Consider the following 216,122-nt stretch of genomic DNA (forward strand, 5'->3'; position numbering starts at 1 on the left):
CGCCACGGACCGCTGGTCCGCGGAGCCGACCGAGGCGGCGCCGGCGGAGCGGCCGAACGCGGCCGACCGGTGGCCGGCGCCCGGCGAGAACGGGACGACGCGTGGTGGCCTGCCGCGCCGGCCCGTGTCGCCCGACGACCGGTCCGGCCAGATCTCGGAGCGGCCCGCGCCGTTCGAGGACCTGACCGTGGAGACCCCGCAGCTCGCCCGCGGCAACGGGCGGGACACCCGTGGTGAAGCGGGCAGTGTGGATGATTCGCGGCAGGTCGGTAACGGTCGTTCGACCGAGGACGTTTCGACTCGGAGCGGGCTAGACTCGGCCGCATCGGAACCGGTCAACGGTTCCGGTGGTCGTAACGAGATCATTCCGAGGAACGTCGACGACACGATGGAGTTGCCCATCTTCCGTGAGGTCGAGTCGGCCTGGTTCCGTACCAGTCCGTCCCGTCCGAGCTCCGGCCCGGCGACGGTCACTCCGCCGTCGGCACCGATGCGGGACGCGGGTAAGCCCGCGCCGCGCCCGGTGGCGCCGGATCCGGCACCGGCAGAGTCGCCGCGGCCGGAGAGGAAGCGCCCCACCGTGTTGCCGACCCGGCCGACCACCGGCGCGGGCAGCGGTGCACCGGAGCCGCCCGCGGCGACACCGCCGGCCGCCGAGCTTCCCGCTCGGCGTACGACGGAGGTTCCGTCCGAGGGGCGGCCGGACATCGACCCGTGGCAGTCGGCTGCGGACAAGGGCTGGCAGGCCGCTTCGGCGGTGTTCCAGTCCCCGAAGTCCGACGAGACCACGACCTCTGGTCTGCCGAAGCGGCGACCGATGGCCCAGCTCGTACCAGGGGGCATCGAGGAGCCGGCGAAGCCGACCAGGGCGCGGGAGCGTTCACCGGAAGCGGTCCGCGGTCTGCTGTCCGCGTACCACCGAGGCGTCCAGCGCGGACGGACCGGCGGCACCACGCCGCTGGCCTCGCCCGTGCCAGGACACAGGAGCACCGGCGACGGTGCTGGCGAGGAGCAGGAGGCATGACGACCCAGCAGATAGGTACGCAGGACCTCGGTTGGCTACTGTCCAACTTTGCGGACAGGGTCCCCGGAGTGGCGCACGCGGTCGCGGTCTCCGCCGACGGCCTGCTGCTCGCCGCCTCGCGGGATCTGCCCAGGGACCGTGCCGACCAGTTGGCCGCTATCGCGTCCGGACTGGTCAGCCTCACCCAGGGCGCGTCGCGCTGCTTCGAGGGCGGCGCGGTGCTGCAGACCGTGGTCGAGATGGACAACGGTTTTCTGTTCTTGATGTCGATCAGCGACGGGTCCTCGTTCGCGGTGCTGGCTGCCCGAAGTTGTGACGTCGGGCAGGTGGGGTATGAGATGGCGTTGCTCGTCGACCGGGTCGGCGAGGTTCTCACCCCGGCACCGCGTAACGAAGGATCCGCACGGCTGGGTTGACGCCCAACCGTGGATCGGGGTGTAGGGCATGATGAACGACTCTGACGAACCGAGCAACGCGCTGGTTCGCCCCTACGCCGTGACCCGGGGCCGGACCCGGCCCCGGGTGGAGATCGCGATTGAGGCGCTGGTGGAAACGACCGCCCGGGGTCGTGACGCCAGCGTGGTCGGCGGGCGGGAGCAGCAGCTCATCGCCGGACTGTGCGCCTTGCGCGTACAGTCGCTCGCCGAGATCGCCGCACGTATGCAGATGCCCTTGGGTGTGGCGCGGGTGCTGGTCGCGGACATGGCCGCGGACGGACTCGTCGCCGTGTACGAACCGACCGCGGTCGGGGACGACGCCGTGGGTACGGAACTGCTGGAGAGGGTGCTGAGTGGGCTTCGGAGGCTCTGACGAGGGCTACCGCCGGCCGAGCGGGCGGGTGACCTCGTCCAAGATCGTCATCGCCGGCGGCTTCGGCGTCGGAAAGACCACACTGGTCGGTTCCGTCTCGGAGATCACACCGCTGACCACCGAGGCGATCATGACGTCGGCGAGTGTGGGCGTGGACGAGACGGCCGGCGTGCCCGGCAAGACCACGACCACCGTCGCGATGGACTTCGGCCGCATCACGATCGACCAGGACCTGATCCTCTACCTGTTCGGCACGCCCGGGCAGACCCGGTTCTGGTTCATGTGGGACGAGCTGGTCAAGGGTGCGATCGGCGCGATCGTACTGGTGGACACCCGACGGTTGGCGGACTGTTTCGCCGCCGTCGACTTCTTCGAGCACCGCGGCCTGCCGTACCTGGTGGCCGTGAACTGCTTCGACGGCGTGCAACTGCACCAGCTGGAGGACGTGCGGGAGGCCCTGGCGGTCGGTCCGCAGGTTCCGGTGATTCCGTGCGACGCCCGTAGCCGGGAGTCGACGAAGCAGGTGCTGATCACGCTGGTGGAGTACGTGCTGAACATGCGGCGCACGCGGCAGACGACACCGTCCCGCTGACCGCCGTACGGCTGGATCCTCGGCGCCCCGTCCGGACTTCCGGGCGGGGCGCCGTCGTGTTCGGTGGCCCCGGGACTGTCTTACTCCGCGGCGGCGGGGGGCCCGTTCGGTGGATGGTGGCCGAGTGGGCCACAACTCAAAATCGGCAAACCATCACGGTGAGTTATGTCACCTGCCTAGACTCCCTCTTCGGACTTCGACGCCCGCCGCCGCGACCCCACCGAGCCGCGCGGCGGGCGGCGGCGTGCCAGGGCCGCGGCGTGGGGCGCGCGCGGCCATTGACAGGAGGGGTGACAAGGATGCGACCACGGGTGGCACTGGCTGCCACGAGTGCCGTGGCTCTGCTGGCCGTACTTGCCGCGTGCAGCAAGAACACGGGCAGCAGCAGCGGTGACAACGCGCAGGGCTCCACGCAGTCCGGCTCGATCTCGACCAACCCGGCCGATTCGAAGGGCCCGGCGAAGGCGATCTCCGGCGCGAAGCGCGGCGGCACGCTCTACCAGTACCTTGAGGCGGACTACGACCACCTGGACCCGGTACGGGCGTACGTGAACAACGCGACGGCGGCGACCAACCTGCTGGTGCGTACGTTGACGATGTTCAAGGACGACGGGAAGGGCCACCTGACCCTCGTCGGCGACATGGCGACCGACGCCGGCAAGGACACCTCCGGCGGCAAGTGCACCTCGTGGCAGTTCACGCTGAAGGACGGCCTGAAGTACGAGGACGGCAGCGCGATCACCGCGAACGACGTGGCGTACGGGATCGCCCGGTCGTTCTCGCCGGACCTCGCGGAGGGGCCGCACTACATCCAGCAGTGGCTGGCGAACGACATCAACTACAACAAGGACTACAAGGGTCCGTACAACGGTGGCGCGGCCGTGCCGCCGGGCGTGAAGGTCTCCGGCAAGACGATCTCCTTCAACTTCAAGGAACCGCACTGCGACCTGCCGTTCGCCGCGTCCTGGGGGACCACGTCGCCGCTGCCGAAGGCGAAGGACACCAAGACGAAGCTGGACCTGCGGCCGTTCTCGTCCGGGCCGTACAAGGTGAAGTCGTACACCCGTGACAGCAAGCTTGTGCTGGAGCGGAACAAGTACTGGGACGCGAAGACGGACCCGATCCGCCACGACTACTTCGACACGTTCGAGGTGGACTTCGGGTCGAGTTCCGAGCAGCAGGCGAACGCCATCAAGTCGAGCCAGGGCAACGACGCGAACGCGGTGATGGGCGCGAACGTACCGCCGACGCTGCTGCCGACGGTGCAGAACGACCCGCAGGTGAAGAACCGCGTCGCGGCGGGCTTCACGCAGTTCGTGTGGTACATGGCGATCAACAACCAGCGCATCAAGGATGTGAAGGAGCGCGAGGCGCTCAACTACGGCTTCAACAAGAAGGCGTTCATCCAGGCGCTCGGCGGGTCGACGGCCGGCGAGGAGGCGAACACGCTGCTGTCGCCGACCACCATCGGCTACAAGAACTACAACGCCTACCCGTACGACCAGGCGAAGGCGAAGAGTCTGCTCGGCGGCAAGCACCCGCAGCTGGTGTTCGCGTTCGCCAACACGGCGCGGTGGCAGAAGCTCGCGACGACCGTGCAGAACACGTTGCAGCAGGTCGGTTTCAAGGTCGTACTGAAGCCGATCGACTCGGCCAGCTACTACACGCAGATCGGCAAGAACAACAACCCGTACGACCTGTACTTCGCGGGTTGGGGTTCGGACTGGCCGTCCGGCTCGACGATCATTCCGCCGGTGTTCGACGGTCGCAACATCCAGGCGCAGGGCAACTCGACCTACCCGTACTTCAACGACGCGGCGGTCAACAGCCAGATCGACAAGCTGACCAAGCAGTCCGCGAACGACGCGGCGCCCGGCTGGGCCGCGCTGGACAAGGACATCATGACGAAGCACGCGCCGGTCGTCCCCGTGTACTACGACAAGGCGTACCAGATGTACGGCACCAACGTGGGGAACATGGCGATCGGTCAGAGCACCGGTTGGCCGGTGTACTACAACGCGTTCCTGCGTAACGGCAAGTAGCTCGGCAGTACGCGACGACGGGGGTCGGGCCTGCGCGGTCCGGCCCCCGTTCCGTGTCCTCGACAGGGAAGCGCGTCCTCGACAGGGAAGCGCGGCAGCGCGCCGGCGCCACACCACGCAAGCGCACGGCACCGCGCAGCAGCCATGGGTACGCAATCGTTAGCGTGCCGTGACGGCGGGCCGCACATTCCGCTCCTAGCTTCGGTTCCCGGGTGGCGACCACGAGTCGACACCCGTGCCCTACCGGAAGAGGAGGGAAAGATGCGACCACGGGTGGCACTGGCGGCCGCCGGAGCGGTGGCCGTCGTCGCCGCGCTCGGCGCGTGCAGCAAGAACACCGGGGACCAGGGTGGCAACAAGGACACCATCCACACCCAGTCCGGTGGTATCGGAAACGCCGCGGACTCGAAGGGTCCGGCCGCGCCGGTGCCGGGCGCCAAGAAGGGCGGCACGATCTACCTGGTCCAGGAGAAGGATTTCGAGCATCTGGATCCGCAACGCATCTACGTCAACAACGCGCAGGTGTTCTCCCGGCTGTTCTCGCGGCAGCTCACCGCGTTCGTGGACGATCCGAAGACGCACCAGTCGACGCTGGTCGGCGACCTCGCGACCGACCCCGGCAAGGACACGTCCGGCGGCAAGTGCACCTCGTGGCGCTTCACGCTGAAGGACGGCCTCAAGTACGACGACGGCAGCCCGATCACCGCCGCGGACGTGGCGTACGGGGTGGCGCGGTCGTTCTCGCCGGACCTGGCGGACGGCCCGCACTACATCCAGCAGTGGCTGGCCGACTCGGTGCAGGGCTACAACAAGAGCTACCACGGACCGTACGACGGGGCGCCGCTGGTCCCGCCGGGCGTGACGGTCGCCGGCAAGACGATCACCTTCACCTTCAAGCACCCGCACTGCGACATGCCGTACGCGGCGTCGTGGGGCACGACATCCCCGGTGCAGAAGGCGAAGGACACCAAGACGCGGTACGACCTGCACCCGGTGTCGACCGGTCCGTACAAGATCGAGAAGTACAGCAAGGACACCAGCATCGTGCTGAGCCGCAACAAGTACTGGGATCCGGCGACGGATCCGTTGCGGCACCAGTACGCGGACCATTTCCAGGTGGAGATCGGGCCGGACGCGGTGCAGCAGACCAACCGCATGATGGCGTCGAACGGCAACGACGCGTACGGCATCATGCAGGCGTCCGGCGGCGTGGACCCGACGCTGGTGAAGAAGGTGCAGTCGGACCCGTCGCTGAAGAGCCGCACGCTCTCCGGCTACACGCAGTTCGTCTGGTACCTGGCCATCAACAACCAGCGCATCACCGACCTGAAGGTGCGGCAGGCGCTCAACTACGGCCTGGACAAGCGCGCGTTCATCCAGGCGCTCGGCGGCCCGGCCAAGGGTGAGCCGGCCGGCACGCTGGAATCGCCGACCACCAACGGGTACCAGAAGTACGACGCCTATCCGTACAACCCGCAGAAGGCGAAGCAGTTGCTCGCCGGCAAGCACCTCAAGTTCGTGTACGCGTACGGCAACACGGACAACGGGCAGAAGCAGGCGACGGTCGTCCAGGACAGCCTGCAGAAGATCGGCGTGCAGGTCGTACTGAAGCCGATCGACGCGGCGAACTACTACACCGAGATCAGCAAGAACCACAACCCGTACGACCTGTACCTGGCGGGGTGGGGTTCGGACTGGCCGTCGGGGTCGACCATCATCCCGCCGGTGTTCGACGGCCGCACGATCATCCCGGTCGGCAACAACGACTACTCCTACTTCGCCAACTCCGACGTCAGCAAGCGGATCGACGAGATCAACCTGCTGCCCGCGGACAAGGCGGCGCCGGAGTGGGCGAAGCTCGACAAGGAGATCATGACGAAGTACGCGCCGCTGGTGCCCTTCTACTACCAGAAGGAGTACACCCTGATCGGCAGCAAGGTCGGGGGCGTGGCGCTGGGGCTCAGCAGCGGCTGGCCCGAGTACACGAGCGCGTTCGCGAAGTGAGCCCGGGGGCGCGTCGGCGTGGGCCGGCGCGCCCGCGAGGTGCGGTCCGCGTACCGGTGCGCGTGCGCACGGTGGGCGGCGATCGGGCCGGGTCCGCCATGCCGGATCCGGCCCGCTTCGTACCCCTGTTGATCACGTTCCGGGGTCGTACGACGGCGGAACGGAACTGTCGAGGGGCTTCGGAGTCGACTGGGAACGCAATCGTTAGTTTCCCGTGACGGTGCTACTCGCGGGTTCCATTAGCTTCCTTCCAGAGCCGGCCACTGTGGCCGCGCCCACCCGATCGCCCCCCGGCGAGCGGTACGAGGAGGAGGAGACATGCGACCACGGCTGGCAGTCGCAGCCGCCGGCGCACTCGTCGTCGTTGCCGCCCTCGGAGCCTGCAGCAAGAACACCGGCTCCAACAGCGGCTCGAACAACGACGTGAAGGCGCAGAAGGGCGGGATCGGGAACGCCGCCCAGTCGAAGGGCCCGGCGCCCAAGGTGGCCGGTGCCAAGAACGGCGGCACGATCTACCTGGTGCAGGAGCAGGACTTCGAGCACCCGGACCCGCAGCGTATCTACGTCAACAACGCGCAGGTGTTCGCGAAGCTGTACTCGCGGCAGCTCACCACCTACGTCGACGACGGCAAGGGCAACGCCACCCTGGTCGGTGACCTCGCCACCGACCCGGGCACGGACGTGTCCGGCGGCAAGTGCACCTCCTGGAAGTTCACGCTGAAGGACGGCCTCAAGTACGAGGACGGCAGCGACATCACCGCCGCCGACGTGGCGTACGGCGTGGCCCGGTCGTTCTCGCCGGACCTGGCGGACGGCCCGCACTACATCCAGCAGTGGCTCGCCGACGACATCAACTACAACAAGACCTACAAGGGCCCGTACAACGGCGGCGCCGCCGTTCCGCCGGGCGTGAAGGTCTCCGGCAAGACCATCACCTTCGACTTCAAGTCGCCGCACTGCGACATGCCGTTCGCGGCGGCCTGGGGCACCACGACGCCCCTGCCGAAGGCGAAGGACACCAAGACCAAGCTGGACCTGCACCCGTTCTCGTCCGGCCCGTACAAGTTCGAGTCGTACCAGCGTGACAGCAAGCTGGTGCTGACGAAGAACAAGTACTGGGACGCGAACACGGACCCGCTGCGTCACGCGTACCCCGACAAGTTCGAGGTCGACATGGGCGCCAGCGGCCTGTCGCAGACGAACCGGATGATCGCCGACAACGGCAACGACCAGTACGGCATCATGCAGGGCAACATCGACCCGACCATGGTGAAGAAGGTCGAGGCCGACTCCACCCTGCAGAACCGGATCGTCAAGGGCTACACGCAGTTCGTGTGGTACCTGGCCATCAACAACAACCGGGTCAAGGATCTGAAGGTCCGCCAGGCGCTGAACTACGCGCTGGACAAGAAGGCCTACATCCAGGCCATCGGCGGCCCGAACATCGCCGAGGCGGCGTCGACGCTGGAGTCGCCGACCACGATCGGGTTCAAGAAGTACGACGCGTACCCGTTCAACGTGGCGAAGGCGAAGCAGTTGCTGGGCGGCAAGCACCCGCAGCTGGTGTACGCGTACGCCAACACCGCGAGCGGCCAGAAGTACGCGCCGGTCATCAAGAACAGCCTGGAGAAGGCCGGCTTCAAGATCGTGCTGAAGCCGATCGACGCGGCGAACTTCTACACCGAGATCGGCAAGAAGAACAACCCGTACGACCTGTACAAGCCGGGCTGGGGTTCGGACTGGCCGTCCGCCTCGACGATCATCCCGCCGGTGTTCGACGGTCGTAACATCCAGGCGCAGGGCAACTCGACGTACCCGTACTTCACGAACGCGGACGTCAACTCGAAGATCGACGAGTACAACAAGCTCGACGCCAAGGACGCCGCGCCGAAGTGGGCCGCGCTCGACCAGGAGATCATGACCAAGTACGCGCCGGTCGTGCCCTTCTACTACGACAAGACTTACCAGCTTGTCGGCAGCAAGGTCGGCGGTGTCTACCTGGGCGCCAGCAGCGGCTGGCCCGAGTACACCAACGCGTTCGCCAAGTGACGCCTGGAGTACTCCGGTAGCACCAGCAAGTCCACCGGTGGCCGGATCCGCGATGCGCGGGTCCGGCCACTGGTTTGTCGTCGCGGTGACGGGTGCCGGGGCGATACGGTCGGCGCTCGGACCGGTCGAGGAGGTACGGATGCGGGTGCGACGGATCGTCGGTGCAGCCGGCGTGGCGCTGACCCTGGTCGGCGCGGTGGCGGGCTGTACCAGGAACACCGGGGTCGACGCGAGCGGCCCGAAGGTACGGGCGGACGCGGGCGCGATCTCCACCGACCCGGCCGATTCGCGAGGCCCGGCGAAGCCGATCCAGGGCGCGGTGCGCGGCGGCACGCTCTACTCGGTGCAGGAGTCCGACTTCGAGAACCTGGACCCGCAGCAGATCTACGTGAACAAGTCGATCGCCGTCGGGCAGCTGTTCTCCCGCACGCTGACGATGTTCCGCCGCGATCCGGCGACCAACAAGGACCTGCTGGTCGGCGACCTCGCCACGGACACCGGCACCGACGTCGACCACGACGGCCGCACCTGGCGCTACACCCTCAAGACCGGCCTCAAGTACGAGGACGGCAGCGCGATCACCGCCGCCGACGTGGCGTACGGGGTGGCCCGGTCGTTCTCGCCGAACATCGCCGACGGTCCGCACTACATCCAGCAGTGGCTGACCGGCCGTTCCGACTACAACGCTGCGTACAAGGGGCCGTACGACGGGGGTGCGGCGCTGCCGCCGGGCGTCACCGTGTCCGGCCGGACGATCACGTTCCACCTGAAGCAGCCGGAGCCCGACTTCCCGTTCGCCGCGTCGATGGGCACCACCACGCCGCTGCCGAGGTCCCGCGACGCGAAGCCGTCCGCGCTGGCCGACCACCCGTTCTCCACCGGGCCGTACAAGGTGCAGACGTACCAGCGGGAGCACCAGCTGGTGCTGGTGCGCAACAAGTACTGGGATCCGCGGACGGACCCGGTGCGGCACGACTACGTCGACCGGTACGTGGTGGAGATCGGGCCGAGCCCGGTCGAGCAGACCAACCGGCTGATCGCCGACAACGGCGACGACCGGGACGCGGTGCAGGTGGACGCGGTCGCGCCGGAGCTGATCGGCGCCGTACTCCGGAACAAGGACCTGACGTCGCGCGAACTGTCCGGCTACCTGGACTACGTGAAGTACCTGAACATCAACACCAGCCGGGTCACGGACGTGGCCGAGCGCCGGGCCGTGAACTACGCGATGGACAAGGCCGGCTACCTCCAGGCGGCCGGCGGCGCGCCGGTCGGTGACATCGCCTCGACGATCCAGTCGCCGACCACCATCGGCTGGTCGAAGTACGACGCGTACCCGACCGCGGGTGGGCACGGTGACGTGGCGAAGGCGAAGAAGCTGCTGGCCGGGCGTACGCCGAAGCTGGTGCTGGCGTACGCGAACACGCCCGACGGGCAGAAGGGCGCGACGAAGGTGCAGCAGAGCCTGGCCCGCGCCGGCTTCCGGATCGTGCTCAAGCCCGTCGACGACGCGAACTACCTGACGATCCTCGGCCGCCGCGACAACCCGTACGACCTGTACGTGTCCGCGTGGGCGTCGGACTGGCCGTCCGGCTCGACGATCATCCCGCCGCAGTTCGACGGTTCGGCGCTCGCCGCGACCGGCAACAACTCCCGCACGTACCTGAACGAGAAGGGGGTCGACGACCGGATCCACGCCATCGAGAAGGAGCCGGCGGCCACGGCGGCCGGCGACTGGATGCGGCTCGACCGGCAGATCATGACCGACTACGCGCCGCTCGTCCCGCTGTACTACGAGAAGAACCTGTCGCTGTTCGGCAGCCACGTGCACGGACTGATCCAGGGCGGCGCCCCGCGCTACTACGACGCCTGGCTGTCGCGGTAGCCGATGGTACGCAGGGGTGTCGTGCTGCTGCTGGTGGTCCTGACGGCCGCCGGCTGCACCACGGCACCCGCCGCCGGCCCGGCCCGCGACGCCGGCAGCAGCGCGTCGCGTGGCCCCGCCGATCCGGTACCGGGGGCGCGCCGCGGCGGCACCCTCGTCACCGTGCAGACCATGGACTTCCTGCACCTGGACCCGCAGCGGCAGTACGTGACGAACTCCAACGCGGTCGACCAGCTCATCGTCCGCACGCTGACGATGCTGAAGAACGACCCGAACACCGGCCGGGAAGTACTCGTCGGCGACCTCGCCACCGACGCCGGCACCGACGTCGACCACGACGGCCGCACCTGGCGCTACACCCTCAAGACCGGCGTCCGGTACGAGGACGGCACGGCCGTCACCGCCGCCGACGTGGCGTACGGGGTGGCCCGGTCGTTCGCGCCGGAGCTGTCCGACGGCCCGCAGTACGTGCAGCGGTGGCTGACCGGGCGGACCGACCCGTCCACCGCGTACGCCGGGCCGTACCACGGTGGGCGTGCGGTGCCGCCGGGCGTGACGGTGTCCGGCCGGACCATCACGTTCCACCTGGCCTCGCCGCACCCGGACTTCCCGTACGCGGCGTCGCTCGGGACGACGGCGCCGCTGCCGCGTTCACGCGACCACGGGGCGGCGGCGGTCGACGCGCGACCGTTCTCCACCGGCCCGTACAAGGTCGCCTCGTACGACCGGGGGAAGCGCCTCAAGCTGGTCCGCAACCGGTACTGGGATCCGGCCACGGACGCGGTGCGGCACGACTACTTCGACTCGTTCGTCACGGAGATCGGCCCGGACGGCGCCGCGCAGACCCGCCGGCTCGTCGCCGACCGCGGCACCGACCGGTACGCGGTGTCCATCGACGGCGTACCGCCGGCCATGGCGTCGACGGTGCTCGACGACCGCGCGCTGCGGTCCCGGCAGCTCACCGGGTTCTGGCCGTTCGTGACGTACCTGAACATCAACACGACGCGGGTCACCTCGCGCGCGGTACGGCAGGCCGTCAACTACGCCGTCGACAAGGCCGCGTACGTACGGGCCACCGGCGGGCCGGCGCGCGGCGAGGTGGCGACCACGTTGCTGTCCCCGACGGTCCTCGGCTACCGCCGGTACGACGCGTATCCGACGCCCGGCGGTCGCGGCGACCCGGCCAAGGCGCGGCAACTGCTCGGCGACGCGCGGCCGGCTCTGCGCTACGCGTACCCGGACACGGCGGCGGGGCGGGCGGGTGCGCGGGCGGTCATCGCCTCGCTGCGCCGGGCCGGTTTCCGCATCACGCCGGCGCCGCTCGACCCGTCCGACTACTACGCGCGGATCAGCCGCCCCGACAACCCGTACGACCTGTACCCCGGGTCGTGGGGCGCGGACTGGCCGACCGGCTCGACCGTACTGCCGCCGCTGTTCTCCGGTACCGCGAGCACCGACGGCAACAGCTGGACGTACCTCGACGAGCGGGCGGTCGACGACCGCATCGACGCGATCAGCGCCGAGCCGACCGCCCGCGCCGCCGGCGACTGGGCCGACCTCGACCGCGACATCATGCGGCAGTACGCGCCGTGCGTGCCGCTGGCGTACGTGAAGACGTTGTCGTTGACGGGAAGCAGGGTGCACGGCGTCTTCCAGAGCGGTACCTCGGGCAGCCCGCTGTTCTACGACGCCTGGCTCGGCTGACCCGCGCCTGTCGGCCGTGACGTATTTGTGATGCCCTACCGATACGTTCCGGACAACACGACTCCCGGGCGGTGATCGACGGTGCGAAGGCTCGGCCTCACCCTGGCGGTACTCGCGGTCGGCGCGACCGTGCTCACCGCGTGCAGCAAGAACACCGGCGGCCCCACCGACCACGCCACGCACGCGGCGCAGACCAGCGCGGTCGACGCGGATCCGGCGCACTCGCGCGGCCCGGCGAAGCCGGTGCCCGGCGCCCGCCGCGGCGGCACCCTGTACGCGTTGCAGGAGCAGGACTTCGAGCACCTCGACCCGCAGAACGTGTACATCGCCGACGCCGAGTCGGTCGGCCAGCTGCTGTCCCGTTCGCTCACCACGTACCGGGAGGACGGGTCGGGCAAGCTGACGCTGGTCGGCGACCTCGCCACCGGCCCCGGCACCGACGTCGACCACGACTGCCGCGTCTGGCGCTACACCCTCAAACCCGGTCTCCGGTACGAGGACGGCAGCGCGATCACCGCCGCCGACGTGGCGTACGGGGTGGCCCGGTCGTTCTCGCCGGACGTGAACCACGGGCCGCACTACATCCAGCAGTGGCTGGTCGGCAGCATGGACTACAACGCGAAGTACAAGGGGCCGTACGACGGGGGAGCGGCGCTGCCGCCCGGCGTGACCGTGCAGGGCGCCCGGCAGCTCACGTTCCGGTTCCCGAAGCCGGCGTGCGACATGCCGTTCGCCGGAGCCTGGGGTACGACGGCGCCGGTGCCGCGGTCGAAGGACGGCAAGCCGCTCGCGCTGGACACGCACCCGTTCTCGTCCGGCCCGTACAAGATCGCGAAGTACACCCGGGGCACGGAGCTGGACCTGGTCCGCAACACGTACTGGGATCCGCGCACCGACCCGATCCGGCACGACTACCCGGACAGGGTCGTCACGCAGATCGGTGCCACGGACGTCCAGCAGTCGCAGCGGATCCTCGCCTCCCGCGGCACCGACGCGGCCACCGTCGCCCGCGCGAACGTCCCCGCCGAGCTGACCCCCGTCGTACAGCGGAACGCCGGCGCCCGGAAGCGCGTCGTCACCGGCATCACGCCGTACGTCTCGTACCTGAACATCAACACCGAGCGGGTCACCAGCCTCGCCGAACGCCAGGCCATCGAGTACGCGTTCAACCGGCGCGGCTACCTCCAGGCGGCCGGCGGCGACACCGCGGGCGAGCCGGCCACCACCATCGAGTCCCCGCTCGCCATCGGCTACCACCGGTACGACGCGTACCCCGGCGGCACGTCCGGCGACCCGGCGAAGGCGAAGCAACTGCTCGGCGGCCGTCACCCCAAGCTGGTGTACGCGTTCACCAACACCGAGCTGGGCCAGAAGCAGGCGACCGTGGTCCAGCAGTCCCTGGCCCGCGCCGGCTTCTCCGTCGTACTCCGGCCCGTCGACAAGTCCAGCTACTACCACCAGGTCGGGCTCCGCCACGCCGGGTACGACATCTTCGTGACGCAGTGGGGCGCCGACTGGCCGAGCGGGTCGACGATCATCCCGCCGCTGTTCGACGGGCGGGCGATGGACGCCAACGGCAGCTGGGTCTGGCTGGACCGCGACGACATCAACACCAGCATCGACCGGATCTCCGCGGAGAGCGCGGCGAAGGCCGGCGCCGACTGGGCCAAGCTCGACGAGCACATCATGCGGGCGTACGCCCCGGTCGTGCCGATCTACTACACCCGCAGCTACTCGCTGGTCGGCGACAAGGTCGGCGGCGTGTTCCTGAGCGCGTTCGTCGGCGCCCCCGTCTACTACAACGCGTACGTGCGGGCCTGACCGCCGGCAACGGCGCCGATTCCCGGAGTACCGATGCGGCACACGATTCGGAATGGGAAATGCACCGGCGAGTCACCGCCGCGCCATTGTCCCGCCCCTTTCGGCGTACTCCCGCGGCCCGCTTCGGATATCCCGGGTGACGCCCGTTCAGCGGCGAATGACGAGGCCCTCGATGCGAACGAAGAGACTGCGCTCGATGGAGTCGTCGGTGAGCGGGTCGATACCGTCGAGATAGACCCAGCCCGATTCGCCGGAGGGGCGCACGGCGCTGACCCGGAACCAGTAGCTGTGGGCGAAGTGCGGCCCGGCGGACGGGCCGATGAGAACCGTTTCGCCGGCGCGGGGAAGTTCTCCGCAGACGGCGCTCATGGACGGTGTGTCCAGCACTGGGCGGCGGTGCGAACGGCCATCGCGGGGCCCTCCTTCGCCAAGGCCGGGCCCGCGGTACGGACGGGCCCGGCCGGCCTGATCACGGGCGCCGCCGCCTGGTCTGGCGAAACGACGGCGCCCGTGCGTACGTGAACCGGCGAGTGGGACGTTTCAGATGGCGATGCCGGTCCAGGACAGTGTGCTCGTAACCGGCCCAATACGCAACTCCCGATTTTAGTCCGAGGTGTTGATCAGTCGTACCGCTTGCGACTCGGCATGTCGCGAAGATGGCGCGGACTGCCCGCCTTGGAGCACCATGTCCCCATGTCGACCAGGACAAGTCCCACCGTCAAGCGCCGCCGGATCGCGTCCGAGCTGCGCCGGCTGCGTGCCGGTACCGGAATGTCGGCCGAGGAGGCCGGTCGGCGTGTCGGCCTGAGCAAGTCGGCCATCAGCCGGATCGAGAACGCCGAGTCCACCGGCCAGGTCGCCACCGTCGCCGCCCTCATGCGCCTGTACGGGGTGGCCGACGAGGACGTCGAGCAGATCGAGGTGATCGCCCGCCAGGCACGTACCCGGGGCTGGTGGCAGCGCTGGAACGACGTGCTCCCCGCGTGGTTCGACACGTACGTCGGGCTGGAGTCGGAGGCGAGCCACATCTCCGAGTACGAGCCGCAGCTGGTGCCGGGGTTGCTGCAGACGGCCGACTACGCACGGTCGGTCATCCGGGCCGAACACCCGGACGACACCGTCGAGGAGGTCGAACGCCGGGTCGAGCTGCGCCTCCAGCGCCAGCACGCGGACGACCCGCCGAAACTGTGGATCGTGCTGGACGAGGCGGTACTGCACCGGATCGTGGGCAGTCGGGAGATCATGCGGGCGCAGCTGAAACGCGTTCTCGACACCGCTCAGCGACCGGGCAACGACATTCAGGTGTTGTCCTTCGAGGCGGGCGAACACGGGTCGATGGGTTCCGCTTTCTTCATTTTGCGGTTTCCCGACCCTCGTGACACTCCGTGCGTGTACCTGGAGAACCGAGCGGGTAGCCTCTATTTGGAGGAAGTCGACGAGGTTCAGCAGTACACGACGCTGTTCGACCACTTGCGGGCGACTGCGCTCGGTGTGCGCAGATCCGAGGAGATGATCTCCGAGGCAATCAACAGGCTCTAGAGACCTTGGGCCTGCCGAACCTAGAGAAAGGAGCGCGGGATGTCCTCGCCAGACCTGGCCCGCGCCCTCTGGCGCAAGAGTACCCGGAGCAACGGCTCGGGTGCATGTGTCGAGGTGGCACGGAACCTGCCCGGAATTGTCGCTATCCGAGACAGCAAGGATCCGCAGGGTCCTGCGCTGGCGGTGGCGCCGAGCCAGTGGGCGTCGTTCACGGCCATCGTCAAGGGTGGAGATCTGGACGGCTGAGCCGTTCGGAACGGCAGCGGCCGGTCGCGCACCGCGGCCGGCCGCTGCCGTGCCCGCCGGGGATATGTTTGCGCAGAGCACGTACTCCTCGGAGGCTGACTGATGACCGACCTGCCCGCCCGCCGGCTCCTGCTGGTACACGCCCATCCTGACGACGAGGTGATCGGCACCGGCGCGACCATGGCGCGCTACATCGCGGAGGGCGCCCACGTCACCCTCGTGACCTGCACGCTCGGCGAGGAGGGCGAGATCCACGTACCGGAGCTGGCCCAGCTCGCGGCGGACCAGGCCGACCAGCTCGGCGGGTACCGGATCAGCGAGTGGCGGGCGGCGACCTCGGCGCTGGGGTTGACCGACGGGCGGTTCCTCGGCGGGGCCGGACGGTTCCGCGACTCCGGCATGATGGGTACGCCGGCGAACGAGAACCCGCGGGCGTTCTGGCAGGCCGACCTCGACGCGGCGGCCGGGCTGGTCGCCGACGTGATCCGGGAGATCCGCCCGCAGGTCGTCGTGACGTACGACCCGAACGGGTTCTACGGGCATCCGGACCACATCCAGGCGCACCGGGTCGCGATGCGCGGCGTGGAGCTGGCCGCCCCCGACTGGCAGGTCGCCAAGGTGTACTGGACGGCCGTGCCGAAGAGCGTGCTGGCGGCGGGGATGAAGGAGTTCTCGGAGACCACGGACAACCCGTTCGCCGAGGTGTCCAGTGTGGACGATCTGCCGTTCGGCTCGCCGGACGAGGAGATCACCGCCCGCATCGACGGCTCCGCGTACTCGGCGGCCAAGGCCGCGGCGATCCAGGCGTACCCGACGCAGATCCCGCCGACGAACTGGCTGAACTCGATGGCCGACGCGGGCGGCGAGGCGCTGGGCGTGGAGTACTTCCGGCTTGCGGTGGGGACGCGGGGGCCGGGCGAGGAGTGGGAGGACGACCTGTTCGCCGGGATCGACGAGGGGCGGCCGGCCGGGACCGGCGCCACCCGGGCTACGCTGCGCGGGTGAGCGACCGGCCGCACCAGGACGACCAGCGGACCGTGCCGTCCGGACCGACGGCTCCGACGGGTTCCGGGGCGCGGGCGCTGGACGTCGTACTGCGGATCGTCGGTGGGGTCGTCGCGGTGTGGGGCGGGGTGCTGACGGCGCTGCTGGAGGCGTTCCTGGTGCCGCTGCGGATCGGCGGCGTACGGATCCCGTTCTCGCTGCTGTTGGCGGTGGTCTGCAACATCCTGCTGATGCTGTTCGCGCGGGCGGCCACCGGGAACCGGTTCGTGGCGCTGCTGCCGGGCATCGCCTGGTTCGTCGTGACGATCGTGCTGAGTGGACAGACCGCCGCCGGCGACACCGTACTCGTGGGAAACGACTGGATGCCGATCGCGCTGCTGCTGGTGGGCGCCGCGTCGGTGACGGTCGGCGCGTTCCTCGTGGTGGTGCGGCGCCCACGGTGATGCGGTCTTGCCGGACACAGGTTCGGTGTGCATCCTGACGGCACGTTCCTTGAGGAGAGGACACACCGTGCTGCGTCACCGCTGGACACCGGTCCTGGCCGTCGCGCTGGCCCTGTTCGTGATCAACGCGCTCGGCCGGCTGGTGGTCCTGATCGCCGGCGTCAAGGCCGACGACCAGATCGTCCAGGCCGCCCTGTACTCGATGGTCGCCATGGCGCTGGTCGCCGGCTATGCCGGGTTCCGGTGGATGCGACGGTACGAGACGGTCCGGGTGGTCGGTGAGGTCGGCTCGGCGATCATCCTCGGCTGCCTGCTGACCACGCTGGTCGGCCCGCTGATCGTCGGGCTGAACCCGTTCGAGGGCGGGTCGGGCATCTTCCTGCGGCAGCTCGGCCTGTGCGCCGCCATCTGCGTACTGGGTGCGTTCGTCGGGGCGCTGATCGTCCTGGCGATGGGGCAGGACCGGCGGTCGCGGGCGTGGAAGTACCAGGAGGAGCGGGCGCGGGCGAAGCCGCGCCGCGTCGCCAAGCGCTGAGCCGCCGGTCAGGGCGCCGTGCGGTAGTGGTACCCGTGGTGCAGGCGGAAGCCGAGCCGGTCGTACAGGGTGCGGGCGGCGGTGTTGTCCTCCTCGACCTGCAGTACCACGGTGTGGGCGTGGTCCATGGCGTGCTCGGCGAGGGCGGCCATGACGTGCCGCGCCAGACCCCGCCGGCGGTACTCGGGGACCACCTCGATCGCGGACAGCAGGGCGTGCCCGTCGGCGGTGGCGGCGCGGCCGATCGCGGCGAGCGTGCCGTCGTCGGCGCGTACCTCGGCGAACGTGGGACCGCCGCCGGTCAGTACGGTGCGGGCCGCGGCCGGGGTGCCCTTGCGTGCGCCGAACAGCGCCAGCCACTCCGCGGACGGCTCCGCCGCGTACGTCACGGGCGGTAGCCCGGTGGGCGCGGCGCCGCGTACCCGGTCGATCGGGGCGGTGAGCAGCAGCGTCGGCGCCTCGCGGAGCCAGCCGCGGTCGGCGAGCAGCGCGTCCAGGTCGGCGGCCTCCCCGTCGGCGAGCTGCGCGCGGGGCGGCAGGCCACGCTCGGCGTACCAGGTGGTGGCGGCGTCGGCGGCGGCCGCCAGCGGCAGGCCGGGGTCGCCGACCGGGAGCAGCGAGTTGGCGCGGCGGGTCCAGCCGGCGGAGGCGCGCAGCAGCCAGTCGCCCAGCGGCGCGGTCTCCACCGCCGGCCAGGTCGCCGCGCCGACACGTTCGAGCTCGGCGGTGGTGGCGCGGCGCCGGCGCGGCGGTACCGGCTTGGCGGCGGCCACGTCGGCGACGGCGATGCGGGCGTCCGGCCCACCGCGGTCCGGGCGTACGACGAGGTGGGTGGGGTCGGCGGCGACCAGCTCACCGATCGTGTCCGCGTACCGCGGGCGGCCGGCGGCGGTGTCCACCACTCGGCGCACGACGACCCGGCGGCCGATGTCGGCGCTGGTCAGGCTGTGTCCTCCCACGGGTAGCAGCCTCCCACATCGTGGGGTGTACCCCGGGAGTCGGCACCCGCCGGGGCGGGATACTAGGCTTGCCGACGGCGGTCGAGGACTGTGCACCCGTTGGCTGCTGGAGCGGAGAGGACGACCCGTGACCTACATCATCGCCGAGCCGTGCGTTGACGTGATCGACAAGGCCTGCATCGAGGAGTGCCCTGTCGACTGCATCTACGAGGGCAACCGGATGCTCTACATCCACCCGGACGAGTGTGTGGACTGCGGGGCCTGCGAGCCGGTCTGCCCGGTTGAGGCCATCTTCTACGAGGACGACGTGCCCGAGCAGTGGCGCGACTACATCTCCGCCAACTACGACTTCTTCGACGACCTGGGTTCGCCCGGCGGCGCGTCGAAGGTCGGCAAGATCGAGAAGGACGCGGGCGTGGTCGTCGGGCTGCCGCCGCGGGAGAACGCGCACTGAGCGTGCCCGATCGATCCCCGGGTGGTCGCGTCTCGGCGCGGCTGCCCGACTTCCCGTGGGACCTGCTCGCGCCGTACGGGCGGACCGCACGCGCGCACCCCGACGGCCTCGTGGACCTGTCCATGGGTACGCCGGTGGACCCCGTACCGGACGTCGTCCGTGCTGCCCTGACGGCCGCCTCCGACCTGCCCGGGTACCCGTTGACCGCGGGTACGCCGGCGCTGCGTGCGGCGATCACGGAGTACCTGGGGACGCTCGGGGTGGCGGGTGTCGACGAGTCGGCGGTGCTGCCCACGATCGGGTCGAAGGAGCTGGTCGCGGGGCTGCCGGCGCAGCTCGGGCTCGGACCGGGCGACCTGGTCGTCACGCCCGAGCTGGCGTACCCGACGTACCGGGTGGGTGCGTTGCTGGCGGGGGCGCGGTGCCTGGCGCGGGACTCGCTGACGTCCCTCGGGCCGGAACGCGTGTCGCTGCTGTGGGTCAACTCGCCCGCCAACCCGACCGGCCGGGTGCTGCCCGTCGCGCACCTCCGCAAGATCGTCGAGTGGGCGCGGGCCCGCGGCACCATCGTCGTCAGCGACGAGTGCTACCTGGAGCTGGGCTGGTCCGAGCGGCCCGTCTCCGTGCTGCACCCCGACGTGACCGACGGCGACCACACCGGCGTACTCGCGGTGCACTCGCTGTCGAAACGGTCCAACTTCGCCGGGTACCGCGGTGGGTTCGTGGCCGGCGATCCGGCACTCGTCGGCGAACTGCTCGCCGTACGGAAGCAGGCCGGGCTGATCGTGCCCGGACCCGTACAGGCGGCGATGGTCGCGGCGCTCACCGACACCGCGCACGTCACCGAACAGCGCGCCCGGTACGCGCGGCGCCGCGACCTGCTGCGCACCGCGCTGGTCGGGGCGGGGCTGCGGATCGAGCACTCCGAGGCCGGGCTGTACCTGTGGGCCACCCGCGACGAGGACTGCTGGCGCACCGTCGAATGGTTGGCGTCACTGGGAATCCTCGTCTCACCCGGCGCCGTGTACGGGGACGCCGGCGCACGGCACGTACGGGTGGCGTTGACCGCGCCGGACTCCCGGGTGGCGGCGGCGGTGCGGCGGCTGGCCTGAGGTGGCCACCCGCGTCGGTCGGCCCGTCGCCGACCGACGTTGCCGCTCGTTCCGCGCGGATGCGGTGCTGTGGAGCGGTTCCGCACTGAGACGACTCGTCGGTTTCCCGTGCCGGGGCTTGGGGGTGCGAGAGAGGACAGCGCTCTCTCCTGCCCAAGGGGACTCCGCCCCTTGGGATCCCCACAAGTAGGCAGATGCTTTCGCATTCGCCTCTGTACACCGACCCAAGTCCCTGTGACCTGACGGAACCTGGGCCGGTTCCCTTGCGCTGTTTGCGCTTGCGCCGTTCCGGGGGTTACTGGGTGTGGAGGGCCGGGTTGAGGGTTATGGGGGTGTTGGTGGTGCGGGGGCGGGCTTCGAGGGCGCCGGTGACGGAGTTGCGCCAGAGCAGCAGGTTGTCGTGGCCGGAGAGGTCGCGGGCCTTGACGGTGGTGCCGTCGGGGAGGGTGAGCTTGGCGGCGGCCGTGACGTACGTGCCGGCCTCGACGACGCAGTCGTTGCCGAGGGAGATGCCGATGCCGGAGTTCGCGCCGAGCAGGCAGCGCTCGCCGATGGTGATGACCTCCTGGCCGCCGCCGGACAGGGTGCCCATGATGGACGCGCCGCCGCCGACGTCCGAGCCGTCGCCGACGACGACCCCGGCGGAGATGCGGCCCTCGACCATGGACGTACCGAGGGTGCCGGCGTTGTAGTTGACGAAGCCCTCGTGCATGACGGTCGTGCCGGGGGCGAGGTGGGCGCCGAGGCGTACCCGGTCGGCGTCGGCGATGCGGACGCCGGAGGGGACGACGTAGTCGGTCATCCGGGGGAACTTGTCCACGCCGTACACGGTGAGGCGGTGGCCGGCGCTGCGGGCGGCGAGCCGTACGGTGTCGGCACGGTCGGCGGCGACGGGGCCGAGGTCGGTCCACGCGACGTTGGCGAGTACGCCGAAGATGCCGGTGAGGTTCGCCTCGTGCGGCCGGATGTGCCGGTGCGACAGCAGGTGCAGCCGCAGGTACGCGTCGACGGTGTCGGCGGGCGGCTCGGCCAGCGACCCGATCGCGACGGCGACGGCGACGGTGCGGACGTTCCGGACGGGGTCGCGGCCGAGGCTCTCCGCGAGCGCGGCACCGAGCCCCTCGGTGGCCGCGGCGGCGTCGAGCTGGGCGCTGCCCGTGCCGTCGACGGCGAACGGGGGCTCGCCGAGCCCGAGCTTGTCGGTGGGGAACCAGGTGTCCAGGATGGTGCCGCCGGCGTCGACGGTCGCGATCCCGACGCCCCAGGCGGAAGTCTGCTTCGTCACGGCCACCACCGTACCGGCGCAGGTCGGCGGGGCCGTCGGGCGGCGTCGTGGCGTTCGGCTCAGTGGTACGGCGTGGCGCGGACGCCACGTCGCGAGGGCCGTAGGGTACGCGGGCGTGGAGACCTTGAGTGCGGCGACGGTGGCGGATCCGGTCGAGTTGACGCGGGCGCTGGTGGACATCGAGTCGGTGTCCGGGGACGAGGAGCGGATCACCGACGTGGTGGAGGCGGCGCTGCGCGGCGCCGGCCACCTCGCGGTCGAACGTGACGGCAACGTACTGCTGGCCCGTACCGAGCTGGGGCTGGGGAAGCGGGTGGCGCTGGCCGGGCACCTGGACACGGTGCCGATCGCGGACAACGTGCCGGCCCGGATCGACGGCGACGTCATGTGGGGCTGCGGCACCAGCGACATGAAGTCCGGTACGGCGCTGGCGCTGCACCTGGCCGTCACCCTCGCCGACCCGCGGTACGACCTGACGTACGTGTTCTACGACTGCGAGGAGATCGAGGCCGAGCGCAACGGCCTCAACCGCATCTCGCGTACCCGGCCGGAGTGGCTCGCGGCGGACTTCGCGATCCTGCTGGAGCCGACGTACGGGGAGGTCGAGGCCGGTTGCCAGGGCACCATGCGCGCCAGCATCACCACCACCGGGGTCCGCGCGCACGCCGCCCGGAGCTGGCTGGGCAGCAACGCGATCCATGCCGCCGGCGACGCCCTCGACCGGCTCCGACGGTACGAGGCGCGGCGGGTGACGATCGACGGCTGCGAGTACCGGGAGGGGCTGAACGCGGTGCGCATCGCGGGCGGGGTGGCCGGCAACGTCATCCCGGACGAGTGCGTGCTGGACGTGAACTTCCGGTTCGCGCCGGACCGCAGCGAGGCGGACGCGGAGGCGCACCTGCGCGAGGTGTTCGACGGGCTGGACGTGACGGTGACCGACTCGGCGCCGGGCGCGCTGCCCGGCCTGGCGGACCCGGCGGCGGCCGAGTTCGTGGCGGCGATCGGGCGGCCGGCGCGGGCGAAGCTGGGCTGGACGGACGTGGCGCGGTTCGCGGCGGCCGGCGTACCGGCGCTCAACTACGGCCCCGGCGACCCGAACCTGGCGCACAAGAAGGACGAGCGCGTCGAGATCCCGCGGATCCGTACCGGGGCGGCGGCGCTGCGCCGCTGGCTCGGCCGCTGACGTCCGGGAACCGGGACCGCCGCCCGCGCGTCGGAGGTACATGCGGATCCGGGCGATCGCGGTCATCGCGGTACTGATCGGCGCGGTCGGCGCGCTGGGTGTGGCGGCACCGTGCGCGGCGTGTTCGTGCGCCGACGTACCGGTGGCGGAGCTGACGCGGACGAGTACGGCGGTGTTCAGCGGCACGGTGCGGGACGTGACGGACGTGGACGACGTACGGCTCACCACGTTCGCCGTCGGCACCGTGTACCGGGGCGCGGTGCACCGTACCGAGGCGGTGGCCAGCGGTACCGAGGGCGCGTCGTGCGGGCTGGAGGTCGTGCCGGGCCGGCGGTACACGGTGTTCGTGCGGCGAGACGCCATGTTCGAGGCCCCGACGTACGGCGCGCGCTTCGCCGCCGGCCTCTGCGACGTACGCCCCGGCGACGTGGCGCCGGGCCCCGGCCGTCCACCGCTGGCCGGGGCGAACCTCGCCCGACCGCCCGCCCGGTACGACACGGTCGGCCCCGCCGGGCTCGGTGCCGGCCTGGCCCTCGTCCTGCTCGCGCTGCCCGCGACGCTCGCCTGGCGCGGCCGCCGCCCGTGACGACCCGTCCCGGTACGGCGGGCGGAGGCGGGCCGGTGTCCCGGGACGGGCCGCCAGGCGGGGGCGGCGTGAACGGCCGGGTGCGGGGCGAGACGCGCGGGCGGGCCCCGCGGGGCGGCCCGGCGGTGCGCTCTACCGTGGTGGGCATGAGCGCAGACGGTGACCCCTCGACCCCCCGGCCCGACGGCGGCCCGGACCGACCGGCGACCGCCGGCGCGAGCCGGGACGGCGCGACGAAGGGCCGCAGCTGGCAGCGCGGACCGGTGACGCTGCGCCGGGGCGAGCTGCCGCGGAGCATGACCGACCAGCGGCTGCTCGACTCCCGCGGGCCGGTCGACTGGGTGCACACCGACCCGTGGCGGGTACTGCGGATCCAGTCCGAGTTCGTGGAGGGTTTCGGGGCGCTCGCCGAGCTGGGGCCGGCGGTGAGCGTGTTCGGCTCGGCGCGTACGAAGCCCGACTCGGACGAGTACCGGATGGCGGAGGAACTGGCGGCGGCCCTGGTGAGGGCGGGGTACGCGGTGATCACCGGCGGCGGCCCCGGCGTCATGGAGGCCGCCAACAAGGGCGCCAGCCAGGCCGGCGGCACGGCGGTCGGCCTGGGCATCGAGCTGCCGTTCGAGCAGGGCCTCAACGAGTGGGTCGACCTCGGCATCAACTTCCGGTACTTCTTCGTCCGCAAGACCATGTTCGTCAAGTACGCGCGGGCGTTCTGCGTGCTGCCCGGCGGGTTCGGCACGCTCGACGAGCTGTTCGAGGCGCTGACGCTGGTGCAGACCCGGCGCGTCACCCGGTTCCCCGTGGTCCTGCTCGGCACCTGGTACTGGCAGGGCCTGCTCGACTGGCTGCGCGACACGATGCTGCCGGCCGGCAAGATCAATCCGGCGGACCTGGACCTGGTACACCTGACCGACGACATCGACGACGCGGTGGCCCGGGTGGTCGAGTCCGACGCGGCGCTCGCCGAACGACAGGTCGAGCTGGAGGCGGGCCAGCCGCCGGTGGAGGGCTGACATGGCTGCGATCGCGGTGTTCTGCGGGTCCTCGACCGTCGTGGCGAAGACCTTCCTCGACCTGGCGTACGAGGTGGGCTCGGAGGTGGCGCGGCGCGGGCACACGCTCGTGTCGGGTGGCGGCCGGGTCGGCATGATGGGCGCGGTCGCGGGCGGCGCGCGCGCCGCGGGCGGCCGTACGGTCGGGGTCATCCCCGAGGTGCTGTACGGCCGGGAGGTCGCCGACACCGACTCGGCGGAGCTGATCGTCACCGCCGACATGGCCGACCGGAAGAACCGCATGGTCGAACGTTCGGACGCGTTCGTGGCGCTGCCCGGCGGCATCGGCACGATGGACGAGCTGTTCGAGGTGTGGACGACGGCGCACCTCGGCCTGCACGACAAGCCGATGGTGCTGCTGTCCCCGGACGACTTCTACGCCGGCCTGCTGTCCTATGTGGACAGTCTGGTCGAGCACCGGTTCCTGGGTGCCGGCGCCCGCGCCAAACTGCACGTCGTACAGACCGCGGCCGCCGCGCTCGACGTGGTGGAGGCCGCGCTGTAGCCCGCCGCGCCGGGAGGCGTCCGCGGCAGGCGCCACGTCCCGCCGTCTCGCGTCGCGTCACGTACTACCGGGCCGCGGCACGTCGGGCCGCGTCAGGCGAGGCCGCGGCGGGCGTCACGTCCGGCCGGCTCGCGTCGCGTGTTACCGGGGCGCGGCACGCCGCCGCGCCGGGCCGTCTCAGGCGGGGTCGCGTCAGGCCAGGCCGCGGCGTACGGCGGCGGGCTGCCGGTCGCCGCGGATCGTGGCGACCATGTCGAGCGCCTGCCGGGTGGCGCGGACGTTGTGGGCCCGGAAGACCCGCGCGCCGAGCCAGGCGCTCACCACCGTGGCGGCGAGGGTACCGGGCAGGCGCGCGTCGACCGGCAGGTCGAGCGACTCGCCGACGAAGTCCTTGTTGGACAGGGCGACCAGGACCGGCCAGCCGGTGGCGACGAGTTCGCCGAGGCGCCGGGTGAGTTCCAGGGAGTGCCGGGTGTTCTTGCCGAAGTCGTGCGCCGGGTCGATCAGGATCCCGTCCGGGCGTACGCCGAGGGCCACGGCCCGGTCGGCCAGCCCCGACACCGTCTCCAGTACGTCGGCCACCACGTCGTCGTACGCGGGGCGGTGCGGCCGTACCCGGGGGGCGAGGCCACCGGAATGCGAGCAGACCAGGCCGGCGCCGGTCGCCGCGGCCACCTCGGCCAGCTCCGGATCGGCGCCCGCCCAGGCGTCGTTGAGCAGGTCCGCGCCGGCCGAGACGGCCTGCCGCCCCACCTCCGCCCGCCAGGTGTCGACGGAGATGACGACCGACGGGTGCCGTTCCCGGATCGTCGCCACGAACGGTACGATCCGCCGGATCTCCTCGGCCTCGTCCACCTCGGCGCCCGGCCCGGCCTTGACACCGCCGATGTCGACGATGTCCGCACCCTCCTGTACCGCCCGGTCGACGGCGGCCAGCGCCGCCTCGGTCCCGAACGTGGCGCCCTGGTCGTAGAACGAGTCCGGGGTCCGGTTGATGATGGCCATGACGGCCAGCTCGTCCGCGCCGAACGTACGCCGGCCCAGCCGCAACGCCCGTCGCCGCACCTCGTCGTCCACTGGCCCTCCCGTCGCTGGCTTCCGCGGGTGACCGTACCCGGGTCGTGCCGGCGTGCTCGGCGTGCCACGATTGCCGGTATGCGCGAGATTCTCCTCCTGCTCGTCGTGGCCCTGGTGGCCGCCGGCATCGTGTTCGGTGTCGCCGTGCTGCTGACCGGGCGCGACCGCGGCATGGCACCGGCCGAGCCGGACGAGCGCTCCCGGCGGCTGCCCGGCGACCGGCCGCTCGACGAGGAGGACCTCACCGAGGTGCGCTTCGACACCGTCGCCCGGGGGTACCGGATGCGCCAGGTCGACACCGCGCTGTCCCGCGTCGCGTACGACCTGGGGTACAAGCAGGAGCTGATCACGGCGCTGGAGGCCGAGGTCGCGGCGCTCCGGGAGGGGCGGGCCGAGGACGCGGACCTGCTCCGGGACCGCCGGCTCGCCGCCCGCGGCCCGCTGACCCCGACCGCGCCCGCCCAGCCCGCCCAGCCCGCCGAGCCCGCCGAGCCCGCGCCGGCCGGCGACCGGCCCGACACCGAAGACGCCGCGTACCCGACGCCGGTCGCGGACGCCGCCGACGCCGCGGATGCTGCGGACCCGACGCCGGTCGCGGACCCGGCGGATGCCGCGGAAGCTGGCCACAGCACGGATCCCGCCACAGACGCCGAGGACGCCACGGATCCGGCTCCGGTCGGGGATGCCGCGCACGCTGGGGAGCCGGACGACGCGACGGTGGTCGAGGCCGCGCCGGTCGACGCCGGAACGCCGACCGCGTCCGGTACGGACGACGATCCGGTCGCGACACGAGACGATCCTGCGGCGGCGATCGAGGATCCGGCAGTGACGGGGAACGGGACGGTCGCTGCCGACGATGCTGCCGACGGCCCGGTCGGCGCGGACGCCGCGACGAGCGACGTGGAACGTCCGTCCGGTACGAACGGTCGGCGTGGCGCGTCGGCGCGGCGTGGTGCCGTCGCCCGGCGGCGGTGAGCCCGGTGGGTACGCGTCGCTCGCCGGACCTGCTGGTCGGCGCGGACGGGCTGGGCCGGTGCCCGTGGGCGGGCAGCGCCCCGGAGTACGTCGAGTACCACGACGGCGAGTGGGGCCGGCCGGTGCGTACCGATGACGGGATGTTCGAACGGTTGTGCCTGGAGGCGTTCCAGTCGGGGCTGGCGTGGATCACGATCCTGCGGAAGCGGCCGGCGTTCCGGGCGGCGTTCGCGGACTTCTCGATCGCGACGGTCGCCGAGTTCGGCGCGGACGACCGGGCGCGGCTGCTGGCCGACGCCGGGATCGTCCGCAACCGGGCGAAGATCGACGCCGCGCTGCACAACGCGCGGGTGGCGCGCGACCTGCCGGAGGGCCTGGCCGAGCTGATCTGGTCGCACCGGCCGGCGCGGAAGCCGCGGCCGGTGCGGTTGGCGGACGTACCGGCGACGACGCCCGAGTCGGTCGCGCTGGCGAAGGCGCTGAAGAAGCGCGGGTTCCGGTTCGTCGGCCCGACCACGGCGTACGCGTTGATGCAGGCGGCCGGGATGGTGGACGACCACCTCGCGGGTTGCTGCGTGCCCCGGTCCGCCGCCTGATCCGCGCACCCGGCAAGGTGTAGGGGACCGGGCGAGTACGCGGAGGTGTCAGTGGGTCAGTGGATGGTCGGGGTCTGTGCCGAGCGGTACCAGGCCGAGCGGCTCTACCAGCACGACCAGGTGGAGGTGTCCGTCCCGACGGGGCATCCGATGGCGGCCGGCGACCTGGTCGTACTCGTCGCGCCCGGCGACGACGCGCCGGTCGTGTTCGGCCTGGCCCGCGTGCTGACCCCGCCGTACCAGGTGGACCGGGTGCCGGACGATCCGGACGACGCCGACCCGGAGGGGCCGTCCGCCGCCGTCGTGACGTACCTGCGGCGCCGGCTCGACGTGCCCGTCCCGGCCGCGACCCTGGACCTGGTCGACGAGGCCGAGTCCGCCGCCCACGCCCCGGTACGACTGGCCGACGAGGTGTACCAGCGGGTCGCGGACGCGGTCGGGCCGGGCCCGGATCCCGTTGTGCCGCAACCGGAGTGGATGGTCAGCCTGGACCTGCCGATCGAGGCGTCGTCGCCGGCCGAGGCGGTCCGCATCTTCTGGACGTACGTCCGGCAGCTCGGTCCGCGCGAGCTGCCCGCGTTCGTGTGGCCGCGCGGCGACGAGACCGCGATGCGGCCGTACGTGCTGGGCGAGGAGCACGAGATGGACCCCGAGGAAGAGGACGAGTGACCCGGCTGCGCCTGCTGACGGGCGCGCCGGGCGCGGGCAAGACCGCCCTGCTGCCACACCTCACCGCGTACCGCGGGCGGATCGTCGCCGCCGACTTCGACGAGGTACTCGACGCCCGCGGCACCGTCCTCGGTACGGACATCACCGGGCCGGCGGCCGAGCCGCTGTGGCCGGCGTACAACCGGCTGTGGGCGCGGTTCGCCCGGATCCTGCTCCGTTCCGACGCCGTCCCGGTGTTGCTGTGCCCGCTGTCGCCGGACGAGTGGCGGTCCGCCGCGGTCGGACTGCTCGACGGGGTCGAGGTGGCGTGGGCGCGGCTGGACTGCGCCGACGGCGACCGGCGTACCCGGTTGGCGGCCCGCGGCTGGGACGCCCGGCGGATCGCCGCGGCACTGGACGACGCTGCCGAACTGCGCCGTACGGTGCCGCGGTCGTTCTCCTCGACCGGGCGGTCCCCGGCCGACCTCGCCGCGGACGTCGCCGCCTGGGCCGCCGCCCCCTGACCCCCGGCACCCGCCGCGGCCACCGATCCCTTACCTCGGCCGGCACCGCCGCGGCCGCCGCCCCCTGATCTCGGCCGGCACCTGCCGTGGCCGCCGGCGCCTGATCTCGGCCGGCATCGCCGTGGCCGCCGACCGCGCCCGGCGCGGTGCCCCGGGACGCGGCCGGGAACGCGAACCGGGCCGGGACGCGTCCGGATGGGCGACCCGGGCCGGGACGCGCCCGGGAACGCGAGCCGGGCTGGGACGCGGCCGGAAGGGCAAGCCGGCAAGGGGCGCGGCCGGGAACGCGAACCGGTACGGAGCGCGGCCGGGTCAGCGGCCGTGGAAGTCGGGGCGGCGCTTGGCGACGAACGCCTCGGTCGCCTCCAGGTGGTCGCCGGTGGCGCCGCAGATCGCCTGGGCGTCGGCCTCCACGGCCAGCGCGTCCGCGAGCGTACCGCCGGCGCCGGTGGCGAGTTCCCGCTTGAGCTGGGCGTACGCGATGGTCGGGCCGGCGGCGAGGCGGGTGGCGAGCGCGGTGGCGGCGGGGAGTACGTCGTCGTCCGTGTCGCGCAGCTCGGTCAGCAACCCCAGCCGGTACGCCTCGGCGGCGGTGACCTTGTCGCCGAGCAGCGTCAGTTCGGTGGCCTTGGCGAGGCCGACCAGCCGCGGCAGCGTCCACGAGACGCCGGTGTCGCCGGCGAGTCCGACGTCGGCGAAGCTCATCGAGAAGCTGGTGCCCGGCCCGCCGATCCGGAAGTCCGACAGGAACGCGATGGCAGCGCCGGCGCCGGCGGCCGGCCCCCGTACGGCGGCGACGACCGGCTTGGGCATGGCGCCGAGCAGCGTCGCGATCGGCGTGTAGTGCTCGTGCACGGTACGCATCGCCTCCCCGCCGGAGGTCAGCGTCTCGACGTGTTCGCGCAGGTCCTGGCCCACGCAGAAGCCGCGGCCGGCGCCGGCGAGGACGATCGCCCGGCAGGCCGGGTCGGCGGCCAGCTCGGCCAGCGCGTCCCGGAACGCCTCCTTCAGCGCGACCGACAGCGAGTTGAGCGACTCGGGCCGGTGGAACGTCAGCGTGGTGACGCCGGTGTCGGCGCGTTCGACGAGCAGCGGTGCGTCGGTCATGCCAGCCTCTCGGTCATAGGGACATTCCGGTCATTGTTCAATTGTTCAACTGTGTCATTGTCCAACTGTTGAACAGTTGGGTTGTGCAACCGTGTCAGTCGGCGTGGGCGCTCACCGCAGTCGGCGCCGCCCCGTACTCAGGCAGGCGTCGACGTACCGGTCGGCGGCGGGGCGCAGCCGCCCCGCGTACCGGTCGAAGAGTGCGGCGGCCTTCGTGCCGGGCCAGTCCGCAGGTAACAGTTCGGGTGGCAGTTGCGGGTCGGAGAACAGGAACGTGCGCCAGGCGTGGACGAGTTGGAACCGCGTCGCGTACCCCTGCTCGTCGGGCAGGTCCGCCGGCAGCGCCGTCAACGTCGGCGTGTACTCCGCGACGAACCGCCGGTACGACTCGGCCAGCGCGCCGAGGTCCCACGCCTGCCGTACCAGGTCGGCGGCTCCGGCGCTGCCGGCGGCGTGCTGCGCGACGAACCGCTCGGCCCGTACGCCCAGGTCGGTGAGCAGTTGGGTGACCTCGGCGTCGCGGGCCCGGACGGCGCCGCGGCGGGGTGCGGCCCAGGTGGTCGGGGACAGCGCGCCGAAGCCGAGGAACCCGAGCGTGTCGGTCAACCGTGCCCGGTCCGTACGCCCGGCCGGCGGGGTGACGACGATCAGGTCGAACCGGCCGTCCCAGTCGCGGCGGGTGGTCCGGTAGATGCGGGTGGCGGCGTCGTCGAGCCGGTGCATGGCCCGGGTGGTCAGCGCGTACCCGGGGCCGGTGGGCAGTCGGACCGGCCGCAGCCAGCCCTGCCGTACCATCCGCGACACCGCCGTACGCACGGCCGGTGCGGTGATGGACAGCGGGGCGAGCAGCCTGACGAGCGCCGCGACCGGTGCCTCGCCACCGCGCGGGCGTAGGTGATCTCCGTAGAGATCGAACAGCGCGGACCGTGCCTGCACGCCCGCGAGTGTGACAGTTCGGTACCGAAGATGCCAACAACTGTCACATATCTCCGGGGCCGGTTTGGGTCCGGGGCCGCTCATCAGGGAAAATCAACTCGTGGAAGCGCGTCGTCGATCAGCGGGCCGGCCGGTCACGACACGCGGAGAGTATGTCGGCCGCGGGTAACCGCGGTGTCGAATCGAGGGGAGACAACATGGCGGCCATGAAGCCGCGGACGGGCGACGGTCCGCTGGAGGTCACCAAGGAGGGCCGCGGCATCGTCATGCGGGTTCCGCTCGAAGGCGGGGGGCGTCTGGTCGTCGAGATGACCCCGGAAGAGGCCGGCGAGCTCGGTGAGGCATTGAAGAACGTCGCGGGCTGACCCGCTTCGCGGCGCCGGGCCCTCAGCATCCGGCGCCGCCGAGGGGGCGTGCGCCCTCCGTACCATTCGACACCGGTTCCGGTGCCCGGCTCGCCCGGGACCGGAACCGGTGCCATGATCAGCCCGGGTTCCCGCCGGCGGGACGTCGACGTCGACCCGGCGGACGGTGCCCGCGACGACGAGGAGACACCCCGTGGCCACGCTCAGCCTGCGTACCGGTTCCGGCACCCTGCCCGGCGTACTGGCGGTGCCGGTCGCCGCGGGTGAGCCGGGCACGCTGCCGACGACCGCGGTGCCGCTGCCCGCCGACCTCGCCGCCACCGTCACCGCGTACCTGGCGGACGTGGAGCACTCGGGCCAGGCCGGCACCACGCACGTACTGCCCCGGCCGGGCCAGCGCCCGCACCGGCTCGTACTCGTCGGTGTGGGCGACGGGACGGCGGCCGACTGGCGTGCCGCGGGCGCCGGCGTCGTCCGGGCCGTCAGCAAGGACACCAGCGTCACCGTGGCGCTGCCGACCGGCGTCGCGCCGGACGCGGTCGCCGGGTTCGCCGAGGGCGCGGTGCTCGCGGCGTACCGGTTCACGTTGGCGTCGAAGGACGACGACGCGCCCACGCTGCGGCGGATCGTCCTGGCCGCCGACGACCCCGACACGTACGCGGCGGCGCTCGACCGCGGTCGTACCGTCGGGGAGGTCACGACGCTGGCCCGGGACTGGACCAACATGCCCAGCGGCGAGAAGTCGCCCGCCTGGCTGGCCGCCGCCATGGTGCGCGAGGCGGAGCGGGCCGGCGTACGCGCCCGGGTCCGTGACGCCGACGCGCTCGCCGACGAGGGCTTCGGCGGCGTCCTCGCCGTGGGCGGTGGCTCGCCGCGCCCGCCGAAGCTGGTCGAACTGCGCTGGCGCCCGCGCGGCGCCACCCGGCACGTCGTCCTCGTCGGCAAGGGCATCACGTACGACACCGGTGGCATCACGCTCAAGCCGGCCGCGTCGATGCTGCTGATGAAGAAGGACATGGGCGGTGCGGCGGCGGTCGCGGCCGCCATCGTCGGCGCCGCCCGGCTCCGGCTGCCGGTGAAGGTGACCGCGCTGCTGCCGCTCGCGGACAACTTCCTGTCCGGCGACGCGTTCCGGCCGGGCGACGTGGTGCGCCACTACGGCGGGCTGACCTCCGAGATCCAGAACACCGACGCCGAGGGCCGCATCGTGCTCGCCGACGCCCTCGCGTACGCGGTGCGCCGGCTCGCGCCCGACACCGTGATCGATCTGGCCACCCTCACCGGCGCGCAGAACGTGGCGCTGGGCAAGAAGACCGCCGCGCTGTACGCGGGGGACGACGCGCTCGCCGCCGCGTTCGCCGAGGCCGCCGACGAGGCCGGGGAGCCGGTGTGGCGGATGCCGATGCCGGACGACTACGTCGACGCGGTGCGCTCGTCGCTGGTGGCCGACCTCAACAACGCGCCCACCCCGGGCGTCGCCGGCTCGGTGATGGCCGCGCTCTTCCTCCGCGAGTTCCTGGGCGGGAAGGCCGACTCGTGGCTGCACGTGGACATGTCCGCGCCGGCCTGGTCGTCGTCCGCGGACGGCGTGCACGCCAAGGGCGCGACCGGCTGGGGCGTACGCACCCTGCTCGGGTTCCTCGCCCGGCAGTAGCTCCACCCGCGGGTCCACCCCCTTCTCCACCCGCGCGCCGATCCGCCCCGTCCGCCCGATCCGTACCGTCGCTGATGTCGTTGGTACGTAACGGATCTGGGGGTTCGCGGTGAGCGTCACGACGGTACTGGTCGTCGGCGTGGTGGTGGTGCTGGTCATCGCCCGCCGGCTGTACGGTGAGCCGCTGCGCGGCAGGCGGATGCTCGTCGCGCCGGTCGCCGAACTCGCCATCGGCGGGTACGAGATCGTCACGCACGGCGGGCTGACCGGCGGCGAGATCGTGTCGCTGGTGGTCACCGGGGCGCTGTCGCTGGCGCTCGGGGCCGGCCGCGGCGCGACGGTGCACCTGTTCGAGCGGCGCGGGTACCTGTGGCAGCGGTACCGGCCGCTGACGTTCGTGGTGTGGGTGGGCGCGTTCGCGGCCCGCTTCGGAGTACGGGCGCTGCTGGCGCTGCTGGGCGTGACGTCGACCGCCGCGCTGGACGTACACGCGATGACGGCCGGGCACCATCCGGCGCTGAGCGGTGGGCTGATCGGCACCATGCTGGTCACCTCGGCGCTCGGGTTCGCCGGCGAGGCGATGGTGCTGCTGCCGCGGGCGATGGCCACGGGCATCCCGTTCGCGCCGGCCGGCAGCGCCCGTGGTGGGCTGCTCGGGGCGCTTCTCGACACCGGCACCGCCCGCGGCGGCGACCCGGCTAAGGTCGGCTGGTCAGCGGATCGGCGGGAACGGCGGCGGAGGTAGCGGTGTACTCCACCTGGCTGGGCAGGCCCGAGGACGGGCCGCCCACCTGGGACGTCGTCGTACGTCGGGCGATCAGCGCCGTGGTGCTCGTCGGGCTCGGCGCCGCCACCGTGGCCACCGAGGTACGACACTGGTCGCCGCCGCGCAGCGCCGTCGCCCTGGTGATCATGACGCTGGTCGTGGCGGCGATGTTCCTCGCCGGCATCGCCTGGCGCCGCGCCCCGCGCCTGGCTCCGTGGGTCGTCGTGCCGGCCGCGGCCCTCGCCGCGCTCCTCGGCATCGTCGAACCGCACGGCACCGGCGTCGTCTTCGTGTTCCTGCCGATCGGCGCCTCCGCCAACCGCTGGCCCCTGCGTACGTCCGCGACGCTCGCGCTCGGCTCCGTCGCCCTCTACTGGTTCGGGTACCTGCTGGTGTGGCACGAGTGGCCGCAGTGGTACCTGGTGGCGGCGCTGGTCGGGGCGTACCTGGGCGGGCTGCTGGACCGCGCGTACCACGAGCGCGTGCGCGCCAACGCAGAACTGCTGGAGCAGACCCAGCGGGCGCGTACCGCCGAGGCGCGGTCCGCGGCGCTCGCCGAACGGTCCCGGATCGCCCGCGAGATCCACGACGTCCTCGCGCACTCGCTGGCCGCCCTCGCCGTACAACTGGAGGCGGCCGACGCGTTGCTGTCCGACGGGCGCGCCGACCAGGCCCGCGACGTGGTGCGTACGTCCCGGCGGCTGGCGCGCGACGGGCTCGCCGAGACGAAACAGGCGGTCCTCGCACTCCGCGAGGGCGGTACGGTCCCGCTGCCCGAGGCCCTCTCCGGCCTCGTACGCAACGACGCCGGCGGCACCGCGACCCTCCACGTCAGCGGCGACACCACCGCACTCGGCCACGACGCCGGCTTCGCGCTCTACCGCATCGCCCAGGAGGCGCTGACCAACGCCGGCAAGCACGCCCCCGGCGCGCCCGTCACCGTCGACCTGCGCTGTACGCCCACCGGCGTCACCCTCGACGTGACCAACGGCCCACCCCCCGACGGCCGCGCCGCGCTCGCCGACACCGGCGGCGGGTACGGCCTGACCGGCATGCGCGAACGGCTCGAACCGCTCGGCGGCGAGCTGACCGCGGGGCCGGCTGGCGGCGGGTGGCGGGTGACGGCGAAGATCAGCTCATGACCGGACCCGTGCGCATCGTGGTCGCCGACGACCAGACCGCCGTCCGCGAGGGACTCGCGACCATGCTCGACCTGCTGCCCGACGTCGAGGTCGTCGGCACCGCGCCCAACGGCGCCGACGCCGTACGCCTCGTCGGTGAACGCGCCCCCGACGTCGTGCTGATGGACCTGCACATGCCCGGCATGGACGGGATCGAGGCCACCCGCCGCATCCGGGCCGAACATCCCGGCACCCGCGTCGTCGTCCTCACCACCTTCGCCGACGACGAGTCCGTACTCGCCGGGCTGCGCGCCGGTGCCCTCGGATACCTGACGAAGGAGGCCGGGCGGGAGGAGATCGGCCGCGCGGTGCACGCGGCCGCCGCCGGGCAGTCCGTCCTGGACGCCGACGTGCAGCGCCGGCTCGTCGCCGCGGTCGCGGACCCGCCCACCCCACCGGTACGCGAGGCGCGGCGCGTGCTGCCCGACGGCCTCACCCCGCGCGAGGGCGAGGTACTCGGGCTCATCGGCGGCGGGCTCACCAACCGGGAGATCGCCGCCCGGCTGTACGTCAGCGAGGCCACCGTCAAGACCCACATCAACAACCTGTTCGCCAAGGCGGGGCTGCGGGACCGCGCGCAGGCCGTGCGCTACGCGTACGACCAGGGCCTGGTGGACTGACGGCCTCCCTTGTGCCGCAACGGATCCCGGGTCAGGCCGCGCGGTGCCGGGTGGCGTGCGTGGTGGGGGTGCCGAGCTGGGCGAGGGCGGTCTTCGCGTAGTAGCCCCACCAGCCGACGTAGCGCCCGTACCGCTCGGCGACGGCGTCGATCGACACGTCCGCCCCGTACAGCCGGGTGGCGACCTCGCTGAACTGCGGCATGTGCAGCGGCAGCCGGTCGGGGCGGCCGAGCACCCGCAGCATGATCGCGTTCGCGGTGAACTCGCCGACCCCGCGGATGCCGCGCAGCTCCGCCAGAACCTCCTCGTACGGCGCGGTGCGCAGCCACTCCTCGTCCATCCCGATCAGCCCGTGCACGGCGGCCGTCAGGTACTCGGTCTGGCGCAGGTTCGCGGTGAAGCGACCCAGCTCGTCCGGGCCGAGCCGGGTCAGCGTGGCCAGATCGGGGAACGCCTGGTGGCGCTCGCCGTCGACGGTCACCACCGGCCCGTACGCCGCGGCCAGCCGACGTTTCCGCACCCCGGCGACCCGCTGCGAGGTGCGCTGGGTGAGGACGAAATAGCACGCGCCCTCGGCGAGCGAGGCGAACCGCACCTGGTGCAGCCCCGCCACCTCCGCGAGCACCGGGGCGATCGCGGGATCGTCCGCGGCGACGGCGAGGAACCCGGTCATGTCGTCCGCCAGCCCGAGCCAGTCGGACACGGCCCGCTCCGCCCAGCGCAGCTCGGCGTCGGCGAGCGCGCGGTCGGCGAACACCGCGAGCGACACCCCGGCCCGCCCGTCGCCGCGCGGGCCGACCTCCACCAGGACCGCCTCCGTCGACCCGGGCAGCGCCAACGCCTTCCGTACGGTGCCGTCGGCGATCCGCTGCTCGCCCGCGCACGGCGCGAAACCGCCCAGCGCGCGCAGGCTCTGCCGCAGGTCGAACGGCGAGACGGCGGGAAGCTTGCTGGTGTGCTGAAGGCTGCTCGACATGCGCCCATCCTCGGCCCCGGGTACGACACTTTCCCGCGGCCACTTCTCGCCGCTCGCGGCCCCGCCGGACGGGACCGGATCCGGTATAAGAGGTCCTGACAGAAAGGCGTCGGCGCCGACAGTCCTTTCTGTCAGGACCTCTAAGAGGTCCTGGACGGAAACGGCTGTCCGGGTGCGTCGGTGCCCGGTCCGCAGCCCGAACGCCGAGCGGACCCGGGAGTACCCATGACGGACGGTTCGGACGTGCTCGTTGCCGGTGCCGGGATCGCCGGGCTGACGGCGGCGCTGAGCATGGCGCGCGCCGGCGTACGGGCGGGCGTGGTGGATCCGGTGCGGGCGCTGACCCCGCTCGGCGTCGGCATCAACCTGCAACCCCATGCCGTACGCGAGCTGACGGAGCTGGGGCTGGGCGACGAGCTGCCCGGGATCGGCATGCCGATCGAGGAGTGCGTGCACGTCGACCGGCACGGCAACCGGATCTGGGCCGAGCCGCGGGGCACCGCCGCCGGCTACCGCTGGCCGCAGTACGCGGTGCATCGCGGTGAGCTGCAGATGTTGCTGCTGCGGGCGGTCCGGGCCCGGCTGGGCGACGACGCGGTCCGGGCCGGCACGGCGGTGACCGGCTTCGCCGACGGTCCCGACGGGCTCACCGTCACCCTGCGGGACCGGGCGTCCGGCACCACCGCGGAGCGTCCGGCGGCGGCGCTGCTCGGCGCGGACGGCCTGCACTCCACGGTGCGCGGCCTGCTGCACCCCGGCGAGGGCGCCCCGCTCGGCAACGGGATCCGGATGTGGCGCGGCACCGTGCGCGCCGCGCCGTTCCGCACCGGCCGGTCGATGGTCGTGGCCGGCTGCAACACGTGGTCGAAGTTCGTCGCCTACCCCATCTCCCCGGTACGCGACGGCCTCGTCACCGTCAACTGGGTCGCCGAGGTACGCCTGCCCGACGCGGACCTCGCCGCCGACTGGACCGCCACCGGCCGGCGCACCGACGTCCTCCCGCACTTCGCCGGGTGGCGGTACGACTGGCTCGACGTGCCCGCGCTCATCGAGGGCACCGAGCGGATCCTGGAGTACCCGATGGTGGACCGGGAGCCGCTGGACTGGTGGGGGCGCGGCCGGGTCACGCTGCTCGGCGACGCCGCGCACCCCATGTACCCCATCGGGTCGAACGGCGGGTCGCAGGCGATCCTCGACGGTCGCGTCGTCGCCTACCACCTGGCGACCGCGGGCGACCCGGTCAAGGCCCTCGCCGCGTACGAGACGGCCCGGCGGGAGGAAGCCGTCGCCGTCCAGGCCGCCAACCGCGCGATGGGGCCCGAACGCGTCCTGCGCATGGTCGCCGAACGCGCCCCCGACGGCTTCACCCACATCTCCGACGTGCTCTCCGCCGACGAACTCGCCGGCATCGGCGCCGCCTACCAGCGCACCACGAGCATGGACGTACCTGCGCTGAACGACCGCCGCTCCTGGACCCCCTGACCCCATTCTTCCCTTGGTACGACAGCGTTTCCGGCGACGGTACGGCGTCAGGTGAGGGTGCGGTAGAGCTCGACCGTACGGGCCGCGATCGCGTCCCAACCGAACTCGGCGACCGCGCGGACCCGCCCCGCCCGCCCCATCTCCGCAGCCCGGTCCGGCGCCGTCAGCAGGGCGTTGAGCGCACCGGCGAGCCGCGCCTCGAACCCGCCCGGGTCCGCCTCGTCGTAGTGCACCAGCAGGCCCGTCGTGCCGTCGTCGACCACCTCCGGGATGCCGCCCACGTCCGAGGCGACCACCGCCGTCTCGCACGCCATCGCCTCCAGGTTGACGATGCCGAGCGGCTCGTACACCGACGGGCAGCAGAACACCGTCGCGTGCGTGAGCAGCGTGATCACCTCGTCGCGGGACAGCATCGTGTCCAGCCACACCGTGCCGCCGCGGTGCGCGTCCAGCTCCTCGACCGCGGCGGCGACCTCCGCCGCCAGCTCGTCGGTGTCCGGCGCGGCGGCGGCGAGCACGATCTGCGCCTCCGGTACCAGATCGACGGCGGCGCCGAGCAGGTGCGGCAGCCCCTTCTGCCGGGTGATGCGCCCGACGTACAGCACGTACGGCCGGTCCGGGTCGATGCCGTGCCCGCGCAGCAACTCCGCGTCCGGCCGCGGCTGGTACAGCTCCGTGTCGATGCCGTTGTGGATCACGTGCACCCGCTCCGGATCCACCCCCGGGTACGCCGCCAGCACGTCGTCGCGCATCCCCGCCGACACCGCCACCACCGCGTCCGCCGCCAGGTACGCGGTGCGCTCCGCCCACGACGACAACGCGTACCCGCCGCCCAGCTGCTCCGCCTTCCACGGCCGCAACGGCTCCAACGAATGCGCCGTCACCACGTGCGGCCGCCCGTACAGCAGCTTGCCCAGATGCCCCGCCAGGTTCGCGTACCAGGTGTGCGAATGCAGCACGTCCACCGCCGGGTCGACACCCGCCGTCATCCGCAGATCCGTCGACAACGTACGCAGCGCCGCGTTCGCCGCCGCCAACTCCGGATCCGCCCGGTACCCCCGCGCACCCTCCCGGTCCGCCCCGAAACAGTGCACATCCACGTCGACCAACCGGCGCAGCTCCCGCACCAGGAAATCCACATGGACACCGGCGCCGCCGTAGATGTCCGGCGGGTACTCGTTGGTCAGCATCCCCACGCGCATGCGCCCACCCTACGGGCGGCAGCCAGGTCGGCGCGCAGAAGCGCGGCCTGCCCCCGTCGTACTTGGGTGCACGGGGGGCTGGGGGTGGGTTCGCGGTCGGCGGTGTCGTGGGCTGGTGTCGGCGGCCGTGGGTGGGGTGACAGCGCTGTCGGCGTTGTCGTGATGTCGGGTGTCGTAGGGCGGTGTCGGCTGGTGGGGTGGCAGGTGTGTTTGTGGTCGGCGTTGTCGGTGTCGGGGGCGGGCGCGAAGGGGTGAGGGCGTGGGGAGGCTGGTCCGCGGTGGGCGCTGTCGTCAGTTGCGCATGGGCGGCTGTCGGGCGCTGTGGTGGCGGGTCGCGAGTGCGGGTTCGAGGTCGGTGCTGTCGGCTGTCGCGGGCGAATCGCGCTGGGAACGGTGCGATCGCGTCTCGCGGGCGGACTGTCGTCCGGCGCGGGCGGTTGCCCTGGCGGCGGGAGGGGCTGGGGGAGTACCCGGGTCGGCGGCGGCTGGCTTGTCCGCCGCGGGCTTCTCGGCGGCCTTTCGTGGGTCGCAGGTTCGCCGAAGGGTACGTCGGTGGGGGACGTGCCGAGTACGAAGCCGATCGCGACGAACACCGGCGGCGACACGATGCCCAGCTTGAACGTACGGTGTCGGCTCGGCTGGGCGTCCCGCGATGGGGAGCCGCACACCGCGCGGGTGGCGTGGGCGACGGCGCCGCGTCCTCGGCGGTGATCGAGCAACGGGCGGTGCGACCACTGGAAGCTGCCCTGGTAGCGGCCGCGCGCGTCGGCGCGAGGCCCGCCACGATCGACGGGCTCATCCGTGCTAAGGCACGGGCCTGGGCGGTGAAGCAGCCACGTGCGGCGCGGCCGCTTGTTCGTTGCGTGGCCGGCCTACACCCCCACCCACCACCGGGGGGACGACCCCGGCCCACCCTACAGCCCCCGCCACCCCCAGACATGGCCCTGTGGACGACGAAACCCGGCCTGTGGACAACCGCGGAGCAGCGCCGGAACGCCTCTAGGGTTGGGCCGGTGGCGGACCAGATGAGTCGCGGCGTCTTCGCCGCTCCAGTACGGCGCGGTGACACGGTCGAGCGTCGTGCCGGCCCGGGCAGCCGCAGCGTACGGGCGCTGTTGGAGCACTTCGAGCGCGTGGGCTTCGACCTCGCGCCACGTTTCCTCGGCACGACCGCGGGCGGCACCCGCGAGGTCCTGACGTTCATCGAGGGCGAGACGGGTTACCCGCCGCTCGCGCCGGCGTTGCGTACCGACGAGGCGCTCGTCTCGGTCGCGTCGGCGATCCGCGCGATGCACGACGCGACGCGGGGCTTCCCGGCGGGCGAACACGACGGCTGGGCCGCGCCGGAGGTGGCCGCGCCGGTCGCCGTGGACTGCGTCGGGCACCGCGACCTCGCCCCGTGGAACCTGGTCTTCGACGGCAGCAGCGTGGTCGGGATGATCGACTGGGACTTCGCGGGCCCGTCCAACCGTGTCTGGGATCTTGCGTACGCGGCGCATCAGTTCGTGCCGTTCCATCCGACCCCACACCTCCCCGCGTACGGCTGGGCGGTGGAGCCGGACCGCGCGGCGCGGCTGCGGACGTTCGCCGAGGCGTACGGGACGGGGGTGACGCCGGACGAGATCGTCGACCTGGCGATCGTGCGGCTCACCGCGACCGCCGCGCACATGGAGGCACGGATCCGCGCCCGCGACCCGGCGTACGAGCTGCACCGACGGGACGGCCACGCCGAGGGCTACCGGGCGGCGGCGACGTTCGTGGCGGCGCACCGCACCGCCTGGCTGCGCTGACCGCATCTACGCCTACAGCCGCCCGCGCAACGGCGCGCAGGACCCACGAACCCAGTACCAACAAACCGGGACTCCGCGCGGCAACCGCACCCAAACAGAGCGGCCACCGCGTATCCACACAGCGGCAGCCGTACCCCTGAACGGGAGTGGCCCGCCGACGATCGGCGGGCCGCTCCGGGTTCGGGTCACTTGCCGGCGGTGAGGTTGACGCCGCTGTGCGGTTCGAAGACGTGGATGGAGTCCGGGTCGAACCAGACTTCCAGTGCGCGCCCTTCGCGTACTGGGGAGCGGGCGTCGAGTTCGGTGACGAGTTGCGCCGCGCCGATCTCTTCGGAGCCGGTGTCGCGTTCGATCTCGGCGAGGTGTTCGGAGTCGACGTGGGCGTTTTCGAGGGAGAAGTAGGCGAACTTCTCGGAGCCCATGGATTCGACGATGTCGACCTGCGAGGTGAAGGTGACGCCTTCGCCGCGGCCACCGTCCACAAGGGACGCGTCTTCGAACGCCTCGGGCCGGATGCCGATGATGACGTCCCGGGGTACGTCCTTGTGCCCCTCCAGGCTGCGTCGGATCCGTTCGGTGAGCGGGATCTTTCCGAGTACGGTGTCGACGGCGTTTTCGGCGATGGTGCCGGGTACGAAGTTCATCGACGGGGAGCCGATGAAGCCGGCGACGAACAGGTTGACGGGCCGCTCGTAGAGTTCCTGCGGGGAGCCGACCTGTTGGATCAGTCCGGCCCGCATGATGACGATGCGGTCGCCGAGGGTCATGGCCTCGGTCTGGTCGTGCGTCACGTACACGGTGGTGGTGCCGAGTCGTTTCTGGATGCGCGAGATCGAGGTGCGCATCTGTACCCGGAGTTTGGCGTCCAGGTTGGACAGTGGCTCGTCCATGAGGAACGCCTTGGGGCTGCGGACGATCGCGCGGCCCATCGCCACCCGCTGCCGTTGTCCGCCGGACAGCGCGCCGGGTTTGCGGTCCAGGTACGGCGTGAGGTCGAGGATCTGGGCCGCCTCGTCGACTTTCTGCTTCATGGTGGCCTTGTCCACCTTGGCGAGTTTGAGCGGGAAGCCGATGTTCTCCCGCACGGTCATGTGCGGGTAGAGGGCGTACGACTGGAACACCATGGCGATGTCGCGGTCGCGTGGGGCGACCTCGTTGACGCGTTTTCCGTCGATGCGGAGTTCGCCGTCGGAGATGTCCTCCAGGCCGGCGATCATGTTGAGGGTCGTGGACTTTCCGCAGCCGGAGGGGCCGACCAGGATCACGAACTCCTGGTCCGCGATGTCGAGGTTGAAGCTGTCGACCGCGACGGTGCCGTCCGCGAACTTCTTGGTCACTTTGTCCAGGACAATTTCAGCCACCGTACTCACTCATCCCTTCACGGCCCCGGACGTCAGCCCGGACACGATGCGTCGCTGGAAGATCAGCACGAAGATGATGATCGGAATCGTGATCACGATCGCCGCCGCCGATATGGACCCGGTCGGATCCTCGAACTGTGACGCGCCGGTGAAGAACGCGATGGCCGCCGGTGCGGTCCGCGCGGAGTTCGACGACGTCAGCGAGATCGCGAACAGGAAGTCGTTCCAGCAGAGGATGAACGCGAGGATCGCGGTCGTCACGACGCCGGGCATGGCCAGCGGCGCGATCACCTGACGGAACGCCTGGAACGGTGTGGCACCGTCCATCTTCGCGGCCTTCTCCAGTTCCCACGGGATCTCGCGGAGGAACGCGGACAGCGTGTAGATCGTCAGCGGCAGCGTGAACGTGATGTACGGGATGATCAGGCCGATCCAGGTGTTGAACAGGCCGAGCGACCGTTCGATCTGGAACAGCGGGGTCACCAGCGACACCTGCGGGAACATCGCGATCAGCAGCGAGCCGCCGAGCATCAGCCGCTTTCCGGGGAATTCCAGCCGCGCGATCGCGTACGCGGCGAAGGTGCCGATGACGATCGCGATGAGCGTGGAGATGAGCCCGATTCCGATGGAGTTGATGAGGGGCCTGCCGAACCCACCCACCTTGAAGATGTTGACGTAGTTCTCGAACGTGAACTTTCGCGGGAAGTAGTGCCCGTCGGTGAAGGTGCTCGGGTCCTTCAGCGACAGCGACAGGATCCACACGACCGGGATCAGGACGTACAGCGCCACGATGATGTTCGCGACCGTCCACCCGGAACGCTGGCGCGCGGTGATGGCCATCATCGCCTCCCTTGGTTGTCGCTGCCCGGCGCCGCCGTACCGAAACCCTTGATGAAGATGGCGGCGATGATGACCACGGTGATGAACATCAGGACGGACATGGTCGAGCCGATGCCGAGGTTCAGGCCGCCGATCAGGTTGTGGTACGTGATGATCGACAGCGAACTCGTCCCGTTCGCGCCGTTGGTCAGGATGTAGATGTTGTCGTAGACGCGGACCGCGTCGAGTACCCGGAAGAGCAGCGCGACCAGGATCGCCGGCTTCATCAGCGGCAGGGTCACCCGGGTGAAGCGCTGCCAGGTGGACGCGCCGTCCATCGCGGCGGCCTTCTGCAGCTCGTCCGGCACGATCGCCAGGCCGGCCATCAGCAGCAGCGCCATGAACGGCGTGGTCTTCCAGATCTCGGCCAGGATGATGATCGCGATCGCCTGCGCCTGCTGGGTCAGCGGCGCCGAGCCGGCCGGCAGCAGTTGCGCCAGGTACCCGGTCCCGGGCGTCCACGCGTACTGCCAGCTGAACGCGGCGACCACGGTGACGATCCCGTACGGGATGAGGGCCAGGGTCCGGATGGTGCCGCGGCCGATCAGGGTGCGGTGCATGACGAGCGCCAGCGCCATGCCGAGTACGAGCTCGATGGCGACGCTGACGACGGTGATGATCATGGTGACGGCGAACGCGTGCCACCAGAACGAGTTCGTCAGCACCGCGCCGTAGTTGGCGAGTCCGATCCACGCCTTCTGGTTCGGGAAGCGCAGGTCGTAGCGCTGGAACGACAGCAGGATCGAGTACACGATCGGGTAGATCGTGACGACCACCATCACGACCGCGGCCGGTGCGCACAGCATCCAGGCCAGCTTCCGTTCCGACCGGCGGCCCTCGCTCACCTTCGGCTTCTGCACCGCCGTCGGACCGGCCGTGGCGACCGTACCCTCGCCGAGTCGGCCGGGTTGTTGCAGGTTCTCGCGGGAACTGGCCCGCTCCTCGCTGGTCACGGCAGCACCCCCTTGGATTGGAGCGCGTCGGCGATCTGGGCGCGCAGCGTCTGTTCGGTGGGCGTCGGGTTGATCGACGCGGGCGGCGAGAGCGTCGCGGACGTGACCGTCGAAACGTTCTGGTACGTCGCGGTCACCGGGCGCGCCACCGCGTTCTTGATCTCCGCCAGGATCGTGTCGCGCATCGGGTACGCGGTCGCCATGCTCGGGTTGGTCTTCGCGTCGACCGGCTTGCTCGCGTCGAGCCCCGTGTTGTCGTGGTACAGCGACTCGATGGTCGGCGGTACGCCGTCCTTGATCGCGGCGAACTTCTGGTTCGCCGGCGAGCGCAGGCACAGGGCCGCCTTGAACGCCTGGTCCGGGTGGTCCGAGTACCTGCTGACGGCGTAGTTCTCGCCGCCGATGGTGGCCCGCCCGGCACCGGTGATGCCCGGGATCGCCGCCCACTTGAAGTGCTTCAGCATGTCCGGCTTGTCGGTCGCCATCGACGCGTACACGTACGGCCAGTTGATTTCCATCGCGGCGGTACCGCCCTCGACGGCGAGCCGGGCCTGGTCCTCCATGGTGTTGGACAGCGACGGGTCGGCCGCGGCCGACGTCGCGAACTTGTGCATCGTCTCCAGCGCCGTCACCGCCGGCGCGCCGAGCTCCACCTTGGTACCGGCCTTGTTGAGGATCGAACCGCCGGCCGCGGCGAGCACCGAGTTGAACCACACCACGAGACCCTCGTACTGGGCGCCGGTCACGCCGACGTAGTGCGGCTTGCCGGCCTGCTTGAGCCGGGTCGCCTCGGCGATCATCTCGTTGTACGTCTTCGGCGCCTTCGGTACGAGATCCGAGCGGTACCACAGCAACTGCACGTTGGTGTTGTTGGTCGCGGCGTACAGCTTGCCGTCGATGGTGGCGGTGGACAGCGGTGCCGGCAGCGCGTCGTTCTGAGCCTGCTGCTTGTTGGCGCCGGTCCACTCCCGGATCCAGCCCGCCTTCGCCAGTTCGGCGGTCCAGGTGACGTCGAGCCCGAGGATGTCCATGCCGTGGTCACCGGCGGCCAACCGGCGTACCAGTTGCTCGCGCTGCTGGTCGGCGGTGCGCGGCAGGATGTTCAGCTTGATCGTGTACTGGCCGTGCGCCTGCTGGTTGCAGCGCTGCACGATGGCCGGCCGGTTCTGCTCCGGGTATGCGTAGAGATTGAGTGTCGGAGTACCGGATGAGCTTGAACCGCATGCGCTGAGAAGCGTGCCGGCCATGATGGCCGTCGCGCCGACGGCGAGTGAGGTGTGCATCCGGCCTGGGTTAGTCCGTGGCCGCACGAGACGCTCTCCCTTCCGGCATGGCAGGGCCGGAAGCGTCAGTGCCCGCGACCCCCACGTCGATGGTCGTCGCTCGCACCGGAACAGGCGCCAGCGACGAGGTCCCGGCGGGATACGACAGTCCGTAATGTAAGTCCGGCACCGGGAGACCGTTGGCGTTTCCGCCCAAGCCGTGATGTCGACATGCCGTGCGGTGGAACGGATCCGGTGCGCGCGCGGGGTTGCGGCCACCCTGGGCGCAGTGCGCCCGACCGTCCGGTACGGCCGCGAACGCGGCGTATCGCTTGCGCTGCACCGGTTTCCATTCCGTACCGGCGGTATGTGGTGCGGCGCAAGGGTTCGGGCGGAGATGCGAAGCGGCCCGCCGGTACTTGCCGGCGGGCCGCTTCGCTGCTGCTGCGCTGCTTCGGTGTCGGTTACTCGGCGGCGGTTACTCGGCGGCGGTCAGGTTCGCGCCGCTGCCCGGCTCGAACACGTGGATGGAGTCCGGGTTGAACCAGACCTCCAGACCCTTGCCCTCCCGTACGGGGGAGCGCGCGTCGAGCTGCGCGACGATCTGCGCGGTACCCATGTCCTCGGAGCCGGTGTCGCGCTCGATCTCGGCCAGGTGCTCCGAGTCCACGTGCGCGTTCTCCAGCGAGAAGTACGCGAACTTCTCGGAGCCCATCGACTCCAGGATGTCCACCGGGGCGGTGAACGTGACGCCCTTGCCGCGGCTCTCGTCCACCAGCGACAGGTCCTCGAACGCCTCGGGCCGGATGCCGATGATGACGTCCCGCGGTACGTCCTTGTGCCCCTCCAGGCTGCGCCGGATCCGGTCGCTCAGCGGGATGGTGCCGAGCGTGGTCTCGACCGTGTTGTTCGCGATCGTGCCCGGAACGAAGTTCATCGACGGGGAGCCGATGAAGCCGGCGACGAACAGGTTGACCGGCCGCTCGTACAGTTCCTGCGGGGAACCGATCTGCTGCACGTGCCCGGCCCGCATGATGACGATCCGGTCGCCGAGGGTCATGGCCTCGGTCTGGTCGTGCGTCACGTACACGGTGGTGGTGCCGAGCCGCTTCTGGATCCGCGAGATCGACGTACGCATCTGCACGCGCAGCTTGGCGTCCAGGTTGGACAGTGGCTCGTCCATCAGGAACGCCTTGGGGCTGCGGACGATCGCCCGGCCCATCGCCACCCGCTGCCGCTGACCACCGGACAGCGCGCCCGGCTTGCGGTCCAGGTACGGCGTGAGGTCGAGGATCTGGGCGGCCTCGTCGACCTTGGCCTTGATGGTCGCCTTGTCCACCTTGGCCAGCTTCAACGGGAAGCCGATGTTCTCCCGCACCGTCATGTGCGGGTAGAGAGCGTACGACTGGAACACCATGGCGATGTCGCGGTCGCGGGGCGCCACCTCGTTGACCCGCCGGCCGTCGATGCGCATCTCGCCGTCGGAGATGTCCTCCAGGCCGGCGATCATGTTGAGGGTCGTGGACTTTCCGCAGCCCGACGGCCCGACCAGGATGATGAACTCCTGGTCCGCGATGTGCAGGTTGAACTCCGCGACGGCCGTCGTGCCGTCCGGGTACTTCTTGGTGACGCGGTCGAGAACGATCTCAGCCACTGTTGACACTCATCCCTTCACGGCCCCGGACGTGAGTCCGGAGACGATCCGACGCTGGAAGATCAGTACGAAGATGATGATCGGGATCGTGATCACGATCGCCGCCGCCGCGATCGACCCGGTCGGATCCTCGAACTGCGAGGCACCGGTGAAGAACGCGATGGCGGCCGGCGCGGTCCGGGCCGAGTTCGTCGACGTGAGTGAGATCGCGAAGACGAAGTCGTTCCAGCACTGGATGAACGCCAGGATCGCGGTGGTGACCACGCCCGGCATCGCCAGCGGCACGATCACCTGACGGAACGCCTGGAACGGCGTCGCGCCGTCCATCTTCGCGGCCTTCTCCAACTCCCACGGGATCTCCCGCAGGAACGACGACAGCGTGTAGATCGTCAGCGGCAGCGTGAACGTGATGTACGGCAGGATCAGGCCGGGCCAGGTGTTGAACAGCCCGATCGACCGTTCCACCTGGAACATCGGCGTCACCAGCGACACCTGCGGGAACATCGCGATCAGCAGCGACGCGCCCAGCATCAGCTTCTTGCCGGGGAAGTCGAGCCGCGCGATCGCGTACGCCGCGAAGGTGCCGATCACGATCGCGACGAACGTGGCGATGACGGCGATGCCGATCGAGTTGAGCAGCGGCCGGGTGAACCCGCCCACCTGGAAGATGTCGACGAAGTTCTGGAACGTCCAGCCGCGCGGGATGAAGTGCCCGTCGGTGAACGTGCTCTTTTCCTTGAGCGACAGGGACAGGATCCACAACACCGGGATCAGCGCGTACAGCGCGACGATGGTGTTGGCGACGGACCAGCTGGCCTTCTGTCTCGTGGTGACGACGGCCATCAGCGCCTCCCCATGTTCTCGCTACCCGGGGCAGCAGTGCCGAAGACCTTGATGAACAGGAACGCGATGACCGCGACCGTGATGAACATCAGCACCGACATGGTGGATCCGATGCCGAGGTTCAGGCCGCTGATCAGGTTGTGGTACGTGGTGATCGACAGCGAACTCGTTCCGTTGGCGCCGTTGGTCAGCACGTAGATGTTGTCGTAGACGCGGACCGCGTCGAGTACCCGGAACAGCAGCGCCACCAGGATCGCCGGCTTCATCAGCGGCAGCGTCACCTTCGTGAACCGCTGCCACGCCGACGCACCGTCCATCGCCGCGGCCTTCTGCAACTCCTCCGGTACGACCGCGAGGCCGGCCATCAGCAGCAGCGCCATGAACGGCGTGGTCTTCCAGATCTCGGCCAGGATGATGATGGCCATCGAGGACGCCTGGTGGGTCAGCGGCGCGGATCCGCTCCACAGCGGCAACTGCGCCAGGTATCCGGTGTTCGGCGTCCACGCGTACTGCCAGCCGTACGCGGCGGCCACGGTGACGATCCCGTACGGGATCAGGGCCAGCGTCCGCACGAAGCCCTTGCCGAGCACGGTGCGGTGCATGACCATCGCCAGCGTCATGCCGAGTACGAGCTCGAACGCCACGCTGACCACGGTGATGATCATCGTGATGAGGAACGCCCGCCACCAGAACTCGTTCGTCAGTACGGTGGCGTAGTTGGCGAACCCGACGAAGCCCCTCTTGTCGGGGAACCGGAGGTCGTAGCGCTGCAACGACAGCATCACCGAGTAGACGATCGGGTAGATCGTCACGACGACCATCACCACGGCGGCCGGCAGGCACAGCAGCCAGCCGAGCTTCCGCTCCGACCGCTTGCCGTCGCTGAGCGGCTTCTTCGCCTTGGCCACGCCGGCACCGCCCGGCGCGACGCGGGTCTTGCTCTGCACGGTCGCCTGGGTCACGGCAGGACCCCCTTGGACTGGAGCGCGTTGTCGACCTGGTCGCGCAGGTAGGTCTCGGTGGCCGCGGGGTCGATCGACGCGGGCGGCGACAGCGCCGCCTGCACCACCGTCGAGACGTTCTGGTACGTCGGCGTCACGGGTCGCGGTGCCGCGGTCTTCAGCGCGGACAGGATCGCCGCACGCATCGGGTACGCCGTCACCATGCTCGGGTTGTCCGGACCGGCCTTCTTGCTCGCGTCGAGCGGCGTCGTGTCGTGGTACACCGACTCGATGGTCGGCGGCAGGCCGTCCTTGGTCGCCGCGATCTTCTGGTTGTCCGCGTTGCGCAGGCACAGCGCCGCGTCGAACGCCTCGGCCGGGTGCGCCGAGTACTTGCTGATCGCGAAGTTCGAGCCGCCCAGCGGGGACTTGCCGGGACCGTCGATGCCCGGGTACGGCGCCCACTTGAAGTCCTTCTTGAACTTCACGGCGGTGTTGGCCTGCATCGCGGGGTACACGTACGGCCAGTTCACCTCGGCGACCGCGAACCCGCCCTCCAACTGGAGCCGGGCCGGGTCCTCCTGGGTGTTGGTCAGCGAGGGGTCCGCCGCCTTCGAGCGGGCGAAGTCGCGCAGCGTCTGCATCGCCTTGACCGACGGCTGCCCCATGGACACCTTCGTACCGCTGGGATCCAGCACGGAACCGCCGGCGGAGGCGACGAGGCTGTTGAACCACACCGTCAGGCCCTCGTACTGCGCGCCCTGCGCCTCGATGTAGTGCGGCTTGCCCGCCGCGGCCAGGTCCGCCGCCTGCTTCTGGAGTCCGGCCCAGGTGGACGCGGGCTTCGGCATCAGGTCCGCGCGGTACCACAGCAACTGCACGTTCGTGTTGTACGGCGCGGCGTACAGCTTGCCGCCCCACTGGGCGGTCTTCAGCGGTGCCGCGAGGGTGCCCTTCTCGGCCTCGGCCTTGTTGCTGCCGGTCCACTCGCGGATCCACCCGGCGCGCGCCAGCTCGGCGGTCCAGGTGACGTCGAGGCCGAGGATGTCGAGTCCGCTGTCCCCGGCGGCGAGCCGCCGCACCAACTGCTCACGCTGCTGGTCCGCGGTACGGGGCAGGGTGTTCAGCTTGATCTGGTACTTGCCGTTGGCCGCCTTGTTGCAGTTGGCCACCATCACGGCGAGGTTCTGCTGTGGAGCGTTGTAGAGGTTGATCGTCGGGGTTCCGGTCGACCCAGACCCGCAGGCAGTGACAAGCGTGCTGGCCATGATCGCCGCCGCCCCCACCGCCAACGAGGACCGTAGTCGACCCCGGTGGTTGTGTGGCCGCACGAGCCGCTCTCCCTTCCGACGCGGAAGGACCGGCAGCACAGCACCGGTCCCACGTCGTTGGTCGTCGCGCCCGCACCGGGACAGGCACCAGCGACGACACCTCCCGGCGGGATACGACAGTCCGTAATATCAACATGGCACCGGCAGTGCCGTGCCGTTTCCGCCCAGCACGCGATGTTGCCGCAGGCCAGGTGGCCGGATGTCGGTTACCCGCCCAGGGATTGTGCCCATGGGGCACATGGGAGCAGATCAACCGGTACGGCGGCATCGAGTGCGAAAGTCACCCTAATCAAGGTGACGATGCGTTGTCGATTCACATCCGACGCCCGCCGTGGCCGTATTGGCGAAGTTACCGGTCTGTTATCGGGTGGTGTCCTACTCACGTCTCCCGCATGGCACGGAGCGACTCCTTGAGGGAGCCCATCGTGGCGAGCACCGCGCTCGGCTCGTACCCGCAGTGCGCCATGCAGTTGTTGCAGCGCGGATCCTTGCCCCGGCCGTACGAGTCCCAGTCGGTGGTCTCGATCAGCTCGCGGTAGCTCTTCGCGTACCCGTCGCCCATCAGGTAACAGGGCTTCTGCCACCCCTTCAGCGAGTACGAGGGGATGCCCCAGGCGGTGCAGGCGAAGTCGGCCTTGCCCTCCAGGAAGTCCAGGAACAGCGGGGAGTGGCTGAGCCGCCACTTCTTCCGGTTGCCGCCCGCGAACGCCTTGCGGAACAGCTCCCGCGTCTCCTGTACGCCGAGGAAGTGGTCCTGGTCCGGCGCCTTCTCGTACGCGTACGCCGGGGAGATCATCATCTCGTCGACCGCAAGGTCGTCGTTGAGGTAGTTCAGAACGTCGACGATGGTCTGCGGGGTGTCGGTGTTGAAGAACGTCGAGTTGGTGGTGACCCGGAAACCCTTCGCCTTCAGGAACCTGATCGCCTCGACCGCCTCGTCGAACACGCCCTCCTGCGACACCGACTCGTCGTGCCGCTCCCGCAGCCCGTCGATGTGCACCGCGAACTGGAAGTACGGCGACGGGCGGAAGTCGAAGCGGTCGAACCGCTTGCGCAGCAGTACCGCGTTGGTGCAGAGGATGACGAACTTCTTGCGCTTCACCAGTTCCGCGACCATCTGGTCGATCTGCGGGTGCATCAACGGTTCGCCGCCGGCGATCGACACCGCGGGCGCGCCGGACTCCTCGACCGCCGCGACCGCCTGCTCGACCGGCATCCGCCGCTTGAGTACGTCGTGCGGTTCCTGGATCTTGCCGCAGCCGGCGCAGGCCAGGTTGCAGGCGAACAGCGGTTCGAGTTCCACCACCAGCGGGAACTTCTTCCGGCCGGTCAGCTTGTTCTTCAGCACGTACGCGCCGACGCGTGCGGCCTGCCGCAGCGGTACAGCCATCCTCAACGCACCTCCTTGAGAAGCCTGAGCGGTGGTACCGGGTCGCGCCGGGCGGCCCAGTCGGTGAGCGCGCGGGCCACGGCGGGCAGCCGGGACAGCGCGGATCGCAGTCGCAGCAACGTTCTCGGGTCCACGAGGTGGTCGGTGTCGGCGACCACCCGGACGCACGCCACCGGCCGTACCGCGCCACCGAGCAACCAGTACGACTCGGTGTCGGCGACGAGCGCGTGCCCCGCCAGCGCGGTACGCCGGCGTCCGGTGACCAGCCGGCGATCGCTGTGCACCGGCCCGACCGCCACGTCGAGCCCGGCGGCGCGCAGCGCGGTCGCCAGACCGTCCACTTCGGACAGTTCGACGGTGCCGCCGGCCGCGCGCACCTCGCTGGCCACCACGACCGTTCCGGTACGCAGCAACGGATCCAGCCCGCCGCCGACGCCCACCACGACGACCTCGCGGTGCGCCAGGCGCGCCGCGGCGCGGGCCGACCGGGCCGGGCCCGTACCGGTGCGCAGCACGGTCAGCGCCGTACCGCGGCGCAGCGCCCGCGCCTCGGCCCGCATCGGCGCCAGCAGCAGCGGACTCACGGCGCCGACCCCTCGGTACGGCCGAGGATCCGGCCGAGCGCGCTCACCGGGAAGACCATCCGGTACAGGTGGTAGTTGAGGTAGAAGTCGCCGGGGAAGCCGGTGCCGGTGTGGAAGGGCTCGTCCCACGAGCCGTCCGGCTTCTGCGTCCCCGTCAGGTACGCGACGCCGCGCCGCGCCTCGGCGCCGTCGCCGCGGCCGGCGGCGTGCAGGGCCAGCAGCGCCCACGCGGTCTGCGACGGCGTCGACTCGCCGCGCCCGCGCCACGCGTCGTCCACGTACGAGCGCATGTCCTCGCCCCAGCCGCCGTCCGGGTTCTGGTGCGCCGACAGCCATTCCGTGGCCCGGACGATCCGCGGGTCGTCGGGGCGCAGCCCGGCGGCGACCAGCGCGGGGACGCACGCGCCCGTGCCGTACACGTAGTTGGCGCCCCACCGGCCGTACCAGGAGCCGTCGTCCTCCTGCGCGCGCAGCAGCCACTCGACGCCCCGGCGTACCTCCGGGAGGTCGGTCAGGCCCTCGGCGCACAGGCACTCCACGACGTGCGCGGTGACGTCCGCGGACGGTGGGTCGGTCATCGCGCCGAAGTCCGCGAACGGGATGCGCGCCGGGACGCTGCTGGTGTTGTCCGCGTCGAACGCGCCCCAGCCGCCGTCGCGGGACTGCATGCCGCGCAGCCACTCGACCGCGCGTACGACGGATTCCTTGCGGGCGGCCGAATCCGCGGTGTCCGAACGGATCCGGCGCAGCGCCAGGACGACCTCGGCGGTGTCGTCGGTGTCCGGGTACCCGTCGTTGGCGAACTCGAACGCCCAGCCGCTCGGCGTCAGCCCCGGCCGCTTCACCGCCCAGTCGCCGGGCCGCCGGATCTCCTCCGCCACCAGCCACCGGCCCGCGCGTACGACGGCGTCGTCGTCGGGGGCGACACCGGCGTCCAGCAGCGCGGTGACCGCGAGGCAGGTGTCCCACACGGGGGACTGGCACGCCTCCATCCACCGTACGGGGCCGTCGGGGGAGTCCTCGTGCACGGTGAACCCGTCCAGCCCGGCCAGCGCGGCCTGCTGTACCGGATGGTCCAGCGGGTAGCCGAGCGCGTCCAGCGCCATCAGCCCGTACGCCCACGGCGGTTGGATGCCGCCCCACCCGCCGTCCGCCTCCTGCCGGGCGATCATCCACTCGGCGCAGCGGGCCAGCGCCAGCCGGCGCAGCGGCCGCACCGGATGCCGCTCGTACCCGACGAGGAGGTGCCGGTCGAGCCGGTGGAACAGCCCCGGTACGGACAGCGCCTTCGGCGGGGCGGGGCGCGGCGACCCGGCGCGCAGCTCGGCCACCGACACCCCGAGTGTCCGATGTGGACGGAGCGCGCGCAGGACCGCGATGGGTACCACGGTCTGCCGCGCCCAGCAGCCGAAGGAGTACAGGGAGAGGGGGGCGGAGGGTGGCAGGAACACGATCTCCGGCGGGATCACGGGTACCAGCCGCCACGGCCACTCGCCGAACAGCGCCAGCCACACGCGCGTGAACACCCGGGTCGACTCGAGCCCGCCGTGCGCCAGCACGTACGCCCGGGCGGCGGCCATGTGCGGCGCGTCGACGTGGTCCCCCGCCAGCTTCAACGCCAGGTACGCCTCGACGGTGGTGGACAGGTCGGGTGGGCCGCCCGCGAAGTTGGCCCAGGTGCCGTCCGCGCGCTGGTGCCGGCGGATCCAGCGGGCCGACGCCTGCGTCTGCTCCGCCGTACGGATCCCCAGGAACTGCCGCATCAGCAGGTCCTCGGCGTCCATCGTCACGTTCGTCTCCATGTTGCCCTTCCACCAGCCCGGATCGGTCTGGTGGTCGCGCAACCAGCCGACGGCGCGGTCCAGCGCCGCGCCGGCGGCCTCCACAGTGGACTCAGCCTGCAGGGTCATCGGTCCCGTCCCGTCACGAAGTGTGCGAGGTCGACCAGGTCGGCCCGTACGTCGGCGGGCAGGGCGCGCCGGGTCACGCCGTCCTCCGGTGCCCGCGCCGCCAGCGCGTCGATCTCGTCGAGCTGGGCGAGCGCCAGATCCAGCCGCCGTGCCGCCTCGCGTTCGGTCCACTCCCGCCCGCCGGCCTCCTCGACGAGCTTCGCGGCCAGCGCGAGCCGTTCGCCGTCCAGTTCGCCGGCCGTCAGGTACAACTCGCGCAACCGGTCGGCGGCGGTGACGCCGGAGTTCAGCGCGTACACGACGGGGATGGACTTCTTGCGCGACTGGAGGTCGTGCAGTACCGGCTTTCCGGTCACCTCGGTGGTGCCCCAGATGCCGAGCAGGTCGTCCACCAACTGGAACGCGATGCCCAGGTGCTCGCCGTACCGGGCGAGGCGCAGGGTCAGGTCGGACGGTGCGTCGCACAGCATCGCGCCGGCCGAGCAGGCACAGGCGAACAGCGCGGCGGTCTTGGCGCGCACCATGTCCAGGCATTCGGACAACGTCACGTCCGCACGGCGTTCGAAGCCGAGGTCGGCGTTCTGCCCGGCGACCAGCCGCCGCACCGTGACCGCCACCGTACGCAGCACCCACGGGGCGGTCGGTTCGGCGCTGCCGCCGAGTACCTCGAAGGCCAGGCCGAGCAGGGCGTCCCCGGCGAGGATCGCGTCGGCCTCGCCGTACACGGTCCACGCGGCGCGCCGGTGCCGGCGTTCGACGTCGCGGTCCATCACGTCGTCGTGCAGCAGCGAGTAGTTGTGCACCAGCTCGATCGCGACGGCGGCCGGCGTACCGCGGCTGGCGGGTGCGCCGGCGGCCCGCGCGGACAGCAACGCGAACGCGCCGCGCATGCCCTTGCCGCCCCCGCCCGTCGGCGTACCGTCGGCGGACCAGTAGCCGAGGTGGTAGCCGGACACCAGGCGGCTGCGCGGATCCAGCCGGTCCACCGCGTCCCGCAGCGCGGGCTCGACCAGGGTACGGACGGATTCCAGGCTCTCCGGCAGGGTCACGGTCATCGGGCAACCTCCGTGGTGGGCGGGGCGGGGCCGCGGGCCGGTCATGAGACGGCCGCCCGGGTGTCCGGTTGGTCCACAGTGGACGGTCGTTGGCCGAGGTGTCCGGCGAGGAGGTCGGCGGCGGTGTGGCCGCTGCGTACCGCGCCCTCCATGGTGTCCGGCCAGCCGGTGCCGACCCACGCGCCGGCCAACGCCAACCCCGGCAGTCCGGTACCCGCGGGCGGGCGCAGCGCCCGGCTGCCCGGCGCCTGCCGGAACGTGGCCCGCGGTTCCCGGGTGACGAACGCCGACGTCAGCTCCGCGGTACGGGCGGCCGGCAGCAGCGCCTCGATCCCGGCGCGCTGCTCGGCGATCAGCTCCGCCGCCGGCCGGCCGACGAGCGCGTCCGCCGCGGACAACGACACCGCCAGGTACTGCCCGGCGCCGCGCATCCCCGACTCGGCGGTCCGGTCGAACACCCACTGCACCGGCGAGTCGACCGCCGCCGCCATGCCGAAGTCGGTGACCGTCCGGTCGTACACCAGGTGCACGTTGACGATCGCGGTACCGGACAGCCCGGCCCAGCGGCCCGGATCGTCCACCGCGCCGGCCGGTACGAGGTGCGCCGCGGCCGGGTGCGGCACCGCCAGCAGCACCGTACGGGCCGGCACCGTGTCGTTCTCGGTGTGCACCGTGAACCCGCCCGCCACCGGTACGATCCGCCGCACCTTCGCCCGGGTCCGTACGGCGGGGCCGAGGATCCGTGCGGCGGGATCGCCGTGCAGCGCGGACAGTCCGACCCGCGGTCGCCCGATGTCGCCCGCCCGCGCGGACTCCAGCAGCCCGGTCCGGAACACCCGCGCGGCCAGCGCCAGCGACGCCTCCGCCGGCGGTACGTTCAGCGCGGCGACGGCGACCAGTTCCCACAGCCGGCGTACGACCTCGGGGGACTGGCCGTGGCGGGCGAAGAACTCGCCGAGGCTGTGCGCGTCCGTACCGGGCGCGTCCGGGTCCACGAACCGCAGTGCCGCCGCCGCGCGCATCGCCGCCACCCGGTCCGCGACCGACAGCGGCCGGTACCCGGCGAGCGCCGGCAGCAGGTGCAGCGGCGCCGGCGCGTACCGGGCGCGGCGCAACAGGTGCGGCGGCCGGCCGGGCGCGAGGACCGGTACCTCGAAGCGGTCCTGGATCTCGACGAGGTCGGCGGTGCCGAGCCGGCGCAACAACGCCAGATAGGCGGTGTAGCAGCGGAGGAAGACGTGCTGCCCGGTGTCGACGGTCAGCCCGTCCCGCTCGAACGAGTACGTGGCGCCGCCGAGCCGCGGCCGGCTCTCCAGCAGGGTCACCGTGGCGCCGCGGTCGGCGAGCCGCAGCGCGGCGGCGATCCCGGCCAGCCCGCCGCCGACGACGGCCACGTCCACCTGCCCGGTCATCGTCGCCCCACCAGGGCGCGGGCGGCGACGAGCGCCTTCTGCCGGGCCGGCAGCGCGACCCGGCCGCGGGTGACGGCCATCGGGTCGCGCCAGATCCGGCGCAGCAGCGTGTGGTAGATGCCGGCCATCGCGCCGGTGCACGCCGCCGACCGCCGGTCCAGCCGCGGCAACAGCCGCAACCCCAGCCGGTACCAGCGGCCGGCGCGGGCCGCCTCGTACCGGATGAGGCCGGCGAGTGCGGCGTGGTCGTCGGTGAACCCGACGCCGCCCGTACTGTCCACATCGGACAGTCCAAGGCGGACACCGAACCTGGCCAGGTCCCGCTTCGGCAGGTAGATCCGCCCGGCCCGCCGGTCCTCCAGTACGTCCCGGAGGATGTTGGTCAGCTGGAGCGCGATGCCCAGCACGTCGGCCAGTTCGGCGGAGGTCAGGTCGTCGGCGGTGGCCGGTTCCGGGGACAGGTCGAGCATCCGGTCGATCGGCAGCGGCGCGCCCACCGCGCCCTCCGGCGGTACGAACACGCCCAGCGACAGCCGGCCCACCGACCCCGCCACCCGCCGGCAGTACCCGACCAGGTCGGCCAGGTCGTCGTACGTGCTGCCCCGGACGTCCGCCTCGCACCCGTCGACCAGCTCGTCGAACGCCGCCACCGGCACCGGGTACCGGCGGGCCGCGTCCGCGACCGCCAGCAGCACCGGATCCCGTGCCACGGCGGCGTCTCCGGTGTCCTGGTCGCGCAACAGCTTCAGGTCGGCGCGGACGGCGCCGAGCCCGGCGAGCCGTTCCTCCGCGCTGCCCGTACCGTCGCCGATGTCGTCGATCCGGCGGGCCAGCGCGTACACCGCGGAGAGGGCGCGGCGCTTCGGCGGCGGCAGCAGCCGGATGCCGTACGAGAAGTTCCGCGCCTGCTCGCGGGTGATCTCCTCGCACCGCTCGTACGCGGCCTGGACGGGGTCGGTCCCGGACGGGACGGTCATGCGCGCCTCCCCAGCGCGGTACGGACGAGGGCACCCACCAGGGCGGCCTTGCCCGCCTTCGGTGGGCCGGGCAGCGGGTCGTACCCGCTGCGGGCGAGGGCGGCCAGCGCGGCGCGCCCGCCCGCGTAGTAGCCGGACACGGCGAGTCGCGCGTACCCGTGGAGCGAGCCGAGCAGCGGTTCCCCGGCGGACAGCCACGCGCCCGCCCGTTCCGCCTCGTACTCGACGAGGTGGCGCACCGCGGCCGAGGCGCGCGGCGCGGCGAGATCCGCGTCCGCCACCCCGAACCGGTCCAGGTCCTCCTTCGGCAGGTACACCCGGCCGGCGCGGTGGTCCTCGGCGACGTCCTGGAGGTGCTCGACGATCTGCAACGCGGTACAGATCCGGTCGGACAGTACGACCCGGGCGGCGGTGTGCGCGCCGAACACGTACAGGACGAGTTCGCCGACCGGGTTGGCCGACAGCGTGCAGTAGTCGACGAGCTGGTCGAACGTGGCGTACCGGGTGGTGACCTGGTCGACGCGGTTCGCCTCGACCAGCCGTACCAGCACGTCGGCCGGGATGCCGCAGGCGTCGACCGTACGGCCCAGCTCGCGCAGTACCGGATCGGTGGCGGGGTGGCCGGCGTAGTGGCCGCGCAGTTCGTCCTCGACGGCGTCGAGGTCGGCGAGCCGGTCGCCGGGCGACTCGTCGCCCAGGTCGTCGACCATGCGCGCGTACCCGTAGACGGCCATCAGGTGGCGTCGCGGTTCGCGCGGCAGGATCCGCATGGCGACGGGAAAGTTCTCCCCGCCGGCCTGCGCGGTGGGGTCGAGGTCCCGGTGGGTGGTGGGGTCGGTCATGTCTCCGTCCGGGTCGCAGCAGGGTTCTCGGCCGGCCGGCCGGTTGGTGCCCGGCCGGAATGCTGGTACCGCAATGTCACGATGCGCATCGCTCAGGCCGATGCCGCCGGTGCCGTCGCCGTACGGCCCAGCGCGGCGAGCGTCGCCTCGGCGATCCCGCCCGCGTCCAGCCCATACCGGGCGAGCAGGTCGCCGCGCTTCGCGTGCGGCAGGTAGCCGCGGGGCAGCCCGAGCACCCGCACCGGTACCTCGACGCCCGCCTCGGCCAGCGAGGACGCCACCGCCTGCCCGACCCCGCCCTCGCGTACGCCGTCCTCGACGGTGACGACGAGCCGGTGGCCGGCGGCGAGCTGGGCGAGTTCGGTCGGCACCGGCCGCACCCAGCGCGGGTCGGCCACGGTGCAGCCGTACCCGGCGGTGGCGAGCTGGTCGGCGGCCGCGAGCGCCGCGCCGGCCAGTACGCCGACGGGGACGAGCAGCACGTCCGAGCGTTCCGGTACGCGGAGCAGGTCGACGGCGCCGACCCGGCCGACCGCCGGGATGTCCGCCGACAGCGGGGCCTTCGGGAAGCGCAGCACGGTCGGCCCGTCGGTCACGTCGACCGCCTCGCGCAGCTCGGCGCAGAGGGTGCCGGCGTCGCGCGGCGCCGCCAGCCGTAGCCCCGGTACGACACCGAGCGCGGCCAGGTCCCACATGCCGTGGTGGCTCGGCCCGTCCGGCCCGGTGATGCCGGCCCGGTCCAGGACGAACGTCACCGGCAGCCCGTGCAGCCCCACGTCCATCAGTACCTGGTCGAACGCGCGGTTCAGGAACGTCGCGTAGATCGCGACCACCGGGTGCTTGCCGCCCATCGCCAGGCCCGCCGCGGACGTCACCGCGTGCTGCTCGGCGATGCCCACGTCGAACGTCCGCTCCGGGTACGCGTCGGCGAACGCGCCCAGCCCCGTCGGCCGTACCATCGCCGCCGACACCGCGACCACGTCCGGCCGGTCGGCGCCCAGCGACAGCAGTTCGTCGGCGAACGCGTGCGTCCACGTCCGCTCCTTCGTACGCGGCGCGCCGGTCGCCGGGTCGACCGTGCCGATCGAGTGCAGCCGGTCCGCGGCGTCGCCCTCCGCCGGTGCGTACCCGAGGCCCTTGCGGGTCAGGCAGTGCACGACGACCGGCCGCCCGGACCGCCGCGCCGCCACGAACTCCGCCTCCAGCGCGCCGATGTCGTGCCCGTCCACCGGCCCCCGGTACGCGAAGCCCAGCCCGCCGAACAGTTCGCTCAGCGACGGGGCGTCCGGCGAGCCGTCCGGGTCCAGCAGCGACAGCACCTCCGCGTACCCGGCGCGCCGGCGCAGCGCGGCGAGCTGGCCGGCGAGCCCGCCGACCGTCGGCTCGTACGAGCGGCCGTTGTCGTTGAGCACCACGACCACCGGGCGGTCCGACGCGCCGAGGTTGTTCAGCGCCTCCCAGGAGAGTCCGCCGGTCAGCGCGCCGTCACCGACGACCGCGACGACCCGCCGGTCCGACCCGTCCAGCGCGTACGCCTTCGCCAGCCCGTCCGCGTACGACAGCGCCGTCGACGCGTGCGAGTTCTCCACCAGGTCGTGTACGGACTCGGCCCGGCTCGGGTACCCGGAGAGGCCGCCCTCCTGCCGCAGCGTCTCGAAGCCGGCGCGCCGCCCGGTCAGCAGCTTGTGCACGTACGACTGGTGGCCGGTGTCGAAGACCAGCCGGTCGAACGGCGACCCGAACACCCGGTGCAGCGCGATGGTCAGCTCCACCAGGCCCAGGTTCGGCCCGAGGTGCCCGCCGGTCGAGCACACCGTACGGATGAGGAAGGTGCGGATCTCGTCGGCCAGCCCGGGCAGCTGGGTGGCCGCGAGCCGGCGGAGATCCGCCGGCTCCGTGATGGACTCAAGCAGAGCCATTACCGCCTCCGCGGACCGCCGGGACCAGGGAAGTTCGTGCCTTCTCACTGGGTGTACCCCGCCCCGCCCGCAATATCATCCGAGTCCGCAGATTTCTTGCCGGGAACGCCCCGGGGCGGCACGATGCGCCCGTCGTCCCCGGACGGGCCGGTGCACCGGGCGCGCACCCGGGCGGACGGTGGCACCATGGCCTTGTGAGTACCGAGAGTGCCGCGGCGGTACTGCCGGCCGAGGAGACCGAGGTCGACGAGACGGCCGAGCAGGACCGTCCCTGGTCGACCGTGGTCTGGAACGACCCGGTCAACCTCATGACGTACGTGACGTGGGTGTTCTGCCACCTGTTCGGCTACAGCCGACCCAAGGCCGAGAAGCTCATGCTCGACGTGCACCAGAAGGGCCGGGCCACGGTGTCCACCGGCGCGCGCGAACGCATGGAGTTCGACGCCAGCCGCCTGCACTCCTACGGTCTGTGGGCCACCGTCGAGAAACAGTGAGTGGGGAGCGGAACCCTGTTCGTACGAGATGGCGACGCGGTCGTCGGATCCTTCGCCCCGGAGTACGCGGCGGTCGTGCGCGGGCTCGTCAGCCAGGCCGGTTCGGTACTCGCGCACCCGGTGGACCGCCGCGACCCGGGGATCGCGCGGCTGTTCCCGGACGCGTACCGGGAGTCGGCGGACGACGCGGACGAGTTCCGCCGGCTGACCGAGAGCGAGCTGCGTACCGGCAAGATCGAGTCGGTGGACACGCTGCTCGCCACGCTGCCGGAGGACGGCGGTGACGTGCGGCTGGACCCCGAGCAGGCCAGCGCCTGGTTGCGCGCGCTGAACGACGTACGGCTGCTGATGGGCACCCGGCTGGACCTCACCGACGACACCGACATCACCACCGAGGTCGACGACGAGATCCTGCGCGACCCGCAGTCCCACCGCCTCGCCGAACTCGTCGCGTACGGCTATCTGACCGAGGTGCAGGAGTCGCTGGTCCTGGCGCTGGCCGCCTGGTAGCGGCGGTGGGCCGGGTGAGACGGGACACTGCCGGCCCGCCCGACGGACCGGTACTGTTGGCGTCGTGCTGAGGCTGGACCGGTCCATCAGGGACGCGATCGTCGAGCACGCCCACCGGGACCACCCGGACGAGGCGTGCGGCATCGTCGCCGGTCCCGCCGGTTCGGACACCGCCGCCCGGTTCATCCCCATGCTGAACGCGGAGCGTTCCATGACCGGATACCGGTTCGAGGGCGACGAGTGGCGCCGGGTGTGGCTGGAGCTGGACGACCGGGACGAGGAGCCCGTCGTCATCTACCACTCGCACACCGCCACCGAGGCGTATCCCTCGCGCACCGACGTCAACCGCGCCCGGGAGTACGCGACGATGCTCCCCGACCCGCACTACGTGCTGGTCAGCACCCGCGACCCGGAGGCCACGGAGCCCGACGCGGTGGAGTTCCGGTCGTTCCGGATCGTCGACGGCGTGATCACCGAGGAGCCGGTCGAGGTCGTGGACGGCCCGGTCGCGGACAACGACGACCCGGTGCAGTCGTACAAGTTCGGGCACACGCCCACCTCGGTCGTCTACGACTGTTCCGCGGAGTCCTGAGCGCCGTCGCCCGGCCCTGCCCGCGTGCCCGTCCGATTCCCGTTCCGCCCGGCCGTACCCAAGGAGAACACCCATGGCCATCGAGGTCCGCATCCCGACCATCCTGCGTAGTTACACCAGCGGCGCCAAGAGCGTCGAGGGTTCCGGCGGCTCGCTCTCCGAGCTGCTCAAGGACCTCGACGGCCGGCACCCCGGCCTGCGCGGCCGGCTGGTCACCGAGGAGGGCGGCCTGCACCGCTTCGTCAACGTGTACGTGAACGACGAGGACGTGCGGTTCACCGGCGCCCTGGACACCACGCTGAACGACGGCGACTCCGTCACCATCCTGCCGGCCGTCGCCGGCGGTGCCCGCTGAGGCGACCGGCCATGACCGACCACCCGTCCCGTCGCGCGGCGGAACACCCGGCCCGGGTCGTCGCCGCCGCCGAGCGGTGGCCCGCATGACCCGGTTCGACTCGCTGCTCGACGCCTGCGGCGGTACCCCGCTGGTGGGGCTGCCGCGGCTGTCCCCGGCCCCGGACGTACGGCTGTGGGCGAAGCTGGAGGACCGCAACCCGACCGGCAGCGTGAAGGACCGGGCCGCGCTGTACATGGTGCGTGCCGCCGAGGAGGCCGGCACGCTCCGCCCCGGCGACACGATCCTGGAGCCGACCAGCGGGAACACCGGGATCGCGCTGGCCATGGTGGCGAAGCTGCGGGGATACCGGCTGGTCTGCGTGATGCCGGAGAACACGTCCGTCGAGCGCCGCCAGATCCTCACCATGTACGGCGCGGAGATCATCTCCTCGCCCGCGGCCGGCGGCTCCAACCAGGCCGTCGCCATGGCGAAGGACCTCGCCGCCGAGCACCCCGACTGGGTCATGCTGTTCCAGTACGGGAACGAGGCCAACGCCCGCGCGCACTACGAGACGACCGGCCCGGAGCTGCTGCGCGACCTGCCCGACGTGACGCACTTCGTCGCCGGCCTCGGCACCACCGGCACCCTCATGGGCACCGGCCGGTACCTGCGGGACAAGAAGCCGGACGTGCAGGTCGTCGCCGCCGAACCGCGCTACGGCGAGCTGGTGTACGGGCTGCGCAACATCGACGAGGGCTACGTGCCCGAGCTGTACGACGCGACCGTGCTGACCCGCCGCTTCTCCGTCGGTACCCGGGACGCGCTGCTGCGTACCCGGCAGTTGATGGAGGTGGAGGGGATCTTCGCCGGCCCGTCCACCGGTGCCGTGCTGCACGCCGCGCTCGCCGTGGCGCACCAGGCGCGGAAGGCGGGGCAGAGCGCGAACGTGGCGTTCGTCGTCGCCGACGGCGGCTGGAAGTACCTGTCGACCGGTGCGTACTCCGGCACCCTCGCGGAGGCGGAGTCGCAGCTGGAGGGCCAACTCTGGGCCTGACGACCCGAGCCGGCGCCAGTCGCGCCGGTGTACGACGGAGCCCGCCGGATCCACCTGGTCCGGCGGGCTCTTTCGCGTACCCGGGTCAGGTGGCGCCGGCGGTGAGGATGAAGCCGGTGATCAGCGTCGCCGTGCCGAGGCCGAGCAGCAGCCAGGGCAGCCCGCGCCGGTCGACGAGCGGGAACGCCGCGGCGCTGAACGCCAGGCCGACGATCCCGGTGACGACGATGGCCGGCTCGAACCAGCCGGGCGTGGCGCCGGCGATGATGGCGATGAGCGCCCACAGGCCGCAGCCGATGCCGCCGACGCAGAGTACGAGGGCCCAGATCGCGGCGATGGCGAGCTGCCGCATCCGCGGGCTGCCGGGCGACGGGGCGGGCAACGGTACGGGCTGCTGCTGGGCGCCGAGCACCGCGTCGCGCCGCGGTACGCCGGGCGTCACGGGCATCGTCTGGGTGGCGGTCTCCGCCGGCGCGCCCGTCGGGTACGGCCCGGGTGCGGCGACGGCCGCCGCGGTCACCTCGGCCGGACTCATCGGTACCGGCGCGGGCTCGGTGGGGCCGGACGGCGGACCCGGCATCGCCGTCGGGGGCGCGTCGTAGCCCGCGGGGGGCGTGGGTCCGGACTGTGGAGTGGCGTCGGGCACGGGGCGCTCCTGTGGCCAGACCGGTACGGGGCCGGTCGCCGGGGCGCCGTCCGCAGCCGGAGTGTCGGTACGGCTGTCGTTGCCGCTCGGTGCCTGCGAGTCCACGTCGTTTGGCGTCTTCCCTGCGTCGGTTGTCGGTGCGCCCGGCACGGTACGGCATCGCCGGTGCGGGTCGCCGTCACCACCGTCACGTCCGTACGGTCGGCGACCGCGGACAGCATGTCAGGTCGCCGGCACACGCCATGCGGTACGACCGTTCGGGTGCCGGTATCAGGGTGTCACGTTGGCGACACCTAAGTCGGCGAGGCGGCTCCGGCGTGTTGGGAACGCGTAGGCTCCGCGCATGCGCGACCACTCGCCTGCCCGATCCCCGGGCGACGCGGTACCTGCGGCGGAGGCGCCCGGGACCGACGCGCCGATCGGGATCTTCGACTCCGGTGTCGGCGGCCTGACCGTGGCCCGGGCGATCCTCGACCAGCTGCCCCGCGAGGAGCTGCTGTACGTCGGGGACACCGCCCGCGCGCCGTACGGGCCGCGGCCGATCGCCGAGGTCCGGCGGTACGCCCTGAGTGCCCTCGACCACCTGGTGGAGCAGGGCGTCAAGATGCTGGTGATCGCCTGCAACACGGCGTCGGCGGCGTGCCTGCACGACGCCCGCGAGCGGTACTCGGTGCCCGTGGTGGAGGTGATCCGCCCGGCGGTCCGGCGCGCGGTCGCCGCCACCCGCAACAACAAGGTCGGCGTGATCGCCACCCGCATGACGGTCATCACCGCCGGGTACGACGACGCGTTCTCGGCGGCGCACCAGGTGTCGCTGCGCAGCGTGGCGTGCCCGGAGTTCGTGCCGTTCGTGGAGCGCGGGATCACGACCGGGCGTCAGCTGCTCGGCCTGGCCCAGTCGTACCTGGAGCCGTTGCAGCGGGACGGTGTCGACACCCTCGTGCTCGGTTGTACGCATTACCCGCTGCTCGCCGGGCTGATCGGGCTGGTGATGGGGGACGGCGTGACGCTCGTCTCCAGCGCGGACGAGACGGCCAAGGACGTCTACCGCGTTCTCACGGAGAGAGACCTGTTGCGTACGGACGGCGCGGCGGCTCCGCGGCACCGGTTCCTGGCCACCGGGGATCCGGCGCGGTTCACCCCGCTGGCCCGGCGGTTCCTGGGGCTGTCGTCGGCGGCGGCCGAGCCGGCGCACGCGTTCGGCGGGATCTCGCTGGCGTCCTGACGACGCCGGGGAAGCACCGAGGGGTAGAGACGTGAAACTGACCGTCGTCGGCTGTGCCGGCAGCTTCCCGGGCCCCGACGCGCCCTGCTCGTCGTACCTGGTGGAGGCGGAGGGGTTCCGGCTGCTGATGGACTTCGGCACCGGGTCGCTCGGCACGCTCCAGCGGTACGCCGACCCGCACTCGATCGACGCGATCTTCCTGAGCCACCTGCACGGCGACCACATGTTCGACGCCTCGGCGTACGTGGTGGCCCGGCGGTACGCGCCGACCGGTCCGTACCCGGCGATCCCGGTGTTCGGGCCGGCGGGCACGGCCGAGCGGCTCTCCGCCGTGTACGACGGGGGCGCGGAGCCGATGGACGACATCTACCAGTTCGTCACGCTCACGCCGGGTACGGGATCGATCGGGCCGTTCCAGCTCACCGTGGACCGGATGAACCATCCGGTCGAGACGTTCGGCGCCCGCGTCGAGCACCGCGGCAAGGTCCTCGCGTACTCGGCGGACACGGCCGGGTGCGACCAGCTCACCAAGCTGGCGCACGGCGCGGACACGTTCCTGTGCGAGGCGAGCTACGTGGAGACCCGGCAGAACCCGCCCGACCTGCACCTGACCGGCCGCGACGCGGGCGTCCACGCCACCCGAGCGGACGTCGGCCGCCTGCTGCTGACCCATCTCGTACCGGCGTGGCACTCGGAGGCGCAGACCCTCGACGAGGTGTCCGGGCAGTACGCGGGGCCGACCGAGGTGGTGCGCCCCGGCGCCTCGTACGAGGTGTGACGCGGCGGCGGCGCAACCGGCCGGTACCTCTAAGGTTGCGGCATGACGCGTGCGGACGGACGGGCGGCGGACGAGCTGCGACCGGTGACGCTGGAGCGGGGCTGGACCCGCAACCCGGAAGGCTCGGTACTGGTGTCGTTCGGCGACACCCGGGTGCTGTGCACGGCGAGCGTGACCGAGGGCGTACCGCGCTGGCGCAAGGGTTCCGGCCAGGGCTGGGTGACCGCGGAGTACGCGATGCTGCCGCGGTCGACGAACACCCGCGGTGACCGGGAGAGCGTCAAGGGCCGCATCGGCGGGCGTACCCAGGAGATCTCCCGGCTGATCGGGCGCAGCCTGCGCGCCTGCATCGACTTCAAGGCGCTGGGGGAGAACACCGTCGTCCTCGACTGCGACGTACTCCAGGCCGACGGCGGCACCCGCACCGCCGCCGTCACCGGCGCGTACGTGGCGCTCGCGGACGCGGTGGCGTGGATGGGCCGCAAGCACATCCTCGGCGGCCCGCCCGCGAAGGCGCTGTACCGGTCGGTGTCGGCGGTCAGCGTCGGCGTGATCGACGGCGAGCCGCGCCTCGACCTGCCGTACGAGGAGGACGTGCGCGCGGACGTCGACATGAACGTGGTGTGCACCGGCACCGGCGAGTTCGTGGAGGTGCAGGGCACCGGCGAGCACGACGTGTTCGACCGCGCGCTGCTGGACCGGCTGCTGGACCTCGCGGCCGCCGGCTGCACCCGGCTGGCCGAGGCGCAGCGCGAGGCGCTGGCATGACCGGGCCGACCACCGTGCTGCTGGCCAGCCGCAACGCGAAGAAGCTGGTCGAGCTGCGCCGCATCCTCGCCGCCACCCCGGCCGGCGAGCGCGTCACCCTGATCGGCCTCGACGACGCCCCGGCGTACGAGGAGGTGCCCGAGTCGGGGCTGACGTTCGCGGAGAACGCGCTGATCAAGGCGCGCGAGGGGGCGCTGCGTACCGGGCTGCCGACGGTGGCGGATGACTCGGGCCTGGCTGTCGACGCGCTCAACGGCATGCCCGGCGTGTTCAGCGCCCGCTGGTGCGGGCGGCACGGCGACGACGAGGCGAACCTCCAGCTCCTGCTCGGCCAGATCGGCGACGTGCCCGACCAGTACCGGGCGGGGGCGTTCGTGTGCGCGGCGGCGATGGTGTGGCCGGACGGCCGGGAGCAGGTGGTCGAGGGCCGGATGGCGGGCCGCGTCATCCGGGAGAAGCGCGGTACCAACGGCTTCGGGTACGACCCGATCTTCGTCCCCGACGGGTACGAGCTGACCTCCGCGGAGCTGTCCGCCGAGGAGAAGGACGCGATCAGCCACCGCGGCAAGGCGTTCCGCGGGCTGGCCGACCTGATCGCCGCCGAACTCGTCGAGCAGCCCTGACCGGCTGAGGACACCCCGCCCCGGGTGGCACCATGTGGGGCATGGGTGTGCATCTGGCCGGTGAACCGGCGGCGGACGAGCTGCTCGCGTCGTCGCCGCTGGCGCTGCTGATCGGGATGCTGCTGGACCAGCAGGTCCCGATGGAGGTCGCGTTCGCGGGGCCGGCGAAGATCGCCGACCGTCTGGGCGCGTTCGACGTGGCGTCGATCGCCGGCGCCGACGACGAGTCGTTCGCCGCGCTGTGCGCGACACCGCCCGCGGTGCACCGGTTCCCCGGCTCGATGGCGAAGCGGATCCAGGCGCTCTGCCGCTTCCTCGCCGACGAGTACGACGGGGTGCCGGAGGCGCTGTGGACCCGCGACGACCCGTCCGGCGCCGAGGTGCTGCGCCGACTCAAGCAGCTCCCCGGGTACGGCGACCAGAAGGCCCGCATCTTCCTCGCCCTGCTGGGCAAGCAGTTCGACGTACGGCCCGCCGGGTGGCGGGAGGCCGCCGGTGCGTACGGCGAGGAGGGGTCGCGGCGGTCCATCGCCGACGTGGTGGACGACGCGACGCTCGCCGACGTCCGCGCGTACAAGAAGGAGATGAAGGCGGCGGCGAAGCGCTGAGCGCTGCCGGTGGGGCCGGTGAGATTCGAACTCACACTGGCATGGACCTAAACCATGTGCCTCTGCCGTTGGGCTACGGCCCCGCGAACTGCCAGCACAGTGTAGGCGCGGGCCGCGGGCGCCGGTGATCACCGTCGGCCCGTACGACGGCACCGCCGCACGGGCCCGCCCGGTCAGTCCTCGGGCTTGTCCTTGCCCGGCTCGTCCTTCGACTCGCCCGGAGCGTCCGGGTGCGGCAGGTCGAACCCCATGTCACCCAGGTCGAACGAGGCGGTGGCGGCGAACGCCTCCGGCTCGCTGAAGTCGTCGGCCGACGGCAGCAGGTCCGGGTGGCTCCAGACCGCGTCGCGGCCGTCGATGCCGCGGTGCTCGCGCAGCGCCTCCCACAGCGCGGTCGCCTCGCGCAGCCGGCGGGGTCGCAGTTCGAGACCGACGAGCGCGGCGAACGTCTGCTCGGCCGGGCCGCCCTCCGCGCGCCGCCGCCGGAACGCCTCGGCGAGGCGCTCCACGTTCGGCAGGCGGTCGGCGACGGCGGCGGCGACCACGTGCGTCACCCAGCCCTCGACGAGCGCCAGCGACGTCTCCAACCGGTTCAGCGCGGCACGCTGCGCCGGGGTGTCCTCCGGCGTGAACACGCCCTCGAAGTTGAGGTCCTGCATGGACTCCGGGTTCGTAGGGTCGACGTGCCCCAGCGCCTCCTCCACGGCCTCCCGGTTCACCGTGATGCCCTGCGCGTACGCCTCGACGGCGGTCAGCATGTGCCCGCGCAGCCACGGGACGTGCGCGTACAGCCGGTGGTGGGCGGCCTCGCGGAGCGCCGTGTACAGCCGGACCTGGTCGGCCGGCAGCTCCAGACCCTCGCCGTACGCCGCGATGTTGGTGGGCAGCAGGCCGGCGACACCGGCCGGGCCGAGCGGCAGCCCGATGTCGGAGTCGGACAGCACCTCACCGGCGAGCGACGCGAGCGCCGCGCCGAGCTGGCCGCCGAACATGGCGCCGCCGAGCGACTGGACCATCGCGTTCATCGGGCCGAGCTGACCGCGCAGCTCCTCCGGTACGAGATCGCCCATGGAGCTGACCATCCGGCCGGCGACCGGGTCGCACAGCTTCTGCCAGACCGGCAGCGTGTTGTCCACCCAGTCGCGCCGGGTCCACGTGGTGGTGGAGGTGACACCGGTCGGCAGCGTGGTCACCGGGTTGAGCCACAGGTCGGCGAGCTGCATGGCCTCGGCGAGCTGCGCCCGGTCCTCCAGCCCGAGGGCCGGGTCGTCGGACGAGAGCTGGTTGATCGCGACCTGCTTGGCGAGGTCCCAGTTGACGGGGCCGCCGGAGCCGGGCGTCGTGAGGAACTGCTGCAGCTGGGACAGGAACCGCGCCACCTGTTGCGGATCGTTGGGGTCGGGCGTGCCGCCCGGCACCGAGAACCCGAACGGAATATCAGTCATCACAACGTCCCATCGCACCGCGTGCAGGAAGGTGCAACCGCCCCGGTCACACCTTCCACGGTACGCGACGGTTCGGGTGGCGGTGCCGGCCAGGCGTCCGCTGACGGCGAAACACGGGCAGGTCACGGCGCTGCCGGCGGGGCGGGGTGGGTGCACCGGGCGCCGGCCGAATAGGCTCCGGAGCATGGAACGTCGCGGGTGGACCGTGCTGATCGGCACCGTCCTGGTGGCCGTACTGACCGCCCTCTCCCTGGTGATCAAGGTGCCGTACGTGGCGCTCGGGCCCGGGCCGACCACCGACACCCTCGGCAAGGGGCCGGACGGCAAGCCGATCATCACCGTGGTGCACGGCACGGCGTCGACGTCGAAGGGGCAGCTCCGCCTGGTCACCGTCACCGTGACCGACGACCTGACGCTGTGGTCGGCGGTCGGCGACTGGTTCGACCGCAAGTACGCGGTGGTTCCGCGGGACGTGGTGTATCCGCCGGACCAGTCCACCCAGCAGACCGACCAGCAACAGCAGCAGCAGTTCCAGGACTCGCAGGCGGCCGCCGAGACCGCCGCGTACCGGGAGCTGGGGTGCACGGGGCCGGCCGTGGTGAGCGTCGGCTCGGTGGTGAAGGGGTCCGGTGCGGCCGGCAAGCTCGCCGCGGGCGACGTGATCACCACCGTCGACGGTACGAAGGTGACGTCGACGGAGAACCTGGTGAAGCTGGTCCAGGCGAAGCCGGCCGGCACCACGCGCACCGTCGGGTACGAGCGGGACGGCAAGGCCGGTACGGTGTCGATCACCACCGGCAAGGGCGACTCGGGCAAGGCGGCGCTGGGCGTCACCGTGACGCAGAAGCAGCCCTGCAAGTACGAGGTGAAGGTGAGCCTGGGGGACATCGGCGGGCCGTCGGCCGGGCTGATGTTCGCACTGGGCATCGTGGACACGCTGACGCCGGCGGACCTGACCGGCGGGACGGTCATCGCCGGCACCGGCGAGATCACCGCGGACGGCAAGGTCGGCCCGATCGGCGGCATCCAGGAGAAGCTGATCGGGGCCCGGCGCGACGGCGCGACCGTGTTCCTGACGCCGAAGGACAACTGCGCGCAGGCCGCGAAGGCCGTACCGGCGGGGTTGAGGCTGGTGAAGGTCGACACGTTGCACGACGCCGTCCAGGCGCTGGCCGACCTTCGGGCGCACAGGCCGACACCCACCTGCTGACGGTCCCCGGGCAGGTCAGCGCGGGCGGTTCGGCGCACTGACAGGCACTGCACGTACCCTGGGACGCCAGGCGCCGGCGGGAGGGCGCGGGACCGCCCCCGGCGGTCCGGCTCCCTAGAGGGGTCACCGGTGCACGGAGCCGTCAGGGAGTGGCCGGTGACGATGCGTACGCCTCTGCCCAGGGTCGGCCGGCGCGGCCGGCTCGTTGCGTGGCTGGTGGTCGCGGTGCTGGTGGTGGTCATCGGCGGCGGCTGGCTGGTGTCGACGTGGGCCGACTGGCTGTGGTTCTCCGAGGTGCGGTACACCTCGGTGTTCGCCACGAACCTGCGGACCAAGGTGCTGCTGTTCGCGGTGTTCGGGGTGGTGGCCGCGGCGTGGATGGTCGGCAACCTGGCGCTGGCGTACCGGATGCGGCCGAGGTTGCGGCCGGACTCGCCGGAGCAGCGCAACCTCGACCGGTACCGGCTGGCGGTGACGCCGCGGCTGCGGGTCGTCATCGGCATCGTGGCCGGGCTGACCGGGCTGGTCGCGGGGCTGTCCGCACGGTCGCAGTGGGCGAGCTGGCTGCTGTTCACGCACGCGCAGACGTTCGGCCGGACCGATCCGCAGTTCCACACCGACATCGGGTTCTACGTCTTCCGCTTCCCCTTCTACCGGTACCTGCTGGGCGCCGGGTTCACGCTGGTGTTCGTGGCGCTGCTGGCAGCGCTGCTCACGCACTGGCTGTACGGCGGTGTCCGCATCACCGGCCGCGGCGACCGCATCACCGCGGCGGCCCGGCTGCACCTGTCCGTACTCGTGGCGATGTTCGTCGTCCTCAAGGCCGTGGCGTACTTCCTGGACCAGCGCGGGTTGCTGCTCGGGCACAACGCGACGACCGGGCTCGACGGCGCCGGGTACACGGCGATCAACGCGCTGCTGCCGGCGAAGGAGATCCTGGCCTGGATCGCGCTCGTGGTCGCCGTCGCCGTACTCGTGTTCTCGAACGCGGTGATGCGCAACCTGATCTGGCCGGGCGTGTCCCTCGCGCTGCTGGCCATCGCCGCGGTCACCATCGGCGGCATCTACCCGGGCATGGTCTCGACGTTCACCGTCAAGCCCAACATCCCGGCCAAGGAGGGGCCGTACATCGCGGACAGCATCACGGCGACGCGCGCGGCGTACGGCATCGACGGGATCGGCGGCTCGGTCTACCAGGCGGCCAACACCACGCCGAACACGGCGTTGCAGAACGACAAGAACACCCTGCCGAACGTACGGCTGCTCGACCCGGCGAAGGTGTCCGAGACGTTCACCCAGCTCCAGCGGGTACGCGGGTTCTACGACTTCGGCTCGAAGCTCAACGTCGACCGGTACACGGTGGGCGACCGGACGCAGGACTACATCGTCGGCGTCCGGCAGCTCGACTCGTCCCGGCTCGCCGACAACCAGACCAAGTGGCAGAACCGGCACGCCGTCTTCACCCACGGGTACGGGTTCGTCGCGGCGCCGGCCGACACCACGTGCTCGGACGGCCAGCCGTCGTTCGTGGTCGGCTCACTGGAGGAGAGCAGCGACTCGCCCGCCAAGCAGGGCGACTGCTACTCGGGCCCGGACCAGATCACCGTCGAGCAGCCGCGCATCTACTACTCCGACCGGATGACCGACTTCTCCATCGTCGGCAAGTCCGGCCCGTCCGCCGCCGACCGGGAGTACGACCGGCCGGGTGGCAGCGGCACCGACTCGCCGGAGCTGAAGAACACGTACACCGGATCCGGCGGGGTGTCGGTCGGCTCGTTCGGCCGCCGCCTCCTCTACTCCCTGTACTTCAAGGACACCAACTTCGTCCTCGCCAGCGACTACTTCAACAAGAACTCCAAGCTGCTGTACGTGCGGAACCCGCGCGACCGGGTGCAGAAGGTCGCGCCGTTCCTGACCGTCGACGGCGACCCGTACCCGGCGGTCGTGAACGGGCACGTGCAGTGGATCCTCGACTGCTACACGACCGCGTCGACGTACCCGTACGCGCAGCAGACCGACCTGTCGTCGGCCACCAACGACTCGCTCACCGGCGCCGGCACCGCACCGCAGGACCGCCGCAACATCAACTACATCCGCAACTCGGTGAAGGCCACCGTCGACGCGTACACCGGCAAGGTCTCGCTCTACTCGTTCGACTCCAGCGACCCCGTACTCAAGGCCTGGAACTCCGCGTACGGCGGGATCGTCAAGCCCGCCAAGGACATCCCGCCCGCGCTCGCCGAACACTTCCGGTACCCGGAGGACCTGTTCAAGGTGCAGCGGGACATGCTGACCCGGTTCCACGTCACCGACGCGCAGGCGTTCAACAGCCAGGACAACTTCTGGGCCGTACCGAAGGACCCGACCACGTCCGGCGCGCAGAAACAGCCGCCGTACTACGTGGTCGCGCAGTTCCCCGGGCAGCGGAGCCCCACGTTCCAGCTGACCGCCGCGCTGACCCGGCGCAACCAGGACAACCTCGCCGCCATGTTCTCCGCGTACTACGACAGCGCCGGCCGCCCCAAGCTCGCCGTCGCCGAACTACCCACCAACTCCAACGTGCTCGGCCCCAACCAGATGCAGTCCAAGATGCAGAACCAGGAAGGCATCCAGAACAACCTCGCCCTCGGCGAGTCCAAGACGTCCTCGCTCGACTACGGGAACCTGCTCACGCTCCCCGTCGCCGGCGGCCTCCTCTACGTCGAACCCGTCTACATCAAGGGCCGCAACGTGCCCTACCCGCTCCTCAAGACCGTCCTCGTCGCGTACGGCGGGCAGGTCGGGTACGGCGCCGACCTCAAGGCCGCCGTCGACAGCATGGTCGCCTCGGCTGCCGGCAAGGCACCACCCGCCGGAACCGGGAGTACCGGCGCCGGATCCGGCAACGGCAGCGGCGACCTCGCCGACGCGGTCCGCGCCATCCGCAAGGCACTCGACGACCTGTCCGCCGCACGCAAGAACGACGACTACACCGCCGAAGGCAAGGCACTCAAGGAACTCGACGACGCCACCAAGCAGTACGAACGCGCACAGAAAGCCCAGTCCTCGCCCTCGCCGAGCCCCACCCCGCGCAAGTGACCGCCCTCGCACCCCCCGATTTGGTACCCCTCCAACCCGCCCGCTAGTATTTCAATCACCGCCGCGGGGTGGAGCAGCTCGGTAGCTCGCTGGGCTCATAACCCAGAGGTCGCAGGTTCAAATCCTGCCCCCGCTACGAGGGAAAACGCCCTCCTGGATGATCTCCAGGAGGGCGTTTTCATGCCCGCTGCTAACGAATTTGCTAACGAGCCTCCTTCTCGGCCGGCTCGGATGCTTCCTCGGCCGGCATGATCAGCTTGGCGATGGTGTCAGCCGCATCACGATCCATGCCGGGCAGGACGTGGGTGTAGACCGACATCGTGAACGCCTCGGACGAGTGCCCGAGCCGCTTGCTGACCACCGCCGGGTGTACCCCGGCCTTGAGCGCCGCCGTGGCGTAGCTGTGCCGTACGTCGTGGAGCCGGATGCGGGGGAGTCCGCACGCGGCGGCCATCCGGTGGAACCGCTGGCGCACCACGTCGGGATGGATCGGTCGTCCGTCCTCCCACGTGAAGATCAGGTCGGTCCCGTCGTACTCCTCGTCGTAGAACACCCGCTCGGACCGCTGCACAGCCAGCCACTCCCGTAGCGCCTCGACGGTCGCCTGGTCCAGCGAGAGCAACCGCGCGGCGTTGTCGGTCTTGCCGTCGCTGGTCTCCGCGTGCCCGTCGACCACGACGCGCGGGTCGCCCGGCTGTACCGCCAGGTGGCCGGCGTCCAGGTCGACTGCGGTCCACGTCAACCCGCACAGCTCCGCGCGCCGCATCCCGGTCATTGCGGCCAGCAGGTACAGCGCGTAGAACCGGTCCTTGCGCGCGTACGCCAGGAACGTCGCCAACTGCTTGGGCGTCCACACCGGCCGACGCTTCTTCGGCACCCGCGGTGGCTTGACGCTCTCGGCGACGTTCTCCTCGACGTAGTGCCACGCCTTCGCATCGCTCAACGCCTTGTGCAGCATCGCGTGAATGTTGCGAACGGTCTTCGGGTCCAACCCGGGGTTTACCGGCTTCGGCTTGTGCCCGGCGCGGTACCGGCGAATGGCGGCGCGCGCCGCGTGAATCGTCACGCCGCACGCCTGCATCACCTCACGTGGCGTCGGTTCGGTGTCCTTCTTCCGCTGGGCAGACCAGTAGACGTACATCTCGCTGTCCGCGTTGCGCTTGACGCGGCCCGCGGTCAACAGGTGCTCGTACAGCGCGAGCAGGTTCGGCGCGGTGAGCTGCTGAAGGCGGATCTTTCCGATCACCGGCACGACATTGGCGTCGGTGTAATTCCGCCAGCTCGCCCACGTGGACGCCGCGACGGTTCGGCGCACCGCCGGAAGCCATTGCGACACAAGGAATTCCTCGACCGTGCGCTTCGACGCGGCGACGAACTTCCCGGCCTCGACACGCTGAATCGCCTTGCGGCACTCCTGCCACGCGACGTTCTCCGATTCCCACCCGCCCTTCGTGACCTGCTTTCGCTCTCCGGTGAGCGGATCGGGCGGCCCATCGAACACGTACGTGTAGGTCTTGCCTCGCTTGTGAACGTGCCCTTTCACGGTGGCGTACCTGCCTTCCTTGCGGGTCGAGTGCCGGTAGCGGTAGCGACGCCTGGCGGTCGTCGGGTGGGCTACGGGGCGGTTGTGGGGGTTGTGGCTGGTCGGGCTGCTACCCGCTACCGGTTGGCGTTGTGGCTGGTAGCGGCTGAGTTGGCGGGTAGCGGGGGTGGGTAGCGCGGGTGCTACCGGTAGCCGCCTGGCCGCTACCGCGTGACGGGCGGATAGGGCCTGTCCGGGGTGCTCGTCGGGCCGGTTGTGGGCCGGCTGGCGTGCCCGGCGGGACGGTGGGGCTATCGGCTATCCGGCTGGCCACGGGGCCTAGCGGCGGGGCTATCGATAGGGGCGGTGCGGGCTATCGGATAGCCCCTCGGTTGGCCGTTCACGCCGCGCCCTGGTCGGTGAGGGGCACGCCCTCGTCGCGGAAGCCGCCGGTGATGGCGGCGCGGATGTCGCGGTCGGTCTGGTCGGCCTGGTGGCCGGCGTGGGTGAGTGCGGCGATGGCGTCCGCCTGGTCGATGGCGCCGGCGGCGACGATGCGGGCGATGCCGCGGGCGGCGCCGTACAGGGTGGTGCGGCGGCGTCCTTCCGGGGCGGTGACGATCCTGCGCAGGTTGGCGGTGAGGAGGGCGGTCGGGGATGAGATGCCCCCGCGCCCGGCGGGTGCCGTGGGCGCGGTGGTGGGGCGGGGCGCGGTGGTGCGCAGCTGCGAGAGCGACGGCGCGGTCGGTCCGGTGATGATGTTGAGCAGGCGCGGGGGCATCTCAACGACCGGCCCGTCATGGACGGTGCGGTACGCGCGGCGGGTGACCGGGTGAACCGAGGGCGGGGCGACGACGTAGCCGCCGTCTGCCTTGATGTCGACGCCGGTCCGGTCGGGCATGGGGCGGGACAGGATCGGCCGTCCGGGGTGGGCGTAGTAGAGGTGCCAGCCGCCCGAGCCGGTGCCGACGGTGTAGGTGGGCACCATGAGGTCCCGGTCGATGCTGCCGCCGTGCTGGGGGTCGATGTCGACCACGACCAGGCCGGCGGGTGCGCCGGTGCGGATGGCGAGTAGTCCGCCGGGGACGGCGGCGGTCATGGCGGCCAGTCGGGCGGGGTCGGTGGTGGCGGCGTAGAAGCCGTGGCAGGTCAGGCATGGGCAGGCTTCCCGGTCGTGGTGGCGGTCGGCGTTGTGGCAGGCCCGGCAGTTGGCGACCGGCCGCTTGGTGCGGCCGAGCCAGAACACCGGCCAGCCGCGTTCGGCGGCGGCGAGTGCCGCCGGCGGGGTTTCGTCACCACGGCGCGCGGGTTCGTGACGGAACCCTGTCGACGGGTGGGCGGTGGTGGTCACGGTTCCTCCTTCGGTGGTCGCGGTCGCGGCACGGTGGGTGCCGTTGGCCGCCTGGTGGCGGCCGGGCCGGTCGGGGCGGGTGGTGGCGCGACCCGCGACCGGCGGGTGTTCGTGCTGGCCGGCGTACGGGTCCGGGGTCGCGGCGGGGGTCGCGTGGCCGCGACCGGTCGCGCCGTTCCCGCGACCGGTCGGCGGGCGATAGCGGCTCGTCGTCGGGGGCATGGCATGGCCTCGATTCCGGGGTTTGGCGGGTGTCGGCGGGGTGGCCTGCTATCTGCTATCGGCCTGATCAGGCCGGGAATCGGGTGCTAGCAGGGGTGCTATCGATAGCAGGGCGGGCCGCTATCGATAGCAGCCGTTCACAGGGCCGGCCGGCCCTCGTGGCAGCGCTCGCAGAGCGCAGTCCGGTCGGGGTCCTGCCGGGTCGGGTTCCCACACCCGGCGCACGGCCCGATCCCCGGCAGGTCGAGCAAGAGCGGCGCGTCATTCGTGCCACCATTCGTGCCACCATTCGTGCCAGTGGCGCCAACGCCGTGACCTGCGGTTTTGCCATTCGTGCCATTCGTGCCACGGGGGAGGGCAGGCGGTGCGTCGTTTGCGGACAGGGACCAGACCGATCCGCCAGCGAACCCAGACCGCTCCGTGGTCACGCCAACGGCCTTGCGGGCACGGTGAACGGTGCGCCAGGCGAGTCCGGCCTCTTCCGCGGCTGCCTGAACGTCGGCCGCGGGTGCTTGGCCACCCTGCTCTTGCAGGTACCCGGCGAGCCAGTCTGCCGCCTTCGTGCGGACCGGCCCAGCGTCGTTCTCGGCCGGCTCACGAAGCAGGTCGGCGGCGCTGTAGTCGACCTGGCCTTCCCACTCGATGCGGGCGCATCCGTGGTCGGGGGCGTCGACCAGGCGGTAGGCCAGCGACGGCGGCAGTACGGCGATGTTCGCCTTGGTCGGCGCGACGATCACCCGCGTCTCGTCCTGCGGGTCCTTCGCCACGGCGTAGCCGATCCGGGCCGCGCCGATGATGCCGATCGAGCCACCTCCGCGGTAGATCGGCGACGGGCCGCCGCCCTTGGTGAAGTGCCGTACCAGCACCACCGCGCACCCGGCCGCCTCCGCCGCCTTGATCAGCGGCGTCAACGCCCGTCGCACGTCCTTGTCCTGGTACTCGTTGACCTTCTCGCCCAGGTAGGCCATCAGCGGATCCACCACCAGCAGCGCCGCGCGCACCTGGTCGATGGCCTGGCGCACCATGTCGGTATCCCCGGGCAGCGTCACCAGACGGTCCACCCACGCCGCGTCCTGCCGGTCCCACTCCTTCACGCTGGTCAACGCCGCGACCCGGGCCGGGTCGGCACCGGCCGCATCCAGACGGGGCCGGATCGTGTCGGCCGGGTCGTCCTCGGCCGACAGCAGCACCACGCCGGCCGGGTTGGCGCCGGGCTGGCCGTCCGGCCACGGCTTGCCGGTGGTGATCCGGGCGGCCAGATCCGTTGTCATCGTGGACTTTCCCGTGCCCGGGTCACCGTCCACGACGTGCAGCTTGCCGGCGGCGAGGTAGCCGGGCCACAGCCAGTTGATGCGCTCCGGGACCACCTCGGACATGCGCACCAGCGTCGGACGCGGACGCAGCAACGCCTCCGGGTCCGGGTCCGGGTCCGCGTTTGGTGGCGGTGTAGGTCCGGGTCGGCGGGTGGGTTCGGGCAGCATCAGCGAGACTCCCAACGGGCGGGTTCGGCGGGTGGTTCGGGCGCGTTCAGGGGCACGTCTGGCCGAAGCGTGTTGGCGCAGATGAGACCGTTCGTGGAACCGGGTCTGAACCCGGCGCCCCGGGGCGCCCCGTGGCCGGTAGGCGGCCACGGCGCGCCCCCGGGTTCGACTCGCACCGGGGCAGCCTCACGCGGCGGCCGGAAGCGCAGCCGGTACCGCGGCCGGGGTCGCGGCCGGCAGGACACCGTGCGCGCACAGCACCCGCTTGGCCCGGCTCCACGTGGAGGCCACAGTGCCCATGGACCGGCCCAGCGCGGCGGCAGCCTGCTTGTCGGACAGCCCGGACAGCTTCAGCTCGACGACCCGGCGCGCCGCGGGCGCAAGCTGCGCAACGGCCTCAGCCAGGCTCACGGGCTTGGACAAGACAGGCTCAGGCTGCACGTCGGACTGCCGGCGCGACAGGTCATGCAGTGGCCGGACCGTGGTAGGGGCCGGCATCAGCCCAGCCTCGATGAACGCCAGGCACGCACGGTTCCAGGCACTGGCCACGGTGCCGACCGCGCAGTCCAGCTCCGCGGCGATGTCACGGTTGCCGCGCCCGTCCAGCTTGAGCAGCGCGATACGCCGGGCCGCCGCCGGCAGCTCCTGAGCTGCCGCCCGCAGCGCATCCGGGTCAACCGTCGGCTGCTCCAACGGGCGCATCCGGAGCCGGCTCTGTACCGGTGTCTGCCTGCGACCTTGCGCCGCGGGCTGCGTGTCGCCCGGCGCCAGGCGACGCCGGAGCACGGCGGCGGCGTTACGCGACGCGGCCGCGACCTGCTCGACACTGATCCCCAGCCGGGCCGCGATCACCTCGTCGCTGTTGCCCGCCAGCCGCGCACACACCACCTGGCGCTGACGCGGCGCCAGGTGCTCGATGCCCTCGACCATCGCCGCCCGCATCGCGGCCAGGTACGGCCGTGTCTCGCCCTCCGCGTCGTCCGACACGTACAGCGGCGCGTCGTCCCACCCCGCGTCAGCCACAGCGACCTCGTACCGATCGTGGTCCCACCCGCGCCACACCAACGCCTTGGCCAGACCGAACAGCCACGCCAGGACCGGGCGGGCCTCACGGTGCTCGTACGCCGGCAACTTAGCCAGCGCGCTCGCCCACGTCTCGGCCGCCACATCCTCAGCCGCCACCCGGTTGAACTCCACACGCCGAAGCGCGTACCGCAGTACCTGACCCGAGTACCGGCAGTACAGGACACCGAACGCCTCACGCTCGCCCTGCTGCGCGAGCTTCACCAACTCCGAATCCGACAGGTCCACCAGGTCGTTGAGCTTGCGAGTCATCACGCGGCCTCCGTCCCGGAGATGGCCACGGTGGACGCGGCGGTCAGAAAGGCGTCCAGGGCGTCTCGGGTGACCCGCAGTCCGCCCCGGCCGGCGCCGATCCTCAGCGCCGCCAGGCGCCCCGACTCGATCGCTCGGTACACGGTCGCCGGGTGCACGTCCAGCAGCTCGGCAACCTGCTTCACGCGGTACGGCCGCGCCGTTGCCACGGCGTTCACGGCCGGTTCGGGATTACGCTGGTCCTGCATCTTCACTCCTCCGACGACAACGGATGGGGATGCCTGGCCCGGCTGGTGCGGCAACACCGGTCGGGCCTTCTTGCTGCGCTGGCTGCAACGTCTGCAACTAACGTTGGAGCTGATATTAGTACTGAAACTAGCGATGTCAAGCGACGGCTGCGACGAGCGCGACGCCACCTTCGTTTGTTCCTGGGGAAGCCGATCTACGCGGGGTGCGGATCGTTGGATACGGGACTACGACCGGCTAGTATCAGTGCTGATACTGGCGATGGGAGGGCCCTGTCATGCCCAACTGGGAAGCCGTCAGCGTGGCGATGACTGATCGCATGGCGGAGCTGGACCTGACGCAAGCCGACGTTGCCCACAAGGCCGGCGTTGCGCTGATGACTGTCCGAGAGCTTCAGCGAAACCTGAGGCCGCGCCGCCGCAATCCGCGCACCTTGGCGGCGGTCTCGGAGGCACTCAGTTGGCCACGTTCGAGGCTCGAAGACCTCGCCAACGGAGCCCGGGGCGAGGGGGCAGATGCCCGGTCCGGACGCAACCTTGCGCAGGAGTTGGATGCCCTGCGGCAAGACCTGAGGGACCTGTCCGCTCGTGTTGACGAGATCGAAACTGGCAAAGGCAAATCGCGGTAGCGGCCGTTTGTCCTGGTGTGCCATCTCGGTCACCGTCCTCCGTGGTCTGCCCGACGACGTGTCCAAGTCAACCGGCCGCGAACAGGGCTAACCAGGCATCCAGTGCGCAGCCTGCGGAGTCGGTACGCGCGCACCTGGCAGTGGTACGGCAACGGCAGGGCACTCAGGTGGCAGCGGTGTGCTGTGAACCGCTCTGCGCGGCACGAACAGGGCGGCCCGTACACTCCGGCACAGCGCAGCGTGGGACCGGGGAGGCAGGATGTCGGGTGGGGTCATTGACCGGTGGACCGGCCGACACGCCTGTGCACTTGAAGCCGCGCTGAGGCTGACTCAGGAGCAGTTCGCCGCGAAGCTTGGAGCCGCGCGCCGGTCCGTCACTGAGTGGCATAAGCGTCCGGACATGGTGATCACCAAAGGGCTGCAAGCGGAGCTTGACCGGCTGTACGAGAGCGCAGACGACGGCGTCAAGGCCCGGTTCGCCGTTCAGCTTGAACGTGACGAACCCGGCACGGATGATGCCGAGCCGGTCGTCGCGCTCACGGTTGCTATCGCGGTGGTCTTGGACGCGGACCGTGCTCTAATTGTTTGCCGGCGGGATGAGGATTCATCGGGAATCACCTGGCAGTTCCCGGCGGGAATCGTTAAGCCGGGCACGTCTGCGCAGACCACCGCCGTACGCGAAACTCTCGCTGAAACCGGCGTCCGGTGCGTTTCTCAACGGCCGCTCGGCGGTCGAATTCACCCGGTGACTAGGGTGCGGGCAGAGTACTTCCTGTGTGAGTATCTGGCCGGCGAGGCGGAGAACCGTGATCCGGCAGAAAACGTCGATGTAGTATGGGCGCCGCGAATGGCCGTAACTCGGTTCATTCCTGCGGACAGAATCTTCCCGCCTGTGCTTGAGCTATTGGAGGACAAGTGACACAGCCCGAAGAGGCGCGCCCGCCGATCGCTGCCGCGATCATCGTGCAAGACGGTCAGGTCTTGATGGTTCAGCGCCGGGTCAAGGAAGGATCGCTTTCTTGGCAGTTCCCGGCGGGGCAGGTCGAGTCCGGCGAGTCTGGCGCGGATGCCGCTGTACGCGAAACGCAGGAAGAGGTCGGGCTCACCGTTGAGGCGGTACAGGAACTCGGTCAGCGCGTCCACCCGGCAACCAAGCGAACGATGGTATACGTCGCCTGCCGCGCGGTTTCGGGAACCGCGCGGCTCGTTGATGACGACGAGCTGGTCGCTGTCGAGTGGTGCGACCGGCCGAAACTTACGGAGTACGTACCGTATCCGTTCTTTGGGCCAGTGCAGGAGTACCTTGACGCGGCGCTGTCCTAGCTCTCGGCCTGCTCCGGCAGGAGATGCACGAATCGGGAGCGCACCACGCCATCGTGCAGGCGCTCTGGGAGTTCGATCCCACCGATATTCAGTCGCCGGGTCGTGACGTCTTCCAGGGTTTCGGTAGGAATCGATTCGGCATGGTCGAGGCACTTGATCGCATATTTTTCCGCATTCGGGATGTCGGCGCGCCAACGGTAAAGCTCCGTCAGCGCGTATGCGTACTCCATAGCGGACCGGTGATCGGCCGCAATGACCGCCTCGTCGTATTCCCGAATCAGTTCATCCGGCCGGACTGTAACCTGCATTGTATCCCTCAGAAAGTGAATCGCTCGGCGACGGTTTCGTAGTCGAACAGCTCATCTGGCGAGAACCACAGATCTACTTCGTACTTCGCCTCGTCAACGTTGCCCGATGCGTGAATCAGGTTGAGGACGGGCTTGTGGTTCGCTTCGGTGTACGCCTTCGAGGTGTGCACGAAGTCGCCACGGATGGTGCCAGCGGGCGCCTCATTCGGGAAGGTGTTCCCCACGAGTCGCCGAACGTTGGAGACGGCCTCAACCCCTTCGAGCACAAAGGCGATGACGGGGCCAGTCTGCATGAATCCAGCAATCGCGTCGTAGACCGACTGGCCAGCGCGCTCCGCCAGGTCGAAGTAGTGCTTCTGCGCGAAGTCGGCGTCGATGACCTTCATCTTGGCGCCGACGATCTTCAGTCCAGCATCCTCGAACCGCTGCGTCAGCCGTCCAACCAGCCCGCGGGCAACTGCGTCCGGCTTCAGCACAACGAGGGTGCGTTCGATCCCGGTCACCTGGTCGTCTCCTTCTGTCGAGAGGTGTCGAGCTACCAGACTGCCTTACCCCGATCCTGGCCCCTGGGTCGACCTCGGCGACCGGGGGCCGCTGTCCCCAATCGTGCCATGTCCCCGCCTGCTGGCACGAATGGCACGAATGGCATAGCCGCAGGTCACGGCGCTGGCGCCGCTGGCACGAATGGTGGCACGAATGGTGGCACGGATGAGTGGTGAAGGGACGAGATGCCCCGCCGCCTAACGGCGGCCTGTGTTGGACAGCGACAGGCGCCGATCGCAGGGTGGCGCCTGATCGCTCGAACCATGCTGCTTGGGCGGCGGGGCATCTCATCCCTGGCCGCTCTGCGGTACCGGAGGGTCGTTCAGGTCGACGACAACGAGCCAGGCGGGCGCGGGGCGCCCGGGGCAGAGGTTCCCTGTCGCCTCGCGCTGTGGCCAAATGAGAGCCGCCCTGAGAGGGCCGTAGACGGCCGAAAACGCCGCGGGGGTAGGTCGGTAAGGGGTCGCCGCTAGGCGCTAGATCCCAGGTGGGGACGAGGATGACCCGCTAGCGATGCCGCTAGGTCTAGCTGAGCCGGCCGCTAGACCTAGCGGCGAACTGAGGGGCCTTGCTAACGAAATTGCTAACGCGACCCCTGCGGCTCGGTGCGAGACGTGCAAAACGCGCAACGTCGTTGGCGCTAGATCCCTTGTGCTGCAACGGATCCGGCGCCAACGGCGACGACTGCAACTTGGCATGAACTCCTCATAACCCAGAGGTCGCAGGTTCAAATCCTGCCCCCGCTACGAGGGAAAACGGCCCCTTCGGATTCGTCCGGAGGGGCGTTTTCATGTCCGTGCTCACGGATTTGCGCACCTGCCTCCTTCGCTGGCATCTCGGATGCTTCGCCGGCTCGGTCAGCTCGCGGGTGGGCAGTGCCGCGTCACGATCCATGCCCGGTAGGGCGCACGTGTGGACCGACGTGGTGAACGCCGTGTTCGTGTCCGGGTCTCCCGGCTGACGACGGCCGTACGCTCGCGGCGAGGTTCCCGTGGCGCGGTGGCATGCGACGGGTTCGGCCCGGGTCGGGTGCCCCGTACCGGCCACTGAGAGGTCCTGACGGAAAGGACTGTCGGCGCCTGGCGGACTCAGGACGACGCTGCCGACGTTGTCGGCACAGTCGCATACAACACCGGTATGCGACTGCACCTCCGCCTTGGCAGCCCCGCCCTGAGCCTCGCCAGGCATCCGACGCCTTTCTGCCAGGACCTCTTAAGCTGGGCCGTTGTGACGGACAGCTTTGACCCGGTGGAGTACAACCGCGCCGCCTGGGACCGCGAGGTGGAGAACAGCAACATGTGGACCCGGCCGGTCGGGCCGGAGGTCATCGCCCGGGCACGCGCCGGCGACTGGTCCGTCGTCCTGATCGGACACCGGGCGGTGCCGCGCGCCTGGTTCCCCGCCGAACTGGTCGGCGCCGAGGTGCTGTGCCTGGCAGCCGGCGGAGGCCAGCAGGGCCCGGTACTCGCGGCGGCGGGCGCGGCCGTGACGGTACTCGACAACTCGCCGCGGCAGCTGGACCGCGACCGGGAGGTCGCCACCCGCGAGGGGCTGGCCGTCCGTACGGTGCTCGGTGACATGCGCGATCTGAGCGTGTTCCCCGACGCCAGCTTCGACGTCGTGTTCAACCCGGTGTCCAGCGTGTTCTCGCCCGAGCTGGCACCGGTCTGGCGGGAGTCGTACCGCGTGCTGCGCCCGGGCGGGATCCTGATGACCGGCTTCCTGAACCCCGACGTCTTCATCTTCGACGCGACGGCGTTGGACGAACGGGGCGAGCTGGTCGTGCGTCACCCGCTCCCGTTCAGCAGCCTCGACCTGTCGGAGCAGGAGCGGGCGCGCTCGTACGGGACGGGGCCGATCGAGTACAGCCACTCGCTCACCGGGCAGATCGGCGGCCAGCTCGCGGCCGGCTTCACCCTGACCCACCTGGACGAGGCCCCGCACCACGCGGACGCCACCGGCCGGTACATGCCCGGGTTCTTCGCCACCCGGGCGGTCAAGCCGTAACCGTTGCGCGACCGGCGAATCCGCGGACGAGCACGACAGGTCCCGCGCGGCAAACCCTTCCGGAGTACGGCACCGGACGGCCGCGGGGCGGAGTCGTGCCGGTCGGGGCTAACGTTGCCGCGTCGCGGTTCCGGGTCCAGTGACGGCGGTGTGGGTGGATCCAGCGGGGCTGCTGGCACGGCCACCCGTGGACCCGCCGAGCGCGGGTGGTGAGTACTTCCGTTGCGGGGCAACGGGAGTGGCGAGAACCGTGACGGCCACCTGTGCCCGCCGCGCGGCTGCTTGACGCGAGCAGTGGGGGTGGCACCGCCGCGGCGCAGTACCCGGTTCTGTCACAGGTGGCCGATACGGTGGTGGCCATGCCTGAAGTACCGAGGTCTTCGCGGTTTTTGGAGGATCGATTCGCCGGTCGGACGCCGAACCTGCGCCGGGCCGTCCGGGCGATCGTGCTCGACGCGGACGACCGCATCCTGTTGTGCCGCTTCGTCTTCCCTCATCCGGCGGTGCCGGGCGGGGCGGCGGGCGTGTGGGCGGCACCCGGCGGCGGCATCGAACCCGGCGAGGACCGGCTGACGGCCCTGCGTCGCGAACTTCGTGAGGAGACGGGTCTCGCGATCACCGTGGACCCGCCGCACGTCTGGCACCAGGAAGTACTCGACGCCGACCACGCGCCCGGCTTCGGTGGCATCGTCAACGACTACTTCCTGGTCCGCGCACACCACTTCGAGCCCCGCGGCGAGCTGCCCGACGACCAGCTCGCCGCCGAGTACCTGGGCGGGTTTCGCTGGTGGCGGCTCGCGGAGATCGTCGACCACACCGGCCCCGAGCTGTTCTCGCCGCGCGACCTCGCCACACCGTTGGCGACACTTCTCACCACGGGTACGCCGACGCGTCCCGTCCATCTCGGGCTCTAGCCGGCGCGCGGCCGACCACAAATGCTTGCGTACCAGGGTAGTGACGAGCACCGCACCGGTGGACACCTGTGTCCGTGGTGCTCTGCATGCGGCGGGATCTGTTGCCGCACAACGGAAGAAGCGTCACTTGCGCTCCCGGCAACGCGCCTGCGTACGCAAAATGCGGCGACATCGGCGGCGATCCCCGTCAGGATGGCCGGAATGGACGAGGTTGAGGTCGTCGTCGCGCACAGCCAGCGCGCGACGCTGCGGGTCGGTGACGTGTTCCTGAAGGTCGACGGCGATCCGGCGCACGCCGACGTCGAGGTTCGGGCAATGGCCATGGTTCCGGTGCCGACTCCGGCGATCCTCTGGCGCGAGCCGCCCGTACTCGCGATCGCCGCGGTACCGGGGAAGGCACTGGGCGTACTCGGTGAGCCGTCGAGCGCGTCGCCCGCGGCGTGGGCCGCGGCGGGCGCGGCCGTACGGAGGCTGCACGATGCGCCGTTGCCGCCGTGGCCGGGGCGCGCGCTCGACGACATCACCGCCGAACTCGACGGCGAGTGCGCGTGGCTGCTCGCCAACGGCGTACTGCCCGCCGAGGTGGTGCGACGCAACCGGGAGATCGCCGGGGCCGCGCTCCGGCCGTGGACGCCGGCGTTCATCCACGGCGACCTGCAGATCACGCACGTGTTCGTCGACGGCGACGAGGTCACCGGCATCATCGACTGGTCCGAGGCGGCGCCCGGCGACGCCATGTTCGACCTCGCCACCCTGACGCTCGGGCACGAGGAACGCCTGGACGACCTGCTCGCCGGGTACGGCCCCGGCGCGGACCGGGACGTGATCCGCGCCTGGTGGTCGCTGCGCAGCCTGAAGGCGTCGCGCTGGCTGATCGAGCACGGCTTCGACCCGGACGCGCCGGGGTGCGAGTTCGACGTGCTCCGGGCCCGGATGCAGGAACCCTAGGGCCCCGCCCCGGCCCAGACCTCTTGGTACGAAAGGGAAACAGCGCGCGGTCGGGGCTACCGTGCATCGGCGTACTGCGCGGGTTGACCGGATGTGTGGTTGAGGTTCTAGGGTGCCCGCGTGAAGGTGATCATGGTTGCGCGGTTCGGGGCGCTGGAGGCCCTGCGGGTCGTGGAGGTGGCGCCGCCGTCGGTGGCGGCGGCCGCGGCGCACGCGGACATCGAGGCGCGGAACGTCGTCGGCAAGCTGCTCCTGGTGCCGTGACCGCGACGGCGCCCGCCGGTACGTGCCCGGCGGGCGCAGTCGTTGCCACGTAAGAGGTCCTGACAGAAAGGACTGTCGGCGCCTGGCGGACTCAGGACGACGCTGCCGACGTTGTCGGCACAGTCGCATACAACACCGGTATGCGACTGCACCTCCGCCTTGGCAGCCCCGCCCTGAGCCTCGCCAGCCATCCGACGCCTTTCTGTCAGGACCTCTAAGGGAATGCGGTCACATCCGGTCGGGTGCCTCGATGCCGAGCAGGTCGAGCCCGGTGGCGAGGGTACGGGCGGTCAGGTCGCAGAGCACCAGCCGCGAGCCGCGCGTCGGTTCGGGCGCGGAGAGTACGGGGCAGCTCTCGTAGAAGTCGGTGTACGCGGCGGCGAGCCGGAACAGGTACCGGGTGAGGCGGTGCACCAGCGCGGTGTCGGCGACCTCGTGCAGGGTCGCGGGGAAGGCGAGCAGGTCGAGGGCGAGCGCCCGTTCGGCGGGTTCGGTGACGAGGACGGTGTCGACCGCCGCCGCCTCCGTCAGACCGGCGCGGCGGAAGATGGACAGGATCCGCGCGCGGGCGTACTGGAGGTACGGGGCGGTGTCGCCGGTGAACGCGAGCATCCGGTCGTAGTCGAACACGTAGTCCTTGCCGCGTTCGGCGGACAGGTCCGCGTACTTGACGGCGCCGATGCCGACGGCGCGGGCGAGCGCGCCGGAGTCCGCGCCGTCGGGTACCAGCTCGGCGGCCCGGCGTACCGCTTCGGTGAGGAGCGCGACGAGCGTGACGGAGTCGCCGGCCCGGGTGCGCAGCATCCGCCCGTCGGCGCCGAGTACGGAGCCGAACGCGACGTGTTCGGCGCTCGCCGCGTCGGTGAGCCAGCCGGCGTCGCGCGCGGTGGCGAACACCATCGCCAGGTGCTGGCGCTGCGGCTCGCCCACGACGTACAGGAGGCGGGTGGCGGCCAGCTCGCCCAGCCGGTACCGGATGGTGGCGAGATCCGTTGCGGCGTAACCGAACCCGCCGTCGCTCTTGCGTACGATGAGGGGCAGCGGGGTGCCGTCGCGCCCGGTGAAGCCGGCCGGGAACGCGCAGAGCGCACCGTCCGACTCGCGCAGCAGCCCGGCCCGGTCCAGCTCGTCGACGACGTCGCCGAGCCGCTCGTCGTACCGGCTCTCGCCGTCGAGGTCGTCGTCGGTGAGCCGCACCCCGAGCAGCGCGTACACGGAACGGAAGTAGTCCTGGGAGCCGGTGACGAGGACGCGCCAGAGCCGCAGCGTCGCCGGATCGCCGGACTGGAGCAGGACGACGCGGCGCCGGGAGCGTTCCCGGAACGCGGGGTCGGTGTCGAACGCGGCCCGCGCCGCCCGGTAGAAGCCGGACAGGTCGCCGGCGGACAACGCGTGCGCGGCGGTCGCCCCGCCCACGTCGAGCAGGTGCTCGATCAGCATCCCGAACGGCGTGCCCCAGTCGCCGACGTGGTTCTGCCGGACGACACGGTGCCCGAGATGGTCGAGCAGCCGGGCGAGCGCGTCGCCGAGGATCGTCGAGCGCAGGTGGCCGACGTGCATCTCCTTCGCCGCGTTCGGCCCCGAGTAGTCGACGACGACGGTCCGCGGATCCGCCACCCGCGGCACCCCGAGGCGTACGTCGGCGGCGGTGTCTGCCAGCAACCCGCCGAGTACGTCACCGCGCACGGTCAGGTTGAGGAAGCCCGGGCCGGCGGTGTCCACAGTGGACAGATCGGCGAGGTCGGCCGCGGCGGCCACCTCCGCGGCGACCTCGCGGGGCGGCCGCCCGAGCGTACGGGACAGCGCGAGCGCGCCGTCCGCCTGGAAGTCCGCGCGACGGGAACGGCGCAGTACGGGATCGGTCGGGGCGCCCGCGACGGACGCGAACGCGGCGGACAGTCGTGCGTGCAGCAACCCCTCGATCCCGGTCATGCCACGGGACCGTAGCGGCCGGCGGCACCCCGTCGTACCGGATTTCGGTGTCCCCGGAACGGTGAACCCGGCCGAACGGACGATCCGTACCGGACATCGCGAGGGATACTCTCCGTATATGACTGACTCCGGAGGGGTTCTGCTCCGTTCGGTCGGTGGCGTCGAGAGCGCCTGGAGACCTCGCGGCTGACGCGTACGGATCGCGGGCGGCGCGAGGCAGGCGGGCGGCCCCGGTGATGCACCGGGGCCGCTTCCACGCCCCCGTGTTCCGTTGCGGCACAACGGTTGTCGACCACGTCGCGAAAATCGGGTTGCGCGCGGCGCGCCACCCGCGGCACCGTCGACCCATGGTCGTACGAACGTTCCCACGCTGTCCCGTCGCCGTCGCGCCCGCGACGCGACAGCAGCGCCGCGCGAGGGGAACGGTCGGCCACCAGTGACCGCCGCGCTCGTGTCCGGCCTGCTCGCCGGATACGGGGTGGCCCTGCCGATCGGCGCCATCGGCGCCTACCTGGCCACCCTCAGCGCCCGTACGTCGTTGCGCGTCGGCGCGGCGGCCGCCCTCGGCGTCGCCACCGCCGACGGCCTCTACGCCCTCCTCGCCGTCACCGCCGGCCGCCCCCTCGCCGCCCTGCTCACCCCTGTCGCCACCCCGCTGCGTACCGCGTCCGCCGGCATCCTGCTGGCGCTCGCCGCCTGGACCACCGTGCGCGCCGTCCGCACGTACCGGACGAGGTCGGATGCTCCGGCGGATCCGTTGCCCCACAAGGGATCCGCGCTGCGCGGCGGGCCGGGCGCGCGCCCGCTCGCCGCCTACCTCAGCCTGCTCGGACTCACCATCCTCAACCCCCTCACCATGGTGTACTTCGCCGCCCTCGTCACCGGTTCCCGCCCCACCACCGGCATCGCCACCGCCGCCGCGTTCGTCGTCGCCGCCTTCACCGCCTCCGCGTCCTGGCAACTCACCCTCGCCAGCGCCGGCGCCGCCCTCTCCCGCCTCCTCACCACGCCCCGCGCCCGCCTCCTCACCACCCTCGCCTCCGCCCTCCTCATCGCCGGCCTCGCCGTACGCTCCCTCGTCACCTGACGCGAAACCGTTCGCCCGAACCAAAAGCCGCGGCGCGGCACCGGAGCGCCGGGGTGCTGGGTGGTGGCTGGGCGCCGAAGGGCGCCACCAGCACGCCGGACGGGCAGCGGGCGGAGCGACGAGCAGCACAGGAGACGGTGGCGACCGGGGCTGGGCACGTCGGTGCCTACTTCTGGTGTCGCACAAGGACTCTCGGCGGCGGTGACCGACCCGGCGGAACGGAGGCGGACCGGCCAAGGTCGGTGGACGCGCACCGACTGGGGTCGGTGCCGAGAGGCGAACGCGGACGCATCCGCGGGCAGTACGAGGAGAGGACGGGGAGTGGGGTCACCGGTAGCCGGGCGGCGCGACGTCGCGTACGGACCGCAGCACGTGGTCGCGGAACCCCGCGGACGACGCCGGCAGCACCCGGCCCCGCAGCCACGCCAACCCGACGTCGCGGGACGCGTCGACGTCGCTGACCCGCAGGTGCGGCGCCGCCGGCAGCGCCTGCGACGGCGGGAACGTCGCCGTCTGCGGTACGGGCAGCAGCGCGACGCCCAGCCCGGCCGTGACGAGCCCGCGCAGCGTCTCCACCTCCTCGCCCTCGAACCCGATCCGCGGTACGAAACCGGCGGCGCGGCACAGGTCCTCGGTCGTGTCGCGCAGCCCGTACCCGGGGCGGAGGACGACGAACGGGTCGTCGGCGACGTCGGCGAGCCGTACCCGGGTGCGGTGGGCGAGGCGGTGCCCCGGCGGGACGGCGAGCCGGAGCGGTTCGACGAGCAGCCGCCGCCACCGTACGTCCGGATGGTCGGGGTCGCCGCTGGTGATGATGAGGTCGACGCCGCCGGACAGCAGCGCGGACAGGATCGCCTGCTCGCCGTGCTGGTTGAGTTCGAAGCGGACCCGGGGCCGCGCCGCCAGGTACCCGTGGACGAGCGGCGGCACCAGCCACGTGCCGAACGTGTGCAGGAACGCCAGCGGCACCACGCCCCGGTCCGGGTCGACGACCTCGGCGGTGGCGCGCAGGCCGGCGTCGTACCGGTCGAGGGTGGCGGCGGCGTGCTCGGCGAAGACGCGGCCCGCGGGGGTGAGCCGCAGGCCGCGTCCGGCCCGGTGCAGCAGCGGGGTGCCGACCTCGCGTTCGAGCCGGCCCAGCGCCCGGGACAGCGCCGGCTGCGTCACGTGCGCGTCGGCCGCGGTACGGGTGACGGTGGCGCCGTCGGCGACCGCCCGGAACCATCGCAGTACCTGGATGTCCACGTGACCCATGTTCACACGGCATGGGTGGGCCGGCGAACTGGCATTGGACGCATCCGTCGCCGGAGTACCAGGGTGGGGGAGAACCGGGAAGGAGGGCGCTCATGGCAACCGTGGCCGACCATCTGGTCCGTACGCTCCGGCAGACCGGCGTGCGCCGCATCTACGGCATCGTCGGCGACAGCCTCAACCCGATCGTCGACGCGGTACGGCGTACCGACGGCATCGAGTGGGTGCACGTCCGGCACGAGGAGACCGCCGCGTTCGCCGCCGCCGCCGAGGCGCAGCTCACCGGCCGTCTCGCGGTCTGCGCCGGCAGCTGCGGCCCCGGCAACCTGCACCTCGTCAACGGCCTGTACGACGCGCACCGCTCCGGCGCGCCCGTCCTCGCGATCGCCTCGCACATCCCGTCCGGGCAGATCGGCACCGGCTTCTTCCAGGAGACGCACCCGGACCGGCTGTTCGCCGAATGCAGCCACTTCTCCGAGCTCGCCGCCACCCCCGAGTCCGTGCCCCGCCTCGTACGGATCGCCGCGCAGACCGCCGTCGGCCGCGGCGGCGTCGCCGTCCTGTCGCTGCCGGGTGACCTCGCCGACCGCCCCGCGCACGGTACGGCGGAGACGGTGACGTTCGCGCCGCGTTCGCCGGTCGTACCGGGGGACGCGCAGGTGGCGGAGCTGGCCGAGTTCCTGTCGTCCGGGCGGGTGACGATCTTCGCGGGGGCCGGCTGCGCGGGCGCGCACGACGAGGTGCTGGCGCTCGCCGAGCGGCTCGCCGCGCCCGTCGGCCACTCCCTCGGCGGCAAGGAGTGGATCCAGTACGACAACCCGTACGACGTCGGCATGAGCGGGCTGCTCGGCTACGGCGCCTGCCACGACGCGCTGCACGCCGCCGACCGGGTCCTGCTCCTCGGCACCGACTTCCCGTACGACGGGTTCCTGCCGCAGGCGCGCACCGCGCAGGTCGATGTGGACCCGGCCCGGCTCGGCCGCCGCACCCCGCTCGACATCGCCGTGCACGGCTCCGTACGCGAGACGGTGCGCGCGCTGCTTCCGTTGCTGCGCAAGCGTACCGACCGCTCGTTCCTGGACCGGATGCTGCGCGAGCACCACCGCAAGCTGACCCGCGTCGTCGACGCGTACACCACCGGCATCGAGCACCACACCCCGATCCACCCCGAGTACGCGGCGGCGCAGCTCGACGCGGCCGCCGCCGACGACGCCGTGTTCACCGTCGACACCGGCATGAACAACGTCTGGGCCGCCCGGTACCTGACGCCGAACGGCCGGCGCCGCGTCCTCGGCTCCTTCCGCCACGGCAGCATGGCGAACGCGCTGCCGCAGGCGATCGGCGCCGCGCTCGCCGCACCCGACCGGCAGGTCGTCGCGCTCGCCGGGGACGGCGGACTGGCCATGCTGATGGGCGACCTGCTCACCCTCTCCGCGTACCGGGTGCCGGTGAAGGTGGTGGTGTTCAACAACGCCACGCTCGGCATGGTCAAGCTGGAGATGCTCGTCGACGGCCTGCCCGACCACGGCACCGACCACCCGCCGGTCGACTTCGCCGCCATCGCCGCCGCCTGCGGCATCCCCGCCGTCCGCGTCGACAAGCCCGCCGGCGTACGCGAGGCGCTGACCGAGGCGTTCGAGCGGCCCGGCCCGGCGCTCGTGGACCTCGGCACCGACCCCAACGCGCTGTCCATCCCGCCCAAGCTCACCGCCCAGCAGGTACGCGGGTTCGCGCTCGGCGTCGGCCGTACCGTGCTGTCCGGCGGGGTGGGTGCGATGGTCGACCTCGCCCGCAGCAACCTCCGCAACCTCCCACGTCCCTAGAACGTGTCAGCACCACCGCCCGCGGGCGGTGATCCGGGGGCCGGTCCCGGCGTACGTTGGGACCGTGACGGGGACACGGGTGCCGGGCGAGGGGCCGGCACCCGTGTGGCCCGCCCGCGACACCCGGATCGCCGGCGTGCACACCCGGGTACGCGAGACCGGCGGCACCCCCGCCGTGGCGTACGTGCACGGCCTGGGCGGATCCGCGCTGGACTGGACCGACCTCGGCGCGCTGCTCGCCCCCGACCTGCCCGGCGCCGCGCTCGACCTGCCCGGCTTCGGCGGATCCGCACCGCTGCGCCGGTACAGCCTGGCCGCGCTCGCCGACCACGTGACCGCCTGGCTCGCCGCGCTCGGCCCGGTGCACCTGGTCGGCAACTCGCTCGGCGGCGCCGTCACGGTGCTCGTCGCCGCCCGCCGCCCCGACCTGGTCCGTACTCTCACGTTGATCTCGCCGGCGATGCCGTTCCTGCGGCCCTGGCAGTCGGATCTCGGCCGGCTCGCGCCGTTCGCCTGGCTCCCCGGTACGGCCCGGGTGCTGGCGCTGACCATGGCGCGCCTCGGCCCGGACGGGCTGACCCGCCAGTCGATCGAGAGCTGCACGACCGACCCCGCCTCGGTACCGCCGGACCGGCTCGCCGCGTTCCGGGACGAGGCGGAACGCTGGCTCGCGTCGCCGTGGCACGCCGACGCGTACGTGCGGACGTTCCGGGCGCTGCTCGCCACGTTCCTGCGGCCCGGCGCCGGCTCGCCCTGGTCGTACGCGGCGCGCATCGCCGTGCCCACGCTCGTCGTGTGGGGCCGCGACGACCGCCTGGTACCGTCCCGCCTCGGTCCACGCCTCGCCGGTACGGTGCCGGACTGCCGGCTGCTCGTCCTCGACGGGGTCGGCCACGTCGCCCAGGTCGAACGCCCGGCGACGGTCGCCGGCGCGATCCGCGCACTCGTCGACGAACATCGCGCAGCGTGAGATAACTCGCCTGTCCGTGTCACGCGCGGATCCGACAAGGCCGTCATGGCACTCTGATCTGCGATGCCTCCGACGACGACGCGCCAGCGCACCCCGTCCCGGGTGGCGAGCCGGGTGGACGCCCGCCGGCTGGCCCGGGAGAGGATGCTGCGCCGCCGCCGGCGTACGTTCCTCGGCGCGGTGCTGCTGATCGCCCTCGCCGTCGTCGGTGTCGACATGCTCCAAGGCGGTACGAAGGACCCGCGGGACACCGCCGTCGCCGCCACCCGCAGCCCGCAGCCGCGGGCCACCACCGCCGCGGCCGCCGTGCCGTCGCAGTCCGCCGGCTCCCCGTCGCCCAGCGCCGAGACCGTCACGTACCCGAGGGACGGGTCGCGGTCGTTCACGACGGCGCGCGGCGGCGGTGGCGTGGCCGGCAGTTCCGGCACCCTGCTGCGCTACCAGGTGGACGTGGAGAAGGACATCCACGGGATCGACGTGCAGAAGTTCGCGGACGCGGTGACCGCGATCCTCGGCGCGCCGCAGGGCTGGACGGCCGGCGGCGAGTGGCGCTTCCAGCGGGTCGGTCCCGGCGAGGCGCACGACTTCACGCTGAACCTGGTCACCCCGGGTACCCGGGACTCGATGTGCGGCGACACCCCGGACGGCTACACGTCCTGCCGCAACGGCGACAACGTCATGATCAACGTGTCCCGGTGGGTGCACGGCGTGCCGTTCTACCCGAGCCTCGCGCAGTACCGGGACTACGCGATCAGCCACGAGGTCGGCCACCGGCTCGGCCACGGCCACGAGCTGTGCCCCGGCAAGGGCCGGAAGGCGCCGACCATGCAGCAGCAGACCCTCGGCCTGCACGGCTGCGTCGCCAACCCCTGGCCGTACCCGGGCGGCAAGCGTTACGCCGGGCCGCAGGGCGACTACTCGCAGGCGCACATCCCGTCGGACCCGCCGAGCTACTTCACCCGCTGAGACGTACCGCCAGGCTCGGGCCGGCACCCGCCGTCCGAGAGGTGGGAAGGGTGGTCGGGGTCACCGGCGTTGTGCCGGTACGCGAGCAACAATGTTCGATGAACGTCCACCTAGGTCTCGGAGGAGTCGTGTCGCTCCCACCGCTCGTCGAACCCGCCGCGGAGCTGTCCGTGGACGAGGTGCGGCGATACTCCCGGCATCTGATCATCCCGGACGTCGCCATGGACGGCCAGAAGCGCCTGAAGAACGCCAAGGTGCTCTGTGTCGGCGCGGGTGGGCTGGGCTCCCCGGCCCTGATGTACCTGGCGGCCGCCGGGGTCGGCACGCTCGGCGTGATCGACTTCGACACCGTCGACGAGTCGAACCTGCAGCGCCAGATCATCCACGGCGTGTCGGACATCGGTAAGTCGAAGGCGCAGTCGGCGCGCGAGTCGATCGCCGAGATCAACCCGCTGGTCGACGTGATCGTGCACGACGAGCAGCTGTCCACCGACAACGTGATGGACGTCTTCGCGGGCTACGACCTGATCGTCGACGGCACCGACAACTTCGCCACCCGGTACATGGTGAACGACGCGGCGGTGCTGCTCGGCAAGCCGTACGTGTGGGGCTCGATCTACCGGTTCGACGGCCAGGCCAGCGTCTTCTGGGCGGAGTACGGGCCGTGCTACCGCTGCCTCTACCCGGAGCCGCCGCCGCCCGGCATGGTCCCGTCGTGCGCCGAGGGCGGCGTGCTGGGCGTGCTCTGCGCGTCGATCGGTTCGATCCAGGTGACCGAGGCGATCAAGCTGCTGACCGGCATCGGCGACCCCCTGGTCGGCCGCCTCACCGTGTACGACGCGCTGGAGATGTCGTACCGGACGATCAAGGTCCGGAAGGACCCGAACTGCCCGCTCTGCGGTGAGCACGCGACGCAGACCGAGCTGCTGGAGGACTACGAGGACTTCTGCGGCGCGGTGTCGACCGAGGCCGCCGAGGCCGCGCAGGGCTCGACGATCACCGCGACCGAGCTCAAGGAATGGCAAGACGCGGGCAAAGATTTCCTGCTGGTCGACGTTCGGGAGCCGGCCGAGTTCGAGATCATCCGGATTCCGGGCTCCGTTCTGATCCCCAAGGGCGAGATCCTGTCCGGCGACGCGCTGGCGTCGCTGCCGCAGGACAAGCAGATCGTGCTGCACTGCAAGTCCGGCGTACGGTCGGCGGAAGCGTTGGCAGCACTGAAATCCGCGGGTTTCCGCGACGCCGTGCACGTGCAGGGCGGGGTGCTGGCCTGGCAGGCGCAGGTCGACCCGAGCCTCCCCACGTACTGACCGGTTCGCGACCGGGCCGGATCACGCATGTCGTGACCCGGCCCGGTTGGTCGTTTTAACCGGATCGGGCCGAAGGGCTCGCGTCCGGGCGCGACTGGTCGCACACTTGTGCGGTACCTCCGCGGCGTCAGGTGGGCGCCGTCGTAGAGCACAAGGAGCGGGAGTTGCACGCGTCGCAGTACAACCACATGGCCCAGGCGCTTGAGCGGTACCTGCCGAAGGACCGTCACCTCGATGTACTCGAACTCGGCTCGGCCACCTCACCGAACCAGGTGATCACCCACCGCACCCTGTTCAAGGACATCGACCACTCGTACTTCGGGGTCGACATCCGGGACGGCAACAACGTCGACGCGGTCATGCCCGCGCCGTACACGATTCCGGCGAAGAGCAAGAGCGCCGACGTGGTCGTTGCCGGTTCGGTGTTCGAGCACGTGCCGATGCCGTGGGCGTCGATCCTGGAGGTGGCGCGCGTCCTGCGGCCCCGGGGTCTGTTCTTCTTCACCGCGCCGTCGCGCGGCCACAAGCACACCCCCGTCGACTGCTGGCGTTACTACCCGGACGCGGTGCGCGCGCTGGCCGCCGCGTCCCGGCTGACCCTCAAGGACGTGCACACGCACTACCCGCCGTTCACCGAGGACCGCCGGCACGACTACGGGAACATCGACGCGGCGAACGACTACTGGGGCGACACCGTCGCCGTGTTCCAGAAGCCGACGAAGTACGCGCCGACGATGACGTTCGTGCGTCCGGTGGTGCGGTGGTGGGCGAACCGGGCGTCGCGGCAGGGCCCGCTGGGCGCCACGCCGGACCCGAAGTTCCGCTGTTCGGTGTACAAGGGCGACGGCGAGAAGCCGTGGGACAAGGTCCTGCGCGAGTCGAAGCGGGCCGCGGCCGACAAGGTGGGCGCGGAGAAGTAGCGGGCGCCGACGGGTGCCAGCGGATCCCTGCCCGCTGGCACCCGGCGCCCCCGTACCGCCGGCCGGGCCGCGAGGCTCGACCGACAATCGGTGCGGGACAGGCCGCCCGCCGGGTACCGCAATCGCATTATTAGGACACTTAACAGTGGTGTCCACCCCGTCCGTGGTGTCTGGTACTCCGTTGTTGACATCGCTCAGCATGATCATGGCGTGCCTGACTCGCTTCTCGCCGCCTGCCGCGCCCTCACCTCCGCCGACGACCGGAGCTTCGGCGCTGCCCTCTCCGTCGTGTACGGGCGGATCCCGGACGCCGGCCCCGACGAGCGCCGCGCCGCCACCGAACACCTCGGCGACCACGTCGAACGGTTGGACCCGCGGCACGCGAGCTGGGTGGCGATCCTCGTCGGCGCACTCACCGAGTACGGGGCGGATCCCACCCCCGCGGCCGCGCCGATCCTCGCCTGCCTGAAGACCATCGCCGAGGCCGCCACGTACTTCGCGGACGCCTGGCGCGACGTGACCGACGAGGCGCTGCCCGACCCGTGCGGCGTACCGGACCGGCGGATCGAGCGGATGCTGCGGCCCGAGCTGGGGGACGCCACCGCCGTCGTGGTCGAGGCGTGGGGCAGCCTGCCGCGCTGGACCACCGCCGCCCACGCCGTACTGGAAGGGTCGGCCGAGGCGCGCCGGCCCCGCGTCGACACCCCGCAACTGCGCCGCGTCGTCACCGCCGCCGCCGCGTACTGTCCGGATCTGCGCGAGGTGGAGAGGCTGCTGCGGGTGCTGGACGGGGTGCAGGTGCTGGCGCTGCACCGGGAGTCGGCCCGCGGGTTCGTGGTCGGGATCGGCGGGGTCGGCGACAACCGGCAACTGGAGACGCTGCTCGCCGGTGCCCTCGTCGACCGGTACGGGCTGCCCGGGCATCCGGTGGACCCGCGCTGGACCGCCGCGTACTCGGACGGTGCGCCGGCCGAGGGCCCGGTGACCGGCTGGTGGGACCTGGCCGGCGCGGACGGTGAGCCGCTGGGCCGGGAGTCGGTGCCGGCGGACATCCCGGTCGTCGACGGGATGCGGGTCGTGGTGCTCGACCCGCCCGCGCGCCGGCGTACGTGGCGGGCCGCCCGCCGCCACCCGCGGATGACCGCCACCCTCACCGTCACCGGCGAACTGTCCGCCGGCCAGCTCGCCGCCTGGTGGGACCGGGTACGTCCGGCGCCGGTGCGGTGACCCCGGGGTAGGTTGACCGGCATGGAGATCCCGGAGCACGTGGACCGGGTGCTGTCCGTGGTCGAGCTGATCCCGCCCGGCCACGTCATGTCGTACGGTGCGGTCGCCGACGTCGTCCGCGAGCGCGGCGGTACGGCCAGCGCCCGCAGCGTCGGCACCGTCATGGCCCGGTACGGCGGCGCCGTGCCCTGGCACCGGGTGGTCAACTCGGCGGGCCGGCTGCCACCCGGGCACGAGCGGCGGGCGCGCGCCGCCCTGGACGCAGAGGGCGTACCGTTCCGCGGCGAGCGCGTCGACATGCGCGCCGCCGCCTGGTACCCGGAGGACTGACCGCCGCGCCGCCGCGTGATCCCCGGGGACCGACCGCCGTGCCGGGCCGGAGCGGGCCCGCGGTGGTCCACAGTGGAGCATGGAAAGCTCCACTGTGGACCGTGGGGCTACTTCTGGACCGCGCGGGTGTAGTCGGCGATCGGCTTGCGGAGGGCGTCCGCCTGCGCCTTGAGGTTCGCCTGCGCGGCGTTCGGGTCGCCGCCGGTGATGGTCTTCTCCAGCGCCTCCTCGGCCGACTGGCGCGCCTGCGGCATGACACCGAGCGCGCACCCGGCCGTCGCCACGCTCGGCTTCGTCGAGTGCAGCTGGTTCACCGCCACCGTGAACTGCGGGTACTGCTTGACCCACGCCTTGTCGCTGGGCTGGTCGAGCGCCTTGGAGTTGACCGGGAAGTAGCCGGTGCCGGTGTGCCAGGACGCCTGCACCTCGGGCGACGCCGCGTACTTCACGAACTCCCAGGAGGCGCGCTTCTGCGCGTCCGTGTGGCCGATGCCGTCGATCCACAGGCTGGCGCCGCCGATGATGGTGCCGCCGTTCGGCGAGCCGGTACCGGACAGCCGCGGGAACGGCGCGGCCACCACGTCGAACCTGCCCTTCGACGCGTTGATGTAGTCACGCATCTCGCCGGTGGACTCCAGCGACATGCCCACGGTGCCGGACTTGAACGCCTGCTGCGCCGCGTCGGTGGTACGGCCGGTGTTCGACGCGTACCCCTTCTTGACCATGTCGGTCCACCACTGGGCGACCTTGACGCCGTCCGGCGAGGCGAAGTCGACCTTCGTCGCCAGCCCGCTGCGGCCGTTGTTCCTGTCGCAGTACTGGTCGCCGTTGGTGGCGAGGAGCTGCTCCAGGAACCAGCCGTAGATGGCGGCGTTGAAGCCGACCACGTTGTGCTTCCTGTCGGTCAGCTTCTTTGCGTCGGCCATGATCTCGGCCAGGTTCGTCGGCGGCTTGTTCGGGTCCAGCCCGGCCTTCGCGAACAGCTTCTTGTTGATGTACAGCAACGGCATCGACGAGTTGAACGGCATCGAGTCGAGCTTGCCGTTGAACGTGTAGTAGTTCGCGATGTTGGGTTCGAGCTGGCTGGTGTCCCACTTGTCCTTGTCGGCGAACTTGTACACCGGCACGGTCTGCTTCGAGTCGATCATGAACCGCGACCCGATGTCGTACACCTGGATCAGCTCGGGGGTGTGCTTCTGCTGCACCGACGTCTTGTACTTGGCGATCGCGTCGTCGTACTCCCCGACGTACACGGGCTTGACGACGATCTTGCCCTTGTGCGCGGCGTTGAAGCGGCTGGCGATCGAGTTGAGGGCGACCGCGTTCGGCCCCTTCATGCTGTGCCAGAACTCGACGGTCGTGACACCCTTCGCGTGCGACAGGGCGTCGGCGCCGGGCGCGGCGGTCGAGCTGCCGCCGGAGTCGCTGCCGCCGCAGGCGGCCAGCGCGGCCGTCGTGGTGAGCGCCGCGGCGGCAGCCAGCAGCCGTACCGTGTGGCGTTGCCTCATTCCGTTGCCTCCCAAGGATTCTCGTTACCGAACCGCGCCGGCGGTCAGGCCGCGCACGATGTACCGCTGTCCGAACAGGACGATGAGCAGTGTCGGGATCACCGACAGGGCGACACCGGCGATCACCAGCCCCAGGTCACCGACCTCGGCGTTGCGGAGCTGGGTGATGCCGATCTGGAGCGTCTGCTGGCCGGGGCTGCGCGTCACGAGCAACGGCCAGAAGTACTGGTTCCACGCGGTGAGGAAGATGTACACGCCGGCGGCGGCGATCGACGGCCGCGCCAGCGGTACGAGGATGCGCCACAGGAAGCGCAGGTGCCCGCAGCCGTCCATGACCGCCGCGTCCCGCAGTTCACCCGGGAACTGGAGGAACGCCTGCCGCAGCAGGAACGTACCGAACATGTTGGCCAGGAACGGCAGCACCAACCCGAGCAGTACGCCGGGGGTCATGCCGCCGGTGCCGGTGAGCAGGCCCCAGTCGGCGATGTGCAGGTAGTTCGGGATGATGATCGACTCGGCCGGCACCATCAGCGTCGCCATGAACGCCGCGAACAGGAATCGCTTGCCCGCCAGGCGCATCCACGCGAACGCGTACGCCGCGAAGATGCTCGTGACGAGCTGCGCCACGGTGATCACGCCCGCCTGCAACACCGAGTTCAGGTACTGCGTCGCCAGCGGGATCGAGTCGAACACGCCGGTCAGGTTGCGCCACGCGAACCCGGTCGGGAACACCTTCGGCGGCGACGAGGCGAGGTCGCCGCCGGGCATCACGCTGCCGACGAACGCGTAGTACACCGGGAAGAGGACGGGGATCAGCGCGAGCACGAGCACCACGTACACGACGATGCGGCCGGCGCTGACGCGGCGCCGTCGCCGGGTCCGGCCCGTACTGTCCACTGTGGATGGTCTGGTGGCGGTGGTGGTCATCAGTAGTGCACCCTCCGCTGGAGCACGCCGAACTGGATCCCGGTACAGGCGAGCACGATCAGCAGCAGCACCATGGCCTGCGCGCTCGCCGCCCCGAAGTCGCTCGACCCGAACGCGAACGCCTTCTTGTAGATCGAGTACACGAGGGTGGTGGTGGCGCCGTCCGGACCGCCGCGGGTGAGGATGTGGATCTGGCCGAAGCTCTGCAACGACTGGATCGTCGTCACCACGACGAGGAAGAAGATCTGCGGCGACACCAGCGGCAGGATGATCCGCCGCGCCAGGGCGACACCGGTCGCGCCGTCCAGCCGCGCCGCCTCCATCACCTCGCCCGGGATCGCGCCGACGCCGGCCGACAGCACGAGCACGTTGTACCCGAGGTTCATCCAGACGGTGGTCAGCGCCAGCGAGACCATCGCCATGTGCGGATCGGTCGTCCAGCCCACCTTGTCGACGCCGAGGAAGCCGAGGATCCCGTTCGCCAAGCCGATCTGGTAGTTGTAGATGACCGAGAAGATCACCGACGCGGTCGCCACGCTGAACGCGAACGGCAACGCGAACGCCGTGCGCAGCACCCGGGCCCCGCGGATCTGCGACTCCAGCAGCAGCACGACCACCAACGCCCCGAGTACTCCGGGCAGCACGGTCAGCAGGACGAACAGCAGCGTGTTGAGCAGCACGTGGCCGAACTCGCCGGACGTGAACATGTCGGTGTAGTTCTGCAGGCCGACGAACACCGACGCGCCGCCGAACAGGTCGCTGCCGTGCATCGACAGGTAGACCGAGTCGCCGAGCGGCCAGACCACGAACGCCCCGAACACCAGTGCCGACGGCACGAGGAACAGGTACGCCATCAGGTGCTCGCCGGTGTGCCTGGCCGGTGCCCGAGGCACGGTCCCGCCCGTGGTCATGCGGCTCTCCTTCCGAACGTGGGCTGTTCGCGCCCGGCGCGGGCCTCGCGACACCCGCCGGAGCCCGCCGATTCTGCCACGTCTGGTGGTGATTCGCGGTTCCCGCGAGGTTGGCCGCCGTACGGGGGTTCGGTGAACACTCGCGGCTTCTGTACGCACCGGCGACGCCATCGTGATGCCACGGTGACTTGACCGGCGTCACGGGTGACGTCATGCTGGTGTCGACGCCGTACGGGAGGGTCCGCTGTCCGACCGAAAATGTCGGTGCCGACGTCTACCGTGCCCGTGCAGACTTGGGCTTCACCGTCCGTCGAGGACCTCAACCGGGGGGAACGACCCAGCATGATCATCGAGACCAAGGCGCTGCGGAAGACGTTCCGCAGCAAACGCGGCACCGTCGAGGCGGTCCGCGGCGTCGATCTCGCCGTGGCCGAGGGGCAGGTGTTCGGCTTCCTCGGCCCGAACGGCGCCGGCAAGACCACCACCCTGCGGATGCTGTCGACCCTGCTCACCCCCGACGGCGGTGAGGCCACGGTCGTCGGCGTCGACCTGCGCCGCAACCCCGGCGAGGTGCGCCGCCGGATCGGATACGTGGGGCAGAACGGCGGCACCTGGCGCGAGGCCACCGCCCGCGAGGAACTCGTCCTCCAGGCCCGGCTGTACGGGTCGAGCAAGGCCGAGGCCGTCCGCCGCGCCGCCGACTCCATCGAGGCGTTCCAGCTCGGCGCGTTCGCCGACCGCAAGACCACGACGTACTCCGGGGGACAGAAGCGGCGGCTGGACATCGCGCTCGGGCTGGTGCACGGCCCGCGGCTGGTGTTCCTGGACGAGCCGACCACCGGGCTGGACCCGCAGAGCCGGTCGCACGTGTGGGACGAGGTGCGCCGGCTGCGTTCGGAGGGGATGACGGTCTTCCTCACCACGCACTACCTGGACGAGGCCGACGCGCTCTGCGACAACATCGCGATCATGGACGACGGCGCGATCGTCGTCGAGGGCACGTCGGACGAGCTGAAGCGGCAGGTCGCCGGTGACGTCGTGACGCTCGGCTTCGGCGCCGACGGCGCGGAGACGGTGCCGACCGCGCGGAAGCTGCTGGACGACGCCAGCTACCTGCGCAAGGCCGAGGAGTCCGGCACCGACCTCCGGCTGTACGTGGAGGGTGGCGCCACCGCCATGCCGCAGATCCTGCGCGAGCTGGACGGTGCCGGCATCGTCGTCGAGTCCATCGAGCTGCACCGGCCGAGCCTCGACGACGTGTTCCTGCACCAGACCGGCCGCTCGCTGCGCGACGAAGCCGCCTGAGATCCCAAGGGAGACAACGGAAATGGGTAAGTTCCTGCGGGACACGTGGCTGGTGTTCCAGCGTTCGATGCTGCTGACGCTGCGGAATCCGACCTGGGTCGTCGTCGGCCTCGCGCAGCCGCTGTACTACCTGCTCCTGTTCGCGCCGCTGTTGAAGAAGGTGCGCGCACCCGGGATGGCCGGCGGGGACGCGGCGTTCGCGTTCTTCATTCCGGGGCTGCTGGCCCAGCTGGCGCTGTTCGGCACGCTGTTCGTCGGGTTCGGACTGATCGGCGAGCTGCGGGACGGGGTCATCGAGCGGATGCGGGTGACGCCGGTCAGCCGGTTCGCGCTGCTGCTCGGCCGCGCCCTGCGCGACGTGGTGACGCTGGTCGCGCAGGCCGTCGTACTGGTCGTGATCTCGCTGCCGTTCGGGTTGAAGGTGCAGTTCGCGCCGCTGCTGCTGGTGCTCGCGCTGATGGTGCTGCTGGCCGTGATGGGCGCCTCCGTGTCGTACGCGGCGGCCCTGATCCTCAAGAGCGAGGACGCGCTGGCACCGCTGGCGAACGGCATCGCCATGCCGATCCTGCTGCTGTCCGGCGTGTTCCTGCCGATGGCCGCGGCACCGGGCTGGCTCCAGGCCGTCTCCCGTATCAACCCCCTGCGGTACGGGGTGGACGCGGCCCGCGACCTGTTCGCCGGTCACGTGAGTACGGCCGCGGTGTACGAGGCGGTCGTGATCCTGCTGGCGTTGACGGTGGCGTCGGTGATCTGGGCGGCCCGCCGGTTCGCCCGCAGCGTCGCCTGACCCGCGGCACGTTCGCCGGGGGAGTACGGCCCGGTCGGTCGCCAGAGGGGTGCGCCCGGCCGGGCCGTTGTCGCGTCGGGTGTGCCGCGGGCTCCCGGACACCGTGACGCGTGCTGCGCCGGGTTGCCGGTCTGGTGAGGTCCGTGACCGGCGGCGCCGTTCGTGCGCGTGCCGGGGTTTCATCGATTCTTTTGGATGTCTGGGCTCGTTGGCCCTTGTCCGGTGTAGTTGTGTGGGTTTAGGTTCGACTTCGGCGCCGCGGCGACGTCGTCTGCACACAGGTACACACAGGTCCCCGCTTCCTTCCGTCGCCGGCGCCGACCCAGCACGCCGGTCGGGTACCGGTCGCCAGCCCCTCGGCGGCCCGGCCCGGTAGCGAAGGGAGATCCCCCATGCGAAGACTCCTGGCGGTCGTCGTGGCGGCGGTACTCGCGGCAGGTGGCGGGGCCGCCGCCGTCGTCGGGACACCCACCGAGGCGAAGGCCCTGCCGAACGGGCTCGCCGTGACACCACCGATGGGCTTCAACGACTGGAACTCGTTCGGGTGCGGCGTCGACGAGCAGCTCATCGAGCAGACCGCCGACTTCTTCGTGTCCAGCGGCCTCAAGGACGCCGGCTACGAGTACGTGAACATCGACGACTGCTGGTCGTTGAAGCAGCGCAACGCCGACGGGCACCTCGTACCGGATCCGGCGAAGTTTCCGGACGGCATCAAGGGCACCGCCGACTACGTGCACGGCAAGGGCCTCAAGCTCGGCATCTACTCCAGCGCCGGGGACAGGACGTGCGCCGGGTACCCGGCGAGCTTCGGGCACGAGACGGTGGACGCGCAGGACTTCGCCGACTGGGGCGTCGACTACCTGAAGTACGACAACTGCGGGGCGCGGAACACCCCGGAGACCAAGGACGGCTACATCGACCGGTACTCGCGGATGCGGGACGCGCTCGCCGCGACCGGCCGGCCGATCGTGTACAGCCTGTGCGAGTGGGGCAACTTCGATCCGGCGACGTGGGCCGGCGGCGTCGGCAACCTGTGGCGTACGACGGGGGACATCAGCGACAACTGGGCGAGCCTGAGGAGCATCGTCCGCAAGAACATGGGCCTGTACGCGGCGGCCGGCCCCGGCGCGTGGAACGACCCGGACATGCTGGAGGTCGGCAACGGTGGCATGACCGACACCGAGTACCGGACGCACTTCGGGCTCTGGTCGATGATGGCGGCGCCGCTGCTGATCGGCACCGACCTGCGGAAGGCGACGCCGGCCACGCTGGACATCCTGAGCAACCGCGAGGTCATCGCGCTGGACCAGGATTCCGCTGCGGTACAGGCGAAGCCGGTCGCCGATGCCGACGGGCACGTGGTCTTCGCGAAGAAGCTGGCGAACGGTGACGTCGCGGTCGCGCTGTACAACGAGAGCGACACGGCGGCCACCATCTCCACGACCGCGTCCGCCGTCGGCCTGCCCGCCGCCGACGCGTACGCGCTGCGCGACGTGTGGCGGCACAGCACCACCGAGTCCGCCGGTACGATCGCCGCCTCGGTGCCCGCGCACGGCACCGCGATCTACCGGGTGTCCACACCGGACAGATGGTCGTCGTACCCGCCGGCGGTGACGTCGCAGGCGACCGCGCCGCCCGCGTACCCGGGGGCGCCGGTGTCGGTGGTGGCGGCCGGCTCCGCGAACCCGGTGTCGACCGCGGTGACCAACGACGGCCGCGTCGCGATCACCTCGGTGTCCGCCGGCCTGACCGCACCGGACGGCTGGACGGTCCGCGCCACGTCCGGGCGTACCGCGGCGGCGCTGCCGTCCGGGGCGAGCCTGAGTACACAGTGGACGGTGGAACCACCGGCGGGCACGAAGCCCGGCACCTACCCCCTCACCGTGACCTCCGCGTACTCCTGGGCCGGGCACCCGGCGCGCGGGTCCGGCAGTACGACGGTGCTCGTGGCGGTGCCGCCGACCGCCGGTACGCACGCGCTCAGCGACCTCGACTGGTTGTCGGCCGACAACGACTGGGGTCCGGTCGAGCGCGACACGAGCAACGGCGAGACGGCCGCCGGCGACGGGCACACCATCACCATCAACGGCGCCACGTACGCGAAGGGGCTCGGCACCAACGCCCCCAGCCACATCACGTACTACGTCGGCAAGACGTGCTCGTCACTCGCCACCGACGTCGGCATCGACGACGAGAAGGACGGCAGCGTCGCGCTCGCCTCGTTCCAGGTGTACGCGGACGGCGTCAAGGTCGCCGACAGCGGGCCGATGACGGCCGCCGACCCGGCCCGCCACCTGACCGCCGACCTGTCCGGCGTGAGCCTGGTCCAGCTCGTCGCCAACGACGAGGGCAGCGCCAACTCCGACCACACCGACTGGGCCGGCCCCGTAATCACCTGCGGCTGACCCGGGTACGACCGCGTGGCGCCCGGCCCCTCCGCCGGGCGCCACACGCATGGTTCTCCTTGCACCGCAACGGTTTCCATCGACCGATGCGTCGTCGACCGCGTCGGGGCGGCCGTGTGCCGCGGGAGGAGCTGGCGGGGTTGCCGCTGATGCCGTTCGTCGCGGACACCCTGGTCCCGCCGAGCGCCCCGCCCCTGTCGTTCGGCGGGGACCGACCCGCGTCAGCCGAAGCGGCCGGCGCTGAGGCGGCGCAGTTCCGCGGAGAGCGCGGCGCGGTCGACACCGGTCGCGAGGAGCGGCACCTGGTACCGGGCGCGCAGCTCGTCCCGGTCGAACCGGGCGTTGCCCGCCGGGTACACGTTGAGGGTGCCGGCGACGTCGATGCGGTCGATCTCGTCCCAGCGCAGCCGCACCCGGTACCGGAGCGATGTCAGCGGCCGGATGTGCACGCCCTCGGCGTCGGCGCGGAACCACGGCCGGCCCGGCGCGAGCAGCGCGAGCTGCCACACCGTGAGCAGCCCGCCCGCCGCGACGAACGGGTACGTGAGCGGTCCGGGCCTGAGCAGCGACGCGCCCACGATCGCGGCGGTCAGGGCCGCGGTTCCCAGTCCCCGCAACGGTTTCGGGCCGAACTCGTACACCTCGGTGGGCATGGCGGGCAGCGTACCGGTGGAGTTCGCGTGGCTGGCAGGTCCGGACGGCCAGGCACGAACCATACGTTCGGCCAGGCCGTGCCGCGCCGGGAGTCTGCAGCCTCCCGGGCGGGTCGACGGGTCAGCTCAGCCGCGCGTCGGCGTACACGAGCATCGCGTCGTGCTGGTACTGCGCGAGCCCCTCGGCGATCCGGTCGAAGTTCTCCCGGAACCGCGGGTCGTCCACGTACGTGCGCGCCAGTCCCTTGTACGCCACGGCATTCGGCGTCCAGAACCGGCACACGCCGCGGTAGTGCACGTCCACCTCGGCCTGTACGGCGGGGTCGTCGACGGGTTCGCCGGCGACCATGTGCTCCGCCATCCGGATCAGCTGCGCGGTGACCTCGCGCTGCCACTGCTCGGAGTCCTCGGCGGTCATGCCCTCGACGGCGGCGCGGGACTCCTCCCAGGCCGCGGGCCAGCGTTCCCGGGCCTCCGCGTCGACCTCGGTACGGCTCTGCTCGGTGAAGCCCTCGAACAGGTTCTCCGGGCGGTTGATGGTGCTCATCGTGTCGTCCTCCTGCAGTTCGGCGATGGTGCGGCCGACGGTACGGACGAGCGTGTCGAGCCTGTCCCGTTCCGCCAGCAGCCGCCGGTGGTGCTCGCGCAGCACGGACACCCGGTCGACCTGGCTGTCGAGTACCGCGCGGATCTCGCGCAGCCCGACGCCCAGCTCCCGCATCAGCAGGATCTGCTGCAACCGCAGCAGTTCGGCCCGTTCGTAGTGGCGGTGGCCGTTGCTCGCGATCCGGGCCGGCGGCAGCAGACCGATCTCGTCGTAGTGCCGCAGCGTCCGGGACGTCACCCCGGACATCCGCGCCACCTCGGCGATCGACCAGCCCATCGCGCCGCCCCCCTTCGCCGGCCGGTACGTCCGGCCACCTCGAACGGTAGAAGTTGACGCCGCGGCAACCGCAAGTCGCGCGTGAGAACCTCTCAAACCCACAGCTCCGGCAGCGCGATGCCGAGGCCGCCGAGCAGCGTACGCAGGAGGGGCAGGGAGACGCCGATGACGGTGCCGGGATCGCCGTCGATGCCCGCCACGAACGGCCCGCCGCGACCGTCGATCGTGAACGCGCCGGCCACGTGCAACGGTTCGCCGGACGCCACGTACGCGGCGATCTCGGCGTCGGTGACCTCGGCGAACCGTACGGTGGTGGCCGCGACCGCGCCGACCGACGTACCGGTGCGGGTGTCGGTCAGCTGGTGGCCGGTGTGCAGCACCCCGGACTTGCCGCGCATCCGCCGCCACCGGTCCGTCGCGTCCGCGGCGTCCGCCGGCTTCCCCCACGTCTCGCCGTCGAACTCCAGCACCGTGTCGCACCCGAGTACGACGGCGTCCCGGGCCCCGGGGAGGGCGGCGACGGCGGCGCACTTCCGCCGGGCCAGTTCGAGGCAGAGGTCGGCGGCGGAGCCGGCCGACACCACCGACTCGTCGACCCCGCTGACGATCACCTCGGGGTCGAAGCCGGCCGCGCGCAGCGACGACAGCCGGGCCGGACTCTGGGAGGCGAGGACGAGGCGCACAGTCATACCGACTGTCTATCAGCGGTACGGGCGGCCGGCGGGCCCGGGGCGGATCAGAGCCAGTCGCGGCGGCGGAAGATCGCGTACAGGATGACGAACAGGACGACCATCACGCCGCAGCAGGTGACGAACCCCCACTCCCGGCCGTTGCCGGGGAACGGGACGTTGATGCCGTAGAAGCCGGTGACGACGGCGGGGATCGCGATGAGCGCCGCCCAGCCGGTGACCCGCTTGCTGATCTGGCCCATCCTGCTGTCGTGCAACGCCATCCGGCTCTGCATGATGTTCGCGACCGTGTCCCGCAACGACTCCGACCACTCCGTCACGCGGTCGGCGTGGTGCCGCACGCCCGCGAAGTACGGCCGGAGCTGCGGGGTGATCAGCTCCGGGATGTACTCGTACAGCTCGTCCAGGGTGTCCGGGGTGGACAGCGTGTACCGCCGGACCTCGACGACGCTGCGCCGCAGCTGGTGCGACCGCGCCTGCAGGTACGCCTCGTCGGGGTGGTCGGCGAACAGCTGGCCCTCCAGGCTCGACAGGGCCTCGTCGAGCGCCAGGACCGTGTCGTACTGGCTCTGCAGCACTTCCTTGAGCAGCCCGTGCAGCAGGAACCCGACGCCGTGGTGGCACAGGTCGACGTGGTTGTCCCACAGCTTGAGCACCGCGGCGGTCGGGAACCGGTCGTCCGAGCGGACGGTCAGCAGCAGGTCCGGGCAGAGGAACGCGGCGATCCGGCTGGCCGACACGACTCCCGACGCGTCGTCGAACGCGACCGCCCGCAGGCTCACGAACTCGTGGTCGGCGTGGTGCAGGAACGTCGCGCGCGGGTGCGCGTTCAGCGCCTCGTGTACCGACAGCGGGTGCAGGCCGAGCCGCTCCACCAGCGTGTCCAGCTCGTCGGCGTCGTCCGGGCCGAGGTCGACCCAGACCGTCGCGCCGGTACCGAGCAGCGGCGTGACCTCGTCGATCGGCCCGCCGTCGGACAGCAGCTCGCCGTCCCGGTACACCCTGGTACGCGCCATGGGCCGACCCTAACGTCCGGTGGAAAGCCGGGACGTCCACCAGGCGCGGGGGCCGGGGCGCAGCACGCCGAGGCGGGCCGCCGGATCCCGCCAGGTGGGTACGGCGGGCGGTGCGGGCGGCGGGGCGGTGGCGCTCCGGGCGGCGAGTACGGCGACCAGGGCCGCGAGTTCCGCCTCGTCCGGCGCGCCGCGTACGACCCGGATGTTCATGCTGGTCCCCTTCTACAGCGGGATGTTGCCGTGCTTGCGGGGCGGGTTCGTCTCGCGCTTGCCGCGCAGCATCGCCAGCCCGCGGGCGACCGCGAGGCGGGTCTGCGCCGGCGGCAGCACCGAGTCCACGTACCCGCGCTCGGCCGCCTCGTACGGGTTGCACAGCGCGTCCTCGTACTCGGCGATCAGCTCGGCCCGGGTCGCGTCCGGGTCCTCGGCCGCCGCGAGCGTACGCCGGTGCAGGATGTTCACCGCGCCCTGCGCGCCCATCACCGCGATCTGCGCGGTCGGCCACGCGAAGTTCAGGTCCGCGCCCAGGTGCTTCGACCCCATCACGTCGTACGCCCCGCCGTACGCCTTGCGCGTGATGACGGTGATGAGCGGGACGGTCGCCTCGGCGTACGCGTAGATGAGCTTGGCGCCGCGGCGGATGATGCCGTTCCACTCCTGGTCGGTGCCGGGCAGGAAGCCGGGCACGTCCACGAACGTCAGGATCGGCACGTTGAACGCGTCGCAGGTGCGCACGAAACGCGCCGCCTTCTCGGACGCGCCGATGTCGAGGCAGCCGGCGAAGTGCATCGGCTGGTTCGCCACCACACCGACGGGATGCCCGTCCACGCGGCCGAACCCGCACACGATGTTCGGCGCGTACAACGCCTGCACCTCGCAGAACTCGCCGTCGTCCAGCACGTGCCCGATGACCGTGTGCATGTCGTACGGCTGGTTCGCGGAGTCCGGGATCAGCGTGTCCAGCTCCCGGTCCGCGTCCGTGACCTCCCGCGGCCCCACCACGTCCGGGTACGCCGGCGGCTCGTCCAGGTTGTTGCCCGGCAGGTACGACAGCAGCTGCTTCACGTACTCGATCGCGTCGGCCTCGTCGGACGCCAGGTAGTGCGCGTTGCCCGACCTCGTGTTGTGCGTACGGGCCCCGCCCAGCTCCTCGAAGCCGATGTCCTCGCCGGTGACGGTCTTGATGACGTCCGGACCGGTGATGAACATGTGCGACGTCTGGTCGACCATCACGGTGAAGTCGGTGATCGCCGGCGAGTAGACCGCGCCGCCGGCCGCCGGGCCGAGGATCAGCGAGATCTGCGGGATCACGCCGGACGCCTTCACGTTGCGCCGGAAGATCTCGGCGAACAACCCGAGCGCGACCACACCCTCCTGGATCCGCGCGCCACCACCGTCGTTGATGCCGACGACCGGGCAGCCGACCTTCGCCGCCAGGTCCATCACCTTGCAGATCTTCTCGCCGTACACCTCGCCCAGCGAACCGCCGAACACGGTGAAGTCCTGGCTGAAGACCGCCACCGGCCGGCCGTCGACCGTGCCGTACCCGGTGACCACGCCGTCCCCGTACGGCCGGTTGGCGTCGATGCCGAAGTTCACCGAACGGTGCCGCGCCAGCTCGTCCAGTTCGGTGAACGAACCCGGGTCCAGCAGCAGGTCGATCCGCTCCCGCGCGGTCTTCTTGCCCCGCGCGTGCTGCTTCTCCACCGCGCGCGCCGACCCGGCGTGCACCGCCTCGTCGTACCGCTGCATCAGGTCGGCGATCTTCCCGGCCGTGGTGTGGATGTCCGGCCCGGGATCGCTCACGTCTGCACTCACGCCTGCGAGCCTAGGATGTCCCGACCCGCCGGGCCACGCGGGCGTGCCGCCGCCGGTGCCGCGGTCAGTAGGCTGGGACACTCCGGACAGGGAGGCTCGGGTATGGCCGGCAGGGCAGGAAGGGCGCGGCGGCGCCTCGGCTGGACCCTGCTGCTCGGACTGTCCGCCATCGCCGCGGTACTGCTCGTCGTGCACCTGCTCTGGCCCGCCCGCGTCGACGCCATCGCCCTCGTACTCCTGGTCCTCGTCGCGCTGCCCGGCCTCGGACTCGTACTCGACTCGGCCGAGCTGCCCGGCGGCGTGAAGGTCCAGTTCCGCGCCCTGGAACGCCGGGTGGAACGGACCGCAGCGACCGCCGACGCCGCACTCGGTGCCGCCACCGCTGGGGCCCCGACGCCTGTACCGCCGGTACGGCCGCTGCTCGCGGCGACCCGCGGCGGCCCGGCGACCACGCGGCGCTGCCCGACCTGCGGTACCGGGACCGCCGCCGGCGACCTCTTCTGCCGCCACTGCGGCGCCGAACTCGCTCCGCGCTGTCCCCGCTGCGGCAGCGACCTCGGCCCCCGGCCGCACGGCAACTACTGCCCGCACTGCGGCGTACGCCTCGCCGGCGCCGACCACCCGGACCCGCTCGTCGGGCGGCCCGTCGAGCAGGCCGTACCCAGCGAGGGCCACGCCACGACCGACGGCGGGGACGGCGCGGTGCCGCCGGTGTCCGCGCCACCGGCCCACCAGGGCACGGCTTTCCACGGGCCCGTCCCGACGCTCGCGTGGACGTCCGACACCGACGGGCCGTACGGGATCGGGCCCTTCTGGCCACGGGGTACCTCGCCCTGGGAGTCCGGCCCGGCGACGCCCGCGACCCCCGCGTCCTCAGGCGACGAACCGCCGGAGGACGCCGCCCCGCCTCCCCCCACCTCCCGCCAGGCCACCGGAAACGCCGGGCAGGCCGCCGAACCCGACTCCCACACGCGGCACACGACCGGATCCGACTCCACGACCGCGCGGGGCGTCGGATCCGCACCCACGGCTGGGCCGGGCGTCGGATCCGGCTCCACGACCGGGCGTGGCGCGCAGCGCGCCTCCGGTGCGGGGCAGGGCGCCGGATCCGCACCCATGACCGGGCAGGCTGCTGGATCCGACTTCGCGACTGGGCGGGGCGCGCAGCGCGACTCCAACGCGGGGCAGGGCGCCGGGTCCGACTCGACGGCTGGGCGGGGCGCGCGACCCGAGGGCGCAGGGACCGGGCAGGACGGCGAGATCGGTGCCGACTCGTCCGGCGAGGGCGGGCCGGATTCGGTTGCGGTGCAAGGGAACGATGGCGTCGTCGAGGAGGAGGTACGGGGACAGCGGCCGGACGTCGGCATGCCGCAGGTTCCCCCGACGGGGCGCCGACCATCGCCGGATCACCCGGGGGAACTTCCACCGCCGCGACCGCCGGTACCGGGACCGCGTCGGGAGACGCCGTCGCGTACCTGGTGGCGGCGGTGGCGGCGCCCGGTGTCCGCCGCGCCGGCGGGCTGGGACGACGCGCCGATGCCGGACGTCGGGGAGGTCGCCGAGCTGGCCGACCGGTACGAGCGGCAGCGGGCGCGGATGCGGTCCGGCCCCAGGCGTACGGCGGCGATGAACGAGTTGTTCGGCCGGCTGATGGTGGCGACGTTGCGGGATCCGGGGTTCGCGGCGGAGCGGGCGTTGCGGTCGGACCGGGCGGGGTGGCGGCTGGCGGGCTGCGCGTCGGCGTACGCGGCGCCGCGGCCGGAGCTGCTGCCGGTGCTGCTGGCCGGGGTGCTGGCCGAGGACCTGCCGTTCAACCAGTACTGGGGGCTGCGGGCGCTGGCGCGGGCGCTGTCGCTGCCGGACCGCCCGGAGCTGCCGGCGGGGGCGTACGCGGAGCTGGTGGGGTTGCGCCGCCGGACGGCCCGCCGCGACGCCGACCGGGCGCACGAGGTGGACGCGATTCTCGACCTGCTGGCGGGCGACGACCGGGCCGGCTCGTAGCCTGGGCGGATGGAGTCGCCGTACACCGATCTGGGCCGTCCGCCGCTGTCCGCCGAGCGCCTGGCCACCGCCCTGGTACGCCCGGGCGGGTTGTGGACCGAGCTGCGGGTCGTCGCCGCGACGGGGTCGACCAACACGGACGTGGCCGCGGCGGCGGGCGCGGGCGTACGAGAGGGTCTGGTACTGGTCGCGGAACGGCAGGACGCCGGCAAGGGGCGGCTCGGCCGGGTGTGGACGTCGCCGGCGCGGGCCGGGCTGCACGTGAGCGTGCTGCTGCGGCCGGGGCGGGCGGACGACGCGGGGCACCCGCCGGTGCCCGCCGCCCGGTACGGCTGGCTGCCGTTGCTGGCGGGCGTCGCGCTGGCCGGCACGGTACGCCGGCTCGCGGTGGTCGAGGCCGCGCTGAAGTGGCCGAACGACCTGCTGGTCGGCCCGGTGGGGGAGCGGCCGGCGGGCAAGTGCGCCGGCATCCTCGCCGAGGCGGTACCGGATCCGGACGGCAGCGGGCCCGCCGTCGTCCTGGGCATCGGGCTGAACGTGTCGCTGCGCGCCGACGAGCTGCCGCGCGCGGACGCGACCTCGCTGGCGCTGGCGGGCGCGACGCTGACGGACCGGGATCCGTTGCTGCGCGGGCTGCTCCGCGACCTCGCCTCCTGGTACGAGCGGTTCCGGGCGGCGGCGGGTGACCCGGTGGGCAGCGGCCTGCTGGCGCGCTACCGGGAGGAGTGCGCGACGCTGGGCCAGCAGGTACGGGTGGAGCTGCCGGACGACACCACGCTCACCGGTACGGCCAGCGACGTCGACGCCGACGGCCGGTTGGTGGTCACGCCCGCGGGCGGTACGCCGGTGACGCTGGCCGCCGGCGACGTCACGCACGTCCGCCCGGCCACCTGACCGTCGGCGTCACCGGGGCCGCGGGTACCCGAGGACGGTGACGGTGACGTCGACCCAGGTGGTGCGGAACCCGGCGCGCGCCAGCTCGTCCCGTACGGCGGCGCGGACGGCAGCGGCGGCGTCCGGCGCGGACACCGTCCCGTCGACCTGGACGTCGAGCCGGACGGCCGCGCCGGGTGGTCGCGGCGAGACGCCGGTGGGGTCGACCGCGACGGAGGTGACCGCCGCGACGCCGGGTACCCGGGCGGCGGCGAGCCGGCAGATCCGGGCGAGTACGCGGGCGGCGACGTTCGGGTCGGTCATCACGTCCACGATCCGTCACCGGCGCCGCGGCGTACGGCGGACGGGTGGCGAATCGCCCGGCGGTGGACCCGCGGCGGGAGACGGCCCGGCCGGATCCGGTGGGGCGAATTGCCGGGACCGGCAGTATCTCGGCGCAATCTGGATCACTCTGTGTATGTCGACGATGCCGTAATGGTGTCGGTGCCGACGGCGGCGTGAACGGAGGAACGATGTCCCACCGGCAGTTCGGGTTCCTGGCCGGTCTGCTGATCGCCTGGCTGTGGGCGACGACCGGGTTCCTGGTCGCGCTCGGCGCGGTCGCCGCCGGACTGGTCGGCTACGGCGTCGTCCGCGTCCTGGAAGGCGACGTACGACTCGGTGACCTGACCGAACGCTTCGGGTCGAAGCGCACCTGACCGCCGACGAGACCGCAGCACGACACGAGGGGGTACGACGATGACCGCGACCGCCACCAAGACGACCGAGTCCGCGAAGGGGCCCGGCGACGCGACGCCCGCGCCGCGACCCACCAGTACGATCGGGACGCACGCCGCGCTGACGAGCGAGCACGGTCAGACCCGCATCGCCGACACGGTGGTCGCGAAGATCGCCGGGATGGCCGCCCGGGAGATCCCCGGCGTGTACTCGATGGGCCGCGGCTTCGCGCGCCGGATGGGGCAGCTGCGCTCACTCGTACCGGGGAGCAGCGAGGTGTCGCTGGCCACCCAGGGCGTCTCCGTCGAGGTCGGCGAGCGCGAGGCGGCCATCGACCTCGACGTCGTCACCTGGTACGGGCAGAGCATCGTCGAGGTGTCGGAAGCGGTGCGCGCCAACGTGATCCAGCGGGTCGAGTCGATGACCGGGCTGACCGTCGTCGAGGTGAACATCAACGTCGACGACATCTTCGTCGAGGGCCAGGACGAGGAGCCCAAGGAACCACGGGTCCAGTAGTGGCCGACCTGTCGACGGACCGGGTCATGCTGGCCCGCGCGGTCGCCGCGGCGGCCGGTTCGACGCCGGGGGTGGCCCGGCTGGTCCCGGGTACGGGCGTGCCCGTGGTGACGCACGTACCGGGTGGCACGGTGACCGGGGTCGGTCTCGGGCCGGCCGCCGTGTCCGTACACGTTGCGGTGGACCGGTTTCCGCTGGAGCCGGTCATCACCGGGGTCGTCGAGGCCGTCAGCGCGGTACTCGCCGGCGCCGGCGACCCGCGCCGCGTCGAGGTCGTCGTCGAGGACGTGGACGAGGCCGCCGTACGGCGCGCGGCACGCGCCCGGGACGCCGACTGATGCGGGTCGTGAACCGGCTGGCCGGCGTACTCCTCGGGCTCGTACTGCTCGCGGGCGGGCTGCTCGTCGTGGTGGAGGGCGTGCTCGCCGCCACCGGCCGCCGACCGTGGCCCGTCGACTTCGCCACCTGGTACGGGCCGCTCACGCGGACCGAGCTGCGCGCGCCCGTCGTCCTGGCGTGTTCGATCGCGGTCGGCGTACTCGGGCTGCTGCTGTTCGTCACCCAGGTACGCCGGTGGGCGCCGCCGCGGCTCGCCGTCCGGCACGGTACCGGCGCGCGACCGGTGTCCTGGTGGGTGTACCGCCGCTCGGTGGAACGCGAACTGTCCAGCGCGGTCGACGCGCTGCCCGGGGTGTCCGAGACGCGGTGCCGGCTGCGCGGTCGCGGCGACCGGTGGCGGCTCACCGTCAGCCCGCGCGGCCGCTCCGACACCGGCGAACCGGTGCACCGCGCCGTCACCGCCCAGCTCGAACGGATGGCCGCGCCGGTGCCCGTCCGGGTCCGCGTGGCGCTGCGCCGGCCGAGGCGGGTGGCGTGATGGATCGGCTCAACCGTGCGCTGTTCACCGTCCTCGCCGTACTGCTCGTCGCCGCCGGTGTCGCCGGTACGCTCGCGAGCCTCGGCCGGCTGCCCCGCGTCGACCCGGCGACACACCTGCTGCCGCACGCGCTGCGGGACCGCTGGCACGACTGGGGCCCCGCCGCCTGGCTGGTACTCGCCGGCGCCGGCCTCGTCGTCGCCGTCCTCGGCTTCCTGCTGGTACGAGGGCAACTCGTGCCGCGGCTCGGCCGCCCGATGCCGGACCTGGTACTCACCGACCCGGAGCGCGCGGACACGCCGCCCGGCCGTACCCGGGTGCGGTCGACCGCGCTGGTGCACGGCTTCGAGCGCGACCTGGCCCGGCACCCGAAGGTACGGCGGGTGAGCGTCGGGCTGGGCGGCGACGCGGCGGATCCGCTCGTACACGCCCGGCTCGAACTGTTCTCCGGCGCCGACGTCACGCACCTCCAGTCGTACGTGGCGGAGTCGCTGTCCCGGTTCGTCACCACGACCGGACTCGACCCCGCCGACGTACGCGTCGTGCTGGCGCTCACCGACCGCGACCACCACCGCGTCCGCTGAGTACGCGGGCCGTCGGAGCATGGCGGCGATCCGTTAGGGTTCCGGGTACTTCGCAGTTGGCGCAGGAGGGTTTCGCCGTGGGGTTCCCGGACAACATGCTCGTGGACGACGAACAGGTCGTCCTGCGGCTGCACCCGCACTGGAAGCGGCTGGTCGGCGCGCTGCTGGCCACCGTGGTCGTCGTCGCGCTGGCGGTGCTCGGCATCGCCGTCAGCCCCTGGCCCGTCCTGTCGTACGTGATCGTCGGGGTCGCGGTGCTCCTGCTGCTGATCTACCCGCTGCGCCGGTTCCTCGGCTGGGCGACCACGCACTACGTGTTCACCACGCACCGGATCCTGCTGCGGCACGGCATCCTGTCGCGGTCCGGCCGGGACATCCCGCTGGACCGGATCAACGACGTGTCGTTCGAGCACAACCTGCTGGAGCGGCTGTTCGGCTGCGGCACCCTCATCATCGAGTCGGCCGGCGAGCACGGGCAGATCGTGCTGAAGGACATCCCGCGCGTCGAGCGCACCCAGGCCACGCTCTACCAGCTGGTCGAGCAGGACACCGACCGCGACCCCGGCTACTGAGCCGGCAGCACCGCCGCGGGCGCACGGATCCGCCGGGATCACCCGTCGCGGCGGGCGAACCAGCCGCGGAACCGCATCACCAGTACCGGCGCGTCCGGTTCACCGTCGGCGAGCCGGCGCAGCGTCCCGGTGAGGTGCACGGTGCCGAGCCCGGGACGGGTCCGTGACGGTTCGCGGTCGGTGACGACCAGCTCGCCGGCGAGCTTGTCCCCGGCGTACACGGGGGCCTTCCAGCGCATCTCCTCGACGCCGGGGGAGGCCGCCGCGGCGGCGCGGGAGAGTACGTGGTCGACGTAGCCGCGCATGAACAGGCTCGCCGTGAACCAGCCGCTCGCGATCAGCCCGCCGTACCCACTCTCCTGCGCCAGCACCGGATCCACGTGGTACCACTGCGGGTCGAAGCGCCGCGCGAACGCCAGCATCTCGGCGCCGTCGACCTCCACCACGCCCAGGTCGAACACGCGCCCGGGCGTCAGATCCTCGTAGTACCAGTCGGGGACGGCGCCGGTGCCGGATCTCACCGGTCACCCGTCCGCGGGTCCTCGTCGGGCTCGGGCAGCCCGGTGGCCGGGTCGACGGCGGGGTCGCTCGCGGGCAGGAACACCCATCGACGGTAGGCGAAGAACCGGAACAGCGTGCCCAGCGCGGTCCCCACGATGCTGCCGGAAATGTTGTTGGCGAGCGGTGTCTGGAACACGGCGGGCCACTGCGCGCCGAGCACGTAGTAACTGAATCCCAGGCACAGCAGGGCGATCAGCAGACCCACCGCGTTCATCACGAAGTACAGGAAGTACTCGCGGGCGAGGTTGGTGCGCGGCCGGTGGCGCCACGTCCAGTACCGGTTGCCGACGAACGCGAGGCTGGCCGCGACGCTGACGGAGATCGTCTTCGACGTCAGCGGCCCCAGGCCGAACCCGGACTCGCACACGTTGTACAGCCCGATGTCGACGAAGAAGTTGATCCCGCCCACGATGCCGAACTTGGCCACCTCGTGGATGAGCTGCCGGAACCGGGCATACAGCCCGCGCAACCCACCCGCCACGGGTGCGACCTGTTCGGCGTGTGATTCCGCCACCCGGCCGAGAGTACCGACCGGGTGGCGGTCGCCGGGTCAGCGTCCTGCAAAACGTCATCCGTCGGACGCGTCAACTCGGGCCGGCGAGCGCGAGCCCGCCGAGGTAGATCTGGTCGCTGCCGCTGGACAGGGACATCTGGCCGTCGCCCGGTACGGACGCCGTACGGGTGGCCACGTCGGTGCCGAGGGTGTTCCAGTTCGGATCCTTGGCGGTCTCCGGCGCGGAGACACAGACGCTGCGTCCGATGTCGGTGACGGCCGTACCGCCGATGCGCAGCGTGTCGTCCCCGTACTTCCCGTCGGTCTGCCGGTCGCCGTCCCAGACCACCGTGCCGACCTGGACCGGGCCGCCGGTACCGACGGCGAGCCGCGCCGGCACCGTGGCGCCCACGTCGACGACGCCGTCGAACACCGCCACGTTGCTGGCCGGCGCACCCGGCGCGTCCACCACCACGAGCAGGCCCCAGCCGTCGAACACGCCGCCGTCCGCGGACCCCAGATACAGGCTGTCGGTACTGAACGTCCACAGCCCGCCGCCACCGTTCGCGATCAGCGACGTCACGTCCGCGCTGTACTGTCCGCCCCCGGCGATCGCCGCCGCCGTGCCGGTCACCGTACCGTCGGCGCCGCCCGGCGTGGTCAGCTTCACCGACGCGGGCAGCGAGCCGGTACTGCCGCGCCCAGCCCAGGTGAGCTGCGCGTACCGCACCCGCGCGCCGGGCGGCAGGTCGAGCCGGGCCCGGCTGCGCGCGCCGCCGGTCAGCCCGGACAGCGGATCGCTGCCGGCCCCGCCGTCCCCGTGGTACGCGGCGACGTTGCAGTCGTCGTTGATCCGGCACGGGTCGCGGCCGATGATCGGCAGGCCGGTCGTCCCCTGGATCAGCGTGTTGCCGGCGGACACGATGCGCTGCGACCCGGTCGCGGCGTACGCGGTGCGGGTCTGCCGCGGCGCCACCACCACCGGGAAGCTCTGCCGTACGGTCCGGCCGAGCGCCTGGATGTCGATGTGCACCGGCTGGAACCCGGCCACCGACCCGACGTTCACCCGCAACTTCGCCGTCGTACTGGCGCCCGGGGCGAGCAGCGAGTGCGTACAGACCACCGTGGTGGCGCTGCCGCGGCAGGTCCAGCCGCCGCCCGACGCGCCGCCGGCACCGCCCGCCGCCAGCGTCATCGGCGCCGGCAGGTGGATCGTCATCCGGATGTCACCGGCCCCCGGTACCTCCGGGTTCGGCGACGGCGACGGCGAACCGCTCGGCGCCGGGCTGGGCGACGACGGCGACGGCGACGCGGTCGGCGACCCCGGCAGCCCCGGCAGTCCCGGCAACCCGGGCAGCCCCGGTACCGGCGGGCCCGGCTCCGGCTGCGGCGTCGGGGCACCGCCGGCCGTCGTACCGGTGGTGGGCGGGCTGGGCAGCGACACCGGGTCCGATCCCGTACCGCCGCCGGCGCCCCCGGTGAACGGCCGGCTGCCCGCGCCGCCGCCCGTACCGCCGGTGGACGGCCGCGGGTTGCTGATCGTGATGGGCAGCGCGCCGTTGTTCGTACCGGCGGTCAGCGTGCCGGCCGTCAGCTTTGGCGGCGTGATCCTGTACGGCGGCTGGCTCGGCGTCGGACTCGGCGCCGGCGCCGTACTGCCCGGCCGGTTCGCCGGTGGCGTCTTCTTCGGGTGGGAGCCGGGCGGGGTGTTCGCCGGCGGGTTCTTGGCCGGCGGGTTCTTCCCGGGCGGGTTGTTCCCGGCTGGCGGGTTGTTGTTGCCGCCACCGGCCGGCGGCGGAACCGCCTGCGGCCGCGGAGGCGCCGAGGTGTGCGACACCAGCAGCAGCCCGGCGACGACCGCGGCGACCACCGCGACGGCGCCACCGCCGAGCGCGGCGTTCCGCGGACCGATCTTGGCGATGAGCCCCTTGAGCCAGCCGACGACCGCGTGCCACTGGTGCTGGAGCCACACCAGCAGCCCGCCACCGGCGACCGCGGCCGCCTTCGTCGCGCTGCCGATCCCCAGGTACGCCTTCCATGTCGCGCCGACCACCAGCGGTGCCAGCACCGTACGCAGGCCGGAGTTGACCTCGCCCAGCTCGGTGTAGAGCATGGTGCACTTCGCGCAGTCGGCGAGGTGCGCGTCGACCTTCTCCCGTTCGCGCTTGGCGAGGCCGTCGCGGACCCGGGTGCCGAGCCGTTCCGCGGCCCAGTGGCAGGTCGGGTCGGTGGTGGAGGCGATGTGCTCCTGCAGGTACATCTGCTTGAGCCGCTCCCGCGCCCGGTACGCCAGCGCGGACACCCCGTTCGCCGTCAGGCCCAGCATCGGCGCCACGTCGGCCGGGCTCTCGCCCTCGACCTCGGTGTGCCACAGCACCGTCTGCCACCGTTCCGGCAGCTTCGCGAACGCCCGCGCCGCGAGGCTGCGCTCCAGCCCCTCGCTCGCGGTGTCCGTGAACTCCTCGCCCGGGTCGTACTTGCTGAGGTCGTCGGTGACCTCCAGCCGCTTGTCCCGCCGTACCTGGTCGTAGAAGGTGTTGCGCAGGCTGGTCAGCAGGTACGCGCGGAAGGCGACGTCGGGGCCGTGTCCCGCCCGTAACGTCGAGAGGACCTTGGCGAACGCCTCGGCGACGAGATCGTCGGCGGCCGAGGAGTCGCGCACGAGGGTGCGGGCGAGCCGGTTCGCCGCGTCGACGTGGCGCATGTAGAGCAGCCCGAACGAGGCGGCGTCGCCGTCGCGGGTCGCCGCGATCAGCTCCGAGTCGCTGCGGTCGACGGCGGAGGGGTCCACCGGACCGTACTGGGGGGAAGTCGTCATGGTCGGCCGTTCTGCTGGGGGGATCCGCAGCGGGCTACGGACAAACGTGCCTGTACGAGAGAACGCGCGAGGTAGATCTTGGTGACGCTCCAGCTGTGATCGATTGGAGGGTGTTTTCTCGATCAAAGTAGGTCATACCCGTCGCTATGCCGTGGAGTTCGGCGGAAATTCCTGTCCGGATCCCGTCATGAAACGGCCCCGGGCGGGTCTCCCTAGCGAGAGCCGACCGGGTGCGATCCTGCCCGGACGAAAGGAGGGTGCGTGACAGGGATCCACCGCCGGCTGACCAGCGTGCCCGGAGCGACCGGACCGGGCGGGTACGGACGCTGGCAGTACGGACGGGGAACGGAGGAACTGCGGGCTGCGTGGCGATCGGAGTCGATGGCCACCGGCTGGTCGCGCCCGCGGGACTGGTGGCTGCCCGAGGTCGACGAACTCGCCGCCACCCTCTGCCGCGCCGGACCCGGGTACCCGTCCGGCGGCGTCCTCGCCGCGTCCGCCCGGCTCGGCCAGGCCCGCGCCGACGCCGGCGTCGGACTCACCGAAGCCCTCGACGACCTGGCCGCCCTGTACCGGTTGCTGCCCGTCGGCGCGCCACCGCTGCCCGCGGTACGGGCGTTCGTGGAGGCGTGGGCGGACGTGTGGCTGCGCGTCGTCCACGACGCGAGCTGCATCGACCCGCTCACCGAACTCACCAGCGCCCCGTACCTGCGGACCCGGCTGGCCGAGCTGTACCGCGCCGCCGACACGGAAGGCTGGTCGGTGCCCGACCGGTACCGGCTGGTGGTGGTGGCGCTGGACGGCAGCGGCGGTGGCTGGAGCCTGCTGGTACGCCGGATCGCGGTCGCCGAGACCCTGCGCGCCGTGTTCCGCGGCGGCGAGACCATGACCGCGCTCGCCCCCGCCCGCATCGCCGTACTCGCCGGCCACGACGGCGGCGACGCCGTGGCCGCGACACTCCGGCGGATCCTCGCCGGCCGCCGCGGCGTACGACCGGCCCGGGTGTGGCTGGCCGACCTGCCGGCCCGTGCCGGCGGCGTAGCCGGGATGCTCGCCGGGCTGGCGGACCAGGCGGACCCGTGATCGGCGAAACGTCGGGTATGGGGCACCAGATGGTCGTAGCGTCACGGGAAACGGCTCGTACGACGGGGGACTGTCATGGCTGCTGGCATGGAGAGCAAGCTGGACAAGGCGTGGGAGACCAAGAGCGTGCAGGAGATCGCGGACGCGCCGGTCGCGGCGCTCCAGGGCGTCAGCGAGGGCGACGCCGAACTGCTCGGCAAGGCGTTCGGCATCAAGACCGTGCGCGACCTCGGCACCAACAAGTACTTCCGGTGGGCGCAGGGCATCGCCACCCTGGCCGACTGAGGTACATACCCGACAGGCGGCGGAGTCGCCGGCCGGGCCGTACGGCGGCACCCATAGGCTTGGTGCCGATGGACAGTCGCACCCAACTTCCCGTGGTCGGCATGGTGGGCGCCGGGCAGCTCGCCCGGATGACCCACCAGGCCGCCATCGCCCTCGGCCAGTCCCTGCGCATCCTCGCCGCGTCCCCGGACGACGGCGCCGCGCTTGTCGCCGCCGACGTACTCGTCGGCCAGCACACCGACCTCGACGCCCTCCGCAAGCTCGCGGCGGGCGCCGACGTGGTCACCTTCGACCACGAACACGTGCCCGGCGACCACATCCGCGCGCTCATCGCCGACGGCCACACCGTGTACCCCGGGCCCGACGCGCTCATCCACGCGCAGGACAAGCAGGTGATGCGGGAACGCCTCACCGACCTCGGCGTACCGTGCCCGCGGTGGGCGCCCGTCGCCAGCGCCGACGACCTCACCGCCTTCGCCGGCGGCACCTGGCCCGTCGTCCTCAAGGCCGCCCGCGGCGGGTACGACGGGCGCGGCGTGTGGACGGTCCCCGACGCCACCGAAGGCGCCCGACTCGTCGCCGAACTCTCCGCCGCCGGTACCCCGATGATCGCCGAGGAACGGGTCGCGCTGCGCCGCGAACTCGCCGCCGTCGTCGCGCGCTCGCCGTTCGGGCAGGTCGCCGCGTACCCGGTCGTCGAGACCGTGCAGTCCGACGGGATCTGCGTCGAAGTCCTCGCACCCGCGCCCGACCTCGCCGAAGACCGCGCCATCGAGGCGCAGCAGCTCGCCATCCGCATCGCCACCGAACTCGGCGTCGTCGGCATCCTCGCCGTCGAACTGTTCGAGACCACCACCGGCGACCTCGTCGTCAACGAACTCGCCATGCGCCCCCACAACTCCGGCCACTGGAGCATCGAAGGCGCGCGCACCTCCCAGTTCGAGCAACACCTCCGCGCCGTACTCGACTACCCGCTCGGCGCCACCGGCCTCACCGCCCCCGCCGTCGTCATGGCCAACGTCCTCGGCGGCGAACCCGGCGGCATGGGCATCGACGAACGCCTCCACCACCTCATGGCCGAACTCCCCGACGCCAAGGTCCACCTGTACGGCAAGCAGGTACGGCCCGGGCGCAAGATCGGGCACGTGACCGTGCTGGGGGACGAACTGGCGGAAGTACGGCGGCGGGCGGTGCGGGCGGCGGCGTGGCTGCGGGACGGGTGCTGAGGAGGCTGGCGCAGGGGTCCGGGAACGCCGGACCTTATTGTTCAACAAGGGAACAATCTGATTGTTCAACTGTGTCATTGTTCAACAAGTGCACAGTTGAACAATGCGACAATTGAACAATCCGTAACCTTGGCAAAACGTACGAAACGGGTGAATGGCGTGGCCGAACAGCGACCGACCGTCGGCGTGATCATGGGCAGCGACTCGGACTGGCCGACGATGCGGGCCGCGGCCGACGCGCTGGCCGAGTTCGACGTGGCGTACGAGGTCAGGGTCGTGTCGGCGCACCGTACGCCCGGCCTGATGCTCGACTACGCGCGCGAGGCCGCCGACCGCGGCATTCGGGTGATCATCGCCGGTGCCGGCGGCGCGGCACACCTGCCGGGCATGGTCGCGGCGGCGACGCCACTGCCGGTCGTCGGCGTACCGGTGCCGCTCAAGCACCTGGACGGCATGGACTCGCTGCTGTCGATCGTGCAGATGCCGGCGGGCGTACCGGTGGCGACGGTGTCGATCGGTGGCGCCCGCAACGCCGGCCTGCTCGCGGTACGAATCCTGTCGACCGCCGACGACGCGCTCCGCTCCCGGATGGCCGACTTCCAGCGCGGCCTCGCGGACATGGTCGCCGACAAGGACGCCGCCCTCCGCGCCTCCCTCTGACGGCCACCCGCCCACGGCCCAACCTGTCGCGCCGAGCACGCGCCCCAGCCTCACCATCCCGGTCGGCGACCAACCCGTCGGGCCGAGCAAGTGCCCCCAGCTTCACCACCGCGCCCTGCGGCCCAACCTGCCTGGCCGAGGGCGTGCCCCAGTCTCACCACCGCGGCCGGTGACCAACCCGTCGGACCAGCACGTCGTCACCCCGGTCGGCGAACAACCCACCCCGACCCGGCGGGCCGACACGCAGTGGGAACAGCGCGTCCCGACAGCTCAGCGTGGCAACCGAACAACCTGGCCGGGAACAAGGCGTCCCGACAGCTCAGCCGGGCAAGCGAACGACCCAGCCGGAACACCGCGTCCGGACTCCTCAGCCTGGCCCGTGAGCAACCCGACCGGCCACACAACGAAGCCCAGCCGGCCGGCGAACGGCCACCCGACAGCTCGGCCCGGCGTACGAACGACCCGGCCGGCGACGCGACGCATCCGACGGCTCAGGCCGGCGAGCGGCTCACCAAGTTCCGGGTCAGTGCCATTCGATGGCGGGGCAGGTGTCCATGACGACGTCGAGGCCGGCGGCGGCGGCGCGTTCGGCGGCGGCTTCGTCGATGACGCCGAGTTGGAGCCAGACGGCGCGCGCGCCGATCGTGACGGCCTCGTCGACGTGTACGCCGGCCTGTTCGGAGCGGCGGAAGATGTCGACGACGTCGACGGGTCCGGGGATGTCGGCGAGGCTGGCGTACCCGGGGGAGCCGTGGACGGCTTCGGCGCGCGGGTTGACGGGGATGATGCGCTTGCCGCGGTCGAGCAGGAACCGGCCGATCCGGTACGCGGTGCGGTGCGGGTTGTCGGTGAGGCCGACGATCGCCCAGGTGTCGTGGGCGAGGACCCGGTCGATCGTGGCGGGGTCGCGGTAGTTCACGCCTGGCTCCATCGTGTCGGGAATTTCGTGAAATCGATCGTGGACGATCGGTGTTCTCTGCATGATCGGAAACGGCGACCGCGGCCGGGGTCGGGGTCTGCCAGACGCAGCCGAGCATCGAGGTACGGGGGGTCCACGATGCATGTCCGACGTGTGGTCCGGGTGGTACCAGCCTTGCTCACGGTGGCGGCCGCGGCCACGGTGACGGTGCCCACGGGGGCGGGTGCGGCGCCGCCGGCGGTACCCCGGTCGGCGGTGGATGTGCTGGTCGCGTCCGGGCTGGACCGTGCGACGGCGGTACGCCGGTTGGCGGCGCAGCCGGCCCAGTCGGAGTTGGCGGAGCGGTTGACGGCGCGGCTGGGCCCGTCGCGTACGGCGGGCGGCTACCTGGACCGGGTGAGCGGCGCGCTGGTGGTCACGGTGGTGGACGCGGCGGGCGCGGCGACGGTCCGCGCGGCGGGCGCCGAGCCGCGTACGGTCCGGCACAGTGAGGCGGACCTGGCCCGGGTGGCGGAGAGCGTGGACGTACCGGTGGGTGGCAGCACGGCGGTCGATCCGGTCACCGATCGCCTGGTCGTACGGACGCCGCCGGGCGCGCCGACGCCGTCCGGCCCGCACCCCGACACGGTACGCACGGTGACCGGTCCGGCGGCCGTCACGCAGGCGCTGTACGGCGGGGAGCAGATCGACACGTCGCAGTGGACGTGTTCGGCGGGGTTCATGGTGCGCCGCGGTTCGACGTACTCGCTGCTCACGGCGGGGCACTGCACGTCCGGCAAGCCGGCCTGGTCGCGGCGCGGGCACGCGCTCGGCCCGTCGACCCGGTCGTACTTCCCGGGCAATGACATCGGCCTGGTCACGATCAGCAACCCCCGGTACTGGCAGCCCAAGCCGGCCGTCGTGTACCGCTCGGGGACGCGGCCGGTGACCGGCGCTGGCACGGTCCCGGTCGGCGCGACCGTGTGCAAGTCCGGCCGTACGTCCGGGACGACGTGCGGGACGGTGCAGGCGGTCGACGTGACCGTGCGGTACCAGGAGGGTCGGGTCACGAACCTGTACCAGACCAACGTCTGCACGAGGCCCGGCGACTCGGGCGGCCCGCTGTACACGGGGCGCAGCACCGGGCTCGGCATGGTGTCCGGCGGCGACGACAGCGCGTGCGGCGCGGGGTACGCGTCGTTCTTCCAGAAGCTGCGCCCGGCGCTGTCGCGCACCGGTACCGCGCTGCTCTAGACGGCAGGCCGGCGGCCCGGTGCGGCGCCGGCGTGGACACGACGACGGCGGTGCCCCGTTCCACCGGGGCACCGCCGTCGCTCGGTACGGGTCAGACGGAGCGGCCCATGCCCCGGTAGTCCCAGCCCGCGGCGATCCAGCTCGCGTGGTCCAGGCAGTTCATCCCGTCGATGATGCGGCGCTCGGCGGCCAGCTCGCCCACCGCGGCCGGGTCGGCCCGGCGGAACTCGTCCCACGCGGTGACCACGCAGGTCAGCGCGGAGCCCTGCAACGCCTCGGTCATCGACTTCGCGTACGCCACGGTGGACAGCTCGCGGCGGGCGTTCTCGGTGGCCTCCGGGTCGTACACGACGACCTCGGCGTTGGTCTTGGCGAGCGCCTTGGCGACGGCCAGCCCCGGCGAGTCGCGTACGTCGTCGGTGTTGGGTTTGAACGCGGCGCCGAGCACGGCGATCCGTACGCCGGAGAAGTCGGGGCCGGCGGGGCCGATCGGGCGGTCGAGCAGGTCGGCGGCCAGCGCCAGGACCCGGTTGCGGCGCCGGGTGTTGACCAGGTCGACCTCGTGCAGGAACCGCAGCGCCTCGCCCGCGCCGATCTCCTGCGCGCGGGCCTGGAACGCGCGGATGTCCTTCGGCAGGCAGCCGCCGCCGAAGCCGATCCCGGCACGCAGGAACTTGTTGCCGATGCGCGCGTCGTACCCGATGGACTTGGCGAGCATGGTGACGTCGGCGCCGGACGCCTCGCACACCTCGGCCATCGCGTTGATGAACGAGATCTTCGTGGCGAGGAACGCGTTCGCCGCGACCTTGACCAGCTCGGCGGTCGCGAAGTCGGTCACCACGACCGGTACCTCGCGGTCCTCGGTGGCGGCCAGCTCGAACAGCGCCTTGTGCGCCGCGTACAGCATCTGGCGGGCCCAGTCGGTCTTCACGCCGAACACGACCCGGTCCGGCCGCAGCACGTCCTCGCAGGCGAAGCCCTCGCGCAGGAACTCCGGGCTCCACGCCACGTGCACGTCCACCGCGTCCGGCTTGTACTTCTGGGCCAGCTCCTCCACCCAGTTCGCCGTACCGACCGGGACGGTGGACTTGCCGACGATCAGCGCGGGCCGGCGCAGGTGCGGCGCCAGCCCCGTCACCACGGCCTCGATGTACGACAGGTCGGCGGCCATGCCGTCCGCCCGCTGCGGCGTACCGACGCAGACGAAGTGCACGTCACCGAACTCCGCGGCCTCCTCGTACGAGGTGGAGAAGCGGAGCCGGCCGCTGGCCAGGTTGCGTTTGAGCAGCTCGTCGAGGCCGGGCTCGTGGATCGGGTTCTCGCCGGCGGCCAGCTTGGCGATCTTGGCCTCGTCCACGTCCATGCCGAGCACCTCGTACCCGAGCTCGGCGAAGCACGCCGCGTACGTCGAGCCCAGGTAGCCGGTGCCCAGGAAGGTCAGCCGCGGTTTCGGCGCGCCGGACGGCGGCGTGCTCGTTGCCTGCGGCTGCACCGGGGACGTGCTGGGGTACTGGACTGTCACGTTGACTCCGCTCCGCGAGGGCGCACCGACGCCGGATTTCTGAGACTGAATAGTGCCTTTTTATCGGATTTATGGGGGCTGCGTCGGCCGTTACGACGGTGACTCGGCGAGGATAGTCCTCCTCCTGTCGAGCGACCCGACGCCGGGAGGCTACTCGTTGGTAGCCTCACAGGAGTCGATGTGGACCGACCACTCTCGGAGCGAGCCATGAGCCTGAACGATCCCGAATTCGCGGTGTACCAACTGCCCGAGGAGCACCAGGCGATCCGCGAGGCGGTCCGGGCCGTGTGCGACGGCAAGGTCGCCCCGCACGCCGCGGAGGTCGACGAGAAGTCCGTCTTCCCGCAAGAAGCGTACGACGCGTTGCGTGCCTCCGACTTCCATGCGCCACACATCCCCGAGGAGTACGGCGGGGCCGGTGCGGACGCGCTCGCCACCGCCATCGTCATCGAGGAGGTCGCCCGCGCGTGCGCCTCCTCCTCCCTCATCCCCGCCGTCAACAAGCTCGGCACCATGCCGCTGCTGCTCGCCGGCTCCGACGACCTGAAGCGGACGTACCTGCCGCCGGTGGCCCGCGGCGACGCGATGTTCTCGTACTGTCTGAGCGAGCCCGAGGCGGGCAGTGACGCCGCGTCCATGAAGACCCGGGCCGTACGCGACGGCGACCACTGGATCCTCAACGGCGCCAAGCGCTGGATCACCAACGCCGGCGTCTCCGACTACTACACCGTCTTCGCCGTCACCGACCCGGAGAAGCGCTCCAAGGGCATCTCCGCGTTCGTCGTCGAGAAGGCCGACGAGGGCGTCAGCTTCGGCGCGCCCGAGCACAAGCTCGGCATCAAGGGCTCGCCCACCCGCGAGGTCTACTTCGACAACGTCCGCATCCCGGCCTCCCGGATGATCGGCGACGAGGGCACCGGCTTCCGTACCGCGATGGCCACGCTCGACCACACCCGCGTCACCATCGCCGCGCAGGCCGTCGGCATCGCCCAGGGTGCCCTCGACTACGCCACCGGGTACGTCAAGGAGCGCAAGCAGTTCGGCCGGCCCATCGCCGACTTCCAGGGGCTCCAGTTCATGCTCGCCGACATGGCGATGAAGCTCGAAGCCTCCCGCCAGATGACGTACGTGGCGGCCGGCAAGTCCGAGCGCGGCGACGACGACCTCACCTTCTTCGGTGCCGCCGCCAAGTGTTACGCCTCCGACGCCGCCATGGAGATCACCACCGACGCCGTGCAGCTCCTCGGCGGGTACGGCTACACCAAGGACTACCCGCTCGAACGCATGATGCGCGACGCCAAGATCACCCAGATCTACGAGGGTACGAACCAGGTCCAGCGGATCGTCATGGCCCGCCAGGTCCTCACCCGCCCCTGACGTACGCGGGGCAACGGCGGCGGGCTCCCGATCGGGGTGCCGCCGCCGTTTCCGCATCTGCGGCAGCCTGAGCGGCGCGCTGACGTGACCCCGATGTCCACTGTGGACGGTGAACCCACTCAAGGGCAACCTCGACCCTGGCGCTCTCTGGTGGCGCTTCCGACGACTCACGAACGTTGCGAGGCGCTGGCTGGTCCCACGTCGGTGCGCGTCCGTTGCGGGGACTGGACACACTGGTACGGATGCACATACCCGATGCGTGGCGGCATGCGGCGCCCGTCCTGGCGGTTGGCGTACTTCTGCTGGCTGTCAGCTGTTTCGGTGTCATCCGATCTCGTCGCTTCCTCGCCGGCGCGGAACGCGCAACGGGGCGGATCGTCGCGGTGGAGACCAGCCGGCAGGGCGCACCGGGCTCGACGGTGAAGTACCGGGTCTGTCGCCCGGTGGTCGTCTTCACGACCATCGAGGGCGTCACGGTGAGAGCAACGGCGGTCACCGGCTCGACCATCCGGCCCGTCACGGGCACCGCGGTCGATGTCCTCTACGACCCGAGCCACCCGAACCAAGGCGCCCGGATCGACACCACCCGGGGCCGGGGTACGGCTGCGCTGGGGCTGTTGGGTGTTGCCGGCGCCGTGCTGATCCTGGTCGGGCTGCGCTTGGCCCTTCTCCGCTGAACGGGTTGACCAGGTCGCATCGTGATGGCGCGGGTGCTGCCGCCGCGGGCGCCGCGTGGTCCACTGTGGACAGTACGCGGGGATCAGCTTGCTGGTGAAGGGATTCCGCTCAGGGGCAGCGGGGCGCGCATGGTGATGCCGACGATCCCGTACGTGAAGCCGAGGTGTTCGTTGAGGCGGCGCATCGCGTCGTTGCCGCGCTGCGTCCAGGTGTAGATCTCGGTGATGCCGTGGTCGGCGGCCCACGCCATGCTGGTGCGCTTGAGGGTCGCGGCGACCGATCTGCCGCGCCACTCCCGGCGTACGGCGGTGTACGCGACCTCGGCGCGTTCCGGCCGGTCGGCGTCGAGCTTCAGCCCGGCCACGCCGATCACCTCGTCACCGGCGACGGCCACGAACATCGCGGCCGGCTCGTTGATCCACTCCTTCGCCCATTCGGTCGCCGACACCTTCAGCGCGACCTCGTGATCCATGTCCGGGATGGTCGGCAGCGCGACCTGGTGGTACGCGGCGGTCCACAGCTCCGGGCGTTCGGCGACCGACACGATCTCGTACTCCGTCGGCGGGGTCGGCCACGGCTCGTCGCCGATCGGCCGGACCTGTTCGACCTCCCGGTTCGTTTCCACGAAACCGAACCGTTCGGCGAACAGGCGCGACCCCTCGTCGTCGACGCTGGCGCCCGCCACGTGGTGACCCTGCGCGGCGGCGTGCCCGGCGAGTACCCGGAGGATGTCGGTGCCGACGCCGCGCCGCCGGAACTCCGGACGGACGCGCGACATCATGGACGCCCGTTCGCCGTCGCGGGAGCGGTCCGTCACGCCGCTGCCGACCACCTCGCCGTCGATCTCCGCCAGCACCATCAGCCGGCCGGGACGGTCGAGCTCGCGGAACTCGGCGACGCTGGGGCAGCGCTCGTACGGCATCACCGCGATCCACACCGCGCGCCAGGCTTCGTAGTCGGCGTCGGTGGTCGCCGTACGGACAGTCGTGGTCATGGCCTCAGCCTGCCCCAGCCCGCCGGAAAGGTCCCCCGGATTTCGCCCGGCCCCGCCGACCGGTCCGTGCGGTCCGTGGTGTCCGGTCGGGTGCGCGGCACCGCGACTTGACGCATACCAATATGGGAATATGATGGGTGCCATGGCACGAGCAGCGACGACGTCGGACGCGTTCAACGCGATCGCCGAGCCGCAGCGCCGGGACATCCTGGCGCTGCTGCGGGCGGGGGAGCGGCCGGTGACCGAGCTGGCCCGGGAGTTGGGGATGAGCCAGCCGGGGGCGTCCAAGCATCTCCGGGTACTCCGGGAGGTGGGGCTGGTGCGGGTCCGTGGCGTCGGCAAGCAGCGGCTCTACGGTCTGGACGCCCGCGGGTTGCGGCCGGTCCACGAGTGGGTCGGCGGGTTCGAGCGGTTCTGGAGCGGGAGCTTCGACCGACTGGACGCGTACGTGCAGGACCTGAAGCAGGAACGGCAGGGGGAGTAACCGATGGCAGGGCAGGAACCGGGGACGGCCGACCGGGAGATCGTGGTCTCCCGGGTGATCGACGCGCCGCGTGAGCTGGTGTTCGAGGCGTTCACCGAGGTACGCCACCTGGCGCAATGGTGGGGGCCGGACGGGTTCACCACGACGACGCGGTCGTTCGAGTTCCGCGAGCAGGGGGACTGGGACTTCGTGATGCACGGGCCGGACGGGACGGACTACCAGGAGTGGATCTCCTGGACCGAGATCGTTCCGCCGGAACGGATCGCGATGCTGCACGGCGAGTCGCAGGGCGACCCGAACGCGTTCGAGTCGGTCCTGACGTTCGAGCCCGACGGGTCGGCGACCCGGATCGTGCTGCACACGGTGTTTCCCACCAAGGCGCTGCGCGACGAGGCGGTCGAGAAGTACCACGCGGTCGAGGGCGGCCGGCAGACGTTGGGCAACCTGGCGGCGTACGTCGCCGATCTCAAGCGGAACGGGGTGCAGGGCTGATGGCCGGCAAGGTGTTCTTCAGCGTGTCGATGTCGCTGGACGGCTTCATGGCGCCGGAGGACGTACCCGTCGAGGACGTCTTCTCGCCCGAGGGGCAGAACGACCCGCGGGTCCAGCAGTGGATGGCGAAGTGGTCGGAACTCCAGGCGTGGTTGTTCCCGCAGCGGTGGTTCCGGGAGAACCTCCGGCTCGGCGAGGGCGGCGAGGAGGGCGTCGACAACGACGTCGCCCGGGCGACGCACGAGCGTACCGGGGTGAGCGTGATGGGCAAGCGAATGTTCGACGCGGGCGAGCTGGCGTGGCCGGAGGACGCGCCGTTCCACACCCCGGTGTTCGTGGTCACGCACACCGAGCGCGAGCCGTGGGTACGGCCGGGCGGCACGACGTTCCACTTCGTCAACGACGGCATCGTCAGCGCGCTCGACCGGGCCCGCGACGCCGCCGGCGACCGTGACGTACGCATCGCGGGCGGCGCCGAGACCATCCAGCAGTACCTGGACGCCGGGCTGATCGACGAGTTCTCGGTGACGGTCTCGCCAGTACTGTTCGGCACCGGTCTCCGGCTGTTCGACCGCCTGGACGTGTCCAAGGTCGCGCTGGAGCAGGTCCGTGCGGAGCCGTCGCCGCGGGTCACCCACCTGACCTACGCGGTACGTCCGCGCTAGTCCGGTGGCTGGCCCGAATGTCCACCATGGACAGTGCTACTCCCGGGCGCCCGCCGGCGATCCACCGCGTACGTCAGTCGTCGGGCTGCCAGCGCAGCAGGTCGCCCGGCTGGCAGTCGAGTACGGCGCAGAGCGCGGCGAGCGTGGTGAAGCGGACCGCCTTCGCGCGGCCGTTCTTGAGTACGGCCAGGTTGGCGGGCGTGATGCCGACGCGGTCCGCGAGCTCGCCGACGGACATCTTCCGCCGGGCCAGCATCACGTCGATGTCGACGGTGATCGGCATCAGATCACCTCGTCCAGCTCGGCGCGCAGCTCGGTCGCCTCGACCGTACGGGCGACGGCCTGGGCGAGCAGCGCCCGCAGTACGAGGACGAGGAGCGCCACGCCGAGGATGGCCACGCCGACGCCGGCCATGATGACGGTGACGCCGGGATCGTCGCGCTGACCCGGCGCGTTGACCGCGGTGACCGCGAACCACACCAGGGCGGCGGCCACGATCGCGCCGATCACGACGTTCACGTACCGGAAGGCGGCGGGGGAGAAGACGGTGCCGCGTCGCACCATCGACACCAGCCGCCACACGCAGACCAGTACGACCTGGACCGACAGCATGCCCACGATCGTGAGCACGCGCATCGCGGTCAGCGGGTGCGACCCGTCCTCGGGATCGTTCCCGCTGACCAGGACCCACACCATCGATGCCTGGATGAACACGGTGCCGGCGGCCACCACCGCGAGCACGGCGCGCAGCGCGCCCACTGTCAGCCTGCCCATGACCCGCCCCTCCATCGAATGACGATGGCAATCTATCGAATTACGATAGGTACGGCAACTGCGCCGGTCGTCGGTCCCGGTGCAGGCGGGCTGGCCGGTACGAGTCCGCCGGGAGATGCGGAACCGTTGCGCATCCCGTACGTCAGCGGGAACCTGCGGCGACGAGTACCGCGGTGATGGGTTCGAGTTCGGCGATCAGCTCGTCTAGTTCGGCGGGGGAGAGCGCCTCGTACGGAGCGGCGGCGAGGTCGTCGGTCAGGTCCTCGATGCGCTGCTTGGTCTCGCGGCCGGCGTCGGTGAAGTGGCCGTCGGCGTCGACGAGCCCGCGCTCGCGCAGGCCGGCCATGACCGCGGCCAGCCGCTCCTTCTGCAGGTGGTGGATCCGCCCGAACGACTCCGGCGGATGGATGCCCATCTCCAGCGCGCTGAGCACGTGCGCCTCCGTACCGCCGATGCGTGCGCCGAGGAGGGCGGCGATGTGCCCGTCGGTACGGTGTTCGCGGAGCATGGTCGCGGAGTGCCACAGCCGGGCGACCGGATCGCTCGGTACGGCGACGGACCGCATCCCCGCGTACATGACGCGTCCGGTCATCGGTGCGCTGGTCGCGGCCTTGGTGGTCAGGTCGGCGGCCCGTACCAGGCCCGGCGAGCCGGCCAGCTCGGGACCGAGGATCCGCCGTACGGAGGCCGCGCTGCCGCGTTCGCGTGCGGCGAGCGACGCCTCGGGCGGGATCGTCTCCCACGCGCTCGGGATGTGCCGCGCCGCCTCGCCCTCGGCGAAGCTGTAGAACGCCGCGTGCACCACCTCCGCCGGTACGCGTCCGAGCGGTGCGGCGCGGCTGGCGAAGTAGCCGTCCCAGTAGGTGCGGTGGCCGAGCGCGGCCAGTTCCGCGTTGGACTCGTCGGCGAAGAACGTGACGAGGCAGATCGGCTCCAGGAGCTCGAACATGCGGCGGGCGATGTGCGTCATGACCCACATGATGCACACGACCACACCCCCGACGCGGTACGACGGCGCCTCCGGTCGGGAAACGCCGCCGTACTCGATGTCCACTGTGGACGGCGGGGCGTCACGCGGTCCTGGCGGCGCGGCGGTGCAGGCGGATCGCCGAGACGAGGAAGAAGACGCCGCCGAGCGTGGCGTACCCGGCGATGGTGGTGAACGACGTGTCGTGCCCGCCCGCCCGGACGATGAAGCTGGTGCCGGCGAGGGTGGAGATCGCGCCGCTGAGGATCATCGCCCACTGGCCGCCGAGCCGGTACCGGAGGATCGCGACGATCAGCTGCACGATGCCCGCGGTGACCGCCCAGGCGCCCCACACCCGGAGCACGTTCGGTACGCCCGAGGTGGCGGCGACGGCCAGCGCGAAGAACGTGAGCAGGCTCAGCGCGACGTTGACGTACAGCGGGGTCCGCGGCCGGGTGGCGCCCGACGTACGGAAGTCGATCACCGCGGCGGCGGCGTCGAACAGCGGGTAGATCACCAGCAGGCCGATGGTGGCCGGGTTGAGCGTCGACGCGACGAGGGCGACCAGCGCGGCCCAGACGATCGCGAAGCCGAACCGGACGTAGTAGAGGTTTCGCAGCCCCCGGGTACCGCTGGTGGCGTCAACCGCGGCGACGGTGTCGACGGACGTGGACATCGGGACTCCCTGGCGAGATAGAACGATCGGTCTACTTGAGTGTGCGACCTGATCACGTCGGAGTCAAGACCGATCGTTCTGTCTGCTAGGCTCGCCACGTCACGACGGAGGAGGGCGGATGTCGGAGGCGCGGGCCAGGCTGCTCAAGGCGGCGACCGAACTCTTCTACACCGAAGGCATCCACGCCGTCGGCGTCGACCGCGTCATCGCCGCCGCGCAGGTCACGCGCGCCACCATGTACCGGCACTTTCCCAGCAAGGACGACCTCGTCGTCGCGTACCTGACCCAGGCCGACGAAGCGATCCGCGCGCGTACCGCCGCCGCGCGGGCCCAGGACGCCACACCCGAGGACATCGTCCGCGCCGTCGGCACCCACATCGCCGACGACATCCAGCGCCGCGGCTTCCGCGGCTGCGCGTTCCTCAACGCCGCCGCCGAGTACCCGGATCCGGCGCATCCGGTACACAAGGCGGTCCTGAAGCACCGGAAGTGGTTCCTCGACACCGTCACCGAGCTGCTCGCCGCCGCCGGCGAAACCCACCCCGAGCCGGCCGCCCGGCACTTCGTCATGCTCCGCGACGGGGCCATGGCCGCCGGCTGCCTCACCGACCCGAAGCCCGTCCGCGACACGTTCCTGGCCGGCATCGAGGGGCTCCTCAAGTACCGCAACCGCTGACGTACCGGGGGGATCCGGGCTCACGTCCACTGTGGACGGAGGCGGGGGTCGTGGGAGGGGTCGGGGTACTGGGGCGGCGGCCCGTGTACGGCGGCCTCGGGGCGGAGTTCGTAGTGCCAGGGCTCGTTGCGGTAGATCTGGCAGAGGCCGTACCGGGCGCCGTGGGTGGACAGCCAGGCGGTGGCGTCGGAGTACCCGATGTCGACGGCGTGTCCGGCCACGTGGATCGAGGTGTCCGGGGTGGCGACCCAGCGGGCGGCTTCCGTGGCCGAGCCGTACTTGGCGATGGCGCGGCGGAGCAGCTCGTTCTGGTACGCGGGGGTGCGCCAGCCGCTGTTGACGTGGAGTTCGACGCCGTCGCGGGCGGCGTCGGTGGCGGCGGCACGCAGCGCGCGGCGGAGTGCGGGGTCGAGGTTGGCGACGCCGGGATAGGTGTCGTCGAACACGGTCGCGCCGGCGGGGAGGGCACCGTCGGCCTCGGTGACCGCGGGGCGGTCGGTGGCGGGTGCGGGCTTTGGTGGTGCTGATGCCGTTTGTCGCATGCCGCCAGTGCAGCGGGTGTGCTGTTGCGGGGCCGTATCGGCTTTTCGCTATGCCGACGATATGTGCGGCCTCGTAGCCTGGTGTGCATGCGTGTGTTGGTGGTCGAGGACGAGCCGTACATGGCGGAGGCCATCCGGGACGGGTTGCGGCTGGAGGCGATCGCGGCCGACATCGCCGGCGACGGCGACACGGCCCTGGAACTGTTGAGCGTCAACGCGTACGACATCGCGGTGCTGGACCGGGACATTCCGGGGCCGTCGGGCGACGAGGTCGCGGCGAGCATCGTGGCGTCGGGCAGCGGTACGCCGATCCTGATGCTGACGGCCGCGGATCGGCTCGACGACAAGACATCCGGGTTCGGGCTGGGTGCCGACGACTACCTGACGAAACCGTTCGAGTTGCAGGAGCTGGTGTTGCGGCTGCGGGCGCTGGACCGCCGGCGCGCCCACCACCGCCCTCCGGTACGCGAGATCGCGGGGTTGCGGGTGGATCCGTTCCGCCGCGAGGTGCACCGGGACGGCCGGTACGTGGGGCTGACCCGGAAGCAGTTCGCCGTACTGGAGGTGCTGGTCGCCGCCGAGGGTGGGGTGGTGAGCGCCGAGGAGCTCCTGGAACGCGCGTGGGACGTGAACGCCGACCCGTTCACGAACGCGGTACGGATCACGGTTTCCGCGCTGCGTAAGCGACTCGGCGAGCCGTGGCTGATCGCGACGGTGCCGGGCGTCGGGTACCGGATCGAGGCGCCGGCGGCCGGACGGGGCCGTGAGTAGGGCGCTCGGGCTGAGCGTGCGGGCCAAGCTGACGCTCAGCTACGCCGGGTTCCTGATGCTGGCCGGGGTGCTGCTCCTGGGGGTGGTGTGGGCCTTCCTCCTGCGGTACGTCCCGAACCACCCGATGATCGGCCCCGGTCCGATGATCCCGAACCGCGGCGACCTCGTTCGGGCGTTCGCGCCGAAGGTGTCGCTGATGCTGCTGTTCCTGCTGGCGTTCGGGCTGCTGGGCGGGTGGGTACTCGCCGGGCGGATGCTCGCGCCGCTGGCCCGCATCACCACCGCGACGCGGAAGGCGGCGGTCGGGTCGCTGTCGCACCGGATCGACCTGGAGGGCCGCAACGACGAGTTCCGCGAACTGGCCGACAGCTTCGACGCGATGCTCGCCCGGTTGGAGGCGCATGTCGCGGAGCAGCAACGGTTCGCGGCCAACGCCTCGCACGAGTTGCGTACGCCGCTGGCGATCACGCAGACGCTGCTGGACGTGGCGCGCAACGATCCGGACCACGACACGACCGAGCTCGTCGACCGCCTGCACTACGTCAACACCCGGGCGATCGACCTGACCGAGGCGCTGCTGTTGCTCAGCCGCGCGGACCGGCGGTCGTTCACCCGGGAGCCCGTCGACCTGTCCCTGCTCGCGGAGGAGGCCACGGAGACGCTGCTGCCGCTCGCGGAGCGCCGCGGCGTCACGATCGAGACGGCCGGCGACGCCAGCCCCACGATCGGCTCGTACGCGCTGCTGTTGCAGATGACCACGAACCTGGTACACAACGCGATCGTGCACAACCTGCCGGACGGTGGCGCCGTGTGGGTCGGCACCGCCGCCGACGCGTCCGGCGTACTGCTCATTGTCGAGAACACCGGCGGGAGGCTGGCGCCCGAGCTGGTGTCCACGTTGGCGGAACCGTTCCAGCGCGGTACGCAGCGCACGCACACCGGGCACGCCGGGGTCGGCCTCGGGCTGGCCATCGTCCGGAGCATCGCCGAGGCGCACGACGGTACGCTCGCGCTCGCCGCCCGGCCGGAGGGCGGCCTCCGCGTCACGGTGCGCCTGCCCGCCGTGCCACGCACCTGACTCCGGTACTCACCGGCGGCGTTCGGCGATCGCGGTGAGGACGTGGCGGGCCAGGACGACGTCCGCGTCGGGCGCCCCCGCGGCGACGGCGCGGCCGGACATGGCCGCGATCCGGGCCGGATCGGTGAGTACGGGGAGCAGGGTGGTCTCGATCCAGGCGGGGTCGAGGTCGGCGTTGTCGACGAGCAGCGCCCCGCCGGCGGCGACGATCGGTTCGGCGTTGTGCCGCTGTTCGCCACCGCGCAGCGGCAGCGGCACGTACGCGGCGGGCAGGCCGACGGCGGACAGTTCGGCGCAGGTCATCGCCCCGGAACGGCAGATCGCGACGTCGGCCGCGGCGTACGCGTGGGCCATCTCCTCGACGTACGGGACGACCACGTAGCCGTCGGCGTACGGTGGCTCGACGGTGTGCTGCGGCCCGGTGATGTGCAGGACCTGGACGCCGGCGGCGCGGAGTGCCGGTGCGGCGCCGGACACGGCGACGTTGATGGCGCGGGCACCCTGCGAGCCGCCGGTGGCGAGCAGTACGGGGCCGTCCGGGCGCAGGCCGAACCGGCGCCGGGCCGCGTCGCGCTGCGCGGGCCGGTCGAGCCCGGTGATCGCCGGCCGCAGCGGGATCCCGATGGCGGTGGCGTGCGCGAGCCGTACGTCGGCGGTGGCGGTGAACACCCGCGTGGTGAGCCGGGCGGCGAGCCGGTTCGCGACACCGGGCTGGGCGTTCGCCTCGTGGATGACGATGGGCAGGCCGCGCCGGTGCGCGGCGAGGTACGCGGGTGCCGCCACGTACCCGCCGAAGCCGACGACGACCTCGGCGCGTACCCGGTCGAGTACGGCGCCGGCGGCCCGTACCGAGTCGCGGAGCTTGCCCGGGGTACGCAGCAGGGCGGGGTTGAGGGTGCGCGGCAGCGGCACCGGCGGGATGAGTTCGAGCGGGTACCCGCGGGCCGGGATGAGCGTGGTGTCGAGCCCGCGGACGGTGCCGAGCGCGGTGATCCGGGCCGTGGGTTCCAAGCGGCACAAGGCATCCGCGAAGTTCATGGTGGGTTCGATGTGCCCGGCCGAGTGGCCGCCGGCGACGACCACGCGCGGCTCCGGCACGGTTCTCTGCGACGTCATTCCTGTCCTCGGCTAGGCCACGGGAAAGTCGAAGTACGTGTCCGGGTACGGTTCGCCGGTGAGCGTGTAGTGCCACCATTCCCGTTCGTACGCGGCGAATCCGCAGGCTTCCATGATGGAACGAAGCTGCCGGCGGTGCCGCGCCGCGTCCGGCGCGATGCCCGGTGCGCCGTGGTGGGAGACCGGGTCCATCAGGTCGTGACCGCCGCCCATCGCGACGGGCTCGCCGGTGTCCAGGCGGCAGAGCGTCAGATCGACGGTACTGCCGCGGCTGTGCCCGGATCTCGTTGCCACGTAACCCTGTCCGACCATCTCGGCGCGCGCGATGTTCGGGTGGTGCCGTCGCTTCGCCCGGCCGTCCTCGGGTCGCCGTGCCCAGCGCAGGAAGCAGTCCACCGCGCGCTGCGGCCGGTACCCGTCCCACAGCAGCAGGCCGAACCCGCCGGCTGCCGCCTTGTCCCGGGCCCGCTCCAGTGCCGCGCACAACGCCGTCGTACCGACGATCCGGTTCGCCTGGTACCCGTCGACGGGCGCGCCGGTGAAGTTGTCCGCCGTGGCGTACTTGGCGTCCCACCGGATCCCGGGCACCGCCTCGTCGACGTACGCGAAGCCGCCGTTCACTGGACCTTGCCCGTCAGCGCCAGCGACACGACCCGGTCGAGCACGTCGCCGAGCGAGTACCCGGCGGCGGCCATCATGCGCGGGTACCGGCTGTACGAGGTGAGGCCCGGCAAGGTGTTGACCTCGTTGAGGATCACGGTCCCCTCGTCGGTCAGGAACAGGTCGACCCGGGACAGTCCGCGGCACCCGAGCGCCCGGTACACGGCCTTCGCGGTGTCCTGCACCAGCGCGCGCGACTCCGCCGGGATGTCGGCGGGTACGACGGGCGTCGAGTTCTCCGAACCGGTCTCGGGCGCGCTCTCCTGGTGGATCCGGAAGAACCCGTGCGTGAGCGCGATCCGGTCGACCTCGCCGGCGATCAGCTCCGCCTCGTTGCCGAGGATCGCGCAGCCGACCTCGCTGCCGGCCACCGCCTCCTCGACCAACACCTTCGAGTCGTACCGTCGCGCGGTCTCCACCGCGTCCCGGAGTTCGGTGGGCCGGGTCACCTTGCTGACGCCGAAGGACGAGCCGGATCGGGCCGGCTTCACGAAAACGGGGTAGCTGAGCCGATCCGGGTCGACGGTGTCGGTCGCGGTCACGACCCGGAAGTTCGGCGTGGCGATCCCCGCGGCCCGCACCACCGTGTACGTCAGCGCCTTGTCCATGGCCAGCGCAGAACTCTGCACGTCGCACCCCACGTACGGGATGCCGGAGAGTTCGAGGAGGCCCTGCGTCGCGCCGTCCTCGCCGAACCTGCCGTGCAGCACGGGAAGCACGAGATCCAGGCCGATCGCCTCGTACCGGCCGCGGTCGAGCACGAGCAGCCCGCGCACGCTGCGGTCCGGCGACAGCAGCACCGAACGCGAGCCGGTGTCCCAGTCGCCGTCGGGGCCGTCGCAGAGCTTCCACGCGCCGGAGCGCGTGATCCCGATCCAGTACGGCTCGTAGCGGTCGGGATCGAGGCTGCGCGCGACCTCCCGCGCGGACTTGACCGAGACCGGGTGCTCCTCGGACGTGCCACCGAACAGGATTCCGACCTTCAGCTTATCCATGCTGTTCCCCGCTCTCGAAGTGCAGACAGTTGGTGAGACTGTTGGCGACGGTGTCGCTCAGGGCGTGGTCCGTGTAGTAGGCGGTGTGCGGGCTGATGAGCACGTTCGGCAGCCTGTGCAGGCGCAGCAACGGTTCGCTGTCGATCGGCGTGCTCCGGCGGTCGGCGTAGAAGATGCCCTCCTCGCCCTCGATGACATCCAGCGCCGCGCCGCCCAGGCGCCCGCTCTCCAGCGCGTCGACGAGCGCGGCGGTGTCGAGCAACGACCCGCGGCCGGTGTTGACGACGAGCGCGCCGTCCCGCATCGCGGCGATCCGCCGCCGGTCGAGCAGGTGGTACGTGTCCGCGGTGAGCGGCGTGTGCAGCGTGACGATGTCGCTGCGGCGTACCAGATCGTCGAGCGGCACGTACTCGGCGGCCGCGCGCGGGTGGTTGTCGGCGGCCAGCACCCGGCAGCCGAAACCGCGGAGCCGGTCGACGACCGCCGTACCGATGCGCCCGGTGCCGACGACGCCGACGGTCAGGTCGCGCAGCTCCCGCCCGCGTACGTCACCGAGCCGGTAGTCGTGCACGTCCGCCCGGCGGATGGTGGCCTTCGCGTGGCGTACCGCCATCAGCATGAGCATCAGGGTGTAGTCGGCGACGCTGTCCGGCGAGTAGGCGACGTTGCCGACGGCCAGCCCCACGCTCTCCGCGTACGACATGTCGATGTGGTCGTACCCGATGCTCCGGGTGGACACGTACTCGACGCCGGCGCGGCTCAGCGCGAGCAGCGCGGAGTTCGGGACGGCGGTCTTGTGGCCGACGCTGACGCACCGGTTGCCCAGCGCCAGGTCCACGTTGTCCCGGGACACCGCCGCCGCGGTGATGGTCAGCCGTACCCCGAAGCGCGGTGCCATCTCGCGGAACAGCGCGGCCTCGTCCGGGCCGCAGCCGTAGATCGTGATGCCCGTCGCCGGGATGGTCGCGGCGGACGACGACGCCAGCGATCGGGTGCGGCGGACCGCGGTCGGTGCTGGTTCGCTGAAGGTCATGCCGCCCAGTCAACGGGGCGGCGTGTTGCCGGCGCGTATCCGGATTTCGATACGCCGACGATATGTACCCGGTCAGCCGAGGCCGGTGTCCGGCGGCCGGGGCCACACCCGCTGCACGCCGGCGAGCGCGACGTCCACGTCCTGCCGGCTCGGTACGGCGAGGTCACGGCCGTTGTCGAACTGGTACAGCAGGGCGAAGTCGTCCGCGCCGAACTCCCGCGCCAGGTCCTCCCAGTGCGTGGCGAGCAGCCCGACCGCGAGCGCCGTGGCGAGCGACGACAGGCCGCAGCACAGGACGACCGTCGCGCCCGCCGGGCCGAACCCGCTCACCTTCTGGAGTACGAAGTAGTCGTAGTCGGGGCCCGGGATGTCCTCCGCGGTGCCCAGGTGCTGCTCGAACGTCTGCTCGGTGCCGTCCTGCCGGTAGCCGAGCACGGAGATGCCGCGGACCTCCGTGCCCTTCTCGGTCCGCGCCACGAACCGGAACCGGGTGCGCTCGCCCAGGTGCGTCAGCGCGTAGTGCACCGCCGCGTTGTAGAAGGGCCCGCCGACCAGCACGTACGTCCCCGGGGTCGCCAGCGCGCGCCGGATCCGCTCGGCGACCTCGCCGTTCCCCGACAGGTCCGGGACCGTGTACTCCCGCGCGCTGACCGGCCCGCCGTCCATGCTCTCCACGTACTGCGGGCTGTACGCGATGGAGCAGTCGAGCGGGTCGTACCCGGTGTCGACGAGGCCGAGCTGGTTGAGCAGCGCGCGCAGCAGCCGGGCGGCCGGCCGGGTCTGGATCGCCTCCGCCAGCCGCAGCGCCGACACGTACTCGCTCTGGTTCATGACCGGCCCGTAGAACCCGGTACTCCGCGAGCGCACGCCCAACGTGCCGCCCGGTACGACGTAGATGCTGGAGACGAGGATGACGACCGCGCGCGGGGTGCGCCCGCCGAACAGCAGGCGGCGCAGCGGCCGGGAGCGGCGGGTGAGGACGATGCGGAGGTAGCCGACCCCGAAGGTCGTCAGTACCACGATGAACAGCAGGTTCGACAGAAATCCCAGGAGCGTCTGCCCGGCGGCGGTCTGCCAGAACACCAGCACCTCCCCGTGAACCGGCATCAAGCGTAAAAGCCGGCAGCAACGGTCCGAGCCGCCCGGAAGATCACGAACGGACAACTCCTCCGCCGTCCCGTCCACTGTGGACCGTGCACCTCGGCGCCCACCCGCGCTCCGGGGTGGGCGGATACTGGTCCGGTGGAAGGGGGTCGCGTGGGCGACGGACAGGAGTGGGTCGCGGTCGTGGTCGACGACGAGGGCGGGTACAAGTTCCTCGGCTCGGCGGACCGCAGGGCGGCCGGCGGCAAGGACTTCACCCGGCACCGCGGTCGTGCCGCGCGCTTCGACAGCGAGGTGGCCGCGCTCGCCGCCGCGCAGGACCTGCGCCGGGAGTACGAGGGGCGCGCCGGGTACCGCGGGTGGATCACCCGCGTCGAGGCCCGGCCCGTCGACTGACCGGACGGGGCTGGACCGACGGGCCGGCGCCTGGTGTGCTCGTGGGCGCGGCGCCGCGGCGGCGCCGACCGTACGGACCGGAGGTGCAGGGTTGGTCGACCTGACGGAACTGCTGGCGGACCTCGCCGACGAGGCGCGGGACCTCGACCTCCTCGTTGCCGACCTGCCGGCCGCGCGGTGGTCCACGCCGACACCCGCGCCGGGCTGGAGCATCGCGTACCAGATCGCGCACCTGGCATGGACCGACGAGACGGCACGGCGCGCGGTCGAGGACCCGGACGGGCTGCGCGCGCAGCTCGCCGGCGTGGACGTCACCGCCTGGGTCGAGGCCGGTGCGGCGCGCGGCGCGTCCGTCGACCCGGCCGTACTGCTGGCGCGGTGGCGGGCCGGGCGGACCCGGCTCGCGGCGGTCCTCGCGACCGTGCCGCCCGGCGTACGACTGCCCTGGGTGGGGACGGACATGGGCGCGGCGTCCATGGCCACCGGCCGGCTGATGGAGACGTGGGCGCACGGCCAGGACGTCGCCGACGCGCTCGGCCACACCCGTACGCCGACGTCGCGGCTCCGGCACGTCGCCCGCATCGGCGTCCGCGCCCGCGACCACGCGTTCGCCGCGCACGGCCTGCCCGTACCGGAGAGTGCGGTGCGGGTGGAACTGACCGCGCCCGACGGCGAACTCTGGACGTACGGGCCGCCGGACGCGGCGCAGCGGGTGGTCGGCCCGGCGCTCGACTGGTGCCTCGTCGCCACCCAGCGCCGGCACACGGACGACACGGCGCTGGTCGCCACCGGCGCCGACGCGACGGCGTGGCTGCGCGTCGCCCAGGCGTTCGCCGGCCCGCCCGGCGCCGGCCGCGCCCCCCGCTGACCCGCTGCCCCGGGGCGGGTCCTTGGCGTTACGCGGAAGGCGTCCAGTCGGGGCGGCGGCCCAGGTACCGGAGCAGCAGCGCGAGGTCGTCGTCGCCGGGCTGCGGGTCGAGGGCCGGGGCGTACGCACCGTAGGCGCGGAGCGGTTCGACGATGGCGCGGGCCACGGGCAGCAGCTCGCGCGCCAGGTCGGCGGTGAGCGGCGACGGGGCGCCACTGGCGACTGCCAGGTCCCACGCGTGCACGCCGGCGTCGAGCGCGCACGCCCCGACCCCGATCTCGGCCGGCAGCGCGTTCGGCGGTACGGGAACGGGCACGTCCTGCGCGTCCGCGGCGACGCCGGCCCACGCGTCGGCTGCCCGGGTCAGCGCCTCCTCGGCGAGCGTCGCGGGCGCGTCGTCGAGCGTGCCGCTGGGTGCGAACGGGTCGCCGTCCGGGCCGGGCCCGCCGGTGAGGAACATCGCGTACGCCAGCTGGTCGCCGGCGGCGTGCTGGAGTACCTGGGCGGCGGTCCACTGCGCGCAGGGCGTCGGACCGTCCCAGTCCCGTACGCCGGCGACCGCGGTGCGGAGGGCGTCGTGGGCCTGGGTGAGGGTCGGCCAGGTGGTCGTCATGCGGTACTCCTCTGCGAACGGTCGGCTCCGCCGAGCCGGCCCCACTGGAACGGAATGCCTTGTTCCGTTGACAGTATCAGAGCGGAACGGTCCGTTCCAGTGCTAGGGTGAGTTCATGCCAGAAGAGAACGCCAGCGGCGCGGTGCCGGGATTGTCCGGGCGGCGCGGCCAGGCCCAGCGCAACGACGCCGTCATCCTCGACGCCGCCCGCGAGGTCTTCCTCGCCGACCCGCGCGCGCCCATCTCCGCCGTGGCCGCCCGTGCCGGCGTCGGCATCAGCGCGCTCTACCGCCGGCACGCCAGCAAGGAGGAACTGCTGCGCCGGCTCTGCCACGACGGGCTGCGCCGCTTCATCGCCGAGGCCGAGGCGGCCGCCGACGAGCCGACCGGGTGGGACGGGCTCGTCCGGTTCCTGACCCGGGTCGTCGACGCCGACGTCCACTCCCTCACCGTACGGCTGGCCGGGACGTTCCCGCCCACCGCCGAGATGCGCCGGGATGCCGTTCGTTCCAACGAACTCGTCGCCGCCGTCGTCGACCGCGCCCGCGCCGACGGGCGGCTGCGCGACGACGTGGTCGTCCAGGACGTCGGCCTCCTGCTGGAGAGCTGCGCCGCGATCCGCCTCCCCGACCCCGACCGTACGAAGGAGCTGCGCCGGCGGTACCTGGGGATCCTGCTCGCCGGGCTGGCCGCGGCGGCCGATCCGCCGCTGCCCGGGCCGCCCCCGGCAGCGGGCGAACTGGCCTGGCGCTGGCGGTCCCGCGCCGCGGCCACCGACGACGCCTGACCCGACGCCGCCGGCGACCGTCCACAGTGCACGGTCGCCTGTGGACGGTCAGGGACGCTCGTAGAAGCCGTCGAGGCGGGCGCGGGCGGTGACGTCACCGACGGCGGCCAGTACGGTGCGGGGCTTGGCATCGGTGACCGTGTCGGCGAGCGGCGTGCCGAGGGCGAACAGCTCGAAGACGTACCGGTGGGGGCCGTGCCCCTTGATCGGCCCGGGCCCGCGGTAGCCGCGACCGAGCGCCGACCGCAGGACGCGTACGCCGTCGGCGGGGTGCTCGGCGTCGAGCGCGCCCTGCGGGATCCCGGTGAGCGACGCGTCGAGCAGCGCGAGGGCGTGCACGATCGGCGTCGCGGTCGGCGCGTCCGGGTCCTCCACGACGAGCAGCAACGCCGCCGTGCCGGCCGGTACGCCGGACCAGGCGAGCGCGGGGGACAGGTCGCTGCCGCCGATCCGCTTCCCCGCGTGCACGGTGGGGATCGACGTCTCGTGCCCGAAGTCGGTGCTGGTGAGGGTGACCGTCTCCGGGCCGGCCAGGTTCGCCTGGTTCCAGGCCAGACCCTCCTGCCCGGCGCGGCGGTTCTTGAGTAACTTGCCGAGGACTGCCATCGGTACTCCTGTCAGGGTCGGAGCCTGCGGGTGCCCGCGGGCGTGAGCAGTGGCCCGGCGAAGCGGCAGATCTCCTCGGCCGCGTCGAACTCCCGGCAGACCGGTTCGGACCAGCCGGGGGTGGGCGGGGTGCCGGGCCAGGTGTGGCCGCCGCCGAGCACGGTCCAGGCGGCGACCCGGGTGCCGCCGTACCCACCGGACACGGTGGTACGACGGGATTCCGCGGTCTCGACGGTGTCGCCGGGGCCGGGCGGGCAGCGGTCGATGGCGCGCCAGCGGTCGGCGGTCGCGCCCAGCGAGAGGGTGCGGCCGCGCAGCTCGCCGTGCGGGCCGCGGTGCCGGGACCAGCCGCCCTCGATCGGCGAGACGCGGTCGGCGGTGCCGTGGATCAGCAGCGCCGACACCGCACACTCCGGCGTACGGTCGGCGAGCGCGGCGGGCAGCCCGCCGGCGACCGCGGCCAGTACGGCGACGTGGTCGGACGCCTCCAGCGCGAACCGGTGCGCGAGGAACGCGCCGTTGGAGATGCCGGCGACGACCACGCGGTCGGTGACCGTGCCGTACCGCGTGGCGGACCAGTCGACGAGCGCCCGGAGGAACGCGACGTCGTCGACACCCGCCTCGTCCGCCGCGGTCACGCCGCGCCCGTCCGCCCAACATCCTTGGTACCCGTCGGGGTAGGCGGCGGCCCAGCCGAGCCGGTCGGCCTGCGCGTCGAACGTGGTCGTCTGCCGCATCACCGCACCGGTCGCGTCGGGGTGGTTCCCGTGCAGTACAAGGAGAAGCGGCGTTCCGTCGCCCACCGCGTCGGGCAGCCGCACGGTGGCGTGGCGCGCGCGCCCGCCGACGCCGAGGTCGGCGCTGACCACTTCGCCCATCCGTACCCCCGGGGTGATCCCGCAAATCAACTGCGCAGTTTCCCTGTATTATATCGGTCGTGGTGGAACGGGATCCGGCGGCGATCGCCGACGAACTCCAGGTGGTCGTCGGCGCGCTCGTGCGCCGCATGCGCGCGGTGTCGCCGGCCAGCGCCGTCAACCTGTCCCAGGTGTCGATCCTCAAGCGGCTCGACCGCGAGGGCCCGCACAGCGTCGCCGACCTGGCCCGGCACGACCAGCTCACCCACCAGTCGATCACCGTCTCGGTCGCCGGCCTGGTCCAACGCCGGCTCGTGCGGCGTACCCCCGACCCGCACGACGGGCGCCGCAAGCTGCTCGCCATCACCGCCGCCGGCCGCCGGCTGCTCGCCGAGCGCCGCCTCGCCGGCCACGAGATCCTCAGCGACGCCCTCGCCACCCGGCTCAACCCCACCGAACGCGGCCAGGTCTCCCGCGCCCTCACCCTCCTCCGCCGCCTCCTCGACTGACGCCACCCGGTGCCGACGAAACCGACGGCTCTGCTGCGGGAGCTGGACGACCGCGAGTGGTCGGAGTGGCCGCGGGACTTCGACCGGGCCGCGACGGCCGCCCGCTTCGACCGCTACTTCGGTTGCTGCTTCTGGGTTTCCGGCCGCGCGAGGGCCGCGACGGTCCTGGCGGTGACGGCGGTGTCGAGGGTGGGCTGGAGTACGGGGGCGAAGGCGGGACTGTGGTTCACCGGTACGTCGCGGGCGAGCGTGCCGGCGCACTCGGCCCTGGCGTGGAGCGCGGGGTCGGTGCCGCCGACGCCCCCAGTACGTGAAGCAGGCGACCATTCGACCGTACCCGTCCAAGTCGGGCGGCAGCCCGTGTTTCGCCTGGTAGGGCCGCTGCGGTGGGGGCGGGGCGGCGCGCCGGGTAGCGTGCCCGGTGGCGTACGAGTGGACCGGGGGCGGCGGTGGGCGAGGCGGGCGACACGCAGGATCTCGACCGGGCCGCGGAGGTCTTCACACAGGTGCGGCCGCGACTGTTCGGCATCGCGTACCGGATGCTGAGCAGTGCCGCCGAGGCGGAGGACCTCGTGCAGGAGGTGTGGCTGCGGTGGCAGGGCGCCGATCGGGCCGCGGTGGTCAACCCGGCCGCGTTCCTCGCCACGATGGCGACCCGGCTGTCGATCAACGCGCTGAAGTCCGCGCGGGCCCGGCACGAGACGTACGTGGGGCCGTGGCTGCCGGAGCCCGTCGACACCAGCGCCGACCCGTACCTGGGGGCCGAGCGTGGCGAGGCGCTGGAGTTCGCGACGCTGCTGCTGATGGAGAAGCTCACCCCGCACGAGCGCGCCGCGTACGTGCTGCGCGAGGCGTTCGACTACCCGTACGCGCAGATCGCGGAGGTCCTGCGGGCCACCGAGCCCGCGGTACGCCAGCTGGTGAGCCGGGCGCGCCGGCACCTCGCGGACGGGAAGCGGACCCCGGTGACCGCGGCGGCGCAGCGGGAATTGTTGAGCACGTTCGTGACGGCGGCGCGTTCCGGTGACACGACCGCGCTGGAACGCCTGTTCGCCGCGGACGTGACGAGCGTGTCCGACGGCAACGGTGCGGTACGGGTCGCGCGCCGGCCGATCGTCGGGGTACCGCGGGTGACGCGGTTCCTGGCCACCATCGCGCCGTGGTTCTGGGCCGACATCGAGGTGCGGTGGGCGCGGACCAACGGCCAGTGGTCCGCCGTACTCCTGCACCGCGACGGCACCCGGTACGGCGTGCTCACCGTCACCGCGTCCGCCGACGGCATCGACCGGGTGCTGTGGATCGTCAACCCGGACAAGCTCACCGCGGTCTGACCGCCCGCTGTCACAGATCGGGGGGCTGCGTTGTCCTCCTGGTGAGAGCGAGAGACGGGAGGACCAGGTGCGGACGATCCTGGTGGCCGGCGGCGGTTACGCCGGTTTCTACACGGCCTGGACGCTGGAGCGGAAGCTGCGGCGGGACGAGGCGCGGGTGGTCGTGGTCGATCCCCGCCCGTACATGACGTATCAGCCGTTCCTGCCGGAGGTACTGGCCGGCTCGGTCGAGGCGCGGCACGCGGCGGTGTCGCTGCGCCGGCACCTGCGCCGTACGCGGGTGGTGCCGGGCTCGGTCGTCGGCATCGACCACGCCCACCGGACCGCCACCGTACGGCCGGCGGACGGGCCGGACTTCGCGCTGGCGTACGACATCCTGGTGGTGACGGCGGGTGCGGTGACCCGGACCCTGGCCGTACCGGGGGTGGCGGACGAGGCGATCGGCCTCAAGCACGTCGAGGAGGCGGTCGCGATCCGGGACCGGCTGCTCACCGCGTTCGACCGCGCCTCGGTACTCCCGGCCGGGCCGCTGCGGCGCCGGCTGCTGACGGTGACGTTCGTGGGTGGCGGGTTCTCCGGCGTCGAGGGCTTCGCCGAGCTGCTGTCGCTGGCGACCGCGCTGACCCGCCGGTACCCCGAGATCGACCCCGCTGAGCTGCGGTTCCACCTCGTCGAGGCGCGGAGCCGGATCCTGCCCGAGGTGACCGACCGGCCCGGCCGGTGGGTGGTGCGGTCGCTGGAGAAGCGTGGCGCCCGGGTGCACCTCGACACCGAGCTGGTGTCCGCGCGCGACGGCCACGTGGTGCTGTCCACCGGCGAGGAGTTCGACTCCGACCTGATCGTGTGGACCGTCGGCAACGCCGCGAACCCGTTGGTGCACAACCACACCGACCTGCCCATCGACGGGCGCGGGATGCTCGTCGTCCGCGCCGACCTCCGCGTCGGTACGGACCGCGAGCCGGTGCCGGACGCCTGGGGAGCCGGCGACGACGCGGCCGTACCGGACCTCGCCGCGCACCGGCCGGGCGCCGCGACCGTACCCAACGCGCAGCACGCCGTACGGCAGGGCAAGCTGCTGGCCCGCAACATCGTGGCCACCCTCCGCGGTCGTACGCCGAAGCCCTACGTGCACCACAGCCTCGGTACGGTCGCCACCCTCGGCATCGGGCGCGGCATCTTCCAGTACCGCGGGATCGTGGTGACGGGGCTGCCCGCCTGGCTGATGCACCGCGGGTACCACGTGCTGGCCGTACCGAGCTGGGAGCGGAAGGTACGGGTGCTGGCGGTGTGGCTGACCGCGGCGCTGTTCGGCCGGGACATCGTGTCGCTGGCGTCGGTGCAGGACCCGCGCGGCGCGTTCGTCGCCGGCGGCGAGCCGGACGCGGCCGGATCGCGCGTGCCGTACGAGGACGCCCGGTCGGCGTGACGCGGCTCAGGAGCGCAGGAAGTCGAGCGTCGAGTACTCGTCTACCACGGCGGCCAGCTCCGCGATCCGGGCCTGCCCGGCGGCGACGAGCTGCCGCCCGGCCGCGACCCAGCGTTCCAGGTCGGGGCACATGGGCGGGATGTCGGCGAGGATCGCGGCGCTGTCGGCCAGGGTGAGCCCGACCCGCTGGGCGGCGACGGCGAGCCGGATCCGGCAGACCGCGTCGACCGTGAACCGGCGGGCGTTGCCGCTGGTGCGCTCGGCGGTGACCACGCCGTACCGCTCGTAGTAGCGGACCGCGTTGGGGGAGACGCCGGCCGCGGTGGCGACGTCCCCGACCGTCAGTCCGGTACGCGCCGGCGCCGTCACGACCCGCTCCGGACGGGTGCGGCGGCAGCCGGCACGGGCCGCGTCCGCAGCCGTACGACCAGCGCAGTTGCCATGACGAGCAGGGTAACCGCCAGCGTGCCGCGGTACGCGGTGACGGCGTGCGCGGCGAGCGCCGCGTGGTCCCCGGCCCGGCCGAACGCGGCCAACCCCTGCCCGCCGGTCGCCGCCGCGGTCAGCGCGGTGAACAGCGCGCCGACCCCGGCCGTACCGACGGCGCTGGCGACCGTACTGACCAGCGGCAGGATCGCGCTGCCGGACGCCAGGTCGGATCCGTGCAGGTTGCGGCTGGCGCTGGCGATCGTGGGCATCATGACCGCCCCCGTACCGGCACCCTGGACGGCGCCCAGCACGGCAAGCACCGCGTACGGGGTGTCGGGGCGCAGGACGAGCACGCTGGCCGTGACCGCGGCGAGTACGAGGGCGAGGCCGGTGCCGACGACGGCGCGCGGGCCGAACCGTTCGAGGAGTCGGGCGGCGACCTGGACGCTGAGGCCCATCCCGACCGCACCCGGCACCGACAGCAGCGCCGACGTGAGCGCCGGATCGCCGCGGATCACCTGCACGTACGCGGGCATCACCAGCATCGAACCGAAGTACGGCGCGGCGTACAGGGCGAGGACGGTGGCGCCGCGGCCGAACGTCCGGTCCGCGAGCAGCCGCACGTTCAGCAGCGGCGTACGGTGCCGCCACGACCGCCGTACGAACGCGGCCACCAGTAGGACTCCCGCGGTGACGAGAGCGCCGCGTACCGGCAGGCCGGCCGAGGCCACGCTCAACCCGTACGCGACCGCGACGACGCCCGGCACGAGCAGCAGCCCGCCGGCCACGTCGACCGGGCTGCGGCCGGCCGTACCGGCGTCGGCGGGGATCCAGCGCAGCACACCGGCCGCGGCCAGCAGCGCCGGCGGCACCGTGACGAAGAACAGCACCCGCCACGACGTCGCGTCCAGCAGCAGACCGCCGAGCAGCGGCCCCGCCAGCGGCCCGACCAGCATCGGCAGTCCGGTCACCGTCGTCATCCGGGCGCGCCGTTCCGGTGGTGCCGAGCCGAATCCGAGCGCCAAGCCGAGCGGGTTGACCAGCCCGCCGGCCAGCCCCTGCACCGCCCGCGCCGCGACCAGCCACCCCAGCCCGCCGGCGAGTCCGGCCGCGGCCGACGCGCCGGCGAACACCAGCAACGCCACCAGGTACACCCGGCGGGTGCCGAAGCGCGCGGCGAGCGACGCGGCCAGCGGCATCGCCGCCACCGTGCCCAGCGCGTACGCGGTGGCGATCCACTGCACCGACGTCAGCGGCGCGCCGAACAGCGTCATGAAGCGCGGCAGGGCGACCGCGACGATCGTGGTGTCGAGTACGGCCAGCAGACCGCCGAGCGCGAGGACCGCCGCGACCCGTAGTTCGGCTCCGTTGAGCCGGGTCACGCCGCACCGTCCGCGGACCCGCCGTCGCCCACGGCGCCGTCGTCGGCACCGCGCCCGGCCCGCCCGGCCTGCTCGGTGGCGGCGCGGCCGGCGCGCAGGGTACGGGCCCACCACAGCAGTTCGGTGACCGTCGCGGTCAGCGCGCCGCGCTCGCCGTCCGCCGGCCGGTACCGGCCGTCCGCGCCGAGACGCGTCCACGGCAGGGCGAGCAGTACGGCCTCGCGTACCGTGGTCGCGCGCAGTTCCGGGAAGACGGCGCGCAGGTGCTCGATCGCGCGGATCCCGCCCGACCCGCCGTACCCCACGAACCCGACCGGCTTGTACGCCCATTCGCCGTAGTGCCAGTCGATCGCGTTCTTCACCGCCGCCGGGAAACTGTGGTTGTACTCCGGGGTCAGGATCAGGAACCCGTCCGCGGCCGCCAGCCGGTGCGCGATGGCGCTCCCCGTTCCGTCCGGCCGGGCGAACGGCAACGGCAGGTCCACCTCCGCCAGATCGATCCGATCCAACCGGATCCCCTCGTACCCGTCGAGCTCGGTGACCAGCCAGTCCGCCAGCGCGCCGGCGATCCGCCGGTCCCGTACGCTGCCGACGACCAGGGCGATGCGCAGTGTCGTGTCGGTGCTCATGCGGCCGACGCTAGGAGTTCGCCCATGGGTGAACTCAAGCCCGCGCACCGCATGACGCCCGTCACGTTGCCACGGAAGGGAATCCGGCCGGGAACGCGTCGCCCCGGCACGGCATGCCCCGGGCACTGACCGGGATCGGCGTGGCGGTCGCGGGTGGGGCCGGCCGCCCGCACCGGCGGTCGGGTGCCCGGTCCTCATCGGCCTGACGAGCCCTCTCACGCGTCGCCCCGGTCCCCGCTCCCACCGAGCCGCCGCCGACCTCCGCTGCCAGCGTGCCGCGCGCGTACTTCCGCTTAGTACCAACGGTTTCGGGCCGGTACGGCACGCCGTGCGGGCCGGCGGTGAGCGGTGCGTGGCGGCGGGCAATTCGGGAGGCATGGGTGTGTAACGTTCCGTCCCGCCGGAACGACAACGGACCAACGACCCGTGGCGGCGGGCGACCCCGGGGAATGATGGGAGCTTCCCCCGGGGTACCCGGGACGCCGCGAGGCACCCACCGTCCGCGGGCCGGCCCGCCGCCGCGGGTCGGACCCCGATCCCTTGCGCCACAACCTGTCCCGCGGGTCGGCCGGTCGGCGCGGGCGCGCCGGCCCTCAGGTTTGCCGGCCGCACGACGCCAGCGGCGGTGACACGTCCCGTCCGGCGCCGTCCGGTCGCGCCGTGCCGCACGGACCGCTGTCCCGCGCGATCGTCGGCGGCGGTGACACAACACCCGCCCGCACCTTCGTCAGGGTGCGCCGGGCCGTCGGGCAGGATCGCGCCCGAGATTCCTTGCCGGTGGCTGCGGCCACAACGCCACGGCCCATGCCACGGCCGGCGCCCTCGCGCGCCGGTACGGCGCCCTCGCGCGGCCCCGGGTACGTGGGCGGGGACGGCGTGTGGCACCGTGGGGGCAGTATAGTAATACCGGTATTGTTATCGGCCCATGGCCAGCATCGCCCAGGAGACACCGTGATCGAGCTGCTCTCGCCGCGTCAGATCGACCAGATGCGCCCCGCCGGGCGCTTCGTCGCCGACGTACTCCAGGATCTGCGGGCCCGGGTCGAGCCGGGCGTCAACCTGCTCGACATCGACGGGTGGGCGGCGGAGATGATCCGGCGGCGCAACGCCGTGTCCTGCTACGTGGACTACGCGCCGTCGTTCGGTCGGGGGCCGTTCGGCAAGGTGATCTGCACGTCGGTGAACGACGCGGTGCTGCACGGCCTGCCACACGACTACCCGCTGCGTGACGGTGACCTGCTCACCCTCGACTTCGCGGCGGAGGTCGACGGGTGGGTGTGCGACAGCGCGATCTCGTTCGTGGTGGGCGACGGCGGCGGCCCGGCCGACGAGCACCTCATCGACACCACCCGCGCGGCGCTGGACGCGGCGATCCCGGTCTGCGCCCCGGGCAACCGCCTCGGCGACGTCTCCGCCACGATCGGCGGCGTCCTCACCGGCGCCGGGTACGAGGTGAACACGGAGTTCGGCGGGCACGGGGTGGGGCGCACGATGCACCAGGACCCGCACGTGGCGAACATCGGACGGGCCGGGCGCGGGCTGTCGCTGCGCCCCGGGCTGGTGATCGCGGTCGAGCCGTGGGTGATGATCGGCACCAAGACCCTCACCGTGGACCCGGACGGCTGGACCCTGCGCAGCGCCAACCACGAACGTACCGCGCACCACGAGCACACCATCGCGGTCACCGAGGACGGCCCGGTCGTCCTCACCCTCCCCGGCCAGTAACGCCGTCCACTGTGGACGGTCGGGTGATCCGCGCCCAGCTGGGCGGTTGACCCGGCGGTACCCGGGGCGTGGGGCCGGCGGGTCGGGCAGGATGGGTGTCCGTGAAGATGCTGCCGTTTCCCACCGCCGACCGGGGCGCCTCGAACGTCGTCCTCGGTCTGATGCGGATCTCGAAGCTGACCGACGACGAGATCCGCACCCTGTACGGCACGGCCCGGGACGCCGGGGTCACCGTGTTCGACCACGCCGACATCTACGGCCCGACGAGGCACGAGTGCGAGGCGCGGTTCGGTTCCGCCGTGTCGCTGGCCGGCGCCGAGCGCGAGGCGATCGTGCTGCAGAGCAAGGTCGGCATCCGGCCGGGCTTCTTCGACTTCTCCCGGGAGCACATCGTGCGGACCGTGGACGAGTCGCTGGCCGCGCTGCGTACCGAGTACCTGGATGTGTTGTTGCTGCACCGGCCGGACACGCTGGTGGAGCCGGAGGAGGTGGCCGCGGCGTTCGACGAGCTGGCCGACGCGGGGAAGGTCCGCGACTTCGGCGTGTCGAACCACACCCCGGGCCAGATCGAACTGCTGAAGACCGCGGTACGCCAGCCGCTCGTGGCCAACCAGGTGCAGCTGAGCATCGCGCACTGTCCGCTGATCGCGTCCGGGATCGCGGCGAACATGGGCGGCCTGGACCAGTCGGTCGACCGGGACAACGGCCTGCTGGACTACTCGCGGCTGCACGGGATGACGTTGCAGGCGTGGTCGCCGTTCCAGAAGGGCTTCTTCGACGGTGTGTTCCTGGGCGACCGGGAGCACTACGCGGAGCTGAACGACGTGGTCGACGAGCTGGCCGCGAAGTACGAGGTGACGCCGAGTGCGGTGGCGGTCGGCTGGATCACCCGGCATCCGGCGAACATGCAGGTGGTACTGGGTACGACGAACCCGGGTCGGGTGGTGGAGTCGGCGGCGGGATCGGAGCTGCCGCTGACCCGCGAGGAGTGGTACCGGCTGTTCCGCGCGGCCGGGTACGTCGTTCCGTGACGGAGAGTCCCGCCCGCCGCGCGTCGCGGTGGGCGGGACGGCGTTGACACCGGCCCGGTCGGGCCATCTAATGGGCGCGTTCCTTTTTCGGACCCGACCGAAAGGGCGCCCATGGTCAGGACTCTCGCCGCCGGACTCGCGGTCGTACTCGCCGCGACGCTGGCGCCGTCGGCCGCCCGCGCCGACACGACCACCCCTCGCATCGACGACCTCGGACCGGGCATCGTGTCGGCGCCCGTCACCGGCGCCGCCCTCGACGGCGACACGCTCTACCTGGTGACCCGCGGACTCCAGCCCGCCGTCATAGCCCGGTACGACCTGGCCACGCGCCGCGTCGTCGGCCACGCCGAGCTGCCCACCGGTACGGGCGGGTGGGCCGCGGCCGTCGACCGCGGCGCCGTGTACGCGGGGATGTACGGGGTCGCCGACATCCACCGGTACGACCCGGCGACGGACACCGCGACCCGGCTCACCGGCCTCGGCACCGACACGTACGTGTTCGACCTGGCCGCCGCGCCGGACGGCACGCTCTACGCGGGGACGTACCCGTCGGGGAAGCTCTACGCGGTCGACCCGGACTCGGGCGCGACGCGCGACCTCGGGCAGGCCAGCCCCGGGCAGAGCTACGTGCGGTCGGTCGCGGTCGCCGACGACGGCACCGTGTACGCGGGGACCGGCGCCGCGGCCCGGCTCGTCGCGTACGACCCGGCGAGCGGGCGGCGCACCGAGATCCTGCCGCCGGAACTGCGTACCGAGTCGTTCGTGTACGACGTGCAGGTCAGCGGCGACCTGATCGCGGTCGGTACCGAACCGTCCGGCAAGCTCGCGCTGATCGACCGGCGCGACCCGGGGCGGTACACGATCGTCGACACCGGTGACCGGACCGTCGACGCGATCACCATCGACGGCGACTCCGTGTACCTGACCGCCCGTACCTCCGGCTCGGTCTACCGGTACCGGCAGGGCACGGGAACGGTGGAACGGTTGGGAATCCCGGTACCGCAGGACGAGACGCGCGGTGTCTTCGTGTCCGGTGGCCGGATCGTCGGGGTGGCCGGCAGCGGCGAGGTGTGGACGCTGGATCCCGACACCGGCGACACGACGGTGACCGACCTGGTGGCCGCCGGCATGCCCGCCGCGCCCGAACCGGCGCAGTCCGTCGCCGTCTCCGCCGGCCGGTACGCGTACGTCGGCGGGAACTTCGGGCTCCAGGTCCACGACCTCGCCGCCGGTACGAGCAGGCGGGTGCGTGCGTACGGCGAGCCGAAGCGGATCGTGCCCGTCGACGGGAAGGCGTACCTCGGGGTGTACCCGGGCGCGTTCGTCGACACGTACGACCCGGTGAGCGGGGTGATGGCGCGGCAGGGCGCGCTCGGCGGCGTACAGAACCGGCCGCGGGCGATGGTGTGGCTGCCGGACCGCGGGCAGCTCGCGATCGGCAGCCGGGCCGAGTACGGCACCGCCGGCGGCGCGTTCACCCTGTACGACATCGCGAGCGACACCGCGCACCGGTACGACGATCCGGTGCCGGGGCAGGGGATCAGCGCCGTCGCCGCGCGCGGGCACGTCGGGTACCTGGGGTCGGAGATCGCGGCGGACGGGGTGCCGCCGGTGGCGAAGGAGGCGCAGCTCGCCGCGGTCGACCTGGACACCGGGCGGACGCTGTGGCGGTGGACGGCGGTGCCGGGCGCGACCGGGTACAGCGACCTGCTGGTGCACGGCACCCGGCTGTACGGGCTGACCTCGGCGGGCCGGCTCGTCGTCGTGGACCTGGTGACCCGCACCGTGCTCGGCACGTACCAGCTCGGCGACAGCGGCGGCGGGCAGCTGTTCCTGCGCCACGGCACCGTGTACGGCGTCACCCGCGGCACGCTGTTCCGCCTCACCGACCAGGGCCCCGCGACCGTACTCGCCGGACTCGGCGGTGGCTGGTTCAACGAGCCGCAGGCCACGTACGATCCGGCCGCCGACGTCGTGTACACGTTGCGCGGCAACGATCTCGTCCGCATCCACCTCTGAGTACGGCGCCCGGTGGGGTGCGTACCGCCGGGCGCCGGGAGGGGTCCTCGCGCGCGGCGGTACCGTGCGGGCCTTCGCGACGAGAGGGAGCGACGATGGCCGGTGCGGTGGTCCGGGCGGTACTCGGGGTGTGCGGCGCGTGCGCGCTGGTCGGCGGCGCGGTGCTGCTGTGGATGATCTGGCTCTACTTCGGCGAGAACCGCTACGCGCCGGAGCTGGAGATCGGCCAGTTCGGGATCGTCGCGCTGATGCTCGGCGCCGGCCTGTACGTGGCCGGCGCGCTCCAGATCCCCGTGGTGGGGCGGGTTCTCGTCGGGTTGATGGTGGCCGGCGCCGCGAGCGTGGTGCTCGTCCTGTTCGCTGCGGCGGTGTCGCTCGTCGGCGACCCCGGCGGAGAGCGCGGCACCCTGAACGACTGCGCGGCCGGCTTCCTCTGCGTACCGGCGGGTGCGTACCTGGTGTGGCGCGCGGTCGCCGGCCGCTGGCCCGCGACCCGCCGCAGTACCGGTCCGCGCTTCTGACCCGCGCGGCGACACCACGTTGCGGATCCAGTCGGCGCGTACGACGTCCGACCGGCCACGGCGGCGACCCGCCCGCGGTACGGAAATCCGCGGGCGGGACGGCGGACGGTGTGCGAGGGTGACCGCCATGGACAGCCAGCTCAGCCGCGGCACGCACCGGGATCCGTTGGTACCGGGGGACATCGGGTACACGGTGCTCGCGCCGGACGGTACGACGACCGGGCTGCCGCTGGTCGTACTGCTGCACGGCGCGGACTCGTCCGCGGAGACGCTCGTCCGGTTCCGCCCGCTGATCGAGGGGCTGTGGGCCGACGGGACGCTGCCGCCGGCCGTGGTGGCCTGCGCGTCGACCCCCACCGTCGGCGGGTTCTACCTGGACCGCGACGGTGCCCGGTGGGAGTCGTACGTGGCGCGGGCGTTCCCGGCGCTCATCGAGCGGGAGTACGGCACGGATCCGGCGCGGGTGGCGCTGCTCGGCTCCTCGATGGGCGGGTACGGCGCGCTGAAGATCGCGTTCGCGGAGCCGGACCGGTGGGCCGCGGTGGCCGCCGTCGCGCCCGCCCTGCTGCCCGCCGCCACCCCGGACGCGCTGCGCCCCCGCAACACCCTCGGCGTCCTCGCCGACCTGGGCCGGGAGATGGCCGGCGACGGCACCGGCCCCGACCGGTACGCGGCGAACAGCGTGCTGCACAGGTTGCGCGCGCACGCCGACGCCGTACGCGACAGCGGCCTGCCGATCTTCCTGCGGTGCGGCGACAGCGACGTGTTCGCCATGCACGACGGCACCGAGCAGCTGCACCGCGCGCTGTGGGACCTGGACATCGGCCACGAGTACCAGTTGGTGTTGGGGGCGGACCACCTCGGGCCGGAGGCGGTCGCGGGGCCGCGGGCGGCGTTCGGGTTCGTCGGCGCGGCGCTGCGGGGGGACGACCGGCCCGCCGCCGACCGGGAACTGGCCGCGTCCTGGGCGGACTGGGACGCGTCCGGGCGGCAGGGCGCGCCGCCGGCGTTCGACGCGACCGGGCCGACCGGGCCGCTGGCGCTGCGCCTGCTGCTCGCCGACGACCTCGCCGAACGCGAGCGTCGCGACCCGACCGCCGCGCGGCGGTACGGGCGGATCGACACCTGAGTACGGGAGGACACGTGGCGTTGGGGTTGGCGGGGCGTACCGCGATCGTGACGGGTGTGAGCCGGCGGATCGGAATCGGCGCGGCGATCGCGCGCCGGCTCGCCGCCGAGGGCGCGGACGTCCTCGTCCAGGGCTGGCGACGGCACGACGTCGAGCGCCACGAGGGCGGCGACCCGGACGGCCCGGACGCGATCGTCGCCGAACTGCGCGCCGCCGGCCGCCGCGCCGAGTACGTCGACGCGGACTTCACCGACCCGGCCGCGCCCGCCGCCGTACTCGATGCCGGGGTCGCGGCGTTCGGCCGGGTCGACATCCTCGTCGCGAACCACGCCCGCAACACGCCGTGGGCGCCGCTGGCCGAGCTGACCGCCGCCGAGGTGGACGCGGCGTACGCGGTGAACACGCGGGCGACGCTGCTGCTGGTGAAGGAGTTCGCGGACCGGTTCGAGGCGGGCGACGGCCGGATCGTGCTGTTCACGTCCGGTCAGCAGGGCGGCCCGATGCCCCTGGAGATCCCGTACGCGTCGAGCAAGGCGGCGCTGGCCGGCATGACGCCGAGCCTGGCCGCCGCGGTCGTCGGCAAGGGGATCCGGCTCAACTGCGTCAATCCGGGCCCGACCGACACCGGCTGGGCGACCCCGGAGATCACCGCGGAAGCGTTGCGGCGCCTGCCGTTCGGGCGGTGGGGGCGGCCCGAGGACGCGGCCGCGCTCGTCGCGTTCCTCGTCGGCCCGGACGGCGGCTGGGTCACCGGCCAGGTCATCGCCTCCGAGGGCGGGTTCGGTCTCGTCTGACCGACGCCCGGTCCGCGCCGCCGGCCGCTCAGTCGGCGTCGGCGAGCGCGGTGCCGGCCGCTCAGGTGTCGGCCTCTGCGACCGCGGTCGCGTCCCCGCCCTTGCCGGCGTTCCCGGCCGCGCCGGCGGTGGCCTTCGCGGCGCCGTCGGCGTTCCTGGCGCCGGACCGCGCCTTCGTACGGCGACCGCGCGGTGCCGGGGCGGGCTTCGGCTCGTCCTCGGCCGCCGGCGCGTCCGGGAGTACGGCGGGGCGGGTGTCGGCGGCGCGCTTGGCGGCGGCGCGGACGTACCGGGCGCGGCGCATGTCGAGGGTGCCGCGGCGGGCCTCGCCGGTCGTGATGTCGCTGGACCAGTAGCCCTTCATGGTGCGGCGGTTGAGGGGCCGCAGCACCAGGATCCCGGTGCGCGGCTCGTACGCCTGCGACGTCTGCTCGATCTTGTACACCAGCTCCAGCCGGTCGTCGGCGTACGTGGCGCCGGCGGAGTGCACGGTGGCGAAGCAGGCGGTGACCGCGTCCGGGTCGTTGCGGACGGCGGCGAGCACGGTCTCCTCCGTCGGGTACAGCTGCACGGAGTAGCGCAGGTCGCCGCCGTGGATGTCGATGCGGGCGAGACCCCAGGTGCCGGAGGACGACTCGTACACCCAGCGGCCGAGGATGGGGCGGCCCCAGGCGCTCAGCAGCAACCGCTGGAGGGTACGCACGATCAGCGTCAGGCTGAGCGCCGCGCCGAGGAACACCACCACGTACTGCCAGGTGCCGGTGGGGTGCACGGTGCGCATCACCACCACGGTGAGCACGCTGAACAGCACGGAGCCGAGCGCGAGCGCCACCTGGCGCACGCCGTCGATGTCCTTGTCCCGCAGGAACGCGTGGAGCGGGTGCATCCCGCACCGTCCTCTCCGTCGTCGACCGTGCGGTACAGGGTACGAAGGGATCGGCGGTGGGCGAAACCGGGCGGCGGCGCTCAGCCGTGCGCGAGGCGTCCGCGGACGAAGGCGCCCCAGGTGGGGGTGGGTGTGCCGGACCAGTCGCGGACCAGGGACCAGCAGGACGGCCAGGTGTTCCACGTCCACGCGGTGTAACTGATCCGGTGCGCGTCCATCCAGTCGAACGCGGTGGTCGCCCACGCCGTGCCGTGCACCGCGTCCGGCGGGCAGTGCGCGTCGGCGGCGTCGGCGGACAGGTCCAGGTCGGGTCCGATCTCGCCGACGACCAGCGGAACCGCGGCGGCCAGCCGGCTCAGTACGGTGTCGTAGCAGCGCGGGCCCGCGCACACGGTGTTGAACGAATAGTCGTGGAACGACGCGGCCACATTGTGCGCGGGGTCCTCCGGCGCGTACCGCTGCCAGTCGTCGAGCTGCTCGGCGTAGTCGATTCCGCCGGCGAGTACGACGTTCCGGGCGCCGGTGGCGCGGACGGTGGCGATCAGCTCGTTCATCCCGGCCGCGACGTAGTCCCCGCCGCCGTTCGTGGAATGCAGCACGCAGCCGCCGTCACGCCAGCACCGCCAGGCCCTTGCGGAATTCTCCGGAGCGTACGGCGCGGGTTCGTTGAACAGATCGAACAACACCGTGGAACTGTGCCCGAAGGTACTCGCCACGGAATGCCAGAAATCGAGGGAGTGATCGCGGTCGGGCATCGGTTCCTGGTTGAGTGAACGGGCCGTGCCCGGCGCGCTCCGGTGCAGGTCGAGAATGACCGCGAAATGCCTCGCGGAAAGCTCGGAAACCAACCCGGAAACCGCTCTCCGGTACGCCTCGCCGGAGTACCGGGGGTCGGTGCCGAGGCCGAGCCAGCACTGCTCGTTGAGCGGCAGCCGGACCGCGTTCGCGCCGGCCCAGCTCGCCATGCCGGCGGTGGGGTCGGCGGCGCCGTCGAAGATGCCCCAGCCCTCGACGCAGGCGTACTCCGCGCCGGAGTGGTTGAAACCGGTCAACCGCACCGTTTTCCCGGCGCCGTCGACCAGTTCGTTCCGCTGTACGTGGAGGCCGGTGACGGACGCCGCCAGCTCCAGGTGACGGGGCGGGCTGACGGCGCAGGCGCCGAGGACGAGCAGCAGCGCGAGCACGACCCGGACGGTACGACGGGCCGGCGGCGGTGCGTGCACGGTGCGCTGTGGCGACATCGGGTGGCGCTCGCTCACGGTTTCGACCGCGGGGGTGAACCCTCACGGTACCGGAGTCGCTACGGCCGTCCGGCCCGTTCCCGCACGAAGAAAACTACGGCAAACGACGGAGGTGCCGACACACCGCGCGGCCGTAGCGTGTTGCCGAACTTGACTTGCGCCCAACTGCACCGGTCGGAATCCGAACACCCTGGCCGAACGGATGAGAGGGCACCGGCCGAAACGTATTTGCCGGGCCCGTACGAACGGTCGAGGAAACGAATCCACCGGACCGGTGTGTCTTTGCTGCGGGGGGAACAGTGGGGATCAACGTGGGGCTCCGGGTCGCCGTCGTCGGCGCCGGCTACTGGGGGCCGAAACACGTCCGGGTACTGCACGGCACCGAGGGTGTGGGTGAGGTGGTGCTGGTCGACGGCCGCCCGGACCGCTTGCAGGCGCTGGCCCGGAGCTACCCGGGCGACCGTACCTGCGCCAGCCTGCCCGAGGCGCTGCCGCACGTGGACGCGGTGGTGGTCGCGACGCCGCCGAGTACGCACGTGGCGTTGGCGTCGGCGGCGATGGAGGCCGGCAAGCACGTCCTGGTGGAGAAGCCGTTGGCGCCGAGCGTCGCCGACGCGCGCCGGCTGGTGGCGCTGGCGGACGCGGCCGGCGTGACGCTGATGGTCGGCCACACCTTCGAGTACAACCCGGCGGTACGCAAGCTGCGCGAGCTGATCGAGCAGCGCGAGCTGGGCGACCTGTTCTACCTGGACAGCGCGCGACTCAACCTCGGCCTGTACCAGAGCGACGTGAACGTCATCTTCGACCTGGCGCCGCACGACGTGTCGATCATCAACCACGTGCTCGGCACCTCGCCGGTCGCGGTGCAGGCGTGGGGCGCGCGGCACGCGCATCCGCGGTTCGAGGACGTGGCGTACCTGCGGCTGTTCTACGAGGACCACGGGCTCGCCGCGAACATCCACGTGAGCTGGCTCGACCCGGGCAAGGTACGCCGGGTCGTGGCGGTCGGCAGCCGCCGGATGGCCGTGTACGACGACCTCGCCGAGGAGCGCATCCGGGTACTGGACAAGGGTGTTGACCCGCCCGCGTCGGCGGCGGGCGGCTCGACGCAGCCGCCGATGTCCTACCGGTACGGCGACATCGTGTCCCCGTTCCTCGCGCCCGACGAGCCGCTCGCCCTGCAGGACGCGCACTTCGTCGAGTGCGCGTCGACCGGCGCCGTGCCGCTCACCGACGGGCGCAACGGCCTGGCCGTGGTGGAGGTGCTGGAGGCGGCGCAGCTGTCGCTGCGACTGGGCCATCCGGTACTGCTGGAGGAGCTGGCCGCCGACTCCCGCCCGGTGTACGACATCGACGCGCCGGCCCGCTTCGTCGCCGTGTCCGTCCCCTGGTACCGCCGGGACCGGTCGGGTGCCGCGCTGATCCGGGAGGGCGCGTGAACGCGGGGTCGGTGCGGCCGGCGGTGCCGTTCCTCGACCTGGCGCCGATGACGCGCGAGGTGATGCCGGAGATCGTGCGCCGGTGGGACGACATCGTGGCGTCGAGCGCCTTCATCGGCGGGCAGCTGGTGGAGCAGTTCGAGGACGACTGGGCGGACTACTGCGGCACCCGGTACGCGGTGGGGCTGGCGAACGGGACGGACGCGCTGCACCTGAGCCTGCGCGCGCTCGGCGTGGGGCCGGGCGACGAGGTGGTGCTGCCGGCCAACACGTTCGTCGCCACGGCCGAGGCGGTCGTACTCGCCGGCGCGGTGCCGCGGTTCGCCGACGTGGCCGAGGACACGCTGCTGCTCACACCGTCCACTGTGGAGGATGCGATCACCCCGCGGACCCGCGCGGTGATCGCCGTCCACCTGTACGGCCAGATGCCGGACATGGACGGGATCCTCCAGGTGACCCGGCGGGTCGGCGTACCGCTGGTGGAGGACGCCGCGCAGGCGCACGGCGCGTCGTGGCGCGGGATCCGGGCCGGCGCGTACGGGGCGGTCGGGTGCTTCAGCTTCTACCCGGGCAAGAACCTGGGCGCGTTCGGTGACGCCGGTGCGGTCGTCACCCGGGACGCCGGGCTGGCCGCGGCGCTGCGGTCGTTGCGCGACCACGGCCGGGCCGCCGGCGAGCACGTACGGCACGAGCGGATCGGTACGAACAGCCGGCTCGACGCGGTGCAGGCGGCCGTACTCGCGGCGAAGCTGCCGCACCTGGACGACTGGAACACCGCGCGCCGCCGCATCGCCACCCGGTACGCGGAAGGCTTCGCGGGGCTGCCGCTGCGGACCGTCGTGGAGAAGCCCGACGCGTACGGCGTGCACCACCTGGCCGTCGTACGGGTTCCGCAGCGGGACCGGTTCCGTGCCGCGCTGGCCGACCTCGGCGTGGCGACGGGCGTGCACTACCCGACGGCCTGCCACCGGATCCCGGCGTACCGGGAGTTCTCGACGGGTCCGCTGCCGGTGGCGGAGCGGGCGGCGGCCGAGGTCGTGTCGCTGCCGATGTACCCGCACCTGACCGACGACCACGTCCTGCGGGTCGTCAAGGCGGTCGGGGAGGCGTGCGATGAGCGCTGAACTGCTCGTGGGCGCCGGACTGACGGCCGACCCCGACGTGACGATCGGATACCCGCCGAACCGGTCGGTGCACACCGGGCTCGCGATGGGCCCGGACGCCCGGCTGCGCAGCGGAACGGTGGTGTACCAGGGATCGCGGATCGGCGCGCGGTTCGAGACGGGGCACCACGTGGTGGTCCGGGAGGGCTGCACGATCGGCGACGACGTGTCGGTGTGGAGCAACACCGTCGTGGACTACGGCTGCCGGCTCGGGCACCGCGTCAAGGTGCACTCGAACTGCTACCTGGCGCAGTACACGGAACTGGGGGACGACGCGTTCCTCGCGCCCGGCGTGACGATCGCGAACGACCTGTACCCGGGCCAGGCGGACTCCGCCCGCGTGATGTCCGGCCCGTACATCGGGGCCGGTGCGCAGATCGGCGTCAACGTCACGATCCTGCCGTACGTGCGGATCGGGGCGGGCGCGCTGGTCGGTGCGGGTGCCGTGGTGTCGCGGGACGTACCGCCGGGCGCGGTGGTGTACGGCAACCCGGCGGTCGTGCACGGCACCGTCGACGGGCTCACTGCGATCGCCGAGCGGATCGAGTCCGACGGCTCGTCCGCGAGCCGCTTCCGCTTGGTACACAAGGGAAGTGGCGCGTGATGGCCGCCGTCATCAGCCGCTTCGACGCACCCGTACGGCTGCGCGGCAAGCGCACCCTGGACGTGATCGTCGCGGCCACCCTGCTCGTCCTGCTGGCGCCGCTGCTGGCCCTGGTCTGGCTGGTGGCGTGGCTGTCCGACGGCGCCGGCGGCGTCATCTTCCGGCAGCTCCGGGTCGGCCGCGACGGCGCCCCCTTCGTCCTCTACAAGTTCCGCACCATGTACGCCGGCGCGCCGGACGACACGCACCGCGCGTACGTGCGGCAGCTGCTGGTGTCGGCGGAGCCGGAGTGCGGCGGCAACGGCCTGTACAAGCTGGCCCGCGACCCGCGGATCACCCGGCTCGGCGCGCTGCTGCGCCGGACCAGCGTCGACGAGCTGCCGCAGCTGGTGAACGTGCTGCGCGGCGAGATGTCGCTGGTCGGCCCGCGCCCCGCGCTGCCGTACGAGACGGAACTGTTCCCGCCGGAGTACGGCGAGCGGTTCCGGGTGCCGCCCGGGCTGACCGGGCTGTGGCAGGTGTCCGGCCGCAACAAGCTCACCATGCGGCAGGGCCTCGACCTCGACCTGGAGTACGTGCGGCGGCGGACGCTGCGGCTGGACCTGGCGATCCTGCTGCGTACGGTGCCCGCCGTACTGCACATCGGCGGTGCGTCGTGAGTCCTCGGCGTTCCGCCGGACAGCATGCTTTCCCGCGCGGGGACGGCAGAGCGGCCGTACGCCCGCACCACCGGGACGGCCCGCCAGGCGCCGTCGCGCGCCACCGCCGAGATCTCCTCCGCGGCGGTGGCGACTCGACCGGGGCGGGGTCGTGGCCGGCGCGCACCACGGGCGCGCCGGGCGACGGCGGGGCCGTCCGTACGGTGGATCTCGCGGCCGAGTCGGCACCTGCCGGCGCGGCCGGGGACTCGATCGCGGTGGCCGGAGCGACGATAGTCAGCCGGGTGACCGGCGTCGCCCGGTTCGCCGCGATCGGGGCGGTACTCGGCCCCACGTTCTTCGCCAACACCTACCAGCTCACCAACTCGCTGCCGAACCTCGTGTACTACGGCTTCCTCGGCGGTTCGCTGTTCTCGTCGCTGCTGGTGCCGTCGCTGGTCCGGCACATCGACGCCGGCGACCGCCGGGCCTGCGAGCGGATCGCGGGCGGGTTCCTCGGCCTGGCGCTGCTGGCGCTCGGCTGCGTCGCCCCGCTCGCCGTACTCGCCGCCCCGTACGCGCTGGCGTTCGGGCACGGTGGGCAGTCCGGAACCGGGCGCCTGCTGATCCTGATGTTCGTCCCGCAGATCTTCGGGTACGGCATCGTCGGTACGGCCACCGCCGTCATGAACGCGCGGCGGCGGTTCCTGCTCGCCGCCGCCGCGCCCGCCCTGGAGAACGTCGGCACGCTCGCCGTCCTCGGCGCCGTCGCCCTCCTGTACGGCACCGGCAACCGGGACGTCCCCACCGGCGAGCTGGTCCTGCTCGGCCTCGGTACGACCGGCGCGGTGCTGCTGCACGCCGCGGTGCAGTGGTGGGGCGCCCGGCGGGCCGGGGTGACGCTGCTGCCGCGGGCCGGCTGGCGCGAGCCGGAGGTACGCGGGATCGTACGGCGGTCGCTGGCGTCGCTGGGCCAGGCCGGGCTGGTCGCGTTGCAGACGCTGACCCTGCTGATGGTCGCGAACCGGGTCGCCGGCGGCGTCGTCGCCTTCCAGCTCGGCCTGAACTTCTACGCGCTGGCCATCGCGCTCGCCGCGCAGCCGGTCGCGCTGTCGTTGCTGCCGCGGCTGTCCCGGATGCACGAACGCGGCGACCTGCCGCTGTTCCGCGACACCCTGGCGCGCGGCGTCTCGCTCGGCCTGTTCGTCGCGGTCCCCGCCGCCGTCGGCTACCTGGTACTCGCCGGGCCGCTGGCGCACGCGGTGACGTTCGGGCGGATGGGGTCGGAGGCGGGCGTGACCATGGTGTCGATGTCGCTGGCCGGGATCGCCGTCGCGGTCGTCGGCGAGACCGTCTTCATGATCAGCACGTACGCCTGGTACGCGGGCAAGGACACCCGCAGCCCCCTGTACTCGATGCTGCTCCAGGCGGTGATCTGCCTCGGCCTGGCCGCGGCGGCGTCCCGACTGTCCGGTGTCGCGGTGCTGTTCGGGCTCGGTGTCGCGCTGACCGTCGCGTCGCTGATCTCGTCGAGCCACCTGAGCGTACGGCTGTGGCGGGCGCTGCCGTCCGGTACCGAGCGCCTCGCGCCGTCCGTGGCGAAGGTCGTCGCCGGTGCCGTCCTGCTCGCCGGGCCGGCCTGGCTGACCGCCCGGTTGCTCGGCCCGCACGTCGGTACGCCCGCGACGCTCGCCGCGTCGATCACCGCCGGCGCCGGTACGTACCTGGCGGTGCAGGCGTTGTGGCGCGCTCCGGAACTGCGCTGGCTGGCCGGCGGGCTGCGGTACCTGCGCGGGTCCGGCCGCGCCGTCACGACCCCGGAGGGGGCACGGGCCGATGGCTGAACTGACGGGCGTACGCCGGCCGGTACCGCTGCTGGTGCCCGGCCTGCTGACCGGCGCCGTCGCGGTCGGCGCGGCCTCGACGTACAGCGTGAAGCTGGCGCTGGCGGGCGCGGTCGCGGCCGGGCTGGTGGCGCTGGTGTGGGCGCGGCCGGCGGTCGGCGCGTACCTGGTGATCGCGTTGACGCCGCTGACGGTCGGCATCGACCGCGGCCTGGCGATCCCCGTACTCCGCCCGAACGAGGCGCTCGACCTGCTGGTCGGCGCGACGCTCGCGGTCCGCGGGCTGGTGCGCGCGCGTACCGGCGGGTTGGGGCGGTTGCGGATCAGCAGGCTGGAGTGGTCGCTGGTGGCGATGGCCGTGTGCAGCTCGGTCGTGCCGCTGCTGTGGATGCTCGCCCGCAACCACCCCATCACCACCGACGACCTGATGTACGCGCTGGTCATGTGGAAGTACCTGGGCGTGTACGCGATCGTGCGGTTCAGCGTGCGCGACGACGCGCAGGTACGCCGGTGCCTGTGGGTCGGCGTGTTCGCGGCGTCGGCGGTCGCGGTGGTCGCGATCGTGCAGTCGCTCGGCCTGTTCGGCGTACCGGGGCTGCTGGCGCACTTCTACGCGCCGTACGGGGACGCCGGGGCGACCGCGCAGGCCCGCGGCTCGTCCACGCTGGCGTTGCCGGCCGCCACCGCCGACCTGCTCATCTTCAACCTGGCCGTGGTCGCCGGCCTGTGGCTGCGGATGCACCGCCACCGCCTGGTCCTCGCCGGCATCGCCCTGGTACTCGTCCTCGGCGCGCTGTCGGCCGGCGAGTTCTCCAGCACGATCGGCCTGGTCGTCGCGCTGGTGAGCATCGCGGCGGTGACCGGCGCGCCGCGGCTGCTGCTGCTCGCCGCGCCGGCCGCGCTCGCCGGCATGACCGTACTCAAGCCGGTGGTGGCGACCCGCCTGGAGGGCTTCGGCTCGGCGTCCGGCCTGCCGGCGAGCTGGGTCGGCCGGCTCAACAACCTCCGCACGTACTTCTGGCCCACCCTGTTCAGCGACGACAACTGGACCCTCGGCGTACGCCCCTCCGCCCGCGTGCCGGTGTCCAGCCAGATCCTCGGGTACGTCTGGATCGAGTCCGGCTACACGTGGCTGCTGTGGGGCGGCGGTATCCCGCTGCTCGGCGCGTTCGTGTGGTTCGTCGTCGAGTCGGTGCGGTCCGGCTGGCGGGCCGCCCGGCACGCCGTCGGCGCGGCGAGCGTCGCCGGCATCGCGGTCGTCGTCGCCGTGCTCGTGACCGCCGTCCTGATGGCCTTCGATCCCCATCTGACCTACCGCGGTTCAGCGGACGAACTGTTCGCCCTGCTCGCGCTGACCGCAACCGCCCGGATTCGGAAGGTAGTTCGATGAGTACAACCACCAACCCGGCCGCCGGCGGCGGCCAGTACCGCCCGGACGCGGAGCCGCACGGCCGTCGGTTCCTGCTCGTCAATCTCGGCTGGATCGCCCTGGTGACCCTGCTCGTGACGGCCGGCGCGGCCGTGATGTCCTGGTCGCGCACCCCGACGTACGCCTCGGCCGCGCAGGTTCAGGTCCCGCCCGGGGTCGTGGCCGGCACGACGGTCGCGCAGCCGGTCGACATGGGTACCGAGAAGGCGGTGGCGTCGTCGACCGCGGTCGTGCAGATCGCGGCGCGGAAGCTGCACCTGCCGGTGTCCACGCTGGCGCACGGGCTGACCGTGACGGTCCCGGTCGACACGGCCGTCCTGGACATCAAGTACACCGGGTCGTCGCCGCGGATCGCGCAGCAGCGCGCGCAGGCCGTCGCCGAGGCGTACGTGTCGTACCGGACGACGAGGCAGCGTGCGGACCTGGCGACCGCCAAGAAGGCCAACCTGAAGGGCGTGACGGTGGTGCCGGCACCGTCGCCCGCGCTGATCGACGACGCGAACCTGCCGACGAAGCCGGCCTCGCCCAACCACCTGACCGACCTGGCCGTGGCGGCCGTGATCGGGCTGGCGCTGGGTCTCGGCATCGCCCTCGTCCGGGACCGCCGCGACGACCGGGTACGCAGCGGCGCCGATCTCGCCGCCCGCGCCGGCGCGCGCCTGCTCGGCCAGATCCCCGCGTACCGGCCGGTGGGCGTGGTGGGACCGTCCCGGGCCGCCGACGCGTACCGGGCGGTGCGGGCCCGGCTGTCCCGGGTGATCGCCACCGAGCGCGCCCGTACGTTGCTGGTCACGTCCGCGTCGCAGCACGCGACCGGGGCGACGGCGGCGAACCTGGCCGCCGGGCTGGCCCGTACCGGGACGCGGACGTTGCTGGTGGGCCCGGCCGAACCGTTCGGGCTGCCGGCGGAACCGTCGCTCGGTGACGTGCTCGCGGGTACCGCCGAGGTCGGGGAAGCGGTGCGGCACACCGGGATCGACGGGCTGACGCTGTTGCCGTCCGGCGGGTACGGCGACGACGACGCGCTGCTCGACGCCGCGTCGCTGGCCCAGGTGATGCACGAACTGTGCTGGCGCTCCGACCTCGTCGTACTGGACGCGCCGCCGCTGCCGGCCGGGCCGGACGCCGAGCTGTTGGCCGCGCACGCGGACCTGGCGCTGCTGGTGGCGCGGTCCCGCCGGACCCACCGCCGGCAGGTACGCCAGGCCGTGGACCGGCTCACCGCCGCGGGCGTACCGCTGGCGGGGTGCGTGCTCGACCACGTGGGCCGCAGCCGCCGCGCCGAGGTACTGCACCGGGCGCCGTCCCGCGGGCTGCTTCCGTTGCTGCGCCAGGCGATCGGCCGCCGCCGTACGACCGGGGCGGACGCCGCGGACGTACCGGGGACCGCGGAGCAGGGGAGTGCGCCGGAGACCCGGGCAGCGGCATCGTCCACATCGGACGGTGCGCGCACGCCGCTGGTGCACGCCTTCGTACCCGGGCGGGACGGGTCCGACCGCGCCGCCGGGAACGGGCGGGAGTAGGCGAGGACGATGACCGGACAGGCACGGGGCCCGCGACGGGTCCGGACCGACCGGGCGCCGTGGCCCGCGCGGCTCGGCGCGGTACTGCACGGGCGCCGCGGCGGGGCGGTGGCGTGGCTGCGGGTGGCCGCCGCCGCGCTGCTGGCCGCGGGTCTCGTGCTGGTGCCGGCCGCGTCCGCGCCGGCCGCACCGCAGACCAGGGTGTCGCTCACCTTCGACAACGGCGCCGCCAGCCAGTACGACCTCGGGTACCAGCAGGCGCTGAAGCCGCACCACGCGACCGCCACGTACTTCGTGAACTCGGGGACGATCGGCGTCGGCACCAACATCATGACCTGGAACGAGCTGAGCACGCTCGCCGCCGACGGCAACGACATCGGCGGCAAGACGGTCGACGGCTCCGACCTGACCACCGATCCGGATCCCAGCTCGCAGGTGTGCAACGACCGTACGGCGCTGGTGCAGCACGGTCTCGACCCCGTCGCGTTCGCGTACCCGGGCGGTGCGTTCGACCCGACGGTCGAGAACGTCGTCAAGGCCTGCGGGTACGGCAGCGCCCGGTCGGCCGGCTCGCTGTCGCCGAACGGCCCCACGTACGCGGAGGCGCTGCCGCCGACCGACTGGTACGCCACGCGCGCGTGGGCGCCGACCGGTCAGGTGACGCTCGCGGACATGAAGTCGCTGGTGTCGGGCGCGGCGCAGGACGGCGGCTGGACGCAGATCGTGATGGATCGGGTCTGTTCGCAGACCGCCGATCCGGGCGACTACAGCGCCTGCACGTCGACCTCCGGCTGGGTCGACCTGGGCGACCTGAACTCGTTCCTCGACTGGATGGGCAACGCCGGGCAGTCCGGTGGCGCGCCCGCCGGTGCGGCGCTGAGTACGGTGCGGGACGCGGCGATCTCCGCCGACACGACCGCCCCGTCGACCGCCGTCGCGTGCAACGGCCAGCCCTGCACGGGATCCACGTACGACCAGACGGTGTTCGTGACGCTCGCGCCGACCGACACCGGGTCCGGCGTGGCGAGCACGCACTACACCACCGACGGCACCGATCCGACGCTGTCCAGCCCGACGTACGGCGGGCGGATCGCGGTCACGCACCCGACGACCGTCAACTTCCGGTCGTGGGACAACGCCGGCAACGCGGAGGCGGTGCAGAGCCGGACGATCCAGGCCAGCCCGGCGCCGGACTCCTCGCCGCCGACGACCACGATCTCCTGCAACGGCAACGCGTGTGACACGCCGACCACCGGCAAGGTCTCGGTCGCGCTGAACGCCAGCGACGCGTCCGGCTGGGGCGTGGACAGGACCTACTACACCACCGACGGCACGACACCCACCACGTCGAGCCAGGTGTACTCCGGCCCGTTCACGCTGACGACCGGTACGACGACCGTGAAGTACTTCTCGACGGATCTGGCGGGGAACGCGGAAGCGCCGCAGTCGCAACAGATCACGGTCGATCCGTACCACACGGCGGTGGCGCTCACCTTCGACGACCAGTACGCGGGCGTGTACCGGTACCTGCGGCCGATGCTGCGGTCGCATGGCATGAACGCCACCATCTACACGATCACGTCCGACTCGACGGACCAGAACGCCTGCTGCATGACGTACGGGCAGCTGCGCACGATGCAGAGCGAGGGCGACGACATCGGCGGGCACGGCCGGGAGCACCTGGACCTGACCGACCCGGGTACGACGACGGCGCAGAAGACCGCGGACGTCTGCGAGTCCCGCCAGGACCTGCTGGACAACGGGATCTACGACCCGGTCTCGTTCGCCTACCCGTTCGGCTCGTACAACGCGGCGGCCGAACAGATCGTCAAGTCCTGCGGGTACGCGACGGCCCGGCAGGGCGGCGGTCTCGCGCAGACGACGACCACGCCGGGGCCGAAGTACGCGGACACCCAGCCGCCGCAGGATCCGCTGGCACTACCCGCGATCGACGTGAACGCGCCGAACGCGAAGGTGCTCGGCGACCTGGAGAACTACGTCACGGCGGCCTCGTCGCACGGCGGCGGCCTGCTGGTACTGACGTTCCACGAGGTGTGCGACAAGTCGCAGTCGGACTACGGCTCCTGCATGTCGTCGTGGAGCGCGGTGGACACCACGGTCATGTCGCAGTTCCTGACGTGGCTGGGCGGTGCCGGGCAGTCCGGCGGCGCCCCGGCCGGCGTCCAGGTCCAGACCGTACGGGCGGCGACGGCCGCGGCGCAGGACACCACGCCGCCGTCGGTCACCGCGCAGTGCAACGGCAGCGCGTGCCAGGACACCCAGTACGCGGCGCCGGTGAAGGTCGCGCTGGACGCGACGGACAGCGGCGGCGTCGGCGTGCGGCAGGTCCACTACACGACCGACGGCTCCACGCCGACGACCGCGAGCCCGGTGTACGGCACGCCGTTGACGGTGTCGAAGACCACGACGGTGAAGTACTTCGCGGTGGACAACGACGGCAACAGCGGGCCGGTGCAGAGCCAGACGGTCACGATCGACAGCACCGCGCCGACCACGTCGGTCAGCTGCAACGGCGCGGCCTGCGCCGCCTGGTACCAGGCGACGCCGGTGTCGGTCGGGTTGACCGCGACCGACAACGCCGGCGGCGTCGGCGGCACCAAGACGTACTACACGACCAACGGGACGACGCCGACGAAGTCGAGCCCGACGTACACCGGGCCGTTCCCGGTGTCGGTCACGACGACGGTGAAGTGCTTCTCCGTCGACGGCGCCGGCAACACGGAGGCGGTGAAGACGCAGGCGGTCCGCGTGGACGCGGCGGCGCCGACCGTCTCGATCACGTTGCCGCGCACCGGAACCATCGTCCTGTCCGGGACGACCGTGCCGATCACGGCGAGCGCCGCGGACCGCGGTACCGGTACCGGCGCGGCGTCCGGGCTGGCGAACGTGAAGTTCTACCTGGACGGCACGACGCTCGTCGGCACCGACACCACGGCTCCGTACACGGCGTCGTGGAGCACCAGCGGCGTCGCGAAGGGCGTGCACACGCTGACCGCGGTCGCCACCGACGTTGCGGGCAACGCCACCCGGTCGGCGGGCGTCCAGGTGACCATTCGGTAACTGAGGGGGAGAGCAGTGTCGGAGTACACGGATGTGGCGATCATCGGGGCCGGACCGCACGGGCTCGCCGCCGCCGCGCACCTGCGGCGGGCGGGCGTGGAGTGCACGGTGTACGGCAAGCCGATGTCGTTCTGGCGCGGCAGCATGCCGAAGGGCATGATGCTGCGGTCGAACTGGACGGCGACGTGCATCGCCGAGTACGAGGGGCCGCTGTCGCTCGACGGCTACTGCGCCGCGACCGGGCGGACGCTGACGACGCCGGTGCCGCTGGACACGTTCGTCGAGTACGGCACGTGGGTGCAGCAGCAGGTCGCGCCGGACGTGGACGAGCGGGTCGTCACCAAGGTGGAGCCGGCGTCGGTCGGGTTCCGGCTGACGTTCGCCGACGGTACGGCGATCCGCGCCCGTCGCGTCGTGGTGGCCACCGGCATCGCCGACTTCGTCCACCGCCCCGGGTACACGGAGGGCCTGCCGGCCGAACTGGCCTCGCACACCGCCGACCACCAGGACCTGGGCGTGTTCGGCGGCCGGTCGGTACTCGTCGTCGGCGGCGGGCAGAGCGCGCTGGAGTCCGCGGCGCTGCTGCACGAGGCGGGCGCCGAGGTGAGCGTCGCGGCGCGCTCCGACCACCTGAACTGGTTGCACGGCGGCAAGTACCACCGGATGCTCGGCCGGTTCGCCAAGCTGGTGTACGCGCCGACCGACGTCGGCCCGATGGGCATGTCCCGGATCGTGGCCGTACCGGACCTGTTCCGGCGCCTGCCGCGGCAGGTACAGGATCCGATGGCGGCGCGGTCGATCCGGCCGGCCGGCGCGGCGTGGCTGCGTCCGCGGCTCACCGACGTGTCGGTGGAGATCGACCGCCGGGTACGGTCGGCCACCCCGGACGGCGACCGGCTGCGCGTCGACTTCACCGACGGCGCCGCGCTCGTCGTGGACCACCTGCTGTGCGGCACCGGCTACCGGGTCGACGTGGCGCGCTACCCGTTCCTCGACGGTACGATCGTCCGCCGGATCCGCCGGGTGAACGGCTATCCGTTGCTGCGCCCGGGAATGGAGTCGACCGTGCCGGGGCTGCACTTCCTCGGCGCACCCGCGGCGCGCAGCTTCGGGCCGATCATGCGGTTCGTCGCCGGCGGCTGGTACGGTGCCCGGTCGCTCACCCGGGCCGTGGCGGACGGCGACCACCGCCGGCGTACCCCGGTGCCGCAGGGCGCGGTGTCATGACGGTCGGCGCACTCGTCGTCGGCGGCGACTACCAGGGTCTCGGGATCGCGCGCAGCCTCGGCCGCCGCGGCGTACCGGTGTGCGTGCTGGACGACGAGCGGTCCATCGCCGCCGCCTCCCGGTACGTCCGCCGGACGGTGCGGGTGCCGGAGCTGCGCGACGCGGACACCACCGTCACCGCGCTGGCCGACACCTGCGACCGGCTCGGCCTGCACGGCTGGGTGCTCTACCCGACGCGGGAGGAGACCGTCGCCGCGGTCTCCACCGCCCGGGACGAGCTGGCCGGCCGGTACCGGGTGCCCACGCCGGCCTGGTCGTCGGTACGGCACGCCTGGGACAAGCGCGCCACGTACCGGCTGGCGGAGAAGCTCGGCGTTCCCACCCCGCGCACCTGGTTCCCTTGTACCGCAGGCGATCTGGGCCAGGTGGACACGTCCGGTCCGGTCGTCGTCAAGCCCGCCGTCAAGGAGCACTTCGTCTACGCGACGGGCGCGAAGGCGTGGCGCGCCGACGGACCGGCCGAGCTGGCCGACCGGTACCGGCAGGCGTCCGCGATCGTGGCCGCGGAGGAGGTGCTGGTGCAGGAGATGGTGCCGGGCGGCGGCGACAGCCAGTTCGCGTACTGCGCGTTCTTCCGGGACGGCGAGGCGGTCGCGAGCATGACCGTACGCCGGCGCCGGCAGCACCCGTCCGACTTCGGCCGCGCCAGTACGTTCGTGGAGACGGTGGACGTGCCGGAGCTGGTCGAGCCGTCCGTGTCGTTCCTGCGCGCGATGGACTACTACGGCCTGGTGGAGCTGGAGTACAAGCGGGATCCGCGGGACGGCGCGTACAAGCTGCTCGACGTGAACGCGCGGACCTGGGGCTACCACACGCTCGGGCGCGCGGCCGGGGTGGACTTCCCGTGGCTGCTCTACCGGGACCAGCTCGGGTTGCCGGTGGAGCCGGCGCGGGCCCGGCCCGGCGTGCGCTGGATCCGTTGGGCCACCGACCTTCCGAACGCGGCGCGCGACCTGCGCCGCGGCGCGATCCGGGCCGGCGACTACCTGCGGTCGCTGCGCGGCGTGGACACCGAGGCGGTGTTCGCGCTCGCCGACCCGCTGCCCGCGCTGTACGAGATCCTGCTGCTGCCGTACCTCGCGATGAAGCGGAGCCTGTAGATGTTCGAGTCGTCGCACGCGTTCGGGTTCTTCGACTACTTCCGGGTACCGTACCGGGTGGTGTCGGGCGGCCCGCCCGCGTCTCTGTCCACTGTGGATGGTTCGTACCTGGGTCGGCTCTGGTGCGGCGAACGGGGCCTCCTCTGGCCCCGCGCGGGCGCGCCAGACTGCGTCACCGGCCGGTTCACGATGGCCGGGATGCCGGTGCCGGGCCGGGTGTGCACCACGCCGCCCGGCGCCGGTTGGCAGCGCGCCGAGGCGGTCACCGACGAGCGCGGCCGGCACGTCGCGTTCGTGTGGACCGACGGCGCGGGCAACACCTTCCTGCCGTACGACCCGGCCGAGGTGATGCGGTGCCTGTGGTCCGAGGCGTACACCCGGCTCGGCCGCGGCGCCGACCCGCGCGCGCTGATGCTCCGCGGGTACTACCTGGTCCGGCCGCTGCTGCCGCGGCAAGTGCAGCTCGGCCTGCGCCGGGCGTACGCGGGGCGGCAGGAGACGCCGCGGTTCCCCGCCTGGCCGGTCGAGCACGGCCTGCACGACCTGTACGACTGGCTGTTCGGGGTACTCACCGGGATCGCGGGCGCGCCCGTACCGTGGCTCGCGCCGTGGCCGCACGGCAAGTCGTGGAGCCTGGTCCTGACGCACGACGTCGAGACCGCCGCCGGTTTCCGCGACATCCCGCTGCTGCGCGATCCCGAGCGGGCCCTCGGGTACCGGTCGTCGTGGAACCTGGTCGGCGAGCGCTACCACGCCGATCCGGTCACCGTACGGCGGCTGCGCGACGAGGGTTGCGAGATCGGCGTGCACGGCCTGCGGCACGACGGCCGCGACCTCGGATCCCGCCGGCTGCTGGCCCGCCGGCTCCCCGCCATGCACCGGTACGCCGCGGAGTGGGGCGCCATCGGGTTCCGTTCGCCCGCGACGCAACGGTCCTGGGACATGATGCGGACGCTCGGCTTCGACTACGACAGCTCGTACACCGACACCGACCCGTACGAGCCGCGGCCCGGCGGGTGCTGCACGTACCTGCCGTTCCGGAACGGGGACCTGGTGGAGCTGCCGATCACCCTGCCGCAGGACCACACCCTGTTCGAGATCCTGCGCCAGCGGGACGGTTCGGTGTGGACGGGCAAGGCGCGGGCGATCCGGGACCGCGGCGGCATGGTCCTCGCCCTCACGCACCCCGACTACGCCTCCGGCACCCGCGCGGCGAGCGCGTACCGGGCCCTGCTCACCGAGTTCGCGGGGGATCCGACCGTGTGGCAGGCGCTGCCGCGGGAGGTCTCCGCCTGGTGGCGGCGCCGCGGCGAGTCCGTCCCGGTACCGGACGGCGACGGCTGGCGGATCGACGGCCCCGCCGCCGACGACGGCCGGATCCGTTACACCGCACCGACTCTCGTCGGGGAGGCGCCATGACCCGGCACGTCGCCGTCGTCGTCGAGAACGTCCCGCTCGGGGTGGACATCCGGCTGCGCAAGCAGGTCGTCGACCTGCTCGCCGCCGGGTACCGGGTGTCGGTCGTGTCGATGCGCGACGCGGACAACGCGCCGTACCGGCGGATGCCGGGGCTGACGCTGCTGGAGTACCCGCCGTCGCCGGAGGGCAGCGGCATGGCCGGCTACGTCCGGGAGTACGCGGCGGCGTTCGGGTGGGCGGCCGTGCACCTGGCGCGGCTGCGCGCCCGCGGCCGCATCGACGTCCTCCAGCTCTGCCAACCGCCCGACGTGTACTTCCCGCTCGCGCGGGTGCTGCGCTGGCTCGGCGCGCGCGTCGTGGTCGACCAGCGGGACCTGATGCCCGAGGTCTTCACCGCCCGGTACGAGCACCCGCGGCCCGCCGTACTCGCCGCGCTGCGTTTCCTGGAGCGCCGCAGCCAGCGCGTCGCGCACCGTACGGTCTGTGTCAACGAGTACCTGCGGGACCGGCTCGCCGCGGCGGGCGGCCGGCACGTCGACGTCGTACGCAACGGGCCGGTGCTCGCCCGGGTCGACCAGGCGAAGCGGGATCCCAAGCTGCGCAAGGGATTCCGGCACCTGGTGGTGTGGTCGGGGAAGATGGGCCGGCAGGACCGACTCGACCTGGCGATGCGGGTGGTCGCCGAGATCGTGCACGGGCAGGACCGTACGGACTGCGGGTTCGCGTTCCTCGGCGACGGCGAGTGCCTCGACGAGATGCGCGCGCTGGCCGTCGAACTCGGCGTGGAGAAGTACGTGTGGCTGCCGGGCTGGGTGAGTGAGGAGCAGGTCTTCGCGTACCTGGCGAGCGCGTCGCTCGGCCTGGACACGACGCTCCAGGCGGAGGTCACGCCGGTGAAGGCGTTGGAGTACCTGGCTTTCGGGCTGCCGCTGGTGTCGTTCGACCTGCCGGAGACGCGGCGGATCGCGGCCGGCGCCGGCGTCCTCGTACCGCCCGGTGAGGTGGAGACGCTCGCCAAGGAGATCGTCCGGCTGCTCGACGACCGCGGCGCGCGGCGTCGGCTCGGCACGGTCGGTCGCCGCCGGCTGCGCGACGAACTCGGCTGGGAACGGCAGTCCGCCGTCTACCTTGAGGCGATCCGACGTGCCTGACCGCCCGACCCGGCTGCTCCGGCAGCGCTACCATCCCGCCGTCGTCTGCGTGGCGATCGGCGCGGTGGTCGTCACCGCCGGCCTCGGCGCCCGGTACTCGGGCGTCGCGTCCGGCGGCCGCGACCCGTCCCTCGGCCTGTACCGGTGGCCGGCGGAGGCGTTGGTGGCGCTGGGAAGCCCGGTCGCGGTGGTGCTGGAAACCGTGGCACTGTTCGGTTTCCTGGTACGCCGCCGCTGGATCCGCGCCGCCGTCCTCGCCGCGCTCGCCCCGCCGGTCGCCACCGCGCTCACCGAGGTGGTCCTGAAACCGATCGTGGACCGTACGCGTGGTGGCAGCCTCGCGTACCCGAGCGGGCACACGACGGGCATCTTCGCGGTGGCGATGGTCGTGGTGGTGCTGATGGCCGCGTCCGTCTGGCTGTCCCCGACGGTACGAGCCGGCGTGGCCGCGGCGGCGATCGGCGTGGCGATGGCGGTGGCGGCCGCGTCGGTGGCGGTCGGCGACCACTTCGCGACGGACACCGTCGGCGGCGCCTGCGTGGCCATCGCGACCGTACTGGTGCTGGGGGTGATCGTGGATGCGGTGGCAGACCGGCGTGCCCGCGACCGCGGTGGTTGACGCCAGGGCGAACTACGGCCGATGGCCGAGGCGCCGCGACCGCGCCCGGCCGTACCGTGGACGTCACTCGTCGCGCCGGCGGCAGGCGCGCATCACCAGGCGCGGCAAGGGTTTTCGGGGCATGGTTCCACCGGGCGCGCCCGGCCCGCAGGGAGGAGGGCCCCATGTACGCGGTGGTCAGGGAGTGGCCCTTCCACGCGGCCCGGATGGCGGAGGCGCGGGACCGGGTCGCGGCGTACGACGCCCGGATGCGGGAACAACCCGGCTACCAGGGCTCGATCCTGATCGATCTGGGGCACGGGCACCGGGTGACGGTCACGCTGTGGCGCAGCGCGGCGCACGCCGCCGCGGCCCGCGCCGTCCTCGACCCGACCATCCACCGGCTGCTCGATCCGCTCCTGGTCGCACCGTCGCAGATCGTCGCGGTCGGCGAGGTCGTCGAGACCGACGTGGGCCCGGTGAAGTGACCGTCAGGGGTTCGGCGACTCGGGCGGGCGGCGGCCGATGCCCGACTCGTACCCCGGGGCGGCGGGGTTGTCGGCGGGCAGGATGCGGGTCGTCTCGTCCGTACCGGGGTCGGCGGTCGAGGCGCCCGGACGGCTGCCGGACAGCGGGAACTGCGGGCCACCGGCCACCGGGGGTGCGGTCTCGCCCCGGCCGACGGCGGACGGCCACCGCTGCCACCGTCGTACGCTGAACACGGCGACCAGCATCACCAGCCCGAGTACCGCGGCGAGCCCGCTTCGTGCGGGACGGGTCCAGATGTCGGCCTGGCCGAACACGGAGTGCGGCAGCCAGTTCAGGAAGCCGGGCCACAGCACGTACGCCAGCTGGAGCACCACGTACCCGATGCCGCCGATGAGCGGGCCGCTCGGCGAGATGCGGGTCGACGCGACGAGGCCGATCAGCAGGCCGCCGACGGCGAACAGCAGCAGCGGCAGCGAGTAGGTGCCCCAGTTGTGCCGCGAGATGCCGGTGACGGCGACGACGCCCAGTTTGGCCTGCGCCCAGCCGAGAACCGCCCAGGCGACGATCGCGACGACGATCCCGGCGATGAGACTCGTGAGGTGTCGCATGGTGACCTCCCTCGGAACATCTCCGACGGAATACCTCTGTCACTGACCGTACCGTGTTCGGCATGGACACGCTCGTTGGCAAACCCTCCTCGTACTCCCGGGTAACCCTCAGCCGGATCATGGCCACCACCGACGTCAACCTGTACGGCACGGTGCACGGTGGCGTGATCATGAAGTTCCTGGACGACGCGGCCGGCGCCGCCGCAGCCCGGCATTCCGGCGGGAACGCCGTCACCGCGGCGATCGACGAGATCGTCTTCGCCGCACCGGTACGCGTTGGCGACCTCGTGCACGCGCACGCCACGGTCAACTGGACCGGTTCGTCCTCCATGGAGGTCGGCGTCCGGGTCGTCGCGGAACGCTGGGACACCGCGGGCACCGACCCGGTCGAGGTGGCCACCGCGTACCTGGTGTTCGTGGGGGTGGACGTGGACAACCGGCCGCGCCGCATCCCTCCGGTACTCCCGGAGACGCCGGACGACGAGCGGCGCTGGCGGGAGGCCGACATCCGGCGGCGGCACCGGCTCGCCCGCCGCGACGCCATCGCCGAGTCCCGCTCCGCCTGACCGCCCGCCCGGACCCCGGGGTACGCCCGGCGGCGTGTCCCGGTGTCCGGGCCGTGTCAGTACGGTGTCAGTCGGGTCGGGGACGGTGGCCGCATCACCCGCCACACGAAGGAACCCCGATGAGTGAAACGGCATCCGTCCCGGTCGGCCTTCCGATGCAGCGCAACGCGGGCCCGTTCGACCCGCCGCGCGAGATCACCCGGTTGCGCGAGACGCGCCCGGTCAGTCCGATGATCTTCCCCGACGGCCACCAGGGCTGGCTCGTCACCGGGTACGAGGCGGCCCGGCAGATGCTGGCCGACACCCGGTTCAGTTCCCGGTTGGACATCGGCGTCGTCCGCGTGCCGTTCGAGACGCCGGGCATGCCGATCCCGACCGAACCGTCCCCGCAGATGCCGGGCGTGTTCATCGCCATGGACCCGCCGGACCACACCCGGCTGCGGCGCAAGCTCACCGGCGCGTTCACCGTACGGCGGATGAGGGCGCTGGAGGAGCAGATCGTCGCCATCACCGAGGCGCAGCTGGACGAGCTGGCGCGGCTGGCCCCGCCGGTGGACCTGGTGCAGGCGTTCGCGCTGCCGGTGCCGTCGCTGGTGATCTGCGAACTGCTCGGCGTCCCGTACGAGGACCGGGAGACGTTCCAGCGCAACGCGGCCCGGTTCATGGTGCGGGACCAGTCGCTGGAGGAGAAGACGGCCGCGATCGTCGCGCTGAACACGTACCTGGCGGGACTGGTGACGGGCAAGCGCGCCGAGCCGGGCGAGGACATCCTGTCCGACCTGGCCCGCGACGAGGACCTCAGCATCGAGGAACTGGTCGGCATGGCGTTCCTGCTGCTGCTCGCCGGGCACGAGACCACCGCCAACCAGCTCGCCCTCGGTACGTTCGCGCTGCTGGAGAACCCGGCGCAGGCGGCGGCGCTGCGGGCCGAACCGGAGCTGATGCAGGGTGCCGTCGAGGAACTGATGCGCTACCTGTCCGTCGCCGACATCTTCTACCGGTACGCGGCGGAGGACGTGGAACTGGGCGGCGAGACGATCGCCGCGGGGTCGACGGTGGTGGTGTCGCTGCTGGCCGCGAATCGCGACCCGGCGCGCTTCGAGCGTCCGGACGAGCTGGACGTGCGCCGCAAGGCGCGCGGGCACCTGTCGTTCGGGCACGGCGTGCACCAGTGCCTCGGCCAGCAGCTCGCCCGGATCGAGATGCGCGCCGGCTTCGACGGGCTGCTGCGCCGCTTCCCGACGCTCCAGCTCGCGGTACCGGCGGCCGAGGTGCCGCTGCGTACGGACATGAACATCTACGGCGTGCACGAGCTGCCGGTGACCTGGACGGCCTGATCCGGTACCCGGTGCCGCGGGTGGAAACCGCGGTGCCGGGTCGCCGCTCGCCCGGTACGGTGCCGGGCGTGCGCGTACTCGGGATCGACGTCGACGACGTACTTCTCGGGCGGTGGCGCGGGTGGCTGATGCCGGCGCGCCAGCCGTACCGGGTGCCGCCGGGGCTGGCGCGCGAGCTGGCCTGGCGGACCGGCCGGACCTGCTGACTCCCGAGCTGCGCGACACCTTCGAGCTGTACGACCTCGCGGGTTCGGCGCTGGTCTGGCTCAACCGGGCCGAATCGCGGTCCCTGCCGCCGGAGGTACGCCGGGTGCAGCCGGCCGCGCACCGGTGGCCGTTCCGGGATGACTCGGCCACGCTGCGCCGGATCGTCGGGTACGTGGAGTTCGGGCGGCGGCCGAGCCGGCACCGGGACGTACCGGCGGCGACGTGGCGCCGGGTGGCGGGTGCGCTGCCGGGTGCCGCGGCGCTGGCCGGCACGTTCCCGGACCGCAGCGGCCCGAACTGTTTCGGCACCGTACTCGGGGCGGCGGGGGTCGACGGGGCCGCCGGTACGTGGCTGCAACGGGAACCGTTCGAGGCGTGGCTGGCCGAGCGTACGGTGCCCGGCGGCCGGGACGACGACGCCGGCTGCGTCCTGGTCTGGCGCGGCCCGGACGGTCTCGTCCAGCACGCCGCGGTGACGCTCGGTGGCGGCTGGGCGCTGCACAAGCCGTCGCAGGGCTGGATGTCGCCTGTCAAGATCCTCCGGGTACCGGACGCGAAGCTCAGCGCCCGCGCCGCCGGCCGCCGACTGCACCGGTACCGGCTCCGCTGACCGGCCCGTGACCAGCGCGAACGGGGCGAAACGGCACACCGTGCCTGCGTGCCGTCGCCGGTGGGGTACCGGAAGTGACGCCCGGTCGGCCAAGATGGTGACCGGCCGGTAGTCGCTCAGGAGGGAGTCGATCGGATGGTGGCGGGTCAGGTGCTGTGGGAGCCGTCGGCGGACGCGCTCGACACCACGCGGGTCGGCGACTACCTGCGCTGGCTGCGCGAACACCGCGGGATCGACCTCCGCGACTACGCCGCCCTGTACGACTGGTCCGTCACCGACCTGGCCGGCTTCTGGTCCTCGATCTGGGCGTACTTCGAGGTCGGTGACGATCCGGGCCCGGCGCTGACCGACGAGCGGATGCCCGGCGCCCGCTGGTTCCCCGAGGCGTCGCTGAACTACGCGGAGCGGTTGCTGCGGCTGCCCGGCCTCGCCGACGACGACCCGGTCGTACTCGGCCGGTCGCAGTCCCGCGGGCCGGTGGACCTGACCGCCGCCGAACTGCGCGACCAGGTGGCCCGCGCCCGCGCCGGTCTGGTACGGCTCGGTGTCGGCCGCGGCGACCGGGTCGCGGCGTACCTGCCGAACATTCCCGAGGCGGTCGTGCTGCTGCTCGCCACCGCGAGCCTGGGTGCGGTGTTCTCCAGCTGCGCGCCCGAGTTCGGCACCCGCAGCGTCTCGGACCGCTGGCAGCAGATCGAGCCGACCGTGCTCGTCGCCGTCGACGGGTACGCCTACGGCAGCAAGGGCATCGACCGTACGGCCGAGGTCGCGGCGATCCGCGCGGCGCTGCCCAGCCTCCGGCACACCGTCGTACTGTCCTATTTGGACGGTGCCGCGCCGGTGCCGGACACGCTGTCCTGGCAGGAGTTCACCGCCGAGCCGGGGCCGCTGGAGTTCGAGCGGGTACCGTTCGACCATCCGCTGTACGTGCTCTACTCCTCCGGTACCACCGGGCTGCCGAAGCCGATCGTGCACGGGCACGGCGGGATCCTGCTGGAACACCTCAAGTCGCTGGCGCTGCACGTCGACCTCGGGCCCGGCGACCGGTTCTTCTGGTACTCCACCACCGGCTGGATGATGTGGAACTACCTCGTGTCCGGCCCCGCCGTCGGCGCCGCGATCGTCCTGTACGACGGGAATCCCGGCCACCCGTCCCTCGACGCGCTGTGGACGATGGCCGCCGAGACCGGCGTGACGTTCTTCGGCACGTCCGCGCCGTACCTGCTGGCGTGCCGCAAGGCCGGCGTCGAACCGCGCGACCTGCTCGGCCCGCATCGCCTGCGGGGACTGGGATCCACCGGCGCGCCGCTGCCCCCCGAAGGCTTCCACTGGGTGTACGACAAGGTCGGCCGCGACCTGCTGCTCACGTCGTTCTCCGGCGGCACCGACGTGTGCACCGGCTTCGTCGGCGGCTCACCGCTGCTCCCCGTGTACGAGGGGGAGATCTCCGGGCGCTGCCTCGGCTGCGCCGTCGAGTCGTACGACGCCGACGGCAAGCCGCAGCGCGACTCCCTCGGCGAGCTCGTCATCACCCGGCCCATGCCGTCGATGCCCGTCGGATTCTGGGGCGACACCGACGGATCCCGCTACCGCGACGCGTACTTCACCGTCTACCCCGGGGTGTGGCGGCACGGCGACTGGATCACCATCACCTCCCGCGGCACCTGCGTCATCACCGGGCGGTCCGACGCCACCCTCAACCGCGGCGGCGTACGCCTCGGCACCGCCGAGTTCTACTCCGTCGTCGAAGCCCTGCCCGAGATCGTCGACTCCGTCGTGGTACACCTCGAAGACGACGAGGGCGGCGCCGGCGAACTGCTCCTCTTCGTCGTCCTCGCCGACGGCCTCGACCTCACCGACCCGCTCCGCCGCGCCATCAACGTCGCCCTCCGCGACAACCTGTCCCCCCGGCACGTCCCCGACACCATCTACCAGGTACCCGCCGTGCCACGGACGCTGTCGTCCAAGAAGCTCGAAGTACCGGTGAAACGGATCCTCACCGGCGTGCCCGCCGAATCGGCCGCCGCCAAGGGGGCGCTCGCCAACCCGGAGTCGCTCGACGCGTTCGAACAGGTGGCTCGGGGGCGCTGATCTGGCTTGTGCCCGATCGGCTCCCTTGGTACTCCCTGGCTGGGTGCGGTGCGCTTCGCGCTGGGCATGCGCTTCGCGCTGGGCATGCGCTTCGCGTGGATGTGGCGCTGTGTAACGGTTGTGTTGTTTCTACCCCGGTGTTGGTTGCCCCGTGCCGGGGCTTGGGGGTGCGAGAGAGGACGCTGTCCTCTCTCGCGCTCTCTCCTGCCAAAGGGGGCGGAGCCCCCTTTGGAAACCCCCCGAAGTAGGCAGATGCGTTCGCGTTCGCCTCTCGTCACCGGCCCAAGTCCTTGTGCGTCAACCGGACTTGGCTTGTTTCACCGGGCTTGCTGTTCGCCCTGAAAAGTAGGCGCCTTCTTCGTTGCGCTGGTCGCCACCGTTTCTTGTGCTGCTCGTTGCTCCGCCCTCTCGCTACCCGGGTGTTGTTGGCGCCTTCGGCGCCCGCCGTACCGGGGAAGGTCTTGTATGGCTTGGTTTTTGAAGTAAAGGGTGGTGTGGGGGGAGGGGAGCGAGGCGAGTCCGATTCGTTCGCTCGCAAGCCGAGACGCGGCGCCGTGTGCGTCAGCACACAAGCCGCGGATCGGCGCCGCGAGGGGACGAATCGGTTCGCCGCAGCGTCGTTGAGGGCAAAGGGTCGGTGGGGCGAGCGGGCGAATCGGTTCGCCGCAGCGTCCATTCAAACAAGGGAGGGGAGGAGGGCGTCGACGGTGGTGGTGGCGTGGGTGCGGGCGGCGGCGGGGGTGAGGGGGTGTTGTGCGAACGAGGTGAGGAAGGCGTGGTGGAGGCAGGCGCCGAGGAGGAGGCCGGCGATGGCGTCGCAGTCGACGTGGTGGGCGACGCGGCCGAGTTTCTGTTCGGCGCGCAGGTAGCGGGCGAGGGCGGCGGAGGCTTTGTGTGGGCCGGCTTTGCGGGCGGTGAGGGCGTCGCGGTGGGCGGCGAGCAGGGTGGGTTCGGAGAAGACGGACGCGCTGATGGGGAAGCTTTCGTGGTAGAAGGCGAGGGCGCCGCGGGCGATGGCGATGAGGTTGTCCCGCAACGGATGTGCTTCGGGGTCGTGGGCGATGTCGGCGAGTACGGCGCTGAAGGACGGCACCCGTTCGGTGAGTACGGCGAGGAAGAGGTCGGTCTTGTCGCGGAAGTGCTTGTAGAGGGTGGCTTCGGAGTATCCGGCGGCGCGGGCGATCTCCTTGGTGGTGGTGCGGGCGAGGCCGCGGGTGTGCATGACCTCGGCGGCGGCGTCGAGGATCTGGTCGCGAGTGCCCAACGGAACTCCACTTGACGAGTGAGTGTTTACTAACCATGATAGGTGAGTGAGCACTTACTTACTAGGGAAGCGAGCAGGGGGCCACCATGCGGGTGACGGTTCTGGGGGCGACCGGGGGCGTCGGCACGTCCGTGGTCGGGCAGGCGCTCGACCGGGGGTACGAGGTGGTGGCGGTGGTGCGCGACCGCGCCCGGCTGTCCGTACCGGACCGCGACGGTCTGTCCGTGGTCACTGCCGACCCGCTGGACGCGCAGTCGATCGCGCCGGCGGTGAAGGACGCGGACGCGGTCGTCTCCGCGCTCGGTACCCGGACGAAGGGGCCGACGACGGTGTGCACCGACGGCGTACGCGCGATCGTCGCGACGGGGACGACGGCGCGGGTCGTGTCGGTCAGCGCCAGCGGCGCGTACGTGGACGAGGGTGACGGGATCGCCGCCCGGTACGTGGTGAAACCGTTGCTGCGGCGGCTGTTGCGGGAGGGGTTCACCGACACCCGGCGCGCCGACGACCTGCTGCGCGCCAGCGACACGGAATGGACGATCGTACGGCCGCCGAAGCTGACCGACGGTCCGACGCGCGGGACGTACCGGACGGCGGTGGACCGGAACGTGGGGATCCGGATCTCGCGCGGCGACGTGGCGCACGCGATCCTCGCCGCCCTGGCCGATCCGGCCACCGTACGACACGTGCTCGGCGTCGGGTACTGAGCCGGTTCAGCCGACGGTGTCGACGATCTCGCCGGTGGTGGGGTCGCGGATGTCGGAGCGCTCGATCTGCACGGTGAGCTGCGGGACGCTGCCCATCGTGACGCTGCTCTGCTTGGGGCGCAACAGATCCGCGAGTTCGGCGACGGCGTGCGGCGGCAGCGTGAGCAGCAGGTCGTCGCCGTCGGCCGTCGCGGCGAAGTCGGCGCCGGGCCGGAACGTGATCTGCCGGTGCGTACCGGCGACCGTCAGCTCCCGCCCGTACGGCAGGCGCCCGGTGAGCAGCGCAGCCACGCTGGGCGCCGGGTGCGCGCCGACGGTCACGGTGACGCGCCCGCGGCGTACCGCGAAGTCGGCGACGTCGACGTGCACGTGGCCGGTGGACGAGCCGTCGGCGGCGATGCCCGCGTGCACGGTGCTGGCGATGTGCTCGTCGGTGTGCAGCGACTCCCGGTCCGGATCCGTTATCAGCAAAGGGATCCGGGTCGCGAGCGCGTCGAGTACGGCGGTCGTGTTCCACCGCTGCGTCGCCTCGTACTCCTCGGCGGTGAGGCCGACGATCTGGAGGAACCGGACCGTACCGTTCGGCGTGCCGATGGTGCCCAGCTCGGGATCGAGTACGAAACCGGCGGCGCACAGCAGGGTCGTCGGCCGGTCGGCGTCGATCGGGCCGGCGAGGTTCAGGTGGTGGCCGGGCTCGAACCAGTTGCCGCTCTGGAACACGTACCGCGCGAGGTTCTGCAGCAGGTTGAGCGCCCACGCCGGCGGCTCGGTCTCGTCCGCACGCCGCGCCAGCCGGATCGTGAACTCGAAGCCCCAGCCGGACTCCGCCGCGTCCGCCGACTCCTTGCCGTACAGCTCGGACATCCCGTAGCTGACGAGGTGCCAGTGCGGCACCGGATCCTCCCGCGGGTACGCCCGGATGACGTCCAGCGGGTCGGGACCGCCGAGCCGCCACGAGATCAGCGTCCCGTACGCCTGCGGCTCGACCCCCGCGTACCGGGCGTCGAGGACGGCGTCGATCGCGTCCTGGCCCGGTGCGCCGGTATCGGGGGGTTCCGACATCCGTCCTCCGTCCCTCAGGTACGGCTGGTCGTCCGCTCCGCGGCGGCGATGGCGTCGATCCTCGCCTCGTCCGCGTTGCGGCACAACACGACCGACGCGCCGATCGCCAGCGGCGCGAGCAGCCACGCCATCGGGTCCGGCTCGCCGTCCACCGGTACCAGCAGGCGGCCGCCGGGCAGCAGGCCGGACTCGCCCGCGTGCCGGCGCGCCCGCGCCATCAGCTCGGCCTGGCTGACCGGCGCGGGGCCGAGGAGCGCCGGGGCGTCCGGATCCACCGGCGCCGGGACGAACCGGTCACCGTACTGCCGGACCTCGACCACGAAGTCCGCCGCGCCGGGCGGCACCTCGGCCAGCGGCGCCGCCATCGGCCGCAACCCCAGCAGGTACGTCTCCGCCGGGCGCAGGTCGCGCAGCTCGGCGAGCCGCCCCGGCGTACCGAAGGCGACGTCGACGGGGGCGGCGTCCGCCTCGGGCACCGTCCGCACCGGTACGCCCGCGGCGAAGCAGCCGAGCAGCACCGCGGCGGTCTGCCAGTGCGCGGGCAGCAGTACGCCGGCGGTGTCGTCGGGCCCCAGCCCGGCGCCGTCGACGAGCATGTTCGCGGTCTTCGCGACCCAGTTGTCCAGCGTCACCGCGGACAGCTCGGTCCGCTCGCCCAGCGACTCGTCGTAGTACGTCAGCAACGGGCGGTTCGGGTCGGCACGCAGCGCCGCGGCCAACGCCCCCGCGGCCGTCGACTCCTCGGTACTCACCGGCACACCTCCTCGGAGGTGTCGACGGTAGCCGGTCGCCGGCACGGACCGTCATGGACACCCGCCCGTACGGGCGCGCGTGGTGGGCGACACACGGGTCAACGTAAGGTGAAGATGGCGATGCGGTCGGGGCTCGACCGCCGTGGCGGACGCCACGGACAGCGGTTCCGGCATAGACTTGGCGACCGGCACCGGTGGTGCGGCGGGTCATGGGGATCCGCAAAGGTACGCGTACCGCCGGTGAAAGATGTGACTCCGCGTATGTGCGGAGCGGCTCCAGGGGAGTGGTCTTGGTGACCGGTGTCGAGCTGCCCCGGGTGCTGTTCGACGCGACGAGCGTGCCCGCCGACCGAGGTGGCGTCGGACGGTACGTGGACGGCCTGCTGCGGGCGCTGTCCGGCGTCCACGACGGGCTGACGGTGGTGTGCCAGCGCACCGACGCGGAGCGGTACGCGCGGCTCATGCCGCACGCCGAGATCGTGACCGGGCCGGCGGCGGTGTCGCACCGCCCGGCCCGGCTGGCCTGGGAACAGACCGGCCTGCCGCTGCTCGCGCAGCAGCACAACGCGCAGGTGATCCACTCGCCGTTCTACACCTGCCCGCTGCGGGCGTCCTGCCCGGTCACGGTGACCGTGCACGACGCGACGTTCTTCACCGAACCGGACCATTACGAGAAGGCCCGTGGCACGTTCTTCCGGTCGGCGATCAAGACGTCGCTGCGTCGCGCCGCCCGGGTCATCGTGCCGAGCAAGGCGACCCGGGACGAGCTGATCCGGCTGCTCGACGCCGACCCGACCCGGGTCGACGTGGCGTACCACGGGGTCGAGCCGGAGGCGTTCCACCCGCCGTCGGAGGACGAGAAGGCCCGGGTGCGGGCGCGCCTCGGCCTCGCCGACCATGACTACGTGGCGTTCCTGGGGGCGAAGGAGCCCCGGAAGAACGTGCCCGAGCTGATCCGCGGCTGGGTACGCGCGGTCGCCGGTCGGGAGGACCCGCCCGCGCTGGTGCTCGCCGGCGGCAACGGCCACGACGACGAGATCGACAAGGCGGTCGCGGAGGTGCCGGGCCACCTGCGCCTGCTGCGCCCCGGCTACCTGCGGTACGCGGACCTGCCCGGCTACCTGGGCGGCGCGCTCGTCGCGGCGTACCCGTCGCACGGGGAGGGGTTCGGGCTGCCCGTGCTGGAGGCCATGGCCTGCGGCGCGCCGGTGCTGACCACGCCGCGGCTGTCGCTGCCCGAGGTCGGCGGCGACGCGGTGGCGTACACGGGGGAGTCGGCCGCGGAGATCGGCCGCGACCTGGCCGCGCTGCTCGACGACGACGCCCGGCGTGCCGACCTGGGCCGCCGCGGGTACGAGCGGTCCCGGGAGTTCACCTGGGACCAGAGCGCCGACGTGCACATCGCCGCCTGGCGCCGCGCGATCGGGTGACACCCGCCGTTCCGACGAACTTCTGCCCGTCACCGCGTACCAGGTGGCGGGCAGCGTCGGTGCAGGAGTTTCGCAGGGAGTTTTCAGGCGGGACGGTTAGGGTGCCGAGATGAACAGCGGCGGGTTCTACGCGGTGATACCGGCGGGTGGCAGCGGCACGCGGCTGTGGCCGCTGTCGCGGTCGGGCCGGCCCAAGTTCCTGCACCACCTGACCGGCTCGGACCGGACCCTGTTGCAGGCGACGGTGGACCGGCTGGCCCCGCTCGCCACCCCCGACCGGACGTACGTGGTGACCGGCGTGGCGCACGCCACCGGTGTGGCGCGGCAGCTGCCGGCGCTGCCGGCGGACAACATCCTGGTCGAGCCGTCGCCGCGGGAGTCGTGCGCGGCGATCGGGCTGGCCGCGATGGTCATCGCCCGGCGCGACCCGGACGCGGTGATGGGCTCGTTCGCCGCCGACCATCTGGTACGGCAACAGCCGCTGTTCACCGCCGCGGTGCGTACGGCGATCGACACGGCCGGTGCGGGATACCTGACGACGATCGGGATCACGCCGACCCACCCCGAGACCGGGTACGGCTACCTGCGCTGCGGCGGGATGCTGGGCGACGGGCCGGCGAAGCTGGTCGGCGAGTTCAAGGAGAAACCGTCGCACGACGTGGCCGTCGGGTACGTCGAGTCCGGGCGGTACCTGTGGAACGCCAGCATGTTCGTGTGGAAGGTGGACGTGTTCCTGGCGGAGTTGGCGCGCCAGCAACCGGAGCTGCACGACGGGCTGAGCCGGATCGTGGCGCGCTGGGACACCGCCGACCGGGAGGACGTCCTCGGCGAGGTGTGGCCGACGCTGCCGAAGATCTCCGTCGACTACGCGGTGATGGAGGGCGCGGCCGAGGCGGGCCGGGTCGCGACCGTACCGGGTGACTTCGGGTGGAACGACGTGGGCGACTTCCACACGCTCGGCGTGGTGCTGCCGATGGACGACGACGGGAACGTGGTGGTCCGCGGCGAGGACCGGGGCGGCGAGGTGCTGTCGGTCGACTCGCACGACACGGTCGTCGTACCGCGGTCGGGCCGGCTCGTCGCGGCGCTCGGCGTGGACGACCTGATCGTGGTGGACACCGCGGACGCGGTGCTGGTCTGCCCGCGCAGCCGGGCCCAGGACGTGAAGAAGCTGGTGGACCGGCTGCGCGAGCGCGGCGACCGCGAGCTCATCTGACCGGCGCGCGACCGGCCGGTTCCCGACCCGACCCGAGGTACGGCGCGCGCCGGGACGGTCAGGCCGGGTGCCGGGCGGCCATCGCCAGCGCGGGGGCGATCAGCCGCTCCGTGGCGTCGGCCAGCGGCGACGGCAGCTCACCCGGGCGGAACCAGCCCAGCGCCGCCGACTCGTCGCTGACCAGTTCCCGCGCGCCCGGCGGCGCGACCACCACGTACCGGACGTCGTGGTGGTACGACGGGCGACCGCCGCACGTCACCTCGTGGATGTCCACGTCGATCGGTTCGGGTACCAGCCGCAGCCCGGCGATGCCGGACTCCTCGGTCGCCTCGCGCAGCGCCGCCGCCGCCAGTGACGTGTCGGCCGGCTCGCAGTGCCCGCCGAGCTGCATCCAGCGCCGGATCCGCCCGTGCAGGCAGAGCAGCACCCGCTCGTACGCGTGGTCGAGCACCAGCGCGCTCGCGGTGACGTGCCCGGCCGGGTGCGCGCGGTACATGGCGTCGGGCCCGGCCGACAGCAGCGCGAGCGTACGGTCCCGGGCGGGCTCGGGGCGCCAGTCGGTCAGCACCCGCACGGCGTCGTCGTACAGCGGGGTCATCAGCGCTCCAGGTACGCGTCGCCGGGGTCGCCGTCGGCCGGTTCGACCGGCTTGGCCGGCCAGCCCGCCGCGGACACGCCCAGGAACTGCCACGTCGCGGGTACGTCGAGCGCCGCGCCCAGCGCCACCGGGTCGGGCGGGTCGACCAGCCCGGGACTGACGAGCACGTGCACCAGGCCCTCCGCGGTCAGCGCCTCCGCGGTCGCCGCGATCCCGTCCATCTGGCGCAGGACGCCGGCCATCGCCTCGGGGTCGTCCTCGTCCAGGTCGAACGCGTCCATCGGCACCGTACGGAACGCGACCAGGAGTACCGGGGCGTGCGCGACCAGGTCCTCGTCGTACGGGCCCGGCAGGACGGCGGCCAGCGCGGCGCGGGCCGCCGGCGACTGCACCCGCACGTACCGCCAGAGGTCGGGTTCGCTGGCCTGGCCGCGCATCACCGCCACCGCCCGGCGTACGGGCGGGTCGGGCACGGGCTCCGGTGACAGCTCCTCGCCGGCCAGCCGTACGGCGAGGACGTCGCGGCGGCCGGCGGCGCGCGCCTCGGCCGTACCGAGGGCGAACATGTCGGACTCCAGCGGCCGTACCAGCGCCGCCGCGCCCGGGCCGTCGTCGGCCGGCAGCGGACCGAGCCCGCGCACCACCGCCACCGGTACGCCGGATGTCTTGCCCTTGACCAGATCCGCCGCGCCGGCCAGCTCGTCGATCACCGCGGCGGCCGTCACCGACAGGTCGTTGCCGTACGCGTCGGTCTGGCCGCGGTGGTCGCGCAGCGGGGCGATCCCGGCCGCGCCGATGGCCACGTCGGTCTGCCCGTCGCGCCACGGCCGGCCCATCGTGTCGGTCACCACGACCGCGACGCGGATGCCGAGCCGTGCGGCGAGTCCGGCGCGCAGCCGCCGCGCCGACGCGTCCGGATCGAGGGGCAGCAGCGCCAACCGGTCACTGTCCACATTGGACGCATCGACCCCGGCCGCGGCCATCACCAGCCCGTGCCGCGTCCGCACGATCCTCGTACGCCCGCGGCTGGCCACCACCGCCGCCGTCTCGGCGTCCACCGCCGCCAGCCGCGCCGCCTCCCGTCCCGCCGGATCCGGCGGTACGGGCACCAGCCGGCCCTCCGCCTTGCTGACGATCTTGCTGGTCACCACCAGTACGTCGTCGTCGCGCAGGTCGGCGCCCAGACCGGCGACCAGCGCCGCCAGGTCGTCGCCGGGACGTACCTCGCCGATGCCGGCGAGCGGCACGACCGTGATCGGCTCAGCCATCGGCCCGCCCCAGTGTCGCCGCGTCCGCGACGATCGCCGCGGTCTCCGCCTCGTCGGTCATCAGCAGCGGTCGCGCCAGCACCCGCACCCCCGGTACCTCGGTGTCGGCGTCGCGCTTGTCGACCAGCCACCCGTCCAGCAGCCCGTCCGCACCGGCCGCGCCGTACAGCCGGCCGACTCCGGCGGCGCTCACCTCGACGCCGATCGTGCGCAGGCACCGGTCCGCCATCCCGCGTACCGGAGCACCGCCGATGATCGGCGACGCCCCCACCACCGGCGCCGCCGCCGACCGCACCGCGTCCCGGATCCCCGGTACGGCGAGGATCGGGCCGATGCTGACCACCGGGTTGCTCGGCGCGACGAGTACCAGATCGGCGGCCTCGATCGCGTCGAGGACACCCGCGGCCGGCGTCGCCGACTCGGCGTCCACGAACACGAACCGCTCCGCCGCGGGCTCCGCGTGGTAGCGCACCCACCATTCCTGGAAGTGCAGCGCGCGCGGGCCCGGCTCACCCTCGACGGTGGCGACCACGTGGGTCTCCATCCGGTCGTCGGTGGCGGGCAGCAGCGTCACGCCCGGCTGCCACCGCGCGCACAGCGCCTCCGTCACCGCGGACAGCGGGTATCCCGCCGCCAGCATCCGGGTACGGACGAGGTGGGTGGCGAGGTCCCGGTCACCGAGGCCGAACCAGCTCGGGTCCGCCCCGTACGCGGCGAGCTCGTCCCGGACCGCCCACGTCTCCCCGGCCCGGCCCCACCCGCGTTCCGGGTCGGCGCCGCCGCCGAGCGTGTACATGACGCTGTCCAGGTCCGGGCAGATCCGTACGCCGTGCAGGGTGACGTCGTCACCGGTGTTCACGACCGCGGTCACGTGATGGCCGCCCGCGGCGGCGAAGGCCCGCACACCCTGCAGGAAACGGGCGCCCCCGATGCCGCCGGCCAGTACGACGATGCGCATGCCGACCATCCTCGCGCACGCCCGCGGGAGCGCCGACCGGCGGTCCGGTCGTACCAAGATCGGCGACAGGTGGTAACCAGGATGCGCGACGAGGCTAGGCTCGTCGGATATTTGACTGTGCTACCCGAGGGGGAGGCTCGTGACAACCCAGACGGCGGCCGAGGAAAAGGACGCGACGGCCAGTCAGTACACCAAACCGCTCCGGCTGATCGCCGGACTGATCATGCTCGCCGCCGTGGTCCTGCTGGTGCTCGCCTCGGCGGCACAGTTGATCCCGTCCGGCGCCTACTCGACGTTCACCGGCAACGCCGACGGGCAGTTCAGCCAGTTCGTGAGCTGGGCGACGGTGCTGCCGCCGGTCCTCGCGGTGCTGCTGGCCAGTCACATCCGGCCGGTACTGCCGCAGGCGAAGCTGTTCGCCCTCGTCGCCCTGATCGAGTACGCGGTGATCATCGTGTTCGGGGTGGTCTGCCTGATCGGCGGGCTGCTCGGCGAGCTGGACTACGCCAACAAGCAGGGCACGTCGGTGATCGACCCGATCGCCGGGATCTTCGGCCGGCTCGCGCTGCTCGCGCTGGCCGCGGTGGCCGGGCTGTTCGTCGCGATGGTCTTCCGCGGGCTGAACGCCGGCGCCGCCCCGCGCCCCGTCTACGGCGGCTACGGCCAGCCCGGGTACGGCCAGCAGCAACCCGGGTACGGTCAGCCGGCCGCCCAGCAGCAGCCGGCCCAGGCGTACGGCCAGCAGGCGTACGGGCAGCAGCAGGCTCAGCAGCAGCAGTACGGGCAGCAGGGCAGCTACGGGCAACAGCAGCAGCCGCAGCAGGGCCAGGCCGGCAGCTACGGCCAGTACCAGTACGGTGCGAACCCGGCGGCGCCCGCCTCCGGCACCCCCGCGGCCCCGACCTCGGGTACGCCGGCGGCGCCGACCTCGGGTGCCGGTGGCGCGGCGCCGACGTCCGGCGCCGGACAGCCCGCGCAGGGCGGGTACGGCTGGCCGAACCAGGGCGGCGGCTCGTGGCCGACCCCGGGTCAGCAGCCCGGTCAGCCGGCCCAGCCGCAGCAGGGGCAGCCCCAGCCCCAGCCGGGCCAGCAGGCGCAGCAGCAGCCCGGCCAGCAGGCGCAGCAGCAGCCGGGTCAGCAGCCGCCGGCGGCGCCCGGCCCGGCCACCTCGGCGTGGCCGACCGCGCCGGGTGCGGCCAGCTGGCAGCAGCAGGATCAGCCGCAGGAGCCGGCCAACCCGGACGAGGGTCAGCGCACCCAGCTGATCACACCGGAGATGCGGCAGCAGATCGACCAGCGGCGCCAGCAGGGCAACCAGTAGGAGCGGGTCGGCGGCAACAATCCGCCGGCCCAGACGACCGACGTGGCCCGGCCGGGATTCCCGGCCGGGCCACGTTTTTTCGTACGCTCCGGCAAGATCACGGTTTCCGTCCTAAGTGGACGCACGCCGGGTATCCTGTGTCCGGTCACGTCCCGGCGTCCCCCGCCGTGTCGAGCGTGACGCCTAACGGGCCCATTTATCAGGTTCGGCTTGACGGCGCACGCATTACACGCGTGTAATTTCAGTGGGGACATTGGTAGGGCGCGTCGCTGGCGCTGCGATCGGAGGCGGGCCCGAGGACAACTGAACGGGGCCTTCCGCGTGGGGGGTGAGCGTCGGTGAAGTCGGCCGGCGCCGGAGCTAGGAGGCACGTAGATGGACGGCCGGGAGACGGTGGCCGACCTGATGGAGGATGCGCCGGAATGGCAGGAGCGCGCACTGTGCGCGGAAACCGATCCGGAGGCGTTCTTCCCGGAAAAGGGGGGGTCGACCCGCGAAGCCAAGCGGATCTGCTCGCGCTGCGAGGTGCGCGCCGAATGCTTGGAGTACGCGCTGGGTAAGGACGAGCGTTTCGGCATCTGGGGTGGACTGTCGGAACGTGAGCGGCGAAAGCTGAAGCGTCGCGCGATCGGGTAGTGCAGGCACGTCCGCACCGCCGGCCGTCCGGGCCGGCCGCAGGTTTCGTACGGACATGCCCCGGGGGTGGTGTGCAGGCGGCAGGGGACCTGCACACCCGTACCGGTCGGCGGGGGGTCGCCGGTCGGGTGCGGATGGCCGCACCGGCTTCCGTCTACTCGGGGTCGACGTCCTCGGGGTCGAGGCCGAGGAGATTCGCCACCTGCTCGACGATCACGTCCTTGACGAGGTCGGCGAGGTCCTCGCGGTCCACGGCGCGCAGTTCGAGCGGGCGCCGGTACAGGACGATGCGGGGCGGGGCGCCGTCGGTGCCGGGATGGCCGGGCAGCAGCCGCGCGATCGGGACGTCGCCGTCCTCCAGGACGTCGGCGTCGTAGACGTTCAGCGCGGGCGGCACGTCCTCCACGGCGAACTGGACGCCGGTGAGTTCCTCGGCGAAGCGCTGTTCGAGCAGCTCGACCGCGTCGAGCACCATGTCGTCGAACAGCTGCGCCCGGGTACGCGACAGTGGCAGGGTGGCCGGGACGAGCCGCCCGCGCAGCCCCCTGCCGCGGCGGTCCCGGCGCGGGCCGGCGGGCCGGTTCTTCTGACGTGGTGCGGTGCTCACCCGGTCAGCGTAGTGCGGGCAGCGCCCGGTGGCGGAGGGTACTCGGGGTGGCGCGCCCGGCGATTCTCGTACGGCGTGTCGAGGGGCAACCGGACGAACGCCGCACGGTTGGGCGATACCGTGATCGGTCGTGAGGTCACCACGGCGCTGCACCCGGACCGGCTGCCCTAACCCGGCCGTCGCGACGCTGACCTACGTCTATGCCGACTCGACCGCGGTGGTCGGCCCACTCGCGGCGTTCGCCGAGCCCCACTCGTACGACCTGTGTGAGCAGCACGCGACGCGGTTGACCGCGCCCCGCGGCTGGGACCTGGTGCGGCACGAGGGCGAGTTCGAGGCACCGGCGCCGAGTACGGACGACCTGGTGGCCCTGGCCGAGGCGGTGCGGGAGGCGGGGCGGCCGGTGCGCCGCGAGGAACCGGCCCGCGGTGACCAGCGCCTGACCGATCCGGCGGACGACCGCGAGCTGGGTCGCCGCGGACATCTGCGGGTGATCCCGCCGCCGGCCTGACCGTCCGGTTCCTCCCCGGTACCGCCGGGTCGTGCGGTGCCGGGTGGACCTGGCGGGGCGGCGCGGAGATCGGTGTGCCGCCGGTGACCCTCAGTACGGCCGAGCGGCGTTACGGCCGGTGAACCCGTGGGAAGCTGGACGGGTGAGCTCATCGCCGCGGCTGGAGCCGGAGCTGTCGATCGAGGAGATCCGACGCACCGGGCCGCTCGTCGACGCCATCTACGCCGACATCCTCAGCCCGTCGTTCCCGCCGGCCGAGCTGACCACGCTGGCCGCGCTGCGGGCCGGGATCACCGCCGGTACGACGACGGTCGCCGTGGCACTCGACGCCGCGCGTACGCCGTGGGGGGCGGCGGTGGGCGAGTGGTACCCGGAGGCCCGGGTGATGTTGCTGGGGTACATGGCGGCGCGGCCGGGCAACCGCGGTCTGGGGGTGGGCCGGGAGCTGCTGGCGCAGTCGATCCGCGCCTGGGCCGGGCGGTACGCGCCGTGCCTGGTGCTGGCGGAGGTCGAGCGGCCGGACGCGCACCGGGCGTCGCTGGCGCACGGCGACCCGACCGCGCGGCTCCGCTTCTACCAGCGGTACGGGGCGCGTGCCCTGGACCTGCCGTACTTCCAGCCCGCGCTGCGCGCGGACGAGGAGCGGGCGTACGGGATGCTGCTGATCACGCTGCACGCGGAGGACCGGTTCCTGATCGGGCCGGACCTGCTGGACGCGGCGCCGGTCCGCGCGTTCTGGGCCGACTACCTCGCCGGTACGGAGGGGCGGGTGGACGATCCGGCGGCGACCCGGCTGCGGGACGCGATGCGCCGCGACGGGATCCGGCTGCGTCCGCTGGACGAGTACCGGCGGGTGCCGGCGGCGGCGGGCTGACGCTCCGCGGCGGTGCGTACGGGTGCCGGTGCCCGGCGTGTCCGGCGGGCACGCGACCTGGACCTCTACCGGCTCGCCGGTCGGCCGGGTCGGTACGCTGCTGGGCACAGGCGCGAGAGACCGACGGGAGTGACCGGCGTGGTGGATCTGGCCCAGATCGTGAAGGCGTACGACGTGCGGGGCACCGTGCCCGACCAGCTCAACGCCGACGTCGCGCGGGCCGTGGGCGCCGCGTTCGTCCGGGTGACCGGCGCGGAGCGGTGCGTCGTGGCGCACGACATGCGTACCTCGTCGCCCGACCTGGTGGCCGCGTTCGCCGAGGGCGCGACCGGCCAGGGCGCCGACGTGGTCAACGCCGGCCTCGGCCCGACCGACATGCTCTACTACGCGTCCGGCTCGCTGGACCTGCCCGGCGCGATGTTCACCGCCAGCCACAACCCGGCCAAGTACAACGGGATCAAGATGTGTCGGGCGGGGGCGCGGCCGATCGGGCAGGACACCGGGCTGGCGGAGATCCGCGACCTGGCGCAGGAGTTCCTGGCGACGCAGCCGGCGCCGGCCGCGCGGCAGGGCACCGTCAGCGACCGCGACCTGCTCGCGGACTACGCGCGCCACCTGCGCACCCTGGTCGACCTGAGCGGCATCCGCCGGCTCAAGGTCGTCGTCGACGCCGGCAACGGGATGGGCGGCTACAGCGTCCCCGCCGTACTCGGCGACGCGAAGCTGCCCGCGCTGCCGCTCGACATCGTCCCGATGTACTTCGAGCTCGACGGCTCGTTCCCGAACCACGAGGCGAACCCGCTGGAGCCGGCGAACATCGTCGACCTCCAGGCGAAGGTACGCGAGGTGGGTGCGGACCTGGGGCTGGCGTTCGACGGGGACGCGGACCGCTGCTTCGTCGTGGACGAGCGTGGCGAGCCGGTCGCGCCGTCGGCGATCACCGCCCTGGTCGCCACCCGTGAACTGGTGAAGGACCCGGGCGCGACGGTCATCCACAACCTGATCGTGTCGCACGCCGTACCGGAGATCGTGCGGGAGCGGGGCGGCGTGCCGGTGCGCAGCCGGGTCGGCCACTCGTTCATCAAGGCGGAGATGGCCGAGACGAACGCGGTGTTCGGCGGCGAGCACTCCGCGCACTACTACTTCCGCGACTTCTGGTTCGCCGACACCGGGATGCTGGCCGCGATGCACGTCCTCGCCGCGCTCGGCGGGCAGGACCGGCCGCTGTCCGAGCTGGTCGGCGAGTTCACCCGGTACGTGGCGTCCGGCGAGATCAACTCCACGGTCGCCGACCAGGCCGGCCGCCTCGCCGCCCTCCGCGACCGGTACGCGTCGGTCGGGGTGGACGAGCTGGACGGGCTGACCGTCGAGTTCGGTGACGGCGCCTGGTTCAACGTGCGGGCGTCGAACACCGAGCCGCTGCTCCGGCTGAACGTGGAGGCACCGACGCCGGAACGGATGGCCGAGGTCCGTGACGAGGTCCTCGCGATCGTCCGCGCCTGACCCGCGCCCGAGTCCCTGAGGAGAAGCGCCATGCCCGACCCGACCACGCTGGACGACGAGCTGCTGGCGATCCTGGCCTGCCCCGACGAGCACCACGCGCCCCTGACGTACGACGCGGCGGCGCAGACGTTGACGTGCACCGAGTGCCACCGCGTGTTCGACGTGGTGGACGGGATCCCGGTACTGCTGCTGGACGAGGCCCGGCCGGGGCCGGAGCAGTCATGACCGACGACGCGCTCCGGCGGTCGGCGGGCGACGCGGACCCGGGTACGGCCGGGGTCAGCGGCCACCGCGAGGTGGACGAGGCGCTGCTGGACGACCCCGCCCGGATCGACGCCGCCGACCCGGGGTTCATGCTGCGCGCGATCGCCTCGGGCGGCCCGCAGATCCGCGAGGCGATGGCGCTGGCGTCCGAGGCGGACCTGGCGTCGCTGGGCGACGAGGGCCGGCCGCGGTCGGTGGTGGTCGCGGGCGTCGGCACGGCCGCGCGTACCGGGGACATCCTGGCGACGGCGGCGGGTCCGCGGTGCCCGGTGCCGGTCGTGGCGCACCGCAGCGCCGGCATTCCCGGCTGGGTCGGCGCGGCCGACATGGTACTGGCCGTGTCGGCGTCGGGCCGCAGCCCGGAGGCGCTGGCCGCGGCGGAGGCGGCGGCCCGGCGTGGCGCGCGGCTGGTCGCGATCGGCGCGCCGGAGTCGGAGCTGGCGGCGCTGGCCGAGCGGGCCCGTGCCCCGTTCATTCCGGTACCGCGGCGGGCGCCGGCGCGGGCGAGCCTGTGGGCGCTGGCCGTACCGGTGCTGCTGGCCGGGCGGGCGCTGGGGCTGGTACGGATGGCCGAGGCGGACCTGGTGGAGGCGGCGACCCGGCTGGACGACGACGCCGAGCGCTGCAAGATCAACAACGATGCGTTCACGAACCCGGCGAAGTCGCTGGCGTTGGACCTGGCCGGTTCGCTGCCGGTGATCTGGGGGTCGACGCCGCTGGCCGCGGTGGCGGCGGGCCGGTTCGCCGAGATGCTCGCCGCGAACGCCCGGTACCCGTCGGTCTCGGACTCGCTGTTGGAGGCCGGCCGCGGCAGTGTCGGCCTGCTCGACGGCGTGTTCGGCGCGCTGGCCGAGTCGGAGCGGGACATCTTCGCCGACGAGCCGGAGACGCCGCAGGGCGGCCGGCTGCGGCTGGTGATCCTGCGCGACGACGGCTTCGAGTCCGGCACCCCGGCCGAGGACTCCGACAGCGACGAGCCGCCGGCGGTGGAGAGCCGCCGCGCCGAGGCGGTCCAGCAGCTCGCGGAGCGGCGCGGCGTGCGCTGCACCGTACTGCGAGCCGAGGGCGCCTCGCCGCTGGAACGGTTGGCGTCGCTGACCGCCGTGCCCGACTTCGCGTCGGTGTACCTGGCGCTCGCGCACGGCTTCGACCCGATGGCCGTTCCGGCGGTCTCCGAGATGAAGGACTTCGTCACCCCGTGAGTACGCACCCCCGTGTCCCGTCGCGCCGGTCGAGAGGCGCGCGCCGATGAGCTCGTCCGGTGGTACCAAGGCGGTGCTGGCCGCGCTCGGCGCGAACCTCGGCATCGCCGTCGTCAAGTTCCTCGCGTTCCTGCTGACCGCGTCGTCGTCGATGCTGGCGGAGGCGATCCACTCGGTCGCCGACTCCGGCAACCAGGTGCTGCTGCTGGTCGGCGGCAAGCGGGCGCGCCGCAACCCGGACCCCGAGCACCCCTTCGGGTACGGCCGGGAGCGCTACATCTACGGCTTCATCGTGGCGATCGTACTGTTCGCCGTCGGTGGCCTCTTCGCCCTGTACGAGGGGTACCACAAGGTCCAGCACCCGGAGGCGATCCACTCCTGGCAGTGGGTGCCGGTCGTGGTGCTGGTCATCTCGATCGTCCTGGAGGGCAACTCCTTCCGTACGGCGTGGCGCGAGTCGCGGCAGGCGCGGCGCGGGACGAGCGTCTTCCAGTACATCCGGCGGGCGAAGGACCCGGAGCTGCCGGTGGTGCTGCTGGAGGATTCCGCGGCCCTGATCGGTCTGGTACTCGCGCTGTTCGGGGTCGGGCTGACGCTGATCACCGGCAACGGCATCTGGGACGGCGTCGGCACGCTGGCGATCGGTGCGCTGCTGGTGTGCGTGGCGGTGTCGCTGGCGATCGAGACGAAGAGCCTTCTGCTGGGCGAGTCCGCGACCGCCGACAACGTCCGCGCGATCGAGGCGTCCATCATGGACGGTCCCGAGGTGGAGCGGATCATCCACATGCGCACCATGCACCTCGGCCCGGAGGAGCTGCTGGTGGCCGCGAAGATCGCGGTGCACCACGACGACACCGCGGCGCAGGTGGCGAAGGGCATCGACGCGGTCGAGGCGCGGATCCGCGCGGCCGTACCGATCGCGCGCGTGATCTACCTCGAACCGGACCTGTACCGCACGGTCAAGGAGAAGTGAGATGCGGGCGCTGACCGGCCGGATCCAGCCGTACGCCTGGGGTTCGCGGGCGGCGATCGCCGCGATCCAGGGCCGGGACGTACCGTCCGCGACGCCGGAGGCGGAGCTGTGGCTGGGCGCGCACCCGGCCGCTCCGTCCACAGTGGACGGTGTATCGCTGGCGGATCTGGTCGCGGCCGACCCGGACGGCACGCTCGGCGCGGCGCGCCGGTTCGGCCGGCTGCCGTTCCTGCTGAAGCTGCTCGCCGCGGACCAGCCGCTGTCGCTCCAGGCGCACCCGGACGCGGCGCAGGCGCGCGCCGGCTTCGACGCCGAGGAGGCCGCCGGGACGCCGCTGTCCGCGCCGGACCGCAACTACAAGGACCCGTACCACAAGCCGGAGATGATCGTCGCGCTGACCGACTTCGACGCGTTGTGCGGGTTCGCGCCGCCCGCGTCGACGGCGGCGCTGCTCGACACGTTCGACCAGCCGGCGCTGGCCCCGGTCGTCGCCGCGCTGCGGGCCGGCGACCTACGTACCGCGGTGACGACGTTGCTGGAACTGCCGGCGGCGACGTGCGCCGAGACGGTCGCCGGAGTCGTTGCCACGGCGGCGAAACAGGCCGCGGGCGACCCGGCGTACGCGTTGGCCGCGGACCTCGGCGAGCGGTACCCGGGCGATCCCGGCGTACTGGTCGCGTTGCTGCTCAACCAGGTCCGGCTACGCCCCGGCCAGGCGCTGTACGCTCCGGCCGGCGTGCTGCACGCGTACCTCACGGGGGTCGGCGTGGAGCTGATGGCGGCCAGCGACAACGTGTTGCGCGGCGGGCTGACGCCGAAACACGTGGACGTACCGGAGCTGTTGCGGGTGCTGCGGTTCGAGGCCGCGACGCCGCCGGTCGCCGACCCGGAGCCCGCCGGCGCCGGGGTGGACGCGTGGCCGGCGCTGCTGCCGGGGGTCGAGGAGTTCGCGCTGCGGCGGGCCCGCGTCGGCGGGCCGTACGAGGAGGTCGTGGTGCCGGGCGACGGGCCGCGCGTGCTGTTCTGCGTGTCCGGCCGGGTGATCGCCGACGACGGCACCGACACCCTGTCGCTGGGACCGGGCGGTGCCGCGTTCGTGGGCGCCGACCGGCCGGCGGTGCGCCTCACCGGCTACGGCGAGGTGTACCAGGCGGGCACCGCCCCGACGGTGACGTGAGCCGGGCGGCCGAGGACACCAACCGGCGCATGCTGCGGGCGCGCGACGCGATGGACCGCGCGTACGCGGAGCCGCTGGACGTGCCGGCCCTGGCCCGCATCGCGCACGTGTCGGAGGCGCACTTCACCCGGACGTTCCGGGCGACGTTCGGCGAGACGCCGCACCGGTACCTGCAGCGGCGGCGGATCGAGCGGGCCATGTTCCTGTTGCGGGAGACGGACCGCAGCGCCACCGACATCTGCTACGAGGTCGGTTTCGGCAGCCTCGGCACGTTCTCCCGCACGTTCCGGGCGATCGTCGGGATCGGGCCGCGGGAGTACCGGCGGAGCGCGGTGGCGGCGAACGTGCCGACCTGCTTCGCGATGGCGTGGACCCGGCCGAGCAGCGCGCTGCCGTCGCCGGACCCGCGGTGAGGTCCCCCGAACGGTGGCCACTCAGCAGTTTTGGACAAGTTTCCGGGCGGCGCCGTCGGTAGCGTCGTCGGCATGTTGACAGGCATCGCGATCTCGCAGATCTACGTACTCGACCAGGACCAGGCGCTCGACTTCTACGTCGGCAAGCTCGGACTGGAGAAGGCCGAGGACATCGACCTCGGTTTCATGCGCTGGCTGACCGTCAGCGTGCCCGGCCACCCGGAAAGGCAGATCCTGCTGGAGAAGCCGGGCCCGCCGGCGATGTCCGAGGAGACCGCCGAGCAGGTACGCGAACTCGTCACGAAGGGCGCGACGGGCGGCTCGCTGTTCTTCACCACGGACGACTGCCGCGGGACGTACGAGAAGCTCAAGGGGTTGGGCGTCGAGTTCACCGAGGAGCCGACGGAGCGGCCGTACGGCACCGACTGCGGGCTGCGCGACCCGTTCGGCAACAGCGTCCGGTTCAGCCAGCCCAAGGGCTGACCCGCGGAAACCGTTGGCGCGCCGGGAAAGTACGAGGTCAGGCGCCGAGCGGGCGGCGGTGCGCCCGGACCGTACGGTGGGCGATGCGCCAGCCGCGGTCGCCGCGCACCACGGTGTCCTCGTACGTGACGCTGCCGCAGCTGCCGTCCGCGCGTACGCCGAGTCCCTTGGACAGCGCGCGGACCCGGCCGTCGGCGTCCTCGTCGACGACGGTGTTCGTGACGTGGTGGGCGACGGGATTGCCGTCGCCCACGGCGATCGCGGCCGCGCGCATCCCGTCCGTGCCGCGCAGGACGCCGCCGCCGAGGTCGGTCACGTCGTACGTCACGTCCGGGGTGAACACCTCGTCCAGCCGGTCGAGCCGCCCGCTGTCGGTCAGGTGGCCGTGCCGGGCGATCAGCTCCGTGATCGCGGTACGGTCCGCCGCGCTCAGTGCCATCGACGCTCCTCCGCACTCGAAACGGGGAAGTTCCCGTTTGATCGGGTACGATAACGGGGACGTCCCCACTTGGCAAACCGGAGCGACCATGCCCGTACGCAGGGCCGACGCCGCGCGCAACGCCGCGGCGCTCCTCACCGCCGCCCGCGAACTGTTCGACGAGTCCGGCCACGACATCGCCATGGACGAGGTCGCGCGCCGCGCCGGCGTCGGCAACGCCACCCTCTACCGGCACTTCCCGACCCGCGGTGACCTGCTCGTCGCCGCGTACGCCGAGGAGGTGGACGCGCTCTGCCGGCGCGGCGCCGACGCGGCCCGCGCCGCGGACCCCGTCGACGCGCTGTTCGGCTGGCTCGACGAGTTCGTGGCGCACGTCGCGACCAAGCGCGCCCTCGCGCTGGCCGCCACCACCGGACCGGACGCCCGGCGTACCGAGCTGTTCGAGCGGTGGCACGCGTCGATGCGGGAGACCGCGACGGTGCTCGCCGACCGCGCCGCCGACGCCCTCACCCCCGGCGTCACCGGCCCCGACCTGCTCGCCCTCGCGAACGGGATCGCCGTCGCCGCAACCGATCCCGCCCACGCCCGGCACCTCGCCGCGCTCCTCCGGCACGGCGTCCAGCGCTGAGCCGGCGGCGCGGCAGCCCCGGCGATCCGCCGCGTCGGACAGCGTCGGCACGGGCATCTCCCGGGAGACGGAGGCGACCCGCTGCGGGCGGCGATCCGTCGGACGGCGATCTGCCGGACGGCGTGGATCGCCGGCGGCCAGGTGCCCGGGTCCAGCGCGCACCGCGGTCTCCAGCCGCCGTCCGCGCCGGTCCCGGTGGGAACTCCGCCGCCAGCCGCGCGCGGCAGAGGATGTCCGGCACCTTCCCGTACGGGAAGGTCACCGGGACGTCGTCGCCCGTCGTACCGTGACGGGAAAGCAGGGGGACCGGGAGGCGTCATGACCGAGGAGACGACCGGCTGGGGCGGGGCGCTGTGGGCGGCCGCCGACCTCGCAACCCCGATGGCGATCCGGGTCGCGGCCACGCTGCGCCTCGCCGACCACATCCCCTCCGGTACGCGTACCGCGGACGTGCTCGCCGCCGCGACCGGCACCGACCCCGACGCGCTCCGCCGGGTACTCGACCACCTGGTGACCGCCGGCGTGCTCACCGCCGCCGACGGCGGGTACGGGCTGACACCGCTGGGCGAGCAGCTCCGCGACGACCACCCCGGCGGCGTACGCGCCTGGCTCGACCTGGACGGTTCCGTCGGCCGCGCCGACCTGTGCTTCACGCAGATGCTGCACACCGTACGGACCGGGGAGCCGGCGTTCCCGCTCATGTTCGGCCGCGGCTTCTGGGACGACCTGGCCGCCGACCCCGTACGCGAGGCGTCGTTCGACGCGCTGATGGGTGGCCGCCTCACCGACGCCGACGCCGTCGCCGCCGCGTACCCCTGGGGTGGGCTCGGGCACGTGATCGACGTCGGCGGCGGCGACGGCAGCCTGCTGCTCGCCCTGCTGCGTGCCCACCCGGACCTGCGCGGCACCGTCGTCGACCTGCCCGGCCCCGCCGCCCGCGCCCGGCAGGCCATCGCCGCCGCCGGCCTCACCGACCGGGCCGACGCGCGCGCCGGCAGCTTCTTCGACCCGCTGCCCACCGGCGCCGGCGGGTACGTGCTGTCCGGCGTCCTGCACGACTGGGACGACGCCGACGCCGCCCGCATCCTCCGCCGCTGCGCCGAGGCCGCCGGCCCCACCGGCCGGGTACTCGTCGTCGACAGCCTCGACGACCCCGGCGCCGGCACCGCGTACACCGAGGGTGACCTGCGGATGCTGTGCTACTTCAACGGACGCGAACGCGGCGTCGCCGACCTCGCCGACCTCGCCGCCACCGCCGGGCTCGCCGTCGGCCCCGTCGCCCCCGCCCGCACCCACTCCGTCCTCGAACTCCACCCCGCCCCCTGACCGCCCGCGCCGCGTCACGTGCCTGCTCCGGTACGGGCCCGGCACCGCGTGACGCGGCCGGATGTGTTGCGCTGACACGGATCCGCGTACTTGCCGCCACCCGGTACCGTCGCGCCCATGACCCCGCGCCCGCCCCGCCGCGTACCGTTTCTCGTCGCGCTGTCCGCAGCCGCGGTCGCGCTCGTGGTGGGAGCCGCGTTCGGCGCCGCCGGTGAGTTCGCGATGCGGCCCGGCGTCCATGCCGCCCGGGCCGCCGACACGCCGACCTACCGGATCCGGCCGGACTGGGATCTGTGCGACCACGTCACCCGCCGCCCCCTGGCGTACTTCGGGGCCACGGAGACGCGGGCGAAGCCGGCCTCGGCGGGTACCGCGGTCGAGGAGCACCAGGCGGTGGGGGCGGGCTGCGACATCGAGTTCGACGCGGCGGGACAGACCGGTGACCTGACCGTCGTGGCGGACGTCTTCACCAGCGCACGGACGGCGCACGACCAATTCGTCCATGGCCACCACGCCACCGTCACGGCCGGCGCGCACGCCGGCGTCACGATCGTTCCGGGTCTCGGCTCGGAGGCGGAGTACCAGCGGGACACGGACGAGGGCGACGATCCGGCGGGGTCGTGCACGATCCGGCGCGACAGCCTCGTCGTCCGGCACGGCGCCCTGCTGCTCGACGTCCGTGTCGTGCACTGCCCCCGCGGCACGCCGCTCGACGGGACGGCCCTGCGCAACGCCGCGCTCGTGGTCGCGTCCGACCTGATGTCCACGCTGCGCTCCGGATGACCTAGGCGACCGCGTCCGGCCAGGATCCGCCAAGTACCAGCTCCTCCTTGTTCTGCGCGCGCCTCTGTTCGTGTTCCTCAAGCTTCGTGTGGAGCGCCTGGGACAGAGTGTCGAACGCCGCCTGCGGGTAGAGCTCACCGACGAGCTTGCCGCAGAGTTTTCCGATTGTGCCGGCAGCCTTGGGCATCGACACGACTTCGGCGATGTCGACGCCGGCCTCGACGATCAGTGCAATCGCCTCACCGACCGTTTTGGAGATGGACGAGAGGAAGTCGAGGTTCGCCGAGGCGACGCCGTCCAGCCACGCGCTCGTCGAGCCGGCCAGTGACCTGACCGCGGCCATGGCCTCCGCTTGGACGGGGATCCGCTGCCGGTACACCGTGGCCGCCTTGTCGCTCCACGAGTCCAGGTCGTCGTTGTGCTCCTTGCGCGTCCGCGGATCGGTCTCGCGGTGCAGGAGCGCGGCGTTCCGCTCGATCTCGATCCACACCCCGCTCGCATGTACCAGCGACATGATCGGCGTGTCGTGCGCGAGGATGTTCCGGATCGTTTTCGCGGACTCGTTCAACGCCCGGTAGAGGTTCTCCAGCGGGTCCTTGAGGTAGCACTTCACCAAGAGGTTCTGCGGAGTTCCGGGCATCCCGAGGGTGCGGACCGTGTCCACGACGTGGTTGTACCGGTCGATCAACCGGTCCCATTGCCAGTCGATGTTCGCGCAGATTGTCCTGATATCCGCTTCGTCGGGCGGTGGCGCCATGATCGAGGTCCAATCGGTGTCGACCGGTGGTCAGTCTCCGTAGATGTCGCGGAGGCTCTTGGCGTTGACGTTCTCGTTGTTGTCGTACATGTCGGCGATCCGACGGAGCACCGCTGCGATCTGGTCGAACTCGGTGGACCCCTTGAGCACGGAGCTGATCAACTCGCTGCGGAGCCTCTCGTACGACGTGGCCAGGTCCGCCGCCACCAGGTCGACGAGTACCGACCCGACGCAGAACGCGCTGCCGTGCAGCTGCGTCGCGCTGATCTGCGTGGCCAACGCGTTGAGCGGGCCGGCGAGGTGGTTCCAGTGGGTGGCCTCGGTGCGGAGGGAGTCGGGGACCACGGAGGTGTCGGACATGGCGCTCCTACCGGTCGTCGTCGGGTTGCTGGGCGAGGCGCAGCGCGGCGAGCACGTCGGCGCGCAGCCGCGACAGGTACGCGCCGGGGATGCGTGGTTCGTCGGCGGTGATGGTGACGATGCGGCGGCCGCGGAGCGCGAGCCGCACGTACCCGGCGGGGCTGGTGACGGTGTGTTCCTCGGGCTGCATCGGTTGGGAGAGAAGCTTTCTGGTCTCCTCGACGCGACGGTCGGTCTCGTCGGCGACGCGCCGGATCCGGGCGGACAGGTCGGCGAGTTCCGCGTACCGCGGGGCGGGGTCCGCGGCGGCGGGTGGTGCGGTGGGCGCGGGGCTGTCGGGGTCGGCGAACGCGGCGAGGGCCTGTGCCGTCAGCGACTCGCGGACCGACGCGACGTACGCGGCGCCGAGGGCGGCGCCGAATCCGTTGTGCGCCAGGCGTTCCCGGATGATGTCGACGTCCTCGACGCGGCCGTCCCGGCGGACGAGGAGGCGGACGGCGCCGGTGGGGTCGGCCACCTCGAACCGCTCCGGTACGCGTCCGCCGAGGGCCCGCAGCTCGTCCTGCACCTGCCGGCGCAGGTCCTCGGTCGTACCGAGGAAGTCCGGGGACTTCGGCACCGGGAAACCGTCATCGCGGTCGGATGACACAGTGTTCCTCCGTTTCGGAGATGCTGGTGGGCATCGGCGGAAACGGTAGCCACAGTGATCAAGTCGGTACGGTCCGCGCGCGGCGCGGTCAGGTCAACCTGGTGGTACGGGTGGCGATCAGCCCCGGTACCACCGTCCACGCGAGCAGCACCAGGTACGGTCCGGCGCCCGGTGACGTACCGCGGGCGAGCGCGTCGGTGAGGCCGCCGGCGAGGGCGCCGGACGGGAGCAGGTCGACGACGGTGGCGAGCCCCGCCGGCAGCGAACTCTCCGGTACGGCGATGCCCCCGGCGAGCAGCAGCACGAACCACACCGCGTTCGCCACCGCGAGCGTGATCTCGGCGCGCACCGACCCGCCGAGCAGGACGCCGAGCGCGCCGAACGCCAGCGCTCCCAGTACGAGCAGGGGAACGGCTTCGCCGAGGCCGGACAGGTGCGGCGACCAGCCGAGCAGCGCGGCGACCGCGGACAGTACGACGAGCTGGACGACGACGATGCAGCACGCGGACAGCACCCGGCCGGCGACGAGCAGCCAGCGCGGCAGGGCGGTCGCGGCGAGCCGCTTGAGCACCCCGTACCGCCGGTCGAAGCCGAGCGAGATGGCCTGGCTGGTGAACGCGGTCGACATGATCGCCAACGCCAGCACGCGCGGGGCGACCCAGTCGACGCGCGGCGTACCGATGTCGATGATGGGCAGTTCGGTGAGGCCGACGAGCAGCGCCAGCGGGATGATCAGGGTCAGCAGCAGCTGTTCCCCGTTGCGCAGCGCCAGTTTCGTCTCGGTGGCGGTCTGCACGGCGAGCATCCGGCCGAGCCGGCCGCGGCCGGGCGCCGGCGTGAACGTACCGGGTGCGAAGCGGGTCTCGGCGCTCACCGCAGCTCCCGCCCGGTCAGGTCGAGAAACACGTCCTCCAGGCTGCGCCGCACGACCTTCAACTCCTCCGCCAGTACGCCGCGCTCGGCGCACCACGCCGTCACGGTGGACACCTCGCGCGGCCCGATCGGCCCGCGGATCACGTACCGGCCGGGGTCGGGTTCCTCGGCGGTGCAGCCGGGCAGCCGGGTGAGCAGGTCGGCGAGCGGCAGGCCGGGCGACGCGCGGAAGCCGAGGCGCTGCTCGTCGGTGGCGTCGGCGGTCAGCTCGGCCGGCGTACCGGTGGCGACGACGCGGCCGTGGTCGAGGATCACCACGTCGTCGGCGAGCGACTCGGCCTCGTCCATCAGGTGCGTCGTCAGCAGCACGCTCACCCCGTCGGTACGGAGCGCGCGCACCAGGTCCCACACCAGCCGCCGCGCCTGCGGGTCGAGTCCGGCGGTCGGCTCGTCCAGGAACACCAGCTCGGGCCGGCCGACCACGGCGCAGGCCAGCGACAGCCGCTGCTGCTGCCCACCCGACAGCCTCTTGTACGGGGTGCGCAGCGCGTCGGTGAGCCCGAGTACGCCGAGCAGCCAGTCGACGTCGAGCGGCTGCCGGGCGCAGGACGCGACCAGCCGGAGCATCTCGCCCGCGCGTACGCCCGGGTAGGCGCCGCCGCCCTGCGGCATCACGCCGATCCGGGGGCGCAGCTCACGCGCGTCGGGACGGTGCCCGAGCACCCGTACGTCACCGGCGTCGGGACGCTGGAAGCCCTCGCAGATCTCGATGGTGGTGGTCTTCCCGGCGCCGTTGGGGCCGAGGACGGCGAGGACCGTGCCGCGCCGCTGCGCCAGGTCGAGCCCGTCGACCGCGGTGACCGCGCCGAACCGCTTGACCAGGCCGTGTACCGCGAGGACCTGGTCCGGGTCCGCCGCGGACCGGTTGCTGGTCGTCGCGTCGAGGCTCACGGAACGACAGGGTATTCCCGGCGTCGGGTGCGTCCGGCCGCGGGACCCCGGCCCGATCCGCCCATCACGGCGGTGTCGATGCAGTGCGGGCAGCGCCGTGGGCGTTACGCAACATAAGCCGGAAAAATCGCGGATCAGCTTGACAGTGTCGTCATCCTCAGTAACTCTATAGCTACAGAACGTGAAGACGTTCTGAGCTGCTGGTTCCAGACACGGTGCGGGGGAACCCAACCGGGGGGAGCGCGGGGCGGCACCGGCACGTGGATGGGTTGGGGGTACCCGGCACGTGCGCCGCCCCGCGCACAGCAAACCCTAGTTGATCATGGACGGCGATTCCATCCCGCCGGCTCCGTCCCGTACGTCAGCGCAACGGCCCCGACCCGTACGCCGGCTCCGGTGCACCCGGGCGCACGGTCGGCACGGTCGCGGGCAGCAGCGGGTCCGGCGGATCGGCCCAGATCCCGTCGACCGTCGCCCGCCGCACCGCCATCCGGTACGAGGCGCGCCGGTGCCGCTCCGCCACCACCGCCGCCAGGTACGCCCAGCCCGGGATGCCCGGCGGTACCGGGGGAGTGGTCTGCCGGGCGACCCGCGCGGCCAGCTCCGTGCCGAGCCGGGTACGCGCGGGCTCGATGATCTCGCGGTTGCGCGCCAGATAATGCCGTACCCGCAGGGCCAGGTCGTCGTCGAGGCCGGTCAGGTCGAGTGTCGCGGCCCAGTCCGCCAGGTACGGCGGCATTGCGGGCACCCAGCCCCACGCCGCCGGGTTGCGCTCGTGGATCACCACCGTGCCGGCGGCGAGGTCGCCCAGGCGGCGGCCGGCCGGCTGCCCGATCATCACGCCGAGGCACACCAGCCAGCTCAGCGGCGGGACGAGTACGCCGGGCCACTCGACGGCGAGGCCGACCAGGGCGCGGGTGAGCGCCTGCCGGAAGCCGATCGGGCCGCCGTCGACGCGGACCACCCGCAGACCCATCGCCAGCTTGCCGAGCGACCGACCACCGGTCAGCGTCTCCAACGCCACCGGGTACGCGACGAACACGAGGACCAGGACGAGTACGGACACGCCGGCGGTGACGCCCTGCGAACGGTTCACGGTGAGCAGGAGCCCGATGACCGCCAGCAGCCAGCCGAACACCAGCTGCGCCGTCACGTCCAGCAGGAACGCCAGCATGCGCGACCCGACCCGGGCGAGGCGTACCTCGACCTCGACGGCCTCGCCGCTGATCACCGCCCCGTCCCCGCGCATCCGCCCATCCTGCGGCATGGCCGCCATGGTGCGCCAGGACGGTATGTTGCCCGGCGTGGACCTGGACGCGTTCGTCAGCGAGCACCGCGCCGAGTGGCGGCGGCTCGGGCAGCTCGCCCGCCGGCACCGGCCGGCCGCCGACGAGGTCGACGAGCTCGTCCTGCTGTACCAGCGGGCCGCCACGCACCTGTCGCTCGTCCGCAGCCGCGCGCCCGACCCGGCGCTGGTGTCGTACCTGTCGCGGCTGGTGCTGCGGGCCCGCGCGACCATCACCGGCGGCCGGTCCTGGCATCCGCGCGAGCTGGCCCGGTTCTGCACGGACACGTTCCCGGCGGCGGTGTACCGGAGCTGGCCGTGGTGGGTGTCCGTTGCGGTGCTGTTCACCGCGGTGTCCGGCGGGCTCACCGGCTACTTCGCGGCGCACCCCGAGGTGCTCGACAGGCTGATCGGCTCCGGCACCGCCCGCCAGCTCGCCGACCACGACTTCGCCGCGTACTACTCGGACCAGCCCGCGCAGGACTTCGCGTTCCAGGTGTGGACGAACAACGCGCTGGTGGCGGGGATGTGCCTGGCGTCCGGGATCCTGCTGTTCCCGGTACTGGTGGTGCTCGCCGGCAACGCGCTGACGATCGGCATCGACGGCGGCGCGCTGATCGGGCAGGGCCGGGCCGCCGAGTTCTTCGGGCTGATCGCGCCGCACGGGATGCTGGAGCTGACCGCGGTGTTCGTCGCCGCCGGTACGGGACTGCGGATCGGCTGGTCGTGGGTCGCGCCGGGGCCGTACCTGACGCGCGGGCAGGCGCTCGCGGGCGCCGCGCGTTCCGGGGTGGCGGTCGCGCTCGGCCTCGTCGGCGTCCTCGCGGTCAGCGGCGTCATCGAGGCGTTCGTGACGCCGTCGCGGCTGCCGACGGCCGCCCGGCTCGGGATCGGCCTCGCCGCCCTCGCCGCCTTCCTCCTGTACGTGGTGGTCCTCGGCTCGCGCGCTGCCGCCCGGGGTGACGTCGGCGACGTGGACGAGGATCTGCGGGAGGCGGCGGCCCCGGTCGACGCCGCCCGCTGACGTACCGGCGGGTCAGGTTTCGAGGTAGCGGAGTACGGCGAGGATGCGGCGGCTGTGCGTCGCCGTACGCGGCAGGGCCAGCTTGTCGAACAGCGCGTTCACGTGCTTCTCCACCGCGCTCTGCGACACGTGCAGCTGCGCGGCGATGGACGCGTTGGTGTGGCCCTGCGCCATCAGGTCGAGGACGTCGCGCTCGCGCGGGGTGAGCCGGGCCAGCGGGTCGGTGTGCGTGGTGCGGGCCAGCAGCTGCCGCACCACCTCCGGGTCGAACGCGGTGCCGCCGGCCGCCACCCGGTCCAGCGCGTCGAGGAACTCGCCGACCTGCACCACCCGGTCCTTCAGCAGGTACCCGATGCCGGCGGGGTCGCCGGTGAGCAGTTCGGTGGTGTACCGCTTCTCGACGTACTGGGAGAGGACCAGGACGGCGGTGTCGGGCCAGCGTTCGCGGATGGTGAGCGCGGCGCGCAGCCCCTCGTCGGTGTGCGACGGCGGCATCCGGACGTCCACGACCGCCACGTCCGGCCGGTACGTGGCGACGGCGGTGAGCAGCGCGTCCCCGTCACCGACCGCCGCCGGTACCTCGTGGCCCTCCTCGGCGAGCAGCCGGACCAGGCCCTCCCGCAGCAGGGTCGAGTCCTCGGCGAGTACCACGCGCATGATCTCTGGGCCTCTCGCGTTCGCTGTACGGCAGGTCGGCGGTGACGGTGGTCGGGCCGCCCGGCGGGCTGTCCACCCGTAGCGTGCCGTCGAGTGCGGCGACGCGGCGGGACAGCCCGGACAGCCCGGCACCGTACGGGTCGGCCCCGCCCCGCCCGTCGTCCCGTACCACCACGGTGATCCGGTCCGCGCACTGTCCGATGTGGACGGTGACGAGGTCGGCGCCGGCGTGCTTCGCCGCGTTCGTGACCGCCTCGCAGACCACGAAGTACGCGACGGTCTCGGTGGCGGGGGTCGGGCGCGCGCCGAGCCGGTAGTCGACGGTGACGGGGACGCCGGCGCGCTCGGCCACGTTCTCCAGCGCGGCGGACAGCCCGGCGTCGTCCAGCGCCGTCGGGTACACCCGCCAGGCGACCTCGCGCAGGTCGACCAGGGCCAGCTGCGACTCCTCGTGCGCGGTACGCAGCAGTTCGGCGGCGCGGTCCGGGTCGTGGGCGCGGCGGGCCCGGCCCAGCAGCATGCCGAGCGCGACGAGCCGCTGCTGTACGCCGTCGTGCAGGTCGCGTTCGATCCGGCGGCGCTCGTCGTCGACGGCCGCGACGATCTCCGCCCGGCTGGTCGACAGTTCGGCGATCCGGTGGCGCAGCGCGGCGCGACCGCCGTCCGGGGTCACCGCCCACCGCGCCAGCCGCCGTTCCAGCGCGGCGACGCCGATGACCCCCTGCACCGCCAGGAACGCCAGCACCAGCCCGGCGACCACCGCGTACGCGACGACGAAGCCGGTCGGTGGGATGTCGTCGATCGGGTCGCCGGTCAGCCAGCCCGTACCGAGCAGCACACTGGCGCCGGTGCCGTACCCGATGAGGCCGAGGATCGCGGCGCCCAGCACACCCAGCGGACCCCGCGCCGCCAGGTACGCCACGGCGCGCGCACCCGTCGGCGCCGGCCCGCGCGTCGTACCGAGCCAGCGGGCCGCGCGGCGCAGTTCCAGCCGCGCCAGCCGTCCCGCGCCGGCGCCGGCGAGCGACCGCGCCCGGCCCGCCGACGCGACCACCACGACCCCCGCCACCAGCAGGTACGCCAGGTCGACGGGTGCGGTCAGCGCCCCGAGCAGCACCCCGTACGCGAGCCGGGCCGCCGCGGCGAGCGGCCGCCGGGTCACCGGTCCGGGTTCGGCTCGTGCCGCCGCGGCGTGCCGTAGACGGTCCCCGAGTACCGCTGGCCGCCGGGCTCGGGCGCCCGGTGCGACGGGTACGGTGCGGCCTCCGGTTGCGGCGCCCCGCCGTACACGGCACCGCCGGCCGCGGGACGCTGGCGCGTAACGTCCTCGTACCCGTCGGGCGCGCGGTACTGGCGCGTCGCGTCGTCGTACCCGGTGGGTGGGCGGTGCTGGCGGGTTGCGTCGTCGTAGCCGTGGCGCTCCGGGACCATCGTCGACCGGTACGGCTCCGCGTCCGCCCCGTACGACGTGTCGTCGGCGGCCTCGGCGCGCTCCCGCTCGCGGCGGCGTCGTACGAGTCGGGACGCGATGAAGTAGGCG

216 protein-coding genes, 2 tRNA genes and 2 pseudogenes are annotated in these 216,122 nt (G+C 72.3%); 132 read left to right on the plus strand and 88 right to left on the minus strand.

The window, feature by feature from the left end:
- The 10 genes and pseudogenes from Aru02nite_RS13100 to Aru02nite_RS13145 form a co-directional block, all read left to right on the plus strand.
- Positions 1-1,024 (plus strand): annotated as a pseudogene (locus Aru02nite_RS13100) (hypothetical protein); the annotation flags it as partial.
- Positions 1,021-1,440 (plus strand): roadblock/LC7 domain-containing protein, encoded by a 420-nt coding sequence (locus Aru02nite_RS13105; protein WP_203657764.1) that lies wholly within the window; start codon positions 1,021-1,023, stop codon positions 1,438-1,440. The pseudogene Aru02nite_RS13100 and the gene Aru02nite_RS13105, both read left to right, overlap by 4 nt.
- A 31-nt stretch (positions 1,441-1,471) precedes the next feature.
- Positions 1,472-1,834, plus strand: a complete 363-nt coding sequence (locus Aru02nite_RS13110; protein ID WP_203657958.1) for a DUF742 domain-containing protein — start codon at positions 1,472-1,474, stop codon at positions 1,832-1,834.
- Between the two features lie 28 nt (positions 1,835-1,862).
- Positions 1,863-2,426, plus strand: a complete 564-nt coding sequence (locus Aru02nite_RS13115; protein WP_203657765.1) for a GTP-binding protein — start codon at positions 1,863-1,865, stop codon at positions 2,424-2,426.
- 299 nt (positions 2,427-2,725) lie between these two features.
- Positions 2,726-4,468, plus strand: a complete 1,743-nt coding sequence (locus tag Aru02nite_RS13120) for an ABC transporter substrate-binding protein (RefSeq protein ID WP_203657766.1) — start codon at positions 2,726-2,728, stop codon at positions 4,466-4,468.
- Positions 4,469-4,729: 261 nt separating this feature from the next.
- The gene (locus Aru02nite_RS13125; protein ID WP_203657767.1) at positions 4,730-6,472 is read left to right on the plus strand and encodes an ABC transporter substrate-binding protein; all 1,743 of its coding nucleotides are present in this window, start codon (positions 4,730-4,732) and stop codon (positions 6,470-6,472) included.
- A gap of 318 nt (positions 6,473-6,790) precedes the next feature.
- A complete protein-coding gene (locus Aru02nite_RS13130; RefSeq protein ID WP_203657768.1) occupies positions 6,791-8,521 on the plus strand; it encodes an ABC transporter substrate-binding protein in 1,731 nt (576 codons plus the stop codon).
- 139 nt (positions 8,522-8,660) lie between these two features.
- Positions 8,661-10,406, plus strand: coding sequence for an ABC transporter substrate-binding protein (locus tag Aru02nite_RS13135; protein WP_203657769.1), 1,746 nt, complete (start codon positions 8,661-8,663; stop codon positions 10,404-10,406).
- A gap of 21 nt (positions 10,407-10,427) precedes the next feature.
- Complete coding sequence (locus Aru02nite_RS13140; RefSeq protein WP_203657770.1) at positions 10,428-12,110, plus strand: ABC transporter substrate-binding protein; 1,683 nt, start codon at positions 10,428-10,430, stop codon at positions 12,108-12,110.
- An 81-nt stretch (positions 12,111-12,191) separates the two neighbouring features.
- Entirely contained in the window at positions 12,192-13,931 is a 1,740-nt protein-coding gene (locus Aru02nite_RS13145) for an ABC transporter substrate-binding protein (protein WP_203657771.1), read from the plus strand.
- 147 nt (positions 13,932-14,078) lie between these two features.
- Here Aru02nite_RS13145 and Aru02nite_RS13150 read toward each other — a convergent pair whose 3' ends face one another.
- Positions 14,079-14,300: a hypothetical protein gene (locus Aru02nite_RS13150; RefSeq protein WP_203657772.1), complete on the minus strand. Its 222-nt coding sequence runs from the start codon at positions 14,298-14,300 to the stop codon at positions 14,079-14,081.
- A 324-nt stretch (positions 14,301-14,624) separates the two neighbouring features.
- On the opposite strand from Aru02nite_RS13150, the gene Aru02nite_RS13155 reads away from it, so the two are divergent.
- The 5 genes from Aru02nite_RS13155 to Aru02nite_RS13175 all read left to right on the plus strand — a co-directional run bounded on the left by Aru02nite_RS13155 (position 14,625) and on the right by Aru02nite_RS13175 (position 17,699).
- Positions 14,625-15,470 (plus strand): helix-turn-helix domain-containing protein, encoded by an 846-nt coding sequence (locus Aru02nite_RS13155; RefSeq protein ID WP_203657773.1) that lies wholly within the window; start codon positions 14,625-14,627, stop codon positions 15,468-15,470.
- 39 nt (positions 15,471-15,509) lie between these two features.
- Positions 15,510-15,716 (plus strand): DUF397 domain-containing protein, encoded by a 207-nt coding sequence (locus Aru02nite_RS13160; RefSeq protein ID WP_203657774.1) that lies wholly within the window; start codon positions 15,510-15,512, stop codon positions 15,714-15,716.
- 102 nt (positions 15,717-15,818) lie between these two features.
- A complete protein-coding gene (gene mshB, locus Aru02nite_RS13165) occupies positions 15,819-16,721 on the plus strand; it encodes an N-acetyl-1-D-myo-inositol-2-amino-2-deoxy-alpha-D-glucopyranoside deacetylase (RefSeq protein ID WP_203657775.1) in 903 nt (300 codons plus the stop codon).
- Complete coding sequence (locus Aru02nite_RS13170) at positions 16,718-17,164, plus strand: hypothetical protein (RefSeq protein WP_203657776.1); 447 nt, start codon at positions 16,718-16,720, stop codon at positions 17,162-17,164. Before mshB ends, Aru02nite_RS13170 begins: the two co-directional genes overlap by 4 nt.
- Before the next feature lie 67 nt (positions 17,165-17,231).
- A complete protein-coding gene (locus tag Aru02nite_RS13175; RefSeq protein ID WP_203657777.1) occupies positions 17,232-17,699 on the plus strand; it encodes a hypothetical protein in 468 nt (155 codons plus the stop codon).
- Positions 17,700-17,707: 8 nt separating this feature from the next.
- Here Aru02nite_RS13175 and Aru02nite_RS13180 read toward each other — a convergent pair whose 3' ends face one another.
- The gene (locus Aru02nite_RS13180) at positions 17,708-18,658 is read right to left on the minus strand and encodes a GNAT family N-acetyltransferase (RefSeq protein ID WP_239076653.1); all 951 of its coding nucleotides are present in this window, start codon (positions 18,656-18,658) and stop codon (positions 17,708-17,710) included.
- 127 nt (positions 18,659-18,785) lie between these two features.
- Here Aru02nite_RS13180 and fdxA point away from each other — a divergent pair, with 127 nt between their 5' ends.
- Together fdxA and dapC are read left to right on the plus strand one after the other, a co-directional pair.
- The gene (fdxA, locus tag Aru02nite_RS13185; RefSeq protein WP_030449117.1) at positions 18,786-19,112 is read left to right on the plus strand and encodes a ferredoxin; all 327 of its coding nucleotides are present in this window, start codon (positions 18,786-18,788) and stop codon (positions 19,110-19,112) included.
- A 2-nt stretch (positions 19,113-19,114) separates the two neighbouring features.
- The gene (gene dapC, locus Aru02nite_RS13190; RefSeq protein WP_239076654.1) at positions 19,115-20,224 is read left to right on the plus strand and encodes a succinyldiaminopimelate transaminase; all 1,110 of its coding nucleotides are present in this window, start codon (positions 19,115-19,117) and stop codon (positions 20,222-20,224) included.
- 295 nt (positions 20,225-20,519) lie between these two features.
- Here dapC and dapD read toward each other — a convergent pair whose 3' ends face one another.
- Positions 20,520-21,509: a 2,3,4,5-tetrahydropyridine-2,6-dicarboxylate N-succinyltransferase gene (gene dapD / locus Aru02nite_RS13195; RefSeq protein ID WP_203657779.1), complete on the minus strand. Its 990-nt coding sequence runs from the start codon at positions 21,507-21,509 to the stop codon at positions 20,520-20,522.
- A gap of 115 nt (positions 21,510-21,624) precedes the next feature.
- Here dapD and dapE point away from each other — a divergent pair, with 115 nt between their 5' ends.
- From dapE to Aru02nite_RS13215, 4 genes are all read left to right on the plus strand, one after another.
- Positions 21,625-22,692: a succinyl-diaminopimelate desuccinylase gene (dapE, locus tag Aru02nite_RS13200; RefSeq protein ID WP_239076655.1), complete on the plus strand. Its 1,068-nt coding sequence runs from the start codon at positions 21,625-21,627 to the stop codon at positions 22,690-22,692.
- A 40-nt stretch (positions 22,693-22,732) separates the two neighbouring features.
- Positions 22,733-23,278: a hypothetical protein gene (locus Aru02nite_RS13205; RefSeq protein ID WP_203657781.1), complete on the plus strand. Its 546-nt coding sequence runs from the start codon at positions 22,733-22,735 to the stop codon at positions 23,276-23,278.
- 146 nt (positions 23,279-23,424) lie between these two features.
- Positions 23,425-24,291: an LOG family protein gene (locus Aru02nite_RS13210; RefSeq protein ID WP_203657782.1), complete on the plus strand. Its 867-nt coding sequence runs from the start codon at positions 23,425-23,427 to the stop codon at positions 24,289-24,291.
- 1 nt (position 24,292) lies between these two features.
- On the plus strand, positions 24,293-24,835 hold the full coding sequence (locus tag Aru02nite_RS13215; RefSeq protein WP_203657783.1) for an LOG family protein: 543 nt from the start codon (positions 24,293-24,295) through the stop codon (positions 24,833-24,835).
- A gap of 192 nt (positions 24,836-25,027) precedes the next feature.
- On the opposite strand, the gene folP is transcribed toward Aru02nite_RS13215, so the two are convergent.
- On the minus strand, positions 25,028-25,840 hold the full coding sequence (folP, locus tag Aru02nite_RS13220; RefSeq protein WP_203657960.1) for a dihydropteroate synthase: 813 nt from the start codon (positions 25,838-25,840) through the stop codon (positions 25,028-25,030).
- Positions 25,841-25,990: 150 nt separating this feature from the next.
- On the opposite strand from folP, the pseudogene Aru02nite_RS36615 reads away from it, so the two are divergent.
- The 4 genes and pseudogenes from Aru02nite_RS36615 to Aru02nite_RS13240 all read left to right on the plus strand — a co-directional run.
- Positions 25,991-26,518 (plus strand): annotated as a pseudogene (locus tag Aru02nite_RS36615) (DivIVA domain-containing protein); the annotation flags it as partial.
- 374 nt (positions 26,519-26,892) lie between these two features.
- Positions 26,893-27,483, plus strand: coding sequence for a DNA-3-methyladenine glycosylase I (locus tag Aru02nite_RS13230; protein WP_275408624.1), 591 nt, complete (start codon positions 26,893-26,895; stop codon positions 27,481-27,483).
- Between the two features lie 63 nt (positions 27,484-27,546).
- On the plus strand, positions 27,547-28,152 hold the full coding sequence (locus tag Aru02nite_RS13235; protein ID WP_239076656.1) for a hypothetical protein: 606 nt from the start codon (positions 27,547-27,549) through the stop codon (positions 28,150-28,152).
- Positions 28,149-28,655 carry a DEAD/DEAH box helicase family protein gene (locus tag Aru02nite_RS13240; protein WP_203657786.1) on the plus strand — a complete coding sequence of 169 codons (507 nt, stop codon included), beginning with the start codon at positions 28,149-28,151 and terminating at the stop codon, positions 28,653-28,655. Before Aru02nite_RS13235 ends, Aru02nite_RS13240 begins: the two co-directional genes overlap by 4 nt.
- 312 nt (positions 28,656-28,967) lie before the next feature.
- Here Aru02nite_RS13240 and Aru02nite_RS13245 read toward each other — a convergent pair whose 3' ends face one another.
- Entirely contained in the window at positions 28,968-29,762 is a 795-nt protein-coding gene (locus tag Aru02nite_RS13245) for an enoyl-CoA hydratase/isomerase family protein (protein WP_203657787.1), read from the minus strand.
- Between the two features lie 111 nt (positions 29,763-29,873).
- Complete coding sequence (locus tag Aru02nite_RS13250; RefSeq protein WP_203657788.1) at positions 29,874-30,698, minus strand: PaaX family transcriptional regulator; 825 nt, start codon at positions 30,696-30,698, stop codon at positions 29,874-29,876.
- A 197-nt stretch (positions 30,699-30,895) separates the two neighbouring features.
- Between Aru02nite_RS13250 and Aru02nite_RS13255 the strand changes: the two genes are divergently transcribed.
- The 5 genes from Aru02nite_RS13255 to Aru02nite_RS13275 all read left to right on the plus strand — a co-directional run bounded on the left by Aru02nite_RS13255 (position 30,896) and on the right by Aru02nite_RS13275 (position 35,284).
- Positions 30,896-31,063 (plus strand): DUF3117 domain-containing protein, encoded by a 168-nt coding sequence (locus Aru02nite_RS13255; protein ID WP_084132636.1) that lies wholly within the window; start codon positions 30,896-30,898, stop codon positions 31,061-31,063.
- A gap of 193 nt (positions 31,064-31,256) precedes the next feature.
- Positions 31,257-32,717, plus strand: coding sequence for a leucyl aminopeptidase (locus Aru02nite_RS13260; protein WP_203657789.1), 1,461 nt, complete (start codon positions 31,257-31,259; stop codon positions 32,715-32,717).
- Between the two features lie 109 nt (positions 32,718-32,826).
- Entirely contained in the window at positions 32,827-33,462 is a 636-nt protein-coding gene (locus tag Aru02nite_RS13265) for a hypothetical protein (RefSeq protein WP_203657790.1), read from the plus strand.
- 2 nt (positions 33,463-33,464) lie between these two features.
- Positions 33,465-34,625 carry a sensor histidine kinase gene (locus Aru02nite_RS13270; protein ID WP_203657791.1) on the plus strand — a complete coding sequence of 387 codons (1,161 nt, stop codon included), beginning with the start codon at positions 33,465-33,467 and terminating at the stop codon, positions 34,623-34,625.
- Entirely contained in the window at positions 34,622-35,284 is a 663-nt protein-coding gene (locus Aru02nite_RS13275) for a response regulator (protein WP_203657792.1), read from the plus strand. Before Aru02nite_RS13270 ends, Aru02nite_RS13275 begins: the two co-directional genes overlap by 4 nt.
- A 31-nt stretch (positions 35,285-35,315) precedes the next feature.
- Here Aru02nite_RS13275 and Aru02nite_RS13280 read toward each other — a convergent pair whose 3' ends face one another.
- Positions 35,316-36,260 carry a DNA-3-methyladenine glycosylase family protein gene (locus tag Aru02nite_RS13280; RefSeq protein WP_203657793.1) on the minus strand — a complete coding sequence of 315 codons (945 nt, stop codon included), beginning with the start codon at positions 36,258-36,260 and terminating at the stop codon, positions 35,316-35,318.
- 225 nt (positions 36,261-36,485) lie between these two features.
- On the opposite strand from Aru02nite_RS13280, the gene Aru02nite_RS13285 reads away from it, so the two are divergent.
- Positions 36,486-37,742, plus strand: a complete 1,257-nt coding sequence (locus Aru02nite_RS13285; RefSeq protein ID WP_203657794.1) for a flavin-dependent oxidoreductase — start codon at positions 36,486-36,488, stop codon at positions 37,740-37,742.
- A 47-nt stretch (positions 37,743-37,789) separates the two neighbouring features.
- Here the strand turns inward: Aru02nite_RS13285 and glgA are convergent, their stop codons facing one another.
- Positions 37,790-38,944, minus strand: coding sequence for a glycogen synthase (gene glgA, locus Aru02nite_RS13290; protein ID WP_203657795.1), 1,155 nt, complete (start codon positions 38,942-38,944; stop codon positions 37,790-37,792).
- 1,013 nt (positions 38,945-39,957) lie between these two features.
- Between glgA and Aru02nite_RS13295 the strand changes: the two genes are divergently transcribed.
- Positions 39,958-40,734, plus strand: a complete 777-nt coding sequence (locus tag Aru02nite_RS13295; protein ID WP_203657796.1) for a phosphotransferase — start codon at positions 39,958-39,960, stop codon at positions 40,732-40,734.
- Positions 40,735-40,919: 185 nt separating this feature from the next.
- On the opposite strand, the gene Aru02nite_RS13300 is transcribed toward Aru02nite_RS13295, so the two are convergent.
- The 16 genes from Aru02nite_RS13300 to Aru02nite_RS13375 form a co-directional block, all read right to left on the minus strand.
- Positions 40,920-42,095: an ABC transporter ATP-binding protein gene (locus Aru02nite_RS13300; protein WP_203657797.1), complete on the minus strand. Its 1,176-nt coding sequence runs from the start codon at positions 42,093-42,095 to the stop codon at positions 40,920-40,922.
- 9 nt (positions 42,096-42,104) lie between these two features.
- Positions 42,105-42,935 (minus strand): carbohydrate ABC transporter permease, encoded by an 831-nt coding sequence (locus Aru02nite_RS13305; protein ID WP_275408625.1) that lies wholly within the window; start codon positions 42,933-42,935, stop codon positions 42,105-42,107.
- Entirely contained in the window at positions 42,935-43,834 is a 900-nt protein-coding gene (locus tag Aru02nite_RS13310) for a carbohydrate ABC transporter permease (protein ID WP_239076667.1), read from the minus strand. Before Aru02nite_RS13310 ends, Aru02nite_RS13305 begins: the two co-directional genes overlap by 1 nt.
- Positions 43,835-43,923: 89 nt before the next feature.
- Positions 43,924-45,210, minus strand: a complete 1,287-nt coding sequence (locus Aru02nite_RS13315; RefSeq protein WP_203657798.1) for an ABC transporter substrate-binding protein — start codon at positions 45,208-45,210, stop codon at positions 43,924-43,926.
- Between the two features lie 457 nt (positions 45,211-45,667).
- Positions 45,668-46,843, minus strand: a complete 1,176-nt coding sequence (locus Aru02nite_RS13320) for an ABC transporter ATP-binding protein (protein ID WP_203657799.1) — start codon at positions 46,841-46,843, stop codon at positions 45,668-45,670.
- A 9-nt stretch (positions 46,844-46,852) separates the two neighbouring features.
- Positions 46,853-47,686: a carbohydrate ABC transporter permease gene (locus Aru02nite_RS13325; RefSeq protein ID WP_203657800.1), complete on the minus strand. Its 834-nt coding sequence runs from the start codon at positions 47,684-47,686 to the stop codon at positions 46,853-46,855.
- Positions 47,686-48,648, minus strand: coding sequence for a carbohydrate ABC transporter permease (locus Aru02nite_RS13330; protein ID WP_373324865.1), 963 nt, complete (start codon positions 48,646-48,648; stop codon positions 47,686-47,688). The genes Aru02nite_RS13325 and Aru02nite_RS13330 overlap by 1 nt, the downstream gene beginning before the upstream one ends.
- Positions 48,645-49,895 (minus strand): ABC transporter substrate-binding protein, encoded by a 1,251-nt coding sequence (locus tag Aru02nite_RS13335; RefSeq protein WP_203657801.1) that lies wholly within the window; start codon positions 49,893-49,895, stop codon positions 48,645-48,647. The genes Aru02nite_RS13330 and Aru02nite_RS13335 overlap by 4 nt, the downstream gene beginning before the upstream one ends.
- Before the next feature lie 442 nt (positions 49,896-50,337).
- Entirely contained in the window at positions 50,338-51,348 is a 1,011-nt protein-coding gene (gene hpnH / locus Aru02nite_RS13340) for an adenosyl-hopene transferase HpnH (RefSeq protein ID WP_203657802.1), read from the minus strand.
- Positions 51,349-51,350: 2 nt separating this feature from the next.
- On the minus strand, positions 51,351-51,932 hold the full coding sequence (locus Aru02nite_RS13345) for a phosphorylase family protein (protein WP_203657803.1): 582 nt from the start codon (positions 51,930-51,932) through the stop codon (positions 51,351-51,353).
- Positions 51,929-53,842, minus strand: a complete 1,914-nt coding sequence (gene shc, locus Aru02nite_RS13350; protein WP_203657804.1) for a squalene--hopene cyclase — start codon at positions 53,840-53,842, stop codon at positions 51,929-51,931. Before shc ends, Aru02nite_RS13345 begins: the two co-directional genes overlap by 4 nt.
- A complete protein-coding gene (locus Aru02nite_RS13355) occupies positions 53,839-54,897 on the minus strand; it encodes a polyprenyl synthetase family protein (RefSeq protein ID WP_203657805.1) in 1,059 nt (352 codons plus the stop codon). The genes shc and Aru02nite_RS13355 overlap by 4 nt, the downstream gene beginning before the upstream one ends.
- 41 nt (positions 54,898-54,938) lie before the next feature.
- Complete coding sequence (hpnE, locus tag Aru02nite_RS13360) at positions 54,939-56,309, minus strand: hydroxysqualene dehydroxylase HpnE (RefSeq protein ID WP_203657806.1); 1,371 nt, start codon at positions 56,307-56,309, stop codon at positions 54,939-54,941.
- Complete coding sequence (locus Aru02nite_RS13365; RefSeq protein ID WP_203657807.1) at positions 56,306-57,286, minus strand: squalene/phytoene synthase family protein; 981 nt, start codon at positions 57,284-57,286, stop codon at positions 56,306-56,308. The genes hpnE and Aru02nite_RS13365 overlap by 4 nt, the downstream gene beginning before the upstream one ends.
- Positions 57,283-58,128 (minus strand): squalene synthase HpnC, encoded by an 846-nt coding sequence (hpnC, locus tag Aru02nite_RS13370; protein ID WP_203657808.1) that lies wholly within the window; start codon positions 58,126-58,128, stop codon positions 57,283-57,285. The genes Aru02nite_RS13365 and hpnC overlap by 4 nt, the downstream gene beginning before the upstream one ends.
- Before the next feature lie 92 nt (positions 58,129-58,220).
- The gene (locus tag Aru02nite_RS13375) at positions 58,221-60,047 is read right to left on the minus strand and encodes a 1-deoxy-D-xylulose-5-phosphate synthase (protein ID WP_203657809.1); all 1,827 of its coding nucleotides are present in this window, start codon (positions 60,045-60,047) and stop codon (positions 58,221-58,223) included.
- A gap of 194 nt (positions 60,048-60,241) precedes the next feature.
- Between Aru02nite_RS13375 and clpS the strand changes: the two genes are divergently transcribed.
- From clpS to Aru02nite_RS13400, 5 genes are all read left to right on the plus strand, one after another.
- Positions 60,242-60,541, plus strand: a complete 300-nt coding sequence (clpS, locus tag Aru02nite_RS13380; protein WP_203657810.1) for an ATP-dependent Clp protease adapter ClpS — start codon at positions 60,242-60,244, stop codon at positions 60,539-60,541.
- A complete protein-coding gene (locus Aru02nite_RS13385) occupies positions 60,542-61,051 on the plus strand; it encodes a DUF2017 family protein (protein ID WP_203657811.1) in 510 nt (169 codons plus the stop codon).
- A gap of 64 nt (positions 61,052-61,115) precedes the next feature.
- On the plus strand, positions 61,116-61,643 hold the full coding sequence (locus tag Aru02nite_RS13390) for a M67 family metallopeptidase (protein WP_203657812.1): 528 nt from the start codon (positions 61,116-61,118) through the stop codon (positions 61,641-61,643).
- 73 nt (positions 61,644-61,716) lie between these two features.
- Complete coding sequence (locus tag Aru02nite_RS13395) at positions 61,717-61,998, plus strand: MoaD/ThiS family protein (RefSeq protein WP_203657813.1); 282 nt, start codon at positions 61,717-61,719, stop codon at positions 61,996-61,998.
- An 85-nt stretch (positions 61,999-62,083) separates the two neighbouring features.
- Complete coding sequence (locus tag Aru02nite_RS13400) at positions 62,084-63,034, plus strand: PLP-dependent cysteine synthase family protein (RefSeq protein WP_203657814.1); 951 nt, start codon at positions 62,084-62,086, stop codon at positions 63,032-63,034.
- 85 nt (positions 63,035-63,119) lie between these two features.
- Here the strand turns inward: Aru02nite_RS13400 and Aru02nite_RS13405 are convergent, their stop codons facing one another.
- A complete protein-coding gene (locus Aru02nite_RS13405) occupies positions 63,120-63,680 on the minus strand; it encodes a hypothetical protein (protein WP_203657815.1) in 561 nt (186 codons plus the stop codon).
- 343 nt (positions 63,681-64,023) lie between these two features.
- Between Aru02nite_RS13405 and murI the strand changes: the two genes are divergently transcribed.
- From murI to Aru02nite_RS13430, 5 genes are read left to right on the plus strand one after another with little or no spacing between them, the layout of a single operon-like run.
- Positions 64,024-64,905, plus strand: a complete 882-nt coding sequence (gene murI / locus Aru02nite_RS13410; protein ID WP_203657816.1) for a glutamate racemase — start codon at positions 64,024-64,026, stop codon at positions 64,903-64,905.
- A gap of 31 nt (positions 64,906-64,936) precedes the next feature.
- Positions 64,937-65,683 (plus strand): MBL fold metallo-hydrolase, encoded by a 747-nt coding sequence (locus Aru02nite_RS13415; RefSeq protein ID WP_203657817.1) that lies wholly within the window; start codon positions 64,937-64,939, stop codon positions 65,681-65,683.
- Positions 65,684-65,725: 42 nt separating this feature from the next.
- Entirely contained in the window at positions 65,726-66,451 is a 726-nt protein-coding gene (gene rph, locus Aru02nite_RS13420) for a ribonuclease PH (RefSeq protein ID WP_203657818.1), read from the plus strand.
- Positions 66,448-67,074: an RdgB/HAM1 family non-canonical purine NTP pyrophosphatase gene (rdgB, locus tag Aru02nite_RS13425; protein WP_203657819.1), complete on the plus strand. Its 627-nt coding sequence runs from the start codon at positions 66,448-66,450 to the stop codon at positions 67,072-67,074. The genes rph and rdgB overlap by 4 nt, the downstream gene beginning before the upstream one ends.
- 41 nt (positions 67,075-67,115) lie before the next feature.
- Entirely contained in the window at positions 67,116-67,682 is a 567-nt protein-coding gene (locus tag Aru02nite_RS13430; protein ID WP_239076657.1) for an HhH-GPD-type base excision DNA repair protein, read from the plus strand.
- A 10-nt stretch (positions 67,683-67,692) separates the two neighbouring features.
- On the opposite strand, the gene Aru02nite_RS13435 is transcribed toward Aru02nite_RS13430, so the two are convergent.
- Both Aru02nite_RS13435 and Aru02nite_RS13440 read right to left on the minus strand, forming a co-directional pair.
- Positions 67,693-67,765, minus strand: a tRNA-Leu gene (locus tag Aru02nite_RS13435).
- Between the two features lie 90 nt (positions 67,766-67,855).
- Positions 67,856-69,127, minus strand: a complete 1,272-nt coding sequence (locus Aru02nite_RS13440; protein ID WP_203657821.1) for a zinc-dependent metalloprotease — start codon at positions 69,125-69,127, stop codon at positions 67,856-67,858.
- A gap of 184 nt (positions 69,128-69,311) precedes the next feature.
- On the opposite strand from Aru02nite_RS13440, the gene Aru02nite_RS13445 reads away from it, so the two are divergent.
- The 3 genes from Aru02nite_RS13445 to Aru02nite_RS13455 all read left to right on the plus strand — a co-directional run bounded on the left by Aru02nite_RS13445 (position 69,312) and on the right by Aru02nite_RS13455 (position 73,551).
- The gene (locus Aru02nite_RS13445; protein ID WP_203657822.1) at positions 69,312-70,337 is read left to right on the plus strand and encodes a YlbL family protein; all 1,026 of its coding nucleotides are present in this window, start codon (positions 69,312-69,314) and stop codon (positions 70,335-70,337) included.
- Positions 70,338-70,499: 162 nt separating this feature from the next.
- Positions 70,500-73,415, plus strand: a complete 2,916-nt coding sequence (locus tag Aru02nite_RS13450; protein ID WP_203657965.1) for a UPF0182 family membrane protein — start codon at positions 70,500-70,502, stop codon at positions 73,413-73,415.
- 62 nt (positions 73,416-73,477) lie between these two features.
- Positions 73,478-73,551 (plus strand) — tRNA-Met (locus tag Aru02nite_RS13455).
- 66 nt (positions 73,552-73,617) lie between these two features.
- Here Aru02nite_RS13455 and Aru02nite_RS13460 read toward each other — a convergent pair.
- The 5 genes from Aru02nite_RS13460 to Aru02nite_RS13480 all read right to left on the minus strand — a co-directional run bounded on the left by Aru02nite_RS13460 (position 73,618) and on the right by Aru02nite_RS13480 (position 79,574).
- A complete protein-coding gene (locus Aru02nite_RS13460; protein ID WP_203657823.1) occupies positions 73,618-74,958 on the minus strand; it encodes a site-specific integrase in 1,341 nt (446 codons plus the stop codon).
- 379 nt (positions 74,959-75,337) lie between these two features.
- Entirely contained in the window at positions 75,338-76,288 is a 951-nt protein-coding gene (locus Aru02nite_RS13465; RefSeq protein ID WP_275408627.1) for a bifunctional DNA primase/polymerase, read from the minus strand.
- 359 nt (positions 76,289-76,647) lie between these two features.
- The gene (locus Aru02nite_RS13470; RefSeq protein WP_275408628.1) at positions 76,648-77,991 is read right to left on the minus strand and encodes an AAA family ATPase; all 1,344 of its coding nucleotides are present in this window, start codon (positions 77,989-77,991) and stop codon (positions 76,648-76,650) included.
- Positions 77,992-78,177: 186 nt separating this feature from the next.
- Entirely contained in the window at positions 78,178-79,326 is a 1,149-nt protein-coding gene (locus tag Aru02nite_RS13475; protein ID WP_203657966.1) for an RNA polymerase sigma factor, read from the minus strand.
- Positions 79,326-79,574 carry a helix-turn-helix domain-containing protein gene (locus tag Aru02nite_RS13480; protein ID WP_239076672.1) on the minus strand — a complete coding sequence of 83 codons (249 nt, stop codon included), beginning with the start codon at positions 79,572-79,574 and terminating at the stop codon, positions 79,326-79,328. Before Aru02nite_RS13480 ends, Aru02nite_RS13475 begins: the two co-directional genes overlap by 1 nt.
- A gap of 275 nt (positions 79,575-79,849) precedes the next feature.
- Between Aru02nite_RS13480 and Aru02nite_RS13485 the strand changes: the two genes are divergently transcribed.
- From Aru02nite_RS13485 to Aru02nite_RS13495, 3 genes are all read left to right on the plus strand, one after another.
- Positions 79,850-80,200, plus strand: a complete 351-nt coding sequence (locus Aru02nite_RS13485) for a hypothetical protein (protein WP_203657827.1) — start codon at positions 79,850-79,852, stop codon at positions 80,198-80,200.
- 259 nt (positions 80,201-80,459) lie between these two features.
- Complete coding sequence (locus tag Aru02nite_RS13490; RefSeq protein WP_203657828.1) at positions 80,460-81,119, plus strand: NUDIX hydrolase; 660 nt, start codon at positions 80,460-80,462, stop codon at positions 81,117-81,119.
- Positions 81,116-81,523 carry an NUDIX hydrolase gene (locus Aru02nite_RS13495; protein WP_239076658.1) on the plus strand — a complete coding sequence of 136 codons (408 nt, stop codon included), beginning with the start codon at positions 81,116-81,118 and terminating at the stop codon, positions 81,521-81,523. Before Aru02nite_RS13490 ends, Aru02nite_RS13495 begins: the two co-directional genes overlap by 4 nt.
- On the opposite strand, the gene Aru02nite_RS13500 is transcribed toward Aru02nite_RS13495, so the two are convergent.
- Both Aru02nite_RS13500 and Aru02nite_RS13505 read right to left on the minus strand, forming a co-directional pair.
- On the minus strand, positions 81,520-81,831 hold the full coding sequence (locus Aru02nite_RS13500; RefSeq protein WP_203657829.1) for a hypothetical protein: 312 nt from the start codon (positions 81,829-81,831) through the stop codon (positions 81,520-81,522). The two genes, Aru02nite_RS13495 and Aru02nite_RS13500, sit on opposite strands and share 4 nt — an antisense overlap.
- An 8-nt stretch (positions 81,832-81,839) precedes the next feature.
- Positions 81,840-82,334 (minus strand): nucleoside-diphosphate kinase, encoded by a 495-nt coding sequence (locus tag Aru02nite_RS13505; protein WP_203657830.1) that lies wholly within the window; start codon positions 82,332-82,334, stop codon positions 81,840-81,842.
- A gap of 1,267 nt (positions 82,335-83,601) precedes the next feature.
- On the opposite strand from Aru02nite_RS13505, the gene Aru02nite_RS13510 reads away from it, so the two are divergent.
- The 4 genes from Aru02nite_RS13510 to Aru02nite_RS13525 all read left to right on the plus strand — a co-directional run bounded on the left by Aru02nite_RS13510 (position 83,602) and on the right by Aru02nite_RS13525 (position 86,507).
- A complete protein-coding gene (locus tag Aru02nite_RS13510) occupies positions 83,602-84,381 on the plus strand; it encodes a class I SAM-dependent methyltransferase (RefSeq protein WP_239076659.1) in 780 nt (259 codons plus the stop codon).
- A gap of 389 nt (positions 84,382-84,770) precedes the next feature.
- Positions 84,771-85,295: an NUDIX domain-containing protein gene (locus tag Aru02nite_RS13515; protein ID WP_239076660.1), complete on the plus strand. Its 525-nt coding sequence runs from the start codon at positions 84,771-84,773 to the stop codon at positions 85,293-85,295.
- Positions 85,296-85,496: 201 nt separating this feature from the next.
- Positions 85,497-86,243, plus strand: a complete 747-nt coding sequence (locus Aru02nite_RS13520) for a phosphotransferase family protein (protein WP_203657833.1) — start codon at positions 85,497-85,499, stop codon at positions 86,241-86,243.
- 120 nt (positions 86,244-86,363) lie between these two features.
- Complete coding sequence (locus tag Aru02nite_RS13525) at positions 86,364-86,507, plus strand: hypothetical protein (protein WP_203657834.1); 144 nt, start codon at positions 86,364-86,366, stop codon at positions 86,505-86,507.
- A 228-nt stretch (positions 86,508-86,735) separates the two neighbouring features.
- On the opposite strand, the gene argS is transcribed toward Aru02nite_RS13525, so the two are convergent.
- A complete protein-coding gene (argS, locus tag Aru02nite_RS13530; protein WP_203657835.1) occupies positions 86,736-88,439 on the minus strand; it encodes an arginine--tRNA ligase in 1,704 nt (567 codons plus the stop codon).
- A 436-nt stretch (positions 88,440-88,875) separates the two neighbouring features.
- Between argS and Aru02nite_RS13535 the strand changes: the two genes are divergently transcribed.
- Positions 88,876-89,526: a LysE family transporter gene (locus tag Aru02nite_RS13535; RefSeq protein WP_203657836.1), complete on the plus strand. Its 651-nt coding sequence runs from the start codon at positions 88,876-88,878 to the stop codon at positions 89,524-89,526.
- Between the two features lie 327 nt (positions 89,527-89,853).
- Here Aru02nite_RS13535 and Aru02nite_RS13540 read toward each other — a convergent pair whose 3' ends face one another.
- Positions 89,854-90,780, minus strand: a complete 927-nt coding sequence (locus Aru02nite_RS13540) for a LysR family transcriptional regulator (RefSeq protein ID WP_203657837.1) — start codon at positions 90,778-90,780, stop codon at positions 89,854-89,856.
- A 92-nt stretch (positions 90,781-90,872) separates the two neighbouring features.
- Here Aru02nite_RS13540 and Aru02nite_RS13545 point away from each other — a divergent pair, with 92 nt between their 5' ends.
- The 7 genes from Aru02nite_RS13545 (at position 90,873) to Aru02nite_RS13575 (ending at position 98,323) form a co-directional block, all read left to right on the plus strand.
- Positions 90,873-92,600, plus strand: a complete 1,728-nt coding sequence (locus tag Aru02nite_RS13545) for a pyruvate dehydrogenase (protein ID WP_203657838.1) — start codon at positions 90,873-90,875, stop codon at positions 92,598-92,600.
- Between the two features lie 64 nt (positions 92,601-92,664).
- Entirely contained in the window at positions 92,665-93,570 is a 906-nt protein-coding gene (locus tag Aru02nite_RS13550; protein ID WP_203657839.1) for an alpha/beta fold hydrolase, read from the plus strand.
- A 63-nt stretch (positions 93,571-93,633) separates the two neighbouring features.
- On the plus strand, positions 93,634-94,536 hold the full coding sequence (locus tag Aru02nite_RS13555) for a DUF3152 domain-containing protein (RefSeq protein ID WP_308446267.1): 903 nt from the start codon (positions 93,634-93,636) through the stop codon (positions 94,534-94,536).
- 98 nt (positions 94,537-94,634) lie between these two features.
- Complete coding sequence (moeZ, locus tag Aru02nite_RS13560) at positions 94,635-95,846, plus strand: adenylyltransferase/sulfurtransferase MoeZ (protein WP_203657969.1); 1,212 nt, start codon at positions 94,635-94,637, stop codon at positions 95,844-95,846.
- Positions 95,847-95,977: 131 nt separating this feature from the next.
- Positions 95,978-96,766 carry a class I SAM-dependent methyltransferase gene (locus Aru02nite_RS13565; RefSeq protein WP_203657840.1) on the plus strand — a complete coding sequence of 263 codons (789 nt, stop codon included), beginning with the start codon at positions 95,978-95,980 and terminating at the stop codon, positions 96,764-96,766.
- A 210-nt stretch (positions 96,767-96,976) separates the two neighbouring features.
- Positions 96,977-97,993, plus strand: coding sequence for a hypothetical protein (locus Aru02nite_RS13570; protein ID WP_203657841.1), 1,017 nt, complete (start codon positions 96,977-96,979; stop codon positions 97,991-97,993).
- A 21-nt stretch (positions 97,994-98,014) separates the two neighbouring features.
- On the plus strand, positions 98,015-98,323 hold the full coding sequence (locus Aru02nite_RS13575) for an MGMT family protein (protein ID WP_203657842.1): 309 nt from the start codon (positions 98,015-98,017) through the stop codon (positions 98,321-98,323).
- Between the two features lie 107 nt (positions 98,324-98,430).
- Here Aru02nite_RS13575 and Aru02nite_RS13580 read toward each other — a convergent pair whose 3' ends face one another.
- The 3 genes from Aru02nite_RS13580 to Aru02nite_RS13590 are packed head-to-tail and all read right to left on the minus strand — an operon-like array spanning position 98,431 to position 101,669.
- Positions 98,431-99,831: an ABC transporter substrate-binding protein gene (locus Aru02nite_RS13580; RefSeq protein ID WP_203657843.1), complete on the minus strand. Its 1,401-nt coding sequence runs from the start codon at positions 99,829-99,831 to the stop codon at positions 98,431-98,433.
- Between the two features lie 24 nt (positions 99,832-99,855).
- Positions 99,856-100,758, minus strand: a complete 903-nt coding sequence (locus Aru02nite_RS13585; protein WP_203657844.1) for a carbohydrate ABC transporter permease — start codon at positions 100,756-100,758, stop codon at positions 99,856-99,858.
- On the minus strand, positions 100,758-101,669 hold the full coding sequence (locus Aru02nite_RS13590) for a carbohydrate ABC transporter permease (protein WP_203657845.1): 912 nt from the start codon (positions 101,667-101,669) through the stop codon (positions 100,758-100,760). The genes Aru02nite_RS13585 and Aru02nite_RS13590 overlap by 1 nt, the downstream gene beginning before the upstream one ends.
- Before the next feature lie 345 nt (positions 101,670-102,014).
- Between Aru02nite_RS13590 and Aru02nite_RS13595 the strand changes: the two genes are divergently transcribed.
- The 3 genes from Aru02nite_RS13595 to Aru02nite_RS13605 all read left to right on the plus strand — a co-directional run bounded on the left by Aru02nite_RS13595 (position 102,015) and on the right by Aru02nite_RS13605 (position 106,166).
- A complete protein-coding gene (locus tag Aru02nite_RS13595) occupies positions 102,015-102,974 on the plus strand; it encodes an ATP-binding cassette domain-containing protein (protein ID WP_203657970.1) in 960 nt (319 codons plus the stop codon).
- Between the two features lie 22 nt (positions 102,975-102,996).
- Positions 102,997-103,761: an ABC transporter permease gene (locus tag Aru02nite_RS13600; protein WP_203657846.1), complete on the plus strand. Its 765-nt coding sequence runs from the start codon at positions 102,997-102,999 to the stop codon at positions 103,759-103,761.
- A gap of 392 nt (positions 103,762-104,153) precedes the next feature.
- Positions 104,154-106,166: an NPCBM/NEW2 domain-containing protein gene (locus Aru02nite_RS13605; protein WP_203657847.1), complete on the plus strand. Its 2,013-nt coding sequence runs from the start codon at positions 104,154-104,156 to the stop codon at positions 106,164-106,166.
- Between the two features lie 221 nt (positions 106,167-106,387).
- Here Aru02nite_RS13605 and Aru02nite_RS13610 read toward each other — a convergent pair whose 3' ends face one another.
- The 6 genes from Aru02nite_RS13610 to Aru02nite_RS13635 form a co-directional block, all read right to left on the minus strand.
- A complete protein-coding gene (locus Aru02nite_RS13610) occupies positions 106,388-106,819 on the minus strand; it encodes a hypothetical protein (protein WP_203657848.1) in 432 nt (143 codons plus the stop codon).
- Between the two features lie 121 nt (positions 106,820-106,940).
- Entirely contained in the window at positions 106,941-107,702 is a 762-nt protein-coding gene (locus Aru02nite_RS13615; RefSeq protein WP_203657849.1) for a MerR family transcriptional regulator, read from the minus strand.
- Between the two features lie 92 nt (positions 107,703-107,794).
- Positions 107,795-108,391 (minus strand): Maf family protein, encoded by a 597-nt coding sequence (locus tag Aru02nite_RS13620; RefSeq protein WP_203657850.1) that lies wholly within the window; start codon positions 108,389-108,391, stop codon positions 107,795-107,797.
- A 47-nt stretch (positions 108,392-108,438) separates the two neighbouring features.
- On the minus strand, positions 108,439-109,407 hold the full coding sequence (locus Aru02nite_RS13625) for a magnesium transporter CorA family protein (RefSeq protein WP_203657851.1): 969 nt from the start codon (positions 109,405-109,407) through the stop codon (positions 108,439-108,441).
- A 9-nt stretch (positions 109,408-109,416) separates the two neighbouring features.
- Positions 109,417-109,617, minus strand: a complete 201-nt coding sequence (locus Aru02nite_RS13630) for an acyl-CoA carboxylase epsilon subunit (protein WP_203657852.1) — start codon at positions 109,615-109,617, stop codon at positions 109,417-109,419.
- Between the two features lie 12 nt (positions 109,618-109,629).
- Complete coding sequence (locus tag Aru02nite_RS13635) at positions 109,630-111,159, minus strand: acyl-CoA carboxylase subunit beta (RefSeq protein WP_203657971.1); 1,530 nt, start codon at positions 111,157-111,159, stop codon at positions 109,630-109,632.
- Positions 111,160-111,327: 168 nt separating this feature from the next.
- Here Aru02nite_RS13635 and Aru02nite_RS13640 point away from each other — a divergent pair, with 168 nt between their 5' ends.
- Together Aru02nite_RS13640 and Aru02nite_RS13645 are read left to right on the plus strand one after the other, a co-directional pair.
- Positions 111,328-113,226 (plus strand): double zinc ribbon domain-containing protein, encoded by a 1,899-nt coding sequence (locus Aru02nite_RS13640; RefSeq protein ID WP_203657853.1) that lies wholly within the window; start codon positions 111,328-111,330, stop codon positions 113,224-113,226.
- A 9-nt stretch (positions 113,227-113,235) separates the two neighbouring features.
- On the plus strand, positions 113,236-114,120 hold the full coding sequence (locus tag Aru02nite_RS13645; RefSeq protein ID WP_203657854.1) for a biotin--[acetyl-CoA-carboxylase] ligase: 885 nt from the start codon (positions 113,236-113,238) through the stop codon (positions 114,118-114,120).
- 9 nt (positions 114,121-114,129) lie between these two features.
- Here the strand turns inward: Aru02nite_RS13645 and Aru02nite_RS13650 are convergent, their stop codons facing one another.
- The gene (locus tag Aru02nite_RS13650; RefSeq protein ID WP_203657855.1) at positions 114,130-114,423 is read right to left on the minus strand and encodes a hypothetical protein; all 294 of its coding nucleotides are present in this window, start codon (positions 114,421-114,423) and stop codon (positions 114,130-114,132) included.
- A gap of 209 nt (positions 114,424-114,632) precedes the next feature.
- Between Aru02nite_RS13650 and Aru02nite_RS13655 the strand changes: the two genes are divergently transcribed.
- From Aru02nite_RS13655 to Aru02nite_RS13680, 6 genes are all read left to right on the plus strand, one after another.
- A complete protein-coding gene (locus Aru02nite_RS13655) occupies positions 114,633-114,818 on the plus strand; it encodes a hypothetical protein (RefSeq protein ID WP_203657856.1) in 186 nt (61 codons plus the stop codon).
- A 40-nt stretch (positions 114,819-114,858) separates the two neighbouring features.
- Positions 114,859-115,353, plus strand: a complete 495-nt coding sequence (locus Aru02nite_RS13660) for an Asp23/Gls24 family envelope stress response protein (RefSeq protein WP_203657857.1) — start codon at positions 114,859-114,861, stop codon at positions 115,351-115,353.
- A complete protein-coding gene (locus tag Aru02nite_RS13665; RefSeq protein ID WP_203657858.1) occupies positions 115,353-115,691 on the plus strand; it encodes a hypothetical protein in 339 nt (112 codons plus the stop codon). The genes Aru02nite_RS13660 and Aru02nite_RS13665 overlap by 1 nt, the downstream gene beginning before the upstream one ends.
- Positions 115,691-116,230 (plus strand): hypothetical protein, encoded by a 540-nt coding sequence (locus Aru02nite_RS13670; protein WP_203657859.1) that lies wholly within the window; start codon positions 115,691-115,693, stop codon positions 116,228-116,230. The genes Aru02nite_RS13665 and Aru02nite_RS13670 overlap by 1 nt, the downstream gene beginning before the upstream one ends.
- Positions 116,230-116,814 (plus strand): hypothetical protein, encoded by a 585-nt coding sequence (locus Aru02nite_RS13675; protein ID WP_203657860.1) that lies wholly within the window; start codon positions 116,230-116,232, stop codon positions 116,812-116,814. The genes Aru02nite_RS13670 and Aru02nite_RS13675 overlap by 1 nt, the downstream gene beginning before the upstream one ends.
- 77 nt (positions 116,815-116,891) lie before the next feature.
- On the plus strand, positions 116,892-117,386 hold the full coding sequence (locus Aru02nite_RS13680; RefSeq protein WP_203657861.1) for a PH domain-containing protein: 495 nt from the start codon (positions 116,892-116,894) through the stop codon (positions 117,384-117,386).
- Positions 117,387-117,424: 38 nt separating this feature from the next.
- Here the strand turns inward: Aru02nite_RS13680 and Aru02nite_RS13685 are convergent, their stop codons facing one another.
- From Aru02nite_RS13685 to Aru02nite_RS13695, 3 genes are all read right to left on the minus strand, one after another.
- Positions 117,425-117,907: a MaoC/PaaZ C-terminal domain-containing protein gene (locus Aru02nite_RS13685; protein WP_203657862.1), complete on the minus strand. Its 483-nt coding sequence runs from the start codon at positions 117,905-117,907 to the stop codon at positions 117,425-117,427.
- Positions 117,904-118,461, minus strand: a complete 558-nt coding sequence (locus tag Aru02nite_RS13690; RefSeq protein ID WP_203657863.1) for a GtrA family protein — start codon at positions 118,459-118,461, stop codon at positions 117,904-117,906. Before Aru02nite_RS13690 ends, Aru02nite_RS13685 begins: the two co-directional genes overlap by 4 nt.
- A 70-nt stretch (positions 118,462-118,531) precedes the next feature.
- The gene (locus tag Aru02nite_RS13695) at positions 118,532-121,258 is read right to left on the minus strand and encodes a sigma-70 family RNA polymerase sigma factor (RefSeq protein WP_203657864.1); all 2,727 of its coding nucleotides are present in this window, start codon (positions 121,256-121,258) and stop codon (positions 118,532-118,534) included.
- Between the two features lie 261 nt (positions 121,259-121,519).
- On the opposite strand from Aru02nite_RS13695, the gene Aru02nite_RS13700 reads away from it, so the two are divergent.
- The 4 genes from Aru02nite_RS13700 to purE all read left to right on the plus strand — a co-directional run bounded on the left by Aru02nite_RS13700 (position 121,520) and on the right by purE (position 124,512).
- Positions 121,520-122,341, plus strand: a complete 822-nt coding sequence (locus Aru02nite_RS13700) for a hypothetical protein (protein WP_203657865.1) — start codon at positions 121,520-121,522, stop codon at positions 122,339-122,341.
- A gap of 75 nt (positions 122,342-122,416) precedes the next feature.
- Complete coding sequence (locus Aru02nite_RS13705; protein ID WP_203657866.1) at positions 122,417-122,626, plus strand: hypothetical protein; 210 nt, start codon at positions 122,417-122,419, stop codon at positions 122,624-122,626.
- 68 nt (positions 122,627-122,694) lie between these two features.
- The gene (locus tag Aru02nite_RS13710; RefSeq protein ID WP_203657867.1) at positions 122,695-123,852 is read left to right on the plus strand and encodes a 5-(carboxyamino)imidazole ribonucleotide synthase; all 1,158 of its coding nucleotides are present in this window, start codon (positions 122,695-122,697) and stop codon (positions 123,850-123,852) included.
- A gap of 192 nt (positions 123,853-124,044) precedes the next feature.
- Positions 124,045-124,512 (plus strand): 5-(carboxyamino)imidazole ribonucleotide mutase, encoded by a 468-nt coding sequence (gene purE / locus Aru02nite_RS13715; protein ID WP_203657972.1) that lies wholly within the window; start codon positions 124,045-124,047, stop codon positions 124,510-124,512.
- A gap of 523 nt (positions 124,513-125,035) precedes the next feature.
- On the opposite strand, the gene Aru02nite_RS13720 is transcribed toward purE, so the two are convergent.
- Positions 125,036-125,431: a CoA-binding protein gene (locus Aru02nite_RS13720; protein WP_239076661.1), complete on the minus strand. Its 396-nt coding sequence runs from the start codon at positions 125,429-125,431 to the stop codon at positions 125,036-125,038.
- A gap of 255 nt (positions 125,432-125,686) precedes the next feature.
- Here Aru02nite_RS13720 and Aru02nite_RS13725 point away from each other — a divergent pair, with 255 nt between their 5' ends.
- Positions 125,687-126,664, plus strand: coding sequence for a S1 family peptidase (locus Aru02nite_RS13725; protein ID WP_203657869.1), 978 nt, complete (start codon positions 125,687-125,689; stop codon positions 126,662-126,664).
- A gap of 91 nt (positions 126,665-126,755) precedes the next feature.
- On the opposite strand, the gene Aru02nite_RS13730 is transcribed toward Aru02nite_RS13725, so the two are convergent.
- Entirely contained in the window at positions 126,756-128,186 is a 1,431-nt protein-coding gene (locus Aru02nite_RS13730; RefSeq protein WP_203657870.1) for a UDP-glucose dehydrogenase family protein, read from the minus strand.
- A gap of 207 nt (positions 128,187-128,393) precedes the next feature.
- Between Aru02nite_RS13730 and Aru02nite_RS13735 the strand changes: the two genes are divergently transcribed.
- Entirely contained in the window at positions 128,394-129,563 is a 1,170-nt protein-coding gene (locus Aru02nite_RS13735) for an acyl-CoA dehydrogenase (RefSeq protein ID WP_203657871.1), read from the plus strand.
- Between the two features lie 215 nt (positions 129,564-129,778).
- Positions 129,779-130,240 (plus strand): DUF3592 domain-containing protein, encoded by a 462-nt coding sequence (locus Aru02nite_RS13740; protein WP_203657872.1) that lies wholly within the window; start codon positions 129,779-129,781, stop codon positions 130,238-130,240.
- A gap of 83 nt (positions 130,241-130,323) precedes the next feature.
- Here the strand turns inward: Aru02nite_RS13740 and Aru02nite_RS13745 are convergent, their stop codons facing one another.
- Positions 130,324-131,235: a GNAT family N-acetyltransferase gene (locus Aru02nite_RS13745; protein WP_203657873.1), complete on the minus strand. Its 912-nt coding sequence runs from the start codon at positions 131,233-131,235 to the stop codon at positions 130,324-130,326.
- Positions 131,236-131,377: 142 nt separating this feature from the next.
- Here Aru02nite_RS13745 and Aru02nite_RS13750 point away from each other — a divergent pair, with 142 nt between their 5' ends.
- Genes Aru02nite_RS13750 through Aru02nite_RS13760 form a run of 3 tightly spaced genes read left to right on the plus strand, consistent with a single transcriptional unit; the run spans position 131,378 to position 132,876 of the window.
- Positions 131,378-131,719, plus strand: a complete 342-nt coding sequence (locus Aru02nite_RS13750; protein ID WP_203657874.1) for an ArsR/SmtB family transcription factor — start codon at positions 131,378-131,380, stop codon at positions 131,717-131,719.
- Between the two features lie 3 nt (positions 131,720-131,722).
- Positions 131,723-132,211 carry an SRPBCC family protein gene (locus tag Aru02nite_RS13755; protein WP_203657875.1) on the plus strand — a complete coding sequence of 163 codons (489 nt, stop codon included), beginning with the start codon at positions 131,723-131,725 and terminating at the stop codon, positions 132,209-132,211.
- On the plus strand, positions 132,211-132,876 hold the full coding sequence (locus tag Aru02nite_RS13760) for a dihydrofolate reductase family protein (RefSeq protein ID WP_203657876.1): 666 nt from the start codon (positions 132,211-132,213) through the stop codon (positions 132,874-132,876). Before Aru02nite_RS13755 ends, Aru02nite_RS13760 begins: the two co-directional genes overlap by 1 nt.
- A 73-nt stretch (positions 132,877-132,949) precedes the next feature.
- Here the strand turns inward: Aru02nite_RS13760 and Aru02nite_RS13765 are convergent, their stop codons facing one another.
- The 4 genes from Aru02nite_RS13765 to Aru02nite_RS13780 all read right to left on the minus strand — a co-directional run bounded on the left by Aru02nite_RS13765 (position 132,950) and on the right by Aru02nite_RS13780 (position 135,293).
- Entirely contained in the window at positions 132,950-133,159 is a 210-nt protein-coding gene (locus Aru02nite_RS13765; RefSeq protein ID WP_203657877.1) for a helix-turn-helix domain-containing protein, read from the minus strand.
- Positions 133,159-133,650, minus strand: coding sequence for a DUF2975 domain-containing protein (locus Aru02nite_RS13770; protein WP_203657878.1), 492 nt, complete (start codon positions 133,648-133,650; stop codon positions 133,159-133,161). Before Aru02nite_RS13770 ends, Aru02nite_RS13765 begins: the two co-directional genes overlap by 1 nt.
- 142 nt (positions 133,651-133,792) lie before the next feature.
- Positions 133,793-134,620 (minus strand): SCO6745 family protein, encoded by an 828-nt coding sequence (locus Aru02nite_RS13775; protein ID WP_203657879.1) that lies wholly within the window; start codon positions 134,618-134,620, stop codon positions 133,793-133,795.
- Between the two features lie 100 nt (positions 134,621-134,720).
- On the minus strand, positions 134,721-135,293 hold the full coding sequence (locus Aru02nite_RS13780) for a hypothetical protein (protein WP_203657880.1): 573 nt from the start codon (positions 135,291-135,293) through the stop codon (positions 134,721-134,723).
- A 118-nt stretch (positions 135,294-135,411) separates the two neighbouring features.
- Here Aru02nite_RS13780 and Aru02nite_RS13785 point away from each other — a divergent pair, with 118 nt between their 5' ends.
- Entirely contained in the window at positions 135,412-135,969 is a 558-nt protein-coding gene (locus tag Aru02nite_RS13785; protein ID WP_203657881.1) for a TetR/AcrR family transcriptional regulator, read from the plus strand.
- Between the two features lie 20 nt (positions 135,970-135,989).
- Here the strand turns inward: Aru02nite_RS13785 and Aru02nite_RS13790 are convergent, their stop codons facing one another.
- Entirely contained in the window at positions 135,990-136,511 is a 522-nt protein-coding gene (locus Aru02nite_RS13790; protein ID WP_203657882.1) for a D-alanyl-D-alanine carboxypeptidase family protein, read from the minus strand.
- Between the two features lie 87 nt (positions 136,512-136,598).
- On the opposite strand from Aru02nite_RS13790, the gene Aru02nite_RS13795 reads away from it, so the two are divergent.
- A complete protein-coding gene (locus Aru02nite_RS13795) occupies positions 136,599-137,282 on the plus strand; it encodes a response regulator transcription factor (RefSeq protein ID WP_203657883.1) in 684 nt (227 codons plus the stop codon).
- Positions 137,275-138,360, plus strand: a complete 1,086-nt coding sequence (locus Aru02nite_RS13800; RefSeq protein ID WP_203657884.1) for a sensor histidine kinase — start codon at positions 137,275-137,277, stop codon at positions 138,358-138,360. The genes Aru02nite_RS13795 and Aru02nite_RS13800 overlap by 8 nt, the downstream gene beginning before the upstream one ends.
- Positions 138,361-138,369: 9 nt before the next feature.
- Here Aru02nite_RS13800 and Aru02nite_RS13805 read toward each other — a convergent pair whose 3' ends face one another.
- From Aru02nite_RS13805 to Aru02nite_RS13825, 5 genes are all read right to left on the minus strand, one after another.
- The gene (locus Aru02nite_RS13805; protein ID WP_203657885.1) at positions 138,370-139,476 is read right to left on the minus strand and encodes a UDP-N-acetylglucosamine--N-acetylmuramyl-(pentapeptide) pyrophosphoryl-undecaprenol N-acetylglucosamine transferase; all 1,107 of its coding nucleotides are present in this window, start codon (positions 139,474-139,476) and stop codon (positions 138,370-138,372) included.
- Positions 139,477-139,488: 12 nt separating this feature from the next.
- Positions 139,489-140,097, minus strand: a complete 609-nt coding sequence (gene vanX / locus Aru02nite_RS13810) for a D-Ala-D-Ala dipeptidase VanX (RefSeq protein ID WP_203657886.1) — start codon at positions 140,095-140,097, stop codon at positions 139,489-139,491.
- The gene (vanA, locus tag Aru02nite_RS13815; RefSeq protein ID WP_203657887.1) at positions 140,094-141,131 is read right to left on the minus strand and encodes a D-alanine--(R)-lactate ligase; all 1,038 of its coding nucleotides are present in this window, start codon (positions 141,129-141,131) and stop codon (positions 140,094-140,096) included. The genes vanX and vanA overlap by 4 nt, the downstream gene beginning before the upstream one ends.
- On the minus strand, positions 141,124-142,164 hold the full coding sequence (locus Aru02nite_RS13820; RefSeq protein WP_203657888.1) for a D-isomer specific 2-hydroxyacid dehydrogenase family protein: 1,041 nt from the start codon (positions 142,162-142,164) through the stop codon (positions 141,124-141,126). Before Aru02nite_RS13820 ends, vanA begins: the two co-directional genes overlap by 8 nt.
- A gap of 72 nt (positions 142,165-142,236) precedes the next feature.
- Positions 142,237-143,247: a radical SAM protein gene (locus Aru02nite_RS13825; protein WP_203657889.1), complete on the minus strand. Its 1,011-nt coding sequence runs from the start codon at positions 143,245-143,247 to the stop codon at positions 142,237-142,239.
- Positions 143,248-143,421: 174 nt separating this feature from the next.
- On the opposite strand from Aru02nite_RS13825, the gene Aru02nite_RS13830 reads away from it, so the two are divergent.
- Complete coding sequence (locus Aru02nite_RS13830; RefSeq protein WP_203657890.1) at positions 143,422-143,664, plus strand: hypothetical protein; 243 nt, start codon at positions 143,422-143,424, stop codon at positions 143,662-143,664.
- Between the two features lie 91 nt (positions 143,665-143,755).
- A complete protein-coding gene (locus Aru02nite_RS13835) occupies positions 143,756-144,532 on the plus strand; it encodes a TIGR03084 family metal-binding protein (protein WP_203657891.1) in 777 nt (258 codons plus the stop codon).
- Between the two features lie 28 nt (positions 144,533-144,560).
- Here the strand turns inward: Aru02nite_RS13835 and Aru02nite_RS13840 are convergent, their stop codons facing one another.
- The gene (locus Aru02nite_RS13840; protein ID WP_203657892.1) at positions 144,561-145,145 is read right to left on the minus strand and encodes a TIGR03086 family metal-binding protein; all 585 of its coding nucleotides are present in this window, start codon (positions 145,143-145,145) and stop codon (positions 144,561-144,563) included.
- A gap of 115 nt (positions 145,146-145,260) precedes the next feature.
- Here Aru02nite_RS13840 and Aru02nite_RS13845 point away from each other — a divergent pair, with 115 nt between their 5' ends.
- A complete protein-coding gene (locus Aru02nite_RS13845) occupies positions 145,261-145,932 on the plus strand; it encodes a TetR/AcrR family transcriptional regulator (protein WP_203657893.1) in 672 nt (223 codons plus the stop codon).
- A gap of 48 nt (positions 145,933-145,980) precedes the next feature.
- On the opposite strand, the gene Aru02nite_RS13850 is transcribed toward Aru02nite_RS13845, so the two are convergent.
- Together Aru02nite_RS13850 and Aru02nite_RS13855 are read right to left on the minus strand one after the other, a co-directional pair.
- On the minus strand, positions 145,981-146,538 hold the full coding sequence (locus Aru02nite_RS13850) for a YbhB/YbcL family Raf kinase inhibitor-like protein (RefSeq protein WP_203657894.1): 558 nt from the start codon (positions 146,536-146,538) through the stop codon (positions 145,981-145,983).
- An 11-nt stretch (positions 146,539-146,549) separates the two neighbouring features.
- Entirely contained in the window at positions 146,550-147,416 is an 867-nt protein-coding gene (locus tag Aru02nite_RS13855; protein ID WP_203657895.1) for a CE1 family esterase, read from the minus strand.
- 59 nt (positions 147,417-147,475) lie between these two features.
- Between Aru02nite_RS13855 and Aru02nite_RS13860 the strand changes: the two genes are divergently transcribed.
- The 3 genes from Aru02nite_RS13860 (at position 147,476) to Aru02nite_RS13870 (ending at position 150,661) form a co-directional block, all read left to right on the plus strand.
- The gene (locus Aru02nite_RS13860; RefSeq protein WP_203657896.1) at positions 147,476-147,904 is read left to right on the plus strand and encodes a MarR family winged helix-turn-helix transcriptional regulator; all 429 of its coding nucleotides are present in this window, start codon (positions 147,476-147,478) and stop codon (positions 147,902-147,904) included.
- Between the two features lie 449 nt (positions 147,905-148,353).
- Positions 148,354-149,235: an RNA polymerase sigma-70 factor gene (locus tag Aru02nite_RS13865; RefSeq protein WP_203657897.1), complete on the plus strand. Its 882-nt coding sequence runs from the start codon at positions 148,354-148,356 to the stop codon at positions 149,233-149,235.
- A 67-nt stretch (positions 149,236-149,302) separates the two neighbouring features.
- Complete coding sequence (locus tag Aru02nite_RS13870) at positions 149,303-150,661, plus strand: NAD(P)/FAD-dependent oxidoreductase (RefSeq protein ID WP_203657898.1); 1,359 nt, start codon at positions 149,303-149,305, stop codon at positions 150,659-150,661.
- A gap of 6 nt (positions 150,662-150,667) precedes the next feature.
- Here the strand turns inward: Aru02nite_RS13870 and Aru02nite_RS13875 are convergent, their stop codons facing one another.
- Genes Aru02nite_RS13875 through Aru02nite_RS13885 form a run of 3 tightly spaced genes read right to left on the minus strand, consistent with a single transcriptional unit; the run spans position 150,668 to position 153,101 of the window.
- Positions 150,668-151,030, minus strand: a complete 363-nt coding sequence (locus Aru02nite_RS13875) for a MerR family transcriptional regulator (protein WP_239076662.1) — start codon at positions 151,028-151,030, stop codon at positions 150,668-150,670.
- A complete protein-coding gene (locus Aru02nite_RS13880; protein WP_203657899.1) occupies positions 151,027-152,472 on the minus strand; it encodes a DHA2 family efflux MFS transporter permease subunit in 1,446 nt (481 codons plus the stop codon). Before Aru02nite_RS13880 ends, Aru02nite_RS13875 begins: the two co-directional genes overlap by 4 nt.
- Positions 152,469-153,101, minus strand: a complete 633-nt coding sequence (locus tag Aru02nite_RS13885; RefSeq protein WP_203657900.1) for an NADPH-dependent FMN reductase — start codon at positions 153,099-153,101, stop codon at positions 152,469-152,471. Before Aru02nite_RS13885 ends, Aru02nite_RS13880 begins: the two co-directional genes overlap by 4 nt.
- Positions 153,102-154,052: 951 nt before the next feature.
- Here Aru02nite_RS13885 and map point away from each other — a divergent pair.
- The 6 genes from map (at position 154,053) to Aru02nite_RS13915 (ending at position 160,320) form a co-directional block, all read left to right on the plus strand.
- Positions 154,053-154,826: a type I methionyl aminopeptidase gene (gene map, locus Aru02nite_RS13890; protein ID WP_203657901.1), complete on the plus strand. Its 774-nt coding sequence runs from the start codon at positions 154,053-154,055 to the stop codon at positions 154,824-154,826.
- 107 nt (positions 154,827-154,933) lie between these two features.
- Positions 154,934-155,857, plus strand: a complete 924-nt coding sequence (locus tag Aru02nite_RS13895) for an aldo/keto reductase (protein WP_239076675.1) — start codon at positions 154,934-154,936, stop codon at positions 155,855-155,857.
- A gap of 111 nt (positions 155,858-155,968) precedes the next feature.
- Positions 155,969-157,876: an outer membrane protein assembly factor BamB family protein gene (locus tag Aru02nite_RS13900; RefSeq protein WP_203657903.1), complete on the plus strand. Its 1,908-nt coding sequence runs from the start codon at positions 155,969-155,971 to the stop codon at positions 157,874-157,876.
- A gap of 95 nt (positions 157,877-157,971) precedes the next feature.
- Positions 157,972-158,397 (plus strand): hypothetical protein, encoded by a 426-nt coding sequence (locus tag Aru02nite_RS13905; protein ID WP_203657904.1) that lies wholly within the window; start codon positions 157,972-157,974, stop codon positions 158,395-158,397.
- 127 nt (positions 158,398-158,524) lie between these two features.
- Complete coding sequence (locus Aru02nite_RS13910) at positions 158,525-159,526, plus strand: alpha/beta hydrolase-fold protein (protein ID WP_203657905.1); 1,002 nt, start codon at positions 158,525-158,527, stop codon at positions 159,524-159,526.
- Positions 159,527-159,540: 14 nt separating this feature from the next.
- On the plus strand, positions 159,541-160,320 hold the full coding sequence (locus tag Aru02nite_RS13915) for an SDR family oxidoreductase (protein ID WP_203657906.1): 780 nt from the start codon (positions 159,541-159,543) through the stop codon (positions 160,318-160,320).
- Between the two features lie 61 nt (positions 160,321-160,381).
- On the opposite strand, the gene Aru02nite_RS13920 is transcribed toward Aru02nite_RS13915, so the two are convergent.
- Together Aru02nite_RS13920 and Aru02nite_RS13925 are read right to left on the minus strand one after the other, a co-directional pair.
- Positions 160,382-161,206: a hypothetical protein gene (locus Aru02nite_RS13920; protein WP_203657907.1), complete on the minus strand. Its 825-nt coding sequence runs from the start codon at positions 161,204-161,206 to the stop codon at positions 160,382-160,384.
- Positions 161,207-161,286: 80 nt separating this feature from the next.
- Positions 161,287-162,390, minus strand: a complete 1,104-nt coding sequence (locus Aru02nite_RS13925) for a glycoside hydrolase family 5 protein (RefSeq protein ID WP_203657908.1) — start codon at positions 162,388-162,390, stop codon at positions 161,287-161,289.
- Between the two features lie 356 nt (positions 162,391-162,746).
- Between Aru02nite_RS13925 and Aru02nite_RS13930 the strand changes: the two genes are divergently transcribed.
- The 14 genes from Aru02nite_RS13930 (at position 162,747) to Aru02nite_RS13995 (ending at position 180,211) form a co-directional block, all read left to right on the plus strand.
- Positions 162,747-163,886, plus strand: coding sequence for a Gfo/Idh/MocA family protein (locus tag Aru02nite_RS13930; RefSeq protein ID WP_203657909.1), 1,140 nt, complete (start codon positions 162,747-162,749; stop codon positions 163,884-163,886).
- Positions 163,883-165,010: a DegT/DnrJ/EryC1/StrS family aminotransferase gene (locus Aru02nite_RS13935; RefSeq protein WP_239076663.1), complete on the plus strand. Its 1,128-nt coding sequence runs from the start codon at positions 163,883-163,885 to the stop codon at positions 165,008-165,010. Before Aru02nite_RS13930 ends, Aru02nite_RS13935 begins: the two co-directional genes overlap by 4 nt.
- On the plus strand, positions 165,000-165,653 hold the full coding sequence (locus Aru02nite_RS37205) for a DapH/DapD/GlmU-related protein (RefSeq protein WP_275408632.1): 654 nt from the start codon (positions 165,000-165,002) through the stop codon (positions 165,651-165,653). The genes Aru02nite_RS13935 and Aru02nite_RS37205 overlap by 11 nt, the downstream gene beginning before the upstream one ends.
- Positions 165,653-166,312, plus strand: a complete 660-nt coding sequence (locus Aru02nite_RS13945; protein ID WP_203657910.1) for a sugar transferase — start codon at positions 165,653-165,655, stop codon at positions 166,310-166,312. Before Aru02nite_RS37205 ends, Aru02nite_RS13945 begins: the two co-directional genes overlap by 1 nt.
- Before the next feature lie 284 nt (positions 166,313-166,596).
- Positions 166,597-168,135: a murein biosynthesis integral membrane protein MurJ gene (murJ, locus tag Aru02nite_RS13950; protein WP_203657911.1), complete on the plus strand. Its 1,539-nt coding sequence runs from the start codon at positions 166,597-166,599 to the stop codon at positions 168,133-168,135.
- Positions 168,128-169,525, plus strand: a complete 1,398-nt coding sequence (locus tag Aru02nite_RS13955; RefSeq protein WP_203657912.1) for a hypothetical protein — start codon at positions 168,128-168,130, stop codon at positions 169,523-169,525. Before murJ ends, Aru02nite_RS13955 begins: the two co-directional genes overlap by 8 nt.
- Positions 169,522-171,087 (plus strand): tyrosine-protein kinase domain-containing protein, encoded by a 1,566-nt coding sequence (locus Aru02nite_RS13960; RefSeq protein WP_203657913.1) that lies wholly within the window; start codon positions 169,522-169,524, stop codon positions 171,085-171,087. The genes Aru02nite_RS13955 and Aru02nite_RS13960 overlap by 4 nt, the downstream gene beginning before the upstream one ends.
- Before the next feature lie 9 nt (positions 171,088-171,096).
- Positions 171,097-174,168 (plus strand): chitobiase/beta-hexosaminidase C-terminal domain-containing protein, encoded by a 3,072-nt coding sequence (locus Aru02nite_RS13965; protein WP_203657914.1) that lies wholly within the window; start codon positions 171,097-171,099, stop codon positions 174,166-174,168.
- A 15-nt stretch (positions 174,169-174,183) separates the two neighbouring features.
- On the plus strand, positions 174,184-175,395 hold the full coding sequence (locus Aru02nite_RS13970) for an FAD-dependent oxidoreductase (RefSeq protein ID WP_203657915.1): 1,212 nt from the start codon (positions 174,184-174,186) through the stop codon (positions 175,393-175,395).
- Positions 175,392-176,555 carry a carboxylate--amine ligase gene (locus Aru02nite_RS13975; protein ID WP_203657916.1) on the plus strand — a complete coding sequence of 388 codons (1,164 nt, stop codon included), beginning with the start codon at positions 175,392-175,394 and terminating at the stop codon, positions 176,553-176,555. Before Aru02nite_RS13970 ends, Aru02nite_RS13975 begins: the two co-directional genes overlap by 4 nt.
- Positions 176,556-177,974, plus strand: coding sequence for a polysaccharide deacetylase family protein (locus Aru02nite_RS13980; RefSeq protein ID WP_203657917.1), 1,419 nt, complete (start codon positions 176,556-176,558; stop codon positions 177,972-177,974).
- A complete protein-coding gene (locus tag Aru02nite_RS13985; protein WP_203657918.1) occupies positions 177,971-179,125 on the plus strand; it encodes a glycosyltransferase in 1,155 nt (384 codons plus the stop codon). The genes Aru02nite_RS13980 and Aru02nite_RS13985 overlap by 4 nt, the downstream gene beginning before the upstream one ends.
- Complete coding sequence (locus Aru02nite_RS13990) at positions 179,118-179,744, plus strand: phosphatase PAP2 family protein (RefSeq protein WP_203657919.1); 627 nt, start codon at positions 179,118-179,120, stop codon at positions 179,742-179,744. The genes Aru02nite_RS13985 and Aru02nite_RS13990 overlap by 8 nt, the downstream gene beginning before the upstream one ends.
- A gap of 164 nt (positions 179,745-179,908) precedes the next feature.
- Positions 179,909-180,211 (plus strand): hypothetical protein, encoded by a 303-nt coding sequence (locus Aru02nite_RS13995; RefSeq protein WP_203657920.1) that lies wholly within the window; start codon positions 179,909-179,911, stop codon positions 180,209-180,211.
- A gap of 3 nt (positions 180,212-180,214) precedes the next feature.
- On the opposite strand, the gene Aru02nite_RS14000 is transcribed toward Aru02nite_RS13995, so the two are convergent.
- Positions 180,215-180,820 carry a hypothetical protein gene (locus tag Aru02nite_RS14000; protein ID WP_203657921.1) on the minus strand — a complete coding sequence of 202 codons (606 nt, stop codon included), beginning with the start codon at positions 180,818-180,820 and terminating at the stop codon, positions 180,215-180,217.
- A gap of 62 nt (positions 180,821-180,882) precedes the next feature.
- Here Aru02nite_RS14000 and Aru02nite_RS14005 point away from each other — a divergent pair, with 62 nt between their 5' ends.
- From Aru02nite_RS14005 to Aru02nite_RS14020, 4 genes are all read left to right on the plus strand, one after another.
- Positions 180,883-181,386, plus strand: coding sequence for an acyl-CoA thioesterase (locus Aru02nite_RS14005; RefSeq protein WP_203657922.1), 504 nt, complete (start codon positions 180,883-180,885; stop codon positions 181,384-181,386).
- Between the two features lie 119 nt (positions 181,387-181,505).
- The gene (locus tag Aru02nite_RS14010; protein WP_203657923.1) at positions 181,506-182,723 is read left to right on the plus strand and encodes a cytochrome P450; all 1,218 of its coding nucleotides are present in this window, start codon (positions 181,506-181,508) and stop codon (positions 182,721-182,723) included.
- A 121-nt stretch (positions 182,724-182,844) separates the two neighbouring features.
- The gene (locus tag Aru02nite_RS14015; RefSeq protein WP_203657924.1) at positions 182,845-183,540 is read left to right on the plus strand and encodes a hypothetical protein; all 696 of its coding nucleotides are present in this window, start codon (positions 182,845-182,847) and stop codon (positions 183,538-183,540) included.
- A 135-nt stretch (positions 183,541-183,675) separates the two neighbouring features.
- Positions 183,676-185,631, plus strand: a complete 1,956-nt coding sequence (locus tag Aru02nite_RS14020; RefSeq protein WP_203657925.1) for an acetoacetate--CoA ligase — start codon at positions 183,676-183,678, stop codon at positions 185,629-185,631.
- A gap of 676 nt (positions 185,632-186,307) precedes the next feature.
- Here the strand turns inward: Aru02nite_RS14020 and Aru02nite_RS14025 are convergent.
- The gene (locus Aru02nite_RS14025; protein ID WP_203657926.1) at positions 186,308-186,895 is read right to left on the minus strand and encodes a TetR/AcrR family transcriptional regulator; all 588 of its coding nucleotides are present in this window, start codon (positions 186,893-186,895) and stop codon (positions 186,308-186,310) included.
- An 86-nt stretch (positions 186,896-186,981) separates the two neighbouring features.
- Between Aru02nite_RS14025 and Aru02nite_RS14030 the strand changes: the two genes are divergently transcribed.
- Positions 186,982-187,602, plus strand: a complete 621-nt coding sequence (locus tag Aru02nite_RS14030; protein ID WP_203657927.1) for an NAD(P)-dependent oxidoreductase — start codon at positions 186,982-186,984, stop codon at positions 187,600-187,602.
- 6 nt (positions 187,603-187,608) lie between these two features.
- Here Aru02nite_RS14030 and Aru02nite_RS14035 read toward each other — a convergent pair whose 3' ends face one another.
- Together Aru02nite_RS14035 and Aru02nite_RS14040 are read right to left on the minus strand one after the other, a co-directional pair.
- Positions 187,609-188,664 carry a suppressor of fused domain protein gene (locus Aru02nite_RS14035; protein WP_203657928.1) on the minus strand — a complete coding sequence of 352 codons (1,056 nt, stop codon included), beginning with the start codon at positions 188,662-188,664 and terminating at the stop codon, positions 187,609-187,611.
- 14 nt (positions 188,665-188,678) lie between these two features.
- A complete protein-coding gene (locus Aru02nite_RS14040; protein WP_239076664.1) occupies positions 188,679-189,416 on the minus strand; it encodes a TIGR03089 family protein in 738 nt (245 codons plus the stop codon).
- Positions 189,417-189,733: 317 nt separating this feature from the next.
- Between Aru02nite_RS14040 and Aru02nite_RS14045 the strand changes: the two genes are divergently transcribed.
- Positions 189,734-190,846, plus strand: coding sequence for a glycosyltransferase family 4 protein (locus Aru02nite_RS14045; protein WP_239076676.1), 1,113 nt, complete (start codon positions 189,734-189,736; stop codon positions 190,844-190,846).
- A gap of 109 nt (positions 190,847-190,955) precedes the next feature.
- Positions 190,956-192,062 carry a mannose-1-phosphate guanylyltransferase gene (locus Aru02nite_RS14050; RefSeq protein WP_203657930.1) on the plus strand — a complete coding sequence of 369 codons (1,107 nt, stop codon included), beginning with the start codon at positions 190,956-190,958 and terminating at the stop codon, positions 192,060-192,062.
- Between the two features lie 58 nt (positions 192,063-192,120).
- On the opposite strand, the gene Aru02nite_RS14055 is transcribed toward Aru02nite_RS14050, so the two are convergent.
- From Aru02nite_RS14055 to cofD, 3 genes are read right to left on the minus strand one after another with little or no spacing between them, the layout of a single operon-like run.
- Complete coding sequence (locus tag Aru02nite_RS14055; RefSeq protein ID WP_203657931.1) at positions 192,121-192,660, minus strand: NUDIX hydrolase; 540 nt, start codon at positions 192,658-192,660, stop codon at positions 192,121-192,123.
- Positions 192,660-193,928 carry a coenzyme F420-0:L-glutamate ligase gene (locus tag Aru02nite_RS14060; protein WP_203657932.1) on the minus strand — a complete coding sequence of 423 codons (1,269 nt, stop codon included), beginning with the start codon at positions 193,926-193,928 and terminating at the stop codon, positions 192,660-192,662. Before Aru02nite_RS14060 ends, Aru02nite_RS14055 begins: the two co-directional genes overlap by 1 nt.
- Positions 193,921-194,886 (minus strand): 2-phospho-L-lactate transferase, encoded by a 966-nt coding sequence (gene cofD / locus Aru02nite_RS14065; protein ID WP_203657933.1) that lies wholly within the window; start codon positions 194,884-194,886, stop codon positions 193,921-193,923. The genes Aru02nite_RS14060 and cofD overlap by 8 nt, the downstream gene beginning before the upstream one ends.
- A 139-nt stretch (positions 194,887-195,025) precedes the next feature.
- On the opposite strand from cofD, the gene Aru02nite_RS14070 reads away from it, so the two are divergent.
- Both Aru02nite_RS14070 and Aru02nite_RS14075 read left to right on the plus strand, forming a co-directional pair.
- Positions 195,026-196,207 carry a hypothetical protein gene (locus Aru02nite_RS14070; RefSeq protein WP_203657934.1) on the plus strand — a complete coding sequence of 394 codons (1,182 nt, stop codon included), beginning with the start codon at positions 195,026-195,028 and terminating at the stop codon, positions 196,205-196,207.
- A gap of 375 nt (positions 196,208-196,582) precedes the next feature.
- Positions 196,583-196,843 (plus strand): WhiB family transcriptional regulator, encoded by a 261-nt coding sequence (locus tag Aru02nite_RS14075; RefSeq protein WP_203657935.1) that lies wholly within the window; start codon positions 196,583-196,585, stop codon positions 196,841-196,843.
- 154 nt (positions 196,844-196,997) lie between these two features.
- On the opposite strand, the gene Aru02nite_RS14080 is transcribed toward Aru02nite_RS14075, so the two are convergent.
- Entirely contained in the window at positions 196,998-197,318 is a 321-nt protein-coding gene (locus Aru02nite_RS14080; protein WP_203657977.1) for a metallopeptidase family protein, read from the minus strand.
- A 262-nt stretch (positions 197,319-197,580) separates the two neighbouring features.
- Between Aru02nite_RS14080 and Aru02nite_RS14085 the strand changes: the two genes are divergently transcribed.
- From Aru02nite_RS14085 to Aru02nite_RS14125, 9 genes are all read left to right on the plus strand, one after another.
- On the plus strand, positions 197,581-197,961 hold the full coding sequence (locus Aru02nite_RS14085) for a DUF3499 domain-containing protein (RefSeq protein ID WP_203657936.1): 381 nt from the start codon (positions 197,581-197,583) through the stop codon (positions 197,959-197,961).
- Positions 197,962-198,103: 142 nt separating this feature from the next.
- The gene (locus Aru02nite_RS14090) at positions 198,104-198,835 is read left to right on the plus strand and encodes a hypothetical protein (RefSeq protein ID WP_203657937.1); all 732 of its coding nucleotides are present in this window, start codon (positions 198,104-198,106) and stop codon (positions 198,833-198,835) included.
- Between the two features lie 138 nt (positions 198,836-198,973).
- Positions 198,974-200,338 (plus strand): phosphomannomutase/phosphoglucomutase, encoded by a 1,365-nt coding sequence (locus Aru02nite_RS14095; RefSeq protein WP_203657938.1) that lies wholly within the window; start codon positions 198,974-198,976, stop codon positions 200,336-200,338.
- Positions 200,339-200,368: 30 nt separating this feature from the next.
- Complete coding sequence (locus tag Aru02nite_RS14100; protein ID WP_203657939.1) at positions 200,369-200,563, plus strand: Trm112 family protein; 195 nt, start codon at positions 200,369-200,371, stop codon at positions 200,561-200,563.
- Complete coding sequence (locus Aru02nite_RS14105) at positions 200,560-201,804, plus strand: SIS domain-containing protein (protein ID WP_203657940.1); 1,245 nt, start codon at positions 200,560-200,562, stop codon at positions 201,802-201,804. Before Aru02nite_RS14100 ends, Aru02nite_RS14105 begins: the two co-directional genes overlap by 4 nt.
- Positions 201,805-201,850: 46 nt before the next feature.
- Positions 201,851-202,777, plus strand: a complete 927-nt coding sequence (locus Aru02nite_RS14110) for a cation diffusion facilitator family transporter (RefSeq protein ID WP_203657941.1) — start codon at positions 201,851-201,853, stop codon at positions 202,775-202,777.
- A gap of 1 nt (position 202,778) precedes the next feature.
- Entirely contained in the window at positions 202,779-203,954 is a 1,176-nt protein-coding gene (gene manA, locus Aru02nite_RS14115) for a mannose-6-phosphate isomerase, class I (protein ID WP_203657942.1), read from the plus strand.
- Positions 203,951-204,367 (plus strand): helix-turn-helix domain-containing protein, encoded by a 417-nt coding sequence (locus tag Aru02nite_RS14120; RefSeq protein ID WP_203657943.1) that lies wholly within the window; start codon positions 203,951-203,953, stop codon positions 204,365-204,367. The genes manA and Aru02nite_RS14120 overlap by 4 nt, the downstream gene beginning before the upstream one ends.
- A gap of 72 nt (positions 204,368-204,439) precedes the next feature.
- The gene (locus Aru02nite_RS14125; RefSeq protein ID WP_203657944.1) at positions 204,440-204,850 is read left to right on the plus strand and encodes a VOC family protein; all 411 of its coding nucleotides are present in this window, start codon (positions 204,440-204,442) and stop codon (positions 204,848-204,850) included.
- A gap of 37 nt (positions 204,851-204,887) precedes the next feature.
- Here the strand turns inward: Aru02nite_RS14125 and Aru02nite_RS14130 are convergent, their stop codons facing one another.
- Positions 204,888-205,289, minus strand: a complete 402-nt coding sequence (locus Aru02nite_RS14130; RefSeq protein ID WP_203657945.1) for a nuclear transport factor 2 family protein — start codon at positions 205,287-205,289, stop codon at positions 204,888-204,890.
- A gap of 88 nt (positions 205,290-205,377) precedes the next feature.
- Here Aru02nite_RS14130 and Aru02nite_RS14135 point away from each other — a divergent pair, with 88 nt between their 5' ends.
- The 3 genes from Aru02nite_RS14135 to Aru02nite_RS14145 all read left to right on the plus strand — a co-directional run bounded on the left by Aru02nite_RS14135 (position 205,378) and on the right by Aru02nite_RS14145 (position 208,026).
- Positions 205,378-205,917: a TetR/AcrR family transcriptional regulator gene (locus tag Aru02nite_RS14135; RefSeq protein WP_203657946.1), complete on the plus strand. Its 540-nt coding sequence runs from the start codon at positions 205,378-205,380 to the stop codon at positions 205,915-205,917.
- Between the two features lie 318 nt (positions 205,918-206,235).
- Positions 206,236-207,243 (plus strand): methyltransferase, encoded by a 1,008-nt coding sequence (locus tag Aru02nite_RS14140; RefSeq protein WP_203657947.1) that lies wholly within the window; start codon positions 206,236-206,238, stop codon positions 207,241-207,243.
- A gap of 117 nt (positions 207,244-207,360) precedes the next feature.
- A complete protein-coding gene (locus Aru02nite_RS14145) occupies positions 207,361-208,026 on the plus strand; it encodes a hypothetical protein (RefSeq protein WP_203657948.1) in 666 nt (221 codons plus the stop codon).
- Position 208,027: 1 nt separating this feature from the next.
- Here the strand turns inward: Aru02nite_RS14145 and Aru02nite_RS14150 are convergent, their stop codons facing one another.
- The 6 genes from Aru02nite_RS14150 to Aru02nite_RS14175 all read right to left on the minus strand — a co-directional run bounded on the left by Aru02nite_RS14150 (position 208,028) and on the right by Aru02nite_RS14175 (position 212,883).
- Positions 208,028-208,783 carry a hypothetical protein gene (locus Aru02nite_RS14150; RefSeq protein WP_203657949.1) on the minus strand — a complete coding sequence of 252 codons (756 nt, stop codon included), beginning with the start codon at positions 208,781-208,783 and terminating at the stop codon, positions 208,028-208,030.
- A gap of 30 nt (positions 208,784-208,813) precedes the next feature.
- Positions 208,814-209,143, minus strand: a complete 330-nt coding sequence (locus tag Aru02nite_RS14155) for a hypothetical protein (RefSeq protein ID WP_203657950.1) — start codon at positions 209,141-209,143, stop codon at positions 208,814-208,816.
- A gap of 7 nt (positions 209,144-209,150) precedes the next feature.
- Positions 209,151-209,762 carry a hypothetical protein gene (locus Aru02nite_RS14160; protein WP_203657951.1) on the minus strand — a complete coding sequence of 204 codons (612 nt, stop codon included), beginning with the start codon at positions 209,760-209,762 and terminating at the stop codon, positions 209,151-209,153.
- 118 nt (positions 209,763-209,880) lie between these two features.
- A complete protein-coding gene (locus tag Aru02nite_RS14165; RefSeq protein ID WP_203657952.1) occupies positions 209,881-210,666 on the minus strand; it encodes an ABC transporter permease in 786 nt (261 codons plus the stop codon).
- Positions 210,663-211,616 (minus strand): ABC transporter ATP-binding protein, encoded by a 954-nt coding sequence (locus Aru02nite_RS14170; protein ID WP_203657953.1) that lies wholly within the window; start codon positions 211,614-211,616, stop codon positions 210,663-210,665. The genes Aru02nite_RS14165 and Aru02nite_RS14170 overlap by 4 nt, the downstream gene beginning before the upstream one ends.
- A 361-nt stretch (positions 211,617-211,977) precedes the next feature.
- Positions 211,978-212,883, minus strand: coding sequence for an RDD family protein (locus tag Aru02nite_RS14175; RefSeq protein ID WP_239076665.1), 906 nt, complete (start codon positions 212,881-212,883; stop codon positions 211,978-211,980).
- 37 nt (positions 212,884-212,920) lie between these two features.
- Between Aru02nite_RS14175 and Aru02nite_RS14180 the strand changes: the two genes are divergently transcribed.
- Entirely contained in the window at positions 212,921-213,925 is a 1,005-nt protein-coding gene (locus Aru02nite_RS14180; protein ID WP_203657954.1) for a stage II sporulation protein M, read from the plus strand.
- A 12-nt stretch (positions 213,926-213,937) separates the two neighbouring features.
- On the opposite strand, the gene Aru02nite_RS14185 is transcribed toward Aru02nite_RS14180, so the two are convergent.
- The 3 genes from Aru02nite_RS14185 to Aru02nite_RS14195 all read right to left on the minus strand — a co-directional run.
- Complete coding sequence (locus Aru02nite_RS14185) at positions 213,938-214,582, minus strand: response regulator (RefSeq protein ID WP_203657955.1); 645 nt, start codon at positions 214,580-214,582, stop codon at positions 213,938-213,940.
- Positions 214,485-215,744 carry a sensor histidine kinase gene (locus Aru02nite_RS14190; RefSeq protein ID WP_203657956.1) on the minus strand — a complete coding sequence of 420 codons (1,260 nt, stop codon included), beginning with the start codon at positions 215,742-215,744 and terminating at the stop codon, positions 214,485-214,487. Before Aru02nite_RS14190 ends, Aru02nite_RS14185 begins: the two co-directional genes overlap by 98 nt.
- Positions 215,741-216,122: hypothetical protein (locus Aru02nite_RS14195; RefSeq protein WP_203657957.1), on the minus strand; the 382-nt coding region annotated here is incomplete at its 5' end. The genes Aru02nite_RS14190 and Aru02nite_RS14195, both read right to left, overlap by 4 nt.

The sequence above is a fragment of the Actinocatenispora rupis genome (genome assembly GCF_016861975.1).
GTDB classification, from domain to species: domain Bacteria; phylum Actinomycetota; class Actinomycetes; order Mycobacteriales; family Micromonosporaceae; genus Actinocatenispora; species Actinocatenispora rupis.

Excerpts from the sequence above, each read along its gene's own strand:
- Aru02nite_RS13105 (WP_203657764.1), top strand. The coding sequence starts at position 1,021 with ATGACGACCCAGCAGATAGGTACGCAGGACCTCGGTTGGCTACTGTCC.
- Aru02nite_RS13110 (WP_203657958.1), top strand. The coding sequence starts at position 1,472 with ATGAACGACTCTGACGAACCGAGCAACGCGCTGGTTCGCCCCTACGCC.
- Aru02nite_RS13120 (WP_203657766.1), top strand. The coding sequence starts at position 2,726 with ATGCGACCACGGGTGGCACTGGCTGCCACGAGTGCCGTGGCTCTGCTG.
- Aru02nite_RS13125 (WP_203657767.1), top strand. The coding sequence starts at position 4,730 with ATGCGACCACGGGTGGCACTGGCGGCCGCCGGAGCGGTGGCCGTCGTC.
- Aru02nite_RS13130 (WP_203657768.1), top strand. The coding sequence starts at position 6,791 with ATGCGACCACGGCTGGCAGTCGCAGCCGCCGGCGCACTCGTCGTCGTT.
- Aru02nite_RS13135 (WP_203657769.1), top strand. The coding sequence starts at position 8,661 with ATGCGGGTGCGACGGATCGTCGGTGCAGCCGGCGTGGCGCTGACCCTG.
- Aru02nite_RS13150 (WP_203657772.1), bottom strand. The coding sequence starts at position 14,300 with ATGAGCGCCGTCTGCGGAGAACTTCCCCGCGCCGGCGAAACGGTTCTC.
- Aru02nite_RS13155 (WP_203657773.1), top strand. The coding sequence starts at position 14,625 with ATGTCGACCAGGACAAGTCCCACCGTCAAGCGCCGCCGGATCGCGTCC.
- Aru02nite_RS13160 (WP_203657774.1), top strand. The coding sequence starts at position 15,510 with ATGTCCTCGCCAGACCTGGCCCGCGCCCTCTGGCGCAAGAGTACCCGG.
- mshB (WP_203657775.1), top strand. The coding sequence starts at position 15,819 with ATGACCGACCTGCCCGCCCGCCGGCTCCTGCTGGTACACGCCCATCCT.
- Aru02nite_RS13205 (WP_203657781.1), top strand. The coding sequence starts at position 22,733 with ATGCGGATCCGGGCGATCGCGGTCATCGCGGTACTGATCGGCGCGGTC.
- Aru02nite_RS13210 (WP_203657782.1), top strand. The coding sequence starts at position 23,425 with ATGAGCGCAGACGGTGACCCCTCGACCCCCCGGCCCGACGGCGGCCCG.
- Aru02nite_RS13215 (WP_203657783.1), top strand. The coding sequence starts at position 24,293 with ATGGCTGCGATCGCGGTGTTCTGCGGGTCCTCGACCGTCGTGGCGAAG.
- folP (WP_203657960.1), bottom strand. The coding sequence starts at position 25,840 with ATGGCCATCATCAACCGGACCCCGGACTCGTTCTACGACCAGGGCGCC.
- Aru02nite_RS13235 (WP_239076656.1), top strand. The coding sequence starts at position 27,547 with ATGGTCGGGGTCTGTGCCGAGCGGTACCAGGCCGAGCGGCTCTACCAG.
- Aru02nite_RS13245 (WP_203657787.1), bottom strand. The coding sequence starts at position 29,762 with ATGACCGACGCACCGCTGCTCGTCGAACGCGCCGACACCGGCGTCACC.
- Aru02nite_RS13255 (WP_084132636.1), top strand. The coding sequence starts at position 30,896 with ATGGCGGCCATGAAGCCGCGGACGGGCGACGGTCCGCTGGAGGTCACC.
- Aru02nite_RS13275 (WP_203657792.1), top strand. The coding sequence starts at position 34,622 with ATGACCGGACCCGTGCGCATCGTGGTCGCCGACGACCAGACCGCCGTC.
- Aru02nite_RS13280 (WP_203657793.1), bottom strand. The coding sequence starts at position 36,260 with ATGTCGAGCAGCCTTCAGCACACCAGCAAGCTTCCCGCCGTCTCGCCG.
- Aru02nite_RS13285 (WP_203657794.1), top strand. The coding sequence starts at position 36,486 with ATGACGGACGGTTCGGACGTGCTCGTTGCCGGTGCCGGGATCGCCGGG.
- glgA (WP_203657795.1), bottom strand. The coding sequence starts at position 38,944 with ATGCGCGTGGGGATGCTGACCAACGAGTACCCGCCGGACATCTACGGC.
- Aru02nite_RS13305 (WP_275408625.1), bottom strand. The coding sequence starts at position 42,935 with ATGGCCATCACCGCGCGCCAGCGTTCCGGGTGGACGGTCGCGAACATC.
- Aru02nite_RS13315 (WP_203657798.1), bottom strand. The coding sequence starts at position 45,210 with ATGCACACCTCACTCGCCGTCGGCGCGACGGCCATCATGGCCGGCACG.
- Aru02nite_RS13325 (WP_203657800.1), bottom strand. The coding sequence starts at position 47,686 with ATGGCCGTCGTCACCACGAGACAGAAGGCCAGCTGGTCCGTCGCCAAC.
- Aru02nite_RS13335 (WP_203657801.1), bottom strand. The coding sequence starts at position 49,895 with ATGGCCAGCACGCTTGTCACTGCCTGCGGGTCTGGGTCGACCGGAACC.
- hpnH (WP_203657802.1), bottom strand. The coding sequence starts at position 51,348 with ATGGCTGTACCGCTGCGGCAGGCCGCACGCGTCGGCGCGTACGTGCTG.
- shc (WP_203657804.1), bottom strand. The coding sequence starts at position 53,842 with ATGACCCTGCAGGCTGAGTCCACTGTGGAGGCCGCCGGCGCGGCGCTG.
- Aru02nite_RS13355 (WP_203657805.1), bottom strand. The coding sequence starts at position 54,897 with ATGACCGTGACCCTGCCGGAGAGCCTGGAATCCGTCCGTACCCTGGTC.
- hpnE (WP_203657806.1), bottom strand. The coding sequence starts at position 56,309 with ATGACCGGGCAGGTGGACGTGGCCGTCGTCGGCGGCGGGCTGGCCGGG.
- Aru02nite_RS13365 (WP_203657807.1), bottom strand. The coding sequence starts at position 57,286 with ATGACCGTCCCGTCCGGGACCGACCCCGTCCAGGCCGCGTACGAGCGG.
- hpnC (WP_203657808.1), bottom strand. The coding sequence starts at position 58,128 with ATGACCGACCCCACCACCCACCGGGACCTCGACCCCACCGCGCAGGCC.
- Aru02nite_RS13375 (WP_203657809.1), bottom strand. The coding sequence starts at position 60,047 with ATGGCTCTGCTTGAGTCCATCACGGAGCCGGCGGATCTCCGCCGGCTC.
- Aru02nite_RS13395 (WP_203657813.1), top strand. The coding sequence starts at position 61,717 with ATGGCCATCGAGGTCCGCATCCCGACCATCCTGCGTAGTTACACCAGC.
- Aru02nite_RS13400 (WP_203657814.1), top strand. The coding sequence starts at position 62,084 with ATGACCCGGTTCGACTCGCTGCTCGACGCCTGCGGCGGTACCCCGCTG.
- murI (WP_203657816.1), top strand. The coding sequence starts at position 64,024 with ATGCGCGACCACTCGCCTGCCCGATCCCCGGGCGACGCGGTACCTGCG.
- rph (WP_203657818.1), top strand. The coding sequence starts at position 65,726 with ATGACGCGTGCGGACGGACGGGCGGCGGACGAGCTGCGACCGGTGACG.
- rdgB (WP_203657819.1), top strand. The coding sequence starts at position 66,448 with ATGACCGGGCCGACCACCGTGCTGCTGGCCAGCCGCAACGCGAAGAAG.
- Aru02nite_RS13430 (WP_239076657.1), top strand. The coding sequence starts at position 67,116 with ATGGGTGTGCATCTGGCCGGTGAACCGGCGGCGGACGAGCTGCTCGCG.
- Aru02nite_RS13440 (WP_203657821.1), bottom strand. The coding sequence starts at position 69,127 with ATGACTGATATTCCGTTCGGGTTCTCGGTGCCGGGCGGCACGCCCGAC.
- Aru02nite_RS13445 (WP_203657822.1), top strand. The coding sequence starts at position 69,312 with ATGGAACGTCGCGGGTGGACCGTGCTGATCGGCACCGTCCTGGTGGCC.
- Aru02nite_RS13450 (WP_203657965.1), top strand. The coding sequence starts at position 70,500 with ATGCGTACGCCTCTGCCCAGGGTCGGCCGGCGCGGCCGGCTCGTTGCG.
- Aru02nite_RS13470 (WP_275408628.1), bottom strand. The coding sequence starts at position 77,991 with ATGCTGCCCGAACCCACCCGCCGACCCGGACCTACACCGCCACCAAAC.
- Aru02nite_RS13475 (WP_203657966.1), bottom strand. The coding sequence starts at position 79,326 with ATGACTCGCAAGCTCAACGACCTGGTGGACCTGTCGGATTCGGAGTTG.
- Aru02nite_RS13480 (WP_239076672.1), bottom strand. The coding sequence starts at position 79,574 with ATGCAGGACCAGCGTAATCCCGAACCGGCCGTGAACGCCGTGGCAACG.
- Aru02nite_RS13485 (WP_203657827.1), top strand. The coding sequence starts at position 79,850 with ATGCCCAACTGGGAAGCCGTCAGCGTGGCGATGACTGATCGCATGGCG.
- Aru02nite_RS13490 (WP_203657828.1), top strand. The coding sequence starts at position 80,460 with ATGTCGGGTGGGGTCATTGACCGGTGGACCGGCCGACACGCCTGTGCA.
- Aru02nite_RS13500 (WP_203657829.1), bottom strand. The coding sequence starts at position 81,831 with ATGCAGGTTACAGTCCGGCCGGATGAACTGATTCGGGAATACGACGAG.
- Aru02nite_RS13520 (WP_203657833.1), top strand. The coding sequence starts at position 85,497 with ATGGACGAGGTTGAGGTCGTCGTCGCGCACAGCCAGCGCGCGACGCTG.
- argS (WP_203657835.1), bottom strand. The coding sequence starts at position 88,439 with ATGACCGGGATCGAGGGGTTGCTGCACGCACGACTGTCCGCCGCGTTC.
- Aru02nite_RS13540 (WP_203657837.1), bottom strand. The coding sequence starts at position 90,780 with ATGGGTCACGTGGACATCCAGGTACTGCGATGGTTCCGGGCGGTCGCC.
- Aru02nite_RS13545 (WP_203657838.1), top strand. The coding sequence starts at position 90,873 with ATGGCAACCGTGGCCGACCATCTGGTCCGTACGCTCCGGCAGACCGGC.
- Aru02nite_RS13555 (WP_308446267.1), top strand. The coding sequence starts at position 93,634 with ATGCCTCCGACGACGACGCGCCAGCGCACCCCGTCCCGGGTGGCGAGC.
- moeZ (WP_203657969.1), top strand. The coding sequence starts at position 94,635 with ATGAACGTCCACCTAGGTCTCGGAGGAGTCGTGTCGCTCCCACCGCTC.
- Aru02nite_RS13575 (WP_203657842.1), top strand. The coding sequence starts at position 98,015 with ATGGAGATCCCGGAGCACGTGGACCGGGTGCTGTCCGTGGTCGAGCTG.
- Aru02nite_RS13580 (WP_203657843.1), bottom strand. The coding sequence starts at position 99,831 with ATGAGGCAACGCCACACGGTACGGCTGCTGGCTGCCGCCGCGGCGCTC.
- Aru02nite_RS13585 (WP_203657844.1), bottom strand. The coding sequence starts at position 100,758 with ATGACCACCACCGCCACCAGACCATCCACAGTGGACAGTACGGGCCGG.
- Aru02nite_RS13590 (WP_203657845.1), bottom strand. The coding sequence starts at position 101,669 with ATGACCACGGGCGGGACCGTGCCTCGGGCACCGGCCAGGCACACCGGC.
- Aru02nite_RS13600 (WP_203657846.1), top strand. The coding sequence starts at position 102,997 with ATGGGTAAGTTCCTGCGGGACACGTGGCTGGTGTTCCAGCGTTCGATG.
- Aru02nite_RS13605 (WP_203657847.1), top strand. The coding sequence starts at position 104,154 with ATGCGAAGACTCCTGGCGGTCGTCGTGGCGGCGGTACTCGCGGCAGGT.
- Aru02nite_RS13610 (WP_203657848.1), bottom strand. The coding sequence starts at position 106,819 with ATGCCCACCGAGGTGTACGAGTTCGGCCCGAAACCGTTGCGGGGACTG.
- Aru02nite_RS13615 (WP_203657849.1), bottom strand. The coding sequence starts at position 107,702 with ATGGGCTGGTCGATCGCCGAGGTGGCGCGGATGTCCGGGGTGACGTCC.
- Aru02nite_RS13620 (WP_203657850.1), bottom strand. The coding sequence starts at position 108,391 with ATGACTGTGCGCCTCGTCCTCGCCTCCCAGAGTCCGGCCCGGCTGTCG.
- Aru02nite_RS13625 (WP_203657851.1), bottom strand. The coding sequence starts at position 109,407 with ATGGCGCGTACCAGGGTGTACCGGGACGGCGAGCTGCTGTCCGACGGC.
- Aru02nite_RS13630 (WP_203657852.1), bottom strand. The coding sequence starts at position 109,617 with ATGAACATCCGGGTCGTACGCGGCGCGCCGGACGAGGCGGAACTCGCG.
- Aru02nite_RS13635 (WP_203657971.1), bottom strand. The coding sequence starts at position 111,159 with ATGCAGCGGTACGACGAGGCGGTGCACGCCGGGTCGGCGCGCGCGGTG.
- Aru02nite_RS13640 (WP_203657853.1), top strand. The coding sequence starts at position 111,328 with ATGGCCGGCAGGGCAGGAAGGGCGCGGCGGCGCCTCGGCTGGACCCTG.
- Aru02nite_RS13645 (WP_203657854.1), top strand. The coding sequence starts at position 113,236 with ATGGAGTCGCCGTACACCGATCTGGGCCGTCCGCCGCTGTCCGCCGAG.
- Aru02nite_RS13650 (WP_203657855.1), bottom strand. The coding sequence starts at position 114,423 with ATGACCGACCCGAACGTCGCCGCCCGCGTACTCGCCCGGATCTGCCGG.
- Aru02nite_RS13655 (WP_203657856.1), top strand. The coding sequence starts at position 114,633 with ATGTCCCACCGGCAGTTCGGGTTCCTGGCCGGTCTGCTGATCGCCTGG.
- Aru02nite_RS13660 (WP_203657857.1), top strand. The coding sequence starts at position 114,859 with ATGACCGCGACCGCCACCAAGACGACCGAGTCCGCGAAGGGGCCCGGC.
- Aru02nite_RS13670 (WP_203657859.1), top strand. The coding sequence starts at position 115,691 with ATGCGGGTCGTGAACCGGCTGGCCGGCGTACTCCTCGGGCTCGTACTG.
- Aru02nite_RS13675 (WP_203657860.1), top strand. The coding sequence starts at position 116,230 with ATGGATCGGCTCAACCGTGCGCTGTTCACCGTCCTCGCCGTACTGCTC.
- Aru02nite_RS13695 (WP_203657864.1), bottom strand. The coding sequence starts at position 121,258 with ATGACGACTTCCCCCCAGTACGGTCCGGTGGACCCCTCCGCCGTCGAC.
- Aru02nite_RS13705 (WP_203657866.1), top strand. The coding sequence starts at position 122,417 with ATGGCTGCTGGCATGGAGAGCAAGCTGGACAAGGCGTGGGAGACCAAG.
- Aru02nite_RS13710 (WP_203657867.1), top strand. The coding sequence starts at position 122,695 with ATGGACAGTCGCACCCAACTTCCCGTGGTCGGCATGGTGGGCGCCGGG.
- purE (WP_203657972.1), top strand. The coding sequence starts at position 124,045 with ATGGGCAGCGACTCGGACTGGCCGACGATGCGGGCCGCGGCCGACGCG.
- Aru02nite_RS13735 (WP_203657871.1), top strand. The coding sequence starts at position 128,394 with ATGAGCCTGAACGATCCCGAATTCGCGGTGTACCAACTGCCCGAGGAG.
- Aru02nite_RS13745 (WP_203657873.1), bottom strand. The coding sequence starts at position 131,235 with ATGACCACGACTGTCCGTACGGCGACCACCGACGCCGACTACGAAGCC.
- Aru02nite_RS13750 (WP_203657874.1), top strand. The coding sequence starts at position 131,378 with ATGGCACGAGCAGCGACGACGTCGGACGCGTTCAACGCGATCGCCGAG.
- Aru02nite_RS13755 (WP_203657875.1), top strand. The coding sequence starts at position 131,723 with ATGGCAGGGCAGGAACCGGGGACGGCCGACCGGGAGATCGTGGTCTCC.
- Aru02nite_RS13760 (WP_203657876.1), top strand. The coding sequence starts at position 132,211 with ATGGCCGGCAAGGTGTTCTTCAGCGTGTCGATGTCGCTGGACGGCTTC.
- Aru02nite_RS13765 (WP_203657877.1), bottom strand. The coding sequence starts at position 133,159 with ATGCCGATCACCGTCGACATCGACGTGATGCTGGCCCGGCGGAAGATG.
- Aru02nite_RS13770 (WP_203657878.1), bottom strand. The coding sequence starts at position 133,650 with ATGGGCAGGCTGACAGTGGGCGCGCTGCGCGCCGTGCTCGCGGTGGTG.
- Aru02nite_RS13775 (WP_203657879.1), bottom strand. The coding sequence starts at position 134,620 with ATGACGCACATCGCCCGCCGCATGTTCGAGCTCCTGGAGCCGATCTGC.
- Aru02nite_RS13780 (WP_203657880.1), bottom strand. The coding sequence starts at position 135,293 with ATGTCCACGTCCGTCGACACCGTCGCCGCGGTTGACGCCACCAGCGGT.
- Aru02nite_RS13785 (WP_203657881.1), top strand. The coding sequence starts at position 135,412 with ATGTCGGAGGCGCGGGCCAGGCTGCTCAAGGCGGCGACCGAACTCTTC.
- Aru02nite_RS13790 (WP_203657882.1), bottom strand. The coding sequence starts at position 136,511 with ATGCGACAAACGGCATCAGCACCACCAAAGCCCGCACCCGCCACCGAC.
- Aru02nite_RS13795 (WP_203657883.1), top strand. The coding sequence starts at position 136,599 with ATGCGTGTGTTGGTGGTCGAGGACGAGCCGTACATGGCGGAGGCCATC.
- Aru02nite_RS13805 (WP_203657885.1), bottom strand. The coding sequence starts at position 139,476 with ATGACGTCGCAGAGAACCGTGCCGGAGCCGCGCGTGGTCGTCGCCGGC.
- vanA (WP_203657887.1), bottom strand. The coding sequence starts at position 141,131 with ATGGATAAGCTGAAGGTCGGAATCCTGTTCGGTGGCACGTCCGAGGAG.
- Aru02nite_RS13820 (WP_203657888.1), bottom strand. The coding sequence starts at position 142,164 with ATGACCTTCAGCGAACCAGCACCGACCGCGGTCCGCCGCACCCGATCG.
- Aru02nite_RS13840 (WP_203657892.1), bottom strand. The coding sequence starts at position 145,145 with ATGACGACCACCTGGCCGACCCTCACCCAGGCCCACGACGCCCTCCGC.
- Aru02nite_RS13845 (WP_203657893.1), top strand. The coding sequence starts at position 145,261 with ATGCCAGAAGAGAACGCCAGCGGCGCGGTGCCGGGATTGTCCGGGCGG.
- Aru02nite_RS13850 (WP_203657894.1), bottom strand. The coding sequence starts at position 146,538 with ATGGCAGTCCTCGGCAAGTTACTCAAGAACCGCCGCGCCGGGCAGGAG.
- Aru02nite_RS13855 (WP_203657895.1), bottom strand. The coding sequence starts at position 147,416 with ATGGGCGAAGTGGTCAGCGCCGACCTCGGCGTCGGCGGGCGCGCGCGC.
- Aru02nite_RS13885 (WP_203657900.1), bottom strand. The coding sequence starts at position 153,101 with ATGAGCACCGACACGACACTGCGCATCGCCCTGGTCGTCGGCAGCGTA.
- Aru02nite_RS13895 (WP_239076675.1), top strand. The coding sequence starts at position 154,934 with ATGCTGCCGTTTCCCACCGCCGACCGGGGCGCCTCGAACGTCGTCCTC.
- Aru02nite_RS13900 (WP_203657903.1), top strand. The coding sequence starts at position 155,969 with ATGGTCAGGACTCTCGCCGCCGGACTCGCGGTCGTACTCGCCGCGACG.
- Aru02nite_RS13905 (WP_203657904.1), top strand. The coding sequence starts at position 157,972 with ATGGCCGGTGCGGTGGTCCGGGCGGTACTCGGGGTGTGCGGCGCGTGC.
- Aru02nite_RS13910 (WP_203657905.1), top strand. The coding sequence starts at position 158,525 with ATGGACAGCCAGCTCAGCCGCGGCACGCACCGGGATCCGTTGGTACCG.
- Aru02nite_RS13920 (WP_203657907.1), bottom strand. The coding sequence starts at position 161,206 with ATGCACCCGCTCCACGCGTTCCTGCGGGACAAGGACATCGACGGCGTG.
- Aru02nite_RS37205 (WP_275408632.1), top strand. The coding sequence starts at position 165,000 with ATGAGCGCTGAACTGCTCGTGGGCGCCGGACTGACGGCCGACCCCGAC.
- Aru02nite_RS13945 (WP_203657910.1), top strand. The coding sequence starts at position 165,653 with ATGGCCGCCGTCATCAGCCGCTTCGACGCACCCGTACGGCTGCGCGGC.
- Aru02nite_RS13955 (WP_203657912.1), top strand. The coding sequence starts at position 168,128 with ATGGCTGAACTGACGGGCGTACGCCGGCCGGTACCGCTGCTGGTGCCC.
- Aru02nite_RS13960 (WP_203657913.1), top strand. The coding sequence starts at position 169,522 with ATGAGTACAACCACCAACCCGGCCGCCGGCGGCGGCCAGTACCGCCCG.
- Aru02nite_RS13965 (WP_203657914.1), top strand. The coding sequence starts at position 171,097 with ATGACCGGACAGGCACGGGGCCCGCGACGGGTCCGGACCGACCGGGCG.
- Aru02nite_RS13975 (WP_203657916.1), top strand. The coding sequence starts at position 175,392 with ATGACGGTCGGCGCACTCGTCGTCGGCGGCGACTACCAGGGTCTCGGG.
- Aru02nite_RS13980 (WP_203657917.1), top strand. The coding sequence starts at position 176,556 with ATGTTCGAGTCGTCGCACGCGTTCGGGTTCTTCGACTACTTCCGGGTA.
- Aru02nite_RS13985 (WP_203657918.1), top strand. The coding sequence starts at position 177,971 with ATGACCCGGCACGTCGCCGTCGTCGTCGAGAACGTCCCGCTCGGGGTG.
- Aru02nite_RS13995 (WP_203657920.1), top strand. The coding sequence starts at position 179,909 with ATGTACGCGGTGGTCAGGGAGTGGCCCTTCCACGCGGCCCGGATGGCG.
- Aru02nite_RS14000 (WP_203657921.1), bottom strand. The coding sequence starts at position 180,820 with ATGCGACACCTCACGAGTCTCATCGCCGGGATCGTCGTCGCGATCGTC.
- Aru02nite_RS14005 (WP_203657922.1), top strand. The coding sequence starts at position 180,883 with ATGGACACGCTCGTTGGCAAACCCTCCTCGTACTCCCGGGTAACCCTC.
- Aru02nite_RS14010 (WP_203657923.1), top strand. The coding sequence starts at position 181,506 with ATGAGTGAAACGGCATCCGTCCCGGTCGGCCTTCCGATGCAGCGCAAC.
- Aru02nite_RS14020 (WP_203657925.1), top strand. The coding sequence starts at position 183,676 with ATGGTGGCGGGTCAGGTGCTGTGGGAGCCGTCGGCGGACGCGCTCGAC.
- Aru02nite_RS14030 (WP_203657927.1), top strand. The coding sequence starts at position 186,982 with ATGCGGGTGACGGTTCTGGGGGCGACCGGGGGCGTCGGCACGTCCGTG.
- Aru02nite_RS14035 (WP_203657928.1), bottom strand. The coding sequence starts at position 188,664 with ATGTCGGAACCCCCCGATACCGGCGCACCGGGCCAGGACGCGATCGAC.
- Aru02nite_RS14050 (WP_203657930.1), top strand. The coding sequence starts at position 190,956 with ATGAACAGCGGCGGGTTCTACGCGGTGATACCGGCGGGTGGCAGCGGC.
- Aru02nite_RS14055 (WP_203657931.1), bottom strand. The coding sequence starts at position 192,660 with ATGACCCCGCTGTACGACGACGCCGTGCGGGTGCTGACCGACTGGCGC.
- Aru02nite_RS14060 (WP_203657932.1), bottom strand. The coding sequence starts at position 193,928 with ATGGCTGAGCCGATCACGGTCGTGCCGCTCGCCGGCATCGGCGAGGTA.
- cofD (WP_203657933.1), bottom strand. The coding sequence starts at position 194,886 with ATGCGCATCGTCGTACTGGCCGGCGGCATCGGGGGCGCCCGTTTCCTG.
- Aru02nite_RS14075 (WP_203657935.1), top strand. The coding sequence starts at position 196,583 with ATGGACGGCCGGGAGACGGTGGCCGACCTGATGGAGGATGCGCCGGAA.
- Aru02nite_RS14080 (WP_203657977.1), bottom strand. The coding sequence starts at position 197,318 with ATGGTGCTCGACGCGGTCGAGCTGCTCGAACAGCGCTTCGCCGAGGAA.
- Aru02nite_RS14100 (WP_203657939.1), top strand. The coding sequence starts at position 200,369 with ATGCCCGACCCGACCACGCTGGACGACGAGCTGCTGGCGATCCTGGCC.
- Aru02nite_RS14105 (WP_203657940.1), top strand. The coding sequence starts at position 200,560 with ATGACCGACGACGCGCTCCGGCGGTCGGCGGGCGACGCGGACCCGGGT.
- Aru02nite_RS14110 (WP_203657941.1), top strand. The coding sequence starts at position 201,851 with ATGAGCTCGTCCGGTGGTACCAAGGCGGTGCTGGCCGCGCTCGGCGCG.
- manA (WP_203657942.1), top strand. The coding sequence starts at position 202,779 with ATGCGGGCGCTGACCGGCCGGATCCAGCCGTACGCCTGGGGTTCGCGG.
- Aru02nite_RS14125 (WP_203657944.1), top strand. The coding sequence starts at position 204,440 with ATGTTGACAGGCATCGCGATCTCGCAGATCTACGTACTCGACCAGGAC.
- Aru02nite_RS14130 (WP_203657945.1), bottom strand. The coding sequence starts at position 205,289 with ATGGCACTGAGCGCGGCGGACCGTACCGCGATCACGGAGCTGATCGCC.
- Aru02nite_RS14135 (WP_203657946.1), top strand. The coding sequence starts at position 205,378 with ATGCCCGTACGCAGGGCCGACGCCGCGCGCAACGCCGCGGCGCTCCTC.
- Aru02nite_RS14140 (WP_203657947.1), top strand. The coding sequence starts at position 206,236 with ATGACCGAGGAGACGACCGGCTGGGGCGGGGCGCTGTGGGCGGCCGCC.
- Aru02nite_RS14145 (WP_203657948.1), top strand. The coding sequence starts at position 207,361 with ATGACCCCGCGCCCGCCCCGCCGCGTACCGTTTCTCGTCGCGCTGTCC.
- Aru02nite_RS14150 (WP_203657949.1), bottom strand. The coding sequence starts at position 208,783 with ATGGCGCCACCGCCCGACGAAGCGGATATCAGGACAATCTGCGCGAAC.
- Aru02nite_RS14155 (WP_203657950.1), bottom strand. The coding sequence starts at position 209,143 with ATGTCCGACACCTCCGTGGTCCCCGACTCCCTCCGCACCGAGGCCACC.
- Aru02nite_RS14175 (WP_239076665.1), bottom strand. The coding sequence starts at position 212,883 with ATGCCGCAGGATGGGCGGATGCGCGGGGACGGGGCGGTGATCAGCGGC.
- Aru02nite_RS14185 (WP_203657955.1), bottom strand. The coding sequence starts at position 214,582 with ATGCGCGTGGTACTCGCCGAGGACTCGACCCTGCTGCGGGAGGGCCTG.